Below are 230,686 nucleotides of genomic sequence, written 5' to 3'. Positions count from 1 at the left end.
CGCTGCGTAAAACCGGCTATCGTGGTGGCCGATATTGAACGTGAAAAACCGATTACGGTGGAGTGGTCTACTTATGCTCAATCATTGACTGCGAAGCAAATGAAAGGAATGTTGACTGGGCCTGTAACGATTTTATGCTGGACGTTTCCTCGTGAAGATGTTTCTCGTCAAACCATCACTCAGCAGTTGGCTTTTGCTTTGCGTGATGAAGTGGCAGACCTGCAGCAAGCGGGCATTAACATCATCCAAATTGATGAACCTGCGATTCGTGAAGGGTTGCCATTGAAGAAGCGTGACCATCAAGCATATCTGGCGTGGGCGGTTGAGGCATTTAAAATTGCGGCGGCGAGTGCGAAACCCGAAACGCAGATCCACACTCACATGTGTTACAGCGAATTTAATGAAATCATTGACTCAGTAGCGGCACTGGATGCCGATGTGATTACGATTGAAACTTCTCGCTCGAATATGGAACTGCTCAAAGCGTTTGAAGAGTTTAACTACCCGAATGAAATTGGCCCAGGTGTGTACGATATTCACTCGCCAAACATTCCCTCTCAAGAGTGGATTGAAGGTTTGTTGCGTAAAGCGGCGGAAAAAATTCCAGCAGAGAGATTATGGGTTAACCCTGATTGCGGCTTAAAAACGCGCAATTGGAATGAAGTGGAGGCAGCACTGACCAACTTAGTGTCAGCAGCTAAAACGCTGCGCAAAGAGCTTAAACCCCAGCAAAGTTAAGCCACATTAATCTTGACAGAGGCCTCAAATGAAGCCTCTGTTTTTTACGAATAAAGTGGTGGTCATCACTAATAAGGGGAGGACTATTGTGCCGAACAAGTTGCTTTACTAATGAATTGGTCCACAACAAGTTGGCCCCGCGTATTGCGCATTTTAATTCGATAAGTTAAGCCGAGGTCGAGGTTAGCGCGTGTGGTTGAATCCGAGCAGTAGGTATTGATGCTGGTTTTCAACACTTGATCAATCGGCTTTGCTCCTTTTTGACCCTCATTGTAAATCATCATAATTTCCACCGTACTGCCTTTAGCACTGGCACGCATCACGGACAAAGGCCCAAATTCTAAGGGTAACTCAGCGCTAATCACATTCGCGCGATTACTGGCTACGGCTTCCAAATATTTTTGCTGATCACCATTCGAGCTACAACCCACCAGTACCAGCGTTGTAAACAGAGCACAGAGAATGACTTTCATCTTAAAACACTTTCTTGAAGGGTTTAACGATAACATGTTGATACACACCGGCAGCAACATAAGGATCGGCATCCGCCCATGCTTGAGCTTGTCTTAACGAATCAAACTCAGCGATGACTGTTGACCCCGTAAACCCAGCTTCTGCTGGATTCTCCGAATCAATTGCTGGCATTGGCCCTGCGGTTAATAGACGACCTTCATCTTGCAAGGTTTGTAAGCGCTCTAAATGTTGTGGCCGGACACTCATGCGTTTTTCCAACGAGTTTTCTACGTCTTGAGAGAAAATAACGTACCACATATTGATATCCTTATTGTTTGATAATGAAGTCGAGGCCTTACTGTACTGAAACTGGCGCGTATTGAAAGCAACCAAACTGAATTTCTGTGATCAGTTGCTAGGCTTAATCGGTCGAGGGCGGCCATCGGTATCAATGGCGACATAATTGAAGGTTGCTTCACATACTTGGAAACGATCTCCCACGCTGTCGTATTTGATGGGTTTTACCCATACTTCAAGATTGACGGACATTGAAGTGCGGCCAATTTTGGTGCATTCACCATAACAACACACCACATCGCCTACCTTGACGGGTTTTTTAAACGTAATGCTAGAAACAGACACAGTGACAACGCGGCCAAATGAGATCTCTTTGGCTAAAATTGCGCCAGCCAAGTCGAGTTGAGACATGATCCAACCGCCAAAAATGTCACCGTTGGCGTTAGTATCTGCTGGCATGGCTAAGGTGCGTAGCAATAATTGGCCTCTTGGGGCGCTATTTTCCTGATTCATTTTTCGACATCCACAACAACAAAACAGCGACCAAAGTGGTCGCTGAAAAATAGGGACGGATTATACCAAAGACAGCCTGTTTTGCACTTAAAGAGTCCTCTGAATGAATCCTAGCGAGAAGGTTAGTGCAATCAGTGCTCGTGCGAGGAGGGTTTGCTCTCGGAAACTTGCTTCTCTTTTGGCAGGTGTTTGTAGATAAAAACACCCGTTAATAAGGTATAAACAAAAGTTGCGGCTAATAAGCCAAATACTTTGAAGTTGACCCAAACATCCAATGGCAGTTGATATGCAATGTAGATGTTTAGTACAGCGCAAACGCTGAAAAAGAAAACCCACGCCCAGTTGATTTTTGCCCATACGTGTTCAGGTAAGGTTAGCTCTTTGCCAAGCATTCCTTTAATGGCTGATTTGCCCATGATGTGGCTGATGGTCAAGCCCAAGGCAAACACAACGTAAACAATGGTGACTTTCCATTTAATGAAATTGTCATCGTGAAAGAAAATCGTCATACCACCGAAGATAGTCACCATCAAAAACGTGATGATCTGCATTTTTTCAACTTTCTTATACAGTGCGTAGGTCAGGGCAATCTGTACCGCACTGGCCACGATAAGTGCCCCTGTGGCGACATAGATGTCGTACATCTTGAAAAGGGCAAAAAAGATGATAAGTGGTATAAAATCAATAAGTTGCTTCATTCGTATTTATGCTTCCGATTTAAACGTTGCGCACAGTCTAACCAAAACCGTGTCAGAGCTAAATAGAAAGAGACAATTCGAAACAAATTAACTAGAAATGGATTAGCGTTCCCAGCCGCTGGTTTCAAGTTGTGGTATTGCTCGTTTCATATCTTCTAAATAGCCTTCGCTTTTTAAATTGGCGACGGCTATCTGCAATTCTTCATCTGTCATTGAAAAACAGGAATCTTTGCCAGTAATTAAGCCTAGATATTGGTGGTATTCAAATTCACTGAAATGGCCAATCCGATCGATAACCAATTCTCGGATCCCGTGGTGAATCAAACCATAATAAGTATCACGATGAATATCCATTACTCATACTCCAAGTCGATTCGTGCTAACGCCAAAAGTTTGCCGCTGCTATGTGGCACGAAAGAGGTGTCGTTTATTATAGCAATCGCAATGCCAACTTTATCGTCAGTCATAGGGCGCTTTAATGATTAACTTTAGTATGAGAACTGTTTTTTTTGCAAATTGCGATGCAAAAAGAAAGCCGCATAGGATGCGGCTTGTATTGGATCAATGATGCTCTGTGATGAGTTAGGCTTTTTGCTGCTTCAATGAGGCCTCAGTGGCTTCTTCTTCAATCAAAGCATCAACAATAACGGCACACGCGGCATCCCCTGTGATGTTGAGCGCGGTACGGATCATGTCGAAGATACGGTCTAGGGCGAACAGTAGTGGCAAACCTTCAATTGGAATCCCAGCCGCTAGCAAAACGGCCACTACAAGGAAAGAAGGACCAGGAACACCTGCTTGACCGACGGCGCCCAGTGTCGCTGTTACGATGATGGCAATGTAAGTGCCCATCGAGAGATCAATATTGAATAGCTGGGCGAAGAAAATCGCAACTAAACCGTAATAGATGGCGTTGCCAGACATGTTGATGGTGGCACCTAACGGCAGAACAAAGGCGGCAGTTGAGTTGCGTACGCCAAGGTCGTGTTCTACGGTATCCATAGTGACAGGGAGTGTCGCCATTGATGACGCGGTTGAAAGGGCTACGGCTTGAGGCTTTTTCATCGCAAGGATAAATTTCTTAGCTGACGTCTTGGTTAAGACCTGAATCATCAGCGGGTAAGCAATAAAGCCGAAAATTAAAATGGCCGCGACATAAACGACAAACAGCTTAAATACCACCATCAGTGCACCAAAACCAAACGTGCCGACGGCTTCAGCCATCAAACCGAATACACCGATAGGCGCGATGATCATCACTTTGTTGATCATCCACACCATGGCATCAACAATGGTGTTTACGCCATTGATGATCGGGTCACGTTTTTCTTTGCTCTGTTTAGAAATGGCAATGCCAAAGAACAAGCAAAAAACAAGGATTTGTAGAATGTTGGCATTATTTAGTGACTGGAAAACGTTGGTTGGGATCATACCCGTAATGGTTGCCCAAAAAGTAGGTAGTTCACCTTTTGCTGCATATTCGGCAGAAAACATACCTTCAACGCCCGAAATATCGACGCCGATACCCGGTTGGAAGACTTCGCCCATTACCAGTGCCAGCGTCACGGCGAGTGCGGAAGTGACTGCAAAAAAGCTGAGTGTGACAAAACCGACTTTACCCGCCGCGTGGCTATTACCAAGGCCCGCAGCACCTGAAATAAGCGCAACGGCCACCAGTGGGATCACCAGCATCTTAATTAGGTTGATAAAAATGACACCCAGTGGCGAAAAGACGGCCGCATCGTGTCCCATCATGGCACCAACGGCAGTACCAATGATCATTGCAATGACGACTTGCACGCCAATGTTGCTTAACAAACTCTTTTTGTTTAACACTTCCATAACCTCTGTGCTAATTAATTGTAAATTCCTAGTGTTACCCACTACATAAATATCAATCGGTGGATAAATGTTTCGACTAGCTTTTTACACGGATATTTTACATTTAGCAATATGGTAACAAGGTAAATTGACAAGATTATTGATAGTTCATTGACATGAAACGTGGTTTTTTCAAAAAGAAAACGTTTGCTATTTGTTTTGTCAATTCAATGAGTGGTTGATTTGTGTTTTGTGAATGAATTTGGCGAGGCGTAAATGTTAAAAAAAAGATCGATTTCTTGGTTTGATTCAGAAATCGATCGGGTTGGTTTTTGCTGTAAAGCAATTTATTTCAACGTCGCTGCTTTCATGCTGGAAACGAAATGGCTGAGAGTCGTTAACATTTCATCTGGCTGATTAAGTCGTTGTTCAATAATTTTCACCACTGCGGATCCTGATATTGCGCCAGCGGCACCGGCGGTGATGGCCTGTTTGACTTGCTCAGGTTCTGATATCCCAAACCCAAGCAATGCGGGTGGGGCATCAAATTGGTTCAGTCTTTCCAACAAGGCATGTACTGGCATATTGGCTTTTGTTTCTGCTCCTGTCACACCGGATCGAGACAGTAGATAAGTATAGCCACGGCCAAGTTTGGCGACCGCGGCTAGGGTCTCATCACTGGCGGTGGGTGGTGCGATGAAAATGGGTTGAATCCCGTATTTGTCTGCCGCCGCGACAAATTCACGGCTTTCATTAGTCGGAACATCGGCGATCAATACTGAATCTACACCCGCATTTTTACAGCGTTGGTAGAAGTTTTCGATGCCGCGTGAATAAACTAGGTTGGCATACATGAGTAGTCCGATAGGCAGGTCGGGATATTGCGCGCGAATTTTGGTGATCAACTCAAAGCAGATATCTGGAGTCGTCCCTGCATCCAGTGCACGAATATTCGCCCCTTGGATGGTTGGGCCATCAGCGAGCGGATCAGAGAAAGGGATACCGAGTTCTAATGCGTCTGCTCCTGCTTCCACTAGCGTTTGCATGATGCGCAGTGATTGCTCTGGATCTGGGTCCCCGATGGTCACAAATGGAACAAACGCACCTTGATTGTTGTCAGCTAAACGCTGAAATAGGGTTTGATAGCGATCCATTACAGCGCTCCTTTCTCTTCTAATAGTTTATGGACGGTGAAAATATCTTTATCGCCGCGACCGGATAGATTCACGACCAATAACTGCTCTTTTTCTGGCTCGGCATACGCCATCTTCACGGCGTAAGCAACCGCATGTGATGATTCCAGCGCGGGAATAATACCTTCGTTACGTGCGAGCGATTGGAAAGCATCGAGTGCTTCGTCATCGGTAATGCTTTCGTACTCAGCGCGGCCTGTCGCATAAAGATGAGCGTGCTGAGGGCCAACAGAAGGGAAATCAAGCCCAGCGGACACCGAGTAAGACTCTTCTACTTGCCCGTTTTCATCTTGCATCAAAGGTGATTTCATACCGAAGAAAATACCTGTCTTGCCGTGCTTTAATGGCGCGCCATGCTGGTGGGTATGAATGCCTTTTCCTGCTGGCTCAATGCCAATCAAACGGACATTCTTTTCTTCAATAAAGTCAGCAAACATGCCAATCGCGTTCGAACCGCCGCCGACACAAGCAAGCACCGCATCCGGTAAACGACCTTCGCGAGCCAAAATTTGCAGTTTCGTTTCTTCGCCAATCATGCGTTGAAATTCACGGACTATGGTTGGAAATGGGTGAGGACCCGCTGCTGTACCTAATAAATAGTGGGTGGTTTCATAGGTGGCAGACCAGTCACGTAGCGCTTCATTGCACGCATCTTTAAGTGTTGCTGATCCTGAATGAACGGGGATCACTTCTGCGCCCATTAGCTTCATACGAAACACGTTGGGGCTTTGGCGTTCAACATCTTTTGCACCCATATAAACGCGACATTTTAGTCCCAGTAGTGCGCAGGCCAACGCCGTTGCAACACCATGTTGCCCTGCGCCTGTTTCGGCAATAATTTCATGTTTACCCATACGCTTAGCAAGCAGTGCCTGACCAAGTACTTGGTTGGTTTTGTGTGCGCCACCGTGCAATAAGTCTTCACGTTTTAAGTACAATTTGGTTTTTGTGCCTTTCGTGAGGTTTCGCGTCAAAGTTAGTGCCGTTGGCCGACCTGCATACTCTTGTAGCAACGTCATGAATTCAGCACGAAATTCAGGATCTTCCTGCGCATCAATAAAAGCTTGTTCCAATTGGTCAAGCGCTGGTACTAAAATTTGTGGAACGTATTGACCACCGTATTCGCCAAAATAGGCATCGAGTTTTGCCATGATTCGTATCCTTAGTCTCTGTGTTACTGCTGAGTGATTCAGCGGTAATGAATCTGTTGTTTCCCTTGCTACTTGACCTTGCGGCTGGGTGAGTTACTCGCTTTTCAAGCCAATGGGAATCGATTTAGTGTTAGTACTGCCGAATAGCGTCGAACGCTAGGGTTAGCTTGTGTAAGTCTTTTTTCCCCGGCTCGCTCTCAACACCTGAATTGAGATCGAGCCCTAAACAACCGATGTTTGCTGCTTGCTGAGCATTTTCAGGGGATAAGCCACCCGCCAACATGACATCGTTTATCTTGGTTAGTAATTGCCAGTCAAAACGTTGGCCAGTGCCGCCAGATTGCGTTCCTACTTTGGCATCGAATAAGTGACGGTCAATGTGGCGCTCAAGCTTGGTCGGTAGGCAGTCGCTCACGCCATAAGCTTTCCAGATCTCAATCTGGCTAGGTAAGTGAGCTCTCAATTGGTCAACATAGGCTTGATCTTCTTCGCCATGCAGTTGCACCGCGAAGAGTTTTAACGTCGTAGCAATCTGCGTAATGGCTTCAATGGTGTGATTTTGAAACACGCCCACGTAGCGCAGCGGCGCGCCGCTCATCGTCAAACGTGCATTATCCAAGTCGACATAACGTTTGGATTGCGGTACAAAAATTAAGCCACCAAACACGGCTCCAGCTTGATAGGCTTTGGCCGCATCGTCAGCATGAGTTAAGCCGCACACTTTGTTTTCGCCGAGCGTCACTTTGCGTACCGCTAGCTCTAAATTTTCTTCGGCCATTAACGAGCTGCCGATTAAAAATCCGTTGGCGTATTGCGAAAGTTCACGTACTTGTTGGTGAGTATAAATGCCAGACTCCGAGATGATCATGGTTCCTTCTGGGAGTAAAGGTGCCAGCTGTTTAGTGCGATTTAGATCGGTTGAGAGATCGCGCAAGTTGCGGTTATTAATGCCAATAACTTTCGCTTGCAGGGCGACTGCCCGGTGCAGCTCTTCCTCATTGCTCACTTCGGTTAAAATACCCATACCCAGTTGGTGAGCCACATTGGCTAGCGTTTGATAGTGTTGATCATCAAGGACGGACAGCATCAATAAAATGGCATCTGCACTGTAGTGACGAGCCAAATAAACCTGATAAACATCGACCATAAAGTCTTTGCAAATCACAGGTTGGCTTACTTGCGCGCGAACACGTGGCAGAAATTCGAGGTTGCCTTGGAAATATTTTTCATCAGTCAAAACTGAAATGGCGTCTGCATATTGATGGTAAACCGAGGCGATATAATCCAAATCAAAATCTTGGCGAATGAGCCCTTTGGAAGGTGACGCTTTTTTACACTCCAAAATAAAAGCGGTTTTACCCGTGTTTAACGCATCATAAAACGAGCGATCCGATACGGTTAATAAGTGTTCGAAGCTGCCCAATGGTTGCTGCGTTTTACGCTGCTCGACCCATTCATATTTGTCATTGACGATTTTGGCCAATACTTCAGCCATTTGAGTATGCTGGGTTGAAATGTGGTCAGAAAGTTGCTCAGGCATGGGGCTTAACCTCTTTGTGCCAGTTGTTGGACAAGCTGATAGGCTTTGCCCGAGTTCATTACACTAATGGCCTGTTGTGTATTGGCTTTGAGATCTTCTTGGCCAAAAAGACGCAGCAGCAGCGCCACATTAACAGCGACGGCAGCCAATTGCGCTGGCGTGCCTTTCCCTGTCAGCAGGTTGGTGATAATGGCGCGATTCTCCGCAGGCTCACCACCTTGAATGGCTTCGAGTGGGTAGCTTTCAACACCAAAATCTTTAGGTGTTAAGGTGTATTCGATGATGTGTCCATCACGAATTTCAGCCACTAAGGTTTCACCATGAATCGCCACTTCATCTAAACCACTGCCATGAACGACCGCTGCACGTTTCAATCCCATTTGTAACATGGTTTGGGCAATAGGCAGAACCAGTTCTTTACTGTAAACACCCATCAGTTCAATGTTGGGGCGAGCGGGGTTAATCAGCGGTCCTAATATATTGAAGATAGTGCGCGTTTTCATGGTTTGGCGCACGGGCATCGCATGACGCACGCCACCGTGATATTGCGGCGCAAATAGGAAAGCGACGCCCAAATCATCGATGGCTTGGCGAGTATTTGCAGCGCTCATTGCAAGGTTAATACCAAATGAATCCAGTAGATCAGAAGAGCCTGATTTGCTCGATACTCCACGATTACCATGTTTGGCAATTTTTACGCCACAGGCAGCAGCAACAAATGCTGCGGTGGTTGAAATATTAAAAGTATTTGAGCCATCACCACCAGTGCCGACTATGTCTGCAAAATCATAGTCTGGCCTTGGAAACGGGGCCGCGTTAGCCAATAATGCTTTGGCTGCGCCAGCAATTTCATCGGGTGTTTCACCTTTGATTTTCAGTGCCGTCAATACCGCTGCCATCAAAATAGAGTCGAGTTCACCACGGACGATGACATCAAACAGTTGCTGGCTTTCTGCTTGCGAGAGCGACTGCTGCGCGTAAAGTTTATTAATGATGTTTTCCATAAAATATCCCTATAAATCCGTTAGTGGGTGCTTTTTTCTAAAGCCCAATCGATCGCATTGGCAAGCAATGCTGCGCCATGAGTAGTCATGATGGACTCTGGATGAAATTGAAAGCCGCACACTTTATCTTGCTCTTGCACCACGGACATCACGAGCCCATCAACCTCTGCCGTGATGGTTAAACTATCCGGAACTTCAGTAGCCACTAGGGAATGATAACGAGCAATGGCTAGTGGTGACGGTAGCTGTTGGTAAATACGATGATGTTGGTGTTCCATCATCGAGATTTTGCCATGGATAATTTCGCCAGCACCCGCGACGGTGCCGCCGTAAGCTTCAACAATCGCTTGGTGACCTAAACAGATGCCAATGATCGGCACTTTGCCCTTAAGGCGTTGGATTAATTGTGGCATGCATCCCGCGTCTGCGGGCGCGCCCGGTCCGGGGGAGAGTAGTAGCAGCGGTTCATCCAATTGAAAGACCGCTTGTTCAATGCTCTGTGCGGCGATGTTGTTGCGATAAATCGTCACCGTATGGCCGAGTGAGCGGAATTGATCAACAAGGTTGTAGGTAAAGGAATCAAAGTTATCGATAAAAATAATGTTGGCCATGTCTGCTACTCCTGATGCGCGGCTTGAATTGCAGAGATCACGGCTTGTGCTTTACCACGTGTCTCATCGGCTTCCGATTGAGGGTCTGAATCATAAACGACCCCAGCGCCCGCTTGAACTTGCGCAATACCCTGTTCGACATAAGCCGAGCGGATCACGATGCAAGTATCTAAATCGCCTTCCCCGGTAAGGTAGCCTACCGCGCCACCGTAACTGCCACGGCGGGCTTTTTCCACGTTACGGATAAGCTGCATGGCCCGAATTTTCGGCGCACCAGTGAGTGTGCCCATATTCATGCAGGCTTGGTAAGCGTGCAGTGCATCGAGATCGCTTCGGAGTTGACCCACCACGCGAGAAACCAAATGCATAACGTGACTGTAGCGATCCACTTTCAATAAATCAGCGACGTGGCGCGTTCCTGCTTGTGCAATACGTGCGACATCGTTGCGCGCAAGGTCGACCAACATCATGTGTTCAGCGTTCTCTTTTTTGTCGCAACGTAGCTCAAGTTCAATGCGGCTATCTAAATCAAAATCAATTGAACCATCAGCGCGTTTACCACGGCGGCGAGTCCCTGCGATAGGGTAAATCTCAATCTGGTTGGTTTCGGTGGCGTATTTCAATGCGCTTTCAGGAGAAGCGCCAAACAGAGTAAAGCGTTCGTCTTGCATATAAAACATGTAAGGGCTTGGATTGCTCTCTTTCAGTTTTTTATAAGCAGCAAGTGGTGAAGGGCAAGGCAGGGTAAATCGGCGAGAAGGGACCACCTGAAAAACATCGCCTTTCACGACAAATTCTTTTAACGCTTGAACGGTCTTGCAAAACTCTTGGTCAGAAATATTCGTTGTCACGCTTACGTTAGCTACGGTTTTGGCTTGCGGTAGTAATTTGGGTGCAGCACATTGCTGCGCGATCTCTTGTAAACGAGTAATTAATGTTTCACGCATTGTTGGCGTGGGGTTAAAAACACTGGCTTGCAACTGACAATGCTCAGTTTTATGGTCAATCACCAATAAGGTTTCTGCGATATAAAAAACGTAGTCTGGACACTGATTAGTCGTATCGGCATTTCCTAGCGGTTCGAAGTTGGCCACCAAATCGTAGGCAAATAAACCGCCTAGAAAGAGGGCATGTTTATCGTGATGACGAAGATCGAAACTGTGCTGCACGAGACGTAGTGCATCAAAAGAAGAGGCTTCGCGTAGGCGAGAATCTTCGTCTAGCGTGTCGTATGGTGCTTGAAATTGAAGTGTTAAGGTATTTTGTTGTAACTGATGTTCAATATCCGTTTTAATATTACGCTGTAGATGTTCGATGAGCTGTTGACCATTGTCTGTCAATGCGTGAAAAGTGACAACGTGACCAAAGCAAGTGATGCGCACGGCAGCATCAACCAATAATAGACTTTTGAGATCCTGTTTTGAGTCGATCTCGGCGGATTCTAATAGCAAACAATCTGTTTTTGACTCACATAGCGTATGAAATAGACGTGTTGGATCTTGGGTATAAGGCACGGACATATTGATTACGTCAATTTGGCCTAAGTTTTTAATTTCAATGGTCTTATTCACAAGACCTCCTTGATGAATTTTAATGTTCCTGTCGTCCATACTCGCATAATCCTCTTAGAGACCCAATCTTCACTTTGGGGGTTTCGCTGTTTTATTGCGCAATGTAATGTGAGCTATTCGACAAAATAAAAAGCCCGCTCATTGAGGCGGGCTTTGTGAATTCGTGTTCTATTTTAAAAGTACACGGTTGCCCACCAAGAACTTGTCCAAGTGTGCCACCAATTGAGCTCAGATGAAGCTGCGCTTAAATTGTGATTATGGTTTTGGTTAAATTCTTGTAACATGGTCAACCTCAAATACGTGCCTTGCATTTGTGTACTAGTTAACTAGTGCGAGAGTGAAAAGTCAAGCCTAAAAGATGGCCAAAATAAAATTATGAGAATTGATCTACATAGCCACACCACTTCTTCAGATGGCAGGTTATCGCCGCAAGCGTTAATCGATAGGGCGCTAAGCTTTGATATTGAGGTATTGGCGATCACTGATCACGATACGACTGATGCATTAACTATTGCTCATGACTATATTAATCAGCAACAATTACCCATCACCTTGATCGATGGCATCGAGATTTCCACGGTTTGGCAAAATAAAGATATTCATATTGTTGGGCTCAACATCGACTCAAACGCTCAAGCTTTGCAGCAGTTAATTGAGCAGCAAAAGGCACATCGTGTGCAGCGCGCACAATTGATTGCACAACGATTGCAAAAAGTGACACGTGAAGGGGTGTTAGAAGAGGTGCAAGCCATCGCCGGAGAGGCACCGATTACTCGTGCGCATTTCGCAAAATGGCTGGTTGAACAGGGTTTTGCGAAGAACATGCAGCAGGTGTTCAAAAAGTTTCTCACCCGCGATAATCCCGGGTATGTACCACCAAGTTGGTGCTCGATGACCGATGCCGTTGAAGCAATACACGCCGCTGGTGGCCAAGCGGTATTAGCGCATCCTGGACGATATGACTTGACGACCAAGTGGCTCAAGCGCTTAATAACGGCGTTTGTAGAAGCGGGTGGTGACGCTATGGAAGTGGCACAGCCACAACAAGCGCCACAAGAAAGACGTAATTTGGCCGATTATGCCATACAATACAATCTATTAGCTTCTCAAGGCAGTGACTTTCATTACCCCTCACCTTGGATGGAACTGGGGCGAAATCTTTGGTTGCCTTCTGGCGTCGATCCTGTCTGGAAAGATTGGGGTTTAAGCCCCGTAGATAGACTCAATAATGAGGAATTACAATGAGCCAGTTTTTTTACGTTCATCCAGAAAACCCGCAGACTCGCTTGATTACTCAAGCGGTTGCCATTATCCGCAATGGCGGAGTTGTTGTGTACCCAACGGATTCTGGTTATGCACTAGGCTGCCAGCTAGAAAACAAACAAGCATTAGAGCGTATTTGCCAAATTCGCCGCATTGATGATAAGCATAATTTTACCTTGCTGTGCCGTGATTTGTCAGAGCTCTCTTTTTATGCGCGTGTAGATAATACCGCTTTTCGCTTGCTAAAGAATAACACACCTGGCCCTTATACGTTTATTTTCAAAGGGACCAAAGAAGTGCCACGTCGGTTGATGAATGCGAAGCGTAAGACGATAGGTATCCGTGTGCCTAATAACCGTATTGCACTTGATTTACTTGAAGCGTTAGGTGAACCGCTAATGTCCACTTCACTTATTTTGCCCGGCAACACCCATACAGAATCGGATCCAGAAGAGATTCGGGATCGCCTTGAGCACGCCGTGGATGTCATTTTAAACGGGGGTTATTTAGGTGAACAGCCGACGACAGTGATTGATTTCAGTGAAGATGAGATGGTGGTTGCTCGCGTGGGAGCGGGCGATCCAACACCTTTTGAATAGCTTTTGAGTAGGCCATCAAAACGAGTGCTTTTTGGCGTAGAATTTGAGATACTATGCGGCCGCGATTTTGGGGTCGCATTTTTTCATTCGACGTCTGTGAAGACGACACATAGGTAGATAAATGAGCGAAAAGTTACAAAAAGTTTTAGCACGAGCTGGTCATGGTTCTCGTCGTGAGTTAGAAGCTTTGATTAGAGCAGGACGTGTCAGTGTTAATGGCAAGGTAGCTATGTTGGGCGAGCGTCTAGAAGATGATAACGCAGTTGTGCGTATTGATGGACATGCTGTTTCCGTTAAAGCGCCAGAAGAGGTTATTTGTCGAGTGCTTGCTTACTACAAACCGGAAGGTGAGCTTTGTACACGTCATGATCCAGAAGGTCGTCGGACGGTATTTGATCGTCTACCTAAAATTCGTGGTTCGCGTTGGATTTCAGTTGGCCGCTTAGATGCCAACACCTCAGGCTTACTTCTCTTTACTACCGATGGTGAATTGGCTAATCGCCTTATGCACCCAAGCCGTCAAGTAGAACGCGAATATTTAGTGCGTGTTTTTGGCGAAGTGAACGAACAGAAAGTGCGTAACCTCGTTAAAGGGGTTGAGCTAGAAGATGGTTTGGCACGCTTTGAAGATATCGTTTACGCTGGTGGTGAAGGTATGAACCATACTTTCTACGTCGCGATTAACGAAGGCCGTAATCGTGAAGTTCGTCGTCTTTGGGAATCTCAAGATACCACAGTGAGCCGTTTGAAACGCGTTCGTTATGGCGAGATCTATTTGGACAAAAAACTGCCACGCGGCGGTTGGATGGAACTGGATCTTAAAGATGTAAACTATTTACGTGAATTGGTTGAACTGCGTCCTGAAAAAGAGACGATGCTAGATTTGAGCAAAGACAACACTTCACGTACTCGTGAGCGTGCGCGTAGCCAAAAAATTCGTCGTGCCGTTAAGCGCCATGAAGAGCGCGTAACGACGACAGGCAAGCCTAAAAGTCGTACGACCAATGGTACAACGACGAATGGTAAAAAAACTAACGGTACGACAACCAATGGTACAACGACTGGCCGTCGCAAGCCTGCTTCAAGTACCCGTAACAGTGGTGCCGATGGTAGCCGCGGCATTGGTCGGCCTCAAACTGGTAAAGCGAAAGCGCCACGTCGATAAGCGAAACTTTCTCGTTGCCTGTTAGTTGATATTAAAATCCCGAGCTAAGCTCGGGATTTTTTCGTTTAAGACATTGATAATAAAGTAAAAAGCCGCCTTCTTAGAAGGCGGCTTTGGTTTACAGCCCCCTGAAAGGGGGCATCCTCGCGCTGTTAGTTCATCTTCAACTCTAACTGCGCCTCATATTCTTGATCTTTCTTGTCTTGGTGTCTGACGTACCGTCTGATGATTTCTTCATTTACGCCAACCGTATCGACAAAGTAACCTCTTGCCCAAAAATGATTCCCCCAGAGCTTCTTTCTTATATGGGGGAATTTGTTAAACAACCGAATTGCCGAACGTCCTTTCAACACTCCCATCAACGTTGAGATAGAAACTTTTGGTGGAACTATCACAACCAGATGAACATGATCCGGCTGAACATTTAGTTCCAATACCTCACAATCTTTCATATTGCATAAAATATAGATTGAGCGATAAAGCTCCTTACCTACATTCCCTTTCAGGATCTTGAATCTGTATTTCGGCGTCCAAACTATGTGGTATTTACAACGCCAATGGACATGTGATGAACTTCTGTAGTCGCCCATGTTTTTTGTTTCCTCTTACTTGTGGTGAATAAGAGGTTTACTTCTAACATGGGCACTTCTGCGGGCAATAGCCCCAAGGTTCAATCACCACCGCCCAAGGCGGTGGTTTAGGGGTGACAATAAAAATTAAAACAATAGAGTTGGTATTGAGCACTTGTGCATGGATTGACATCCCTATGTTCATATTTTCTGGTATTAAGTGAGTAGAGTGAAGAAGCAGGCTACATGTGGCATGTATGGTATGGTTGACTAAATTTTAGTGATGCTACAATGTTACGATCACAGGCGGGTAGATTTGGAGTTAGTTAAACATGGATAGAGCAGGCATCTCAGCCGTTAAAGTGGCACTTATCTACGCAACATTTGCCGTGCTCTGGATATTATTCTCGGATATGACAGTCGAATTATTGCTAGATAACGCCCAGTTGCGCGCTCTCGCTCAAACCTATAAGGGGTTGATGTTTGTCATTATTACCGCCTTACTTTTGCTCATGTTGGTGCTTAGAGGGAATCGCTTACTAGAAAAAGCCAATGATATGGACAGCCTCACTGGGCTGCACAGCCTTAGTATGTTTGTGCGTACTCTCAATATAACGATCAAAAAATTAAAGTCTAATGAGCGATTTATTCTTTGTTACCTTGATGTCGACGATTTTAAAAGTATCAACGAAACTCTGGGGTTTGAGCGTGCAGATGCATTTTTGCAGGATTTAGCTCACGATATTAACGAAATGACTTTGCCCAGCTCATTAGTATCGCGCTTACATGCCGATCAGTTTGCCAGTTTTGTAAAGTTGAGTGACGCTGTAGATATGGATTCTCATGTTCGGAGCGTCCAACGTCTGTATACCCATCGGGCCAAGCAACACAATATTGAAACAACTTGCTGCATAGGTGTTGCCATTTACCCAGCCGATGGTATCAGCGCCAGAGAGCTGATGGTTTCCGCGACTGAGGCTCTTTCTTAATGTTGCAAAGAAACAAAAGAACGCTATTCAGCAGCATGAGAATTTGAACTCATACATACGCATTGAAATTACGGAAACAGCAACGCTTACCGATATGAAAAAGAGTGTTGAAATTATTTCTAATCTGCAATCTAACGGGATTACTTTTTCCATCGATGATTTTGGCACTGGTTATACGTCACTTGCCATGCTCAAAGATCTTACTGTGGATGAAATCAAAATTGACCGCAGTTTCGTCTCTGAAGTAGAAAATGATGATCGTTCAAGAACGATAGTGAATGCCATTATTGCTATGGCGCAAAGTTTTGACATCGACATTGTGGCAGAAGGCGTAGAGAAGGCCAACCAATTGAAAATTTTGCAGGCAATGGGCTGTCAACAAGTGCAGGGCTACTACCTAGGGCACCCAATGCCAGCGGAAGATCTCATTAACCATTTGTCCTTGAATATTAATTAAAAATCTCACCTATAAAATGAGTAGTACGCTCAGTATTTATTAAGCTGATGAGGTACATATTTAGCGAGTTTGGTTGACTGCCGCTTCTTTGCAAGGCAGCTTCTTCACCCTCATGCACTGACTCTCAAAGCAAGAGGGCGAAGATTTTTCATACCAAGCTTCAGTTACCTAATTCAGCATAGTGTTCCTAAAAAAGATAAGTCTCATAACGAGCAAATGACAAACTATGGCTACAAGGTTTGTTGTAGTTGGAAATAGCGGCCTTGTTTGGCCAATAACGCTTGGTGGCTACCGTATTCCACGATTTCACCTTGTTCAATCAGGCAAATAGCATCCATTGTTTCTAACTCGACCAAGCGGTGAGTAATAAAGAGGACCGTTTTATGCGCAAAATGCTGTTGAAATAGAGCCAGAATTTGCTGCTCTGTTTGTTTATCCAAGCCTTCCGTGGGTTCATCGAGTAATAAAATTGAACCGTTGTGGAGCAGTGCGCGCGCGATACCGATGCGGCGTTTCTCTCCACCAGAGAGCTGACGGCCGCCGTCACCCAGCCATGCGTCCAAACCTAGATCGTCCAATAGAGTATGTAAACCGACTTGCGTTAAGGCGTGAGCCAACTGTTGATCGTTTGCGCTTGGATTGGCCATCGCGAGGTTGTCTCGTAGCGTGCCATTGAGTACATCTACACGTTGGCTAACCACACTGATGGTTTGGCGAAGTTCGCTCTCATTCCATGCTGTTAAGTGGGTACCTGCAATGGAGACGCTACCTTGCTGTGGATCCCAATAGCGTGACAGCAATTGCATTAAGGTTGATTTGCCAGAGCCTGTTTGTCCCACTATCGCAACGCGATGCCCTGCGGGAATATGGAGGTTGACATCGCGTAGCACATCTTGTCTGCTGTCAGGATAGTGAAAGGTTACGTCTGAAAATTCAATATCGAATTGACCTGAGTGCTGAGTTGAAGCGGTAGGAAATTGGACTTCAGGCTCAGCCAAAATAATATCGTTGAGGCGGCGAGCAGAAGTGAGTGTTTGCCCTAAATGTTGAAATGCACCAGCAATCGGCATCAGCAGCTCAAAACTTGCCATAGTTGCAAAAGCCACCAGTGCAATCATCGGGTCGGGTTGATTACCTGCCACACCATCGGCGGCAAGCCAGATCACTAACACAAGCGTCCAGCCATTAGCGAGCATGAGCAGTGCTTGTGCAAGGCCAGAAAAATGAGCGTTAGCCAATTGATTGACCAGCAATTTTTGCTGCGCGCTAAGAATCGCTTCACGGTAACGGTTTTCTGCACCAAACAGGGTCAGTTCACTGTAGCCTTGCAACCAGTCAAGCGTTGCAATACGCAAATCCGCCTTGTGCTGGGTGAGCTCGGCACCATTACGCTGACCCAGTTTATAAAAGAGGACTGGCCACACGAGCAGTAGCGTTAGAAGAATTGCACCAAGGGTTAAGCCAATGGCAGGGTCGAACCAACATAAGAATGCCGTTAACGCACTAATGCCTAGTACACCCACGGTTACTGGGCTGATTAAGCGTAAATAGACGTGATCCATAGCATCGATATCTGCCACTAGACGGTTGAGTAAATCAGCGTCTCTGAGGTTTGACACACGACCTGGGATCAGTGGCGCGAGTTTTTGGAAGAAGAAAATACGCAGATCCGTCAGCAGCTTGAATGTAGCATTATGGCTGACAACACGCTCACCCCAACGTCCTGTAGTGCGTCCCATGGCAAACCCACGTACAAACGCGCCCGGTAGCATGTAGTTGAATGTTTCACGAGCAATGGTTAAGCCAGCAACGGCCGCTGCGGATAAAAACCAGCCGGATAAGGTCAGTAGACCAATCGAGGCAAACAGGGTTAAAAAGGCCAGCAGCATGCCGAGAGATAAACCAAACCAGTGCTTTTTATACAATTTAAGGTAAGGGATGAGATCACGCATCAAGGTTCCCCTTATTGGCTTCATCAAGCGCTTGATTAGCTTGTAACATATCTGAAAACAGACCCTTTTGCTGGCTGAGTGTGTTGTAATCGCCTGTTTGAACTATCGCCCCATTTTGCATCACCAAAATCTGTTGCACCGATTTTAATGGTGCTAATTGGTGCGTCACGATTAAAGCGGTGTGGTGTTGAATTTGGCGGTTCAAACCTTGCATCACTAACTGTTCGCTGCGGGCATCTAAGCTGGCGGTTGGTTCATCAAGTAGCCAAAAATTGCCGTTTTGTAGCAGCGCGCGAGCAAGTGCAATTCGCTGAGCTTGTCCGACAGATAATCCACCAGATCGATCGGTGATGGCGTAATCCAAACCATGTTTGTCGACAAATTCAGCCGCATAGGCATTGTCTAAAGCCGAATGAAGCGCTTCGTCACTCATGTCATACTTGCCAAGGCTGATATTCTCAACGATGGTTCCGTGCACCAATAGTGGGTTTTGCCCAACCCAACTGATCTGCTTACGCCAGCTGGTATGCTCAAGATCGCTCAGTTCAATACCATTAATTTTCAAACTGCCTTGGTAAGGCATGAAGCCTAAAATGGCGTTTACTAAGCTGGTTTTACCTGCACCGCTTGGCCCGACAAGCGCAGTGGTTGAATGGTTATCTAACGTAAATGAAATTGGACCGACCAAGCGTTTTCCTTCTGGGCTAAACACTTCGAGATCTTGCGCTACAATGTCAATCTGCTGTGCACCGTCGAGCGAGATAGATCCTGATTTCACTTTGCTGATGTCTGTTTCCAAAAACTCGACAATGCTTTCAGCCGCGCCGACAGCTTGTTGTTTGGCGTGATAAAAGGTGCCCAAATCACGTAATGGTTGATAAAACTCAGGCGCAAGGATCAAGATAAATAGGCCGGAAAATAGAGTTACGGCTGTACCGTAGTAGCCGAAATTCAACTCGCCAATAAAGCTAAAACCAAAGTAAACGGCGGTGATGGCGATCGATATCGAGGTGAAAAATTCTAACACTGCTGATGATAGAAAGGCGATTTTCAATACATCCATTGTGCGAGTGCGAAAGACTTCAGAAGCGCCTTTAAGCTGATCGGCTTCGGCTTGTGTGCGGTTGAATAGGCGTATTGTAGTCATCGACTGCAGGCGATCATAAAAGTGACCAGATAACCGCTGCAGAGCTTTGAAATTTTTACGATTAGCATCGGCTGCTTTCATACCGACTAAGGCCATAAACAGCGGCACTAAGGGTGCGGTGATTAAGAAAATCAAACCCGCCGCCCAGTTGACGGGAAAGACCACAATCAAAATCATAAACGGGATCAACACAGATAATGACATCTGCGGTAAATAGCGCGCAAAAAAGTCCTGCATGTTTTCGACTTGTTCAAGCAGTAATGTTGCCCATGCACCGGCAGGCTTACCTTTAATATAAGCAGGGCCCAACTCGCGAACTTTATCCAGTATTAACTGACGGATATAAATGCGGATCTGCTCTCCGCAGCGAAAACCCGCAATTTCACGCCCCCATGCGCACGCGGCACGTGCGGCAATCGTCACCACCAAACCAAGAAAATAGGGAATGAGCTCTGCTTTATCAACTTGTTCAATAATCAGTTGATGCAGAATGGAGGCGAGGAGTGCGGCCTGAGCCAGCAAAAACACACTTGATAATACGCCAAGGCCAACAGCAATCATTAACCAGCGTTTTGCCAGTTTACTTTGCTGTTTGAGCCAATTATTCAAGCTACGTTGCTTTTTCTTATCCATTTCGAAGGCTTAATGAGAATTATTATGTAAACGGAAGGGCGGTAGTATACAAAATAAAGCCCGATGGATATACCACCGGGCTGTAGGGTTTTGTTATAAAACTGGAAAATAACCTTTTGTTTACTTGTCGTTCATGCCTACTTATCGTTCAAGCTATCTAGGTAACGTTCCGCATCTAAGGCGGCCATACAACCTGTTCCTGCCGAAGTGATCGCTTGGCGATAGTTGTGATCCATCACATCACCAGCAGCAAACACACCTTCAATGCTAGTTTGAGTTGCATTACCATCAAGGCCAGATCTAACCACGATATAGCCCTCTTTCATCTCTAGCTTACCAGCAAACATGTCGGTATTCGGTTTGTGACCAATCGCGATAAAGACGCCCATCACGTCCAGATCTTCTGTCGTTTCTGATTGGGTGTGTTTCATACGAACACCCGTCACGCCAGTCTCATCACCTAAGACTTCCTCTAAGGTACGGTCAGTGTGCAGCACTATATTGCCGCTTGCGACTTTATCCATCAGACGGTTAATCAGAATTTTTTCTGCGCGGAACGAATCACGGCGGTGGATGAGGTGAACTTGTGCCGCAATATTAGATAGATAAAGCGCTTCTTCCACCGCGGTATTGCCGCCACCTACAACGGCCACTTTTTGGTTACGATAGAAAAAACCATCGCAAGTAGCACAAGCGGAAACTCCTCGTCCTTTAAAGGCTTCTTCTGAATCTAAACCTAGGTAACGTGCGGATGCACCTGTTGAAATGATCAGAGCATCGCAGCTATATTCTGCACTATCGCCTTTAAGGCGGAATGGCCGCTGTGAAAAATCAACTTCATTAATATGATCAAACACAATCTCGGTTTCGAAGCGCTCGGCATGCTCTTTCATTCGCTCCATTAAAGCAGGGCCCGTGAGGCCTTCTGCGTCTCCTGGCCAGTTTTCTACTTCTGTAGTGGTCGTTAACTGACCACCTTGCTGCATACCGGTAACGAGAACTGGATTAAGGTTAGCGCGAGCTGCGTAAACGGCTGCCGTATAACCAGCCGGGCCTGAACCAAGAATAAGAAGTTTGCAATGTTTCACGTTGCTCATGGGGACTCCAGTATCGAAAATGCTCGAAAATTTAACACGATTGTAGGGAATATCTCGAGTCAATTAAAGCGATTACATGGGCTAGCTTAGAAATAATCGTTATATAGCCAAACTGAGCAATGATGGGACTTGGCTAATAAGTCAGCCAACGTGTTTTTAAGCAATTTCGGCCGCTGGCTTTAGCCGCATAAAGTAGTTGGTCGACTTCTTCACACAATGCTTGGAGGTCTAAATCAGTATTCGTTGCGGTCAACACGCCAAAACTCGAAGTGACGGATACCGATTCTCGTGATTCGGTTACAAAATGGTGATCTTCAATTTTTCGGCGCAAGGTTTCGGCAATTTCGCTAGCGACGCTTAAGTCAGTGTCGGGTAGTAAGATGAGAAACTCTTCCCCACCGTAGCGAGCGACAACATCGGAAGAGCGTACCGATGACTTAAAGATAGCCGCAGTTTCCACTAATACTTGATCGCCGAAGGCGTGACCATAAGTGTCATTAATGACTTTAAAATAATCAATATCGGTCAAAATAAGGCTAATCGGTTTTGCATCTTCATTATGTTGGATCTGTTCGTCTAATTGCGCTGAATCGAATGGCTCGGCGTTTTTTTTAGGTGAAGATTGACCTTTGAACCAAGTCTGTTGCCACATCAAAATCCGTTGTGCGAGTTTAATAAGCGTTTCGCTACTATTTTGGTAAGATTTAGATTGATGTTTTGCAAATCGTTCTTCCATGTAGCGTCGATTATACAAGCCAGTCAAGGTGTCCGTTTTGGCAAGCATGCCCATTTTGATGCGAGAGCGGTTGGCCCAGATAAATATGACCAATAATCCGATTAATGCAAGAGCAAGGAAAAAGACGATTTCACCTAATAGATGAAACGTTTTCTGATGGTTTTCAATTTCTAGCTTTTGAAGTACGTTGTTCCAGTTTAGATCCTGATTTTCATATTGTAGACGCTCAAGATCAAACAACATTTGTTGTCTCTGTAAGTTCTCTATCTGTTCAACATTGCGAAGTATGAGCGATCGTAAATGATAAAAATCATAAGTTTCATAGGCTTGTTTGTAGTTATTTTGCCCAGCATAAGCCTGTGCTGCCACTTTTAACAACTCTATCTGTTGAATAAGTAGATTTGATCTTTGCTTGATATGCACAATGAGTGGTTCTACAAATTCAATCACTTCACCGTAGCGTTTTTGTTCCAATAGATCTTGTGTTTGTAATAGCTGAAAAGTGGCAAGGTAGCCTGGTTGGCTTTCTCTGTACTGCAGTTCCTCTGCTTTTTTCAAGAAAAAGCGCATTTGATCTCGGTTGTTGGTATCTCGATAAAGCCGTGCAAGTTCGATGTTAATACGAAAGCGATGTCGCCCGTCACCCAGTATTTGTGCTAGCTTGAGTGCGGTTTTATAGGTTTCGATCGCCGCCGTGATTTGATTACGTGACTCTTGCAACTTAGAGATGTCGAGTAAGCTAACCAATTGGCTATAAGACATTTTACGCTGCTTGAAGTAACTGTAGGAATTTTCAAGTAACAGTTGTGAACGATCAAAATCTTGTAGCTGAACCAGTATTTGACCTAGACCGTGAGATATTCTCTCCATTAACTCTTTGTTATCAATGGATTTTGCTGTATCAATTGAGGTCATTATTGCGGCGTACGATTTTTTAAACTCGCCTTGCTCTTGGTAATAGAGGCTTTTAGCTAGTAATACTTCTGATTCGATTTGTGCATTGTGATCGTTTCCTGCTTCAACTAACAGTGCGTCAAGTTTCGGCAACACGTCGACTTTTTGGTGCCGTAAAGCTTGAATCTCTCTTAGTTTGAGAGTGAGCGTTTCAACGTTGGTGTGTTCTGTTCGCTTTAATCCTAATTGTGCCGCTTCTAAGCTCCTATCATATTCCTCTAGTAGCCCATATACAGTGGCTTTGGCCAAATAGTAACGAACAACGAGAGCGGAAGGCTGTGACAATATGATGTAGTCTTCTTCTAGTTCACTAATTTGTGCTTTTGCCTTGATCGGTAGTGAATAGGTGATCTGCTCAATGCCCTCCAATGCTTGGAGAAATTTATCTTTAGGATCTATAGCCGCATAGGCATTGATTACACTGAAACCTAATGCGATGAAAGTCCACAGTGTGACTTTAATACTAGAGTTCACGAGTTGAGGATCTCCTTATCAGTTGAGCGATGTTTCAACTAAGTCTTAATAGTCAAATATATCAATTAGTTTGATGATCTAGTATTAACTTTAGTCTAATTTTTGGCATGGCTTACTACTTAAATGGTGCTAATTTAGAGTTAATGAGATGCTATATGGCTCATGGATTAATACATGCTAAATTTAGTCGAATCGAGTTGATAAATTAGTTACTGATATGTCCTTTAAACCCGCCCATGGTCTACATACCATTCCTACATCATCCTAATGTTGGTAATTCATTGTTTTTAAAAGCCTATTAACCTTGAAGTAGTGAGCTTGTCTAAAAATCGCTATGTGTCATGCTCGCTATTGGATGTTAATTCTTATTTTTGTGATTATTTAAGTATTAAATTTTATATTGCTAGTCACATACAGATATAACATTCATTTTTACTTGAATGTGCAATATTAGTGCGTATCCTTAATGTAAATTAATTGTTAATTTAATGTGTTCAATAATTTAATTAAGGAGCTGGTGATGTTAGCTGTACATGAAAACACTTTACAGATTACACAATTAAGTCAAAAAGCGATTCAACAACTTGCTCCCTCCTTTGCGCAATTACCACATACGGAGCATGCTGATGGTCAGTATCGTTTACGGCGCTACTCTGTGGTTCAATTTAACAAAGGGAAAGTCGAGGCGTTGGACAAGCATGACTTTATGCAAACCGATCAAATCAATCATTTTCAAGGCAACATTAAGCGTCATTTCGATCCTATTTTACCCTCTACGTTACAAAGTGAGGGGATGAGAGAAGTGTGCGAGGTGTTTGTGAGTACGAATGGTCTGCCTAATGGGCAAGAGATTGAAATCCATCAGATCCGAATTGCTGCTGTGTTTGATGAGACGCAAGTCGCGCCAGAAGGTGTCCATCAAGACGGTTTTGATCATATTGCGTTGGTGGGGGTGAATCGCCACAACATCGTTGGCGGTGAAATTATGCTTTATCAAGACTGCAATGAAGCCCCTTTCTTTCGGAAAGTGTTAGAAAATGGTGAGATTGCGATGCTCGCGGACAGTAAGTTATGGCATAACGCTTGTCCTATTCGCTCGATTGAGCATGGGCAAGAAGGTCATATGGATGTTTTTGTGTTAACCGCTAAGGATGGCCGAAATGCTCTTCACTCCTGAAAAAGCGCGTACCCAGTTTAGTGCTTTGTCGCAAAAATATCATGGTAAGTCAGTGAGTTTCTTAGATGGTCCAGGTGGCTCGCAAGTACCTAAGTCGGTAATAGAAAAAATGAGTGAATATCTGGGCCATTTTAACTCTAATTTGGGCGGACACTATTTTTCAAGCCAAATCACCACTGATTTAATGCAGCAGGCTCGTGAGTCGGTGCAAGCGCTTCTGAACGCTGAGTCATCAAGAAATATTGTATTTGGCGCGAATATGACCTCGTTGACTTTTCAGCTAAGTCGAGCCATTAGCCGAGATTGGCAAGCGGGCGATGAAGTGATTGTTACTGCGCTTGACCATTACTCCAATGTCTCCAGTTGGCAGCAAGCGGCGCAGGATAAGCACGTTACAGTGCACCAGGTAAAGGTGAACCAACAAGATTGTACTTTGGATGTTGAGCACTTACTGTCATTACTCAATCCTAAAACAAAGCTGGTAGCGGTCACTTATGCTTCGAATACCACAGGATCTATTGTCGATGTTAAACGCATTGTGGATGCGGCGCATCAAGTCGGCGCGATGGTGTATGTGGATGCCGTTCACTATGCTCCGCACCATTTGATTGATGTACAAGAATTAGGCTGTGATTTTTTAACCTGTTCGGCATATAAATTTTTTGGTCCACACGTTGGTATCGCTTATATCGCTTCGCAGTGGTTACATGCACTTAAACCCTACAAAGTTGAACCTGCAACCAATATTGGTCCGGGACGTTTTGAAACGGGTACGCAGAGTTTTGAAGGTTTGGCAGGCGTGATTGCTGCAGTGGAATATTTGGCGCAATGGGGAGACGCGAGTGGCTCGTTAAGAGAGCGTTTGATCGATAGTTTCATTCAATACAACCAGCATGAACGCCAATTAAGTGAGTATTTTCTGTATAAACTTAAAGGATTGAGTTCGGCTAAGCTCTATGGCCTGACCAAGGCTAACAGTGAGCTACGTACACCGACCTTTGCCATTCGCTTAGCTAATCACCACCCAGAATTTGTGGCCAAAACATTGGGCGAGCATAATATTTGTGTGTGGAATGGGCATTTCTATGCGCTTGGTTTAGTGCGTCAGTTAGATCTTGAAAACAGCGGTGGAGTTGTCCGTATCGGTTTTATGCACTACAACACGCGCAGTGAAATTGACGCTTTGTTTGATGTCTTATCCACATTAGCGTAACCAAAGTGGCCCGGAAATCTGTCGAAGGAAAGGTTTCTGGGGCGCAGTGCCTCTTTTAGCTTTCATCTTCGGTTGGCTCTAAGGGTAACTCTTCGATCACAATTGGCTCTTTGGGACCTAAAAATTTAGGTTGAGTATTCGTGATATAGAGATCTAAAAATGCTTTCGTACGAGCAAAGACCTCACGCAGCCTCACTTTAAAACCAGAACGAGTTGTTGGCCCTGCAACCGCTAAACACTGAGCATTAATGTTATGGTAGTTGGCAATAAAGAGTGCTCGCTCACAATGAAATTGTTGAGAAATGATCAAAAAATTGTCGGTTTCGAAGATGCGTTTTGCGCGAACAATGGAGTCCAAAGTACGAAACCCTGCATAATCTAAGTAAATATGTTCGCTCGGGATCCCAGCGCGCAGCAGATCGCGTTTCATCGTCCACGGTTCATTGTACGAACGGTGAGCATTATCACCACTGAGTAAAAACCCTTTTACTTTGCCTTGCTCATACAAAGCGATCGCGGCTTCAATTCGGTGGGTATAGTAGTCATTGAGCGTTTTACCCAAGTACTTACTGGTTCCAAGTACAACAGCGACTTGGAATTGACCGACTTGATTTTGCTCGGTGACGATTTGTTTTTCGGCTTGCCAACTGACCCAGCGATCAATGCCAAGCACAAAAAGGCTTGAAATGAACAACAGTACAGACACGTAGCGAAGCAGCGTGTGAACCCGCTTTTTCCAAACAGGGCGAGAGTGATTTGAAGATGAAAATTTTAACACTAAATTTGACGGTTCCTTTGTGCCCAGATCCCGATAGCAATAAAGCAGAGCATAATAATGCTAAACATCATGCCTGATTCTAACTGCGAAAGTGTCCGAGCAAGGTAAGGGCTCGCTTTGATGATCACCAAACCGTAGCCGAAAGCGTTAATCAATATAAACGTAAATGTGCGAACGACAAAGTGTTGGTTGCGCATTAGCTTGCGCATCGCGGCGTTAATCTCTCCACCGAGCATCACGAGCAAACAAGCGATAAATGCAGTTGATATCTCCGTTAAATACGGTGATAAGTAATGCCCTGCGGGCGCTAAAAAGTTCATCATATTGACTCACAGAAAAGCCCCTAAACATCAGCCGAAGCTTAGGGGACAGCAGAGTAGTAGCTTAGAAAGCAGTGCGTTTGTAGCGGCGGTATACTGGCTGCCAAAAATGCTGCTCAATGGCGGTTTCTAACACATCATCTGGGATCTCCAGTGCAACGCCTTGCTCAATTGCTTTTTTCGCTACCGCAAACGCAATTTTCTTGGAAACGGAGTGAATGGCTTCCAGTGGTGGAAGTAACGCACCATGCCCATTAAGCGCCAGAGGTGAACAGTTGGCGAGTGCGCGGCTTGATTCCATCAGCATCTCATCAGTAACTCGACGCGCATTGACCGCCAGTACGCCTAAGCCGATACCAGGGAAAATATAGCTATTGTTGCATTGTGCAATTGGGTAGGTTTTACCGTTATGCAACACGGGATCGAACGGGCTGCCTGTGGCGACGAGTGCTTCACCGTTGGTCCAACGGATAATGTCATTGGGGGTCGCTTCAACACGGCTGGTTGGGTTCGATAGTGGGAAAATAATCGGGCGTGGGCAGTGTTTGTGCATCTCAGTGATAATCTCTTCACTGAATAATCCCGGAGCCCCAGAAACACCGACCAACACCGTTGGTTTGCCATTTTTCATTACTTCCAATAATGAGAAACCATTACCTTCTGTGTTCCAATCATGTGTGTCTTTGTTTTTTTGCACGAGGCGCTGTTGGAAATCAAGTAGGTTAGGCATTCCTTCTTGCAGCAGGCCCCAGCGGTCAACCATATAGACTTGAGAACGAGCTTGAGCATCTGAAATACCTTCTGACACCATTTGCGCGATGATTGCTTCGGCAATACCACAGCCTGCAGAGCCCGCACCAAGAAAAGCGATACGTTGCTCGGAGAGTTGACTGCCCGCGGCTTTGCATGCGGCCAATAGCGAACCTACAGTCACCGCCGCAGTGCCTTGAATGTCATCGTTAAAACAACAAATACGGTTTTTATAACGCTCTAATAGTGGCATTGCGTTCTTTTGTGCAAAATCTTCAAATTGGATCAGTGCATCAGGCCAGCGACGTTGCACCGCTTGGATGAACTCTTCTACAAATGCATCATATTCGGCCCCGGTAATCCGAGGGTGACGCCAGCCCATGTACATCGGGTCAGCCAAGCGCTGTGGGTTATTGGTTCCAACATCGAGCACGACCGGTAAAGTATAAGCAGGGCTAATACCACCACATGCGGTATAAAGTGCCAGTTTGCCGATAGGAATACCCATTCCGCCAATTCCTTGGTCACCCAAGCCGAGAATGCGTTCACCATCGGTCACTACGATAACTTTTACGTTATGGTTCGCTGCATTATTGAGTAAATCATCGATGCGATCTCGATTCGGAAAGGAAATGAACAGACCGCGGCCGCGACGATAAATATTTGAAAAGTTTTCACACGCGGCACCCACCGTTGGTGTGTAGATGATGGGCATCATCTCAGTGATGTGGTTTTGTACTAAACGATAGAATAAGGTTTCGTTAGTATCTTGAATATTACGCAGATAGATATGCTTATCCATATCACTTTCAAAGCTGCAGTATTGTTGGTATGCGCGAACAACTTGTTCTTGTATCGTTTCCGTCGTTTCAGGAAGCAGGCCTTCTAAGTTGAAGGAACTGCGCTCTTCAGCACAAAATGCACTGCCTTTATTGAGCAAAGGCGTGCTGAGTAGAGCGGGGCCCGCATAGGGAATATAAAGAGGGCGTTTATCATTATTCATTGTCGGCCTATTTTAGGGTAGAAGGGAACTCAAAAATGATAACGGTTTACTCATGAGATTGTAAATAGACGAGCGGCGACACATGGCACAGAATACTGAAGAATGCAGATAAAAACGGTAGAATTCTTCGTGTTAATTGCTGAGGGCATCAATGTACACATTTTTGTCTATTGGTCTCCTTAAGCAGAGATTTCAAAAGTAGTGTTGAGCGATGATCACTTTAAGTGATAAAGCGACTTTTTGTTCACGGTTTGAAATATTAATCAATCAGACACATATGTCAGTAAGTCTGTTTATGCCTTGTTACAAACCTGGTTTTGATATAGCCAATCCATTTGATTTTAAGGAATAAAAGACTGTTTTTTTATATCCTATTGCTATATGAACAATCATGGATGATATTGAGTACAGTGTGCTGCCAATTTGTCGGGGGACAAAATGAATACACAAGAAAGGACACGGGTGGTGTTTGATTACACTACATTTCTTGGCGCGTCATGTAATAAGAAATGGACATTCCTCGAAGCCATGACGTCATTTGCACCGATTTTTGGTACGGTATGGAAAGACAGCATTAAAGAATTATCAAGCCCAGAGGATCGCCTATGGGAAATGGCGTTGAAGTCGTTATCAACACGCCGTAGTGATGAAGCGAATTTAATTTCACTGGTGAGATTGGCGAAATTAGAGGGGATTGAAGAGCTAAAATTAGTAATGCCGTATGCATTGGATTCTGAACAGATCCAATTGATTCAAAATAAAAGCCAATCTTTGATAAAAAATACAAAACCAGACGAATTTATTATCACCCTGTAAGGGGATAAACAGATAACGGGGCATATTTAATGTCCCGTTATTGTTTTGAGTACTAGTCAATCAAGCCATATTGAGAACGCAGGATCGTAATGATCTCTTGCTTTGGGTTTTGGCTTAATACGATCGGTTGGCCAACAATTTTCTCTGCAATCGCAAGATAGGTGTTGGAAATATCCATTAATGCAGCCAAAGGCAGCGCATTATCACGTGCAAGCGCTTCTCGCTCAGCCATCCGTTCTTTGTTGAGTAAAATATCTGGGTCAGGGAAGTAGTTGAGCAAGAATTGACGAAAACCTTCTTTCGAATTTTCCACAATACGTCCTTGCTGATAGGAAGCGCTGTCCCAGATGCGAGAAGAGTCCGGCGTACCTACTTCATCCATATAAATGAGTTTCTCAACGCCGTTGGCATCGGTGACATAACCAAACTCAAACTTGGTATCGACGAAAATTTGCTCTACTTGGCAGAGTGCATGGCTAATGACGCTGAAGCCTTCTTTTAATAGCTTTTCGTACAAGGCAATATCTTCGACACGACTGAAGTTAAAAGCGGCAAAATTCTCTTCAATATTATGACGTGAGATATTGACATCATCGGTTTCTGGAACACCGGGAATGCCTTTTAAGATGCCTTTGGTTGATGGTGTAATGAGCAGTTCTGGCAGTTTTTTATCTTTCTGCAAGCTTTCTGGTAATTGAATACCACAAAAATCTCGTTCACCTTTTTCGTAAGCACGCCACATTGAACCGGTAATATACTGGCGACAAATCGCTTCAATTTTGATTGGCTTGGCTTTTTGCACAATCCATACAAAAGGATGGGGAATATCTAAAATATGGCTATCGGCTAACCCGTTCTCTTGAAATAGCTTAAACCAGTGGTTTGAAATCGCGTTCAATGCCGCGCCCTTACCCGGTACACCTTTGATGCCACCTTCGGCATGCCAGATACAATCAAAAGCAGAAATACGGTCACTGATTACCATAATGGCTAAAGGTGCATCAGGAGCAACGTTGTAACCTTTTTCTTTGATCAAACGCTGGCTATCTTCTGGAGTTAGCCAATAAACAGAGCGAACTTTGCCGCTATGAACAGGTTGGTGAGTGCGAATTGGGAGGTCGTCATTGACGGCAAGGATTTGATCAGCAAGGCTCATTTAGACATTCCTATCTTTTTCAAACGTCATACAGAGAAGATATCGCTTAGCTCAACGCTAGTAAGGATATCGATAAACTGTGCGCATCATACCAGAACTATTTTCTGCTGCCAGATAAAAAGCAAACGATTGCCTTTCGTTTGGAAAATTAAGCAGTGGTGAGTTGAATTCAGGAGAAAAGATGCAGTTCTGAGCCGATAAAGCGGCAAACATTGAGATAAAAGCGAAGTAAATAGAGGGGCGATGGCTCGCCAAAAGCCACACATGTGACTTTGGGCGAGTAGCACTGAGGATTATTAGGTTTAGCTGAGTAAAATTAAAATAGTTCCTGTCAGTGTCATCAGTATATTGGCGATAGCATAGGTGCCGGCATAACCCAATGCGGGAATGGTCGATTTTGCGTAGTCGTTAACGATATCCATCGCTGGTGCGCAAGTTCGTGCCCCGATAATCGCACCAAATAGAAGCGCGCGGTTCATTTTCAAAATGTACGCACCGACCAAATAGGCAAAGACGACTGGCACCACGCTGACTAAAAATGCAAGGCCGATCACTTGTACGCCCACTTCTGAGAGGTGCTGGAACATTTTCCCGCCAGCACTTAAGCCAATGCCTACCATAAAGAACATCAAACCTAGGTCTTTCACCATATTTAATGCCCCTTGCGGTACATAGCCGAAAGTGGGGTGGTTGGCTCGTAAAAAACCAAGCATAATGCCAGAAAGCAGTAGCCCAACCGCGTTGCCTAAACCGAAGGAGACTTGTCCAAAGGTCATGGTGATCAAACCAAATAAAATGCCGAGAATAAAGAAGCTACAAAAAGCGAGTAAATCGGCCATTTGACTATGGATAGAGATGAAACCGATTTTATCGGCCAAGCCTTGAACACGGCTTTTTTCACCACTGACTTGCAATACATCGCCTTTGGCAAGCACAATGTCTAAGTCCATTGGCATTTCAATTTGTGCGCGTATCACTCGGTTCAGGAAACAACCATATTCGGATAAATTCAGATCCGATAGGCGTTTACCGGCAATACTGTCACTTTTTACGACGATTTCCTCTTCAGAGATGCGCAAATCAAGTAAGTTGCGATCAAACACCTCTTTGCCATTTCGAAAGCTAGGGTCTAGCCTTGCATGGCTGTCAGGGAAGCCGACCAGTGCAATTTCATCCCCTTCTTGCAAGATGGCGTCACCGTCAGGATGGGCAAGAATGCCATTACGTCGAATGCGTTCAATATAACAACCCGTTTGACGATAAATACCAAGCTCACGTAAATTGCGCCCATCAATCCAGTTGATCAACTCTTGACCAACACGATAGGCACGGATGATGGGTAAATAGACTTTGCGTTGACCGCTACCACCCAAACCACGCTCTTGAGCAATCTGTTGAGCAGAATCAGAGAGGTTTTGTTTTTGCAGCTTAGGCAGTAACTTGGCAAACATGATCATGCTGATAAGGCCAATTAGATAAGCCATCGCATAACCCACCGAAACATTATCTAAAATAAGGGATAAATCCATATTTCTTGGAATGGTGGCTAGCCCGGAGTTTAACGCATCTTGTGCGCCTACTAATACGGGGGTGGAGGTTAATGCGCCTGCCATCATACCAGCAGCTAAGCCAAAATCGAGGCCGAGATAATAACTGCCAAAATAGGTGATCCAAGTGGCGGTAATGAGCACCACTAAACTTAAGATGAGATAATGTTTTCCGTCACGGAAAAATATGCCAAAAAAGTTAGGGCCAGCTTCAATGCCGACACAATAGATGAACAGCATGAAACCTATGGTTAAGGCTTCAGCATTGAAGGAAAAACCAAGGTGCCCCATGATGAGTGATGTAATTAACACCCCAATAGAGTTGCCCAGTTGTAAGCTACCAAAACGAATTTTGCCAAAACCAAGGCCAATCGCTAAGACAACAAAAATAAGAAGAATAGGGTTCTGATCAAGCAAAAGTACGACGTCGATATTCACGGCTCAACTCGTTATGTGTGCCAAGTGGGGTAGGTAAAGTGTGGGAATTGTATCTGAATATTGCAAAAAGATAAGTGAAATTTGTGACAATTGACATTTCATTGACCTAATTTGAGAGAAAGAGCCATTTATCTATAAATAGCAAAAACCCGCTAAAAATCAGCGGGTTTTTATGTTTCTTGGTTTTATTCGTCGAATAAGCCTAAATGTTCTTTCGCATAAGCTTCGAAATCAGTGCAACCACCGATGTGTTCTTGATCAATAAAGATTTGTGGCACAGTTTCAACCGGTTTACCCACTGTCTTTTCTAAATCAGCTTTGCTGATGCCTTCCGCGTGAATATCGACATAACGATAGTTAAAATCATCGCGTTTTAATTTCAATGTTTCAGCGTGTTCTTTTGCGCGAACACAGTAGGGGCAACCAGGGCGGCCAAAAATAACAACGAACATAGCTTTCTCCTTCATTCTTGTTGCATGCAACTATGCCCGATTCAAGGTCGGAAATAAAGTGGCATTCACCAGTTACTTCAATAGGTAAAAGCTATTGCTTATTCCTTAATCAAAGCAAGCTTACCTCTCGATGGTGTTGGGAATAGATCAATAATGGCTTGGCTGTGACATGCCGCATAAACTTGTGTTTTTTATATGGTTATTTGCTCCACATTGCACTGCATCAAAAAATTTTTTTAACGATAGGTGCACTCTAAACAGAGCTAATCTAGATGAGAGAAAAGGGAGTTATTCATGTTCCAATTTATGACGGCGACGCGGATCATTTTTGGAGAAGGAGCGTTATTGAATTCACTTTCTGTTCTCAACCAATATGGCTATAGCGTACTGCTGGTTTCGGGAAAAGAACAACAACGAGCTTCCCCTATTGTTCAATACCTGAAAATGCAGAATATGCGCTATCAGCATGTAGCTATTGTTGGTGAACCTAATATTACCATGGTGGAGGAAACGGCCATTTTAGGCCGACGTTTTCAACCGGATATGGTCGTTGCTATTGGTGGCGGTAGTGTGATTGATATGGGCAAGGCACTCGCGGCAATCATTCCTAACCAAGGTAACGTTTATGATTATGTGGAAGTGGTTGGCCGAAATGTGCCGTTAAAGACAAAACCGTTGCCATTTATTGCTATTCCAACCACCGCCAGTACGGGATCCGAAGTCACGCGTAATGCTGTGTTGAAATCGGGACAAGACAAAGTAAAAGTAAGCTTGCGCAGCCCAGATATGCTGGCAGATGTTGCGATTGTTGACCCCACGTTGACCTATGGTACCGACAGTTACACCTCTGGCAGAGGCGCAATGGATGCTTTTACGCATTTAATGGAAGCCTATGTGTGTGGTGAACCCAATCCACTCACCGATATGGTGTGTGAAGAGGGGTTGCGCAAACTCAGTCGTTCTATATTGCCAGCGTGTCGAAAAGATGATCATAAAGCGCGAGCGGATCTCTCTTTTGCAGCAATGCTTGGAGGAATGGCAATTACCAATGCAAAGCTTGGCGCTGCACATGGCTTGGCATCAGCATTGGGAGGAAAACTTGATGCTCCACACAGCGTGATCACGGCGCGTTTGGCCCCTCATGTTATGCGAGAAAACATTCGAGCAGCGCAAAAAGCAGGGCGAAATGATGTACTTACACGTTATAAAAAAATCGCTCAAATCGTGACTGGCAGAACAAATGTTCACGTTGAAGATGGCGTGCTGTGGGTGAAAATGATGTTAGATAAGTTGCAACTGCCTAAACTCAACCAGTTTGGTGTGTGCAATACGTCGTTTGAGCGCGTGGCGTTAGATGCTTTAAAGTCGGTCGCGATTAAAGGTAACCCTTTGCCTTTAACACAAGAAAGGTTAATCCATATATTAAATCAAGTTTGCGAGTGCCAAGGTGAGTGTGAGGAGTGGCAACCGAATTCATCCAATCAGGTAGAAGTTAGGCATGATCCAGTCGCGCCTGAAGGCAGCAAGCAAAGTTGATAAAAAAAACGGAGCAATTGAGCTCTAATGCCGATCAGTTAAGACTTTAATCGGCAGATCAGTTGAATGATCCTACCTTTATGTAAAAATCCGATAGACCTTGTTTATCGGATTTTTTTATGCACGTCTCTCAAGCCCTCGATATCATTAACAGTTATAAACCCAATCAAGTTGAAACACTCGCAGACCTCTTGCCCATTGAGCTCATCAATAGTGCTTATGAGCTTACTGATACCGTTACTCTAAGAAAACGAAAGCTCACTTTAGAGTCGATGGCATGGTTACTGGTTGGCATGGCTATCTATAATGATAAATCCATGGCTGACATTGTAAACATGCTCGATATTGTTGACCGCACAGGTAAGCCATTTGTTGCTCCAAGTGCATTAACACAGCGAAGAAAAAACCTTGGTGAGTCAGCCGCTAAAGCGCTCTTTGAGTGTACGCAAAGTCATTGGTTCAAACAGGCTAACTTACCAAACTGGAACGGACTTACGTTACTGGGTGTTGATTGGGTTTTATGGCGAACAGAAGACTCGAAAAACAATGCTGAAGCGTTTGCTAAGCCCACTAATCGGGATGGTAAAGAAACACAGTATCCACAGGTGCGCATGGTCTGTCAGATGGAGCTGAGCAGCCATTTAATCACAGGCAGTGCTTTTGACTCTTATACCGTCAATGAAATGAAGCTGGCAGAGCAGCTTATCGAAACGACCCCCGATAACAGCTTAACGCTCTTCGACAAAGGCTTTTACTCCCTAGGTTTACTTCAAGCATGGAGCTCGCAAGGCATCAATCGCCATTGGCTTATCCCGATGAAAAAAGGGCTGATTTATGAAGTCGTTCAGTCTTTTGGCCGACAAGATAAACTGATAAAACTGAAGAGTAATCCGCAAGCGCGTAAGAAATGGCCAGAGCTAGAAGAAGAGGTTGTGGTACGTTTAATCACGAGAGTCAAAGAGGGGAAGCAATACGATGTTCTCACCTCAATGGTTGACCCTATGCTTTATCCCAAATCAGATATAGTCGGTTTATATGAATACCGTTGGGAAATTGAACTGGGGTACCGAGAGCAAAAACAATACATGCTTGGTAACCGCCTTACACTGCGAAGCCGACTCCCAGAGCTCGTGAGACAAGAGCTCTGGGGAATACTACTGACATACAACTTAGTCAGATATCAAATGGTGCAGATGTGTAATACGTTGAATGGAGACTACTTGCCATACCAACTTAGCTTCAATGGAGCCTTAGCCCACATCATGCGCCTAATAGTGGGGCTTCCCTACTCGTCACCGGGAGCCATACCGAGGCAACTCCAAAACTTCTATGCAATGAGTGGGAGTTTAATACTTGAGCCAAGACGAGAAAGAGCCTTCCCTAGAGTCGTGAAGAAAAAGCCAAGCCGATACCCTAGAAAATACAATGCCGCTCACCTTAAGTGAACGGCATTAGAGCACTGGGCTCCCTGTTAAGAATAGAAATACGGTGATTAAAGATCGTTGAACTCTGGGCAATACTCAATTAAACCAGCTCGTCCGTTCAATTCGCCGTCGACTAATGCAACGATCTGAAACGCGCCAGCTGGAACATCCCAACGACAACGAAAATCAGATTTCGCCGCCTCTTTAAAGCCAAAGCGTTGATAATAATCCGGGTCACCCAAAACCACACAAGCTGGATAATCGAACTCAGCCAAACAGATTAACCCCTCTTTTACCAACGAGGCGGCGACACCTTGATTTCGCCACTCTTTTTTCACGGCCAACGGTGCAAGCCCTTGCCAATTTAAGTCTTCACCATTGAGTAAGACTGGGCTAAACATCACATGACCAACGACTTCGCCGTCATCATCACAGGCCACTAAAGAGAGAGTCAAATGGCTGTTTTCCCTTAATGTCATAACCAAATTAGCTTCAGCATCTGTCTCAAAGGCTAATTTTAATAAGCGGTCAATCGCTAAGATATCCGCTGGCGCTTCAGTTCGAATAAGCATTCATTACCTCATTTTGTGTCACTGGCGATTGTACGCCCTTATGCACAAAATCTGCTAGCTGATTTATTAACATCTGGAACGGTTTTGGTAAAAGCTCTAGGTCAACACTGTCCATCAGATTCTTCACCTCTAACCCCAGTTCGGTATCCCCTTCAATGGAGAGTCGACGTTGAAAGAACAGCGTATCAGGATCTTCTTTTCGACCAGCAATCAACACCATATCATTTAGGTTACCGCTAAAGCTGACATCTTCCACTTCCGTCTTATCAGACACAACAAGTTGTTCCGCTTGATAGCTGATATACCAATTCAAATTCAAATCGCGAATTGAAACCTTTAACCATTTCCCATCAAGAAATTCAAAGTCACCTTCTTGCAAAGCCTCATGAAATATAGTTTTCAACCCTTCTAGCAAGGCTTTTTTTTGTACAACTTGCGGTAAGAAGTGGACTGGGGATCGCAAAATTGAAGCGGCGTTTTGAACTAGTTGAGTACGAATCTTGTGAATCACGAGCGTTATCCGTTACTTTGTAATGCCATAGTACCTAATCATAATGGATGTGGGGGTGCAAATTCCTGTGATGCATCAAAAAACGTACATTGTTTGAGAACCTTTTCTAGCTTAGTAATCAAAGTTATAGTTAATGTGTTACTTACGTTGTAACATCCTCATGAATATAAGTGCTCTGGAGAGTGGTAGTAGCTTGATGCCTTCGCAACATTTACAACATTGGTTTGCAAAAATCACGTCGAACAGTCCGTTCTTTTTTGCCATCTTGAACGACCAACATAACTATGTGATGGTCAATGAACGTTATTGTGATATTGCAGGGCTGAGCACAACCGAATTGGTTGGAATGAATGACTCACAAATTCTGGGTGAGCACTTCTACCGCCATCTCAAACCCTATTATGAACGAGCATTTCAAGGAGAAACGCTTGAGACCGAACTGACTCTTCACGAGATCGATTTAGAAACGAGTTTGCATTTCTCTTTATCACCTATCATGGGTGATAAAAAAGTCGAAAATATTGTGTTTCACGCGATCGACACCTCCGAAAAACAGATCCTCATTCGCTCATTAGAAGAGTCGGAAAATAAGTTTTCAACCTTGACTAGCTTGCTTCCTGATGGATTGTTGCTGGTCGATGACGACTGCATTATCTCTGCTAACCCCGCATCGGCTCGTTTACTCGGTTTTGAAAATACCTCAGAGCTTCTTGGTGAAGAGTTATCGCGCTTGTTTGTCGATGAAAAAAGTAAAACCGTATTCAGTTCTCCACTCAGTTTATTACTCGCAGGGGCACCATTGGTCTGCCTCACTGGACCAAAGTGTGGCTTTGAACGTAAAGTTCAACTGCACGCTGGAGCCACCGTCGTGCTGGGCAACAGCTCACAACTGATTTTGATTCAAGATGCAGAAGATGCACCTAAGCAGTTGTCTTCGACTATGCATGCCGATATCCACATTGACTCGCTGACTAACTTGTATAACCGTTTTGGTTTCACTAAACGTTTAGAACAGTTCATTCAAAATGAAACACCCCTTGTGATGCTCTATTTAGACATTGATAACTTCAAAAACATCAATGACTCTTTAGGCCATCATATTGGCGATAAAGTCATTAAAGAGGTCTCAGCACGGCTAAAACGTTTACTACCGCAACAAGCGATTGTGGGCCACCTTGGCGGCGATGAATTTGGACTAATACTGCCTGATCCTGAAAATAGTCACGCCGCTGAAATGTTGGCTGAACGCATCATTTCTTTGATTAACCAACCGTTTGATCTGCACCATTTCAGTAAACGCTTAGCCTGCTCCATAGGTAGTGTCGCCTACCCTGGTGACGGTAGCGATGCTCGCGTATTGTTGCAAAACGCCGATACGGCGATGTATGAAGCCAAAGATCGTGGTAGAAACCGTCTGATTAAGTTCAACGATCAAATGAACAAGGAAGCGCGCATGCGCTTATGGCTTGAAATTGAACTGCAAAAAGCGCTGCAACAAAATGGCCTTGAAGTGTGGTATCAACCGAAAGTAAATGCTCGCGACTTCAGCATCAATGGTGCGGAAGCTTTGGTGCGCTGGAAACACCCTGTGGAAGGGTATATCAACCCGGGCGCTTTTATCCCTGTCGCGGAAAAAGCTGGGCTGATTGAACATTTAGGCCGAGTGGTGATGCGTGATGTCTTCTCGACCGTAAAACGCTGGAAGCTGCAAGGTATTTTACCAGGTCGCGTGGCGATCAATTTATCGCCCGAACAGTTTTGTAACCCGAAGTTGATTGATTATATGGAAAAACTGCTTCGCACCACGGAGCTTGATCCAAACTGCATCACATTTGAACTGACCGAAAGTGCCGTCATGAGCGACAGCGAACACACCTTGCAAATGTTGAATGCGATCAAAAAACTGGGCTTTTCGCTGTCCATTGACGACTTTGGTACGGGGTATTCCTCGCTCTCTTACCTCGCTCGCTTCCCGATTGATGAACTTAAAATTGACCGCGCTTTTATAACGGATATCGATACGCTTCCTAAACAAATCACCGTCATTGAAAACATCATCAATTTAGGAAAATCACTCAACTTAACGGTCGTTGCCGAAGGTGTGGAAACTCAACAACAAGCCACACTGCTCTCTAATCTCAACTGTAACTCAATTCAAGGCTTCCATTTTTATCGGCCACAACCGAGGCAGGAAGTAGAAGAGTTATTCGTTCAAAATCGTCGTCATCGTTCTACTCCCAAATAAGTAAATCTCGTTTATTCGCCCCAAACCTGCCTTACATCAAATTTGCTATTCATAATGCTTCATAAAATACTACTACTTTCCCTTAGATATCGTACGGATCAATGGAACTTTTATGTCCTGCAGGTAACCTGCCTGCTCTAAAAACAGCGATCGATTGTGGTGCAGATGCGGTTTATATCGGCTTCAAAGATGATACTAATGCTCGCCACTTTGCTGGCCTTAATTTCGCAGGTAAGAAGTTAGATAAAGCGGTGCAATATGTTCATGATCACCATAAAAAAATTCATGTCGCGTTAAATACCTTCGCCCACCCTAATGGCTTCGAGCGTTGGACTCACGCCGTCGATAATGCCGCCAGTTTAGGCGTGGATGCGTTGATCATCGCCGATATCGCGATATTGGATTATGCCGCTAATCGATATCCAGATCTCGAACTGCATCTTTCTGTGCAAGCCTCCGCCACCAACGTCGCCGCTATCGAGTTTTATAAGCAGAATTTCAATATTAAGCGGGTGGTGTTACCGCGAGTGCTATCAATCCATCAAGTCAAACAGCTCTCACGTAATATGATGAGTGACGTCGAACTTGAAGTATTTGCCTTTGGCAGCTTATGCATTATGTCTGAAGGGCGCTGTTATCTCTCTTCCTATATGACGGGAGAATCACCCAATACTGTCGGAGCCTGTTCGCCCGCGAAATATGTCCGCTGGCAAGAAACGGACTCGGGTTTGGAATCTCGCTTAAACGAAATTTTGATTGATAAATACGCAGCCGGAGAAAATGCAGGCTACCCAACCTTGTGCAAAGGTCGTTTTGAAGCGCAGATCGATGGGCAACCTAAACGCTACCACGCACTGGAAGAACCAACCAGTTTAAATACGTTATCACTATTACCAGAACTGTTTGCAGCCAACGTTGCTTCCGTCAAAATTGAAGGCCGCCAACGTAGCCCTGCATATGTGGAGCAAGTGACGAAAACATGGCGCGCAGCGATTGATCGCTACCAAGCAAATCCACAAGCCTACCAAGTAGAAACGGCTTGGAACACCGCCTTAGCCAACGTATCTGAAGGCACGCAAACCACACTCGGCGCGTACCATCGCCAATGGCAATAAGAGAATGGAGAAGAGAATGAAATATGCGCTAGGCCCTTTACTCTATTTTTGGCCCAAACAAGAGGTGGAAAATTTTTATCAGCAGGCAATACAGAGCTCTGCTGATGTGATCTATTTGGGTGAATCGGTCTGCTCCAAGCGACGTGAGATAAAACCACAACACTGGTTTGAGATCGCCAAAGCGCTTTCACAAGCGGGTAAACAGGTTGTGCTCTCAACCATGGCGCTACTGGAAGCGCCGAGCGAAATCAATGTGATGAAAAAGTATATTGAGAATGGCGATTTTGCGATTGAAGCCAATGACGTTTCGGCGATTCAACTCGCTAGTGAAAAACGCCTTCCTTTTGTGGTTGGGCCCGCCGTGAATGCTTACAACGCGCGCACACTGCAACTGTTCCTAAAGCAAGGGATGATCCGTTGGTGCATGCCTGTTGAACTCTCCCGTGATTGGCTAATCAATGTATTGCAACAATGTGACGAGCTTGGTATCAAAAACCAGTTTGAAGTAGAAGTTTTTAGCCACGGATACCTGCCACTGGCTTACTCCGCACGCTGCTTTACCGCACGGGCCGAAAACCGTGCGAAGGATGAATGTGAGACTTGCTGTATCAAGTATCCAACCGGAATTCAGGTTCACAGCCAAGAAGGCCAAGCGGTATTTAACCTCAACGGTATCCAAACCCAGTCGGGCTATTGCTATAACCTTGCTAATGATTTGCCAAGTATGGCGGGGTTGGTCGATGTCGTTCGTTTAAGCCCACTAGGTCTTGAGACATTCGAACATCTGTCGCAGTTCAAGGCCAATGAAAAAGGAGAACATCCCTCCCCTTTAACCAATCACCAATGTAACGGCTATTGGCACCAATTACCGGGCCTAGCGATTCAACAAAGCTGAGCGTAGCCTCCCCCTAGAGAAAAGGGGGAGGCTCTTGTTAAGCGAACACGGTTTGCTTGGCGTTATCACAAGGTAGTGCACGCAAATCTCGCCACAACATCAAACCCACCACCAAACTTAACGCAATATTGGAAATGGGGAAGGCAATCCACACACCAGTCACGCCATATAACTTAGGTAACAAATACAAGAACGGTAGTTGGATCGCCATATTACCAATGGTGACAAACATCGCCTTACTGCCGCGATTAGTCGCTTGATAAAAGGCGGCGGCGACAACTAAAAATCCATCCAAAAACAGCGCGAACATATGCAGTTTTAAGCCCAGTACAGCGCTTGCCATCAATTGCGGGTCAGTTGAATTGAAGACCGCAACAACCTGAGTGGAAAACAAGTTCAGCAGCACCACAAAACCCAGCCCGCCAAGCACGGCAATGCTCATTGCAATTTTGAGCAGTTTTCTAATATGAAGATAGTTTTTGGCACCATAATTGAAGCTAACTAACGGCTGCATACCATTCGCGATGCCCTCTGCCGTTAAGTAATAAACCGTGACGATATAGCCTAATATCGCGTATGCCCCAACAAGTACTGCGCTGCCATAGTGAGCAAATAGACTGTTGTGCACCGCCACCATCATCGAACCGTAGGCATACATAAAAAAGCTTGAAGTACCAATCGCAACAATCTTAGGTAACAACGACCATTGCACCCTCATCACCGAGAGTGACAGCTGCAACTTGGCACGTTTCGAAAAGAAATAGCCTATACCTAATACAGTCACACTTAATTGTGCGAGTGCCGTTGCTATGGCGGCACCAGTAAGTTCCCAATGTAAAACGGCAATAAACAGATAATCAAAGAGAATATTGATTATCGCACCACTCACCATCAGCAATGTGGCTACATTAGGGCTGTCGTCGTTTCGTAACAAGAAAGGCATCGCAATAGAGCCAAGCGTAAAGACACAAGCGATCACTAATACCTGCAAATATTGCAAGCCAAGTTCGTAGACTCGTCCTTCAACGCCTTGCCACGCAATGAAATCGTCCGCAAGAAACCATAGAATTGTCGCCACCACGGGAGCTAGCATCACAAGCAACAATAGGCCAGTAGCAAGCACTTGCTTGGCTGCCGCCATGTTCCCTTCACCTTGCTTGATCGAAGCCAGAGCACCAGTTCCAACGCCCACCAACATGCCAAGCCCTAAAATAAAGCCAATAATAGGCCACGCAACGTTAATGCCCGCCAATCCCTCAGCACCAACATAATGACCAATAAAAATACCATCCACCACTTGATACAAGCCATTGACTAACATAGCTGCCACGGTCGGAATGGTATAGCGCCAAAATTGGCGGTAAATTGAATTTTTCATAACAGACACCATAGTTAGCAAAGCTAACTATATAAGTAAATTAAAGTAATACTTTGGATAACAACATATTAAAACACAGTGCTTCTTCTTCCGAGAGATGCTTAGTCACTTGCTCTGCGACAACAGCGTACACTTTCGCTTCATCCGCTAAATGCTCACGCGCAGTATCGGTGAGAGAAACTCGGTAAGAACGCGCATCATCTTGGCATTGTGCCGTCTGAACTAACCCTTTATTTTTAAGCCTTTTAACCATATTTGATACCGATGGTTTACTCACTTCCATCTCATTAGCTAAATCAGTTAAGCGCAGTGGCAAAGAAAAGCTTTGAATCACTTTAAGGTAATCATATTCATTAAAGCTCAATTGTGAAATGGGATCAGCTTTGCTATACCGACGCCAGATTTTGGCACTAAAACGCTCTAATTTTTCTAAGTTAGCTTCTAGTTTCACTGTTTTTCAAATCAAAATGGTTATCAAGGCTAACTATTTTATGGATCTTTAGATCGTTAAGCAACAAAAAAACCGCTGAAAAAGTCAGCGGCTTTAAGGGAAAGGATATAGCAAGGTATTTATTGCTGAGACTCTGGCTGTTCTGCTTTCGCCTTAGCTAAATAGTCGGCTCTTACTTGCTGGAAAATTTTCCCCAATTCAAGATAAGCGTATCGATGCTCAACATATTCGTAGACGTTAAATGACAACGCAAGCTTGTACAAGGCGATCGCGTGCGCGTAATTTCCCTCTTGTTGGTAACGCTTAGCGAGATAAAAATAGACTTCAGTTAAACGCTGTGCTTGTATCGCATTACCGCTGCCTTCTTCTAAGATCATCTTAAAAGCTTGCTCTTCCGATATCTCTTTAAGCGTTAACGCAACCAAGAGCCATCCCCATTGATCATCTCGAACTTTATAGCGATTGAAGAGATCCACACGTGCCTGCAAAGGCTCGCTTTCACTTTGAATAATATATAGCCACAATGCACGAAAGGGATCACTAGGGTCATGTTGATAATGTGCGCGAATCTCTTCCAGCGCAAGTTCTGTACGGTCGCCGTAATAAAGTGCGATGGCTCTGTTACGCTCAGCGTAAAAATTGTCAGGTTCAAGTTCTAATGTCGAATCAAATGCCTCATAAGCGGCATCAAACTCTGCAACTTGCGTGTAATACACGCCTAATAAATTAAAGATATCAGGCTGCGCCGGGTTAAGCGCGAGTGACTGCTCAAAATCTAAACGTGCTAAAGTGCGTAGCCCAACACTGTCGTAGTTGTTACCACGCTCATAAAACATTTTGGCCCGCACATCATCAGGCAGATCAGTACGTTGTAGCAGTTGCGTCAAACGCGCTATCTGAACTTGTTGCTGTAATGAAGACTGCAATGGCACTGCCATCGGAGGGTATACCCATTGACTTTGATTGTCATTTTGAGTTGACGCGCAGCCCGACATTATCAGTATCAAAGCACTCAATGCGGCCGTTGGAAACCATTTCACAAATAAAACTCCTGTGTACCCCAAAGCCCAAGATAAGTGGGTGTATCGCATTAATCTAGGCATGAAAAAGGGAGCGAATAACGCTCCCTTTATATCATGCTTTATGTTGAAAAGGCGACTAAAGCGCCGTGCTTCTCAAGCTTAAAGTGGCCTTATTCAGCCGTTGGTGCTGCAACAACTTCTTCAGCTGGTTTCTCTACCGCTTCTTTCATGCTTAGACGAACACGGCCTTGGCGGTCGATTTCAAGTACTTTAACTTGAACTTCTTGGCCTTCTTTCAAGTAATCAGACACTTTTTCGATACGTTGATCCGCGATTTGAGAAATGTGTACCAGACCATCTTTACCAGGAAGGATGTTAACGAACGCGCCAAAATCAGCCAGACGAGCGACCTTACCAGTATAGATAGCGCCGACTTCAACTTCAGCCGTGATCTCTTCAATGCGACGAATCGCTTCTTTAGCTTGAGCGCTATCGGTTGCCGCAATCTTGATTGTACCGTCATCTTCGATTTCGATGGTTGTGCCCGTCTCTTCAGTTAGAGCACGGATCACAGCACCACCTTTACCGATCACGTCTTTGATTTTCTCAGAGCTGATCTTCATGGTGTAAATGCGCGGTGCAAATTCAGAAATCTCAGCACGAGCACCAGAGATCGCTTGATCCATCACAGAAAGGATATGCTTACGTGCACCTTGTGCTTGGTTTAGCGCAATTTGCATGATCTCTTTGGTGATACCTTCGATCTTAATGTCCATTTGCAGTGCAGTGATACCTTGGTTAGTACCCGCTACTTTAAAGTCCATGTCACCTAGGTGATCTTCATCACCGAGAATGTCAGAAAGAACAACGAAATCATCGCCTTCTTTAACAAGACCCATTGCAATACCTGCAACTGAAGACTTGATTGGTACACCTGCATCCATCAGAGCAAGAGAAGTACCACATACCGAAGCCATTGAAGATGAACCGTTAGATTCTGTGATTTCTGATACGACACGAACTGTGTATGGGAACTCTTCCACTGAAGGCATAACGGCAGCGATACCACGCTTAGCCAGTTTACCGTGGCCGATTTCACGACGCTTAGGAGAGCCTACAAAACCAGTTTCGCCCACACAGTATGGAGGGAAGTTGTAGTGTAGTAGGAAGTTATCTTTACGCTCACCTGTTAGCTCATCGATGATTTGAGCATCACGCTGAGTACCAAGAGTAGCGGTTACGATTGCCTGAGTTTCACCACGAGTAAACAGTGCAGAACCGTGAGTACGAGGAAGAATACCAGTGCGTACGTCTAGCGCACGAACCATGTCTTTTTCACGACCGTCAATACGTGGGTTGCCAGCAATAATGCTACGACGTACAACCGTCTTCTCTAGATCGTGGAAGATAGTGTGGATTTCTTTCGCATTTGCTTCAGGATCTTCACCAAGAATTACTTTGTTTACTTCAGCAGCAATTTCATGAATACGGTCGTAACGAGCCATTTTTTCAGTGATTTTGTAAGCTTCAACAAGCTTAGCTTCTGCTAGTTCAGCGATCTTGCTATTAAGTACTGTGTTCTCTTGAGGAGCAACCCAATCCCAAGCTGGAGTGGCAACTTCAGCAGCAAATTCATTGATCGCTTTAATCACAGCTTGTTGTTGGTCGTGGCCGTAAACAACCGCTGCTAGCATTTCTTCTTCAGTTAGGTTATCCGCTTCTGACTCAACCATCAGTACCGCGTTGTCTGTACCTGCAACCACAAGATCAAGACGAGATACAGCAAGCTCGGTCATGCTTGGGTTAAGCACTAATTGACCATCAATGTGACCCACGCGCGCCGCGCCAATAGGACCATTGAATGGAATACCAGAGATAGCAAGTGCTGCTGAAGTACCAATCATAGTCACGATATCAGGTTGAACGTCTGGGTTTACAGACATCACTGTCGCGATGACTTGAACTTCATTTTTAAATGCATTAGGGAAAAGAGGACGAATTGGGCGGTCAATCAGACGCGCAGTCAAAGTTTCGCCTTCTGATGGACGACCTTCACGCTTGAAGAAGCCACCTGGAATTTTACCCGCTGCGTAAGTACGCTCTTGGTAGTTAACAGTAAGAGGGAAGAAGTCTTGACCTTCTACTGCTTCTTTTTTACCAACAACAGAAACGAATACCGCGGTATCGTTCATAGTGACCATAACAGCCGATGTAGCTTGGCGTGCGATAACGCCGGTTTCTAGAGTGACGGTATGATTACCGTATTGGAATGATTTCACTACTGGTTTATCAAACATTGTTTATCCTTGCTCTAGAGTTGCCTCTAGATTGAATGAAATAACACTCAAGACATTACGAATCGCGACTAGTAAAAATAGGCTCTATATCACGGGAAACAAAGCGTTGGGCTTGCCGCTCCCACTGGTATCTGAACGCTACTTTTAATAGCCGCGACCTGCTGGCCGACTTCGGTGACTGTAATGCTATGAGTATGAAGCGTTAAAGTACATACAACACACTTTAACGGCGGGTAGTATAGCGACTTAGGAGAGATTGTGCCAAATTTAGATAACAAAAAAGGGGCTAAAAGCCCCTTTTCTGAACAAACTGATCTTAGCGACGTAGCTCAAGACGTTTGATTAGGTCTTGGTAACGACCTAAATCTTTACCTTTTAGGTAGTCTAGAAGCTTACGACGGCTTGAAACCATGCGTAGTAGACCACGACGGCTGTGGTGATCGCCTTTGTGAGTTTTGAAGTGACCTTGTAGGTGGTTGATAGAAGCAGTTAGTAGTGCTACTTGTACTTCTGGTGAACCAGTGTCGCCTTCGCCACGTGCGTATTCAGCAACGATTGCCGCTTTAGTTTCTGCATTCAGAGACATAATGCTCTCCTAATAAGAGTAAGTTTAAAGGTGTAGCAGCCAATCTCTGATTCAGCCGCTACGCGAAGCCGGGATTATAGGGAAATCCCCAACGTTAAGCAATAGCTATTTAAAGCGACTCTTCGTCTCTAAAAACGACCAATCGCTTAGGCGCAACACGACCATCTTGGTCAATTTCACCCACACCGATAAAGAGTTTCTCTTCACCCATGGTCATGCGCACTGTGCCATCAAGTGGCACACCCAACACTTGCACTGGTTGGCCATGTTGTACCATGTCTGCCAACTCAGGAATAAGGTTAACTTCCGGCAAATCTTGCACCGCACTGTCCATTGGCATCAATAACGAGTCCAACACATTTTTCGGTGCGACATCATCACGCAGCGCCTGTTGCAGCAATGCATCAAGTTGCTCTAAAGTCACCATCTTCTCATATGGGTACTTCGCGACCGCAGTACGACGCAGCATGGTCACATGTGCGCCACAACCAAGCATTTCACCTAAGTCATCCACGATAGTGCGGATATACGTGCCTTTCGAACAGTGCACATCCATTTCAACTTCATCACCTTCGAAACGAATCAATTCAATATCATAGACAGTGATTTTTCGAGATTCGCGCGGAATATCAATGCCTTCACGAGCGTATTCATATAGAGGACGGCCTTGATATTTCAGTGCAGAAAACATTGACGGAATTTGGTCGGTTTCACCACGAAAACGCTCGATGCACTCTCGCAGGGTATTTAATTGCACATTGACAGGGCGTGTTTCCACTACCTCTCCGTCTGAATCAGAGGTATTGGTTCGCTCACCCAGTTTTGCAATGACTCGATAACGCTTATCTGAATCAAGTAAAAACTGAGAGAATTTTGTCGCTTCACCAAGGCAAATAGGCAACATTCCTGTTGCCAAAGGATCGAGCGCGCCAGTGTGTCCGGCTTTTTCTGCAAAATAAATACGTTTTACTTTTTGTAAGGCATCATTCGAGGAGATACCCGTTGGCTTATCCAGTAAAATTACCCCGTTGATTGGGCGACCTTTACGACGACGAGCCATCTATTCATTCCCTTCTTCTGCAGACGCTTCATCTTCACGCCCTGCATCTTTCTGTCTGCGCTTATCATTGCTGACCACTTCAGTCACCAAGTTGGACATGCGCATACCTTCAACCAAAGTATTGTCATAAGTGAAGCGAATTTCTGGTGTCAAACGTAAGCGAATACGTTTGCCAAGCATCATGCGGATATGAACTTCATGCTCTTTTAACGCAGCTAAGCAGCTTTCTGGGGTCTGCTCACCAACGCATAGAAACGTCACAAACACTTTTGCATAAGCAAGGTCACGTGACACTTCGACTTCTGAAATAGTCACCATACCTAAGCGTGAGTCACGGACTTCACGTTGTATGATCATGGCGAGTTCTTTTTGCAGCTGTTGGGATACGCGCTGCGTGCGGCTAAATTCTTTTGACATATCTTTTCTCACATATAGAAAGAATGGGGGGATGGTTCAACCCAGCCCCCCATGGTGTATTCAACAACCGATTACTGTCTATTTCAATACAGCAACGTCAGTCAATTAATCCAGTGTACGTTTAATTTCCACTGTTTCGAAGACTTCGATTTGGTCACCAACGCGAACATCATTGTAGTTCTTAACGCCGATACCACATTCGTAGCCATTCTTCACTTCTTGCACGTCATCTTTAAAGCGACGTAGCGATTCAAGCTCACCTTCGTAGATAACCACGTTATCACGTAGAACACGGATAGGGCTATTACGTTTGATAACGCCTTCAGTCACCATACAACCAGCAACTGCACCTAGTTTAGGTGATTTAAATACTTCACGAACCTGAGCAAGACCAATGATCTCTTGCTTAAACTCTGGTGCTAGCATGCCGCTCATGGCCGCTTTTACTTCATCAATCAATTGATAAATGATTGAGTAGTAACGTAGGTCTAAGTTTTCAGATTCGATAGTACGACGAGCTGATGCATCAGCACGAACGTTAAAGCCAAGTACGATAGCGTTAGAAGCTGCTGCAAGTACTGCGTCAGTTTCTGTGATACCACCCACACCAGAACCCACGATGTTCACTTTCACTTCATCAGTTGAAAGGTTACGCAGTGAATCAGCAATGGCTTCAACCGAACCTTGAACGTCTGCTTTTAGTACCACGTTCAGTTCAGCCACTTCGCCCGCTGTCATGTTAGAGAACATGTTTTCAAGCTTAGATTTCTGCTGACGTGCAAGCTTCACATCACGGAATTTACCTTGACGATAATTTGCCACTTCACGTGCTTTACGCTCATCACGTACCACTGTTGCTTCATCACCGGCAGCTGGAACACCAGACAAACCTAGAATTTCAACAGGAATTGATGGGCCCGCTTCCGTAACTTCGTTACCAGTTTCGTCGCGCATCGCACGAACACGGCCATATTCTTGACCACACAGTACGATGTCGCCTTTGCGTAGTGTTCCTGATTGAACAAGAACGGTTGCTACAGGGCCACGGCCTTTATCAAGACGAGATTCAACCACCACACCAGACGCCATACCATCTTTAACAGCATGAAGCTCAAGAACTTCAGCTTGAAGTAGGATAGCTTCTAGTAGACCTTCAATATTGGTTCCCTGTTTCGCAGAGATGTGAACAAACATGTTCTCACCGCCCCACTCTTCAGGAATGATGTTGTGTTGAGCAAGCTCATTTTTCACGCCATCTGGGTTCGCGCCATCTTTATCGATTTTGTTTACTGCAACGATAAGTGGCACATTCGCTGCTTTCGCATGTTGAATCGCTTCAACCGTTTGTGGCATTACGCCATCATCTGCTGCAACAACCAATACAACGATATCTGTCGCTTGAGCACCACGAGCACGCATTGAAGTAAACGCAGCGTGTCCAGGAGTATCAAGGAAGGTGATCATACCGTTTGGTGTTTCAACGTGGTAAGCACCAATGTGCTGAGTAATACCACCGGCCTCGCCTGATGCAACGTGTGTGCGACGGATGTAATCAAGTGTTGATGTCTTACCGTGATCAACGTGACCCATGATGGTCACAACTGGCGCACGAGGTACTGCTTCAAACTTGTTATCACGGTCAGAAAGGATCGCTTCTTCCAGTTCATTCTCTTTGCGGATGAGAACTTTATGACCCATTTCTTCAGCGACTAATTGCGCGGTTTCTTGGTCGATCACTTGGTTGATGGTTGCCATTGCGCCCATCTTCATCATCACTTTGATAACTTCAGTTGCTTTCACTGACATTTTGTTTGCCAGTTCAGAAAGAACAATCGTTTCACCGATCACAACATCTTGCTTAGCGACAACCGCTGTTTTATCAAAACCATGTTGCATCGATGCAGGTTTAGCCATACGACCTTTACGAGCTTTGCCTCGGCGCGTACCGCGCTCTTGCTTATCATCCTGAGATGAGATTTTGCTCTTATTAGCTTTCGTAGATTTACGGCTAGCACCTTCTTCACGGCGATCTGCTTCATCTTCGGCTTCACGTGCATACGTTGAAGTCGTAACATGGTAATCTGTATTTTCTTCCATACTACCCTTTTTCTCTTCTTCAGCAGACCAACGCTCTTTATTCTTCTCAGCCAATTCACGTGCTATTTCTAGCTGGCGCTGACTTTCCTCTTCAGCTTTACGTAATGCTTCGGCTTCTTGACGACGTTTAAGCTCTTCGGCTTCTTTTCGCGCTGCTTCTTGCTTCATTTTATTTTCAGCAGAAAGTTCTGGTTTCACTGCAGAACGTTTTGCTTTCTCATCCGCGTTAGCTGTTGCATTCGTTTGTGCTTCAACCTTCGCTTTCTCTTGTGCCTCACGCTTCGCTTTTTCTTCGGCTTCACGCTTTGCTTTTTCTTCGGCTTCGCGCTCTGCTTTTGCTTGTGCTTCACGCGCTGCTAATTCTTGTGCTTCACGTTGCGCGGCTTCTTCCGCTTCACGTGCTGCTTCATCGTCTACTGCACTGCGCTTAACGTAGGTACGTTTTTTACGCACTTCAACTTGAACATTCTTACTTTTGCCGCCGCCGGCATTGACGCTCAATGTGCTGCGTGTTTTTCGCTGCAACGTCAAACGAGTCGGCTCTGAGTCACCAGTGGTATCACCGTGCTCTTTTCTAAGATGTGACAGTAGCTTATGCTTTTCATCATCAGAAACGTTATCAGAACTCGTTTTGTTCATGCCTGCATCAGCAAGTTGTTCTAACAAGCGGTCAACTGGCGTACCAATTTCTTCACTCAGTGCTTTAACTGTAAGTTGTGTCATGCCGCTCTCTCCCCTTGCTGAGAATTATTCTTCTTCGCTAAACCAACAAATATTGCGCGCTGCCATGATCAATTGACCTGCACGCTCTTCTGTTAAACCTTCAATATTTTCGAGGTCATCAATACCTTGGTCAGCAAGATCTTCTAATGTGACTATGCCTTTCGCTGCGAGTTTAAAGGCCATTTCACGCTCTAAACCTTCTAGTGCGAGCAGATCTTCTGCTGGCTCTAGCCCTTCAAAAGACTCTTCTTGTGCTAGCGCAATCGTGGTCAACGCATTCTTCGCGCGAGTACGCAATGCTTCGATGATATCTTCATCTAGGCCGTCAACTTCAAGTAGCTCAGCAACTGGCACATAAGCCACTTCTTCAAGCGTTGAGAAGCCTTCTTCAACCAATAACTCAGCGAAGTCTTGCTCGATATCGAGGTACTTCATAAAGTTTTCAATAGAAGCCATCGATTCTTCTTGATGTTTTTTCTGTAGATCAGCAACCGTCATAACATTCAATTCCCAACCAGTCAGTTGAGAAGCGAGACGTACGTTTTGACCATTACGACCGATTGCTTGCGCTAGGTTATCCGCTTCAACAGCAATATCAATTGAATGCGTATCTTCATCCATGATGATCGATGCAACATCTGCTGGTGCCATTGCATTGATAACAAATTGAGCTGGGTTATCATCCCAAAGAACGATATCAATGCGCTCACCGCCGAGCTCACTCGATACGGCTTGAACACGTGCTCCACGCATACCGACACACGCGCCCACAGGGTCAATGCGTTTGTCATTGGTTTTGACTGCAATTTTCGCACGCGAACCCGGATCACGAGCCGCGGCTTTCAATTCAATCAGCTCTTCACCGATTTCTGGCACTTCTACACGGAATAGCTCAGCGAGCATTTCTGGTTTTGAACGAGTAATGAAGAGTTGGAATCCGCGCGCTTCAGGGCGTACAGCATATAGCAGACCACGAACTCGGTCACCTGGACGAAAGTTTTCACGCGGTAGCTGGTCATCACGTAAAATAACCGCTTCAGCGTTATTACCTAAATCCAGAATAACCGAATCACGGTTTACTTTCTTAACAACGCCAGTAACCAACTCACCTTCGTTATCAATAAACTGTTCGACGATTTGCGCACGTTCAGCTTCACGCACTTTTTGTACGATCACTTGTTTTGCTGTTTGTGTTGTAATACGGTCAAAGGTCACTGATTCAATTTGATCTTCAATATATTGACCAAGTTCAGCTGTTTCGTCGTCGTATTTAGCTGCATCGTATGAAATTTCTTTTGTTGGATGTTCAACATTTTCAACGATTAACCAACGGCGAAAAGTTTCAAACTCACCCGTTTTACGGTCGATAGCAACACGTACATCGACTTCAATTTCATGTTTCTTCTTTGTTGATGTGGCAAGCGCAGTTTCAAGCGCCTCAAAAATACGCTCACGAGGTACGGCCTTCTCGTTCGAAACCGCCTCAACTACCGCTAAAATTTCTTTACTCATTTAATCTAGCCTCTTAAGCTCTTTTCTCTAGGAGAACTAAAATTTAGGGATCAGGTTAGCTTTAGAAATATTGCTTAGCGCAAATAGTTCTTCTTTCCCATCAACGCTAATTGCAACGGTTTCGCCATCAATAGAATGGATAATTCCTTTCCATTTGCGGCGGTTGCCGACACCCATTTTCAAAACGATGCTGACTTCGTGACCAATAAACTGTTCATAATGCGCTGCTTTAAAAAGTGGTCTCTCTAAACCTGGTGAAGAAACTTCTAGGTTGTAAGCCACAGAAATTGGATCTTCAACATCGAGCACAGCACTCACTTGATGGCTCACTTCTGCGCAATCATCAACGTTAATACCGTTTTCATGATCAATATAGATGCGTAATGTTGAGTGCTCTCCGGCACGAATAAATTCTAATCCAACTAACTCATAACCTGATGCCGCTACTGGAGCGTCAAGCATTTCAGTAAGTTGTCTTTCTAAACCAGTCATTTAAACCACTCCAGAAACAAAAAAAGGGCACAGAGCCCAATTTAAATTCCAAGCAACTATCTGAAAATCTCATACTTGAGAAACTCAGATAACAAAAAACCCCGATTAGTCGGGGTTTTTTGTTGCTGGACCCTGATGATTGAGAATCTAAATTCTCAATTGCAGTGAGGTTGACACTGCACAAACTTGCATCCAAAACCCAAAAAGAATTGGTTGCGGGGGCCGGATTTGAACCGACGACCTTCGGGTTATGAGCCCGACGAGCTACCAAGCTGCTCCACCCCGCGTCCGACTTGCGAGCATTATACGCTCTATCAAGTGATTTACAAGTTTGTAAATAATGGTGCCGAGAGAGGGACTCGAACCCTCACACCTAAGGCGCTAGCACCTCATGCTAGTGTGTCTACCAATTTCACCATCTCGGCAATTATTTGTACTTATCTAAGATAAGTTATTGCGGGATTTCGTCACCAGATTTTACTGGAACGTCACTCGCTGTATCCGTAGTTTGCTCAATCACTTGACCTTTAGTTGGGTCAATCCATTGTGATTCAGTTTTATGCGTAGACAAATTGCCCAATGCCAAACTAAGAATGAAGAATACGGTTGCAAAAATTGCAGTCATTCGGGTTAGGAAATTTCCTGAGCCACTAGCACCAAACACAGTGTTTGACGCGCCAGCACCGAAAGAGGCTCCCATATCTGCGCCTTTACCTTGTTGAATTAACACTAGGCCAATGATACCAAGCGCTGCCAACAGGTAAATCACAAGTAGAACTGTAAACATTACTTCCACCTATGTTCCAAATAGTTGAGCCAGCGCCGTTCTTATCAACTGACTTGAACAAGGCTAGCGACCTCCTCAACGAAGGCGGACGCAATACTAACGAATGCATCCCATGCTGACAAGGAGTATTTTATAAAAAAATGGAGTTTATGCTTCAAGCGGTTAAAAAAAGGGCAACAACACCCTATGTGTATAGCTAACCATAAGATTTCAAGCCGAATTACGGTCATGAAATCCTAGGTTAACTCATATTATTTTTCTGGTTAGCAATTATCTTTAACCGCTTGAGCTATCTTTAATGCTGAATTTTTTACTAGCTCAGCATCTTCCCCTTCCACCATCACGCGCAATAAAGGTTCAGTACCTGATTTACGCAAGAGCACTCGACCTTGGCTACCAAGTTCCGCTTCTACGGCAGCTACAGCTGCTTTTACCGCTTCGGCTTCTAATGGGTTGGAATCACCACTAAAACGTACGTTTTCTAAAACCTGCGGGTAAAGCGTCATGCCTTTAGCCAGTTCATTGAGCGACATTTCACTGCCCACAACGGAAGCAAGAACTTGCAACGCCGCAACAATCGCATCACCCGTAGTCACTTTGTCTAGCAGTATGATGTGCCCTGAATTTTCTGCGCCAATTTTCCAACCTTTTGCCAGCAATTTTTCCATCACATAACGGTCACCAACCGCCGCTCGCACAAAAGGGATACCTAACTGCTTTAAGCCGTTTTCCATACCAAGGTTTGTCATTAGCGTTCCAACAACACCACCTTTTAATTCTCCACGTCTCAGGGCATCACGGGCGATGATATAGGCAATTTGATCTCCATCCACTTTATTGCCAAGCTCATCAACCATAATTAAGCGATCGCCGTCACCATCAAATGCCAGCCCTAAATCTGCTTTTTCTGCCACAACGCGCTGTTGCAACGCACGGACATCCGTTGCTCCAACTTCGTCATTAATATTCAGACCATCTGGCTCAACCCCCATTGCTATCACTTCAGCGCCAAGTTCCTTAAAGACATTAGGCGCGATGTGATAGGTGGCACCATGAGCACAGTCAACGACGATTTTCAGCTTTGATAAATTCCATTGCGATGGAAAGGTACTTTTACAAAACTCGATATACCGCCCTGCAGCGTCGACCATACGTGAAGCCTTACCAAGTTCGGCAGACTCGACACACTCAATCGGTTTATCCAATTCAGCTTCGATCTCCAATTCAATTTCATCAGGTAATTTAGTCCCTTCGGATGAGAAGAATTTGATGCCGTTATCGTAATAAGGGTTATGCGACGCTGAGATAACGATCCCCGCTTCTGCACGAAAGGTTTGAGTCAGGTAAGCAACAGCTGGCGTCGGCATAGGTCCGGTAAAAATCGCCTTTAATCCTGCAGCGGCTAAGCCCGCTTCTAGAGCCGACTCAAGCATATAACCTGAAATACGCGTATCTTTACCAATAATGACTTTTTTCGTGCCTTGTTTTGCCAATACACGTCCAGCCGCCCAGCCAAGTTTTAATACGAAATCGGGAGTGATAGGATACTGTCCAACTTTACCGCGGACACCATCTGTACCAAAGTAACGTCTTTTGTCAGACATGATTTTTCCTTAATGATTATTGTTAACTATTTTGAATAATGGTTTGTACTATTTTCATTGCTTCAATGGTTTCGTTCACATCATGGACACGAATAATCTGTGCACCTTTCATTGCAGCTACAGCCGCGCAGGTAACGCTCGCCACCATACATTCAGCTGGTTTTTTATTGAGTATTTTAAAAATCATTGACTTACGAGACATCCCAGCCAATATCGGCAAACCTAGTTGATGAAATGCGTCTAGATGTGCAAGCAGATAATAATTATGCTCAATGGTTTTGCCAAATCCAAAACCGGGGTCGAGGATAATATTTGCACGCGCGATCCCTGCGCGCTCGCACGCTGCGACTCGATCTTCTAGAAAGAGCTTAACATCCGCTAACACATCTTGATAATGTGGGCTGGTTTGCATCGTTCGTGGCTGGCCTTGCATATGCATGATACAGACAGGCACTTGTGCTTTAGCCGCAACCTCTAATGCCCCCGGCTCTTGCAGTGCACGAACATCATTAATCAAGTCAGCACCAGCCTCAACCGCCTGACGCATCACTTCAGCTTTACTGGTGTCAATTGAAATCCAGACGTCATACTTTGCACGAATAGCTTTAATAATAGGAATAACACGAGATAATTCGTCATCGAGAGTCACTTCTGGAGCCCCCGGCCGAGTTGACTCCCCTCCAATATCAATAATGCTGACACCTGCGGCAATCATTTTATCGGCATGCTCTAGTGCCAAATCTAGCGCGTTAAATTTTCCACCATCGGAAAATGAATCCGGTGTCATGTTCAAGATACCCATGACATGAGGACGATCGAGGATAAGTGTCTTTGTTGGGGTTTGAATCTTCATTTTGCTCTAAAACACAAAAACCCCGAGAAAGCTCGGGGTTTAATTTGAATATTAACGATTACTCAGCATCTTTCTTTTCTGAGGACTCAGTGGCTACTTCGTCTTCTGCTGCTGGCTCTACTTTTGGCTCTTGAGCTTTTTCCGCTTCCGCTTTTTCTGCTTGAGCTTTGGCTTGATCAGCCCAACCTGCAGGTTCGCGAATCTCGGTTTTACGCTCCATTAAGTCATCAATTTGGCCTGCATCAATCGTTTCGTATTTCATCAAAGCATCTTTCATTGCATGCATGATATCCATATTTTCTTCAAGGATTTTACGCGCACGATCATAGTTGCGGTCAATAATTTTACGAACTTCGTCATCAATCAACTTAGCAGTATCTTCAGACACATGCTTAGTTTGAGTCACGCTGCGCCCTAAGAAGACTTCACCTTCATCTTCTGCATACAACAATGGGCCAAGTTTTTCCGAAAAGCCCCATTGAGTAACCATTTTACGAGCAATGGCTGTCGCACGTTCGATATCGTTTGATGCACCAGTTGAAACGTTTTCTGGGCCGTAAATTAACTCTTCCGCTAAACGACCGCCATACAAGCTTGAAATCATAGACTCAAGATGCAGCTTCGACATGCTAACTCTGTCTTGTTCAGGCAAGTACATCGTTACACCTAAAGCTCGACCACGTGGAATAATCGATACTTTATAAACAGGGTCATGTTCAGGTACCAAACGACCAACAATGGCGTGTCCTGCTTCATGATAAGCTGTTGATGCTTTAGTTTCTTCAGACATCACCATCGAACGACGTTCAGCACCCATCATGATTTTGTCTTTTGCTAACTCAAACTCAACCATTGAAACATTGCGTTTGTTACCGCGAGCAGAGAATAACGCCGCTTCGTTCACTAAGTTCGCCAAATCGGCACCAGAGAAACCCGGTGTTCCGCGAGCAATCAATGAAGGTTCAACATCACCAGCTAAAGGTACTTTGCGCATATGAACTTTCAAGATCTGTTCACGACCGCGAACATCAGGTAAACCGACCACCACTTGACGGTCAAAACGCCCCGGACGCAGCAATGCTGGGTCTAAAACGTCTGGACGGTTAGTTGCCGCAATGACGATAACGCCTTCATTGCCTTCAAAACCATCCATTTCAACCAACATTTGGTTTAAAGTCTGCTCACGCTCATCGTGACCACCGCCGACACCAGCACCACGTTGGCGACCTACCGCATCAATCTCATCAATAAAGATGATACAAGGTGAAGCCTTTTTCGCTTGCTCGAACATGTCACGAACACGAGATGCACCGACACCAACAAACATTTCAACGAAATCAGAACCAGATATAGTGAAGAACGGTACTTTCGCCTCACCAGCAATTGCTTTGGCCAGTAATGTTTTACCTGTACCAGGAGGACCAACCATCAAAACACCCGTTGGAATTTTACCACCCAGTTTTTGGAAGCGACTCGGATCACGCAAGTAATCCACAAGCTCTTTCACATCTTCTTTCGCTTCGTCACAACCAGCCACATCACCGAACGTGGTTTTGATTTGCTCTTCACTCATCATACGAGCTTTGCTCTTACCAAATGACATGGCACCTTTGCCACCGCCACCTTGCATTTGACGCATGAAGAATATCCAAACACCGATCAGTAGGATCATTGGGAACCAAGAGATAAAAATGGTCCCGAGCAAACTTTGCTCTTCTGGTGGTGTACCTTGTACTTTAACGTTTTGATTAATCAAATCATCAAGCAGTTTTTGATCGTACACGGGCATGTAAGTTACATAGCGAGTACCACCGCCTCTACGAGTAAAGGAAATTTCACTATTGTTAAATTGAGCTTCTTGAATCTGGCCTTGGCCAACTTCCTGTACGAACGTGGTGTAATCCACTGCTTTGCCGTTACTATCATCAGGGCCAAAGCTCTGGAATACCGACATTAAAACGACAGCTATAACTAGCCACAGAATTAAATTTTTTGCCATATCACTCAAGGTGTAAGCCTCGCGATAACTAATTGTAATTAAAGGTAGGGTACTACAGTTTGTAACCTGTAGCCATATGTTAACTTATGCCTTGTACAGCAAAAACGTTAACCTTTGTAACCAGTGGCTACAACAAAGACTTCTCTTGAGCGAGCTCGCGAAGAGTCTGGTTTTCTTATTTTCACGACTTTAAACAGGTTTCGAACTTCTTTGACATAATCATCAAAGCCTTCTCCCTGAAAAACCTTGACCACAAAACTACCATTTGGAGTAAGAACTTGTCGACACATATCTAGAGCTAGTTCAACCAAATACATTGCCCTTGGCTGATCAACCGAATTATTTCCGGCGATGTTAGGTGCCATGTCTGACATCACTACATCAACCATATCAGGCTGTATACGATCTAATAGTGCTTCCAGTACGACCTCTTCACGAAAATCGCCTTGTAAGAAAGCAACGCCAACAATAGGATCCATCGGCAAAATATCACACGCGATCACTCGGCCTTTATCACCGACGATACCCGCTGAATATTGAGACCACCCGCCGGGAGCCGCCCCTAAATCCACAACAGTCATTCCTGGCCTAAGCAGTTTATCTTTATTTTGAATCTCTTCTATTTTGAAAATAGCACGCGAACGATAACCTCTCTTTTTGGCTTCATTCACGTATTTATCATCAAAATGTTCTTTCAACCAGCGACTAGAGCTGGCCGAATGCTTCTGTTTACTCATTCGATTCCTAACTGAAATGTTTCCATCCAAGAAAGTATGGTAGAAAATATAGTCTTCAGGGATAGATGGCGTTAAAATAGCTTTTTTCAACCCTTATATTAAATAAAATTGGCCGCATAATGAACCTAAGCACCAAACAAAAGCAGCACCTTAAAGGCCTAGCACACAGTTTGAAACCTGTTGTACTGATGGGCGCGAATGGACTCACTGAGGCTGTTCTAGCGGAAATCGAGATTGCCCTCAACCACCACGAACTGATCAAAGTGAAAGTAGCATCCGAAGATCGCGAAACTAAGCAGTTGATTATCGATGCTATCGTGCGTGAGACTGGCGCAGAAAAAGTACAAACCATTGGTAAGATTCTCGTACTATTTCGTCAAACCGAGCAACGTAAAATCGAGATCCCTCGTAAGTAATCAGTCGCGTTATCGACGCTCTGACTCTGATGGATACAGACAAAAAAAGGTCGCACACTGCGACCTTTTTGATTGTTGTTGAAATGAATTAGAGGTATTCAACTTTATCGATTTCGAAATCTTTATCACCACCAGGAGTGGCGATAATCACCTCATCACCTTCCATTTTACCGATCAAACCGCGGGCAATCGGTGAGCTGACAGAAATGCGCCCAGATTTAATCTCAGCTTCATCTTCACCCACAATCTGGTAGCGTTTCACTTCATCAGTATCACTGTCAATCAATGTCACTGTTGAACCAAAAATCACTTTGCCTGTATTTTCCATTTTAGTGATATCGATCACCTGAGCAACAGATAGCTTATATTCAATATCACGAATTTGAGCCTCACAAATACCTTGCTCTTCTCGAGCAGCGTGATATTCCGCATTTTCTTTTAGGTCGCCAAGTTCACGTGCGGTTGCAATAGCTTGGGTAATTTGTGGACGTAATTTTAGCAGCCTATCTAACTCTTCGCGCAGCAATTGTTCACCACGAACTGTCATTGGAACTTTTTCCATTTTATACCTCTAATGCCAAAATTCGTATTTGGGCAAAACAAAACTACCCAACACAACAAAGGTTAGGTAGTACATGGATTAACATAGTTGCTAATCAGTGTAATCAAACTTCGTGACTAAATCATCTTAAATCACACGTGACCCCTGTCAGGTTTCTGTGAATGAGTTTGGGGGAAAGTGATAAAAAACAGACACAAAGCTCATTTTCACGAATGTTTTTGCACAAAAAACCGACCCACTTCACTAAAAAAAAATAAAAAACAAACTATTCAGACCAGTTGATAAAAACCAATAAACCAAATAAAAAACAAAGACTTGATATTTATTTACACAAAATAAAACGGTGTTCATAAACCTGTTTTATATCATTTTACTAACTAATTTCGGAACTTAAGAGTAAAAAGTAGAACACGAAATGCTAGTAACGTTTGGTTGTACGTTAGTGAAGGTTTACAAAACCCAACCTATGCAACTCAATGTTCAAAAGCACTCGAAGGACGATATAGACGTCGCAAATAAAAATATTTATGGACAGTAAATTAGGACTAATAAGATGAACAAAACTCTGATTGCTTTAGCAGTATCAGCTGCTGCAGTAGTAACTGGTGTAAATGCTGGTGAGCTATACAACCAAGACGGTACATCTCTAGAAATGGGCGGCCGCGCAGAAGCACGCCTTTCTCTTAAAGATGGCAAAGCGGAAGATAAAACTCGCGTACGTCTAAACTTCCTAGGTAAAGTAGCGATCAACGATAGCCTATACGGTGTTGGTTTCTACGAAGGTGAATTTACTACTGCTGACGACGGTAAAGCTGACCAAAAAGGTGATTTAGAAAACCGTTATACTTATGCTGGTATCGGCGGTAACTTCGGTGAAGTAACTTACGGTAAAAATGACGGCGCGCTAGGTGTTATCACTGACTTTACTGATATCATGTCTTACCACGGCAACTCAGCAGCGTATAAAATCGCTGTAGCAGACCGCGTAGACAACATGGTTGCTTATAAAGGTCAATTTGCTGATCTAGGCGTTAAAGCAAGCTACCGTTTTGCTGACCGTCAAGAAAGCACGTCTGCAATCACAGACAACAATGCAGATGGCTACTCTCTATCAGCTATCTACGCAATCGGCGACACTGGCGTTAAGCTAGGTGCGGGTTACGCAGATCAAGATACAGCAGCGAATGCGTCTTCTGATCAATACATGCTAGCAGCGTCTTACGCTATCTCTGATTTCTACTTCGCTGGTACTTTTGTTGATGGTCAAGACAAAGCAGCAAATAGCAAAACAGATAAAACTGGTTATGAGCTAGCAGCAAAATACACTATGGGTCAAGCTGTATTCACTTCTACTTACAACTACCTAGAATCTAAAAATTCTGGCAATAAAGCAGATGAAGCTGATAACTTTGCAGTTGATGCAACTTACTTCTTCAAACCTAACTTCCGTTCGTACATCTCTTACAACTTCAACCTACTTGATTCAGACAAAGTAGGTAAAGCTAAATCTGAAGACGAACTAGCACTAGGTCTACGTTACGACTTCTAATTCTTGGCTTAATGTCATAGATTTAAAACGCCTGCTTGCTAGCAGGCGTTTTTTTATCTCGCTATACTGTATGCACACTCCGCCCTGAAATGCCGTGTTATGCTCTTATTAAACCGCAGTGCTTTTTTATTCATACTCTCATTCTTCCTTCCTTTATCGACTTTGGCGTATACGCCTTTGCAAACACTGCCACAAGGTACTCGGGTGGGTTTATTCGTTCACTCTTTAGCCACTGAACAGGTTTTTCAAGATACTGATAACATACAAGCGCTTTTCCCTCCTGCCAGCACTTTAAAAATGCTCACCGCGCTTGCCGCCACGCTAGAGCTTGGCGAACAATTTCGCTTCACGACTCAACTAACTCAACATGGCGATGACATTGTTATTCACTTCTCTGGCGACCCTACGTTAACCAGCCAAGATATGAAGCAGCTACTCAGCGAGCTAAAAAAACAGGGCATCTCACAAATAAAAGGCAACCTTTGGTTAGATAATTCAGCCTTTTCAGGTTACGACCGCGCGGTTGGATCACCTTGGGATATTCTGGGGGTATGCTATAGCGCCCCATCAAGTGCAATCACTCTGGATGGTAATTGTGTGCAAGCCTCTATTTATACGCAACCGAACGGGAAAACTCGGGTTTATGTGCCTGAGCACTATCCCATTCACGTGACCAGCTACGCAAGAAGTGTCACTAAGACTGAACAAGAGAGCGCTCGCTGTGATTTAGAACTGCGTACTTCAGAGCAGAACCATTACCAGCTCGACGGCTGTTTGGCCGAGCGAACACAACCTCTGCCACTAAAGTTTGCCGTGCAAGACCCAAACTTATACGCCACACGTATGATTTATAAGCAACTCAAACAAGTGGGCATTGAATTACTAGGCGAGGTTAAGCTGGGTGTAAAGCAAGATGAACTGAGCATAGAAAAGGGTTCATTGATAGCAACACATCAATCTATGCCACTGTACCCGTTGTTAGAAATGATGCTTAAAGAGTCTGACAATTTGATTGCTGACAGTTTAACCAAAACACTTGGCCAGCATTTTTTTATTCAACCCGGCAGTTTTAGTAATGGCACCGAGGCGATCAAGCAGATCCTTTTTTCTCGAACAGGCATCAACTTGGCACAAGCTCAGTTGGCTGATGGTTCGGGTTTATCACGTAACAACCGCCTGTCAGTACAAAATATGGTGGATGTGCTGAATTACATTTGGATTAATAATCAAACCCTTAAGCTTATTGACATCATGCCTAAAGCCGGTGAATCCGGTACCTTACAGTACCGACGTAGTATGCGTGGCCAAGCTATACAAGGGCAGCTAATTGCCAAAAGTGGTTCGCTTTATGGAACGCATAACATGGCGGGCTTCGGTTTAGATAAACAAGGAAAACCGAGTACATTATTTGTTCAATTCATCACTGATTATTATCCGCAAGATCAAGGCGATAACACTAGTGTTACCGCCCCGATTGCTCAATTTGAGACGCTCTTCTTTGAAGATGTCGTTAAGTTCAGTCAGCTCAGTCCTAATGAATAATTCACCACGTTAAAGTAGATCCACATACCCGAAATATCGACGATAGAAGCCAGTACAGGGCTAACTAATACCGCAGGATCTAATTTAAAAACGCGCGCAGCAATGGGTAATAAGCCACCAATCGTCGTAGAAATAGTGACTTGGATAAAGAGCGCAACCGCAATTGCAAACGCAATGTTTTCTAGTGGAAAGCCTCCGGTTGAGTTGGCATCACTAAACAACATAATGCGAGCCACCATCACCGCAGAGATAGCCAACGCAAGGCAAACCGCAACACGGCACTCCTTCCACAATACACGCAACCATTGGCGTTTGCGTAACTCACCAACCGCTAACGCGCGCACGACTAACGTCGCAGCTTGCGAGCCAGTATTCCCACCTGCAGCGGCAATAACAGGCATATACACAGCTAAGAGCACAAGCTGACTCAATGTATCTTCATACTGGGTAATAATCAGCCCGGATACGATACCAAGTAGTGCCAATACAATAATCCAGCCAATACGCTGCTTCACATGTTCAATCACGCTAGTGGTTAAATAGCTTTGCGCCGTTTCAACTTCTGAGTAAATAAACCCCAATTGGTTAGCGTAATGGCGAGCGCGAATGTCATAGCCCCCTTTATCTAATTCACTGAGTAGTTGCTGAACATAACCAATAGTACAGTGACGTAAAATCGCCACTGCCTCTTCGATAGGCATCACTGCCAATAAATGTACCTGTTTTTGCTGTTCGTACTGCAAAAATGCATTACGAGCCGCACCAATCTCTTCTAAAGAAAAGTTAGGTGAATTTTCAATATAAATGTTGCTCATTACCGTCATGGCGAATCTCCCGATTGGCAAAGGTAACGACCATCGAAATGATACCCAAATGCAATATATTCATGAGCAATGACGTCATTGTTCATCAATGTAATTCACAGATAAGTTTTCATTTCAAACTAGAGAGCAGGAGAAAAATCGAGAGGAGTAAATCAGAAAAGATAAGCCCTACCACTGAAGGTAGGAGCGAAGATCGCCAATACCGAAAGCGGTTATTTTTCTCCCTTCATACTAGGGGGATGGTCGGTATTGTTCATAAAAATCTCCGAAAGTACTGCTCAATTAGCAGTGCGCAAATTGTACCAAAGCCTTTGGCGAAATACACTCTGATCTTTGCATCCAATGCGTTCCAATTTCACACATACCCAACCACACCATTCAGATTGAAGATTTTAATATGCCAAGATCAGGCCCAGCAAAAAAGCGCCCTTAGGCGCTTTGATGAATAGACGGTTCACTTTACTGTGATTTTTACTTTACAGTAACTCGTGCGAACTTACGCTTGCCGACTTGGTAAACATAAGTCCCCGCGGCTGGTACATTTTTGCTGTCGTCGATTTTTTCGCCATCTTGTTTGGCACCGCCTTGCTTGATCATTCGCATCGCATCAGACGTTGAAGCCACTAAACCCGCCTCTTTGAGCAGGTTAGTGATAGCAATACCCGCTGCAAATTCAAATTCTGGCATCTCTTCTGGCATCGCACCTTTTTGGAAGCGGTTGATGAACTCTTGCTCAGCCGCATCCGCCTCTTCTTTAGAGTGAAAACGTGCAATGATCTCTTTCGCCAACAAGATTTTAAGATCGCGTGGATTCGTGCCATTTTCAACATCAGCTTTGAACTGTGCGACTTCTTCCAATGGACGGAAAGAAAGAAGCTCGTAGTAGCTCCACATTAATGTGTCAGAGATCGACATGATTTTGCCAAACATTTCACTTGGCGATTCACTGACACCAATGTAGTTGTGCGCTGATTTGGACATTTTTTTCTCGCCATCCAAACCAACAAGCAGTGGCATCATCAAGACAACTTGTGGTTTTTGACCATGTGCTTTTTGCAGTTCACGGCCCATCAATAGGTTGAATTTTTGGTCAGTACCGCCAAGCTCAACATCTGTCTCCATTGCGACTGAATCATAACCCTGTAGGAGTGGATACATGAATTCATGAATGGCAATAGGCTGACCATTAGCGTAGCGCTTTTTGAAATCATCGCGCTCTAGCATGCGTGCCACTGTTTGGTTCGATGCAAGACGGATCATGCCTTCCGCGCCCAATAGAGACAACCATTCAGAGTTAAACTGAATTTTCGTTTTAGCCGGATCGAGGATCTTGAACACTTGTGTCTTATAGGTTTCAGCATTACGCAAAACATCGTCACGAGTGAGCGGTGGACGCGTGGTATTTTTACCGCTTGGGTCACCAACCATACCCGTGAAATCACCAATCAAAAAGGTGACTTCATGGCCCAAATCTTGAAATGCACGTAATTTATTGAGGATCACCGTATGTCCAAGATGGATATCTGGAGCCGTTGGATCAGCACCTAATTTAATGCGCAGTGGACGGTTTTCTTTCAGTTTCGCGATCAATTCATCTTCTGGGATTAGCTCTTCAACGCCGCGTTTAATTTCAGCTAAAGCCGCTTCAATACTCGCCATTCTTGTTCACTCCTACAGATTTGGCAAAATTTAATAGTTGAACATCTTACTTGAATAGCGATGCTTTTTGAAACCAGTTAGACTAACGAACCGGCTAATTTCTTTATAATTTACTAAACGAACCTAAATATGCTTTCAATTTTCGCTCGTCTCCCTTGGGTGCATCGAATCCTCATCGCCTTTTTAAGCGCACTCATGGTTTTCGCGCTGCTATTTCTACCAAACCCTGAAGATCTCGCTCAGGATCCGAATCGTCTAGAAATTGGTCGCCATTATCCATTAACCATTAACGCCGAAGCACTCTCTCCGGGAATATCTATCTCGCCTTCCACCATGCTGCGTTGGGAAACTTATCAAGTTAAATCGGGGGAAAGTGCCGCCGTATTATTTCAGCGAATTGGGCTTTCGGCTCGCTTACTCTATCAACTCACGGCAACAAATCGTGATATTGACAGCCAGCTTTCACGACTTAAGCCAGGAGATGAGCTGCAATTTGGCTTTGATGAAAATAATGAACTTGTTCAACTCAATCGCATTATTAGCGCCTTTGAAACCTTTCGTATCACTAAATCGGGCGATGGCTTTACTTCTAAGTTTGATAAAAAAGAGCTGATGTTCCAGTACAACTATGCCGAAGCGATCATTACCTCAAATTTTTGGAATGCGGGGATAAGCGCGGGTTTAACGGCAAACCAAATCATGGAGTTAGCGGGTATATTTGGTTGGGATGTGGATTTTGCGTTAGATATTCGTGAAGGTGACCAATTTAAGCTGCTATTCCAAGAAAAGGTGGTGGAAGGTGAGGTAATTGGCCGCGGAAATATCATCGCCGCCGCCTTTACCAACCAAGGTACGACGTTCACAGCAATATTGGACGATGCAACAGGCAATTACTATGACGAAAATGGCCGGGCCATGAAAAAGGCCTTTTTACGCTCACCGATCGATTTTCGTCGCGTGACATCGAATTTCAATCCTGTGCGTCGCCACCCCGTCACAGGAAAAGTCACTGCACACAGAGGAACCGATTATGCCGCGCCAGTTGGTACCCCAATTTGGGCCGCCGGCGATGGTGTGGTTGAGAAATCAAGTTACAACCAATTTAATGGTAATTATGTGTTTATTCGTCACAGCAACACCTACATTACCAAATACCTACACTTACAACGACGTATGGTCAAAACTGGTCAACGAGTCAAGCAAGGACAAACGATTGGTACTTTAGGAGGGACAGGAAGAGTCACCGGCCCTCATCTTCACTATGAATTTTTGGTCAACGGTGTACACAAAAACCCTAGAACGGTCTCTTTACCGCAATCTAAATCCTTAACGGGCCAAGCAAAAACCACCTTTATCGCCAATGCTCAAATTAGGCTTGGGAAGCTAGAACGCTATAGCCAATTACTCTATGCCAATAAAGAATAAGAAAAGGCCCACCAATCATGTGGGCCTCATTGTGTAATGATTGAGCCGATTACTCTTCGAGAGTCCGTGTTGGTTCCTTACGCCCCAACATCAACAAGCAAGGCGTCAGTACTAACGTTAAGACAGTAGCAAAAGCAAGGCCTCCCGCAACGGCCGTGGCGAGTTGTGACCACCATTGCGTACTGGGAGCGCCAAACTCAATTTTCTGGTTAATCAAATCGATGTTCATCTCCAGCACCATTGGCAATAACCCTAAAATAGTCGTCACTGTGGTCAATAAAACGGGCCTTAAACGCTGAACACCAGTGCGTAAAATGGCCTCTTGTTTTGACAAGCCTCTGCGTATCAGTTGGTTATAAGTATCTATCAATACGATATTGTTATTCACCACGATGCCGGCCAAGGCGATGACCCCAATACCTGACATAATAATGCCGAAAGGTTTTTGGAAAATCAGCAGGCCCGCAAATACTCCGACCGTTGAAAACAGTACTGCACTTAAAATGAGGAATGCTTGGTAAAAACTATTAAATTGCGTAACCAGAATTAACCCCATAACCACCAGCGCAATCAAAAAGGCATTTTTTAGAAATTCTGAGGAATGTTCCTGCTCTTCATTTTGCCCTCGTAATTTAAACTCCACCCCATTAGGTAAATTCAGTTCCGACAATGCTTGAGTAACTTTGGGCAATTCAAGGGCCAGATTATACCCTTCCTTTAGATCCGCCATAATATCGATAACCCGTCGACCATCAATCCGTTTGATCGTATCTTGTTTGTGATCCGGTTTTATCTGCGCAAAATTGGTTATCGGCACCAGACCTGCGGGTGTGTTGACCCGTAACTGATCAAATCGACCAATATCACGCTTATCCTCTGGATAACGCACCAAAATATCGACCTCTTCGTTTGCATCATCAGGCAAGTAGTCACCAATTTTTAGCCCATTAGTCACAAATTGCACTGTGTTACCCACCAATGTCGCATCGGCTGAAAATCGAGAAGCATCATCACGTCGAATATCAATTCGCCAGTCAATTCCTTCTTTATTTGAGGTGTCACTGATATTAGTCAACGCGGGATTGTTATCAGCCCACTTTCTGACCATTTTAGCGGCCTCATTAAGATTTTCAGGAGTACGCGCCGACATTTCAATCACCAGATCATGCTCAACCGGTGGCCCTGCATCTGGAAATTTATACTCGATTTCCACCCCTGAAAACTGATCTGTGGTGCTTTTAAGCTCTTCAATAATCGCTTTGACGGTGCGGCGATATTGCCAATCAACAGGGGTAATTTGAATCTGGCCAATTTCATCCTCTCCCCCCGTTCGAGTATAGACGCTCTCAAATTCCTCATGACCAAGCATCACCTGCTCAATTTCTCGCATTAAGGTGTCTTTTTCTTGGATGGAAAGATCGCCATAAGAACGAACTTTAACGGTGAAATAAGGCGGATCCACCTCTGGGAAGAATTCGGCACCGAGCCCTGCTTTGGCATAAGCAAAACCAATCACAATCGCGAGCACTATCGCACTGAACAGTATTTTAAGTGGGTGACGAATCGCAATGGCCAACGTGTGATAATAGAGCTTGGTGATGCCCGTCGCTTGGGCAAAATCACCTTCATGTAAAGCAATCATCCGTGCTTGACTGGCAGCCGAAGCATGTTGCGGTCGGCCAATTAAGCCTCCCAGCACAGGAACAAAAAGCAGTGCCATAATCAATGAAGCAGCCAGTGTAGCGATAAGCGTGAGAGGCAAGTATTTCATGAACTCACCCGTGATATCTGGCCAAAAAAGCAGAGGGGCAAAAGCGGCTAAAGTAGTAGCAGTTGATGCGGTAATCGGCCATGCCATCCGTTTTGCGGCATCTCGATACGCTTCTTTACGCGGCACACCTTCTTGCATGCGCCGATCAGCAAACTCAGTTACCACTATGGCTCCATCAACCAGCATGCCAACCGCCATAATTAATGCAAATAACACGACAATATTGACGGTTAGTCCAAACACCGACAAGACTAATAATCCGGTCAAAAATGAGCCTGGTATTGAGATACCAACCAGCAGCGCCGTCCTCATTCCCAAAATAGCGATAATCACGATCACGACTAAAATAATGGCCGACAGAATATTGTTTTGTAGATCGTTGAGCATGATTTCAACGTCTTTCGACTCATCCCACGTGTATTTCACCAACAAATTACTTGGCCAATCTTCCCGTTTTTGCGCCTCTCCCATTACCGTTTTTACCAGCTCAACGGTTTCGATGATATTTTCACCAGCACGCTTTTTAACGTCCAACACCACCGCCGATTTGCCATCTAAACGAGCAAAGTTTTCGGGGTCCCGAAATGCTCGTCTGACGGTCGCGATATCGCCAAAGGTGATTACTTGCTTACCATCAACCTTCACCGGAAGCTCTAACACATCTTTCAAGGATTCAAAAACTGAAGGAACCTTTACGGAAAAACGTCCGTAGCCCGTATCGACGAAACCCGCCGCAACGACTTTATTATTCAGTGCGATTAAGTTATAGATATCGCCTTGATCGAGTCCGTAACTTTCCATCAATAGGGGATCGACAATGATCTCAACAATATCTTCGCGATCGCCAGCGATATCAACTTCTAATACTTGTCGGTAGCTTTCTAATTTGTCTCTCAACTGCCTTGCAATTTGTACGATAGCTCGCTCTGGTAAAGTGCCATAAAGCACCACTGATAATACCGGTTGCTCTGATGCCAATGTTACTTCGTTCACGGTCGGCTCATCGCTGTCTGCTGGTAGCTTCGGCTCGGCCAAATTGACCGCATCTCTCACATCCGCCATCGCTTTATCAAGGTTAACGCCAACGTTAAATTCCAAAACTACAGAAGCATGCCCTTCGGAAGCATTCGACGTCATCTCTTTTACGCCTTCAATAGAGCGCATTTCTTGCTCTAGGGGCCGCACGATAAGGCGCTCAGCATCACTCGGTGATATGCCTTGATGACTTACGGAGACATAAATAATAGGAATAGTAATGTCAGGGCTCGATTCTTTAGGGATCGAAAAATAGGTCGCCACGCCAGCGATCAAGATAAAAATCAGCAGCGATAACATAGTGCGCGAGCGAGAGAGCGCCGCATCAATAATAGAAAACATGGCTCCCCCTACTGCGCTGAGTGGTTAGGTTTCTTGACCGCAATCACTTGATCACCATCTCGAACAAAACCTTGCCCAACGGTGATAATATCCACCGTATCCCCTAGCCCAGTTAGCCACACACCATCTTGCTCCGCTTTTACCAATTGAATGGGGATGAAGCGAACACGATCTTGCTGCAGTGTTTTAACACCTAAATTTCCTTGATCATCAAGCGCAAGCATGGCTGGCGTGATTTTCACCGCCAGTTGTGTTTCCAAACTCATCTCCACTTCAGCGCTCACACCCGCGGGGATCGTTTGATTGGGATTGTCTAATTCCACTTCGATAGCAAACGTGTTGGTGGTAGGTGATGAGACGCGAGAAATATAACGAACCTTACCATCGACAGTAGAACCATCGATAAAACGTACACGAGCAATTTGGTCTTGTTTGATTTTTTGGATGTGTCGTTCGCTGACATTCGCTTCTATCACTAATTTACTGAGATCAATAAAGGTGACCATCGGGTCACCCACTCCGACAAAATCGCCTTTTTCTATCAATATGTCTTCAACAATGCCATCGAAGGGAGCCACAACTGACGTATTACGCAAAGCCAATTGAGCACGACTTTGCACAGCGCTGGCTTCCGCCAAAGCGGCTTGCGCCGAAGCAAAGGCCACTTCGCCTTGTAAGCCTCGATTTTTTAACGACTCAGCGGCACTGAATTCTTTTTGTTTGAGTTTGAACAAGGCTTGCGCACTCTCTAATTGAGCTGCTAGATCAGCTTGATCGATTAAGACGATCTGTTGTCCTTTATTGACAGGCTGTCCTTTTGCTATCGATATCTGAGTAATTTTCCCTGCGATTTCAGCACCAATTTTAGCTTGACGATTAGGTGCGGTCCGACCGTAAAGATCGATATGCTTATCGGTCGATTCAGCCTCAAAAGATTGGTAAATAACTTTCGCAAGAGGAATGGTGTCATTGGCAGTTTGCCGGGGCTCTTCCGCTTTCAATGCCCCAAAACCTAACCAAAAACAGAGAAGTAGAATAAAAATCGTCGAGAGTAGCCAAGGTCGTTGCGAAAAAAAGCGGCCAATAGATGAACGGCTGATTTTGGTATCAGGCATAAATAATCCTTTATTATGTTCTTGCCTTCTTAAGGTTAAGGCAAAGCCCTACATAACATCCAAATACGTAGGGCTATTAAGCTTAATTAGCTACAGTAGATTAATTGTGCATCGAACCTTTTTTAGTTAAACACTAAATGATGCACCACAACCGCATGTTGTTGTTGCATTAGGATTGTTGACAAAAAAACGAGAGCCTTCTAGGCCTTCTGTGTAATCGACAATGCCACCTATCAAATATTGTAAGCTCATCGGGTCAACCACTAATGTCACGCCACTATTAACTATTGTGGTATCGCCATCGTTTACATTTTCATCAAAGGTAAACCCATATTGAAAACCGCTACAACCACCACCAGTAATATAAACGCGCAGTTTTAGCGCTGGATTCTCTTCTTCAGCAATCAACATTTTTACGCGTTGTGCTGCAGTATCAGAAAATGACAATGGTACATTTACTTCACTCACGATGGCCTCTCTCACTCGTGTTAATACCTGTCAGACTTATTATGCTTAACTTATGCCTGTAAAGGTGATTCTTTTTTAATAATGCAATGATTATCTAATACCTGACCTATTCGTTCAAGTATTCACCGTCACTTAAGCTAAAACTCCAACTATCGAGGCATTATGCACTGAAAAAACACTCACTGTCGCGTGAGTTGTACACTATACGGCGCTTATTTGGCTGTGAATGGGCTCAGAAAATGAGTGAAAAAAAGTGTCTTTGGTGAGTTTGGGTATACAATGCGACACCAACTGGTCCGAACAAGCAGAAGAGGATAAATCCATGACCAAATCAGCAGAGCTTTATCAAAAGGCACAACGTGCAATCCCCGGTGGAGTTAACTCTCCTGTACGTGCTTTTAACGGAGTTGGTGGCTCGCCGATTTTTATCGACCGCGCAGACGGCCCGTTGATTTTTGATGCTGATGGCAAAGCTTATATTGATTATGTCGGCTCTTGGGGGCCAATGATACTAGGCCACAATCACGCGGTCATTCGTGAAGCCGTGATAGGCGCAGCGCAGCGCGGTCTCAGTTTTGGTGCGCCGACCGAGATGGAAATCGATATGGCAGAATTAGTTTCTGAGCTGGTTCCATCGATGGAACAGTTGCGTATGGTCAGTTCCGGTACCGAAGCGACGATGAGCGCCATTCGTTTAGCTCGTGGATTCACTGGACGCGATAAAATTTTAAAATTTGAAGGCTGCTATCACGGTCATGCGGACAGTTTGCTAGTAAAAGCAGGCTCTGGCGCCTTAACATTAGGCCAACCAAGCTCTCCTGGTGTGCCTGCTGATTTTGCTAAACATACACTGACCGCCACTTTTAATGATTTAGAATCTGTACGTGAATTGTTCGCGGCCAATAAAGGCCAAATAGCCTGCATTATCGTCGAACCTGTCGCGGGCAACATGAACTGCATTCCACCAGTAGAAGGGTTCCATGAAGGCTTACGTGAGATTTGTGACCAAGAAGGCGCTCTGTTGATCTTTGATGAAGTAATGACAGGTTTTCGTGTTGCACTAGGTGGTGCACAGGCTTACTACAACATCAAACCAGACTTAACAACGCTAGGGAAAGTGATTGGCGGTGGTATGCCTGTTGGCGCTTTTGGTGGACGCCGTGATGTGATGCAACACATCGCTCCAACGGGCCCGGTGTACCAAGCTGGTACGCTATCAGGTAACCCTGTGGCTATGGCTGCGGGTTATGCCTGCTTGACGCTTCTAAAAGAAGAAGGCAATGAAAAACGTCTCGCGGCCAAAACAAAGCAATTGGCTGATGGATTCAAAGAACTCGCAGACAAACACGGTATTCCTTTGCTGGTCAACCAAGTTGGTGGCATGTTCGGCTTCTTTTTTACCGATCAAGAACGCGTCACCTGTTATGAAGAAGTCGCAAAATGTGATGTTGAACGTTTCAAGCGCTTCTTCCATTTGATGCTCGATCATGGTGTCTATTTAGCGCCTTCAGCTTTTGAAGCAAGTTTTACCTCTTTGGCGCATGGTTCCAAAGAAATTGAAGCGACATTAGAAGCGGCCGATCGCTGCTTTGCGATGATGGCAGCTCAAGCGGAATAAGCACCATTAGGCAGACTCATCATAATTATAAAGGGCTGTAGATCAGCCCTTTATTCATTTCAGACTCAATAAGCAAGCTATCATTGCCAGTAATAAATCACTAAAACGACCAACGCCATCATGCTGATGGCAAACCACGGTAGCTTCAACTTTTTTTTATGCTGGTTTTGACACCCTTTTTCATTATCACAACATCCCATCTCATCAGTTCCTCATTGATAACACGCTGATTTGCAGTCATTATAACCCTATTACTTTACAAGGTTGGATTAACAACGTGTCAGAAAAAGTGAAAATCACCTCTAGCCACTGGGTGCTCATTGCGGCACTTGTCGCTGCGGCTATTGCTTGTTATCTGTTGATTGCACCTTATATCAACTCGATTGTGATGGCTTTCATCATCTCGTTATTGATGTTTCCCATTCATGAGTGGCTCGAACGAAAAATCCCCAAATACAAAAATACCGCCTCGTTTCTCTCGTGTATTATTTTGACGTTTATTATTGTGATTCCACTGCTGTTTGTCTTTGCTGCTATTGTGCAGCAAGGGTCGGTATTTTCTCAGAACATGTACCAATGGGTCACTCATGGTGGCATTCAAACCGCCTTTGCTCATCCTTGGATTGTCAAAGGACTCGCCATTGCGAATCAATATTTGCCCTTTGATGAAATTCAGCCACAACAAATCGCACAAAAAGTGGGGCAATTTGCCAGTTCATTTGGCACCAACTTGGTCAGTATTAGCGCAAAAGTGCTGGGTGATGCGACCAGTTTTTTGATGGATTTCTTCTTAATGCTGTTCGTGTTGTTTTTCCTACTCCGTGATCACGATAAGCTCATCAGCGCTCTTAGGCACATCTTGCCGTTGTCGCGTAGTCAAGAAGACAGGTTGCTCTGCGAAATTGAGCAAGTCTCCAAATCGGCTGTCATGGGGTCATTTTTAACCGCAATAGCGCAAGGCTTTGCGGGTGGGTTTGGTATGTGGCTCGCCGGTTTCCCTGGATTATTTTGGGGCACCATGATGGGGTTTGCTTCGTTTATTCCGGTTGTCGGTACTGCTCTGATATGGATTCCAGCCACTATTTATCTCTTTCTAACCGGAGATAGCACATGGGGCATATTCTTGGCCCTCTGGAGCGTTATCGTTGTTGGCTCAATTGATAATTTATTGCGGCCCTTTTTAATGCAAGGGAGCGCGGGCATGAACACCTTAATGATCTTCTTTTCTCTGCTCGGTGGTATTCAGCTGTTTGGCCTGATTGGGTTAATTTACGGCCCACTCATTTTTGCCATCACTATGGTGCTGTTTAATATTTATGAGGAAGAGTTTAAAGGTTTTCTCAATCAACAAGATAATAGCTAACTTTTGACTTACTGACGATCAAGCTAGAAGCAAGGGGCAGACTGTGCGAGAATCTGCCCCTCTTTTTTAGCGCAGAGCCCACTATGTCCAGTTACACCGCACCAAGTCAAATTGCCCAGCGTCAGCTTGCTTATTTCGAAGGAAAACATCTTTTAGTGGCTGGAGAAGCGGAGGATTTATTTCCTGTAGAGTTAGCTAATCATTGTCGCTCTGTTTCGGTGTTCACCACTCATTATGGTTACTACCGCCAACTCGAATCCTATTCACAAATTACATGTCATTTTGGCGCTCAATTTGAGCAAAAAACCGATGCTGACATGATTCTGCTTTACTGGCCCAAAGCGAAGCAGGAAGCTGAATATCTACTTGCGATGCTGTTGGCCAAACTGGGCAAAGAGACTGAGATTGTGGTCGTGGGTGAAAACCGCTCGGGCATAAAAAGCATTGAAAAAATGTTTGCAGCTTATGGGGTGGTTAAAAAGTATGATTCAGCTCGACGCTGTTCGTTCTATTGGGGGCAATGCACTCAGCAGCCACCAAGCTTCCAAATTGCAGACTGGTTCAAAACTTATCAGGTGCAGTATCAGCAACACGCACTGATTGTAAAAAGTTTACCTGGCGTATTTAGTCATGGCGAATTTGACCTCGGCAGCCAACTGTTACTCGATACACTGCCTAAACTAAGAGGTAAAGTTCTCGACTTTGGTTGTGGTGCTGGTGTACTGGGTACAGTAATGGCCACATTAAACCCAGATATCGAGATTGAACTGTGCGATATCAGCGCGCTTGCGATTGAATCAACCAAAGCAACCTTGATAGCAAATAACATATCAGGGAATGTATTTGCCTCTGATGTCTACTCAGATACCGCTAAAGATTATCAATTTATCGTCTCAAACCCCCCTTTCCACTCCGGATTAGAGACCAGCTATAGTGCGACAGAAGCCTTACTGGCTAACGCACCAAGCCATCAAACTGTGAAAGGCGAACTTTTTATTGTGGCCAACAGTTTTCTTAAATATACCCCGCTAATTGAACAGGCTTATGGTCATTGCGAGGTGTTAAATAAGACTAACAAATTCATCATTTACCACGCAAAAAAAACATTACAAAAGTCGCAACAATAAGTGTAGTCCACTCTCAATTGGTCACTAAACTGGATGATTTTTACGAATTTTGCGTTAGTGACCACGCTTTCCACAGGACTTACTTGTCAAAGTAAAAAAACTCGTTAATTTCGTCACTTTAGGTTTTCTTTGTTTTTTTTATTCACTTTAACGACTACCTCATACCGTTAAAGCCTCACGGAAAGTAATGCCTTTTTCTATGTTTAGGTTCTCTCGTAAGCAAAAATTTAAGCGCCTGCAAAATACTCTTATGCTGGCTTTTCTCGTTTTGAGCATCACGCCTTTAACTGTGACTGCCATTTTTTTTCTGCAATCACACACTAAAGATCTTCAAGAACAAAGCACGTCTCACTTATTGTCAGTCAGAGACACTAAGCAACAGCAAGTTCTCGATTACCTCACGGCCAAAGAATCAGAAGTGATGGGGTTTGTCCGTTCAGAGTTAGCTTATGCTAGTGGAGGGCGCTTTTACGGCTTAGTCAATGCGTTCCAAAGACTTGGTCTGGATATTGTTCAAGCTCGTGAGCATGCCCAGCAGCGTTATATTCCTGGTTCTGGTGATCAGATAAAAACGTCAATATTACCACAATCGAGCAGCTATGTAGGCAGTGAACGGTATCGCCTACTGCACAAACGCTATCATTGGGCGTATTTAGAACTGCTTAAACGTTCTGATTTTGACGATATTTTACTGGTGGATCTCGATGGTGATGTCGTTTATTCCGTTTATAAGCACGACAACTATGGGACGAATTTACTGACCGGAAAATACAAAGATAGCAATCTGGGTAAAACATTCCGTCAGTTAGAGCAGCAAGTTGGCGAACAACGAAAAATCAATGAAGAATATACACCAGTCATTATTTCTGATTTTTCACAACAAGAAGGGCAATCAGTTGCTTGGCTTGGCGCGCCCATTATTCAACAGGGCTACCTGCACAGCTACGCCATGTTCCGCCTACCAAACAATGGCATCACAAAGCTCGTTGCTGACACCAATGCGGCATCGCAAATAAGGACTTTACTCGTCGGGCAAGATCATCATTCTCGAATACTCTCTTACACGCAGCAAGAAATCGAGACTAGTCAAAAAGTGATCAATCTTGCACTTTCTGGGTTGAGTGCCGTTGGTACTTACACCAATACATTGAATGAGAAAACCATTGCCGCCTATGCACCTGTTGCAAATAAAAATATCAACTGGGCCTTGGTCGTAGAGATACCAGAAAAAGAGGCTTATGCGCGAGTTCATCAGCTTGAGAAGTTATTTATTTTCGCCATGCTAACCGCGATTATTTTAGTCGTCATCGCTTCACATTATCTCTCTAATTTTATTACCTCTCCCCTACTGAAGCTCACTTGGGCGGCAGAAAAAGTCTCAGCTGGGGATTTAGATGAAAATGTTATCAATACCGATCGTAAAGATGAGATTGGTCGACTCGCAGTGAGTTTTGAGCGTATGCAGCGTTCAATCCGAGAAAAAATGCAGCTGATTAAAGCGCAAAATAAAGAGCTCGAAAGCAACATTCAATTAATCCGCAAACAGAACGATGAGTTGCATCTCGCTAACAAACTAAAAGATGAATTCCTAGCCACAACGTCACATGAATTAAGAACACCGCTGCACGGTATGGTCGGTATTGCAGAAGCACTGATCTCTGGGTCAAGTGGAACTATCACCGCCGATCATCGTTATCAATTGGGCATAATCATCAGCAGTGGACAACGGCTGACAAACTTGGTCGATGACTTACTCGATTATCATAAGATGCGCTATGGCAGCTTGGATATCAAACAGTGTGCTGTTGATCTATCCGGTGCAACACGCTTAGTGTTAGAGCTGTCTAACCATCTACTCAACAAAAAGCCCATTCGCGTAATAAACCAAATCCCTGATGAATGCATTTGGGTCTCTGCCGATCCACAACGATTAGAGCAAGTGCTTTATAACCTTGTAGGAAACGCCATTAAATATACGACTGAAGGGAAAATTGTCATTTCAGCCAATGTGGTTGATGACAAGATTCGTGTCCAAGTTGTCGATACGGGGCAAGGCATTCCTGCTGAACAACTTGAACACATCTTCGAACCACTGATTCAAGCAGGGCAAGATGCCAGTCGTTATCGACAAGGCGCAGGCTTGGGTCTTTCGATCAGCCGTCAATTGATCGAATTAATGCAAGGAACGCTTTATGTCAGTAGCCAACCTATGGTCGGTACGACATTCAGCTTTACCTTGCCATTAGCATCAAAAGCGGAAATTGAATCGACAAGCTATATGGAAGCTGGCCACTTCCAATCTCCGACCATTTCAGACATTGAACTGCCTGAAATGCATTCACTACCTGAAAATAAAGAAGGCCCAGTACTACTGATAGCAGATGATGAACCCGTCAATCTGCGTGTCCTAGACAGTTTCCTACGTTTAGAAGGCTATCAAGTCCGCACCGCTAAAGATGGCAATGAAGTCATTAGCGCGGTCGAAAAAGAAAAACCGGAACTTCTACTGCTCGACATTATGATGCCAGGATTAAGCGGCTACCAAGTCTGTGAAAAGTTAAGAGAAACATACGATCATGCCGAGCTACCTATCATTATGTTGACGGCATTAAATCAAACTGACGATAGAGTTCGTGGTTTTGCAGCGGGAGCGAACGATTACTTATCGAAACCTTTTAATAAGCAAGAGCTCGCTGCACGTATTACGGCGCATTTAACGGCCAGCAAAGCTGAACAAAGACGTATTGAGAACAACCAACTGCAACAAGAGCTGAAGCATAGAGCAATGGTAGAGGCCAGTTTATTGGAAACCCAAGGCCGTCTACTAGAGCAGCTTGAATCTGCTCCTGAGGCCATTATTTGCATTCGAGACGATCATAAAATCCGCTTTGCGAACGAAGCGGCTGCTCGGTTATTTAAGCGCAGCCAAGAACAACTAAAGCGCTCAAATGCGGAAGAACTCATCGCTCCTAAATACTTAGTCGTCGAGCAAGAGCATTACTGCGGTAATATCGATATCTATGTCGAAGATACACGTCAACATATGTCTGCTGATGTGTTACGACTACCGGATGGCTCTGGGTTGCAGGCTATGTACATCTTTAACGTGGGTGGAAACATCAATGCAGCGCGCATCAATAACCTTGAAACCGCTATTGAAGCGCTATCCAGTTACGCATTTGAAGGCGATAAAGAAAAACTGCAGCAGCTCAAAGAACTCGGTGGCGAGTTCACTCGTATCGCCGACAAAGTATCGGGAGAGAGTCAATCTAAGCAAGATTTAATGCGCGAAGTACTGGTTGAAGCAATGACCAGTGCTTTAGATTACTGGGAACGGGTCAGTAACCAAAGCAAGTTTACCTTTGCAGAGCAGAGTGGGCTATGGCGAGTGTATCTCGATAGAAGCACATTACAGACTCGGACACTAGACAAGTACTTACGTATCGAGACACTGCCTAAAACACCTCGCTGGCGTACCGTTCTTAATTCGTTAGATTACATTCTTGATCATTGTCAGGAGCACGGCCCTGAACGCTCTCACATCGAAGCGCAGCGCGATAAATTGCAAAAGCTACTGACCTCATCACTCTAAGTACATCAACACCATTAAGCCTGCACTCTGCAGGCTTTTTTATCACTATATTTCCATGACCATCAACGGAACAACCACCCCATTGATGCATCCAGAGTTATGACTAGTTAAATTTAATCAATGTTAACCTCAAGCATCCATTACTCTGGTACGCCTTATTCACTGCATATTACAAACCTTACTTCTCAATAGAAAAAAAGAGGCAAAATGATGATGAAAATTGGAAGTAAAAACTGATTTCTAGGCAATTTCACCAGCAGATTTTCAATTGAAGATGAATAAAGATCCAGATTGCGAACCGAATCACAACAATTCGGCAGAATTAATTTAAGTAAAAAAATTAACGATAAAACTATAAGTGAGCAAGATCTCATGATACAAAAAAAACAAAAAAACATTAAAAATAAAGGGATAAAAAGATAGCGAGCGCTTACAAGTATAAGTTAATCGAATTGAGTATGAGAGGCAGATCACTGACCTAAATGAGAGTAAAAATCAAACCAAAGATGGTAAATTGACGTTTATAACGATCACTTTCTACAAATTGACGTTTTTAACGGGAATTCAAATTGATAATTTTCTCTCCAAGGTGTCTTCTTACTCCTGCCAAAGGTCTACAGGCCACTCATGTTGACCAACTCCTCCGGTTTGTTAACACGCAATGAGGTAGGCCTTGGAGAGTGTTTATCAATTGATGACATTCATATCCATTAGTGAAATGAAAGCAAATAGTAAGGAACAGCTATGCTTGCCAATATTAAAAAAACAGCGCTAGCCGCTGCAGTAATCGCCGCCGCAGCGAGCCTTTCAGCTCCAGCAGCCGCACGCAGTGAGCTAACGATCGTACCTGATTTCTACCCTACAATGGTACGTAACTTTAACCCGTATCTAGCAACAAACCTACGTACGACCACTGATTTCATCTATGAACCACTGGTCATCTTCAACGAAATGCATGGTAATACACCCGTTATGCGTTTGGCTGAAGGCTTTAAAATGTCTGATGACCTAATGAGTGTTACTTTTGATATCCGTAAAGGTGTTAAATGGTCAGATGGTCAAGCATTTACAGCGGATGATGTCGTGTTCTCTTATGGCTTATTGAAAAATAAACCTGAACTCGACCAACGCGGTATCAACAAGTGGGTAACGAGCGTAGAAAAACTGAACGACTACCAAATCCGTTTCCGTTTAAGTGAAGCTAACTCAAACGTACCTTATGAAATCTCGTTAGTTCCTATCGTTGCTGAGCATGTATGGAAAGATGTGAAAGATCCAGCGACTTTCACCAACGAGAACCCTGTAGGTACTGGTCCGTTTACTGAAATCGACACCTTCACTCCACAGCTATACATCCAATGCCGTAACCCGAATTACTGGGATGCTACAAACCTTGAGGTTGACTGTTTGCGTGTACCTCAAATTGCAAACAATGACCAATTGCTAGGTAAAATTGTTAACTCTGAACTCGATTGGACCTCTTCATTCGTTCCAGATATTGACCGTACTTATGCCGCTGCAAGCCCTAGCCACCACTACTGGTATCCGCCATCAGGCACACAAGCATTTATGGTTAACTTCAAAAACCCAGATGCAGTAAAAAATGAAGCGCTAAGCAACGTTGATTTCCGTCGCGCATTCTCTATGGCTCTTGACCGTCAAACTATTATCGATATCGCTTTCTATGGCGGCGGTACCGTTAATGACTTCGCTTCAGGCTTAGGTTATGCATTCCAAGCTTGGTCTGATGAAAACATCCACAATAAGTACAAAGGCTACAACACGTACAACGTTGAAGGCGCGAAAAAACTGCTTGCTAAAGCGGGCTTCAAAGACGTGAACAAAGACGGTTTTGTTGATACTCCATCAGGTAAATCTTTTGAGCTACTTGTTCAATCACCAAATGGCTGGACTGACTTCAACAACACAGTACAACTTGCTGTTGAACAGCTTGCCGAAGTAGGCATCAAAGCACGTGCTCGTACTCCAGAGTTTGCGGTTTATAACCAAGCAATGCTTGAAGGTACTTATGACGTCGCTTACACCAACTACTTCCACGGTGCGGACCCACATCTATACTGGAACAGTGCATACAACTCTGCACTACAGAAAGGTGAAGGTATGCCTCGTTTTGCTATGCACTTCTACAAAAACGATAAGCTAGATACTTTGCTAGACAGCTTCTACAAAACAGCGGATAAAAATGAGCAGCTAGAAATCGCTCACGGAATTCAGAAAATCATTGCTGAAAACCAAGTGACCATCCCTGTAATGTCAGGTGCTTACATGTACCAATACAACACAGCACGCTTTAGCGGCTGGTGGAACGAAGAAAATCCTAAGGGTCGTCCAAACATTTGGGCTGGTATCCCTGAGCGTCTATTACACGTACTGGACCTAAAACCAGTTAAGTAAGTAGAAGTTCATTCCTTGCGGCGTACTTCGTGCGCCGCTAAATAAAATCCCCTAAATACCTAGCAAATGTATAACGCTCGTCGTTAGGGGATTTTTCGCTCTAAATTTCGCTAGGAGCGACCTGAAACCAGGTACAGGATAAAACTGGGTGAGTAAGGTGTGAGTTATGGGTTATTTTTTAAGACGTTTGTCATTTTATTTTATCGCGTTGCTGGTTGCAGCAACATTGAACTTCATCATTCCGCGAGCCATGCCTGGAGACCCAGTGACCATGATGTTCGCAAACGCAACAACGCAAGTAACGCCAGAACGAATCGAAGCAATGAAACAGCTTCTCGGTTTCGTTGATGGTCCGTTACCCGTACAGTATTTGACCTATTTAAAAAGCATTCTAAGTTGGGAATTAGGCACGTCGATTAAGTTCTATCCGTTAAGTGTCAATGAATTACTGGGTAGTGCATTTGGTTGGTCGTTATTTCTAGCGGGTACTGCGGTTGTGATCTCGTTCTCAATCGGTTCTCTACTGGGCATTTTTGCCGCATGGAAACGAGGCAGTCGTTACGATACGTTTATTACCCCAGGGATGTTGGTTATACAAGCCGTTCCGCAAGTGGTTATTGCGATGATCGCTATGTTTACTTTTGCTATCGGCTTGCAATGGTTCCCTACGGGTTATGCCTACACTGCTGGTACGATGCCAGATTGGACAAGTTGGACATTCATTAAAGATGTGGCTTACCACGCTTTCTTGCCTCTTGTCTGTGCGTCTCTAGTACAAATCGGTGGGTTTCTCGTCAACATGCGTAACAACATGATTAACCTGCTCGCTGAAGACTACATCACGATGGCGAAAGGGAAAGGGCTTAGCGAAAACCGTGTGGTTTTCCAGTACGCCGCTCGTAATGCTTTATTGCCAAGTGTCACCGCTCTATCAATGTCTTTGGGTATGGCTATCGGTGGTCAGCTCATCATTGAAATTATCTTTAACTATCCTGGCCTTGGTACCGTTTTATTTAATGCGATCAACGCTCGTGATTACCAAGTTCTGCAAGGGCAGCTACTGATTATGACGCTCTTTATGCTGTTCTTTAACCTGTTGGCGGACATGCTTTATGTCGTACTAGACCCTCGCCTACGAAAGGGAGGTAAATAATCATGAAAGATCTCATTAAACTCATTCGCGGCAATACCGTTGCCATGGTCGGTGTCATTATTTTGGGCCTATTTTTATTCATCGCCCTTGCTGCGCCACTGATCACCAAACATGCGCCAGATAAACGTACCGGAAATCCACACGAGTACCCATCGTTTGTCGTCAAAGCCGCTAAAGCAGATCCGAATGGCTGGATTGCTGAAAACTTGGCGACTGACCGCCGCACCTTACTACTCTCAAAAGGTGAAGACCATGTGCTAGGCACCTCTCGTATGGGACGCGATGTTTGGTCACAAGTGGTGTATGGCGCACGAGTCTCACTCGCCGTGGGTTTTGGCGCAGGAATGACCGTCTGTTTTCTTGCGACTGTGATTGGTGTTTCTGCCGGTTACTTTGGCGGTAAGGTCGATGACATTCTAACCGCCGCTATGAATATCATGCTGGTGATACCGCAATATCCTCTTTTATTCGTGGTCGCGGCATTTATTGGAGAGGCCGGCCCATTAACCATTGCACTCATCATTGGCTGCACCTCCTGGGCTTGGGGCGCTAGGGTCGTACGCTCACAAACGCTCGCACTGCGTGAGAAAGAATTTGTCAGAGCGGCGGAAGTCTTGGGTGAATCATCATGGCGCATCATTTTCGTTGAGATTCTACCTAACCTCATCTCCATCGTTGGCGCTAGCTTCATCGGCTCAGTGATGTACGCCATCATGATGGAAGCCACTATCTCCTTCCTTGGTCTTGGCGATCCAAACACCATCAGTTGGGGCATCATGTTGTACAACGTTCAAACGTCCTCTTCTATGCTGATTGGCGCTTGGTGGGAACTGCTTGCTCCTTGTATTGCTTTGACTCTACTCGTTACTGGTTTGGCTTTACTGAACTTTGCGGTCGATGAAATTGCCAACCCACAACTGCGTTCACACAAAGGAATGAAGCGTTGGAAAAAACTCGCAGAGCAAGATAAGAAAGAGCGTCAGCCTGACCTGCCACCACAAAATGCACTTTGGAGCGGAGATAAATAATCATGACAAACCCACTTATTTCAATCCGTAACCTATGCGTTGACTACATCACCGACGCCGGTGATGTTCGAGCATGCAGCAACGTCAGTTTTGACATTGCACCTGGCGAAGTATTTGGCCTTGCTGGTGAATCTGGCTGTGGTAAATCGACTATCGCGTTTTCACTGATGCGTCTGCATAAGCCGCCCGCGTTTATTACTGGTGGAGAAGTGATTTTTAATGGTGAAAATATCATTAAATACAGCGATGAACGCATGCAATCCTTTCGCTGGAGCCAAATGTCGATGGTGTTTCAAAGTGCGATGAACGCTTTGAACCCAGTATTGACGATGGAAGAGCAATTTTGTGACGTAATCATGCGCCATACCAACATGACTCGTGAACAAGCTAAACGCCGCGCTGAAGGTTTGTTAGAAATTGTCGATATTCACCCAAGTCGCTTAAACGATTACCCACACCAATTCTCTGGGGGTATGCGTCAGCGCTTGGTGATTGCAATTGCTCTCGCGCTCAATCCTAAAATGATCATTATGGATGAGCCCACTACGGCACTTGATGTAGTTGTCCAACGTGAAATATTGCAAAAAATCTATGCGCTGAAAGAAGAGTTTGGCTTCTCTATCTTGTTCATCACACATGATTTGTCGTTGATGGTCGAGTTCTCCGATCGGATTGGCATCATGTATTCCGGTGAATTAATTGAAGTGGCTCCTTCTAAACAGATTCTGGAAAGCCCTTTCCATCCTTACACCAAAGGGCTGGGTAGTTCTTTCCCTCCACTGACAGGCCCTAAAACGAAGTTAACTGGAATACCAGGTAACCCGTTGAACTTATTGGATATACCTCAAGGTTGTCGTTTCCAAGCTCGTTGCGATCGCGTACATGAAGCTTGCACCAAAATTCCAACGAGTTTGCGCCAAATAGAGCTTGGACGCTTCTCCAGTTGCCACCTTTACGGTGACCCAATTGCTCAAGTGAAACTGTAGAGCACAAGCTGTATTACAAAAATTTCTGGAGACAATTATGAGCAAAAATTTCGGTGAATTACTGGTTGAGGGGAAAAATCTAGTTAAAGATTTTCCAATCAACAGTAACACCCTAAAACAACCTATGATGCGAGCGATCAACGACGTATCGTTCAAAATGTTCAAAAGCCGCGGCTTGGCTGTCGTGGGTGAATCAGGCTCTGGCAAATCAACAACCGCTAAAATGATTGCCAAAATGTACGCCCCAACATCCGGTGTAATTGAATACAAAGGACGCGATATTTTAGACATCACTTCACGCAGTGACCTGATGCACTATCGCGAAGGCGTCCAGATGGTATGGCAAGATCCGTTTGGCTCACTCAACCCAACTCATACCATTTTTCATCATATTGCTCGTCCACTGCTTATCCATAAAAAAGTGACGTCAGGTAATAAGAGAGAGTTAGAAGAACGCGTTCACGATTTACTGGAACAAGTCGGCCTTATTCCACCAAAAGAAACAGCCGCGAAATATCCGCACCAGTTGTCTGGTGGACAGCGTCAACGTGTCAACTTAGCGCGTAATATCGCGGTTGGTGCCGAAGTGGTACTGGCTGATGAACCAACCTCCATGTTGGATGTGTCGATTCGTGCGGGTGTTCTCAACCTGATGGAAGAGATGAAGTTTGAAAAGCAGATGTCGCTGCTTTATATCACGCACGACATCGCCACCGCACGCTACATCGCCGAAGACTTAGCCGTCATGTACGTCGGACATATGGTGGAATGGGGCGATACTGAAGAGATTATTCACGATCCTCAGCACCCATATACTCAACTATTGGTTTCCGCAGTGCCCGATCCTAGTAAATCGATACACGAGAAGCTCAAAGGGAACAAAGGCGAAATTCCACTTTGGACCCCGGTATCAACAGGCTGTCCTTTTGCTGGTCGATGCATGCAGGCGAGTGACAAATGTCGTGAACAACTTCCAGCGGTGACTCAGTTGTCTGATAACCACTTTGTTCGTTGTTACTTATTTGAATAATCACTAACGCACACCTTAATGTATTGAAGCCGCTGACATAACCTCATCGGTTTCAATACCTTAGGTAAAAATATAAAACAAAGTCAGCACACGCCCCCGACGGGTTGAGTGCTGACGAGAAATCAAAGATCTGGCTTGGAGATGTTTAATGCTGCTACTGATTAACCATATTGGTTATGAGCCACAAGGGCCAAAACAGGCGATACTAATGAGTAACACGCTCCGTGTTTCTTCCGATATCGCCCTGCTTGTTTGTGCAAACAGCCATCAAACGGTGTCGACTTTCGTTGTTGAACCACAAGCTAAAGTCGCACATTGGCATTTAGGTAGCTTTTACACGATCGACTTTTCTCAATACACCACTTCAGGGCAGTATTACCTGCGTTTTGAAAATACCCACTCCCCTATTTTTGAAATTGGTGAAGGGATACTGATGAAAAAAACGTTTTCTGATGTATTGCACTACTTCAAATCACAACGTTGTGGTGGCATTTTCGATCAGCAAGATAAGCTCGTACCACTGCTTGGTACATCAACCACTGCCGATGTACACGGTGGCTGGTACGACGCTTCCGGTGACGTCAGTAAGTATCTGAGTCACCTTTCTTACGCCAACTATTTAAACCCTCAACAAACCCCAATGGTGGTTTGGAATATGCTAAAGGGATTGGCACAACTAGAACATCACTCGAGTTTTGCTGCATTTTCTCGCACTCGCCTTAAGGAAGAGGCGTTATTTGGTGCTGATTTTCTGATCCGCATGCAAAACTCCGAGGGGTTCTTTTATACAACGGTCTTTGACAAATGGAGCAAGGACATTAAGCAGCGAGAGATCTGCGCCTATGCCACTCAATCAGGCCACAAGTCTGACGATTATCAAGCCGGATTTCGTCAAGGGGGAGGCATTGCGATTGCCGCTCTTGCGGTGGCAGCACGTTTAGATGTTCACGGTGATTTCACCTCAGAACACTATTTAACAGCGGCGGAGCATGGTTACTGGCATTTAAAAGAAAATAACACGCGCTATCTCGACGATGGCCAAGAAAACATCATTGATGCCTATTGCGCTCTGCTTGCATCGGTTGAACTCTACCGCTCAACTCATCAAGCAAATTATCTGGTTGAGTGTCGTCTTTGGGCACAAAGGTTATGCGCTTATCAACACAGCGACGCTAACATCGCTCATTATTGGGCAGCCAATAGTGATGCCACTCGTCCTTATTATCACGCCGCCGAAGCTGGACTACCAGTGATTGCACTGTGCGAATATCTCGAGATTGAAACAGAAGAACACCGCAAACAATCGGTCGTTCAAGTGATTGAGAATGCTTGCCGCTTTGAGCTCACTATCACTCATCAAGTCAGTAACCCATTTGGCTACCCACGCCAATATGTAAAACCTGTGAATGGCGACAAACGCTGCGCATTTTTTGTCGCTCACGACAATGAATCCGGCTACTGGTGGCAAGGCGAAAATGCGCGTTTAGGATCGCTCGCGTGTATGGCTTATCGCGCCCAAGCCTTCGTCAACGCAGATCTGCATGCCCCTTTAACCACCTTTGCACAAAATGCATTGAACTGGATTATCGGATTAAATCCATACGATATGTGCATGCTCGATGGGCACGGTCGCAACAATCCAGACTACCTACCCCATTTGGGCTTTTTTAACGCCAAAGGGGGAGTGTGTAATGGCATTACAGGCGGTTTTGAAGATGAAGAAGATATCGCTTTTAACCCAGCGAAACAGAAGGATGACATGCTGCAAAACTGGCGTTGGGCTGAGCAATGGATTCCTCATGGTGCTTGGTATCTGCTGGCCATCACAACCCAGTTTTGCCACTTCTCAACACCAGACTTAGAGAGGCAATCATGACCTTTTATTATGTCGGTATTGATGGAGGCGGCACATCATGTCGCGCACGCATCCGCAACGAGCAAGGCGCGCTGTTAGGTGAAGCGAAAAGCGGTAGCGCCAATATTTTATTGGGTGTGGAACTTGCCATGCAGACGATCATTGATGCAATTACTCAAGCGGCGCACCAAAGCGGGCTGACGAAAGAGAATTTTGCTCAGATGCACGTGGGTCTTGCTCTGGCTGGCGCAGAACAAAAATCCGCATGGCATGCGTTTATGTCTCAGACACATCCTTTTGCTTCACTAACGCTCAACACAGATGCTTACGGTGCGTGTATTGGTGCTCATAATGGCGACGATGGCGCAATTATGATCGCGGGAACGGGCTCTTGTGGCCTATTTTTACACGCCGGGCAGCAGCATGTGCTGGGTGGACGAGAGTTTCCCATATCCGATCAAGGCAGTGGTGCCATCATGGGTTTACGCCTAATCCAGCGCGTGCTGCTCATTGCAGATGGCATCGGCGAGCCTTCATTATTAAGCGCTCATGTGATGCAACATTTTAACCACGATGTTGATCAGATTGTCGAATGGTCAAAAAACGCACTCCCACGAGACTATGGCCAGTTCTCTCCCGTTATTTTTTCTCTAGCGCAACAAGGTGATGCGCTGGCGATAGAGCTTCTCAAACAAACCGCGGCAGACATCGAAATATTTCTTGTCGCTCTTCATAACAAAGGAGCCAAGCGGATCTGCCTCATGGGTAGCATTGCAGAGCGTATCTTGTATTGGCTTTCTCCACCGGTACAGCAGTGGATTGTTCAACCTCAATTCGACGCTATCGAAGGCGCGATTATGTTTGCCGGCAAAGCCGAGCATAATTTGTATTAAGGAATCACTATGAGCTATCGAATTGACTTTGCGGTACTCTCAGAACAGAAGCAATTTTGCCGTTTTGGTTTAACGTTCCATAACTTAAGCGATCAAGACCTAAAAGACTGGTCGTTACATTTTGTGATTGATCGCTTCATTCAGCCAGACAGCATCACCCATGGCAACGTAGTGCAAATAGGCAGTTTCTGCTCATTAACGCCAGATATGACCGTGCTTGCTGCAAACTCGCATTTTTACTGTGAATTTAGCATCAAAACCGCCCCTTTCCATTTTTACACTGATGGCGTAAAGCACGCTTTTGTTCAATGCAATGGTGAGCAACCGCTCGAACGTCATGATGTGATCGTAACTCCGATTGCTCTCGCCTCGCCTTATCGTGAGCGCAGTGAAATACCCGCAACAGAAGCCGCGAGCCTCAGTCTCATTCCATTACCAAACAAGATTGAATCCGGCACAGGGCATTGCACCTTAACGACTTCGAGCCAGATTACCTTGCAATCCACGTGCGCTGAGCAAGCTGCGACTTGGTTACAACAGGAACTCAACCGTATATTTGATTTTCAGCCCAAACCCATTGGCAGCGCTGATATTATCTACCGCACTAACCCGACCTTTGACGAGGGCGCGTATCAACTCAACGTCGATCGTACCGGCATTCGCTTAGAGGCGAGTGGCCATCAAGGCTTTATGTATGCTAGCGCGACCCTGTTGCAGTTGATTCAAGTTCAAGATCAATCGTGGTTAGTCCCCTGCGTCAAAATCAGTGATGCGCCACGCTTTAAGTACCGAGGCATGATGCTCGATTGTGCGCGCCATTTTCATGGAATCGAGACAGTTAAGCGGCTTATTAACCAATTAGCGCATTACAAATTCAATACGTTCCATTGGCATTTGACCGATGACGAAGGATGGCGTATCGAAATTAAAGCACTGCCACAACTCACCGACATCGGTGCATGGCGAGGAGTTGATGAAGTGCTCGAACCTCAATACAGCTTGTTAACGCAGCGCCACGGTGGTTTCTATACACAACAAGAGATCAAAGAGGTTATCGCATACGCTCAAGAGCGTGGTATCACAGTGATCCCTGAAATTGATGTTCCCGGACATTGCCGCGCCGCGATCAAATCTCTGCCTCATCTGCTGGCCGATAAAGAGGATCAATCACACTATCGCAGCATTCAATATTATAACGATAACGTCCTCTCCCCCGCCCTTGAAGGTACGTATGAGTTCTTAGATATCGTCTTGCAAGAAGTCTCTGAGCTATTTCCATCCCCCTTTATCCATATTGGTGCCGACGAAGTGCCCGATGGGGTCTGGATTAACAGCCCTAAATGTCAACAACTGATGGCTGATAATGGCTATACCGAGGCCAAAGAATTACAAGGACACTTACTACGTTATGCCGAACAAAAACTGCGTACGCTTGGCAAACGCATGGTCGGCTGGGAAGAAGCGCATCATGGCAATAAGGTCAGTAAAGATACTGTTATCTACTCTTGGCTTTCTGAAGCGGCGGCATTGAACTGCGCGAAACAGGGGTTTGATGTGATTTTACAACCCGGTCAGTACACGTATCTGGATATTGCTCAAGATTATGCACCAGAAGAACCGGGCGTTGACTGGGCTGGTGTCACCCCATTAGAAAAAGCCTATCGCTATGAACCCTTAGCCGAAGTGCCCGAAAACGATCCACTCCGTAAGCGAATTCTCGGTATTCAGTGCGCTTTATGGTGTGAATTAATCAATAACCCACAGCGTATGGAATACATGATTTACCCACGCTTAACTGCACTCGCCGAAGCAGGATGGACCCATAAAGTGCATCGTGATTGGCAAGATTATCTGTCACGGCTCAAAGGACATCTGCCTATGTTGGACAAGCAAGGCATCCGTTACCGAGCACCATGGAAATAAACACAACACTTGGAGTCGGCATTACCTCTCCTTGGTTTTCACTAGCATAATTTTTGGCTGCAAAAGACGCAGTTTGTTTAAAAGGAAATGACAATGAAATACGGCTATTTCGATAACGACAATCGTGAATATGTCATCACACGCCCTGACGTTCCAGCGCCTTGGACCAACTACTTAGGGACAGAAAAATTCTGCACCGTGATCTCTCATAACGCGGGCGGTTACTCTTTTTACAATTCACCAGAATATAACCGTGTTACCAAATTTCGCCCGAACGCTTCTTTTGATCGCCCGGGGCACTATGTTTACTTACGTGACGATGCAACTGGCGACTATTGGTCTATTTCTTGGCAACCCGTAGCAAAAAGCTTAGAAGAAGCGAAGTATGAAGTCCGCCACGGCCTCTCTTACTCCAAATTCAAATGTGAATACAGCGGCATTACTGCCACTAAAACTCTCTTTGTACCGAAAGGCGAAGATGCTGAAATTTGGGATGTCGTCATTAAAAACGATTCCACAGAGACTCGCACTATCAGCGCTTTTTCGTTTGTTGAATTCTCTTTTAGTCACATTCAATCCGATAACCAAAACCATCAGATGTCGCTTTACTCTGCAGGTACCGCTTATCACGCGGGTGTGATTGAGTACGATCTTTACTACAACACCAATGATTTCGAAGGCTTTTACTACTTAGCCTCGACGTTTGATCCAGACTCTTATGATGGACAACGCGATACCTTCCTTGGCTTGTATCGTGACGAAGCCAATCCCATTGCAGTAGAACGTGGTCACTGCTCGAACAGCGCGCAAACCTGCTACAACCATTGCGGTTCGCTGCACAAACAATTTGTGATCCAACCGGGTGAAGAAGTTCGCTTTGCTTATATTTTGGGAATTGGTAAAGGCAATGGCGCGCGTTTGCGTGCTAAGTACCAAGACTTGGCTAATGTCGATGCCGCTTTTGCTGGGGTCAAAGCGCATTGGGATGAACGTTGTGCGAAATTCCAAGTAAAATCACCGAATGAAGGCCTTGATACCATGATCAACACTTGGACGCTTTATCAAGCGGAAACGTGTGTGGTGTGGTCTCGCTTTGCCTCTTTCATTGAAGTGGGCGGTCGTACTGGCCTTGGTTACCGTGATACGGCGCAAGATGCCATTTCAGTACCGCACGCAAACCCGAAGATGACCCGTAAACGCTTGGTTGATCTGCTTCGTGGTCAAGTCAAAGCGGGCTATGGCCTACACCTATTTGATCCTGACTGGTTTGATCCAGAAAAAGCGGATGTCAAACCATCAAAATCGCCAACCGTTGTACCAACACCAAGTGATGAAGATAAGATCCACGGCATTGAAGATACGTGTTCTGACGATCATCTCTGGCTCGTTCCAACCATCTGTAAATACGTGATGGAAACAGGTGAAACATCCTTCTTTGATGAAGTGATCCCTTACGCCGATGGTGGCAATGCAACGGTTTACGAGCACATGAAGGCGGCGCTTAACTTCTCGGCAGAATACGTAGGGCAAACAGGTATCTGCAAAGGCTTACGCGCTGACTGGAACGACTGCTTGAACTTAGGTGGTGGCGAATCATCTATGGTTTCTTTCCTCCACTTTTGGGCGCTGCAAGAGTTTATCGACCTTGCAAAATACCGTGACAATGCAGAGGACGTTGCGAAATATACCGAAATGGCGGCGAACGTACGTGAAGCTTGTGAAACTCACCTTTGGGATGAAGAAGGTGGCTGGTATATCCGTGGCCTGACGAAAAATGGCGACAAGATAGGAACTGCTCAGCAAACCGAAGGTCGAGTTCACCTTGAATCAAACACACTCGCCGTCTTATCGGGCGCAGTGTCGCAAGAGCGTGGTGAAAAAGCGATGGACGCCGTTGATGAGAATCTATTCTCCGAATACGGCTTACATCTGAACGCACCTTCCTTCTCTACCCCTAATGATGATATCGGTTTCGTTACTCGTGTTTATCAAGGTGTTAAAGAAAATGGCGCTATTTTCTCACATCCAAACCCTTGGGCATGGGTTGCAGAAACGAAGCTTGGCCGTGGTGATCGAGCCATGAAGTTCTACGACGCATTAAACCCTTATAACCAAAACGACATTATTGAAAAGCGCGTTGCCGAACCTTACTCATACGTGCAGTTCATTATGGGACGAGATCACCAAGATCACGGCCGTGCAAACCATCCATGGTTAACAGGTACGTCTGGTTGGGCCTACTTTGCCGTCACCAACTTCATTTTGGGTGTTCGTGTAGGTTTTGATGGCCTCGTCGTAGACCCATGCATTCCTACCAATTGGCCTGGTTTTGAAGTCACTCGCCAATGGCGCGGCGCGACTTACAACATCACAGTGCAAAACCCGAACTCCGTCAGTAAAGGGGTGAAAACAATCACAGTGAATGGCGAAGCAGTAGAAGGCGTGATTCCTGTCATGGCACAAGGCACTGTCAACGATGTAGTGGTTATTCTCGGTTAACGCGATTTGAGCCTCAGCACGAAGGAGCTGAGGCTCAACATTCGTCCCACAAGGATTTTATTATGATCAAATTTGGTACAGGTGGCTGGCGCGCCTTTATTGGTGAAGAGTTTACCAAAGACAACGTCTGTCTAGTGGCTCAATCACTTGCCAACATCATTAACCATGAAAATGTGGCTAACAACGGGTTCGTTATCGGCTACGACCGCCGCTTTCTTTCTGACAAAGCCGCACGTTGGTTTGCGCAAGTCTTAGCAGCGAATGGCGTGGTGGTAAGTTTTATCGATAAGTTTGTTCCTACCCCTATTGTGATGTTCAAGGCCAAAGAGATGAATTGCGCCTATTCGGCGTGTATTACGGCATCCCACAACCCTGCGGACTACAATGGCATCAAAGTGTTCATTGAAGGTGGGCGAGACGCTGATGAGGTGATCACGCAAAAGATTGAACAACAAATCACGTCACTGACGCTTGCCGATGTAAAACACGTCGAATTTGAACAAGCGCTGCAAGATAAATCGATCGTCATCATCAATCCAATGAATGAGTTTGTCGATTCAATCATCAACTTTATCGACATTGAAGCGATCAAAAAAGCCAACCTACGTGTGTTGATTGACCCTATGTTTGGCGTCGCGAAAAATGCATTGCAGACGGTTCTGATCAATGGCCGCTGCGATGTGGATGTGATCAATGATGGCAAAAACCCCGATTTTGGCGGTTTAATGCCTTCCCCTAATGCAGCGACTCTTTATCGTCTCAAACATTTAGTAGCCGCAGAAGGTTACGATATTGGGATAGGTACCGACGGCGATGCAGACCGACTTGGTATTATTGATGAGAAAGGCAACTTCATCCATCCTAATGAAGTACTGATCCTGCTTTACTACTACCTGCTTGAATATAAGGGCTGGAAAGGATCCGTGGTGCGTAACATCGCCACCACCCACTTACTGGATAAAATTGCCGCTGACCACGATGAGAAAAGTTTTGAAGTCCCCGTTGGCTTTAAGCACATCAGCTCACAAATGGAAGCGGATGATTCACTAATTGGTGGTGAAAGCTCCGGCGGTTTAACCATTCGTGGACACATCAAAGGTAAAGATGGGGTTTTTGCATCGAGTTTGTTGGTTGAAATGATCAGCGTGACAGGTAAAAAACTCTCCGAATTACTGGGGGAAATTTACGCGAAATACGGTTACGCCTACACCGCAGAAGGTGACTGCAAATTTAAAGCCGCACAAAAAGAGTCGTTGTATAACAAAATTTACGTTGAGAAACAGTTGCCTCAATTTGATTATGAGATTGAGAAAGTCAGTTACGAAGACGGAGCCAAAGTCTACTTTAAAAACGGCGGCTGGGTTATTGCTCGTTTCTCTGGCACTGAACCATTGCTACGCATTTTTGCCGAAATGGCGGATAAAGACACTGCAGAACGTGTTCTTCAACAGGTGAAAGATTTTCTATCGTTATAGCTTTTACCCACTTAGACTCAAATTTGAGTCGCTATACCCGCACAGTATGAAGAGGTTGTAGGTATATCGATGAAGAACACTTGCCCGGCGTCATGCCGGGCTTTTTTTAAAAAGCCAACACACCTTGCGTATCAATGCTGACTGCAACATTTTGCCCAACGCTCAACGGCTGTGAAGAACTCGCCAGCAACTTACTGCCATACGCATCAATCACATAACGGCAGTGATCGCCCATAAATTGCTGCTCTAACACGCGGACTTTGCTCTCTTGTTGCGCACTAATTTGAATGTGTTGTGGCCGCAGTAGTAATTCGCATTTGGCTTCAAGCTCAATGGGTTGCTGAGCTTTGGCGTCAACCACACCTAAATCGGTCTCAAATTGCCATTCTGAAATTCGTTTGGCGCTTAAATAACTTCCACCACCCAAGAAATCGGCCACAAATTTACTCGACGGTTGGTAGTACAGCTCTGATGCGGTGCCATATTGCTCAATGACACCGTGGTTCATTACCGCCATTTTATCAGCAAAAGCAAAAGCTTCTTCGCGGCTATGGGTCACAAAAATAGCCGTCACACCCTGCTTTTTAAAAATGTTGCGAATTTCACCGATCAACTCATGGCGAACTTGGGTATCGATGTTGGAAAACGGCTCATCAAGCAGTAGCAGATCCGGTTTATACGCCAAGGAGCGAGCAATCGCCACTCGCTGCTGCTGCCCACCTGATAGTTGATGAGGATAACGATCCCCCAGCTCCGCTAAATGCACTAATGCCAACATCTCTTCGACTTTTGCTTTGCGCTCGGTTTGAGAGAGTTGACGCAATCCAAACGCGATATTTTCCGCAACAGTTAAGTGAGGAAATAGCGCATAATCTTGGAAAATCATCCCTATGTTTCGCGCTTCCGGTGGCAACCAATGTTGACCATCGTCAATCGTCACACAATTAAGGCTCATCACCCCAGAGCTAAGCGGCAGCAAACCCGCAATAGCTTTCAATAAGGTCGTTTTCCCACAACCACTTGCTCCTAATAAACAGACGATTTCTCCCTGTTTGACTTCCAGCGACAGTGATTGTAAAACCGTTTGGTTTTCATATTTGCAAGTCAAATCATGGATAGACAGCGCACAACTCATCAGTGATTTTGCTCCAGTGAACGGTTAACGACGATAAGTGGAATTAAACCAACCGCGACCAAGAGTATCGCAGGCAAAGCAGCCACTTCTAATTGTTCATCCGATGCGTAGTTATAAACATAGGTCGCCAAGGTTTCGAAATTGAACGGACGCAATAACAAAGCGGCATTCAGCTCTTTCATTGACTCAATAAACACCAACAACCCAGCGATAAGCGTACCACGGCGGATCAATGGCAGATGAACTCGCCACAGCATAGCGTTCGATCGATAACCCATAGTTCGAGCCGCCATATCCAAAGAAGGTGAGACTTTATTGAGGCTACTTTCTATGCTACCAATCGCCACGGCCGAAAAACGCACCACTAAAGCAAAAATAATAGCAAACATCGAACCAGAAAAGATAAGACCCGGTCGCCCCCATTGCATCGCTTTAGCAACATCATTGACCCAATGATCCATAAACAGCACCGGAACCATCACACCAATCGCTAGCACGGTTCCAGGAACCGCATAACCCATAGAAGACAAGCGCATAAAGGCTAAAGTCACCCCGTTGGCATTCAACCGATGGCAAAAATTCACTACCAAAGCAATCAACACCGCCACCAGCGCTGTCGCCAACGAAACCGTTAAGCTATTTATCGCAAAGTCTTGAAACTCCGAAGTCCAACTTTTCGCAAAATAGTGATAAGCGAATGAGGCCAACTGCAATAAAGGCAGAAGAAATGCGAGCGCAACTAGCCCCCAACACCAACACAAAGCGGCCCATTTTTTCCACCCTTGCAACTGATAGCGAAAATCTTCATGGCTGTTAAATTGGCTTTGAAATAATTTCTGTTTACGACGGCTATAGCGCTCTGCGCTCAGCAGTAATAATACAATCACCAACATGATGGCGGATATTTTCGCTGCCGCATTCAAATTAGAATAACCGAGCCAAGTGTCATACACCGCAGTCGTTAGGGTATTAACGGCAAAGTAACTCACCGTACCAAAATCACCCACCGTTTCCATCGCCACTAAGGAGAGGCCAACCGCCATCGCGGGCCGTGCAAGCGGTAGTGAAATCAGACGAAAACTCTGCCACGGAGAGCATTTTAATAGACGAGCGGATTGCAATAAGGAGACGTTTTGTTCCATGAATGCAGCACGGCACAGTAGGTAAACATATGGATAAAGCACCAGCGCAAGCACAATGCTTGCCCCGCCCAAACTGCGAATGTCGGGAAACCAGTAATCACCTGCGCCCCAGCCAGTAAGATCTCTAAGTAACACTTGCACTGGGCCTGCGTAGTCAAACCAACCGGTAAAGATGTAACCGATAATATAGCCGGGCATCGCAAGTGGTAACACCAAAGCCCATTGTAAAATGCGTTCGGTAGGCAGCTTACACATCGCCATTAACCAAGCAGTGGGAATGCCAAATAGCAAAGAAAGCCCCATCACACTGAACGTTAATACGACGGTATTAAAGGTATAGGTGGGCATCACTGTTGACATGAGATGAGAAAAAACCTCATCACTTTGTCCCGCAGCGGTAATAAAGATGGCTAAGATCGGCAAAACCAGTAGCACAGTGACACTGGCACTACTGGTTTTCCATAATGTATTTTTTTCTTTCATTGCCTAATTACAATAAGGCTTACTGACACATAAATGCGTTTGCAAATACATCTCATGCCCCTTCAATAGAATAGGGGCACTGTTATACCCCTAGAACCGATTAAAGGTCAAATTTCACTTCATCAAGCAGCTTAATTGCCGCGGCATGATTGTCGGCAATTTTTTCGAGCGGCAGTGGGTCAGCTTTAAAATCACCCCATGAAGCGACTAGTGCAGAACGCTCAACACCTGCTTTTACTGGGTATTCAAAGTTGACGTCAGCGTACATGTGCTGTGCTTTATCGCTGGTCAAAAACTCCATCAGCTTAACTGCGTTTTCTTTGTTAGGCGCGTACTTCGCCATCGCCATACCACTCACGTTAACGTGCGTGCCTTGCGCATTCTGGCCGGGGAAGTTGATGTAGACGGCTTCAGCCCATGATTTTTGCTTCTCATCAGCTAACATTTTCCCTAAATAATAGCTATTACCCAATGAGACATCACACAAACCTTCTTTAATCGCTTTAACTTGGTCACGATCATTACCTTGAGGCTTACGTGCTAAATTTGCTTTGACACCTTCAAGCCAAACTTTAGTGCTCGCTTCGCCTTGCTCTGCAATCATGGACGCAACCAGCGCCACGTTGTAAGGATGCTTACCACTACGAGTACAGATTTTGCCTTTAAATTCAGGTTTCGCGAGGTCAGCGTAGTTGAAGTCATCACCCAGCTTGCCTACGCGATCGCGTGATGAGTAGACGCTACGGGTGCGTATTGTTAGTGCAAACCACTCATCTGCGCTATCGCGATATTGGGCAGGAATGTTAGTTTCAATGGTTTTGTTATCCACCGCTTGGACTAAACCTTTTTCAGATAACTCAAAAAGACGGCTAAATTCTGAGGTTAAAATCACGTCAGCAGGGCTGTACTCACCCTCTTGTACCAATTTCTCAGCAATCCCTTCTTTCGCAAACTTCACATTCACTTTAATGCCCGTTTGTTGAGTGAACTCTTTAAACATCGGCTCAATCAAAAATGGTTGGCGGTATGAGTAAACGTTGACCTCCTCTGCCGCCATCGCGCTCGGAGCCATCACACTACATGCCATCGCAGACAGAGTAAGCAGTTTCTTCATTTCTAGTTCCCTTTAAAATTGGTAATGATAATGTTTATCAGTTTCGTTATTATATTGATGATAGATTGAAAAACAATTCAATCAATAAAAAAACCTGCCTTAATCGGCAGGTTTTTAGGTAGGTTATCTGTAAGGAAATATTACTTTATTGTCACGAATTCTGGGTAGGCCCCCACCCCACAGTCGTGCATATCCATCCCTTCTAATTCTTCTTCTTCCGAAACTCGAATGCCTATCGTTGCCTTCAGAATGCCCCAAACCACAAGGCTTGCACCAAATACCCAAGCGAAAATTACTGCGGCTCCAAGTAGTTGAGCGCCAAAAGTCGCATCAGTATTGCTGATTGGCACAACCATTAAACCGAACAAACCACATACGCCATGTACCGAAATTGCGCCCACAGGATCGTCAATTTTCACTTTATCAAGGGCAATAATGCTAAACACCACTAACACACCCGCTACAGCACCAATCGCTACCGCATACAATGGTGATGGAGAGAGAGGATCAGCGGTAATGGCCACTAACCCGGCCAACGCACCGTTAAGCACCATGGTTAGATCCGCTTTACCCCAAGTGGTTTTACACACTAATAGAGCCGCGATAGAACCCGCTGCTGCAGCGGCATTGGTGTTGAGGAAAATCTGACCAACCGCTGTCGCGTTTTCAAAATCAGACAGCATTAGTTGTGAACCACCGTTAAAACCAAACCAGCCAAACCACAAGATAAATGTACCCAAAGTCGCAAGTGGCATGTTGGAGCCCGGAATAGGGTAAATTTCACCATTTTTACCGTATTTACCTTTACGTGCTCCCAACAAGATGACCCCAGCTAGCGCCGCCGATGCACCCGCTAAGTGAACAATACCAGAGCCGGCAAAATCACTGAAACCGGCAGCAGAAAGAAAGCCACCGCCCCAAGTCCAATAGCCTTCCATTGGGTAAATGAATGCGGTCAAAATGACGGAAAAAATAAGGAACGACCACAATTTCATTCGCTCAGCGACAGCGCCAGAAACCACCGACATCGCGGTTGCCACAAACACCACTTGGAAGAAAAAGTCTGATTCAAGGGAGTGATCCGCCCCTTCTGCTTGGCTACCTATCAAGGAGCCGAATGAAGGCAGCCAGCCTGCTTCTGCGTTATCAACATACATAATGTTGTAACCAACCACTAAATACGTGGTACAGGCAATCGCGTACAAACAAAAGTTTTTGGTTAAAATTTCAGTGGTGTTTTTAGAACGGACTAAGCCCGCCTCTAGCATGGCAAAGCCAGCTGCCATCCACATCACCAACGCACCCGAAATCAAGAAAAAAAACGTATCGAGTGCGTAACGTAGCTCTGTTACCGTTGCTGCTAATTCCATAATGGTTATCTCCAATCCTTTGAATCTTTACAGTGCTTCACTGTCCATTTCGCCAGTACGAATACGCACAGCTTGGCTGAGGTCATACACAAAAATTTTTCCGTCACCAATTTTTCCGGTGTGCGCCGCTTTGATGATCGCCTCTATCACGCGATCGACATTTTCAGCTTGTGTCGCTATTTCTAATTTCACTTTAGGCAGAAAATCGACTTGATATTCCGCGCCTCGGTAGAGCTCGGTGTGCCCTTTTTGGCGACCAAAGCCTTTCACTTCGGAAACCGTCATCCCTTCGATGCCGACATCGGCCAAAGCTTCACGCACATCGTCTAACTTAAATGGTTTAATTATCGCGTTGATCAGTTTCATTGCATCCTCTCACAAGCAGTAGTCCGTTTACGATCAATACAATCCAAGCCGCGTGCCAACTTTTTAACTTAATGATTTTAAAAGATTTACAACCATTTCTTATGCCAAAAAGAAAAGGGTTGCACAAATGAGGTGCAACCCTTTCCCACAAATAAAGCGAAGTGTTTAATCTTCACCAGTTTTGTGCAGCGCTAAGTGAAGTCCGCAGGTGAGTAACGTACAAATTCGCACCACTGCTTGATCATCAAAGCAAAATCATCAATGCCGCAGCTTGCGGTGCTTTCACAATCGTAAAAATCAAACTCACTGTCACTATCAAGCGCTTCACCATGCGTCAAAACATTGGCCTGAACCGTGACCTCATCGGCAAGAATCATCACGCTGATCTCCTGCCCCTCAAGCGTCTGCTCTTGATTAAATGCACGTTTCGATGCTGCCATTAGCGCAATAACTTGATCTATTTTGGGAAGATCGTTGCTGATCTCCTCTTGTAGCCAACGGCCAATAATTTCGTGCCCCATCGAAAAAGAGCAGTAATAGCTCCCATCTAGGGTGTTTTTTTTAAATTCGTAGTCCATCGGGTTCTCGATATTGGTGCTTGGGGATACGGATAACTTTGCTATTATCGGTGATTATGGCTAACGAAACCACTTGATATTATGCAGATCACAGAAACCACCGCACGCCAGATTGTAGAAAGAGCGATGAAGATCATCACTTATTCAGTCAACGTAATGGATGAAAAGGGACGCATTATTGGCTCAGGTGATCCCACTCGTTTGCACCAGAAACACGAAGGGGCGATTTTAGCCATCAATGAAAATCGAGTGGTTGAAATTGATCATGCCACCGCCAGTTACCTAAAAGGCGTTAAACCCGGCATCAATTTCCCCATCATTTATCAACAACGAGTGATCGGCGTAGTTGGAATTTCCGGTAACCCAACGGAGGTTCACCGTTATGGCGAGCTGGTCAAAATGACGGCGGAGCTTATCGTTGAACAAGCCGCACTGATGGCACAAGTACAGTGGAATAAGCGCCACCGTGAAGAGCTGCTATTACAACTAATTCAAGGTGCCACTCTCAACGAAACACAGCTCAATTCAATCGCCGAGCGATTAGGGCTCGACCTTTCCCAGCCGCGTATCGCTGCCGTGGTCAAATTGATCCCAGATAACGACACCGCCTTATCGCTAGAACACTTACAGCAGTTAGTGCATCTGCTGGAATACCCTGAACGGGACAACTTAGTGGGGATCATTTCAGTTTCTCACAACGAAGTGGTGGTTTTAAAACCCATCTCACTCACCGAAAAAGGTTGGTCACAAGAGGCCGAAACTAAACGAGTAAATCAACTATTGAAGCGAGTGAAAAAAGAGGGAAAATTCACCATCAAAATTGCACTAGGTGATTATTTTCCAACGCTCTCTGGGCTGGCTCAATCTTATCAAACCGCCAAGTTGACGATGCAAGCCTCCCATCATAAACAGGGAGACGTCTTCTTTTATCAAGATGATAAGTTACCTGTACTGCTCAATAGCGTACAGCATGAGCCATGGAGCCGCGAGCAGTTACGCCAACCTTATACCCTGCTGGAACGGTATGATACTAAGGGAATATTAATTAAAACCCTCCGCCATTATTTTGAGCAAAACTGCGATGTTCATCAAACTTGCCAAGCACTGCATATTCACCGTAATACCTTGCGCTATAGGCTTGAAAAAATGGAGCAAGTAACCGCTTTAAAATTCAATCAGTTAAATGACATTACTCACCTTTATTTGGCTTTATCTTGCTTCAAATAAAAACATAAAATTGTGCATTTGCACAATTAATCAGTCGTGTCAAAGCCAGTAATCTGTGCAATAGACTGAAGACTCTTTTATTTTTGCTCCCTATATTGCAGCCAATCACTGATAAATAATATGGATATAGAAGATGATTGAAGTTTCAACTCTCGGAGCTCTGGCCGCATTAGTCGTAGCTATCACGCTCATTCTAAAAAAAGTACCACCCGCCTATGGCATGATCATCGGCGCGTTGGTCGGTGGCGTGATCGGCGGTGTATCGCTGACCGACACCGTTGCTCTGATGATTGGTGGCGCACAAGGCATTGTGACCGCGGTGCTACGCATTCTTGCAGCAGGTATTTTGGCTGGTGTATTGATTGAATCAGGCGCTGCCACTTCCATTGCAGAAACCATAGTGAAAAAGGTTGGAGAAACTCGCGCTTTATTTGCCTTGGCCTTAGCAACCTTAATTTTGACTGCGGTCGGCGTGTTTGTCGACGTGGCAGTAATCACCGTATCTCCTATCGCGCTGGCGATCGCTCGTCGTGCCGATCTCTCCAAGGCGGCCATTCTGCTAGCGATGATTGGCGGCGGTAAAGCGGGTAACGTAATGTCACCTAACCCTAATGCGATTGCCGCAGCCGACGCGTTTAACGTGCCACTTACTTCTGTAATGGCGGCGGGTATTATTCCTGGGATCTGCGGGCTTATTGTGGCTTACTTGATTGCCAAACGTTTAGTCAATAAAGGAAGTAAAGTCTCTGCCAGTGAAGTCGTTGCGGTGGATCATTCTAGGCTACCCCGCTTTAGCTCAGCGATCATCGCACCATTAGTGGCGATTGTGTTACTCGCACTACGCCCTATCGCTGGCATCAATGTGGATCCTTTAATTGCACTCCCATTAGGCGGATTAGTCGGTGCGGTCGTGATGGGACGATTTGCAGACACTAACCACTTCGCGGTTTCAGGTTTAACACGCATGGCTCCAGTTGCGGTTATGCTGCTTGGTACTGGTACTTTAGCCGGCATCATCGCCAATTCAGGTCTTAAAGGCGGTTTAATCGAAGTACTGACCGCTTCTGGGTTGCCTTCTTACCTGCTTGCACCGATCTCAGGTGCAATGATGTCACTGGCAACCGCTTCAACCACCGCAGGTACAGCCGTTGCCTCCAGCGTCTTTAGCTCCACTATACTCGAACTAGGCGTACCCGCACTGGCAGGGGCTGCCATGATCCATTCAGGTGCGACCGTACTTGATCATATGCCACACGGTAGTTTCTTCCACGCCACGGGCGGAGCGGTACATATGGACATTCGTGAGCGTCTCACCTTAATTCCTTATGAATCGGCAGTAGGTTTAGTGATTGCCTTCATTTCTGTGATGATTTTTGGCGTATTTGGTCTGTTTGTTTAACGCAGTTAAGGTGTTAAAAAATGAAAATTGTTATTGCTCCAGATTCTTATAAAGAGAGCCTAACGGCAATGGAAGTCGCCACCGCGATAGAGAATGGATTCAAACAAGTGTTGCCCGATGCGCACTACATTAAGTTACCGATGGCCGATGGCGGCGAAGGGACGGTCCAATCACTGGTTGATGCTACTAATGGATCGATTGTTACCACAACCGTAACGGCGCCGCTAGGTGAACAAGTCGAGGCTTTTTATGGCTTAATGGGTGATGGTAAAACAGCGATCATTGAGATGGCGGCCGCATCGGGCTTACACCTGGTGCCGCCAGAGCAACGCAACCCAATGAACACCACCAGCTACGGTACTGGTGAGCTGATTAAAACCGTGCTCGATCAAGGTGTTGAACACATCATCATCGGCATTGGTGGCAGTGCAACCAACGATGGTGGCCTCGGCATGGCGCAAGCCCTCGGCATTCAACTGCTTGATTCAGATGGCAATCCATTAGGCTTTGGTGGCGGTGAATTGTCAAAACTGGCCTCGATAGATCTCACACTACTGGACCCACGTTTAGCCCGCATCAAACTGGAGGTCGCTTGCGATGTCGATAATCCACTGTGCGGCGTACAAGGCGCTTCGCACGTCTTTGGCCCACAAAAAGGATCAACACCCGAGATGGTCGCGCAACTTGATGCCAACCTTGCGCATTATGCAAACATCATCAAAACGCAATTAGGTCGTGATGTTAAAGAGATGCCGGGTGCTGGCGCGGCAGGCGGTTTAGGTGCGGCGCTGGTTGGTCTACTAGGAGCGAGCCTTCGTCCGGGCATTGAAATTGTGATGGATGCCGTGAACCTTAGCGATGTGGTAAAGGATGCCGATTTAGTCATCACTGGGGAAGGACGCATTGATAGCCAAACCATTCACGGTAAAACGCCAATCGGTGTTGCGCGCACTGCCAAACTTTTTTCCGTGCCAGTGATCGGCATTGCAGGCTGCTTGTCAGCAGACTGCGCCGTTGTTCACCCACATGGCATTGATGCGGTATTCAGTGTCGTTCCACGCTCGGTCGACTTGCCTACAGCCCTTGCCGAAGCGGCGCAAAATGTAGAAATGACCGCGCGTAATGTCGCGTGTGTTTTTAGCTTGTCTTACAGGCAATAACTATTTCACTGAATACCATATGACGTTCACACTCATTTTAACTCCATTGACAGAACAACGTTATGAATTATGGGTCAAGCCATTGTTGGCGGAGCATTGCAGCCACCAATCGAACTTAATCTAATGTTATTTCAGCATTGAGTGAGAAGCTAGAATGGTAAAAAGCCACCGAATCGGTGGCTTTTTTATTAGGAGGTTAGCTTGGATAGCTCTTACACCGCTTGCTGGACAATCACACTGTCCGCTTTTTTAGTGTATTGCGCCATACGATGGAAGTTGAGGTAGCGATAGGTATCAGCTGCAGTTGCGTTGATCTGCTTCGCGTACTCTAGGTACTCTTCCAGTGTTGGAATGCGGCCTAAAATGGCACCCACGGCCGACAGCTCTGCCGAAGCAAGGTAAACATTCGCGCCAGTCCCTAAACGGTTCGGGAAGTTACGAGTCGAAGTCGACATGACGGTCGCTTTATCGGCAACACGCGCTTGGTTACCCATGCATAACGAACATCCTGGAGTTTCAATGCGTACCCCAGCGCGACCAAAGATGCCGTAATAGCCCTCTTCGGTAAGCTGATCTTTGTCCATCTTAGTCGGTGGCGCAACCCACAAACGCGTATCTAACTGACCATTGAACTTCTCAAGCAATTTACCTGCCGCACGGAAGTGACCAATGTTGGTCATACAAGAACCGATGAAGACTTCATCAATAGGCGTACCTTGTACATCAGAAAGTAAGCGCGCATCGTCTGGGTCATTTGGCGCACATAAAATCGGCTCTTTAATCTCAGCAAGATCAATCTCAATCACATGTGCGTATTCTGCATCACTATCCGCTTGCATCAACTCAGGATTGGCTAGCCACGCTTCCATCGCCGTAATACGACGCTCGATAGTACGGCGGTCACCATAACCTTCGGCGATCATCCACTTCAACATAGTGATGTTAGAGTTGAGGTACTCTTCAATTGAGGCTTGTGACAATTTAACCGTACAACCCGCCGCACTGCGTTCTGCCGAGGCATCAGAAAGTTCAAACGCTTGCTCAACCGTTAAGTGCTCAACCCCTTCGATTTCTAGCACACGGCCGGAGAATTCGTTAATTTTCCCCGCTTTCGCCACCGTGAGCAGGCCTTGCTTAATCCCGTAATAAGGAATCGCGTGCACTAGATCGCGCAGCGTGATGCCCGGCTGCATTTCACCTTTGAAACGCACCAAGACAGATTCTGGCATATCCAGTGGCATCACACCCGTTGCGGCCGCAAAAGCAACCAAGCCAGAACCGGCTGGGAATGAAATGCCAAGCGGGAAGCGTGTATGCGAGTCACCACCAGTACCGACGGTATCAGGTAACAACATACGGTTTAGCCATGAGTGAATAACGCCATCACCCGGACGCAGTGAAACACCGCCACGGTTCATGATGAAATCAGGCAAGGTATGATGGGTATTCACATCAACAGGCTTTGGATAAGCCGAGGTATGACAGAAAGATTGCATGACTAAGTCAGCAGAGAAACCGAGACACGCCAAATCTTTCAATTCATCACGTGTCATCGGGCCAGTGGTATCTTGCGATCCAACCGTGGTCATTTTAGGTTCGCAGTAAGTCCCCGGACGAACACCCGTCACGCCGCATGCTTTACCGACCATTTTCTGAGCCAGTGTATAACCTTTGCCTGTATCAGCCACTGCAACTGGGCGACGAAATACTGTTGACGCTTCTAAGCCTAGTGCTTCGCGTGCTTTATCCGTTAAACCACGACCAACGATCAGTGGAATACGGCCGCCAGCGCGCACTTCATCAATCAATACGTCGGTTTTAAGCTTGAACGTGGCAAGCACTTCGCCAGTGTCGTGGTTACACACTTTGCCTTCAAATGGGTAAACATCAATCACATCACCCATGTTGAGTTTGGTAACGTCAACTTCAATCGGCAACGCGCCGGCATCTTCCATGGTGTTGAAGAAGATAGGTGCAATTTTACCGCCGAGCACGTAGCCACCCGCGCGTTTATTAGGCACAAATGGGATGTCGTCACCCATAAACCACAAAACAGAGTTAGTCGCGGATTTACGAGACGAGCCTGTACCGACCACATCACCCACATAGACTAGCTGATGGCCTTTCTCTTTTAGAGCTTCGATTTGAGTGATAGGGCCAATGCTGCCTGCTTTATCGGGTTGAATGCCTTCACGTTCATTTTTCAACATAGCCAGTGCATGCACTGGAATATCTGGGCGTGACCATGCATCTGGCGCTGGTGACAAATCATCAGTATTGGTTTCGCCAGTAACTTTAAATACGGTTAGCGTGATCTTCTCTTGAAGAGCCGGTTTTGAAAGGAACCATTCCGCGTCTGCCCATGATTGCAGCACTTTTTGTGCATGTGCATTACCCGCTTTTGCTTTCTCTTCAACGTCATAGAACGCATCAAACATCAGTAGAGTACGCGATAGTGCATCAGCCGCAATCGGTGCCAGCTCTGCATCATCAAGCAATGAGACTAGCGGCTCGATGTTATAACCGCCTTGCATAGTTCCGAGTAGTTGCGCAGCTTTTGCGCGGCTCACTAACGGTGAAGAGACCTCACCTTTAGTTATGGCGGTTAAAAAGCCCGCTTTAACATAAGCGGCCTCATCCACACCGGGAGGAATTCGATTTTCAAGGAGATCAAGCATGAACGCTTCTTCACCTTGAGGGGGATTTTTCAACAGTTCAACAAGTCCTGCGACTTGTTCAGCATTTAGGGGTCTAGGAACAACTCCTTCGGCAGCACGCTCTGCGACGTGTTTACGGTAGGCTTCAAGCACGACTTTTTCCTCTCATTGCGGTTTACCCCATTATTATTGACATGATGGGCAAACATCCTTGGAAACTTGGCTCTCCATTGCCAGATATTTTTATGTAATCAGCGGCAGAGAGGCCAAACTGTGGGACGAAGAATAGCAAATTTAACTTTAAATTAAAATCTTATCATTTTGACCAACATAGCAACTTAAGACTAAAGTTCTATGATTTTTGAGTCACTTACCGCCCACTTTTCAGCTCAATTCTCGCTAAAAGGTAGTGCCAATACTCAAGTATATCGAATCAAAATTATCTTCGGTTCGACCATAAGCAAACATAATCGGTCCAATCGGCGAATCAACCCCGGCAAACACCGATCCCGCACCGTATAATGGGGCGGTATCAAAGCTTAGATCAGGATCAGACCATACACCGCCGTATTCTATTGATGCACCGACATAAAATGGGGAACTGAACAGGCCAAAGTCATTATCAAACCAGCGATAACGATACACTAAACTGGTGAACGCTTTGTTCTGGCCAATTAAGCTGTTACGAGGGATACCCGATAAATTTAAGAAACCACCAATCGATTTAGGGTTTATCGGTTCACTGGAATTTTTACTTTGTACCACACCGTAATCAAGATTACCGACCAAAGTATGGCGACCAAAGCTGTAAGCGGCGATCAGTTCACCGGAAAATTCATACACGGTATCGTTTGATTCAAGATCGGAAGAGACACCAGAAACTTTATCGTGCGATGCAAGATACTCAAGATCAAGATAAACACCGCGGGTAGGCAAGCTGAAGTCATCTAAGGTATCAATGCGGTAGTTAGCAAACACACCAGCACGGGTGTAATCCATATTTCCCATGGATGGCCAATTTGACACTTCAGCCTCCCCATCGGTATAGCGGATCCCTACCTTAAACTCTCGCCATAATTTATCTTGATAACCAAGCGACAATTCTCCAATCCATTCTAAATAGCTGATCGGCAAATAATCTTTACTGGCTTCTAGACTGGTGTCATCAAACCCTTGCATTGGCTTATTACGTTTATCATTGCTAAACGAAATCAAAGCTGAGGTAAACGCTTTTTGTCCTGAAAACAGAGGAGAAAAAAGCTCCGCTTCGATGATCTTATCGGTGCCCATTTCTAAATTGAAACGTAATTCAGAACCAAACGAATTTAAGTTAGTGAAATTGGAAGAGATACCCAGCGCATACTGACTATCCGTATGAAAATCATCTTCTAAGAAAAAGCGAAAATTGAGGTAATTTGGCCCCCAAGATTTCTCTTTTACATCAATGACCAGTTGGTTCTTTCCTTCAAATTCTCGGTATTCATAGGTCACTAACTCAAAGCGATCCAATGCATAGAGATTTTCGACCGTCGCTTCAATCTGCTCGGTTGATAGCGGTTGTCCTGTCTTTAAATGTAAACGGTTTTTTAACAATTGATCGCTGTAATGACTGCGGTTGTTGAGTACGATTTCATCAACCTGCACATCATCGCCATAAATTAAAGCCCTGCGGCGAGCTTGTTTTGCTTCCACATAGCGTTGATAACTAGCACTCGATAATGACAACGAAGTCAATACCGATTGGTTCGCCATTGCAATCTCATACCCTTTTTCATAAGCGGTAGGCATTTTATCAAATTCAGTGGTTTCCATACTGCCGACATCAGGGCGTAAAAAGACATCTTGCTCATTCAATAAACGTGCTTGTTTTTGAGTGCTTCTTTGTACGAGATAGTTGGAAAGCTGATCGGCTACCGTCAAAAAGGTGGTGAAAGCTTCTTGGTTTTTGTAATCGGTACTGATATCTATCGCGATAACAATATCAGCCCCTAAGGCACGTGCAACATCAACAGGCATGTTATTGGTCACACCGCCATCGACTAACCAACGACCATTAACTTCGTAAGGTGGCAGTGCTCCGGGTACTGACATACTCGCCATCATCGCATCCACTAAATAGCCACGATCCAACACTACTTCCTCAAGAGCAATGATATCAGTGGCTACCGCGCGATAAGGGATAGGCAGTTGGTCAAAGGAGTGAAATTCAGAGAGATTGCCCGACGTTTCTCGCAAAATACGCAACATATTCTGCCCTTGCACCACACCGCGTGGTGCGCGGATCTCCCCCCAACGCAGTCCAAGGTCGGTGGTCAGTTGATAGCGGTCTTCGTACTCTTTATCCCGAACACGACGTTGGCTACGGTTGACCCGGTCACGATAACCTTCATTCCAATCTACGCTGTAAATTAAACTTTCAATTTCATCGGCGCTCATACCACTGGCATAGAGGCCGCCCACATAAGCGCCCATGCTGGTACCAGTAATGAAATCAACGGGGATGCGCATCTCTTCCAGCGCTTTGAGAACGCCAATGTGCGCTGCACCTTTTGCACCTCCTCCCGCAAGAACGACGGCAACTTTGGGACGCGCAGCACTGTCCAGCATAGGTTTTTCAGCTTGTGGCTCATCAGCCACCGCGAAAGTCGCAGGAAACATGAATACCAAGAACAATAAGTTACTTAAAAACTGTTTCACGACTCTTCCTTAAATCCCTTTTAAATCAATTTAATATAAACTCCCCCAGCTACCACTGAAAGAGATTTTTTAACCATTGTCCTGGTTGTTTATCACAGCTCTGTTTCAATGCGCCGCTTTTATCCCACATGGGCAGTTTAAATTCGTTGTGACAATCTTGGACTAATTCCCCCTCGGAACTGGTTTTAAAGCCAATCGTGGTAATGCCTTGCGGCCAAGGAAGAAGTAATTTTTCTGGGATCCGATGTTGTAAATATTCCGCGTACACCCGTAATGCACCACTCGAACCCGTAAGTTTGATCGGCTGATTATCATCGCGGCCAAGCCAAACTGTGGTGACTTCACGGCCATCCACCCCGACAAACCAACTGTCGCGGCTATCGTTAGTGGTACCAGTTTTCCCCGCCAATGCCGCCCAAGCGAACTGGTTATTGAGATAGCGCCCGGTCCCTTCAAGTACTCCTCGCTTCATCGCATAAGTTGTAAGCCACGCCGCTTGCTGCTCAACGGCTTGGGATACTTTGGGAATTGATTGATAGAGCACATTGCCCTCTAAATCCAGTACCGAGCGCAGCGCCGATAAGGGCGCTTTTTTACCCGAGTTGGTTAAGGTTTGGTACATCTGCGCCACTTGATAAGGCGTCAGAGAAAACGCGCCAAGAAACATCGACGGTACAGGACGGATCTCCTCTTTGTTGACACCGAGCCGCACCAAAGTGTCAGAAACTTGTTCAATCCCAAGCTGCATGCCCAATTGTACCGTAGGCACATTAAGTGATTTGGCTAACGCGAGATACAGCGGCACTTCACCACGGAACTGACGATCAAAGTTGCGCGGTGACCACACTTCGCCTTTGTTCCCTTTGAGTGTGATAGGTTTATCGATAAGCGTGCTGGCTAAGTTGTATTTATCTGGCTGTGCGAGTGCGGTGAGATAGACCGCTGGTTTGACTAACGAGCCGATAGGACGGCTTGCATTTAAAGCGCGGTTAAAGCCGTCATAACCGGTCTGTTTACCGCCAACCATGGCACGGATCTCACCACTGGTTCGATCAACAGCGATTGCTGCGGCTTCTAAGTTTTTCCCCGCCGTTTTGGAAAGCACTGGAATTTGTCGATCAATCGCCAGCTCCAATTTGGCTTGCGAAACAGGATCGAGCGAGGTAAAAACGCGCAAGCCAGTATCCGCTTTGAAGATCTCGCCCACTTTCTCTTTCAGTTCAATTTTTAACTGCTGAAAATACGCGGGCTGCCGGCTGGCAATGTGAGGATGCTTTTGCACATCTAACGGTCGACTGGCCGCTTGTTCAAACTGTTTAGCCGTCAAAATATCTTGCTGCATCATCAGCTTTAAAACCAAGTCGCGACGCTCTTTAGCACGTTCAGGGTAACGCGCAGGGTTATAATAAGAAGGCCCTTTAACCATACCCACTAACAACGCTAATTGATCAATGCGCAATTCTTGCAATGGTTGACCGAAATAAAGCCGTGAGGCGAGGCCGAAACCGTGAATCGCCTCACCGCCACTTTGCCCTAAATAGACCTCATTTAGATAGGCTTCTAAAATGCGATCTTTACTGTAGCGATAGTCGATAATGAGCGCCATATAAGCTTCACGCACTTTACGCCATAAGGTTCGATCGCTAGATAAGAAAATGTTTTTTGCCAGCTGTTGAGTTAACGTGCTGCCGCCTTGCACAGTGCGCCCAGCCTTGATGTTGGCCACTAAAGCACGGGCAATCGCAAATGGAGAGATGCCATCATGTTGATAAAAATAGCGATCCTCGGTCGCAAGCAACGCATCCACCATCACTTCAGGAAACTGATCTCGACGTAAAAATAGCCGCTGCTCATCGTTACCTTTTTCAAGCATGCCGAGCATTTTGGGCTCAATACGCAAGTAACCTAAATCCCCTTTTTGCTCAAGAGATTGGATACGGACTAAACCGCTGTCATTAAAATGGAGCATCACATGGCGGTCAGGCTCAGGGCCATCGGCAAACTCAAAAGGGCGGCGGATGATCTCAATTTTGCTTGATGATGAAGAGTACTCGCCAGCATAGCGTGGTTGGTTCACTTTGCGATAGTTGAGTACATCAAGCTCATTGCGCAGCTCTTGCAGCGGGATGTCATCACCGGGAGCTAAATTCAAAATGCGCGCATACACGACGGTCGGTAAATCAAAAAGCTGACCTTCGAAGCGTTGTTTGACCACGCTATTTAGGTAAATACCAACAAACAACAGCACCGCGGCCAGTGCAAGGCTCAGTTTCCAGCCAATACCCCACACAATTTTCCACCACGCTTTGCGTGGCGGTGAAGGCTTCTTAGCCGGGCGACGTGAAGGTTTTTTTACGCTATTTTTTTGAGTGCCCGTAGGCTTTTTCTGGGTTGTCATTGTGCTAATTGCCGCTTAGTTTTCGTCGTCGCTATGTGGTTGGCAGGATCATCAGGCCAAACGTGTTTTGGGTAACGCCCTTTCATCTCTTTTTGTACTTCTTTATAAGCACCCTGCCAGAAACCGGCGAGATCTTGAGTTACCTGCAAAGGCCGCTGAGCAGGTGAGAGCAGTTCCATCACCACTTTTTTGCGCCCTTGAGCGATGGTAGGGGAATCTTGCTCGCCAAACATCTCCTGCATACGGACCGACAGCATCGGCTCCGCGCCCAGTTGATAACGAATGGCGGCTCGATTACCTGTGGGTAGCGGGTGGTGAGTTGGAAGCCAGCGATCAATCTCTTGGTTTAATGGCCAACCTAAATAGGCATTGAGCGCATCAAAAAGCGGTACTTTCGCTAACGCTTTGACCGATTTTACTCCGACTAAATAGGGGGCTAACCAAATTTCAAGATCATCAAGCAGCGCTTGTTCCTCGACAGCAGGCCACGCCGCTTCCGGTAGCCATTGCGCAGCGCAACGTATGCGCGTTAATAAAGCGCTCGCCGCTTCGCTCCACTGTAATACCGATAGCCCCTTGCGACGAACATAATTGAGCAAAGCTTGCGTCATTTTTTCATGAGCAGGCTCTGGCAGCGCTTCACGCTCAATGACCAATTTACCGCACAGGGTTAGCCTTTCCGCGCACAGTTTCCCCGCTTTCTCATCCCAATCGACTCGCTCTTGCGTACTAAATAGCTCTGGGAAATGGGCTTGCAGTGCATCCATATCCAACTCTGTCGCAACAAAGATTTGGCTCGCTTGTGAGCCGCTGCGCATTAAATCCACCACCACTAAATAGTGCGCGCCGGCGAGGCGTTCATCGTCACGCATTTGCGCGCCGTGACCATTCGCCAATAAAAACTGCCCCCGTTGCGACTCGCTGCGGCGCTGAGCAATGCGATCGGGAAAAGCCAAACTCAGCACTAACGCCAGCAATGATTCATCCACTTTTTTTAGCTGAAGTTGGCCACCGAGGGCGCGCGCAAGCGTCGTGGCACGCTGATGTAGGTTTTGTGTTTTAGGGTGAGTCGCTTGCTGCCAACGCATTAAGCTATGTTGTAAATCCAGCACATTACGCTCAGGCTCTTCCAATAACGCGGTCACAGCGAGCGCTGTATTTAGCATTGAATCACTCGTTTCATGGGCTTTGAGCAGCATACTCACCAGCCTTGGTTCCACACCGAGTGACTGCGCTTTTTTACCCAATGCGCTGAGCTGCTGTTTGCTGTCCATCAAACCAAGCGTATGCAATAGACTCCAAGCTTGCTGCATCGCTGCTGGTGGTGGTGTATCCAGCCAAGGCAAATCGTTGACCGACACCACACCCCACTGCGCAAGCTCCATCGCCAAAGGCGCTAAGTCACTGTGCAATATTTCCGCGCTCGGCACTTGGGGTTGCTGCTTATATTGTGCTTCGCTGTAAAGGCGCAAACAGATGCCAGATTCTAGGCGTCCGGCGCGCCCCGTGCGTTGCTGCGCCGATGACTGGGCAATTTTCACTTGCTCTAAACGAGTGATGCCCGTTTTAAGATCAAACTTCGCTATCCGCTCTAGCCCTGCATCCACCACTAAGCGTATCCCCTCAATGGTCAGCGATGTTTCGGCAATATTAGTCGCTAGCACAATTTTCCGTTTGCCTGCTACTGCAGGCGCAATCGCTTTTTGCTGCGCTTGTAGACTCAACTGCCCGTATAAAGGACAAATATCAAACTCATCGGCTAAGTGTGCGAGCTGCTGTTCAAGCTGTTTAATGGCTGAAACGCCAGGTAAAAAAGCCAGCAGAGAGCCACTTTCAGCTCGCATCAAGCCTTCAATCTGTTTGCTCATCGTCGGCACAAGATAATCATTGGCTCGCAGCGGTGCATAGCGCACTTCAACCGGATAAGCGCGACCTTCAGATTGCACATAAAGTGCTTGGGGTAATAATGACTGCAATGCCAGTTGATCTAAGGTTGCCGACATTACGACGATTTTAAGATCTTCTCGCAGCGCTGATTGCACTTCCAAACTCAATGCGAGAGCCGTATCCGCGTGAATACTCCGCTCGTGATACTCATCGAAGATCAAGAGATCGATTCCGCTTAGCTCAGGATCGGTTTGGATCATACGTGTCATGATCCCTTCTGTCACAATTTCAAGCTGTGTCGCTGCGCTGACTTTACTCTCACCACGCATACGATAGCCGACGGTTTGCCCAACACTCTCACCTAATTGCTGTGCTAAATAGCAAGCAATACTGCGCGCCGCCAAACGACGCGGTTCAAGCATGATGATCTTACCCGTGAATAATTGCGCTTTTAATAGCTGTAACGGGAAATGGGTCGACTTACCCGCGCCAGGAGCGGCTTTGACAATCATCTGTGGGTGAGCTTGTACTCCCGCCAGCAGCTCGGGCATCACAGCTTGAATGGGCAATTGTGACAATGTGCAATCCTTATGGTTAAATGGCGGCAACATTGTACATAAAAACAGTAGATAAATGCAGTTCAATCCTCCACTTCGATCCGCGACCTTACTCAAACGCTACAAGCGTTTTTTGGCCGACATTGAGTTTGCCGATGGTCAACAAGTGACTATTCACTGCGCCAATACTGGCGCGATGACGGGCTGCGCCGAGGCGGGTAATCGTGTCTGGTTCTCCACCTCGGACAACCCTAAACGTAAATACCCACACAGTTGGGAGCTTACTGAAACCCAGCAAGGCCACTGCATTTGCGTCAACACGGCTCGGGCGAATACGCTGGCAGTAGAAGCGATTCAAAACGGCATCATCAAAGAGCTGCAAGGGTATGAGCAATTACAAACTGAAGTGCGCTACGGCCAAGAAAATAGCCGAATTGATATCTTGCTCAAATCACCCTCTAAACCGACGTGCTATATAGAAGTGAAAAGCGTCACCTTATTGGATGAGCGTTACTCTCCACACGACGATGTCGCCTGCAATTCAGGGCAAGGTTATTTCCCCGATGCCGTCACAACGCGTGGACAAAAACATTTGCGTGAATTAACGGAAATGGCAAAAAGTGGAAGCAGAGCAGTACTTTTGTTTGCTGTTTTGCATTCAGGGATTGAAAAAGTCTCGCCTGCACTCCATATAGATGCAAACTATTCACTATTATTGAAACAAGCGCAAAAAGAAGGGGTGGAAGTACTGTGCTACAAGGCTGTACTTTCAAGGAATGAAATCAAGCTCGTTAACACTGTAGAATTCGCCCATTAGTGACAAAAAATTGATGGCGCCTTCACATTGACAATAAGTTTACGATTGAGTGTTTGCCTCCTATAGATCTTTTTGCTATAGATACCCGCCTAAAATTAGCTGCTCGCGCAGTTGACTAGGTGTTAGTAGGAGATGCTGCATGCCGGAATTAAAGAAAAAAGCGATAGGCATCCTAGCCATTGCAGGTGTTGAGCCGTATCAGGAAAAGCCAGGTGAAGAGTATATGTCACCTGAGCAAATAGCTCACTTTACAAAAATTTTAAGTGCTTGGCGCAACCAACTTCGTGAAGAAGTTGAGCGTACCGTTCACCATATGCAAGATGAAGCCGCAAACTTTCCCGATCCCGTTGATCGCGCTTCTCAAGAAGAAGAATTCAGCTTGGAATTGCGTAACCGTGACCGTGAACGTCGCTTGATCAAGAAAATTGAAAAAACATTAAGCAAAATTGAAGAAGATGATTTTGGTTTTTGTGAATCTTGTGGCGTGGAAATCGGCGTTCGTCGCTTAGAAGCTCGACCAACGGCGGACCTTTGCATTGACTGCAAAACGCTAGCCGAACTTAAAGAAAAGCAGATGCAAGGTTAATCTTACCTTTTGTTTGTGTTAAAAAAGGGAGCTAAAGCTCCCTTTTTGTTTTCACTCGATACCCAAATAACTTGTAACTTGGATGAATCGCAATGCACTATATTGGCCGATTTGCCCCATCACCTTCAGGCCCACTTCATTTTGGTTCTTTGATCGCTGCACTTGGCAGCTACTTTCAAGCAAAATCACAGCAAGGTAAGTGGTTGGTTCGCATCGAAGATTTAGATCCGCCAAGGGAAATGCCAGGAGCCTCCACCCTGATACTTCAAGCCATTGAAGCCTATGGGTTGCATTGGGATGGCGAGGTGGTTTATCAAAGCCAGCGCCACACTTTATACCAAGATCAAATTGAGGCTTGGCTTGAATCAGGGCAAGCCTATTATTGTGATTGCACGCGTAAACAAATTAAACAGATGGGTGGCTTTTATCCCGGTACATGCCGCTATAAAAAACCAACATTAACCGAAGATTGCGCGGTTAGGTTGCGTGTTGATACACCGGTAGAGTCATTTTTCGACCAAAAACATGGCGAAATTCACATTCCTAAAGCATTAGCACAGGAAGACTTCATCATTAAGCGACGTGACGGTTTATTTGCTTATAATCTTGCCGTAGTGCTCGATGATATCAATCAAGGAGTGACGGAAGTGGTGCGGGGAGCCGATTTAATTGAACCAACAGGACGACAAATCAGCTTGTATCATTGCTTACATAAAACTCCGGTAAGCTACCTTCACCTGCCGCTCGCGATGGATGGTAATGGCAATAAATTATCCAAACAGAATCATGCCACAGCCATTGATATTCAAAATCCTAAACCTACCTTGCTTAAGGCAATGCGCTTTTTAGGGTTTGAGATAAAACAAGAGATTAGCGACGCTTCCATCGATGAAATTATCTTTTGGGGCAGTCAGAATTGGCACGTTGAACAACTCCCTCGGGAGACCGAGATCACACCGTGATTCTCAAAAGGCTATCCTTACGCTATGATTAGCCGCAAAATCGTCCCGAACGGGCACTTTAAATAACAAAAGCAAGGTTGGCAAAAACCAATTATTGCCAGATGCACATGAATAAAAACGACTATACACCACGCGAAAATCGCGTTTACCAAGACTTAGCTCTAAATATTATCACTCGTGATGAACACAATATTTCGCGCAAGCAAATCAGCGATAATGCGCTCAAGGTGCTATACCGACTTCATGGCGCAGGTTTTGACGCCTATTTAGTCGGTGGTGGAGTACGCGACCTACTATTAGGTGAGACACCAAAAGATTTTGATATCGCCACTAATGCAACACCAGAGCAAATACGCCAACAGTTTCGCAATTGCCGCTTGATCGGCCGTCGCTTTCGCTTAGCGCACATCATGTTTGGCCGCGACGTAGTGGAAGTGGCGACTTTCCGTGGACACCATCAAGAGCCGAGCCAAAACGTCTCAGCACAATCTGAAGCGGGTATGCTGCTGCGTGATAACGTCTACGGCACCATTGATGAAGATGCTGAACGCCGTGACTTCACGATTAACGCCATGTATTACAACATCGGTGATTACAGCATTCATGATTATGCTGGCGGCATGGACGACTTAGAAGATAAGCTCATCCGCTTAATTGGCGATCCTGAAACGCGCTACCGTGAAGACCCAGTGCGCATGTTGCGTGCCATTCGTTTTGCGGCCAAGCTCGATTTCGATATCGAAGAAGAGACTGCCGACCCAATCGAACATCTTGCTCCTTTACTGCAAGATATTCCTGCGGCACGTTTGTACGAAGAATCGCTAAAGATGCTGCAAACCGGCCACGGTTTAGAAACCTACCACTTAATGCGTGAGTACAACCTGTTCCAGCAGTTGTTCCCTGTGATAGCTCAAGAGTTCACTCCAAACTACGACTCGCACACAGAACAGATGTTGGATCTGGTCTTAGATTCAACCGACCTGCGTATTGAAGAAGGTAAACGCATCAACCCAGCCTTCATGTTTGCTGCCATGTTCTGGTACCCGACGGTGAAACTGGCTGATGCGTTAATGCAGCAGCGTAATTTCGCCTATTACGACGCCGTCATGGAAGCGAGTAACCTCATCCTTGACCAAGTGGTGAAAACCCTTGCGATACCTCGTCGTCATACCGCGACAATTCGCGAAATTTGGCAATTGCAGTTGCGCTTACCACGTCGCAATGGGAAACGCGCCTTCCGCCTTATGGAGCTCAACAAATTCCGAGCGGGTTTTGATTTTCTACAAATGCGTGGCGAGATCGAAGGCGGAGAGACGAAAAAGCTGGCTGACTGGTGGACAACGTTTGAAAGCGCCGGGCGGGATATGCGCCAAGCGATGGCAAATGATTTGGAAAGTGGCGCAAGTAACAAGCCGAATGTACGCCGCCGCAGAAGCCCACGTAATAAAAAGAGCCGCCCAGAATCATGATTCTCGTTTATATTGCTGTTGGCAGTAATTTAGGCGACCCAATCGCGCAAGCTAAGCAGGCCATTGAAGCCTTGAAATGTTTGCCACACTCTCGATTTTTAAGCGCCTCATCCTTGTACAGTAGTACACCGATGGGGCCACAAAACCAGCCCGATTACATCAATGCGGTGGTTGCGATAGAAACCGATTTAACGCCACTTGAACTGCTCGATTGTACCCAAAGCATCGAGTTAGAACAGGGGCGTGTTCGCAAAGAAGAACGTTGGGGGCCAAGAACACTCGATCTGGATATTCTTCTTTACGGCAATGAGGTGATCGATTCAGAGCGATTGACCATTCCTCACTACGGAATGAAAGTACGTGAATTCGTGCTCTATCCGCTCGCCGAAATTGCACCAAGTTTACAACTCCCTGATGGGACTGAGCTTAATCAACTGTTACCGCTCGTCGAACGTAACGGGCTCGGTATTTGGCACTCGCCAGCGCCTCGTAAGGACATTTAATGAAAAAAATCACCATAAACGATCTGATCCAATGGAAACAACAAGGTCGTAAATTTGCAACCGTCACCGCGTATGACGCAAGCTTTGCTCAGCTTTTTGAAAGCCAAGAGATGCCTGTATTATTAGTGGGCGATTCTCTAGGCATGGTGCTACAAGGTCACACAGATACCCTACCCGTCACCGTCGAAGAGATTGCCTACCACACACGCAGCGTGCGTGCTGGTAGCCCTAACTGTTTATTGATGGCTGATATGCCTTTTATGAGCTATGCCACACCACAACAAGCCTGTGAAAGCGCAGCTAAATTGATGCAAGCGGGTGCAAATATGGTCAAAATCGAAGGTGGTGATTGGCTGGTCGAGACGGTGAAAATGCTGACTGAACGCGCGGTTCCGGTTTGCGCACACCTTGGTTTAACACCACAATCGGTCAATATTTTTGGTGGCTATAAAGTACAAGGCCGCGACCAAGAAAAAGCAGACCGAATGGTCAAAGACGCGTTGGCGCTCCAAGAAGCGGGCGCACAAATTGTGTTATTAGAGTGTGTACCGGCCAGCCTAGCAGCGCGAATTACCGAAGTGCTTGATGTGCCAGTGATTGGCATTGGCGCAGGTAACGTGACCGATGGACAAATTCTAGTAATGCACGATATGTTCGGAATTTCGGCGAATTACATGCCAAAATTCTCGAAAAACTTTCTTGCTGAAACAGGGGATATGCGTAAAGCCGTCGCAAAATACATCGCAGATGTAGAAAGTGCCGCTTTCCCTGATGACGCTCATACCATCGCCTAAAGGAGATATTCATGCAAACTTTTGCTGACATTTCAGCTCTTCGCGAGCAGATCAAACAGTATAAGCGTGAAGGCCGCCGAGTCGCTTTTGTACCGACCATGGGCAATTTACATGAAGGCCACTTAACCCTAGTGCGTAAAGCACGTGAAGAGGGCAATGTGGTCGTGGTCAGTATTTTTGTTAACCCGATGCAATTTGACCGCGCGGATGACTTAAATAACTACCCGAGAACACTGGATGAAGACTTAAGTAAACTCAACGCGGAAGCGGTTGATTTGGTCTTTACCCCAACCCCAGAAATAATGTACCCGCAAGGATTAGAAAAACAGACCTTTGTTGAAGTACCGGGGCTTTCTCATATGCTCGAAGGCGCATCAAGACCAGGGCATTTCCGTGGCGTTGCAACCATAGTCGCTAAGCTGTTCAACATAGTGCAGCCGAATGTTGCCTGTTTTGGTGAAAAAGATTTTCAACAGTTAGCGGTGATCCGTCAAATGGTCAGCGATCTTTGTATGGATATCGAGATTGTCGGCGTCCCTACCGTCCGTGAAATGGATGGCTTGGCGATGAGTTCACGTAACGGGCTGCTGACGTTAGATGAACGCCAACGTGCGCCTGTCCTTGCTCGCACCATGCGTTGGATAAGCAGTGCACTGCGTGGTGGCCGCGACGATTACGCCTCGATCATTGAAGATGCCAGTGACCAACTGCGCGCCGCAGGGCTACAACCTGATGAGCTGTTTATTCGCGATGCCAAAACGCTGCAACTGATCTCGAATGAGACCACACAAGCGGTGATCTTAGTGTCTGCATTTCTGGGTAAAGTACGCTTAATCGACAACCAAGTGTTAGAATTTAGCGCAGAAACGAAAGCGGACCCTGAAGAAGAGTAATTGCTATTTCAAGTGATGAAGTGATGAAGTGATGACTCATTCTCACTTCAAAACCATATATTTAAAAGGTCGCCCATAAGGAGCGACCTTTTTTGTATCGTTATTTAACTGAGGTTAACGCGATTATCGGAGAACAATATAGTTTGATTGGAAATGTGCCTTTTTCAAGCTACCTATAGCGATTAGAGAGTTAAAATTTGATCATTTTTGAGGTTAGTTACTACCGCTAAGATTTATGAAATGACAATAAACATTGAGTACAATTATGTTAAATCAACATATCAAATCTAGTTTTTTGCTAATTTAGTTCCAAAATAAAACAAAACACAATGTGCATAACAGCTATATCTATTATGAATGTAGATAACTACTTATTTAGTATTGAACAAAAATCACTATGAAAATACCTTTCTTAACATTGTTATTGCTTATTTCTTCTAGCGCCTACGCGGTAAACCATCAAATTGGCGTTGGGATTGGTTACGGTGGTACCGAAGGGCCAAATGATTGGGATGATTCAGGCTTCGCGGGAAAAATTGACTATTCTTACCAGTTTCACCCTAATTTCTCTACAGAGATTGGTTATGCAGGAGTCGATGGTATGACCAACAATATTATTTCCACCACTTTTGGCCAAACCAAACAGCAAGTAAATTATTCAACAGGCTACCTTGGCCTCAAAGCCAGCCTTTCTCCTATTCCGTTTTTTAATCTTTATGCGCTAGGTGGTGCAAACTACTCAAACGTTGAGAAAACCTTCACCCCTACGGGTCAGGCAGAGAGAACCGAATCGCACAAGGGTTTCAACCCATATTATGGACTTGGGGCCGAAGTAGTTGCCTTCAACACGGTCGGCTTTAATGTCGAATACCGTAAATTTTTCTTAGCCAACGATTTCGAGTCCGATGCTGTCTTCGTAGGACTAAACGTTAAGTTCTAACATACGTCAGCAAATCTCTTTACCGAGAGCTTACTTTTTTGTCCGTGAATATATTATGGTGTTTATTATTCCCATTATGTTAAACGGGCGAGTTAACTGTCAAAAACAGCCTTCAGAGCGATTTTCAGGGCAAAATTCGGCTATCTATAGACACGTACTTATGGGCGAGAAAATGGGGCCACACGGTTTTAGCAAACCACATCTATCATCATAAATAGCTTACTCCCAACGCTCACAAAACTAATTCCCTCCCCTTCAAGGGGAGGGTTAGGGTGGGGTGAACCCCCTCCTAGCCTCCCCCTAAAAGGGGGAGGCACTATTAAGTCCTTAACCCGATACCACGCGAAACCAGATAATGCGCAACTCCATACAGGGCCACTACAAAAATACCAAGCACACTGAACGAAGTAACAATTCCCACATCTGACACGCCAAGAAAACCGTAGCGGAAGGCATTAACCATGTAGACGATTGGGTTGATTTTCGATACCGCTTGCCAAAAGTCAGGCAATAGGCTGATCGAATAAAATACCCCACCCAAGTAGGTTAATGGCGTCAATACAAAGGTAGGAATAATCGAAATGTCATCAAAGGTTTTAGCAAAAATGGCGTTAATCATGCCGCCTAAAGCGAACACAACAGAGGTGAGAAAAACCGTCGCCGCAATGATCCCCCAATGATCCACCTTGAGATCAACAAAGAATAGCGACACAAAGGTCACTATTATGCCCACCAACAAGCCACGCACTACCCCGCCCATCACAAATCCGGCGATAATGACGTAATTAGGTACAGGCGCAACTAACAACTCTTCGATGTTTTTCTGAAACTTCGCACTAAAGAAAGAAGAGGCGACGTTCGAGTATGAGTTAGTGATCACCGACATCATGATTAAGCCCGGGACAATATATTCCATATAGCTAAAGCCGTTCATCTGGCCAATACGCGAACCAATTAGGTTGCCAAAAATAATGAAGTAGAGCGTCATGGTGATGGCTGGCGGTACTAAGGTTTGCACCCAAATACGCGTAAAACGGTTGATTTCTTTAGTCAGCAAACTGCAAAAAGCCGTCCAATATAAACGATACATCATGATTATCCTCGGCTTTGCTGTTGAACAATGCTGACAAACAGCTCTTCAAGGCGGTTCGCTTTGTTACGCATCGAAAGCACCGTAATTCCCTGTTCTGTTAACTGTGAAAAGACTGAATTTAGCCCTTTCGTTTTCTCTAACTCAATTTGTAACGAACCGTTGAGCATGGTTTGCGAGATCACACCACTGAGTTGTGGCGCTGGCGGAGAATTCTCTGCGATATCTAAAATAAAGGTTTCGAGCTGTAATTTGGCCAGCAAATCCTTCATCGAGGTATTTTCAATAAGCTCACCTCGGTTAATAATGCCGATATTGCGGCACAGCATCTCCGCTTCTTCTAAATAGTGCGTGGTTAAGATAATGGTGATCCCTTGCGCGTTAATTTCGGTTAAGAACTCCCACATCGAACGGCGCAGTTCAATATCCACACCGGCGGTGGGTTCATCTAAAATCAGCAACTTAGGCTCATGCATTAAGGCTCGAGCAATCATCAAACGGCGTTTCATACCACCAGAAAGATTACGCGCTCGCTCTTTACGTTTTTCCCACAAATCGAGTTTTGAGAGGTACTTCTCTGCCCTCTCTTTCGCTAACGCTTTCGTCACACCGTAATACCCAGCTTGCTGCAACACAATTTGCTCAACCGTTTCAAACTGGTTGAAGTTAAACTCCTGCGGCACTAAACCAATATGTTGCTTGGCCAGTTCAAGATCTTTATCAATATCAAAACCAAACACTTTAACGGTGCCGGAGGTTTTATTGACCAGCGAAGAGATAATGCCAATGGTGGTTGATTTCCCGGCCCCATTGGGCCCAAGCAGTGCGTAAAAATCGCCTTTTTCAACCTGTAAACTCACCCCTTTTAGGGCCTCAAACCCACCAGCGTAAGTTTTTCGTAATTGTTCTATTTCTAATGCGTACATTCCACGGATCACTCTTTGTGATATTAACCTATCCAATGTGCTGCTAAGGCTCGCGTTTTTCAACCCAATATTAGAAATTGATAAAATAAAAAAACGCAGATCCAGCGATCTGCGTAATTCATTCTTGCACAACCTTAACGCTTAACGATTTTGGGCTACCTGCTTAACCGCAGCATTGAGCGCTTCATAACGAAACGAAAAAGTCTGCTCGGTTGGCACCAGATCCAAAATATGAAACTTTTCCAGTTGCTGTTTAGTGTGCACATTTGGGCAAAGTAAGTAGACCGCGCAGTGAGCATCTAAGGCATCATTAATCGCGTTTTCTAAAGCAAGTCCAACCGTCACATCAATCATAGGTACATCAGTAAGATCTAAAATCATCGCTTCATAGTCACTGATGTGATTGTGCTGGCGAGCGATCGCTTTAGATACACTAAAAATCATCGGCCCTGAGAGATAAAAAAACAGCACCTTACCATTGGCTTGATCCAATAAAGCTCGTTCGCTGTCAGTCAATGGCACATCGTTTTCATCAGCATCACTAATGGCTTTCACTTGGCGAGCTTGCTCGCGGCTCAAGCGTTCTATGATCAAAATATTTGATATAAAAACGCCCAAGCCAACCGCAACAATCAAATCGACAAAGACAGTTAACAGCATCACGCCATACATGATGGCCATCCCCTGCACACTCACTTTATGCGCGCGTTGGATAAAGCTCCAATCAAGAATATTGAAACCAACATACACCGCAATCCCTGCCAATACCGCCATTGGAATCGGTTCGGTTAAGCCTCCCGCCACCAACACCACTAAGGCTAATACTAAGGCACGAACTACACCAGACAGAGGAGAACGCGCGCCGACCTGAATATTGGTCACCGTACCCATGGTTGCACCGGCACCCGGCAACGCACCCAATAAACCCGCGATCATATTAGCCAGCCCTTGCCCTCGCAGTTCTTTATCGGAATCATGCTCTTTACGCGTTAGAGAATCGCCAATTACCGCGGTGAGCAACGTATCAATGCAGCCGAGCGTACCGAGTACTAAAGCGTCAATCACCATGGTGGTGAACATCTCGGCATTAAAGGTTGGAATAACAAAAGAGGGTAAGCCAGCAGGGATCACACCAATACGGCGGATCTCTTCGCTATCAAATAACAGTACCGAAACAAGTGTCACGCCGACTAAAGCGACCAATTGAACGGGCACTTGTTTGCGATATTGAGCCGGGAGAAAAAATAAAATGCCTAAGGTTAACAAACCAAGAAAGAGCTCACTGAACTTCATCTGGCTAATGATCTCGGGCAACGCGGTTAACGTTCCCATCACTCCCCCAGCGGGAGCCGCCTGACCAAGCAGCGGTGACAACTGCAGGATAATCAAAATCACCCCAATTCCTGACATAAAGCCAGAGATCACGCTATAGGGCATTAAGGTGATGTATTTCCCAAGTTTTAAAGTGCCAAGTACAATCTGAAAAGCGCCTGCCATCATGACAACCGTGAAGCTAACTGCAAGCCCCGTTTCAGGATAACGTGCCACCATGCTGGTTAAAATGGCCGTCATAATGACCGTCATTGGCCCTGTGGGTTCAGAAATTAATGTAGATGAACCACCAAACAAGGCAGCAAACAGCCCCACCAATATTGCTCCCCAAAGCCCTGCTTCTGCACCCGCACCAGACGCCACACCAAAAGCCAAGGCAAGTGGCAGTGAAATAATCGCGGTCGTGACGCCACCAAAGACGTCTCCTTTTAGGTCGATATCGGCAAAACGGCCTCTAAACACAATGCTTTTCCTCATACTCAAAATAGGTTGTCTCACTCTAACAAATCATCATTCTAATAATTAACCATTATTTTACATGTGATTGATTCTCTGTTGACTATACAAATAGCGATGGAAGCAGTTTAATTTTTTTACTAGGAAAACTCGTCAGATGAGTGAGTGTTTTGTCATTTTATAAGAGAACAGAATTGTAACATTGTGTATAGTCAGGCCTATTCTTGCGCATTACCATTGATGCGATTGAACTATTTTTAAGGGAAGTGAGATGCCAGAACTGAAACAGCTTTTTGAAAATAACTCACGTTGGTCTGAATCGATTAAGGCTGAACGTCCTGAGTACTTTGCAAAACTCGCTCGCGGGCAAGACCCAGATTTTCTATGGATTGGTTGTTCTGATAGCCGAGTTCCGGCCGAGCGTTTGACTGGGCTTTATTCTGGTGAGCTGTTTGTACACCGCAACGTTGCAAACCAAGTGATTCACACTGACCTTAACTGCCTTTCTGTGGTGCAGTACGCGGTTGACGTACTGAAGGTCAAGCACATCATCATCTGTGGGCACTATGACTGCGGTGGCGTCAACGCAGCGATTGATAACCCACCGCTGGGCTTGATCAACAACTGGTTACTGCACGTGCGTGACTTATACCTTAAGCACCGTACCTACTTAGATGCAATGCCAGAACAAGATAAAGCCGACAAATTGTGCGAAATCAACGTTGCCGAGCAAGTGTATAATTTAGGTAACTCAACCGTACTGCAAAACGCATGGGAGCGCGGCCAAGATGTCGAGCTGCATGGCGTGGTCTACGGTATTGAAGACGGACGTTTGGAATACTTAGGCGTTCGCTGCGATTCACGTGAGCGAGTCAACGACACCTATCAAAAAGCGATGGAAAAAATTCTTAATGCGCAACATAACTTGCTGTGTCGATAACAGCGTGTTAATTGCCGTTAAAACTGATAGTTAAAAATACAGAATGCCCACTATTTAGTGGGCATTCTATTATCGCTGGCAAAATTACGCTTGCGGCACAACTTTACCAATGTAAGGTAGGTGACGATATTTTTGCGCGTAGTCGATACCTACGCCCACGACAAATTCATCTGGGATTTCAAAACCGATCCACTTGACCTCTACAGGTACTTCACGGCGTGAAGGCTTATCCAGTAAAGTACAAATATGAATGGATTTAGGTTCACGTAAAGACAAAATTTCTTTTACTTTATTTAGTGTATTACCCGTATCAATAATGTCTTCTACCAGCAACACATCTTTACCTTTAATGTCATCATCCAGATCTTTCAGAATGCGCACATCACGTGAGCTTTGCATCGTGTTGCCATAGCTTGACGCGGTCATAAAATCGACTTGATGAACTAAGTCGATCGCGCGAGCTAAGTCTGCCATGAAGACAAATGAGCCGCGCAACAAGCCCACCAGCACCAGATCTTCACTACCTTGGTAATGCTCTGTGATTTGTTTGCCTAATTCACGAATTCGTTCCTGAACCACTTGCTCAGAAATCATCACTTCAACTGTATGTTTCATACTGTTCTCTTTTCGGGTGATGCGACACGCTACGATCATCGCAGTTTAATGATGGCGTCGCGTAACTAGCTTGGCGCGTATAGTACCACTGCCACACAGGATAGTTAAATAATTAGCAAAACTCTGGATATGATGAAATAAAGCTCCTACGCTGCCGCAGACACGCTCACCACAAATACGCCACATCAATAAAAGATACAATAAAACACGTTGAATCTGATGGGATTTAACACGATCGCACAAAAAACAAACTCGAAACGTTGACCTCAACCATATGCAGCAGTACACTCATAAAGCTTTAAAGCAACTAACAAAATAATCATTAGAGCGAAAAGCTCAATTCAACAGTCATTGGCAAGGATTAACAACTCATGGAAACATCGATAGAAAAACGCCCCAGAACTCGCTTATCACCACAAAAACGCAAACTTCAACTGATGGAAATCGCCCTTGAAGTGTTTGCAACACGGGGAATAGGCCGAGGTGGCCACGCAGATATTGCTGAAATCGCCCAAGTTTCAGTCGCTACTGTCTTTAATTACTTTCCAACCCGAGAAGATTTAGTCGACGACGTACTCACTCATGTTGTACGTCAGTTTTCAAACTTCCTCGCAGATAATATTGATCTTGATTTGCATGCGAAAGATAACTTAACCAACATCACCACTAAGATGATTTCTCTTGTGATTGAAGATTGTCACTGGTTAAAAGTATGGTTTGAATGGAGCGCTTCAACGCGCGAAGAAGTGTGGCCACTTTTTGTCTCCACCAACCGTACTAATCAACTTTTGGTACAAAATATGTTTATCAAAGCCATTGAACGTGGCGAAGTGTGCGATCAACATGAGCCAGAACATCTTGCTACGCTCTTTCTTGGTATCTTCTACTCACTATTTGTACAAGCAAATCGCATACAAGACGAAGCCAGCATGGGTGTACTCGTGAAAAGCTACCTCAGCATGCTCTGCATCTATAAAAAAGATCACTAGGCTTAACTTCCTAGTCTCTGAATTATGAGCATAAAAAAACCGCTGAATTCAGCGGTTTTTACTATTTAACTAACCAGCAATTTAACGAACCGGCAATTTAACGCATCAGCGTTGAAGTTACTTTTTCTTCTTCGCTTTTGCGTTTGGCAGATCAGTAATCGTGCCTTCAAATACTTCTGCAGCAAGGCCTACCGATTCATGTAACGTTGGGTGAGCATGAATCGTCAAAGCGATATCTTCTGCATCACAGCCCATCTCGATAGCCAAACCGATTTCACCAAGCAGTTCGCCGCCGTTAGTACCAACAATAGCGCCACCAATCACGCGGTGAGTCTCTTTATCAAAGATAAGCTTAGTCATACCGTCAGCACAATCAGAAGCGATAGCACGGCCAGAAGCTGCCCATGGGAATGTCGCGACTTCGTAGTTAATGCCTTCTGCTTTGGCTTCTTTTTCAGTTTTACCAACCCAAGCCACTTCTGGCTCAGTGTATGCAATTGAAGGGATAACTTTAGGATCGAAGTAGTGCTTCTTACCAGATATTACTTCTGCCGCTACGTGGCCTTCATGCACACCTTTGTGCGCCAACATTGGTTGACCAACGATATCACCGATCGCGAAGATATGAGGAACGTTAGTACGCATTTGCTTATCAACATTGATAAAGCCGCGCTCATCCACTTCAATACCTGCTTTTTCAGCATCCATCAGCTTACCGTTTGGTACGCGGCCGATAGCAACAAGAACGGCATCATAACGCTCAGCTTGCGCTGGTGCTTTTTTGCCTTCCATTGAAACGTAGATACCATCTTCTTTTGCTTCAACAGCGGTTACTTTGGTTTCAAGCATCAGGTTAAATTTGTCTTTGATACGTTTGGTGTAGACTTTAACCATGTCTTTATCCGCCGCTGGGATAAGTTGGTCAAACATCTCAACCACATCAATCTTAGAACCTAGCGAGTGGTAAACCGTCGCCATTTCTAGACCGATGATACCACCACCCATGATCAACAGTTTTCCAGGAACTTCTTTCAGTTCAAGTGCATCCGTTGAATCCCAAATGCGTGGGTCTTCATGAGGAATGAATGGCAGTTTAATTGGACGAGAGCCAGCTGCAACGATGGCGTTATCAAAGTTAACCACGGTTTTGCCGTCTTCACCTTCAACTTCAATGGCGTTAGGGCCAGTAAATTTGCCGAAACCGTTCACAACAGTCACTTTGCGCATCTTCGCCATGCCGCCAAGACCGCCCGTTAACTGGTTGATAACTTTTTCTTTCCAAAGGCGGATTTTATCGATGTCCGTTTGTGGTTCACCAAACACAATACCGTGCTGGGCCAATGCTTTCGCTTCTTCGATAACTTTTGCAACGTGCAGCAACGCTTTTGATGGGATACAACCCACGTTCAAACACACACCGCCAAGGGTGCTGTAGCGTTCAACAAGTACTGTTTCAAGACCTAAGTCTGCACAGCGGAATGCAGCGGAGTAACCAGCAGGACCGGCACCAAGTACGACGACTTGGGCTTTGATTTCTTTGCTCATTTTGACCTCTTGTAGTCATTATCCCTAACAGGCTGAGTGGATGTTCTCGTTGTTTTTAGTGTTTAATCCAATGAATTAAACCCATGACTGAGCCAATTACTTAAAACAAATGAATTAAAACAAATTATTTTCAGACCGCAACAGTTTACAGAGATGTTAATGGTGTGAAAAGTAAATCCATTTAGCCTGTGAGCTAGACGACAATTCGATTAAGAAAAAACCCTTCATAATCCAATTGTTCAATTATTCGTGTTAACAAGGGCGGCTTTAACGGCCGCCCTCTCTTTCACTAAACTTGGCTTACAGAACCAGACGACGAATGTCTGATAGCGCGCCATTTAGGAATGTGATGAAACGCGCACCTTCCGCACCATCAATCACACGGTGGTCGTATGACAGTGATAGTGGCAGTTGTAGGCGTGGTTCGAACTCTTTACCGTTCCACACTGGCTTAAACTCAGACTTAGATACCCCAAGGATACCGACTTCTGGCGCGTTAACGATAGGCGTAAACGCTGTACCGCCGATGCCACCTAAGCTAGAGATAGTGAAACAGCCACCTTGCATGTCTGCAGCGGTCAGTTTACCTGCACGGGCTTTCTTCGATACTTCAGCCAGCTCTCTTGATAGCTCATAAATGCCTTTTTTGTTCACATCTTTGAAGACAGGAACAACAAGACCATTTGGCGTATCAACAGCAATGCCCACGTTCACGTACTTCTTCAGAATCAAGCTTTCGCCATCTTCAGAAAGTGAAGAGTTAAACGATGGGAATGCTTCTAGTGCTTTCGCTACCGCTTTCATAATGAACACCAGTGGGGTGATCTTCATGCCAGTGTCGTTCTTCGCTTCAATCGCATTTTGCTCTTTACGGAAGTTCTCAAGCTCGGTGATATCCGCATTATCCCATTGGGTAACGTGTGGGATCATCACCCAGTTACGATGCAAGTTAGCACCAGAGATCTTCTTAATACGTGAAAGCGGTTTTACTTCTGTGTCACCAAACTTGCTGAAGTCCACTTTTGGCCAAGGTAGCAAGCCAAGCGCGGCGCCATCACCTTTACCAGAAGCCACTGCGGCAGAACCCGATTCAAGACGCTTAAGCGCTTCTTTCACGTAGTTTTGCACGTCTTCTTTTAGGATGCGGCTCTTACGGCCAGAACCTTTGACTTTCGCTAGGTTAACACCAAATTCACGCGCAATACGGCGCACAACTGGTGATGCGTGAGAGTACTCATTGTTCTCTTCAAACTCGGCAGGTGCTGCCACAGCTGATTTTACCGCTTCCGCTTTTGGCGCTGATGCGGCTGGAGCCGCTGCTTGCGCAGGGGCCGCTAAGGCAACGGGCGCTGCACCGGCAACTTCAAACACCATGATAAGAGAGCCTGTTGACACCTTATCACCAGCCGCCACTTTAATTTCTTTCACAACACCAGCAAACGGCGCAGGAACTTCCATTGATGCTTTATCGCCTTCAACGGTGATAAGAGACTGCTCTTCACTCACGGTATCGCCAACCGCCACCATGATTTCCGTCACTTCGACTTCATCACCACCGATATCCGGTACGTGGATCTCTTTTGCTGCCGAAGCGGCTGGTGCTGCAGCTACAGGTGCTGCCACTTGAGCAGAGGCTGCCGCCGGAGCAGAACCCGCCACTTCAAAGATCATCACCAGTGAGCCTGTCGATACTTTATCGCCCGCAGCCACTTTGATCTCTTTCAGTACACCAGCAAATGGAGCAGGTACTTCCATTGAGGCTTTGTCACCTTCAACCGTCAGTAGAGATTGCTCTTCTGCGATTGAATCGCCGACTGCGACCATGATTTCAGTGACTTCCACTTCATCACCGCCGATATCTGGCACGTGAACTTCTTTAAGCTCAGCGACAACCGCGGCAGCAGGAGCCGCAACCGGTGCAGCTTCCACTGCTGGAGCTGCGACCGCAGCGCCTTCTGCTTCAAAAATCATAATAAGTGAACCGGTCGATACTTTATCGCCAGCGACTACTTTGATTTCTTTTACAATACCCGCTTGAGAAGCTGGTACTTCCATAGAAGCCTTATCACCTTCTACAGTAATAAGAGATTGCTCTTCTTCGACCTTGTCGCCAACGCTGACAAGAATCTCAGTAACTTCAACCTCATCCGCACCAATATCCGGTACATTAATTTCGATTGCCATTATTCTTTCCTACCTTAATTAAGCGTATAGCGGGTTTGTTTTTTCAGTATCGATGTTGAATTTCTTAATCGCTTCAACCACAACTGATTTCTCAACATTACCACGTTTCGCTAGTTCGCTTAGCGCGGCAACCACCACGTAACCTGCGTTCACTTCGAAGTGACGACGTAGGTTTTCACGGCTATCAGAACGACCAAAACCATCAGTACCTAGTACTTTGTATGATTCAGCCGGGATAAACGCACGCGCTTGCTCAGCGTAGTTCTTCATGTAGTCAGTTGCTGCGATGGCAGGCTCGCTACCCATTACCGTTTGAATGTAAGGTACTTGCGGCTGCGCTTCAGGGTGAAGCATGTTGTAACGCTCACATGCTTGGCCATCACGAGTCACTTCATTGAATGATGTTACTGAGTAAACATCTGAAGCCACGCCGTACTCATCACTTAAGATTTGAGCCGCTTTGCGTACTTCGTTCATGATCGTACCTGAGCTCATTAACTGAACTTTACCTTTAGAGCCAGTCGTTCCTTGTGGAGCGTAGCTTTCTAATTTGTAGATACCTTTACGAATACCTTCTTCAGCGCCTTGTGGCATTTCAGGCATTGCGTAGTTCTCGTTCATCAGCGTTAGGTAGTAGAACACGTTCTCTTGATCGCCATACATGCGGCGAATACCGTCTTGCATGATGACTGCAACTTCGTAAGCAAATGTTGGATCGTAAGAAAGACAGTTAGGAACCGTTGCCGCCAATATGTGCGAGTGACCATCTTCGTGCTGTAGACCTTCACCGTTCAGCGTCGTACGACCAGCGGTAGCGCCCAATAGGAAACCACGTGCTTGTTGGTCACCTGCCATCCATGCCATGTCGCCAACGCGTTGGAAACCAAACATAGAGTAGTAGATGTAGAACGGAATCATTGGCAGATCGTTTGTCGAGTATGAAGTTGCAGCAGCAACCCATGAAGACATAGCACCCAGCTCGTTGATCCCTTCTTGCAGTACCTGACCTGAAGTCGCTTCTTTATAGTAAGAAACGATGTCGCGGTCTTGAGGAGTGTAGTTCTGACCGTGTGGGTTATAGATACCGATTTGACGGAACAGACCTTCCATACCGAAAGTACGTGCTTCATCTGCAATGATTGGCACAATATTTTTACCAATGCTCTTATCTTTGAGCAAAATGTTCAACGCACGGACAAACGCCATTGTGGTTGAGATTTCACGTTTTTGCTCTTCAAGCAGAGGCTTGAACTCTTCAACCGCTGGAATCACAAGTTCTTGAGTAAACTTAGGCAAGCGTTGAGGTGTGTAACCTTTTAGCGCTTTACGGCGAGCGTGTAAGTATTCGTGCTCTTTCGAGCCTTCTGCCAATGTTAGGTATGGCAACTCTTTCACAGCTTCATCTGTTAGAAGATCTTGTAGACCAAGACGATCACGCAGTTGCAGCACGTGAGTCATGTCCATTTTCTTCACTTGGTGAGCGATGTTCTTACCTTCTGCCGCTTCACCCATGCCGTAACCTTTAACGGTCTTCGCCAGAATCACGGTTGGCTTGCCTTTCGTGTCTTGAGCATTAGTAAAGGCTGCGTACAGTTTAGAAGACTCGTGACCACCACGCTTGAGCGCGAAAATTTGATCGTCAGTCATATCAGCAACAAGCGCCGCTGTTTCTGGGTATTTACCAAAGAAGTGTTTACGCACGTAAGCACCATCTTTCGCTTTAAATGTTTGGTAGTCACCATCGATGGTTTCGTTCATCAACTGAAGCAGCTTACCTGTGGTGTCTTTCGCCAGTAGAGAATCCCAGTTGTTACCCCAAATCACTTTAACAACGTTCCAACCTGCACCTTTAAATAGGCCTTCAAGTTCTTGGATGATCTTACCGTTACCCATTACTGGGCCGTCTAGACGTTGCAAGTTACAGTTGATAAGGAAACATAGGTTATCAAGCTTCTCACGAGCGGCGAATGAAATCGCACCGCGTGATTCTGGCTCATCCATCTCGCCATCACCTAGGAACGCGTATACACGCTGTTCAGAAGTGTCTTTCATACCACGGCCATCAAGATATTTGAGGAAACGCGCTTGATAGATTGCAGAAATTGGACCCAGACCCATAGATACGGTCGGGAATTGCCAGAATTCAGGCATCAATTTCGGGTGTGGGTAGGAAGGAATACCTTTGCCATCCACTTCTTGGCGGAAGTTGTCAAGTTGCTCAGCCGTTAGGCGGCCTTCAACGAACGCACGTGCGTAGATCCCTGGAGAGATGTGACCTTGATAATAAACCAAGTCACCGCCATCTTTTTCATTCGGCGCACGGAAGAAGTGGTTAAAACATGTTTCGTAGAACGAAGCAGAAGACTGGAATGACGCCATGTGGCCGCCAAGATCGAGGTCTTTTTTCGATGCACGTAGAACGATCATAATCGCGTTCCAACGGATGATTGAGCGAATGCGACGCTCAAGCGTTGTGTCACCTGGGTATGCTGGTTCTTGCGCAGCTGGAATGGTGTTGATGTAGTTCGTGGTAATACCGGTTGGCATATCAACACCGTCTAGACGTGCTTTATCTAGAATTTGCTCAAGTAAGAACTGAGCGCGTTCTACACCTTCTTCACGTACAACTGACTCAAGGGCTGCTAGCCATTCCTGAGTTTCCAGTGCATCTACGTCATGCTTCATGTCAGACATGGCGATCTATCCTTCTATTGGTTGGATCTATAAAACAAGCAATTCGCCGTAGGTTACGACTCATTACCCTGCTGAATTCGGCGCAACGAACGCTCACGACGAGACTCTTCTTTGGTCAAATCCAGCAATGTTTCTTCGATATAAGCTAAGTGAGAATGGGACATTTCGCGCGCCTTTTCCGGCTGACCAGAAACGATCGCATCCACGATATTAGCTCGGTGTCTACTTACTTTCTCCACCACTTCATGGCGGCGGTGTAATAGTTTTAAATTCTGTAGAACATTTTGCTCAAGCAAAGGAGCGAGGCTGCGAACAATATGCAAAAGCACCACGTTGTGGGCCGCTTCAGTGAGAGCGACTAAAAACGCAACCACCGCAGACGCTTCTGCTTCGACCTCTTTTTTCGCTTGTTGTTCACCAATTCTCGCCAAACAGGCTTGAATGCGAGCAAAATCTTCCTCAGTACCACGCAATGCTGCGAAATAAGCTGAAATACCTTCCATCGCGTGGCGCGATTCCAATAGATCGAGCTGGGTTTCAGAGTGGCTAGACAATAAATTTAGCAGAGGATCAGAAAAACTCTGCCAAATGTTCTCACTGACAAACGTACCTCCACCTTGACGGCGGGTTAATAAACGCTTGGCTTCGAGGCGTTGAATGGCTTCACGAATGGATGGACGAGACACCTCGAACTGTTTTGCCAGTTCTCGTTCTGGAGGCAATTGTTGCCCCGGAGAGAGTGTTCCTTCCACTATCAGCCTTTCTAACTCCTGTTCAATTACATCAGAGAGTTTTGGCTGACGAATCCTTTGATAAGCCATAATTTATTATTCTTCTACTCTTTGCAGTCAATTGGTAATACCAATTTCAAGTTGGTGCAGAAATTAACATAATTAAAACGTAGCTGTCCAGCCAAAAGTTGACCTAAATCATAGAACAGCCCACGCCTAAACACTTTGATAACAATAGTCGATTAAAACAGCAATATTATTGGTCAGACCAATTACAAAATGAATACAGATGGGGAAATGATGGGCTAGAAATGGGGAAAAATTCGTTGTCATCTACCCTTTCTAGAGAAAACATTCTTTGGCTCCCCCCCCCTTCTAGGGGAAAGCTGGGAGGGGGGGAATTCGAAAAATACAAAATCAATCAAAAGATATACCCCACCCTAACCCTCCCCTTAAAGGGGAGGGAAGATCACTTAACCGCAATCTTTCAAGAGGAAACATTCTTTGGCTCCTCCCCCTTCTAGGGGGAGGCTGGGAGGGGGTGTAATTCGGAAAACACAATATCAATCAAAAGATATACCCCACCCTAGCCCTCCCCTTTAAGGGGAGGGAATGTAAGAGCAAACATTCGTTGAGATCTCCCCTTTCTAAGGGAGGGAAGGTTATGTCACGCATCGAAAGAAGAGAAATATCAAGCCGTTACTTCGCTTCGAGGTGATCAATCATCAATTGCAGTGACTGATTGCCGCGAAACTCATTAATATCAAGCTTATATGCAAGACGCACCGTTTTCACCGACGCATCTGGCCAGCGTCTTAAATCGACATTAAAAGCAATGCCATCGATCATAATGTTGGTTGGGTGGCCTTTGAATAACGGCTCAAGCATCAGTTTCAAATGCTTTTCTCCCACCAGCTTTTGGTGCAATAGTTTGAACTCACCGTCAAAGAGAGGTTCAGGAAACGCCTGCCCCCACGGGCCACCGGAACGCAAGGTTTCAGCGGTGTGCATCGAGAACTCTTCAGGTGTTAACTCTCCGTCGGATAAAATCACGCCCTTTAGCGCGGTCTCATCTAACTCACGGCGTACGGCTTGATCAAACAGCTCAGCAAAACGTTCAAACTCTTTTTCGGCAATAGTTAAACCTGCCGCCATCGCGTGACCACCAAATTTGACGATTAAACCGGGGTTTTGTGTATCAATGCGATCCAGCACATCGCGCATGTGTAACCCAGAAACAGAGCGGCATGACCCTTTGATACTGCCATCGCCACCATCGGCAAACGCAATCACAGGGCGATGGTATTTATCTTTAATACGTGAGGCTAAAATACCAATTACACCTTGGTGCCAATCGCGTTGAAACAGCACTAAACCGTGCGGCAATTCGTTATTTTCACTCAGTTGTAAGCGCTCACAAAAAGCCAGCGCTTCTTGCTTCATCCCCTCTTCAATCTCTTTACGAGTTTGGTTAAGGCTATCCAGCTCACTGGCCATTCGACGCGCAGCGTGAATGTCATTGCACATTAGCAGCTCAACGCCAAATGACATATCATCCAAGCGCCCTGCCGCATTGATGCGTGGCCCTAACGCAAAGCCAAAATCCGAGGCAACTAAACGCCTCGCGTCACGTTTAGCAACCTCAATCAAAGCTTGAATACCCGGCCTTGCATGCCCGGCTCGAATGCGTTGCAAACCTTGATGCACTAAAATGCGATTGTTTTCATCGAGCGGCACAACATCAGCGACAGTACCCAGTGCGACTAAGTCAATCAGCTCCATCAACTTGGGTTCACTCATACCTTGTCGAGTAAACCAGCCGTTTTTTCGCATATGCACGCACAACGCCATCATCAAATAGAAAGCCACCCCTACGCCGGCTAATGCCTTCGAGGGAAACGGGCAGTTAGCCAAATTGGGATTCACCATCGCATCAACCTCTGGCAACTCGTGTCCCGGTAAATGGTGATCGGTCACCAAGACAGTCAATCCTTGCTGCTTGGCATAACGCACCCCGTCGATAGAGGAGACGCCGTTATCGACCGTCATGATCATCTGCGCGCCAAGCTCAATCGCTTGATCGACCACTTCAGGGCTTAAGCCATAACCATCTTCAAAACGGTTAGGCACGAGATAGTCCACATTGTTCGATCCCAACATTCGCAACGCCAAAACAGATAAGGCGCAACTGGTTGCGCCATCAGCATCAAAATCCCCGACGACTATGATGCGCTGCTGCTGCTCGATGGCGTGAAAAAGTAGTTGTACCGCTTGTTCTATACCACCTAATTGTTGGTAGGAATGCAGTGCTTTCGCGGCCTTGTCGAGTTGTTCAAGGTTCGTGATACCACGGTTGATATAGATACGTTTAAGCAGTGTAGGAATCGTGTCAGGGAGTTGCGAAAGATCGGGGGCTGGTCTTTGTTTTATTTCAATCATAAATCAGCGGGCTCAAGAACACTCAAGCCCGACTCCTAAAGTTATTGAATCTGCTGAAGGCGTTGCAACAATTGCTCTGGTGGTAAATAACCGCCAACCATTTCGCCATTCGGTAGGAAAATCGCAGGCGTGCCGTTGATGCCTAACTCACGTCCGAGCTGATAGTGCTTGGTAATCAATTGCTTAGCCTGTTGAATGTTCTGCCCTGCTTCTGGCAACTTATGATTGGTTTTTGCCTCATTCATCGCTGCCATTTTATCATCTGCATTCCAGATAGCGGCCATCTGATCAGCTACCTGCCCCGTAACGCCTTGACGCGGGTAAGCCATGTAGCGCACGGTGATCCCTAGGTCGTTATACCCTTTCATTTGACTATGCAAGCGAGTGCAATAACCACAGGTAATATCAGTAAAAACAGTCACCACGTATTTTTCGTTGGCGGCTTTGTATTCGATCATACTCGATTCAAACTGCGCGATCTTCGCCGCATTAACCGGCGCTTGGCGTTTGGCTAACACATCGACATAACCACCATTCTTATCTAATTCATACAAGGTTCCGGCGATAAAATGGCTCGCGTCAGGCGCAGAAAACAGCACGCCACCGGAAGTTTGCACTTCAATCACTCCCGGAATATCAGAGGCTTGAACACTCAGCACTTCCAATCCGAGTTTAGAAAAACGTTGTTCAAAAACCGTTTTATCAAGCGCAGCCGCTTGCACCGCCGTTGACGTCACTTGCTCTGTGGTTTCGGCGTTACACGCCACAGCAAAAAGTGGCAATGTAAGAAGAGTCAGTTGGCGTAATACGCTCATTAAATTCACCTTTTCAAGCCCTTGGGTGGTGCTCGCTATGTAATTGTTTAAGTCGCTCAGTCGCAACATGAGTATAAATTTGTGTGGTCGATAAGTCACTATGACCGAGCAGCATTTGCACTACACGCAAATCAGCACCGTAATTGAGTAGATGCGTGGCAAAAGCATGCCTTAATACGTGTGGAGAGAGTTTTTCCACATCGATTTGTGCGATCACTGCGTAGTGTTTAATTCGGTGCCAAAAGGTTTGACGAGTCATCTGCCTTGCTCGTCGGCTAGGGAAAACCACATCCGACGTTTGTTCGCCCAGCAGAGTAGACCGCCCTTGTTCAAGAAAAGTTTCAATCCAATCAACGGCATTTTCGCCCATCGGTACAAGACGCTCTTTGCCACCTTTACCAATCACTCTTACTACGCCTTGACGTAAACTGATATTTTCCATGGTCAGTGAAACCAATTCGGTCACCCGTAACCCTGTTGCATACAAGAGTTCCAACATCGCTCTGTCACGTAATTCTAGAGGATTATTAGTATCGGGAGCATTCAATAAATCTTCCACTTGCTGCTCGGATAAATCTTTAGGCAGACGCTGCGGCAATTTAGGGCTAATTAAGAGCGCGCTCGGATCATCGCCGCGGAGCTTCTCACGGTGAAGATATTGAAATAAACGACGAATCGCCGACAACATACGTGCCCGCGAGGTTTGCTTATAGTCTTGATCAGCGAGCCACGCTTGGTACTGCTGCAAACCAGTGACACTAATAAAGTCAAGGCGATAATTATTGTGCTGCATCCATTGCAACAATTTCGTCAGATCATTGCGATACGATGAGAGCGTGTTTTCAGCTAAACCACGCTCCATCCACATCGCATCTAAAAACTGTTCCACAACCCCTTGATCAGGAGAAATATATTCAGACACATCAAACCTCTGTGGTGAAAATCGAGTTGCTCAGGTTATGTGAGCCACTGGTTTAATACCATAAAAAAACATCATCGGCAGGATAATCGCTGCAAAGCGCGTCATTTTATGGTTAGAATTCACTATTCTTGATTTAAAACGAACACAAAATTATGAAGATCGGTCTTTTTTACGGCTCAACAACTTGTTATACCGAAATGGCAGCAGAGAAGATCCGTGCGCTCATCGGTGAGGATTTGGTGGAGATTCACAATGTGAAAGAAACGCCACTCTCTTTGATGAGCAACTATGATCTTTTAATACTGGGCATCTCAACTTGGGACTTTGGCGAAATCCAAGAAGATTGGAGCGCAATATGGGATCAAATCGGTGGCGTGTCGCTAAACGGCAAGTACGTCGCATTATTCGGCTTAGGCGATCAAGAAGGTTATGGCGAATGGTACCTCGATGCGATGGGGATGCTGCATGATGAGCTAAAACAAATTGGCGCTCAATTGATTGGCTACTGGCCCAACCAAGGCTACCATTTTGAAGCGTCAAAAGCCCTAACGAAAGATAGCCGTCACTTTGTTGGTCTCGCACTCGATGAAGATTCGCAATACGAGCAAAGCGACGAACGCATTCAATGCTGGGTTGAGCAAATTTTAGTGGAATATCACGATTCGATTTAATTCGTTGTTCGCTATTTGTTGTTAGTCATTTGCTGCCAACAAGGCTCGATAGCAACGCCAATCAAACACCAAACCGGGGTCAGTTTTGCGTAGTGGTGCAATGTATTGATGCCCGGTAATGCGTTGATTGGTGATGAGCGGATAACGCCGCTGCAATGCACACGTCAAAGTCGCTAAGGCTTGATATTGCGCAGGTGTATAAGCCGTCTCATCGCTCCCTTCCAATTCAATCCCTATCGAATAATCATTGCATTTTGCACGGCCAGCGAAGCTTGACTGGCCCGCATGCCAAGCTCTGGCATTAAATGGCACAAATTGCACTACTTCTCCCTCTCGCCGAATGAGGCAGTGAGCCGAGACGCGCATCTGGTGGATGGTTTGAAAAAAAGGGTGTTGATTCGGGTCAAGCGTGCCAGTGAAAAACTGCTCAATATATGGGCCGCCGAACTGGCCCGGAGGCAAGCTGATATTATGTACCACCAGCAATGAAATATCTTGCGCATCACTTCGCTGATCATAAAACGGCGATGGCACTCGACGTGCGCTTTGATACCAACCCTTTTTATCGATCATCAGTTGACCCCTTACACTCAAACAAAAATGAACCTTAGCCAGAGGAAATGCGAGATTAGTGGCTGAATTTGAGTAAAACTCAGCGTATCATTCTCACTCTGTTCAACACCATATTAGATTTGCGATGAAAAATACACATAACAGCCAACAACGCCTCGATTATCTGAAACAGCAACTCCCATTGGAAATTACTCGCGCCGTTAGCGATGCACTCAGAGAAGATCTCGGTGGCAGCTTGGATGCGACTGCTGATATCACCGCAAACCTTATTCCAGCGGATGCGCGTAATACCGCGACTCTCATCACCCGTGAACATGGCGTATTTTGTGGCCAAGCATGGGCAGAGGAAGTCTTCAAACAACTTGGTGGTGAAGTGAAAATTGACTGGCATGTCCAAGATGGTGATCAAGTTAAGCCAAACCAAATTTTGTGCACTCTTGAAGGTCCAGCTCGCGCGCTGCTGACTGGTGAACGCAATGCGATGAACTTCATTCAAACCTTGTCAGGTTGCGCCAGCATTACTGCTCAGTATGCCAAACAGCTAGAAGGCACCGAATGCCGACTACTTGATACACGCAAAACTATCCCTGGCCTGCGCAGCGCACTGAAATATGCTGTCGCGTGTGGCGGCGGCTTTAACCATCGTATTGGCGTGTTTGATGCTTATTTAATTAAAGAAAATCATATCATTGCTTGTGGCGGTATTACCCAAGCCATCAGCACCGCTAAACAGCTCAACCCCGGTAAACCTGTCGAAGTCGAAACCGAAAGCTTGCAAGAGTTAGAAGAGGCGATTCAAGCGGGCGCTGACATCATTATGCTGGATAATTTTAGTATTGAGATGATGCGCGAAGCGGTAGCAATTAACGCAGGCCGCGCAGCTTTAGAAAATTCTGGTAACGTCACATTAGAAACCATTGGCGATTACGCGCGAACCGGTGTCGATTACATCTCAGTCGGCGCGCTGACTAAGCACATTAAAGCACTCGATCTCTCAATGCGCTTTCAGTAATTAATTATATCAATTATTGGAATAAAGATCAAAAATTTCAAATAGTTAAGGAAGCCAGACGAGCTTCCTTTTTTATTGCTTGCGTATCAAAAGCAAGACGGCATTTTTAAGTCAGTCGTATTTTAGTGATTGATATATGCAACTAAACAGGTAAAAAATCCAAATCACTCGCGCACTGCTCTTTATCTCATTCACACCAACCCACAAGCTTCTTATGCTCTGCCCATCCTTATGCGTTCAAACGGAGCAAATCAAATAATGAACACAAATAAGACAACGAAACAAAGTGGTTTTACCTTAATTGAATTGATGATTGTTGTAGCAGTAATCGGTGTATTAGCTGCGATTGCAGTGCCTCAATACCAAAATTACGTAAAAAAATCATCTGTAGCGGTCGGTTTGGCAAATATCACGGCATTAAAAACAAATGTTGAAGATTTTATTGCAACTGAAGGCAGCTTCCCTACCACTACTGCTGGGACAGCAACAGGATTTACTAGATTAGGAACCGTTGAAGATATGGGCGATGGGAAAGTATTGGTCACTCCAACGTCTGCCGGCTCATTAACTGGCACAATTAAATATACCTTTGAGGCTGGTGTGGCAAATACTCACAAAGTCAGATTAATTCGAGACGCAAATGGCCTGTGGACATGTGACACGACAGCCCTAAGTGAATTTTCTCCAAAAGGTTGTACCTCAGGTGCGACAATTCCATAAATGCTAACCAACCTACCTGCGATTCTGCGTCAGGCTCAGATATTGAGCCCGACGCAAGAACACGCAGTTATTGAACATATCAAAGCGTCTGGTGCGAGTGTGCCAGAAGCTTTGCTCGCTTTGGATTTTTTCCATCCTCATGATCTGACTGAGCAGTTAAGTACCCTTTTCGGCCTACCGGACACCGACTTAACCCGCTACGACTACCCACAGCTCTGCCAACAGCTTGGTTTGCGTGATCTCATCACCCGTTACCAAGCACTGCCGATTGCCAATAATGGCCAAACCCTGACCATCGCGGTTTCCGACCCGACCCATTTACAAGTGGAAGATGATTTTCGCTTCGCGACAGGCTTACAAGTTGAACTGGTTTTAGCCGACTACAAAGCGCTGCAAGCAGCCATCCGGCGCTTGTATGGCCGAACAATTCAAGGATCCTCTCCTTCAGGGAAAGAGATCAGCCAAGATGAACTGGCGAACTTAGTTAAGCTGTCTGATGATGAGATTCAATCGATTGAAGACCTCAGCCAAGATGACGCCCCAGTCAGTCGCTTTATTAACCAAATTCTGCTTGATGCGGTGCGTAAAGGCGCATCCGATATCCATTTCGAACCGTACGAAGCGCTTTACCGAGTACGATTGCGCTGTGATGGTATTTTGCTGGAAACGCAGCGTCCCTCAAGCAACTTAAGTCGCCGGCTTGCCGCGCGGCTTAAAATTTTATCCAAACTCGATATTGCCGAGCGGCGCTTACCACAAGATGGACGAATTAAACTGCGGTTGAATCAAGACACCGCCATCGATATGCGCGTTTCCAGCCTCCCCACTTTATGGGGCGAAAAAATCGTGCTACGTCTACTCGATAGCAGCGCTGCTAACTTAGATATCGACAAATTGGGTTATAACGACCAGCAAAAACAGCTCTACTTAGCTGCGCTAAAAAAACCACAAGGGATGATTTTAATGACGGGCCCGACGGGCAGCGGAAAAACCGTCTCGCTCTATACGGGGCTACGCATTTTAAATACTGCTGAAGTGAACATTTCCACCGCTGAAGATCCGGTTGAAATTAACTTATCCGGCATCAACCAAGTTCAAGTGCAGCCAAAAATTGGCTTTGGCTTTGCGCAAGCATTACGCTCCTTCTTACGGCAAGATCCCGACATTGTGATGGTTGGCGAAATCCGCGATTTAGAAACTGCCGAAATCGCCGTGAAAGCGGCACAAACCGGGCATTTAGTTCTTTCTACCTTGCATACTAACTCCGCCGCCGAAACGGTAATTCGCTTGAGTAATATGGGAATTGAAGCGTTTAACTTAGCCTCTTCACTCAGTTTAATTATTGCCCAGCGTTTGGCTCGTCGCCTTTGTCGGCACTGCAAAATTGCCGTCGTGCCCTCAATGCAGTTGCAGCAACATTTTCAGCTGCTAGCGACAGAAACCATTTATGAAGCGAACCCGCATGGTTGCAACGAATGCACAGGGGGCTATTCAGGTCGAGTCGGCATTTATGAAGTGATGGCGTTTAACCCACAGCTGGCCGAAGCGATTATGAAAAAAGCAAGCATTCATCAAATAGAACAGATCGCGAAAGCCAACGGAATGCAGACACTACAAGAATCAGGCATTGAAAAGCTCAAAAACGGCGTAACCAGCTTCAAAGAGCTGCAACGCGTGCTCTATTTCTAACGCTTTGATCCCTCTTAGCTAGCCATTGAGTGACTCTATTGTATGAACACAAAAATCAAATCAGAACTCAAAAATTATCGTTGGAAAGGCATCAATAGTTCGGGCAAAAAAGTATCTGGCCAAACTCTCGCTTTAACCGAACCGGAAGTGCGTGACAAACTTAAAGAGCAGCACATTCAAATCAAAAAAATCAAAAAAGGGGGCGTCTCTTTTATCACCCGCTTGACTCATCGCGTGAAGGCCAGAGACATCACCATTCTGACACGCCAATTAGCGACCATGCTGACCACGGGCGTGCCCATCGTGCAAGCCTTAAAACTGGTTGGAGATAACCACCGCAAAGCCGAAATGAAATCCATTTTGTCGCAAGTCACCAAAGGGGTTGAAGCCGGAACGCCAATTTCCAAAGCGATGCGTACCGCCAGCACCCATTTCGATACCTTGTATGTTGATCTCATTCACACAGGTGAACAGTCAGGTAACTTGGCTGAAGTGTTTGAGCGGCTAGCGACTTATCGAGAAAAAAGTGAACAACTGCGCGCTAAAGTCATTAAAGCGCTCATCTACCCAACCATGGTGGTGTTGGTCGCGTTAGGTGTTTCTTACTTAATGCTTACTATGGTGATCCCTGAGTTTGAAAGCATGTTCAAAGGATTCGGAGCCGAATTACCTTGGTTTACACAGCAAGTATTGAAACTCTCTCATTGGGTGCAAAGTTACAGTTTGTGGGTACTCATCATCATAATCCTCACCACAATTGCCGTGAAAGCAGTACGCCAAAAATCTTTTTTAATACGCTTAAAAACCAGCCGATTAGGATTAAAGTTTCCCATTCTTGGCGGGGTGATAGGCAAAGCCTCTATTGCTAAATTCAGTCGCACACTCGCCACCAGTTTTAGTGCAGGCATTCCGATTTTAGCCAGCTTAAAAACCACCGCCAAAACCGCTGGCAATGTCCATTTTGAGACGGCGATTAATGAGGTCTATCGTGATACAACAGCCGGTATGCCAATGTATATTGCGATGCGTAATACCGAAGCCTTTCCTGAAATGGTGCTGCAAATGGTTATGATTGGTGAAGAATCAGGCCGATTGGATGACATGCTCAATAAAGTCGCCACCATTTACGAATTTGAAGTTGATAATACCGTCGATAACTTAGGCAAAATTCTCGAACCATTGATCATTGTCTTTTTGGGTACGGTGGTCGGCGGTTTGGTGGTGGCAATGTACTTGCCCATCTTTAACTTAATGAGTGTATTAGGATAGTATTAGCACTGCTAATCTTTTAATTATCGAGTCTGTGCATGGAAGTTTTTATTTATTACCCTTGGCTCTTTCCACTTTTTGCAGCGTTGTTTGGCTTAATCGTGGGGAGTTTTCTCAATGTGGTCATTTATCGTCTACCCAAAATCATGGAGCGAGAATGGCGACAAGAGTGCGCTGACTGCTTTCCCGAATATCACATTGCGCCACCGGAAGGGCAACTCACGCTCAGTGTCCCTCGTTCTAGCTGCCCACACTGTGATACGCCAATCCGTATTATTGATAATATTCCGCTACTCAGTTGGCTCTTTTTAAAAGGGAAATGTTCCCGTTGCCAAGGCCCGATCAGTGCACGCTATCCTTTGATTGAACTGCTCACCGCCAGTATGAGCTTTGTCGTGGCTAGCCACTTCGGTTTTAGTTATTTTTCACTAGCGCTATTGTTTTTCACTTTTGTGCTCATCGCGGCGACGTTTATCGATTTCGATACCATGCTGTTACCCGACAAGCTGACACTGCCACTACTGTGGGCGGGCCTCAGCTTATCATTGATGCACATTAGCCCAGTCAGTTTGCAAGATGCGGTGATCGGCGCCATTGCTGGCTATCTGAGCTTATGGTCGGTCTATTGGCTGTTTAAACTCGTCACAGGCAAAGAAGGAATGGGTTATGGCGATTTCAAACTTCTGGCTGCTCTCGGCGCTTGGTTGGGCTGGCAATATCTGCCCATCATCATCCTCATGTCATCTGTGGTTGGCATTGTCTTTGGCCTAATTCAATTGCGCTTGCAAAAAAAAGGGATCGACAAAGCCTTTCCTTTTGGCCCCTATCTCGCCATTGCTGGCTGGCTAACCTTGTTGTGGGGTAACGATATTATGAGTTGGTATTTAGGTTCAATTATGGGGTTATCGTCATGGGGTTAGTGGTGGGTTTAACAGGCGGGATTGCCAGCGGAAAAAGCACCGTTGCTCATTTATTTCAGCAGCATTTCTCGATTGATGTCGTGGATGCTGACATCATCGCTCGAGAAGTCGTCGAACCCGGTAGTGAAGGATTAACGGCGATTTGCGCGCACTTTGGCCTCACCATATTAAAGCCCGATGGACAATTAGATCGCACCGCGTTAAGAGAAAAGATCTTTGCTGATGAGCAAGAAAAGGCTTGGCTTAATCAGCTTCTTCACCCAATGATCCGTGCAAAAATGATTGCTGATTTAGCAAAAACCACCTCGCCTTATGCTTTATTGGTTGTGCCATTATTGATAGAAAATAACCTACAAACCTTAGTCGATCGCATCTTAGTGGTTGATGTTGATCTAAAAACCCAAATCGCTCGCACTATGGCAAGAGACAAGGTATCAGAGCAACAAGTCCGTTCGATCTTAGCCGCTCAAGCGAGCCGTGAGCAAAGATTGCAATACGCTGACGATGTGATTAAAAATAGCGCAGAAAACCAAAAACTTTTGCCTCAAATCACAGAATTACACAAAAAGTATCTAGCCATATGCAGCCTAAGTCTGTAAGAATAACCCAGACCGGACCTAAGGCTAGCTAGATGACCACGCATAAGTTTGAACACCCACTGAACGAAAAAACTCGTATCTATTTAAGAGTCGAAGCGCTGCTTAACCAGTTGATGCATTCCGCTCAGTTTCGTGACGGTATTCAACACCAACTCTTCTTTCGTTCATTGTTTGATTTACTCGAAATCTTCGAACAGATCCAACTCAAAAGCGAGTTGGCTAAAGATATTGAAAAACAGCGTTTGAACTACCGTAGCTGGCTCAATGTGGATGGTGTTGATCAAGAAATGTTGCTATCGCTCCTTGAAGAGATCGACGAGGTCCATCGTAATTTAATGAGCGCTGAACGCTTTGGTCAATCACTCAAAGAAGATCGTTTCTTAAGCACGATTCGCCAACGTTTTAATTTACCGGGCGGGTCGTGCTGTTTTGACCTGCCAGCCCTGCACTACTGGCTACACATTCCGATAGAAAAGAAGACCCAAGATGCGCACCAATGGATGGAAACGCTGCGACCGTTATCAGATGCGTTGCAACTTTGGTTGAAGTTAACCCGCGAAACGGGCCATTTTAAAGCACGCCTAGCACGATTAGGTTTTTATCAAAGCGATGCAGAAGACGCCAATATCTTGCGCTTGTCGATCCCACTTGAGTATGGGGTATACCCCATGATCTCTGGACATAAAAATCGCTTCGCGATTAAGTTTATCGAATTCCAATCAGGCCAAGCAACAGGGCGCGATATCGAGTTTGATCTCGCCGTCTGCTGTTAATCAATTCCGCTTCAATTCCCGACTGACTCTTACTTTCCATTGCGTTAGGTAATACACTTACGCCTATCCATCGTTACTTGAAGTCCGTTATGTCAAAGAAAATTACCATTGTAAAATGCCCGCAGTGCAAAGCCGATGTCGAATGGGGAGAACAGAGCCCTTATCGTCCTTTTTGTTCCAAACAGTGTCAGATGATCGATTTTGGCGAGTGGGCCGATGAGGAAAAAAGTATTCCCGGTGCACCGGATATGTCAGACAGTGATGGTTGGTCAGAAGATCAATATTAGCGCACATATAAAAACAGGGGTCGATTACTCGACCCCTGTTTATTACTATGAGAACGCTAGTTTATAGCATTACTTCTTAGCAAGTTTCTCTTTGATACGAGCTGACTTACCAGAACGCTCACGTAGGTAGTACAGTTTGGCACGACGTACTGCACCACGGCGTTTAACTTCAATGCTATCAACCACTGGAGAGTGAGTTTGGAACGTACGCTCAACACCTTCACCGTTAGAGATCTTACGAACAGTGAATGCAGAGTGTAGGCCACGGTTACGGATTGCGATTACAACGCCTTCAAAAGCCTGTAGACGCTCACGATCACCTTCTTTTACCTTAACTTGAACAACAACAGTGTCACCTGGTGCGAATTTAGGTAGGCCTTGTTTCATTTGCTCTTCTTCAAGAGCCTTGATGATGTTACTCATTTTAAAAATTCCTAGAATAAACTGATACTAAATTAAATAGGTTACTGATGTATTTGAGTTTCTTTAATGAACTCAACCAGTAATAGTTCCTGTTCGTCAGTCAGAGCTAGGTTTTCCAGGAGCTCTGGCCTTCTATGCCAAGTTCGGCCCAACGACTGTTTCAGTCGCCAGCGACGAATATCCTCGTGATTACCGGATTTCAGTACCGCAGGTACTTCTTTTCCATCTAACACTTCAGGACGCGTATAGTGCGGGCAATCTAGCAAGCCATTTGCAAAAGAATCCTCTTCTGCTGATGCGAAATCTCCTAATACTCCCGGAACAAACCGAGAGACAGAATCAATCAACGTCATGGCTGGCAGTTCGCCGCCTGTCATCACAAAATCACCAATCGACCATTCTTCGTCAACTTCTGATTGGATGATACGCTCATCTACCCCTTCATAGCGTCCGCAAATAAGAACTAGGTTCTCATTCGTCGCCAGCTCTTCGACTCCTTTTTGGTCGAGTTTTCGACCTTGAGGAGAAAGGTAAATGACTTTCGTCTTTCCCGGTGCGGCTTGTTTTGCTGCATGAATGGCATCGCGCAAAGGCTGAACCATCATGAGCATTCCAGGACCACCACCGTAAGGTCTGTCATCGACGGTGCGATGTTTGTCATGAGTGAAATCTCGAGGATTCCAAGCTTCAATAGACAGCAAACCTTTTTTAACCGCTTGACCTGTTACTCCAAAATCAGTAACAGAACGGAACATTTCAGGAAATAGGCTTATAACGCCAACCCACATGTGTTCTCTCGCTCTGAAATTTTAGAGTTAGAATGCCGGATCCCAGTCAACTTCGATCCGTCGAGCTTCGCGATCAACATTCTTGATCACTTGCTCTTCAAGGTACGGTACCAACCGTTCCTTTTGGCCAAAAGCATCTTTCAAATTCGCTTTCACAACCAGAACATCGTTGGAGCCAGTTTCTAATAGGTCAGTGACCTCACCAAGGTTATACCCCTTGGTGGTAATAACTTGCATACCGAACAATTCACGCCAGTAGAATTCATCTGCTGACAATTCTGGTAATGATGCGGGATCAATAGCAATTTCAAAGTTGGTGAGTAGATGTGCGTCTTCTCGAACATCTAAACCTTCAAGTTTTACCACCATACTCTTACCATGGCGCTTCCAACTCTCTACTTTGTACTCGATCCACTGGCCTTTTTGGTTAATAAACCAAGGGCTGTAATCAAAAATACTTTCAGCTTCGTCTGTGTAGGAAAAAACTTTGAGCCAGCCACGAATGCCATAGGTAGCACCAAACTTGCCCATAACAATCTTTTCGTTTTCTTTGCTCATTGTTTCTTTACCTTTCATCGACATAAGCTAATGTTCTTCTATAAAAGTAAGAATTAAGCCGCTTTTTGAGCGTCTTTTACTAGCTTAGCTACGCGATCAGATAGAGATGCGCCTTGACCAACCCAATGGTTAACGCGATCTAGATCAACACGTAGGCCTTCTTCTTGGCCAGTAGCCGTAGGATTAAAGAAACCTACTTTCTCGATGAAACGGCCAGTTACTGCGTTACGGCTATCCGCAACTACGATTTGATAAAATGGACGCTTTTTAGCGCCGTGACGTGCCAAACGAATGGTTACCATGTCGTCCTCTTTGCTTTCTCAATAATAAAATTAACCCCAAAAACCATTTACGAAAAACAGTCTGGGGTCTCGTGCCAAAATAAAGCCTCGGAATTTTACTCTTATTCCGAGGCTTTGCAAGGGGTTTAGCTATTTTTTCACCAGCAGAAGCATTATGCTTTTGCAGTGATGAGCATCACGCTTTAGTAAATTTTAAGCATCGCAATGAGTTAGGTTAACGACCAAAGAAACCGCCGCCGCCCATGCCACCCATTCCGCCCATCATGCCTTGCATATTACGCATCATGCCTTTCATGCCACCTTTCTGCATTTTTTTCATCATTTTCTGCATTTGGGTGAACTGTTTCAGTAAGCGGTTAACATCTTGTACTTGGGTGCCAGAACCCGTCGCGATACGTTTTTTACGTGAACCTTTTATCATGTCTGGGTGCTGACGCTCGTGCATGGTCATCGAACAGATGATCGCTTCCATCTGCTTGAACATCTTATCATCGACCTTATCTTTCACGTTCGCTGGTAGGTTTGCCATGCCAGGCAATTTATCGAGCATGCCCATCATGCCGCCCATATTCTGCATTTGCCCGAGCTGTTCGCGGAAATCTTCTAAATCAAATCCTTTCTTTTCCTTGAATTTTTTAGCTAGGCGTTCTGCTTGCTCGTGATCAACATTACGTTGTAGATCTTCAATTAATGAGAGAACATCGCCCATTCCCAATATGCGTGATGCAATACGATCAGGATGGAAAGGCTCGAGCGCGTCAGTTTTTTCACCGACCCCTAAGAATTTAATCGGTTTACCGGTGATATGACGAACGGAAAGTGCGGCACCACCTCGAGCATCACCATCAACTTTGGTTAAGATAACCCCCGTTAACGGCAGCGCATCACCAAAGGCTTTTGCGGTGTTCGCGGCATCTTGCCCCGTCATGGCATCCACAACGAACAATGTTTCAATCGGATTAATCGCCGCATGCAGATCTTGGATCTCTGCCATCATCAGTTCATCAATAGCAAGACGGCCTGCTGTGTCGACAATCAGCACATCGAAGAATTTCTTCTTCGCATGGTCAATGGCCGCATTGGCGATATCAATCGGTTTTTGGTCGGCTGAAGAAGGAAAAAATTCAACGTCCAGATCGTTAGCTAGCGTTTCAAGCTGTTTTATCGCCGCTGGGCGATAAACGTCAGCCGAAACCACCAGTACTTTCTTTTTATCGCGTTCTTTAAGCAGCTTAGCAAGCTTACCAACACTGGTGGTTTTACCCGCGCCTTGTAAACCCGCCATTAAAATCACTGCTGGCGGCTGGGCGGCAAGGTTCAGCGCTTCGTTGGATTCGCCCATTACCGCTTCAAGCTGCGCTTGAACAATCTTGATGAACTCTTGTCCCGGTGTCAGCGATTTAGACACCTCAACACCTACTGCGCCCTCTTTAACGCGCGCGACAAAATCACGCACTACAGGCAGTGCCACGTCCGCTTCAAGCAGCGCCATGCGCACTTCGCGTAGGGTTTCTTTAATATTGTCTTCGGTGAGACGGCCTTTGCCGCTGATATTTTTCAGCGTCTTGGATAGTCGATCCGTTAAATTTTCAAACATCGTTGTCTCTTCGCTAGTTCGGCGATTAATTGGGGTCAGTATACCTTAGCCAATCTAATAGTCATACCCATTGACGCTTCGCGATAAGCGACTTAAACCCGTAAACGTAACATTGGGTCCCCAAAATAGGGGGCAAAAAGAGTTATCTCTGCGATTTATCGAATAAAAGCCTTCACCCTGTTAATTATTTGCACCATGACCTCAACTAAGGTGGGTATATGTCAAATCAATCGGTATCCAACGTAGCTCATTATCGTGATGCAAGGTATAATTCGCCAATTCAGCCACCATTTTGTAAGAAGTATGGAAAACTTAATCGCAATAGTCGCCACTATTTTGTATTTTTTATCCATAGCGACCATTATTCCAGGCTTAGTTAATCAAACTGGGATTCGTGCGCAGACAGTATTGTTCAGTTCAGCACTGGCGCTGGCTTTTCATGCGTGGTTACTGAGTGATTTAATCTTCAACGCTAATGGGCAAAACCTCAGCATGCTCAATGTGGCATCATTGATAAGCTTTATCATCTCACTGGTGATGAGCATTGCGATGTTAAAAACGCGCTTGTGGTTTCTGTTGCCGGTGGTGTATAGCTTCGCCGCGATCAACGTCAGCGCCGCCTCATTTCTTCCCAGCATGTTCATGACTCACTTAGAAAACAATCCACCACTGTTGTTGCATATTTCTCTAGCACTATTTTCGTATTCAACCCTTTCGATTGGAGCACTCTACGCTTTGCAATTGGCTTGGCTGGACTACAAGCTAAAGAAAAAGAAGATGCTAACCATCAACCCCAATTTGCCACCACTACTGATGGTAGAAAGGCAACTGTTTAAAATCATCTTGATAGGTAACGTATTACTTACTGGTACCTTGATTACTGGTTTTGATTTTGTCGGTGATATGTTTGCTCAAGGCAAAGCGCATAAAGGCATTTTGTCTTTCATTGCTTGGGTTGTCTATTCTGTATTGTTGTGGGGACATTACCGAAAAGGTTGGCGCGGTAGAAAAGTGACTTGGTTTGCTGTCGCTGGTGCAACCTTACTCACACTGGCCTACTTTGGTAGCCGTTTTGTAAAAGAAATCATTTTGAGCTAACTCAACACGTTTGATAGCGTATTGACACATTCATTTAATTAGATCATTACTTAATCACACTATTTATAAGGAAACACCACGTTTTGGACGACATTTCAACGGGTATATTGTTTGCACTACTCGCGGGTCTCATCGTAATTTCGGCTTATTTTTCAGGTTCAGAAACCGGCATGATGTCTTTGAACCGCTACCGCTTAAAACACTTGGCCAATACCGGCCACAAAGGTGCAAAGCGTGTTGAAAAACTGCTTGATCGTCCAGATCGCCTCATTGGTTTGATCCTCATTGGCAACAACCTAGTCAATATTTTAGCTTCTGCAATTGCCACTATTATTGGTATGCGCCTTTATGGGGATCTAGGAGTGGCCATTGCCACTGGTGCGCTAACGTTGGTCGTTCTGGTTTTTGCTGAAGTGACGCCAAAAACATTAGCAGCGCTTTACCCTGAACGCGTCTCTTACGCCAGCAGCATCTTACTGACCTTCTTAATGAAGATATTGTCACCATTGGTGATGTTCATTAACTTCATCACCAATGGTTTCATCCGCTTACTAGGCCTTAAGGCCAAGCATGGGGCGGAGGATCATCTAAGCTCTGAAGAGTTGAGAACCGTCGTCAACGAAGCGGGTGGCCTTATTCCTCGTCGCCACCAAGATATGCTGCTTTCCATTCTCGATCTCGAACATGTCACGGTGAACGACATCATGATCCCACGTAACGAAATTACTGGTATCAATATTAACGATGATTGGAAATCTATCGTGCGTCAGTTAACTCACTCGCCACACGGACGCGTGGTGCTTTACCGAGACAAAATTGATGAAGCGGTGGGCATATTACGCCTTCGTGATGCTTCTCGTTTGATGTTGGAAAAAAAAGAGTTCAATAAAGAGATGATTTTACGTGCCGCTGATGAAGTCTACTTCATCCCGGAAGGCACACCGCTCAACGTACAATTACTTAAATTCCAACGCAACAAAGAGCGGATTGGCCTGATCGTTGATGAATACGGTGATATCAATGGCTTGATCACTGTTGAAGATATTCTCGAAGAGATTGTGGGGGAATTCACCACCTCAATGGCACCAAGCTTAGCCGATGAAATTACACCACAAAGTGATGGCAGCTTCTTGATTGATGGCAGCGCAAATATCCGTGACATTAACAAAGGGCTGAAGTGGAAACTGCCAACGACGGGCCCAAGAACCTTAAACGGTTTACTTTTGGAGCACCTTGAAGATATTCCAAGTAGCCATTTAAGTGTCAAAGTTTCTGGCCATGCGATGGAGATTGTAGATGTAGAAGAAAACCGCATTAAGCAGGTTAAAGTCTTTCCACGCAAAACCAAAAAACATTAATCGCCAGTCACTGCATAAAAGAAAGAAAAAAAGCTTGGTCACTGCCAAGCTTTTTGTTTTTAAAGGGCCAGATCTGGCGATCTTTAATCCACTTTCAGCTCTTTGAGCATCGACTCAGGTAAAGCAAGCTCATCATTTTTATTCACCGCAATACCTGCTGTGATAATCGCTTGAGCAATCTCTTTAGCTTCTGTTAACGAGTGCATTGAGGCTGTACCACATTGGTATTCGTTTAGTTCAGGGATCTGATCTTGGCTCTCTACTTTTAGCACATCATGCATCGCCGCTAACCACGCTTGCGCCACTTGCGCTTCTGTTGGCGCGCCAATCAAACTCATGTAAAAACCTGTGCGACAGCCCATAGGTGAGATGTCGATGATTTCTACATCATGACCATTTAAGTGCGCGCGCATAAAGCCAGCGTATAAATGCTCTAAAGTGTGGATCCCTTTTTCTGAAAGAATATCTTTGTTTGGGGCAGTAAAACGGAGATCAAATACGGTGATTGTATCCCCTTTAGGCGTCTGCATATTTTTTGCCACACGTACCGCAGGCGCATGCATACGAGTGTGATCTACAGTAAAACTGTCGAGTAATGGCATTGCTTTCTCCTTATTTGGCAAAGAGCGATGCTCTGCCTATCAATGTTAGATTATGATCGAGAGATCATTTTAGGTACGAAAAATAGCTTTCAAGAAATTCTTCAAAACTTTGAGTATCGTGTTGTTCTATCTGTTGCTGAGCGGCTCGAGAACGCAGCACTTCCTCTTCCATCACAGACTCAGAATAAGTTTGATAGTGATGTGCCAGGTTGGCTTGTCGGTATTCGGCTCCTAATGCACAACCCACCTTACCGAGCCCTCCAAACTGTTTAGTCTGTTCAAGTAGTTGGGCGGAAAAGGTTAATTCTGGATTATCAATCCACGAGCTTAGTTTCTCGCATACGGCTTGGTATGCGTTGCCACCACAAGCGCTATCCATTACTTGCGCTATTTTGCGTAAGTCATCGAATACATTATGCGCCCACGCTTGCAGCGTCAGTTTCTCACCGCGACAGCCAATTTGTAACTCTAAACCTGGTTTACGACCTTCTAAAATCACTTTGTTCCAGTTATCTCGCCAACATGCCAGCTCACAATTGTCCATCGGATCTGAATCTGAAAGAGCGGTCCAAGTGAGGAACAGATCGAGAAAACGCACTTGATCTTCAGTAATACCAATCGGGCTAAACGGGTTTACGTCTAACGAACGCACTTCGATGTATTCGACTCCGCCTCTCTCTAACGCTTGTGACGGCTTTTCATCATTTTTGGCCACACGCTTAGGACGGATCGGTGCATAGAGTTCGTTTTCTATCTGCAAAACATTGCTGTTGAGCTGACGATGTTCACCATCGACATACACGCCTAGTTCTGCAAACTCTTTTGATGGAGTGCGGATCGCCTGATTCAACCCTTCTAGATATTGATCCAAGCTATTAAAACCAATTTGCAAGCCACTTTGCGCGCTATTGGTATAACCTAAATCACTGAGGCGCAACGAGGTAGCATGAGGCAAATAAAGCGTTTTACCAATATTTTCAAATGGCAGATGGCTTTCACGTCCGCGCACAAACGATGAACATAACGCAGGTGATGCGCCAAAGAAATAGGGAATAAGCCAGCCAAAACGGTAGTAATTACGAATCACACCAAAATAGGCTTCCGATTTTGTCTCAGTACGCTGGGATTCAGTTTGCTCGCCATGCAAGGCATCCCAAAATGATTCTGGAAATGAAAAATTGAAATGTACGCCAGAAATGATCTGCATTAAGCTGCCGTAACGACGCTTTAAGCCTTCTCGATAAAGGGTTTTCATTTTACCCGTATTCGATGAACCATATTGCGCCAGTTCGATATCATCTTCGCTGCCAACATAACAAGGCATAGAAAGCGGCCACATCTTTTCGTCACCCAATTTGGTTTGAGCAAAATGGTGAATATCCGCCAGTTGTGAGAGTAAAGTCGGCACGTCATGAGAGACTGGTGTAATAAATTCAAGCAATGACTCCGCAAAATCAGTGGTGATCCAACGGTTGGTTAATGCGCTGCCGAGTGCTTCTGGATGAGGAGTCAGAGCTAACGAGCCTTCTGGGGTATAGCGTAACGTTTCACGCTCAACGCCTCGGCCAAACTGCTTAAACACTTCTGATTTTTTAGTGACTTGTTCAAGTCGTGCGGCAAAATTAGTCAAAATAATGATTCGCTTATAGGTGAATGATCCGAATGAAAGCGGCTCTAACTCAGCAAGAGAGTAGAATGGAGGCAAACAATCTGCCCCCTATAAATGTGTACTCTAGCGGATGATTTCAAGCTCTTCTACGGGAATATCTAATTTTTCAAGTTGTGGCTTCAACGTTTTCGCATCACCCACCACGATAATTTGATACTCTTGTGGTGCAAACCATTTAGCGGCGAGTTTATTGAGCGTTGATTTTTTTACGTTTTCCACCAGTTCATTTCGTTGCTGTAGGTAATCTTCATCCAAACTATAGGTCAAAATATTACTAAGCAACTGCGCTTTTTGTGATGGTGTTTCATACGTCAGTGCATCTTGTTGGCCAACAGCAAGGCGCATAAATTTTAGCTCTTGGTCGGTTAAGCCACTTTGACTGAATGTTGCCATCTCTTTTTCTATTTCAACGATTGAAGCTACGGTGGCATCAGCACGCACTTGAGCATTGAAAACGATAGCGCCCACTTCTCGATTGCTCGCGAAATAACTCCCAGCGCCATAGGTGTAGCCTTTATCTTCACGCAAATTCTGATTAATGCGGCTGTTAAAGTTGCCCGCTAAATTGAAGTTAGCCAGTTGGCTGAGAAAAAGCTCGCCAGTGGCATCGAAAGGCAACCCTTTTCGCACAAAACGGACGATGCTCTGCGGCGCATCAGGCTTATCAACCAGATATATCTTCCGCTCTGTCAGTGAGTTCACCACTTGGGGACGTAACAAAGGAGAAGCTTCACCGCGCCACTGCCCTAAAAAGGTTAACTGTTTAGCGACCTCTTTTTTGGAAATGTCGCCAACGACAACGATTTGCGTACCATGTGGCGTGTAATGTTTCGCATAAAAGCGTTTTACATCTTCTAATGTTAAATCGTTTAGTGATTGCTCAGTGCCTTCACTTGAACGCGCAAAAATAGAGTTGCCAAACAGTACTTGACGAGTAGCTTGTGAAGCAAGCCATCCCGGTGTTTGATGCTGATAAACCAACCCTTCCAGCATCTGCTGCTTCAGCCGTGTAAAATCACTCTCTTTGAAAGCAGGATGAAATAAAACTTCTTCAACCACATCCAATGTTGCTGCAACATTCTTCTTCAAACTAGAGACCATAATACTGGTCGAATACTCATTGGCAGTAACACTGATAGTCGAACCTAACGTGTCGAGTTGAGCTTGAATGGCTTCCACTGAGCGTCGAGTTGAACCTTCTTCAAGTAGCGCCGCGGTTAAATTAGCTAACCCTTCTTTGCCACGCGCGGCATGTCGCTCTCCTGCTGGTAAATTGATATTAATTAGCACGGTCGGCGTTTCGCTGGTTTGTGTGGCTAATAACTCAATACCGTTATCAAAATAGAGTTCATACAGTGTCGGCATTTGTGCTTTCACACCTTTTGCCACAGAAGGCATGATTGAGCGATCAAATTGATCTTCAACCTGGCGATAAGCCAATTGATCTTCGGTTATCGTTTGATGCTCGGGCAGCACTCTTTTAGGGGGTACGAAATTAGCTTTTTGAACGGCAAGATCGGCTTTATGTTTAGGCACAACACTTAAGGTAACCTTATGTTGATGAGCAATGAAGCGCTGATAAGCCTGTTGAATTGACTCTGGGGTGACCGCATGAATCTGAGCTAATTGCTGCTCTAGGCGATCAGGCTGCCCATAAAACGTTTCGTTGGACGCAAGCTGCGTCACTTTTCCAGATACGCTTTGCAGCGCAAAGACCGCATTCGCTTCCGCCATACCGGTAATTTGATCAAGTCGACTCTGATCTACCCCTTGCTGTTCAAACTGACTGAGTGTTTGCATTAACTCTCGATACAAGGGAGCAAGTTGAGCCTTTTCACCCGAAGGGGCCATGGCATAAACATAGAAGGTACAAGCCAATTCGGCGCAATCTTGGAATGCACCCGCATTGACGGCTTTTTGAGTTTTGACTAACGCTTGGTAGAGATAACTATTGGTACCGCTGCCTAACACTTTGGCAAGCGCATCTAACGAGGCTTGGCTTTGAGCACCGCGATATTCTGTCGGCCAGCCCACCACAACCATGGGTTGCTGAATGCGATCTTCCAAGGTAATGAAACGATCTTGCGCCAACTGGGCCGGCTGTTTAGGTGCGTTATCAACGGCTGGGCCTGCCGGTATGGTGCCAAAATATTGATTAACCCATTCAAGTGTTTGCTGAACATCAATATCGCCACCAATGGTCAGCACCGCATTATTCGGCCCATACCAACGTAAGAAAAACGCTTTAAGATCGTTGACGTCCACTCGGTCAAGATCTTCGACATAACCAATGGTTTGCCATGAATAAGGGTGTCCTTCGGCATACATCGCCTCCGCCATTTTTTCCCACATCAAGCCATAGGGGCGGTTGTCGTAGTTTTGTGCGCGTTCGTTTTTTACTGTGTCACGTTGGATCTCAAATTTACGTTGAGAAACCGCGTTGAGCAAAAATCCCATCCGATCAGATTCGAGCCACAACACTTTTTCTAGCTGATTTGAAGGCACGGTTTGGTAATAATTAGTACGGTCACGGTTAGTACTCCCATTCATGGTTCCTCCCGCTTCGGTGATCAAACGAAAATGTTCTTGATCGCCAACGTGCTCCGTTCCTTGAAACATCATGTGTTCAAAGAAATGAGCAAACCCTGATTTTCCAACCTCTTCACGTGCCGAACCGACATGATAAGTGACATCGACATGCACTAAAGGATCTGAGTGATCCGGTGAGAGCACGACAGTAAGACCATTATCGAGCTGATATTTTGCATAAGGGATCATCACTTTTTCTGTTTGAGCATCCACTTGCTCAATCAGCGTAACCCCTTTCGGTAATGATGAAAAAAAAACGATAGGTGCGACCGTTGATGAACAGCCATAAATGGCAATAAGAGAAAGGGCACCTAGCCAAATTTTTCTCATAACAGCTCCTTAGAAAAAACCATAGAATACAGCGGCAAGCATGATGTAACGCAGTGCTTTGCCGATCAAAATAATGACAAAAGTAGGTAAAAATTTCATGCGTAGCCAACCTGCGGCCAAACAAAGCACATCACCCACCACAGGTAGCCAACTAAATAAGAGAGCCCAATAACCATATTTATTGAGCCAAGCTAACGCTTTATGACCGTGCTTTTCGCTTTCAGTTCGATTAGGCAACCAGATACCGAGCCAATAGTTGGTCAGACCGCCGAGGGTATTGCCAGCGCTTGCAACGGCGATAACCCAAAATACGGGAAATTGATTCAGGCTTAATGTGGCGAACAAACTCGCTTCTGAGCTTCCCGGTAATAAGGTAGCACTGAGAAAACCACTAAAAAAAAGCACCCACAGCGCAGAGCCAGCAAACCAATACGAGAGCGGTTCCAAATAGGTGCTAAAAATGTCTAACATTTCATATCAAGAAGAACTTTGCCTCGAGTATGGCCTGTTTCAATCTGTTGATGAGCCGCAGCCACTTCCGCCATCGGATAAACAGCTTGAATTTCTGTTTTCAATAAGCCAACGCTGACCATATAAAGCATGGTATCAAGCTGTTCAGGATTAGGATCAACTAACATGCCTGTGGCTTCAAAACCAAGTAATTTTGCTTTTTCACAAATAAGCTCAGCACTTAGAGTCGGAACAGTAACGACACGCGCATGATCTTTCAAGCATTTCAAAGCGTCGAGAGCCGCATCACCCCCGACTAAATCAATCAGCACATCCACTTCTTCTAAACGCTGTGAAGCAGGAGCAAAATTGTAATTAATCGCATGAGCACCAAGAGTCGCTAAATAATCCAAATTTTGTTCGCTGCACGTGGTATACACTTCGGCTTTTGCTGCTAAAGCAATTTGTACCGCTAAGTGCCCGACACCACCAGCGCCTGCGAGGATCAATACGCGATCCCCCTCTTTCACTTGCGCTTTATTTAGGGCTTGCGCCGCCGTTTGCCCTGCCAGTGGCAGCACCGCTGCGGCTTCTAAGGTCACAGCATCAGGAACAAGGCTGAGTTCGCTTTCTGCCACACACAGGTATTGGCTGTAACCGCCACCACGCAACGGAAACCCAACAAAGCCCGCCACATTATCTCCAATTTGAAAACGGCGATTATCTTCCCCCACCTCAACAACTTGTCCAGAAATATCGTAACCTGGCACCCATGGCAGCTTATCTTTGTTTTGCGCTGCAGCCCACCCCAGACCCGCCCGAGTTTTTACATCAATAGGGTTTACACCAGCAAAAGCCACTTTCACTAACACTTCGCCAGCTTTAGGTTGAGGAACGTCACTGGTTTGAATAACGAGCACCTCTGGTCCACCAAACTCAGTAATTGCGATCTGTTTATTATCCATGTCAAACTTCCCTATTGATAAAAAGAAAGGGATGCCTCAGCATCCCTTTGAATATATACCATTTTATTGCTTCTAGTTAATCTTTAGCTCGCAAAATAACCATCGGCTCGTCTAGGCTTAGCCAACAAGAGCAAGCAAAACGCCTGCTGCAACAGCAGAGCCCAGTACACCTGCTACATTTGGCCCCATGGCGTGCATCAATAAGAAGTTCTGTGGATTAGCTTCAAGCCCCACTTTGTTCACTACTCGCGCCGCCATCGGTACCGCAGACACACCAGCAGCGCCAATAAGAGGGTTAATATCCTCTTTCGAGAATTTATTAAGCACTTTCGCCATCAATACACCACCAGCCGTACCAATACTGAAAGCAATAGCACCGAGCGCCAAAATACCTAATGTTTCCAAGTTCAAAAACTTATCAGCCTGCAGTTTAGAACCAACGCCTAAGCCTAAGAAGATAGTAACGATGTTGATCAGTTCATTTTGCGCTGTCTTGGATAGACGCTCAACCACACCCGATTCACGCATTAAATTACCTAGACAGAACATACCCACTAATGGCGTTGCTGACGGTAAAAATAGAATCGTCATCAATAACACCGCCAAAGGAAACAGTATTTTTTCTGTCTTCCCAACGTGGCGTAGCTGAGCCATTTTGATTTTTCGCTCTTCAGGTGTTGTAAGTGCCTTCATAATCGGTGGCTGAATGATAGGAACTAATGCCATATAGCTATAAGCCGCCACAGCGATTGCACCTAATAAATCCGGCGATAATTTACTGGCAAGGAAAATAGCGGTTGGGCCATCGGCTCCACCAATGATGGCGATGGACGCAGCATCGGCCATGGTAAATTCCATACCCGGTACATAGTTGAGTAATATCGCACCAAACAGGGTGGCGAAAATACCAAACTGAGCGGCCGCACCTAGCCATAACGTTTTAGGGTTTGCAATCAATGCCCCGAAATCGGTCATCGCGCCCACGCCCATAAAAATCAGCAGTGGAAAAACGCCCGTCTCAATACCAACATGATAAACGTAATAAAGCAGACCGCCGGGTTCGGTAAAACCCGCATTCGGAATATTCGCTAAAATCGCACCAAAGCCGATCGGCAATAACAGCAGTGGCTCAAAGCCTTTGCGAATAGCCAAAAACAGCAGTAAACAACCGACCAAAATCATGCAGATTTGGCCTAGCTGAAAATTAGCGATCCCTGTTTCAGACCATAAGGTCAATAATCCGTCCATGGTTCTCCCTTACGCTAAGCTCAGCAATGGTGCACCAACAGTCACAGCATCACCCTCTTTGACATGAAGATCTTGAACAATACCGCCACGTGCCGCACGGATCTCGGTTTCCATCTTCATCGCTTCCAGAATCACTAACACATCCCCTTCTAACACCTCAGAACCAGCTTGAACATTCACTTTAAAAATGTTGCCAGCGAGTGGTGAAGGAACGGCTTCTGCATTGTTACTTGCCGGCACGGCCGATGACTGTGCAGCTTGAGACTGGCTGGCAGAAATCGAGCTAAGCTGGCCTTGTGGCCCCACTTCAACCGTGTAAATTTGCCCATCCACTTTAACACTGTAGGTTTCAATACCACCTTTTGTCACAACGGTGGCAGGTGTAGGTTTGGCTGACTCCAAGGTTGGCGCAGGCTCAAATGCATCCGGATTGTGACGATTTTTCAAGAACTTCAAACCGACTTGTGGGAACAATGCATAAGTCAGAACATCATCCACCGTATCTGTAGCTAATGAAATTCCCTCTGCTTTTGCCTTTTCAAGCAATTCAGTGGTCAACACGGCCATTTCTGCATCCAACAAATCGGCTGGACGGCAAGTGATCGGCGTAAGATTACCCAACACCTTGGCTTGCAACTCAGTATTCACTGGCGCAGGCGTGGCACCGTATTCACCTTTTAATACCCCTGCAGTTTCTTTCGTGATGCTCTTATAGCGCTCACCAGTAAGGACGTTGATCACCGCTTGTGTTCCCACGATTTGAGATGTTGGAGTCACAAGGGGAATGAAACCTAAATCTTTTCGCACACGAGGGATCTCTTCAAGAACCTCATCAAGGCGATCGGCCGCTCCTTGTTCTTTTAGTTGACCTTCCATATTAGTCAACATACCACCAGGAACCTGCGCAATAAGAATACGAGAATCGACACCTTTTAACTGTCCTTCCCATTTTGCGTATTTCTTACGCACTTCACGAAAATAAGTGGCAATCGGTTCAAGCTGTGTCAGGCTCAGGCCCGTATCACGCTCGGTTCCTTCAAGCATAGCGACCACTGTTTCGGTTGGTGTGTGCCCGTAAGTTTGGCTCATTGACGAGATAGCGGTATCCAAAATATCGATACCAGCCTCTACCGCTTTAACGGCTGTTGCCGCTGAAAGACCAGTCGTTGCATGACTGTGCAGCGCTAAAGGTACGGCACAAGAGGATTTAATACGGGTGATTAGATCTTCAGCTTCATACGGCTTGAGCAACCCAGACATATCTTTAATACACAAAGAGTGGCAGCCGAGATCTTCCAACCGCTTGGCAAGATCAACCCAAGTATCTGAATTATGAACAGGGCTAGTGGTGTAAGAGAGTGTACCCTGCGCGTGTGCGCCAACATCAATTGTCGCTTTGACCGCTTTTTCAAAATTGCGAACATCATTCATCGCATCAAAAATACGGAAAACATCCATACCATTCGCGTGAGCTCGTTCGACAAACTTTTCAACAACATCGTCGGCATAGTGGCGATAGCCTAGTAAATTCTGGCCGCGTAGCAACATTTGCATTGGGGTATTGGGCATCGCTTGCTTAAGCGAACGTAAACGCTCCCATGGATCTTCACCGAGAAAACGGATGCAAGCATCAAACGTTGCTCCTCCCCAAGTTTCCAGTGACCAATAACCGATCTTATCGAGCTCTGCTGCAATAGGCAGCATGTCTTCGATACGCATGCGCGTGGCAAATAGTGACTGATGGGCATCACGAAGGACCACATCCGTAATAGCTAGTGGTTTAGACATGCTCATAAACTCCTTTTCATCCTTTCTATGCTATTTAGCTAATGCGCGGTGCTGATGCACTGCTGCAGAAATTGCCGCCACAATTTGCGGGCTCACAGCTGAAGGGGTTGGTTGAACTTTTCGATGTTGAATCGGTGCTGCGATCGGTTGTGGTACTTCTTCCGGTACCAAGGTTGACATTAACCGAACGAGATAAACGAGAATAGTTAGAAAAATAAAGACTACAGCCATCCCCGTAATCATAAGGGTGGCTGCGTCAACTAATAGGCTTCCAATAGTAGTCATGTTGCTTCCTTTCTGTGTCATCCTGACAACAATTGCTACGCATTTTTACAAATGCGATCTTGGCAAGTGGACTAGGATTATCTCGATTGGTTAATAATTGTCAATTTTGTTTAAGGGACTCTTGTAGATAACACACAAAATCGGCGAACAATTACTCACACAAATCACAAAACTCTGAATTTTCTCTATTAAGAAGGGCATTTAACTAGCCAATACGGCTACGTTAATCAAAAAATGATGCAGATACTGAGAGGGAGTTAAAACATTGCAGATTAACAAGATAAAACAAATAGTTGCCATTTTCAATTTAACAAAATAGCAACAAAAAACCAACATAAAAAAGCCCCGCACAATGCGAGGCTTCTTAATAAATGGCGCGCTCAGGAGGATTCGAACCTCCGACCGCCTGGTTCGTAGCCAGGTACTCTATCCAGCTGAGCTATGAGCGCGCAAAGTTTTGATATTAATCAGCGATAATCGCTAACAGTATCAGGTGCAATGACCCTATGAATAAGTGGCGCGCCCTGGAGGATTCGAACCTCCGACCGCCTGGTTCGTAGCCAGGTACTCTATCCAGCTGAGCTAAGGACGCGCAGAGTTAATGACAGTATCACTAACTTTAAATAAGTGGCGCGCTCAGGAGGATTCGAACCTCCGACCGCCTGGTTCGTAGCCAGGTACTCTATCCAGCTGAGCTATGAGCGCGCAAAGTTTTGATATTAATCAGCGATGATCGTTAACAATATCAGGGTCAATGACCCTTTGAATAAGTGGCGCGTCCTGGAGGATTCGAACCTCCGACCGCCTGGTTCGTAGCCAGGTACTCTATCCAGCTGAGCTAAGGACGCGCAGAGTTAATGACAGTATCACTAACTTTAAATAAGTGGCGCGCTCAGGAGGATTCGAACCTCCGACCGCCTGGTTCGTAGCCAGGTACTCTATCCAGCTGAGCTATGAGCGCGCAAGATGTGAATTACATCACAAAAATTTTATTTCTGAACAAAAAAATTGACTCATGGTCAATAAATGGCGGTGAGGGAGGGATTCGAACCCTCGATACGGCTATAAACCGTATACTCCCTTAGCAGGGGAGCGCCTTCGGCCTCTCGGCCACCTCACCGCATTTTCACATTCAATCTTACGAAAGAATATGGCGCGTCCTGGAGGATTCGAACCTCCGACCGCCTGGTTCGTAGCCAGGTACTCTATCCAGCTGAGCTAAGGACGCACATTGTTCTTTATTTGGATGCTAAACCAAATAAGCAAGAATGGCGGTGAGGGAGGGATTCGAACCCTCGATACGGCTATAAACCGTATACTCCCTTAGCAGGGGAGCGCCTTCGGCCTCTCGGCCACCTCACCGTCTTGCGGAGGCACATATTACTTTTTACCAAAAATATGTCAAACACTTTCTTGGTAAAAGCGACAAAAATCAAATCAACCGTTGGCTATTTAATCAAAGCGCTGTGAAATTAAACTTTTCTGTCATATCAGTGACTTCAAAGCATAAAAAAGGCCAGCAAAATTCGCTAGCCTTCCTTGTGATAATTAGTAGTTGCTAGGTGCAACACTACCATTACCTTTTTCAGCTTGAATGCGCATGTAGATTTCTTCACGGTGGACAGAAACCTCTTTCGGTGCATTCACACCGATACGCACTTGGTTACCTTTTACACCAAGAACTGTTACTGTCACTTCATCACCGATCATTAGTGTTTCGCCAACGCGGCGAGTCAAAATTAGCATTCTTTGCTCCTTGAGTAATCTCTGTATTATATTGCAACTGCGCTATTATCCACTAAAAGTTATATTTTCGTAAACTATCTATTAGTGCGCTCTCACCCTAAAGAGACATGTTTTAGGTGAAAAGCTAATAGCTCATCTGACGTTATATAGGCCTCATGTAAAATATTGGCTGCCTTATCAACATGTTGTGGCTGCATAACTAGCATTAACGATTGTTTATCAACCGAAAGGGAACTCACTTCGATCCCTTGTTCTGCAAGTAATTCACATGAGCGTTCAACTAATTCCTGAGCTAGTAAACCTACCGTGGTCAATAAACTAACGGGTTCACTATTACGGATTTTGTCATTGAAAACCAGAGCTAATTTAGCACAAGCGTCTCGTTTTATAATGACACCTGTCCATTCTGCCTCTTCGATCACACTCCACACTTCCACACCGAGCATTTGGCACTGCTTGGCTAAACTCGGGAAATGATCATGTTGCACAGTAATAAGCGCCATATCGCGTTGAATCGCAATGCCACATACTGCTTTATGACACTGCTCACCTTTGATTAGACTGCCTGCGTTTACATCAAAAGTAGACAATACGCGTAAAGGAACTTCATTTTCCCACGCATATTGCACACAAGGTAAATGCAGAACTTTAGCGCCTTTACGTGCCATTTCTTCCATTGACGGGAAATCAACGATCTCTAATTTTTGAGCCGTTGCAACCACACGTGGATCACATGTGTAAACGCCATCCACATCAGTGAATATTTGACACTCATCGGCTTTAAGAGCTCCCGCTAGCGTCACAGCGCTAGTGTCAGAACCTCCACGTCCTAAAGTGGTGATATCCCCATTCTCATTCACACCCTGAAAACCCGCTACCACCACAATATGATCTTGTGCCAGCAACTCGGTAATCGTTCGAGTATCAATCATTTTAATCGTCGCGTCATTGTGTTGATTATCGGTCACAATGTTCGCTTGAGCTCCGGTTAGTGAGCGAGCTGAATAGCCTAATTTATTGAGTGTCATCGCTAATAGCGCCATAGACACTTGCTCACCAGCAGAGAGCAAAACATCAAGTTCTCTTGCAGTTGGTACACTATCGATTTGTTGTGCTAAGCCCAACAGTCGATTGGTTTCTCCTGACATTGCAGAAACAACTACAACCACTTGATTACCATCATTCTTCGCCTTAATGATGTGTTCAGCGACGGTATGGATTCGTTCTATTGAACCCACCGAGGTTCCGCCAAACTTTTGCACGATAAGGGGCTTTTTCACCTATCTTCACCTTCCCAAGACCAAAGTCTCATTAGGACCAAATCGAAAGCAGAGCACTATGTTGAGTATCGATTCAGTAGTTACAAAAACAAAACCAAGCAGATAACTGGCTCGTATCCTATTGCGCCAATTAGACCACTTGGTTTGGTAAATAAAATTACGCCCAATCAAAAAACAGTGATTGAGCGTGACTTATTACAACGGTTTATAGATGCTCAGCAATCCAAGCATCTACGGAAGCTAAAGCGCCAGGCAAGGCATTAACATCCGTACCTCCCGCTTGAGCCATATCCGGACGGCCGCCACCTTTACCACCCACTTGCAAGGCAACCATATTGACCAGCTCCCCTGCTTTAACTTTAGCGGTAAGATCTTTGGTCACACCCGCAATCAAACCCACTTTATCATCAGCCACATTACCCAGCATGATAATGCCACTGCCTAACTGATTTTTTAGCTCATCAACCATACCACGCAGCGCTTTGTTATCAGCGCCATTAAGTTGAGCAACTAGCACTTTCACACCCGCAATTTCTTTTACATTGCTGATCAGATTGGCACTTTCTTTCGCTGCAAGTTTATCTTTTAACTGCTGTAACTCTTTTTCCAAAGATTTCGCTTTAGCCGCCATTTCAGCCACTTTGAGTTCATATTGAGCCTGCTGTTGATCCAATAGATCCAGCGCGCCTTCACCCGTCACCGCTTCAATACGACGAATGCCAGCGGCAATACCGCCTTCAGAAACTATTTTGAATAGGCCGATGTCACCGGTGTTACTTGCGTGAATACCACCACACAGTTCGGTTGAGAAATCACCCATCGACAATACACGAACTTCATCGTCGTATTTTTCACCAAACAGTGCCATAGCACCTTTGGCTTTTGCCGCTTCGATGTCCATAATATTGGTTTCAATCGTGTGGTTACGGCGAATTTGCGCGTTCACTAGACGTTCCACTTCTTTTAGCTCTACGGGCGTCATTGCTTCTAAATGAGAGAAGTCAAAACGCAAGCTTTCCGCTTTTACCAATGAGCCTTTTTGCGCCACGTGCGAACCTAATACTTGGCGAAGTGCAGCATGCAACAAATGTGTGGCGGAGTGGTTCAGTGAAATTGCAGCGCGGCGCTTAGCATCAACAATGGCTTTCGCTTCATCGCCTTTGGCGAGTACGCCCTCGATGAGTTCACCGTGATGAGCAATGGCGTTGCCGAGTTTTTGTGTATCTTCAACTTTAAACAAGCCCGTGGCCGTTTGAATAACACCCGCATCACCACATTGACCACCGGATTCAGCGTAGAAAGGTGTTTCGCCCAAGATCAAAATCGCTTTATCACCCGCAGATAGAGTGTCAACTTCATTGCCGTCAACAAACATAGCGGCAATGAGGCTCTCGCCTTGTGTCGCGCTGTAGCCACAGAAAGCGGTATTGGTATCAACTTTAATGATTGCATTGTAGTCAGTGCCAAATTGGCCCGCTTCACGCGCTCGTTGACGCTGCTCTTCCATCGCTTTTTCGAAACCTTGTTCGTCAATGGTCAGCTCACGTTCACGTGCAACATCATTAGTTAAATCAGCCGGAAAACCGTAGGTATCGTAAAGTTTAAAGACAGTTTCACCATCCAGTACGCTACCCTCTAAATTATCGAGTGCATCATTGAGGATCGCCATACCGCGTTCAAGAGTGCGACCGAAGTTCTCTTCTTCAATGCGCAGCACTTTTTCTACAAGCGCTTGCTGCTTTTTCAGTTCTTCACCAGCCGTTCCCATCACTTGTGCTAATGGGCCAACCAGTTTGTGGAAAAAGGCACCTTGTGCGCCCAATTTATTACCATGACGCACCGCTCGACGAATAATCCGACGCAGTACATAGCCACGGCCTTCATTCGATGGCATCACACCATCCACAATCAAGAAAGCACAAGAACGGATGTGATCAGCAACAACGCGTAGCGATTGATTGGAAAGATCGTCATAACCCGTTACATCAGCGGCGGCTTTAATCAAGGCTTGAAACACATCAATTTCATAGTTTGAGTGAACACCCTGCATGATCGCAGAAATACGTTCAATACCCATACCAGTATCAACGGAAGGCTTTGGAAGTGGCTCCATCGTGCCATCGGCATGACGGTTAAACTGCATGAAGACGTTGTTCCAAATTTCAATGAAACGATCGCCATCTTCCTCTGCCGAACCTGGAGGACCACCCCAGATATGATCGCCATGATCATAGAAAATTTCAGTACAAGGACCACACGGCCCCGTATCACCCATTTGCCAGAAGTTGTCTGACTCATAAGCTTTACCACCCGGTTTATCGCCAATGCGAATAATGCGCTCAGCCGGAATGCCTACTTTTTTATTCCAGATATCAAATGCTTCATCATCAGTTTCATACACGGTAACCAGTAGACGATCAGCGGGCAACTTGAGTGTTACAGTAAGAAACTCCCACGCGTATGCAATAGCGTCTTCTTTGAAATAATCACCAAAGCTGAAGTTACCCAACATTTCAAAAAAGGTATGGTGACGAGCGGTAAAACCAACGTTTTCCAGATCGTTATGCTTACCACCAGCTCGCACACAACGTTGCGCCGTTGTTGCACGTGTATAAGCACGCTTTTCTAAACCAAGAAAACAATCTTTAAATTGGTTCATTCCTGCATTTGTGAACAACAGGGTTGGGTCATTAGCGGGGACTAATGATGAACTATCAACAATTTGGTGTCCTTTACTTTCAAAGAACGAGAGGAACGCGCGGCGAACCTCATCAGTGCTCATAAACATGCAGCTCTTCCTGAAATACTCAAGTTAGAATTTTGCGTTATTGTAAAGCATGGACAAGAGTTCGACTAGTTTTCTTATAGAAAAGGCATGGCAGGAAATAAATTGCAGATCAGACGAAGAGTTAAGCTTCCGATGATGATAAAGCGTAGCTAATTTGCTCGAAGCTAAAACCTCGATACTGCAAAAAACGCACTTGTTTGGCATGTTCTTTTGAACCTTTTTCCGCAGGTTCTCTGAATTTTTTTTCAGCCACCGCTTTTACCAATTCAAACCAATCTTGAGGCTCTTGATATAAAGCGGTTTCAATATCATCGCTACTGACTCTTTTTTGGCTCAGCTCTTGTCGAATGCGCCGCTCACCATGACCTTTAGTGACATGTTGTCTTATTTGACTTGCGGCATAGCGCAGTTCATCCAAATAATGGTTCTCAAGGCAGTAACTCATTGTTTGAACGATAATTTCCGCATCATACCCTTTACTCATGAGCTTTTGCTGTAGCTCATGCTCGCTGTGATCTCGCCGGCTCAGTAATTGCAATGCGCACTCTTTGCACGATAACGTCGATTTGAATTTAGAGGAATACATACTGTCCCTATTAGTCATGGATAAAACAAAGCCCTGCATTGCAGGGCTTTGTTGAAATATAAACGTGGAGAAGATTACAACTCTTCTTCTTGAGGCATTTCGCTCAAAATAGGTTCTTCAACAATTAACTCGGCTGGATTGAGCAGCATTTCACGTAACTTAGTATCAAGAGCCATGGCGGCGGCTGGATTCTCTCTCAAGAATTTACAGGCGTTTGCTTTACCTTGACCAATTTTATCACCGTTATAGCTATACCAAGCGCCCGCTTTCTCAACCAATTTATGTTTCACGCCGAGATCAACCAATTCACCTTCACGGTTAAAACCTTGTCCGTAAAGAATTTGAGTATCCGCTTGTTTAAAGGGAGCCGCGATTTTGTTCTTAACCACTTTAATACGCGTTTCGTTACCCACGACTTCGTCACCCTCTTTAATAGAGCCTGTACGACGAATATCTAAACGAACTGAAGCGTAGAATTTAAGGGCATTACCACCTGTTGTGGTTTCAGGGTTACCAAACATCACACCAATTTTCATACGGATCTGGTTGATGAAGATACACATGCAGTTGGACTGTTTTAGGTTACCCGTTAACTTACGCATCGCTTGAGAAAGCATACGTGCTTGCAAGCCCATGTGGCTATCGCCCATTTCACCTTCAATTTCAGCTTTTGGTGTCAGTGCAGCCACAGAGTCAATGACGATAACATCAATGGCACCCGAACGGGCCAAGGCATCACAAATTTCAAGCGCTTGTTCGCCCGTATCAGGTTGTGAAACCAACAGCTCATCGATGTTTACACCCAGTTTTTTAGCATAAATTGGGTCAAGGGCATGTTCTGCATCGATAAAAGCACAGGTTTTACCCACTCGTTGTGCTGCTGCGATCAATTCCAGCGTTAACGTTGTTTTTCCTGATGATTCAGGGCCGTAGACTTCAACGATACGTCCCATTGGTAAACCGCCAGCACCCAATGCAATATCCAAAGAAAGTGAACCGGTAGAAATGGTTTCAACATCCATTGTACGGTTGTCACCAAGGCGCATGATCGAACCTTTACCAAATTGCTTTTCAATTTGACCCAGTGCTGCGGCTAACGCCTTCTGCTTATTTTCGTCCATTACTTTCTCCAAACTGTCGCTGTGGGTAGCGGCTCGTTAAATTTTTTATCGACTCTTTAGTCGCCAATTGGGGTTAATTATACTGTTGATTCATACAGTGTCTATAGCTGTGTCGAAAAAATTTCGACTAGGTTCAATTTGGTTGCGATAAAAAGTGACTCACCACTTGTAATGCATGAGTAATCGCCTGCTTGCGCACCTGTGCGCGATCGCCTTTAAAACAAAGCGTCTCAGCACGTTCCCAGCCTTGCTTAGAAGCCCATGCAAAGCATACGGTTCCCACTGGTTTTTCTGCGCTACCACCGTCAGGACCAGCAATACCACTGATCGCTACACCAATAGTGGCTTGGGAATGCAAAAGTGCTCCTTGTACCATTTCACGCACCACGGGTTCTGAAACCGCGCCAAAATCCACCAGTGTCTGTGCTTTGACACCGAGCATCTCTTGTTTAGCGAGATTACTGTAGGTCACAAATGACCGCTCAAACCAAGCCGAACTTCCTGCAACCTCGGTAAGTGCAAATGCCACACCACCGCCAGTGCATGATTCAGCACTGGTGAGGATCTCTTTTTGTGCTAACAATTGCTGACCTAATTGCTCACTTAATGCAAAAATCGCTTTCATTACGCCCTCTCCAAAGCCACGTTATTTTCGCTTGAACCTTTATAGCAGATTGAATCTCCAGAAAACAGAATGGGCACGCAAGCGTACCCATTCTGAATCGTTCGTCCGTTGTATTTAGATCTCAAACATTAAACTATCTGCGTCTAAGAATGGCCAACGAATGGTGTGCGGAGTGCTGCTCTCCCCACCAAAAAAGTAGCCCACTTGTGGTGTAGCAAAGGTTTTGTCGCCTCGTGTGAGTGGTTGTTCACTCAATGCTCTATGGGTTAATTTTGCTTCCCATAATTGCTCACTCTCCCAGCCTACTGGCGCGAGTTCCACTCGCACTTCCGCGCCAACAGGATTGACAGAGACCACTTCAAAAGGCAATGAAGCTTGGCTATTTTGTTTGTTCGATAGGCTCAACTCATGGCTGCGCACATACAACTTTCCTGATTGATTAATCGCGTGATCTTTCGGCGGTAAGATAAACGATTGACCGTTGACCCACTGCTCGTTATTCCAGTTGGCTTGGAATACATTCACATTGCCAAAAAAGTCAAAGACGAAGCGACTGTTCGGTTGAGCATAAAGCTGCACTGGCGAGTCGATCTGTTCGATGCGGCCATTGCTCATCACGACCACGCGATCAGAGAGTTCAAGTGCTTCATCTTGATCGTGGGTGACAAATACGCTCGTAAAACCGAGCTCTTCGTGCAAGCTGCGCAACCAGCGGCGCAATTCTTTACGCACTTTGGCATCCAGTGCGCCAAAAGGCTCATCCAGCAGTAGCACTTCCGGCTTTGTTGCAAGAGCGCGAGCCAAGGCGATGCGCTGCTTTTGCCCACCGGAAAGTTGTTCAGGATAGCGCTCAGCTAAATGGCCAAGTTGTACAATATCCAACAGCTGTTTGACTCTTTTGGTGATTTCCGCCGCCGCTGGTCTATGACGGCGATCCATCACTTGCAAACCAAACGCGACATTGTCGGCCACCGTCATATGACGAAAAAGTGCGTAGTTTTGGAACACAAAGCCAACTCGGCGTTCGCGGACGTGGACATGAGTCACATCGCGATCTCTAAAATGAATGGTTCCGCTATCGGCTCCTTCAAGGCCGGCAATAATGCGCAACAAAGTGGTTTTGCCTGAGCCGGAAGGACCAAGTAAGCCAATCATCTCGCCATCATCAATCTGTAACGAGAGCGGAGAGAGCGCTTGAAATTGACCAAATTGTTTGGAAATGTTGCCTAAACGTATACTCATACCGTCTCTTGCTCTCTGTTCGTTTTTGTCTGATTGTTGTGTTGACGCCATTCAACATAAGCTTTAAAAACTAAGGTTAATAATGCAATGAAAGCCAATAGTGAGGCGCTAGCAAACGCCGCTTCCGATTGATAATCTTCATACAGTAGCTGCACATGTAGCGGTAAGGTATTGGTTTCACCACGAATATTGCCAGACACAACCGCTACTGCGCCAAATTCACCAATGGCACGCGCATTGGTTAGGATGACACCGTAAATCAGTGCCCATTTAATATTCGGTAAGGTGACGCGACGAAACAGTTGCCACCAAGATGCACCCAAAATAACCGCCGCTTCTTCATCTGATCGGCCTTGCTGCTGCATCAGCGGGATCAGCTCACGCGCAACAAACGGGCAAGTCACAAAAACCGTGACCAATAAAATTCCCGGCCAAGCAAACATCACTTGCAGATCGCGCTCAAACAACCACTCGCCCAACCAACCGCTGCTGCCGTAAAGCAGTAAATACAGAAGGCCTGCAACAACCGGTGATACGGCAAACGGAATATCAATTAAAGTGGTTAATATTTTTCTACCCGGAAATTCAAAACGAGTCACTGCCCAAGCTAATAACACGCCGAACACTAAGTTAATTGGCACCGTGAGTAGCGCAACTAGCAGTGTTAAACCAATGGCATGACGCGTATCGGGTTCAATTAAATGACTAATATAAGTCGATAAACCACTAGCAAAGGCTTGTTTGAAAATGCTCACTAGCGGGATAATCAGCAACAATGCAACCCAAAACAGCGCAAAGCCAATCAAACTCCACTTCACCCAAGGTGCTTCACCGACTCGTAACGGTTGATGTGCTTTCATTATCGGTTCCTTAACGTCCATGAATTCGACGCAGGTATGCGCCCTGCCATAGATTGATCAGTAGTAGCAGCGATAACGATGCCATCAATACTACCGAGGCAATGGCACTCGCCGCTGGAAAATCAAATTCTTGTAAGCGTACAAAAATCATTAATGAGGTAATTTCACTGACGTAAGGCATATTGCCCGCAATGAAAATCACTGCACCAAACTCGCCCAAGCTACGCGTAAATGAGAGTGCAATACCAACCAATAGTGCTGGACGAATCGAAGGCATGATCACTTTCCAAAATACGGCGCTGTCTGATGCGCCTAACGTCATTCCCGCTTCTTCCTCTTCTTTGGAGATCTCTTCCAAGACGGGTTGTACCGTGCGCACCACAAACGGAATACTGGTAAACGCCATCGCGACAACAATCCCCAAGGGGGTATAAGCCACTTTAATTCCAAGCTCGCCAAGTACGCTGCCCACCCAGCCATTGGATGAGTAAAGCGTCGCCAACGTGATGCCTGCAACGGCGGTAGGCAAAGCAAACGGTAAATCGACTAAAGCATCAAGAATACGTTTGCCATAAAAATCATAACGAACCAGCACCCAAGCGAGCAATAATCCTAGCAAGCCATTAAACAATGAGGCGATGAGTGCCGCGCCCACCGTTACTTTGTAACTGGCCAGTACACGAGGGTCCGCCACCACCTGCCAATACTCGGTGAGCGACATTTGGCTCGTCTGCATAATCAAACCACTGGCGGGCAATAGCAGCACTAAGCTGACAAAAAACAGCGAAGTACCGAGGCTAATACCAAATCCGGGTAGCACCCTTTTATGGCGTGGGCGAGATAAAGAAGCGGTGAAGGAATGGCTCATAAACCCTCGAAACAAAACGGATGCGTAAGAAAACCACCCACACTCAGCGCAGGTGGCGATGACGAATTAACGACGTTGAAGTTGGTCAAGCTTCGCGCCATTGGCAAAATGAAGTTTCATGGCATTTTCCCACCCGCCAGCAATGCTCTCAACTGTTAGCAATTCAACTTCAGGGAAGCGATCAGCAAATTCTGCGTTCACTTTTTCATCATGAACGCGGTAATTAAACCCAGCCAGCAAACGTTGCGCTTCTTCACTGTACAGATAAGCGAGATATTCGTTGGCTACCTCAAGCGTGCCTTTACGCTTGGCATTTTTTTCCACCACGGCCACAGGAAACTCGGCCAAGATAGAAGTCTTAGGCACCACTACTTGATATTCATCCACGCCATACTGCTGACGAATATTGTTCACTTCAGATTCAAACGTAATCAGCACATCGCCAATGCCACGTTCAACAAACGAAGTAGTCGCACCACGGCCGCCAGTATCAAATACCGCTACATTAGCTAAAAATTGTTTGAGGAATTGATCCTGCTCGGCTTGGTTCTCTTTGCCAAAAGTCTTTTGTGCATAACCGACCGCGGCCAAATAGGTATAACGTGCATTACCTGAGGTTTTAGGATTGGGGAATACAGAAGCCACATCAGCTTTAGCGAGATCGCCCCAATCTTGAATATTTTTTGGATTTCCCTTGCGCACTAAAAATGCGGTCGTGGAGTAGTAAGGTGAGCTTGCATTGGGCAATTTTTCTTGCCAATTAGCATCGATAAGCTTGCCACGATCGTGCAGCACCTGAACATCTGTTACCTGATTGAATGTCACTACATCGGCGGCTAACCCCTGCAAAATTGAGCGAGCTTGCGCAGATGACCCACCGTGCGACTGTTTGATCTCCACTGTTTGGCCTGTCTTTTGTTGCCAGTGTTTTTCAAACACTGGGTTATAAGAAGCAAACAGCTCGCGAGCGATGTCGTACGATGAGTTGAGAATGGTTTGATCCGCGGCCGAAACATTCAACGATCCTACGGCTAATAAGCTGGCTAAGGCTGACTTGATGAACTTCATATATTGCTACTCCCTAATCACTACGGCCAAAATGGCGTCCTTGGCAATTAGAGTATGAGGAAAATGAATTATAACAAAGAGGATAACTAGAACTTTTTGGAATAAACTCTAGCAATAAATTGTATGCCAATTACCAGCACGACTTTATAGTAGTGTTCGGTAAGGTGGATACGTCATCTTACTCTTCCGACTAAAAAAATTAAGGACAACATGATGGCGGACTTTCCAACGATTGAAGCATATGTCGGGCAAACGCCTTTAGTTCGCTTGCAGCGACTGGCGGCTCACACCTCAAGCACCGTATTGGTCAAGCTAGAAGGCAATAACCCAGCAGGTTCAGTCAAAGATCGCCCAGCACTCAATATGATAGTGCAAGCAGAGCGTCGCCAAGAGCTCCAACCGGGCGATACCATCATTGAAGCGACCAGCGGCAACACGGGTATTGCGCTGGCAATGGCGGCCGCCATCAAAGGCTACAAAATGATTTTAATCATGCCGGATAATGCCACCCAAGAGCGTAAAGACGCGATGAAAGCGTATGGTTGTGAGCTCATTTTAGTCAGCAAAGAGCAAGGCATGGAAGGAGCGCGCGATTTAGCATTAAAAATGCAAAGTGAAGGCAAAGGAAAAGTGCTCGATCAATTCAATAACCCCGACAACCCGCAAGCTCATTTTGATTCAACTGGCCCAGAAATTTGGCAACAAAGCCACGGGGAAATCACCCATTTTGTCTCAAGTATGGGCACAACGGGCACCATCATGGGCACTTCTCGCTATCTAAAAACGCAAAATCCAGAGATAAGCATTGTCGGTTTACAACCAGCAGAAGGCAGTGCAATTCCGGGCATTCGCCGCTGGCCTCAAGCTTATTTACCCGGTATTTTTGAATCATCACGTGTTGATGTGGTACTCGATATCGAAGAGCAAGATGCCATCAATACGGCTCGTGCTTTGGCAACCCAAGAAGGCATTTGCGCTGGCGTCAGCTCTGGAGGCGCCGTTTTCGCTGCGTTACAAATCGCGCAACAAAATCCAGGAGCGGTGGTCGTCGCCATCATTTGCGATCGAGGCGATCGTTATCTCTCATCCGGTCTTTTTTCTTAGATCTAATCTCCACCCCAACGGGCTAATCAATGCTGAACGCGCTCATCACTTTTTAGCCCTTGGCTTTGCTTCCACATCAGCATCCCTTGATTGCTCAGCAATAGCGAAGTTTGTTATCCTCTCCAACTATTTAAATGCATGCTCTGACGATTCTTTCTAACTCATGTCAGAGCTAAGGCCGCTGCCATTCCTGTAGGGTGGTCATTTTCACAGTCAGCCATTGATAATCGAGTGACGAATAACATGAGCAAATCCAGCGCATCTTCCGCCGAGTCTTCACCACAGCACACCCCGATGATGCGGCAATATCTGCAATTGAAAGCCGAAAACCCCGATATTCTGCTCTTTTATCGGATGGGCGATTTCTACGAGCTGTTTTACGATGACGCTAAACGCGCATCGCAATTGCTGGAAATATCACTCACCAAACGCGGTGCTTCTGCGGGTGAGCCTATTCCAATGGCGGGCGTTCCCTATCACGCCGTGGAAGGTTACTTAGCGAAATTGGTACAACAGGGCGAATCCGTCGCGATTTGTGAACAAATTGGCGATCCTGCCACCAGCAAAGGCCCCGTTGAGCGTAAAGTGGTACGGATTGTCACGCCCGGTACGGTCACGGATGAAGCCTTGCTCTCTGAGCGAGTCGATAACTTAATTGCTGCCATCTACCACCACGATGGTCGCTTTGGCTACGCAACCTTAGACATCACTTCAGGGCGCTTCCAACTGAGTGAGCCAGAAACCGAAGAGGCGATGGCCGCCGAACTGCAACGCACCGCACCGCGCGAACTGCTCTTCCCTGAAGATTTCACACCAGTCACTTTAATGGGCAATCGCAAAGGAAACCGTCGCCGCCCTATTTGGGAATTTGAGTTAGAGACAGCAAAACAGCAGTTGAACCAACAATTTGGTACGCGTGATTTGGTCGGTTTTGGCGTAGAACAGGCTAAACTGGGCTTATGCGCCGCTGGCTGCTTGATTCAATACGTGAAAGATACGCAGCGCACTGCACTGCCTCATATTCGTTCACTGACGTTTGATCGCCAAGATCACTCGGTGATCTTAGATGCCGCCACGCGCCGTAATTTAGAGATCACGCAGAACTTGTCCGGTGGCTTTGATAACACCTTAGCGGAAGTGCTCGATCATTGCGCCACCCCAATGGGCAGCCGCATGCTCAAACGCTGGTTACACCAACCGATGCGCTGTATTGATACGTTGAATCAACGCCTTGATGCGATCGGCGAGTTGAAACAGCTTGCTCTGTTTAGTGAATTACAACCTGTGCTGAAACAGATTGGCGATATTGAACGTATTCTTGCTCGTTTGGCATTGCGTTCCGCTCGCCCAAGAGACTTAGCACGCCTGCGACATGCGATGCAGCAATTGCCGCAGCTCAGTGAAATACTGCAACCCTTGTCGCAACCCCACTTAGTTCAGTTAACTCATCATGTACAGCCATTGGATGAGCTGTGCACACTGCTTGAGCGAGCGATCAAAGACAACCCACCAGTTGTGATTCGTGATGGTGGCGTGATTGCCGATGGCTACAGCGCCGAACTGGATGAATGGCGTGATCTAGCCAACGGCGCAACCGAATACTTGAATAAATTAGAAGCTGAAGAGCGCGAACGTCATGGCATTGATACGCTAAAAGTCGGCTACAACGCGATTCACGGTTTCTACATTCAAGTCAGCCGTGGCCAAAGTCACCTTGTTCCTCCCCACTATGTGCGCCGCCAAACGCTGAAAAATGCCGAGCGTTATATTATTGCCGAGCTAAAAGCGCATGAAGATAAAGTGCTCAACTCGAAATCAAAAGCACTAGCAGTGGAAAAGCAGCTTTGGGAAGAGTTATTTGACTTATTGTTGCCTCATTTAGAGCAGATGCAAAACCTTGCATCTTCGCTATCGCAGCTCGATGTGTTGCAAAACCTTGCCGAGCGCGCTGAAAGCTTAGATTACTGTCGCCCGACCTTGAGTAAAGAGCCCGCGATCCATATTCAAGCGGGCCGTCACCCTGTCGTTGAGCAAGTGATGAATGACCCCTTCATTGCCAACCCAATTGAGCTCAATCCGCAACGAAAAATGTTGATCATTACCGGGCCTAACATGGGCGGTAAATCGACCTACATGCGCCAAACTGCATTGATTACTTTATTAGCGCATATCGGTTGTTATGTACCAGCGGAAGCAGCATGCATCGGTTCGATTGACCGCATCTTCACCCGCATTGGTGCATCGGACGATCTCGCCTCTGGTCGCTCTACTTTCATGGTTGAAATGACCGAAACTGCCAACATTTTGCATAATGCGACACAAAATAGCTTGGTATTGATGGATGAAATTGGCCGCGGCACCAGTACCTATGATGGGTTATCACTGGCTTGGGCAAGTGCACAATGGCTCGCAAGCCAAATTGGCGCGCTAACGCTATTTGCCACTCATTATTTTGAACTGACCGAGCTGCCAAACCAGCTACCTCACTTAGCCAACGTGCATTTAGATGCCGTGGAACATGGCGATAGCATTGCCTTTATGCATGCGGTTCAAGAAGGGGCGGCAAGTAAATCTTACGGCCTAGCAGTGGCAGGTCTTGCTGGCGTGCCTAAAACAGTGATCAAAAACGCGCGCGCTAAACTGTCGCAGCTCGAGTTATTGAGCCAACAGCAGCCCAATGGCAGCAAAAGCTCAACCGTAGATATTGCTAATCAACTCAGTTTGATCCCAGACCCAAGCGAAGTCGAACAGGCATTAGCAGCTATTGATCCTGACGATCTAACGCCTCGCCAAGCATTAGAAGCGCTTTATCGCTTGAAGAAGCTAATGTAACAATCTGATATTACAAATAAAAAAGGCATCGATTTTAAGTCGGTGCCTTTTGTGCTTTTATGCAATAGTTTTATAAATCAACGGTTTTATAAATCAATGGTTTTATGAATCAAGGTCTTGTTGAACCAACCTTTAGTCGTATTCAACATTAAACAGCGCTTCCATGTTCAAGCCTTGTTTAACTAAGATCTCTCTCAAACGACGTAGACCTTCCACTTGAATTTGACGAACTCGTTCACGGGTTAAGTTAATTTCGCGCCCGACTTCTTCTAAGGTGGACGGTTCATAACCTAATAGTCCAAAACGGCGTGCAAGTACCTCTTTTTGTTTTGGGTTCAGTTCATCTAACCAATTCAGTAGTGATTCACGGATATCATCATCTTGCGTAGAAATTTCAGGATCAGAGTTGTTCGTATCTGGGATGATATCGAGTAGTGCTTTGTCACCATCGCCGCCAATCGGTGTATCAACAGAACTGATACGCTCGTTCAGACGTAGCATTTTACTGACATCTTCTACTGGCTTATCCAGTTGGAACGCAATTTCTTCTGCGGTAGGTTCGTGATCTAACTTCTGCGACAGCTCGCGAGCCGTGCGAAGGTAGATATTCAACTCTTTAACGACATGAATTGGCAAACGGATAGTGCGCGTTTGGTTCATTAATGCACGTTCAATGGTTTGACGGATCCACCAAGTAGCATAGGTTGAGAATCTAAAGCCACGTTCTGGATCAAATTTTTCTACCGCGCGGATCAAGCCTAAATTACCCTCTTCAATTAGATCGAGTAAAGCTAAGCCACGATTACCATAACGGCGAGAAATTTTAACGACCAAACGTAAGTTACTTTCGATCATGCGTTTACGAGCAGCTTCATCGCCTCTCAGTGAACGACGAGCATAAAGTACTTCTTCTTGGGCTGTTAATAATGGAGAAAAACCAATCTCGCTAAGATACATCTGTGTTGCATCTAAGCTTTTTGTTGACGCATCAAATCCTTCTTTGGCATCTTCGATTTGAACATCGTCATCGCTTTGGCTTTTAGTGGTGGTGAGTTCTTCATCAACCTCAATCGAATCCATGATCTCTTGGTCTTCAAACTCTTCGACTTTCGTTACTGCATTGCTGATACTCATAGCGCCTCCCCCTGGCGAGCTAGCAAGACATTACTACTTTCTAATGTCGCTACATGACTCTTTCAAGTATGTTTACGGTAAGTAGCGTTTTGGATTCACCGACTTACCTTGATAACGAATTTCAAAGTGTAAACGAACACTGCTGGTTCCTGAGCTACCCATGGTTGCTATTTTTTGGCCAGCTTTAACACTTTGTCCTTCTTTTACCAGTAACCGATCGTTATGAGCATAAGCACTGAGGTAGTTATCGTTATGTTTAACAATCACAAGATTGCCGTAACCTCTTAATGCATTTCCCGAATAGACAACGGTTCCTGCAGCAGTTGATAAAATGGATTGACCACGCTGTCCTGCGATATCGATCCCTTTATTTCCTTGATCGCCTGCTGAAAAGTTTTTAATTATTCTCCCTTGTGTCGGCCATAACCATTTTGAAACTTTATCATCTTTTGGTTTAGCAAAGGTTACATTAGCATTAACATTTTGCTTACCTTTTGAATCAACATACTCTTTTGATTTCGATTGTTCAACTACCTTAGGAGGATCTTTTTTTGCGACTTTGGTCGAAGAACTTGCGGCATTAGATCCACTATTTTTATTAGAGTTTTTACTCACTCCGTCTACAACCATTGGGGGGGAAACTAAGCCAGCCATTGTGCTCGAAGGGGTTGCAGCCACAATGACTTCTGTTACACCATTACCACCATAAGCAGGAGGCGTGTAATTGGGGATCCATAATTTGAGTTTTTGACCGGGATGAATGGTGTAAGGTTTTTTTAAATTATTGAAACGGATCAAGTCGTTTACATTTTTATCTGTGACATAAGATATAAAATAGAGCGTATCGCCTTTTTGCACTTCGTAAAAACTGCCGCGATAACTACCACGAGGAATGGCATTATAGTCTTTATTGAGCCCAGAAACGGGTGCAGGAGTATGAGCAGCACATCCGATAAGGACGCTACTCATTAGCACCATTATTACTCTGTTTCTTAGGTTACTCATCATCACTAAGCTAAATCACCGGCAACTAAAGGAACAAAACGCACCATCTCAATGGTGTTAGAAATAAAATCATCGCCTTGGCGAACTATTTTCAATAACTGTTGCTCACTACTGCCGACAGGAATCACTAAACGGCCACCTTCCGTAAGCTGATCAAGCAGCGCATTTGGGACAAATTCGGCTGCCGCCGTAACAATGATCGCATCAAAAGGAGCTTTAGCATCCCAGCCCAACCAGCCATCACCATGCTTAGTGGAGACGTTATAAATATCAAGTTGCTTTAAACGACGCTTCGCGTCCCACTGTAATGACTTGATCCGTTCAATCGAATACACGTGCTCAACCAACTGGGCAAGCACAGCGGTTTGATAACCCGATCCTGTGCCAATTTCTAAGACCTTACTCTGCGGCTCAAGTTCTAAAAGCTGCGTCATTTTTGCCACAATGTAAGGTTGTGAAATCGTTTGTCCTTGGCCTATCGGCAAGGCATTGTTGTCATAGGCTTGATGCATCATCGCCTGAGAAACAAAGCTTTCTCTTGGCAAACAATGAATGGCATCCAAAACGGTTTGATCTTGGATACCATTCGCGATCAGAAATTCAATTAATCTGTCGGCATGTGGATTGGCCATTACCCTTTTTCCTTCAACCAGTTATCCATACTTGGCAGTGACTCATGAGCCGTGAGATCAACCTGCAACGGCGTCAAGGAGACATAGCCATGCTCAATCGCATAGAAATCAGTCCCTTGCCCTGCATCTTGCTCTTTACCCGGAGGACCTAACCAATAAATATCATGCCCACGAGGATCTTTCTGCTTAATCATACTTTCTGCGTGATGGCGAGCACCTAAACGCGTCACTTGAATACCCACTAACTCCTCAAATGGACGATCTGGTACGTTCACATTCAATAATCGATTGGTTGGGATCGGGGCATTGAGATGCTGTTCGACCAACTGGCGCGCTATCTGCGCTGCCGTAGTAAAATTAGCCGTCCCGACCAATGAAAACGCGATCGCTTGCACCCCAAGAAAGTGCCCTTCCATCGCCGCCGCAACCGTGCCCGAATAGAGCACGTCATCGCCCAAATTCGCACCATGATTGATGCCTGTCAGCACCAAATCAGGCAGATCATCTTTGAGCAGTTCATTGAGTGCAAAATGCACACAATCGGTTGGTGTGCCTTGCACTGAATAGGTATTGGGTGCAATGAGATCCACACGAAGCGGCTGCTCTAATGTCAGCGAATTGGAGGCTCCTGACCGATTACGATCCGGCGCGACAATCACGATCTCGGCGAGATCAGCCAGCGCGCGTGCTAGGGTATTTAAACCTTGCGCGTATACACCATCATCATTGCTTAATAAAATCTTCATCGAGTTTTTTCCTTAGAACTCGCGTTCAACCGCTATCTCTTCAACCAATTCGCGAATGACTGAGGTAGCAAAACTTCCTGCATCTAAATCAAAACGTAACGTCACATTGTCTTGTTCAACTGTCCAAGAAAGATTCTGAGGCTTAAGCATCAGCGCCCGGCGCTCATGACGCATACGATTGCTGCGGATCAGTGCCATCAAGTCAGGTTCAGCATCAAGGTGAACTTGTTCTAAATCTAAAGCCTCACCTTGCGTCGGTAGTGCGTTATCGCCCGCCAAAGCAGCACTTATTTGCACTTCATTCAATGCCAGTTTGTTATTGAGATCGGTAAGATTCGCCAAGGTAACTAAGGTCGTTTTCTCTCCCTCAAGTGCGATATCTCCTTCGATAAATTGGTGTAACTTATCTTGCTCGATACGGGCAGAGACAATTTGGTTGAAAATCCACGAACGGGCCGCCGAAAGATACAAACTGCGCTGATTTTGGTTACGTGAACGCACGTTCTCTTTTCCCCAGCGACGCGCTTCACTGAGGTTATTGCCGTGATTGCCAAAACGTTGGCTACCAAAATAATTAGGCACACCGTGCGTGGCGATGTGCTCTAATCGCGTCACTACTTCGGCGGTGTCGGTGACTTCAGAAAGCGTGATTTCAAAATGATTGCCGACTAAATCTCCGGGGCGCAACTTTTTATTGTGACGCGTAGTTTCCAGAATTTCGATGCTCGGATATTGAGCCAAAAACTCGGTGAAATCTGGCGTCTCACCTTTTGGTAAATGTACACTGAGCCACTGCTGCGTAACCGCATGACGATCTTTCAGACCAGCCCAACTCACATCTTTTGATTTCACACCACATGCTTTAGCCAATTCATTGACCACAAAACTGGTATTTTCACCAGTTTTACGAATATGAACCATTAAGTGTTCACCACTTCCTGCCAGTTCGAATCCTAAGTCTTCAATCACTTTAAAGTGCTCTGGCTTGGCTTTTATTTTGGCTTTAGCGGCTGGTTTACCACAAAGGTAAGCCAATGAAGATAATATATCTGACATGTTTTCATCCGTCGCTGACGCGAGTTGGCGGTAATAATAAAAACAGCGACGCATGAGCCGCTATTGCGCGTTACTGAGCGTGCCATTCGTTGGCGGTAGTCCATCAATAACGTGTTTTCACATAGAAGGAGAGGCAAGTGAATTGCCATTACCTCTTCAATTTGGGTCGTTTTATTAAGGCGATATTATGCTTTGATCAACCGTGCATTTAATCTGTAGTACATTTGATCAATAAGACAACCGCTTCGCAAGCAATACCTTCTTTGCGCCCAGTGAAACCAAGGCGCTCGGTTGTGGTTGCTTTGACGTTAATATTATCTAGCGTCGTTTCAAGATCTTGCGCAATGGCAGCGCACATCGCTTCAATATACGGCGCCATCTTCGGCGCTTGCGCGATAATGGTGACGTCGGCATTTCCTAAACGGTAGCCTTGCGCTTTCACACGGCGATAGACATCTTTCAATAATTCACGGCTATCTGCCCCTTTCCATTTATCATCAGTATCGGGGAAATGGCGGCCAATATCACCTGCGGCAATCGCGCCAAGCAGCGCATCACTTAAAGCATGCAAGGCGACATCACCATCGGAATGAGCAATTAAGCCTTGTTCATAAGGAACGGCAATTCCCCCAATGATGACTGGGCCTTCACCGCCAAATTTATGAACATCAAAACCGTGGCCAATTCTAATCATGGTTATTTCCTATTGCGGCTAGTGAAGAAGTACGACCTAAATAAAACTCAGCTAAAGCGAGATCTTCGGGTTGCGTAATTTTGAGATTATCCGCCCGCCCAGCGACCAACGCTGGATGTAATCCTTGCCACTCCATTGCGGATGCTTCATCGGTGATGATGACTTGCTGATCTAATGCGTCCGACAAAGCCTCAAAAAGCGGCTTGGCTCTAAACATCTGGGGGGTGAGTGCATGCCATAATGCGACGCGATCAACGGTATGATCAATGTTGTTTTCGCCATCAGCACGCTTCATTGTGTCTCGAACGGGTGCAGCTAAAATCGCACCTACTGGATGCTCTTTAGCTGTCGTAATCAATCGGTCAATATCTGAAAAAGTAAGACAAGGCCGCGCTGCATCATGCACGAGAACCCATTCACCTAGGGAATTAGCTAAAACATATTGCAGCGCCGAGAGCACTGAGTCGGCTCGCTCTTGACCACCGCTGACACGAATAACATTGGGGTTAGTGGCTAATGGCAGAGCAAAATAGTAAGGATCATCGTCACTGACGGCGACAACAACGCGATCAATATTAGGGTGCGCGAGCAGCGTCGCTATTGTGTGTTCGAGAACGGTTTTGTTGTGTATGGTTAAATACTGTTTCGGACGATCTGCTTGCATTCGGCTGCCGACACCAGCAGCCGGTACAATCGCGGTAAGAGAAAGCGTACTGTGCGGCATTTATTGACTATCCTCACCGACCAATCGATAGAAAGTTTCACCTGCTTTTATCATTCCTAATTCATGACGCGCTCGCTCTTCAATCGCGTCCAATCCTTGTCGTAAATCATCAATTTCGACGAACATTTCCGAATTTCGTAGCGTTAGGTTTTCGTTTACTTGTTGCTGCACGTCAATTTCATCGACAATGGTTCGATAATCAGCAATGCCATTTTTACCGAGCCACAAATCGTACTGTAATAAACCGAATAATAACGCCAATGTCACCGCAAAAAGTCGCATCACATCTATAACCATTCAAAACGTTCACTATGAAAGAGAACGTAAACGATAAACAAAGCGTGCTGTTTAAAAAAAGTGACGCTCTAACACAGCACGAAAATGATGGCTATTTATACCACAAGCCTTTATTTAACTCATCATTAGGAACGCAAATAAGCCGCCACCCAGAATTAAACGGTAAATGACAAACGGAGTCATACCCATTTTAGAAATCAGTTTTAAGAAGAAATGGATACAAATATAAGCACTGATAAAGGAGGTCAGGATACCCGTCATTAAGAAACCAAAATGCACAGGTTCGCCACTGGTCACCAGCTTTAACCCTAAATAGCCACCCGCCAAAACAATGATAGGAATCGACATCAAGAAAGAAAAACGCGCGGCCGCTTCACGAGTAAAACCAAGATACAACGCCGCAGTGATGGTCGCTCCTGAGCGAGAGGTACCGGGGATCACCGCAACCGCTTGTGCCAAACCAATCATCAGCGATTTTTTCCAATCGGCTTGGTATTCATCATCCGCTAATGGAGCGTTTTTATCGACATACCACAGTAATAGACCAAAAATAATAGTGGTGGTTGCTATCACCCAAGCACTGCGTAGGTAGAGTTCAACAATATCTTTCATAAAAAAGCCGAAAATACAGGCAGGAATGGTTGCTAGTACGATCATCCATGCCAGTTTCGATTCTTTACTGCGCTCGCCTTTAAAAATCGAGGCAAAAAAAGCGCGCAGTAAAGTCACGACTTCTTTCCTAAAATAGATAACCACGGCAGCTAATGTGCCGACATGCACCGCCACATCAAAGGCAAGACCTTGATCTTCCCAGCCTAAAATGGCTGAAGGCAAAATTAAATGGGCGGAGCTGGAGATAGGTAAAAATTCGGTTAAGCCTTGAATCAAAGCCAAAAAAAACGCTTCTAAATAACTCATTACTGACTCTTATTAATTAATGTCGAACCAAAGTTTGACAGGGGTGAGCGATTCTAAGTTGATCGCCTGTTGCCATATTTGACGCACACTACGACCATCATTGGGAACGATCCGTTCCGGTGACAAATCGTAAAGTGGTTGTATGACAAATGGATATTTAAAGATATCACTGCGTGGCAGTTCAGGATCTTGCGCTGAAATTTCTTCACCAAACAAGATGATATCGAGATCTAAGGTGCGATCTTGAAATTTTTTCGCCTGCGGGTCGCGCCCCCATCGAGATTCAATCGCTCGAAGTTGCGCCACGAAATCACTCAACGAAAGCCTTGTTTCCAGCGCAATGACTAAATTATAAAAAGCCGCACTATTGAAACCAACCGATGCACATTCGTAAATGGTCGAGATCTGTAGATGATTTCCGATGGTCGACAATTCCTCGATGGCTGCTTCGATATGTTTGCGTCTTTCAATATTAGAACCGACGCCAACATAGACCGTCGTCATGCATGGCCTCGTTCAATGATAACGCCAACACTGGATGCCTGTGCTACCGCGCCGGGCTTTGCTAAGCGAATTTTAACCCAAGGAACGGAAAAACGCTGCATCAGAAGCTCTGCTACTTCTTCTGCAACACGCTCTACCAATAAAAAGCGACCATTTTCGATGTGCGCGATGACCGCTTGACTCACTTGTGCGTAGTCTAATGCATCGCTCACATCATCACTTTTACCTGCGGGTTGATTGTCGTGCGCCATTTCGATGTCGAGCACCAACTTCTGCTTAATCTCTTGTTCCCAATCATACACGCCAATGGTCGTAATTACCGTCAGCTGCTCAATAAAGACTTTGTCCATTTTTGCGTCTCTTCCTCTAGAGGTCGGATACCCTAATTACGTAAAAAATCGTACTATTTTGCCTAATCGCGATATCATATACCCAAACTGAGTCGAGATGCGAAATCCAAAACATTTTTTTGCTTTTCATCATGGTTAACAATGGCTTGTGAACTTGCTTTAGGGCATTTCCACTGCAGAGGTACTTATGACACCACTCGCACTGATAATGATCATTTCTGCCTATTTACTGGGTTCGATCTCAAGTGCGGTGTTGATCTGCCGTTTATTACGCCTGCCCGATCCTCGCAATATGGGCTCAAATAACCCCGGTGCAACTAACGTATTACGCATTGGTGGAAAAAAAGCCGCCATCGCGGTACTGCTGTGTGACATGCTCAAAGGTACTATTCCAGTATGGGGCAGCTACTATTTGGGGATTGACCCCATTCTATTGGGCCTAGTCGCCATCGCCGCTTGCCTTGGCCATATGTATCCTATTTTCTTTCATTTTAAAGGCGGAAAAGGTGTTGCAACAGCACTGGGAGCAATCGCACCGATCGGTTTAGATCTCACCGCACTTATCATATTGACTTGGGTCAGCGTTGCATTTTTATTTCGCTATTCATCCTTAGCGGCTTTGGTTACCGTGCTGCTCGCTCCGTTCTACACTTGGTTGATCAAACCGCAATATACCTTACCGGTAGCAATGCTGTGCTGCCTTATCGTGTTTCGTCATCACCAAAATATTAAACGGTTATTGGCTGGCACAGAGCCGAAAGTGGGTGAGAAAAAAACGCTTGGTTCTTGAGCTAGCTTGGATGATGGATAAACCCGCTTGCAAATAACGTCAATGACGAATAAGTAAAAGGCCTCTTACGAAGCCTTTTTTGATTAAGCATGACCCGCTAATAAGGGAAGACTAGCTAAGCGCTTTTTTCAAGAAACGGGTCAACATGGCGGTAACGTATTCAGGTTGCTCTAAGTTACTGATATGTCCAGCATTAGCAATAACCTCTAACTCACTGCCGTGAATGGCATCATTCATTAAGTAAGCCTCAAGAGGCGGACGAGGCATATCTTCAGCGCCAGCTGCAATCAACACTGGCAACCTCAATTGCTCCACCTCTTCAATCATGTCACGACGACCGAAGATCATTTTCCCCAACCGAGCCACTTCCACCGCTTGTTGACCAGTAAGCGCCGATAAATGTTGCTTGAATCCAGCCACTAATGCCGGAGATTTCTGCTCGCCATCTTTTGCAAAAAACATCGGTACAACTGCATCAACAATCGGTGATGGCACTTGCTGCATCGCCGCAATCGCATCGAGCATGGCAAAATATTTTGCATGGCTGACTTCAGGCTCTAGACCAACAAAGGTATCCATCATCACTAATGATTTCACGCGCGCAGGCGCAAGAACGGCTAACTCAGCCCCCCACATTCCACCTACAGAAAGACCAATGATAGAAAACTGCTCAATCGATAAGTGGTCCATCAAAGCCAAAATATGCTGAGCATAATCTTTCAGTGTGTTCATGGATGACGGTGCAAAATCTGACTGACCATGCGCCCATAAATCAGGCACGATACAGCGGTAGTGTTGACTCAACGCTTCCACCTGAGGTGCCCACATTGCGCTGTCCCACAGATAACTGTGACCGAAAACAAGCACTTCACCTTGCCCTTGATCCAAATAACGCATCTGGCAATCATCAATAACAAATGTCTTCATTGTGAATCCAATATTAGTAAAGTAGGTTGGCATTGTAGCATTGATATGAGCGATAACAGCTCAGAGCAGAATGTAAGCAATGGCTAATTAAAATCAATACAGAACGCCACAGAAACGGAAGTACCAAAGAACAAAACGGCCTCTAAAAAGAGACCGTTGCGACACCCGCTAAATAATGGGTTTAAGTTGATCAATCGGCCAGCGAGGTGTTGCCTGCACCGCTAAATCGACTGTTTCACCATTTTTTAAACGCTGCATACCCGCATAAGCAATCATTGCACCGTTGTCGGTACAAAACTCAGTACGCGGGTAATACACTTCACCACCAATTTTTTTCGCCAGTGCGCCAAGCTCTGCGCGTAACTGTTTATTGGCACTCACGCCACCGGCAATAACAATGCGTTTCATGCCAGTTTGCTCAAGGGCGCGTTTGCACTTAATCACTAAAGTGCCACACACCGCCTCTTGAAAGGCATACGCAATATCCGCTCGGGTCTGATCATCATTCTCATTAGCTGCAATCGTATTGGCTGTAAATGTTTTTAAACCAGAGAAACTCATGTCTAACCCTGGTCGATCCGTCATCGGACGCGGAAACTTAAAACGCCCTGGCGTTCCTTTTTCAGCCAAACGAGCCAACAATGGCCCCCCAGGATAATCAAGCCCCATCAGCTTCGCGGTTTTATCAAACGCCTCACCGGCCGCGTCATCAATAGACTCTCCGAGGATCTTATATTCACCAATCCCTTTCACCTCTACCATCATGGAATGACCACCGGAAACCAGTACGGCCACAAACGGAAACGGAGGCGGATTATCTTCAAGCATCGGAGCTAAAAGGTGCCCTTCCATATGGTGAACAGGCACCGCAGGCACATTCCACGCATAAGCCAAACTACGGCCAATCGTCGCGCCAACAAGCAGCGCACCCACTAAACCAGGACCTGCGGTGTAAGCCACGCCATCAATATCCGCAGGCGTCAAATTCGCTTCAGCCATCGCTGCTTTTATCAGTGGAATGGTCTTTTTAACATGGTCTCTAGAAGCAAGCTCCGGCACCACACCGCCGTAATCGGCGTGCAGTTTTACTTGGCTGTACAATTGATGAGAAAGTAAGCCTTTCTCTTCGTCATAAATGGCGATGCCAGTCTCGTCACACGAGGTTTCAATACCAATAATGCGCATAATTTTCTCAGCACGCTTTCATCAACAATTGGAAATGGCCGCCATGTTACCCCGCCTTGGCTCCGTAAACAAATTTTGTACAGACTATAATCGACAAAGTGCTTTACAAAGCTATTGCGATCGGATTAAAATTCCGCACCATTTTTGATCAAGCTGATAACCGAGCAAACAGACAAGAAATCTTGTGGTTTAAGCCTCAAAATATCAGCGTTAACGAATAACCCCTGAGGTGAAAGGCATATGCCAATAGTTAAAGTACGTGAAAACGAACCGTTCGATGTTGCATTACGTCGTTTCAAGCGCTCTTGCGAAAAAGCAGGTATCCTTTCTGAAGTGCGTCGTCGTGAGCACTATGAAAAACCAACTACCGTTCGCAAACGCGCTAAAGCAGCAGCTCAAAAGCGTCACGCTAAGAAGCTAGCTCGCGAAAACGCACGTCGCGTTCGCCTGTACTAATAACCTTTTTCCATTAAGGAACGAGAGTTATGGCTCTAATTGATATCCTCAAAGAAGAGCAAAAATTAGCGATGAAAGCCAAGGATAAAGTACGCCTTGGCACTATTCGTTTAGCCTTATCCGCGATCAAACAACGAGAAGTCGACGAGCAGATCACTCTGAACGACGACGATATTCTTGCTGTGATGGTAAAAATGGTTAAACAGCGTCGCGACTCTGTCGCTCAATATGAAGCTGCCAATCGTCAAGATCTCGCAGATGCAGAGCAAGCAGAAATCACTATCCTTGAGGCATTTATGCCTCAGCCGTTGAGCGATGATGAAGTGAGCGCATTAATTGATGATGCGATCACCCAGTCCGCTGCTGCTGGCATGCAAGACATGGGGAAAGTGATGGCTGTCTTGAAACCGCAAATTCAAGGGCGTGCAGATATGGGTAAAGTCAGCGGATTAGTTCGAACTAAACTCGCTTAAATGCCCGCATCAAATTGCATCAAGCCGTGCTATCCTCTGGAGCGCACGGCTTGTTTGTATCTAATCATTCGTTTTAATCTTTTCTTTTAGGTTTTATGGCAGGACACATCCCTCGCAGTTTTATTGATGATCTCCTTGCTCGACTTGATATTGTCGACATCATAGACGCACGTGTGAAACTTAAGAAAAAAGGTAAGAACTACGGTGCTTGCTGCCCATTCCATAATGAAAAAACGCCCTCATTTAGTGTAAGCCAAGAAAAACAGTTCTATCACTGCTTTGGTTGTGGCGTGCATGGCAACGCCATCGACTTCATGATGGAATATGAACGCCTTGAATTCGTCGAGGCCATCGAAGAATTGGCTTCTTTTGTGGGGCTAGAAGTTCCCCGAGAGCAACGCTCTAGTGGCCATTTCTCATCAGCCCCTAAAGCCAATAGTGAAGAAAAACGCACCCTTTATGACTTAATGGGCAGCATTGCGCAGTTTTACCGCAACCAACTCAAAGTTCCGGGTAATCGTCATGCCATCGAGTACCTAAAAGATCGCGGTCTTTCTGGCGAAATCGTGCAGAAATTTGGTATTGGCTATATTGCTGACGAATGGGATTTAGTGCGCAAAAACTTCGGCCAACAACAAGAAAGCCAAGAGATGCTCGTCACTGGCGGCATGTTGATCGAAAATGACAAAGGCAACCGCTACGATCGTTTTCGTGGACGTATTATGTTTCCCATTCGCGACCGCCGCGGACGAGTGATCGGCTTTGGTGGACGCGTTACTGGTGATGGAAGGCCAAAATACCTGAACTCACCAGAAACTCCCATTTTCCATAAAGGTAAAGAGCTGTATGGCCTATACGATGTCATGCAAGCCTATCGTGAACCACCGCAAATATTAGTTGTTGAAGGTTATATGGATGTGGTGGCTCTGGCGCAATATGGAGTGGACTACTCGGTTGCTTCGCTAGGAACCTCAACTACTGGCGATCACCTGCAACTGCTTTTTCGCCAAACCAATACGGTGGTCTGTTGCTATGATGGTGACAGAGCAGGACGAGAAGCGGCGTGGCGCGCACTGGAAAATGCGTTGAGTTATCTCAAAAGTGGCAATATTCTTAAATTTCTGTTTTTACCTGATGGTGAAGACCCAGATAGCTACATCAGAACCCATGGAAAAGCGGCCTTTGAACAGTTAGTGCAAGATGCTGAACCCTTATCCAAATACCTATTTACCAACCTACTGTCACAAGTTGATGTCGGTAATAACGAAGGGAAAGCAGCGCTTGAGGCGCTGGCATTACCACTGATTAATAAAGTGCCAGACACATCTCTACAAGCGCAATTGCTCAAAATATTAGGGCAAAAAACTGGGATTTATAAAAAGCCATCACTGCCAGAATCAGACAAACACCGCTCACAGCCACACAAAGAGCTCAAACGCACACCGATGCGTGAAGTGATCGCTTTGCTTATTCAAAATCCAAGCTATGCTGAAATGGTGCCTGATATTTCCAGCGTTCAATCCTTGCCCATACCCGGTTTAAGTTTATTAATTGAGGTACTTGAGAATTGTCAAGCGTACCCCAATATTACTACAGGCCAATTGCTTGAACACTGGCGCGGTAATAAAAACGAGACCCTTCTGTCTCGCCTCGCAAGTTGGGAAATTCCACTTGTTGAAGACAACCAAGAAGAACTATTTTTAGATTCATTGGACAAAATATTGGCTCAATGCATCGAAAAGCAAATTGAAAACCTGCAGGCAAAAGAAAGAAGCGTCGGTTTATCAGCCGAAGAGAGACGGGAGCTTCAAGACTTAATGAAAGACTTGAAAGCGTAACCCAGTTTAAATAGTCAGCAATGAATAAATTTGTTAGTATATGTGGTTTGCATTTCGCATACTAATTCCTTCACCAGATATGAAGTTGGATACCGTCTATGGATCAAAATCCGCAGTCACAGCTAAAACTACTTGTCATTAAAGGCAAAGAGCAAGGCTATCTGACCTACGCCGAAGTAAATGACCACCTACCAGCAGAAATCGTAGATTCCGAGCAGGTAGAAGATATCATTCAGATGATCAATGACATGGGCATTAAGGTGGTAGAAACTGCCCCTGATGCCGATGATCTTGCTCTAAATGATGACAACGCAATCACCGATGAGGATGCTGCCGAAGCTGCAGCCGCTGCATTATCCAGTGTAGAAAGCGAAATTGGTCGTACTACCGACCCTGTGCGCATGTATATGCGCGAAATGGGTACCGTAGAACTGCTGACTCGCGAAGGTGAAATTGATATCGCTAAGCGTATTGAAGATGGTATTAACCAAGTTCAACGCGCAGTGGCTGAATATCCAGGCACCATTCCATACATCTTAGAGCAATTTGACAAAGTTCTTGCTGAAGAACTTCGTTTAACAGACCTGATCTCAGGTTTTGTTGATCCTGACTCAGATGCAACGAACGCCCCAACAGCGACCCATATCGGTTCAGAGCTTGCTAGCGCTGACCTTGCTGATGAAGACGACCTCGATGATGACGACGATGACGACAGCGAAGATACTGACTCTGAAGAAGATGCAGGAATCGACCCTGAGCTTGCGCTAGAAAAATTCACCGAACTACGCAACAAGTATCAAAATCTTCAACTCGCGAAAAATGAGCATGGCTATGACAGCAATAAAGCCGCCCAAGCCACCGAGTTGATGTTGGATATTTTCCGTGAATTCCGACTCACGCCAAAGCAATTTGACTACCTAGTCAACAAGCTTCGCACCTCTATGGATCGTGTTCGTACTCAAGAACGTCTGATCATGAGAGCTGCGGTCGAATACGGTAAAATGCCTAAAAAATCATTCATTGCCTTATTCACTGGCAATGAATCAAGCGATGCATGGTTAGATGAAGTACTCGCTTCAGAAAAACCTTATGCAGAAAAAATCAGACAGCAAGAAGAAGACATTCGTCGTTCAATTCATAAATTGAAAATGATCGAAGAAGAAACGTCTTTGAATGTGCAAAACATTAAAGACATCAGCCGTCGCATGTCTATCGGTGAAGCGAAAGCTCGTCGAGCGAAAAAAGAGATGGTTGAAGCAAACTTGCGTCTGGTTATTTCTATCGCGAAGAAATACACCAACCGTGGCCTGCAGTTCTTGGATCTTATCCAAGAAGGTAATATCGGCCTGATGAAAGCGGTAGATAAGTTTGAATACCGCCGTGGTTATAAGTTCTCAACTTACGCCACTTGGTGGATTCGCCAAGCTATCACACGTTCAATTGCAGACCAAGCACGTACTATTCGTATTCCAGTGCACATGATCGAAACGATCAACAAACTGAATCGAATCTCACGTCAGATGCTGCAAGAGATGGGCCGTGAGCCTCTGCCAGAAGAATTGGCAGAACGCATGCAAATGCCAGAAGATAAAATTCGTAAAGTACTGAAAATTGCTAAAGAGCCAATCTCTATGGAGACACCTATCGGTGACGACGAAGATTCGCATCTTGGTGACTTTATCGAGGATACAACCCTTGAACTACCACTTGATTCTGCTACGGCCACCAGCCTAAGAGCAGCGACTCGTGACGTTCTTGCTGGCCTAACCCCTCGTGAAGCGAAAGTACTGCGTATGCGTTTCGGTATTGATATGAATACAGACCACACGCTAGAAGAAGTTGGTAAGCAGTTTGACGTAACGCGTGAGCGCATCCGCCAAATTGAAGCGAAAGCACTGCGTAAACTGCGTCACCCAAGCCGCTCTGAAACATTGCGCAGCTTCCTAGACGAGTAATCGCAACCTATCCAATCTAAAAGGTGAGCACAAGCTCACCTTTTTTGTATCTCATGGTTTAAGTGGATAAAAACTAAGCGCATTTACCCTATTTTGCGGGTAGACACTCATAACTCCATCCCCTATAATCACACACCTAATTTGGCCCCTTAGCTCAGTGGTTAGAGCAGTCGACTCATAATCGATTGGTCCCCAGTTCAAGTCTGGGAGGGGCCACCAAACTCTAGAAGGTTAGTAAGCGTAGTGTTTACTGACCTTTTTTTGTACCTGACGATTTTGGGTCAGGTAATGGGTCAGGTAAGCCCCGATCACGCACTCTTCTCTGAATACAAAAAGGCGCAGCTGGATAATATCAGCTACGCCTTTTATTACGCTCACTGTTATTAAATTAAGCCATCGGTAAATAGGCCTGTGCTTGCACAACAAGCCAAAGTTGATCCATTACCGACTGCAACACTACTTGCTCGCGAGTGTTTCAAAAGCGGCTTCAGCATCAACGATTCCACCCGAGATCGATAGCGCACTGAATGGAACAAGCGTTTCAGGTGGTGATGGTTTTTTCACTAACAGCTCAGGATAACGACGGGCGCTATCAAGTAATAGAGCTTTGAGTTCTACTGCGGAGAGCTCTGGATAGCGTGACCACACCATAGCGGCAACGCCTGATACTACAGGTGCAGCCATACTCGTACCACTATAAGTGGCGTAGTTATTGCCTGGCGTAGAAGAGAGAATGCGATAACCGGGTGCAAAGATATCAACCGATTTTTGGCCATAATTACTAAAACTGGCGACAAAATCTTCATTCGCGTATTTCGCTGATGCACCTACGTCTATCCAAGTTGAAATAGGTGACGATTCGTAAGTATCGGCAAAACGATTAGGGAAGCTTGGTTTACTATCATTATCACTTTGGCTATTGCCTGCAGAATGGATGATTAACACACCTTTGCTGGCCGCATAACGAAACGCGTGGTCAACTACAAATTTACGTGGTGAATAGCTTTTACCAAAACTCATGTTGATGATTTTTGCGCCATTATCCACCGCATAACGCACAGCGTTGGCAATGTCTTTATCGCGCTCATCACCATTGGGCACCATACGCAACGACATGATTTTCACATCTTCAGATAAGCCGTCAATACCGATACCATTGCGACGCTCTGCCGCAATAATTCCCGCCACATGCGTACCGTGTGATGCATCAGGCCCTTTTACATCATTATTTCCATACCCCTTTTCCCAAGGATTGCTGATGTCATCTAAAACGATATCAGCACGAGGATCAAACTCAAGGTTGTAGTAGTAATCCAACGCATCTTGATATCGGCTTCGTCTTGACTCGAGGTAGTCAAACGAATACCAATCGTCGAATAGTGCCAACAAAGCTTGAGCAGCGGAGACGACTTCAGAGTTCGGATGTGACAGCAAAATGAGCAAACCTCCGGCCGTAAAATCTTTATGCTGAGTCAGGGCTAAGATTTGCGATTTATATTGATTCGCTTGCGCAATAGCTTCAGTGACCTGCGCGAGCAGGATTTGGTTACTCTGAACCTCGGCTAGATATTCCGTTTCTATTGCTTGGTAGTAAGCACGTTTTTGCTCAGGTATCCAATCATTGCCTTCTAATAAATCCAGGTATTTTTTGTACTCACGCGTCAGCTCTAATGTATCGTAATCCACATTGATACCAAGCGAGTTACCTAAGAAATTCCAACCATACACATCATCAATATAGCCATTACCATCATCATCAATGCCATTGTTTGGAATTTCTCCCGCATTAACCCATAACTTGTTCTTTAGATCTTCGTGTTCAATGTCCACGCCCGAATCTAACACCGCCACGATAACAGGCTGAGGTTTAAGAGGGGGCATCAAGGATTCATACACATAATCCGATCCAACCCCTTGGATAGAGGAATAGTTAGCCGAGAGATTAAACCAATCCCCACGCTGTTCAGAACTCCCAATCATACGCATGAAAAACAAACGAGGCTGGGTAGCTTGTGGAGTATAGTCTTCAACAATATTACCTTTTATATCTTTAATAAAAGGCGAATTAATTGGGGTGGGTTCCACACTGACGTTTGCCGAAACCGATGCTGAAACGAGTATTGCTGCAGCAAGAGCAGAATATTTGTATCCTTTATTCATTTTATTACATCCTATTTAATGCGCTTAGAAAGCGACCAAAAAGATAAAACGCAATACAATGAAAATCATTCACAACAACAATAAAACTATACATCCATCTCACTATTGTGAATGCTTTGTACTGAAAATTTGATCTAAGCACCATTGATACAATGGTGAATAGAAACTCACAAGATATTGATAAGTCTATACTTTAACGGAATAAGGACGATCATTAACAAGTAAAGTTCGATAGACGGCATCTCAACTTTCAGGCTTGAATCCTAGCGATGGAGTAGAGATAAACACCGTCTAGATTTTACTGGCTTTGACTAAATCGAATAATCGAAAACGATGATCTCTTCGAGCAAAGGACGAAAGACATCCTTTAGCGCGTTATGCTCTGGATGAGGTAGGTAATTTTGGCGCCCTTGCTCATCGCTAAATGTCATTAAAACGCTGTGAGTATAACCTTGGTTTTTACCTTCAGGGCTGTCGTTCACGCCCCACTCAACAGCAGCGACCCCCTCAATTTTCTCTGGCATGGCTTCAAACAGCGACTTGAGCTGTTGGATGTCGGCAGGCTGAGCTTGTGGTTTAAATTTGATTAATAAGATATGGCGGATCATTGTTCGCTCCGTTTCTGTCCGTAGAATTTCTTTTCATAAAGAGGAATAACGCTGGCTCACTGGTGCTAAAGGTGCTGCGCTTAACACAATAAAGCGGCACTCAAGGTTTGAAGCGCCGCTTTATTGATTAAATGGGCTACAACCTTAACCAATATTGACCGATGAACCACCAATAATTACGCCACCGCAGTCAACGGCATCGCCGACTCGCGCGGCGGGCTTGCCATCAATCATAACGCTACCCGAGCCGCCTTTAATTGCACGTGGGTGACTTGGGTTTTTCGGCTTGTCATGAGGCTCTAGCGGGTCGCCCTGCCTTGCCACTGCTTTGCCATCAATTTTTACCGTCGGTGACCCAGCGGTGATCGGCGTAGGAGGAAAACCATCATGATCGGATCCGATATCTCCTACTAATGCACCATTTGCCATTGATTTGCTCCTTATCAGATTCGTTGATTAAGCTTGTTGCGATGTTGTTTTACCCTAAGGGTTTAGTAGTTCATGTCGTATTATATCGGCTAAAGTATTCACCTTAGCAACTAATCCACCCAATCATCACGGCTAGTGAAACCATCGATATATACCATTGGCGTTATATTATTCATGAATAACTTAACTTTTTCATTTATCTTTGCTCTTTCTTCTTCATTCAAAGTATGAACATCAAAAGCATACTCTCCTGATAAACCTTTATAGAGAGCATTATAGAAATACTCATTCTCACTCCCTTCATTAGAACGATGGTATTTATACTCCACGATACTTGTAGAGCCAAGCTTCAAACTTGCATCCAATAATCTATTGCTCTCATCCTTTTCAGTTTCCTTCAAGAAAAAAGCTAAGTCATTTATGGCAGGAATATAGTTATTATTGGCCGCAACCGTTAACAAATCGATGGCTAATTGGTACTGCTCTGGTGTTTTAGCTTCAGACTTACCTTTACTCGGCGAATAAATTAAAATGGTATTAACATAGTCCATCAACGGTTGGTAGTAATGTGCTTGTGAAAATCGAACCACCTCTTGAATATACTGAGCTCTAGTCTCTTTCGATTGTTCTAACTCTTGCTGTTTTAGTAAAAAATATTGAGCACGCAAATCGCCTTGTGCGGCAAGAGGTTTAAAAAGCTCGATCGCTCTATTGAAATGTTCTTGCGTACAGTTTTTTTCACCAAAATATCTAGCACAACCACTACTGATTAAACCTGGGGAGAGCATGATGTAGGCATAAGGATTATCATCCTCCATTGCTGTTTGATAAAGAGACAATGCTTTGGGTCTATTATTAATACTGGCACGATATATAAGTTTTGCATACCAGACCATTGCATCGATATCGTTTTCCTCAATCATAGCTTGTAATTTATTCGAGGCTGAATCATGTCTTCCATGTTGAATATTAACCAATATGTCATACATCTTATCTCCCGGCTTTACGGTGCTCGAAATATAAGGGTCAGCTGGTTTTTTATTAATATTCTCGGTAATAAATGGTTGAAATAGGGCGATATCATCTTGTGGATTAGGCTTGCAGGCAACCAGCCCAACCATAACGCTCAGCAGCAAGACAAGACGGACAAGTCGATTAAGATAAAGCATCATAAATACTCCAATTGATAATAATTTCGTTCTTTTTCACTATCTCACAGAGAAACTCTGTTTCTAGCCATACTTGCACTTTTTGACCGACAACGGGCTTGAACACCAGATCATTCGGGTAGGCATAATACTGGGTTGGCTTTTTAATCCCTACTAGTAGACCACCTTGATACGACTCATCATAACGAGTTAACACCATATTTTTGCAAAGCGTTTTACTCGCTTTATTAAAATTGTCAGAAAGTATCTTCTTTATGTTTAAATCATAAGCTTTCACAAACCTAGCCAAATTAAGCCACTGCGCTTGATAAGTTTGCCATTCGACCTTGTGGTCTTTTTTGCCTGCGGGAAGCTTGCCCATCGCAATTAAAGTTTCTTTCCACTGCCTCTGGTTCGCTTCCTCACCAACGCTCTTATCTGCCGCTAGCCATTGCATAATTTGTACAATTGCTTGTACTTGACTTTCGTTATCCTTATCTGCCGTTGCGATCACAACGCCATTACTATCTCGTCTTGAGCTTGTTTGCTTTTGAATCAAACTAGTGAATAAATTACTTAATGTTTCAGGAGGTAAAGCCATAACCCAACGCTGTGTAACGGCTTGTTTTTCAGAGTCCAAAATACTGTTGGCTAGTAGTGGAGCATATTCTTTACTCAGTACCTGTTGCTTATAATCAGCCAATACAGTCACCGGCATAAGTAGCACCTGCGCCAAATTCAAACCTAAACCGACCGCAATCGTCATTAAGCTATTGAGTTCGTTAAAACTATCGTTGACTCCATTGGCATCCGCTTCTCCAAAAATCGCTAGGCGGCGGAAATGGCTCTGTTTTAACACGCCAAGTAAGCAGCCAATAAACTCATCGACTGCGTTGGCATCCAGATTAATCGCCACTTTACCAGTGCAGCCGGGTCCCACTACCAACCCCGCTGAAGCCACTAAGATGATAACCCCACCTTGAATCAGCAAACGAAACTCGGCGTGATAGCCTGCACCAAATGAACCAGACAGCTTGCCATCAATCGAACCTAATTTTTTCGGTGCCTTTGGTCCGTTACTCTGCGTAACACACTCAGCCTCTGGAGGGGCCCAGTAAACCGTAGCACCTAAAGTGCCCCCTGCTTCTACTCCGGCAAACGCATCAACAGAAACAGCGGCTTCCCCTGCATAGCCAGCAGCTCCCGCACTTGCTAGGCTCGATCCGGGCAGAGCATAACCATTATAGATATTGGGATCAAACAGCCCTACCGTGCTACCTTTAATGCCAAAACCTTCACTCACATCACTCGGGCCGATTGCCAACTTAGCACTCAATTGGCATGAAGCGGCCGCCAGACCATAAACTGAACCGGCAATACAAACCCGCAGATCACCGGCTTCATATTTGTTTTCCTTATTGTTTTTATCGATATAAATTAAGTTAACCCCATGCCCTTTCACTTTTTCGACCTGCTCTTCCTTCATCATTTTATTTTCTGGTACAAGCGGGAGCCAAAATGAAAAACTGAGCTGACCTTGCAAGGCGGTGAATTGAGCCGAGATTGCCCCTGAGCCGCCGATATCACGCCGTTTTTTGATTAAATTTTGGTAGTTGCTTAGAGGGGTATTAAGTTCTTTCTCTGCCTTGGTTGATAAACGCAGCAACTGCGCTCCTGCGTCGACAGAATAGGCAGACGTTTCACCATTCGGACCAATACCGCCTTGGTAATGATAGCTATCTTGCCAAAAAGCGGTATCAAACTCAGCACTGGCTTTCAATGGCATTAAATCTATTGTACTTTCAGGCTTGGTGAGCGCGTTGAGTGCGTCCTGCACAGACCCTGCTTCTACAATGTTTTTTCCATTCGATTGTGGCGCATTGAAGGTAATTTTTTCAGTAATGACTCGAACGTGCCCCGCCGCTAAGGCAGACAGTCGATCTTCATTAGTTTCTGGTATTAACCAGTGTGGGCCTCGGATGTAAAATACTTGACCATCTGAGAGCAAACAGCACTCCACCGCTTGAATATCGTTGGTTCCGGCTTTATTGATAAAACCTGACTTATGCTTTTCCTTGGGTTTAAATGTAGTTTCATCCCATAACAAGGTAAGAGCCGGCGGCATCTGGCTCGCGTTGCCCAAAGTAAATTCTAATCTATCAGCACCTTGCGCTGCCTTTTTTTGAGCCAGAGATTTTAGGTGATTTAACCGAGCTAAAGCGACTTTTTTAACCCAAAGTAATTGCCTAAAAAGTTCATCAATAGGTGTTGAACTGCTAGTACCAAGGAGTTGTGACAGTGCTTTTTTGTGCTTAATAACCGTGGCGTCAACGACCGCGATCAGTGCTTTTGCCGTGAAGTAAGACCACGCCGCACGTTCTGTAATAATGGTATTGAGATTGGCGTCTAATCGATCACCTGCGGTTTCCTTATATAACGCCTCGATCAATTGACTGTCATTGATGATGTCTAAGGCATCCCCCGATTCTCGCCATTTCTTCACTTTTTTTAATGCTTCGGGACCACAAGCTACGCCTGACTCACCTTCTAATTGGTCTAAGGTTAGACATTGCTCTTTAACGACTAAGCCATAATGGTTGATGTTTTTTAAGTTTATCGCACACACAAACAGCTTTTGTTTATCAAGAAATGCTTGCTGCTCTTTACTATCGAGCGTAGACATGCGAGAGCCTTGCTCTAGAGCTTGCTGCAACTGTGTTGGCCACTGCTTTAAATAAGCACGAGACTGTTGATAACTGCTGCGAAGCAATTCTTGATCTGATTTATCACGGTTTAGGTGCACTTGCTGTATCCAAGATGCCAAGTTCTTTTGGTGGCTACTGGTAAAATATTCGAGTTTTTTATCATAAATAAACTTGCTGCCATCATCTGCAACATGATTTTTTGCCGCTTTTTCAGCGGCTTTTTCTAGGCTTTCGACCTCTTTTTCAATTTTTTTAATCACCAGTGTCCGTAACTGTTGATTAATATTTTTTTCGAACAAAGGACCTTCTGGTGATGGCCGATATAAAGAGCCGAATTTTCCGTAGTATAAATGGGTGTTTTTTGCTTGCTCTCGATTAGATAACTTCTCACGAGTTTCTTCCAGCGACACGCCAATCAGCCTAGCCACTGTGATCAGATAATCATTCGGATTGGTTCCATCAACTCTGAATGCTTCATTTTTAATCACCAGCTTGGCAAGCAGCAGTGCCTGATATTTTTCAGCATCGTCTGACGTCATAAACTGTTCGTGAACTTTGGCGGCAAACTTTGAGATCAACCCCAACTTATTGAGGTTCTTCATCGTAGCTTCTGAATCATTCTCAACAATGGCTTGCGCCATGTGCGCCCTCTCTTCCTCAACTTTTTCTTTTGCTTGCTTAGTCAGCGCATACCAAGCTTTTTTACCCGTTTTAGGATGAGCAGGAACATACAAAATATCCTTGTATTCCTTGGGCGATTGACACGTATCATTTCCACCGTTCACAACCGTTGGCGGCTCAACCAATTCAATACGCGAACCGTCAAATTCAATTGGCTTGGTTAGATCTGACGGCAGTTTTAAAACGTTACCTTCATAAATCAGATTGGGATCTTTAATTTGCTCGCTGTTAAGTTTGATTAACTCATCGATAGAAATATTGAAACGCTGAGCAAGTAAGCTTAAGCAATCATTTTTTAAAATCGTATAGGCATTATTGGACATGTTTATACCCACTGCTTAAAGATAGGAGAGGTCAGAGTAGCAGGTTGGCTTTGCTCTGGCTGAATAGGTGAATGATGAAGCGTTTGCCGTTGACGTGCATGATTAACCCAATGAATTGCTTGAGCTGAACCTAAAAGGGTTGCAATATCGATGTCATTAAGTTGCGATGCAGCCTGATTCCAAAAGACATTGGTATAAAAACGCAAAAAGCAGGCTTTATTGTCGATCTTAACTTGGAGTAATGACTGTAAATGCTCACTAAATGCAGAGCCATCTTGACTCGCATCAAGCTCAAAAATAACCGAGCTTGAATCGAAGTAAGGCAGCGTTAACCATTTATCTAATGCTGTCTTATCGCTACCCAAATTAACAACTAATGGGCTTTGGTCATTCAAGTAATCAAAATCTGAACCAGCAAATAATACAATCGCCTGCTGAACGGCCATATTCCGAGTAAGAACATCAATCGCATCAGGAATACGAATGGTATCAACCACTAACCAATAATTAACAACCTTGAGTTGATTCATGAGGCACCTCGTTCGCACGGACAATCTTCTCTAGGACATGACCCATCACTTTGTTTTTGACACATTTTTGCCATGGGCACATTCGCAATAGACAATGTGGACATGGTTGCTACTGATAGTTGTAATGGCAATGGGTTTGGTGCTGGCGGTGCAGCAATCATTTGATTCGGCAACGCCGCGACAACACCGCCATAACCCGAGCCGCTGCCTGCGCTGCCGCCGGAGTTAAGGTTGATCGCAGGCCCGACTAGGTGCACGCCGCCGCCATCCACTTTGATAAAACTGCCCGCAGCTTTAATGGTGATCTCATTACCCGCATCTAACACCAACTTATTGCCTGCTTTAAGGTGCACTTCATTACCTGAATCAAAAACCGTTTTTTCACCGATTTTTTGGTGCAGTGAACCACCCACTTCAAGGCTATGATCTAACGCTATTTTCTGACGGCTTTCGCCCTCGACCGTTAGGTGTTGGTTATTTTTAATGTGGCTGAACTGGTCGTTATCCACTGTCAGGTGTTTATCGTGTTTGATGTGTGTGGTGGCATCATTAAGCACTAGTGCTTCATAGTCTTTTTGCGCGTGTAGGTAGATTTTCTCTTGCCCTGCTTGGTCTTCAAAACTCAGCTCATTAAAGCCTTCACCTTGATGCGTTTCACTGCGCAGTACGGTTTTAGTTTTGTTATCTGGCAGTGTGTAGGGCGCTTTATTGGTGGCGTGATAAGCGCGGCCCGTGACTATGGGTTGATCCGGATCGCCATTTAAAAAATCGACTATCACTTCATGGCCAATTCTTGGGATAGCCATCATGCCATATTGGCTGCCTGCCCAACCTTGCGACACCCTCACCCAACATGAACTGTGTTCATCGCCGTTAGAATATCTGTCCCATGGGAAATGCAGTTTAACGCGGCCATACTCATCGCAGAAGATCTCTTCGCCATCGGGGCCAACCACATGGGCGATGCATGGGCCATCCACTTGCGGCTTGGTGTGCGGTGTTGCACGCCACGTTACATCGGCCGGGATCAAGGTAAATTGATTACTGTAGGTTGTTGCACCGCTACCGCCAGATTCTTCTAATGCTTGCGGCTGCCGGCCTTGATGGTTTACTTGCACCACAACCCAATCTCGGTTCACGCTGTCGTCTAAATGTTCGGCCAAATCAAACAGGGTTCCGGCTTGCAAACGCGCTTCATTGCTTTGGCCTTGTGCGGTACTCGCCTGCCTTCTTAGATACTCTAAACGAATTTGGTTAAACGCTTTACCGCTCTCATCGTCTTTAAATCGGCCCGGGAAATCAAAATGTTCATAGTGGGTCTGCTGGTAATCCATCGCGGTGCCGAGTGCACTTTGCTTAAAACCGTAAGTCGGTTTTTTAAAGCTGTAATCCGCCAATTGGCTTTCCGCCACTTGCGATTGCGTATGGCTGATTAAGTTGGAAATGTAAGGTGTATCAGCGATACCACCAGACAGCACATTGTAAGGGATCGGTGTATCGAGCTTCGTTAAGCTTTGGCTGTCGTCACTGAAAAAGAGGGTGTGTTTACCTTCTTCATGCAGGAGGTGATAGACCAAGCCCTCTTCGGCGGCTAAGCGGTGTAAAAAGTGGATATCGGTTTCACGGTACTGTACGCAGAATTCGCGCTGAACAGATTCTCGTTTGAGCGAGAAGGCATAGTCGTCAATGCCCATCTCTTGCAGCACAATGGAAAGAATTTCAGGTACGGTTTTAAGCTGGAAGATGCGGCTATTTTGGCGCAGCGACAAGCGCTCTAATGCAGGCACCAAAGTGAGTGAGTAGAAGGTGTGATGATGACCAATATCGCCTTTACTGAACTGGCGCACGATGCCATGCACGCGCTGCACCACGCTACCATTCCGGAAAACCGTTAGCTGAGCTGTTTTGTCGACGACGTCGGCTGCACTCAAAATAGATTGACGGCTTGCGAGCTCAATGAGGTAACGAAACCCATAACAAGGCTCGCCATTAGCCAGCACACTCTCCGATAAGGATTCTTGTCCGTGGTATTCTCGCACCACAAATGCATCGTCGGCGAGCCCGTCAACCTTTAACGTAAAATTCAGCGTGGCCATCTTCCATCCTCTTTACACTAGAAACAGCAAAGCCTTAAGCAAGTCACACTCATTGAATGCACTTTGCTTAAGGCTAAAAAAGGTGGCTGGCCGGATTGGCTTTGCTTACGCAACATCAACCAGCCACCCAAATCAAAGCTTACGCTTCTACTGGTTTGCGCCAGTCATCTGAACCTGAAGTACCCGCGTTCACGTGATCCCACAGGATTTTACGGTAAGACATAGAAACCGTAACGTTTTGCGTGAAGTCGCCGTTCGCAGGATCTTGGCAGTGTGGCATTTCGCAATGAATGTCCACGATAGACGCGCTTTCAAGTTTAGTGGTGAAGAAGTTCTCTTGTTTGCCTTCAATAGACGTGCGGTACCACTTTAGCTCAACCGATTTCATCTTCTCGCCAGACGCCAACGCGTTATAAAGAAGAGGAACCGCTTTATTTAGCGCAACGGTGAATTTGAATGGTTTGTGAACACGTTGACCAGAAGGCTGACCTGATTGTGGGTCAGTCGGTACTGTCACAACGTGGTCAAACATTTGAACCAACATTTGATCTTCATGACCTTCAACGAAAGCATCGCCGATAGAGTCAGTAGAAAGAGCGCCTGCAGTGATGAGACCCTGAGTTTCGCCTTCGATAGAGATATAACATGGAGTTGGCATGACTTAATCCTTATTCAGTAAGAAAAAGCGATGGAAATTGCATCGCATTATGTAATGTTTCTTAAAGCAAAGGGGATGCCAAAACAAAAATAGTTAAATTTCAATCAATTAGATTATAAGCTTTCATTTTCGAGCAAGAACTTGCTCGTCCGGGTAGAAACTTGCTCGTATCAAGCAAGTTTTCGCTGCGATTTCGCAATACGTCACTCTGTATTGCTTTTCCTAATCTAGCCACAATCTGCGGTAGATAACCTTAGCCACCTCAACTAGAATGCGGATTGAACACATTTTTACTTTGGTTGTATGCTCAAACTATCCAACACTATTGAACTGGCAGACTGGGAAATCGAACTTACTGCGATTCGTGCAGCCGGAAATGGCGGGCAAAACGTCAATAAAGTCTCCAGTGCGATCCACTTACGTTTTGACATCAGACGCTCAACGTTACCGGACATCTACAAACAAAAATTACTAGAAAGACCAGATTCCAGAATGACCAAAGAGGGCGTTATTGTCCTCAAAGCGCAATCTCACCGCACCCAAGAGCTGAATAAAGAAGATGCACTCAAACGTCTCAAAGAGATTATTCTTTCTGCGATGGTGATAGAAAAACCGCGCCGGGCAACCAAACCGACAAAAAGCTCTCAACGTCGGCGAGTTGACGAGAAAAAACGGATAGCGGCCAATAAGTCATTGCGCGGTAAAGTCTCTTTTTAAATGGCTGGATTGGCAGCAAGGCAAAATAAAGAAGAAAAGAAATAAGCAACCTCGCGCTAAAAACAGCAACGGGAGCATGAAGCTCCCGTCTATTCCAGATCAGCAAAACAAAGGTTCAATTGACATTTTTATATTTTTTACAGCCATTACAAGCTAACACCAAAAATGTCGCATCAACACAAATTTGCTTCATTTTGTGAGCAATAAATTATTTAGTTTTACTAAAAAATCATTGTTGCATCCAAGATTCTAATTTATCTCCAGTTTGAGACGGATTTCATTAAACTGTAAAAAAAGAGCAATCAATTACTCACTTAATCGCAGCCAGATTGTCATCTTCCCTCTCTAGCATAAGCACAAAGCATAAAATGCGAGGTTGCTATGCTCACGATAAGCCCTTTTAAATTACCGAGAAAAACGCCGTTTGGACTAGGCGAACACTTTACTGAGTGGGCGACAGGCCTAACTCGTTTAGATAAGTTTTATGCACAACGCCCACCCCATTGCGATACCGCAACATTTTTGCGTTTTACGTTAGAGGTATTGGGTATTGACTACCAAGTGGTGAAAGGATCATTAGCTCAAGTTCCCACTCAAGGCGCGACAGTCGTTGTTGCAAATCACCCACTTGGTTGTGTGGAAGGCGTTATTCTGGCTGAGATGCTGCTTTCAATTCGCTCAGACGTGCAGATATTAGCCAATCACTATTTAAAAACCGTACCAGAGTTAGATTCGCTGTTCATTGGTGTGGATGTTTTTGAAGACAAAGCCGCGCAAAAAGCGAATATGCAAGCCTTGAGAGCTGCCAATAAACACCTTGCTCAAGAAGGGCTGCTATTGATGTTTCCTGCGGGCGAAGTGTCACAATTGGTTGATAGTAAAACGCAGAAACTGGAAGACAAACAGTGGAGCCGTTCAGTCAGCCGACTGATACAAAAGCATCAAGCGACGGCGTTACCTGTGTTCATCAACGGGCAAAATTCGAAACGCTTTTACATGGCCGGAAAAATCCACCCGCTACTAAGAACGTTAATGTTGGGCCGTGAACTGCTCAATAAAAAGCATCAGCGTATCGAAATTGCTATCGGAGATGCGATCAATCATAAAGAAATCCAACATCTGTGTGATGAGACGCTGGTCAGCTATTTAAGGCTCAACACCTACCTTTTAAGTCACATCACCCCAACCAAGCGCAATAAAACCAATGATGAGCCGTTACAACCCATTGCACAGCGGCTCCCCCTAAGCGCTTTGTTACACGATATTGAGCAGCTTTCTTTTTCTGATCATCTATTAAGGCATAACGAATTCGATGTGTATTGTACCAGCGCAGAAAACATCCCCTCGTTACTGCACGAAATAGGACGAGTGCGAGAGCACAATTTCAGGCTGGTAGGTGAAGGCACTGGCACCGAGCTCGATATCGATCAATACGATCGCAACTACCTGCATCTATTCATTTGGGATCGCGAAGCGCAGAAATTAGTCGGAGCTTACCGTTTAGTCTTAGTCGACCGTATTGTGCCTATAAGCGGTATTGCAGGTTTGTACTCACGAACGCTGTTTCAGTATGACCACCGCTTTCTCAATACCATAGGTAATGCAATTGAAATGGGGCGTTCAGTCGTCGACATCGAGTATCAAAAAAGTATGGCTCCGCTATTGCTGCTTTGGAAGGGAATCGCAACCTATGTGCACCGAAACCCGCACTATACGCACCTATTTGGACCCGTAAGTATCAGCAATGATTACAGTGAAAGTGCGCGCCGTTTATTAGCCGACACAATGACGCAGCACTACTACAATAACCAACACGCCCATTTGGTAGAGGCAAGTAACCCACTCCCCAAGCAACAAGCCCCTTGGAATGCCAGTTTGCTGAGTGCATTGGCTGATTTACAGCTGCTTTCAAAAGTGATTGCCCGGTTGGATGAAGGGAAAAGCGTACCAGTGCTACTGCGTCAATACCTCGGTTTAAATGGCAAGTTAGTCAGCTTTAACGTAGACCCTGATTTTAATGATTCGTTAGATGGCTTGATTGTGGTCGATTTACGCAACGTTCCGGTGCGCAGCTTAAGCCGCTACATGGGCACCAAGGAAGCATACGAATACCTCACCCATCACGCGCTTTAACTCTGTTATTCGGGTTGTTTATACCTCCTCTTTTTAAGGGGAGGTATCCCTATAACACACTCCCCCAACCTAGCACTCCTTTTGAAGAAAACAAAGCTGAGTTTCGCATGTTGGATAGCACTATCAGGGGCGCTTTCAAATTAAAAATGGCTTACTCCCAACGCTCACAAAACTGATTCCCTCCCCTTTAAGGGGAGGGACAGAACGTTTATCAACTTCCGCTCTAGAGCATAACTGAGCCTATAAACTATACATCCAGTGGAATAGTGGTATTGGTCATTTTAGCGACCAGTCCACCAATTCGTTTGCGCATCTCACGTCTATCCACAATCATATCTAGAGCACCATGTTCTAAGAGGAATTCACTTTGCTGAAAGTCCTCTGGTAGTTTCTCTCGAACGGTTTGTTCAATAACTCGGCGTCCTGCAAATCCGATCCTTGCTTTCGGCTCACCAATGTTAATATCACCCAACATGGCGATACTTGCAGATACCCCCCCATAAGTTTGATCGGTCAGCACAGATATGTAGGGTAACTTAGCCATTGATAACTGATTCAAGGCAGCACTGGTTTTAGCCATCTGCATCAATGCGATGAGTGATTCTTGCATTCGAGCGCCCCCACAAGCAGAAAAGCATACCAATCCACAATTTGCATCAATAGCCGTATTAATAGCCTTAACGAAGCGTGCGCCTACCACTGCCCCCATTGAACCAGCCATAAAAGAGAATTCGAATGCACAGGCCACAATAGGTAAGCCCATTAGTTTTCCTTTCATTGCAATTAACGCATCTTTTTCTCCTGTACTTTTCTGGGCGAGAACAAGACGTTCCTTGTAGCGTTTTAGATCCTTAAAATTCAGCAAATCTTTCGGCTCATATTCACTGGCAATCTCAATTCGCTCTGCTTTATCCAAAAAGCTATCTAATCGGCGGCGAGCTGACATCCTCATATGGTGATCGCATTTTGGGCACACATCTAAATTTCCCTCGAGGGCTATACGGTACAAGATCTGGTCACAGGACGGACATTTAATCCATACTCCCTCGGGAATCGGCGCTTTATGTGTACTGATGATCTTCTTCTTATCTATTAACCTTTCTAACCAACTCATGGGATGCCTCACTAGGTAACTTAGTGAGGAACATTGTATAAGCCAACTTCTGGTAATAAAGTGGTTTAAATGGGTTTGATAATCCAACTTAATGGGATTAAATGAGATGCTTGATAAGATTGATCAGCAGTGGCTAAAAAGTTTTCACTGCGTTTATGAGAACAAAAGCTTTAAACGAGCCGCGGAATTTCTATCTTTACCGACATCAAATGTCAGTCGCCATATCGCTTTACTCGAAGAACGGCTAGATATAAGACTATTTGACAGAACCACACGCCGAATCGCTCCGACAGACGCAGGAGAACATCTTTACTTACGCACACAGCCGTTGCTAGACAAACTTAATGATGCTCTTGAGGAAGTGACACTGCACTCCCATGAAGTCATGGGTCAACTGAGAGTTTTGATGCCTGATGCACCAACTTTAGCCCAAGCAGTGGTTTCATTTTGTACTCAACATCCCTCAATTTCATTATGTTGCGATACGAGTCTTAGCCCTAAAGAGGATCTGTTTGATCGGTTTGACATCATTTTAAGTTTTCATAGAGGAAGGCTCGAAGACACTAATTGGGTCGCGAAGAAGGTTAAATGTTGGCCAAGTGCGGTGGTGGCATCTCCCAAACTCCTTCAGACTACGCGAAGACCTTTCCAGATTACCGATTTGAAACATGTTCCTTGTATAAGTAGTTTTACCGCGTTAAACGGGACACCGTGGGTCTTCAAAAACGCTAAAGGTGAGCTGACAACCCAAAAGGTAAAGTCTTCATTTAAAGTCAATAGTGGACATTTAGCTAAATTAGGCGCGTTAGCTGGTTTGGGGTTCGCGATATTGCCAACCGAATCTTGTCGTAATGAGATAGAGGTAGGTTCTCTGGAAATAATAAAAATGGAGTACGCGCCTGAAGATTTGGTTTTATATGTCTTTTACGCTTCCAGAAAACACTTGGCAAAAAAGGTCTCAATGTTTATTGAACACTTACAGTGCCACGCAAATTTAGATACAAGTATATAGGCAGAAGAACAATTTCCGTGAACAGCTTCGTCTAAACCACTTATTTAGAGTAGAGGATTTGCTAAGCGAATTGCTATGCAAAGTTAGGCTACTTAGCATACGCAGGGTGATTCACTACACTGGTAGAAAGGGCGCATCGGTTCTGAATGGTCAGTTATTAGGAAGAATCGGGCAATGTTCTGCGAAGGAAGAGCATCATTTTGTTACGCAAACTCGTAATGGGACAAAAACTGTTTTAGCAAACTGCATCCATTATAATAAATGGCTTACTCCCAACGCTCACAAAACTGATTTCCTCCCCTTCAAGGGGAGGGTTAGGGTGGGGTGAACACCCCCTCCTAGCCTCCCCCTAAAAGAGGAGGGTTAGGGTGGGGTGAACACCCCCTCCTAGCCTCCCCCTAAAAGAGGGAGGAACAAAAGCGTTATGAGCTTCTACTTTGAAGCATTAAGTGGCAGAAGCGGGTTTGTGCTGAATCGCTTGTTTACATCACTTGAGCTAAGTGTTTGAGCAAAGAAAAACGATGATACTTTATTTTACTCACACAACAATATGTGCTCTAACCACCTTGTATCACTCAACCGTTACGGCTTTGGCAAGGTTACGAGGTTGGTCGACATCCGTACCTTTGATTAAAGCAACATAATAAGAAAGAAGCTGCATTGGAATGGTGTAGTAGATCGGCGCGGTAATTTCACTCACGTGTGGCATGGTGATGATTTTCATTGTTTCATCAGCCGCAAAGCCAGCGTCTTGATCGGCAAACACATACAGCAAACCGCCACGAGCACGTACTTCTTCAATGTTAGATTTTAGCTTCTCTAACAGCTCGTTATTTGGCGCAACCACGACAACGGGCATATCAGCATCAATCAGTGCTAATGGGCCGTGCTTTAATTCGCCTGCCGCGTATGCTTCAGCATGAATGTAAGAGATTTCCTTCAGCTTTAATGACGCTTCAAGCGCGATAGGATAAAACTCACCACGGCCCAAGAATAGAGTGTGGTGTTTATCTGCGAAATCTTCAGCCAGTGCTTCAATCTGCTTTTCATAGGCAAGGGCTGCATTAATTTGTGCAGGCAGTGCATGCAGAGCTTCAACAATTTCCGCCTCTTTTTCTTTATTAATGCACTGCTTTTGTTTACCAAGAGCGGTCACTAACATTAGCAAGGTTGCAAGCTGAGTAGTGAAGGCTTTGGTTGACGCCACACCAATCTCTGTTCCAGCGCGAGTCATGAATGCAAAGTCAGATTCACGAACCAGCGAAGAACCCGCTACGTTACAAATAGTCATCGCGGCCATGTAACCTTTTTCTTTCGCCAAGCGCAAAGCGGCTAAGGTATCTGCCGTTTCACCGGATTGAGAAAGCGTGATCAACAAGCTATTTGGACGAGTCACAAATTTGCGATAGCGAAATTCAGAGGCAATTTCCACATCGCAACTCACGCCTGCCAATGCTTCAAACCAATAACGCGCTGTCATGCCTGCGTTGTACGACGTTCCGCAAGCGACGATTTGTACATGTTCCACTTGGCTAAGAATTTCGGCAGCGTTCACGCCAATGCTTTCTGTCACTACGCTGTCTTTGGTGATGCGGCCTTCCATGGTGTTAATCAATGCCGTTGGCTGTTCAAAGATCTCTTTTTGCATGAAATGACGATATTTACCTTTATCGCCAGCGTCGTGCTCTGCGTTAGATTCGCTAATTTCACGCGTCACCTGTTCGCCGTTTGCAGCAAAAACCGTCACATCGCGGCGCGTAACTTCCGCAACATCACCCTCTTCAAGATACATAAAGCGGCGTGTAACATTCAGCAAAGCTAATTGGTCTGAAGCTAAGAAATTCTCACCGACACCAAAACCGATCACGATCGGGCTACCAGAGCGAGCAACCACAACACGGCTTGGATCTTTGCGATCAAGTACCACAGTACCGTAAGCACCCTCGAGTTGTTTAACCGTTTTTTGCACCGCTTCAAGCAGTGAACTGGCCGTGCGCAGTTCCCACTCAACAAGGTGAGCAATCACTTCGGTATCGGTTTGCGATTCAAAAAGGTAGCCGCGTTCACGCAGAACGTCACGTAGCGTTTCATGGTTTTCGATAATGCCGTTATGCACAACCGCAATATCGCCCGACATGTGTGGGTGAGCATTAATTTCGGAAGGTTCACCGTGTGTCGCCCAGCGTGTGTGCGCGATGCCAGTGCCTCCGGCAACATGTTGTTTTTCGACTGCATCGGCTAGCTCTTGCACTTTGCCTAAACGACGAACGCGCGTTAATTGACTCGCACTATCCACCACAGCAACACCGGCTGAATCATAGCCGCGGTATTCCAAGCGGCGTAGTCCTTCCACTAAAATTTCAGCCACATCTCGTTGTGCTACTGCACCGACGATTCCACACATAAGGTTTTTACTCCATTTTAGATTTATGCTTCATCCCTAAAGCCGCAAGCGAAGGCCTTTATTTAGGAATGGTTGAATAGGGGTTAATTAGGCTCGGATCACTCGCACTTGGTGCGATTCAATCAATGCGGCATCTTGAACGGTTAGATCGTTATCGGTCACTAACACGTCGATATGCTCCCAAGCGAGCTCAAGGTTGGGAATTTTTCGGCCAACTTTGTCTGATTCGATCATCACGATCACTTCTCGTGAGACTTCGGCCATCACTTTGCTCAGGCCAATCAGTTCATTGAAGGTGGTGGTGCCACGTTCAAGATCAATACCGTCAGCGCCAATAAACAGTTGGTCAAAATCGTAAGAACGCAGTACCGATTCAGCCACTTTGCCCTGAAAGGACTCGGAATGGGTATCCCAAGTACCGCCCGTCATTAATAGTGTCGGTTCACTTTCTAGTTCATTAAGGGCATTCGCTACGTGCAATGAGTTGGTCATCACAACCAAACCGCGTTTATCATTCAGTTGCTGAATTAATGCTGCCGTAGTACTACCACAGTCAATAACGATGCGATTGTGGTCTCGAATTAACTTAGCCGCCGCCTTAGCCAGCTTTATCTTTCGATTCGAAACTTTAGGATTAAACTCATCATTGACCACCTCTTTAGGCAGTGCAATCGCACCACCGTAACGGCGTAAGAGTTGACCGTTTTTCTCTAAAGAGGCCAAATCCTTTCTAATCGTCACCTCTGAGGTTTCAAACTGAGCAGAGAGTGCATCAACACTGACCTCACCCTGTTCATTCACAAGGTTAGCGATGGTATGTCTTCTCAGTTGTGTATTTCGTTTCGACATTTATATTTTTCTTCAAGATTACGAATCGAAAGCAATATTAATCGAATCGAAACTTTATTGTCTATTTATTTCGATCTAAAAAATTAATAATTCACGCTAAAACCTTGTCCTAAGACAATTCTTAGGCAGTGATATTGAACTCATTAGGTGGTAGAATTCGCGCCGAAAAGAAAAAAAATTACAGAATTGACTGTTATTCTTTTGCAACTTAACCGATTTAAACTCAATAAGTGGCAAAATAACGCTATAAAATCGACAATGCTTGGTCATAAAATGACTAAACTGTTGAAAGACTTTCAGCTCTAATGTCACAAAATCACATCAATATTGTTGGGTAATAGATAAGAAAAATTGCCGCTTGTGATGACGCTAGAACACTCAACCAACTTCAAATTGTAATCATATTTACCGGAGAGAACCTTCCATGAAAAAGACCAAAATCGTATGTACGATTGGCCCTAAAACTGAATCTGTAGAGAAGCTTACTGAGCTAGTGAATGCTGGCATGAACGTTATGCGTTTGAACTTCTCTCACGGTGACTTCGTAGAACACGGCACTCGTATTGCGAACTTCCGTAAAGTAATGGAAAACACTGGTAAACAGCTTGCGATCCTTTTAGACACTAAAGGTCCTGAAATCCGCACCATCAAACTAGAAAATGGTGATGACGTTGATCTCGTGGCTGGCCAGGATTTCACTTTCACTACTGATGCAACCGTTGTAGGTAACAAAGATAAAGTTGCCGTGACTTACTTAGGTTTTGCTAAAGACCTTACTGTAGGTAACAAAATTTTGGTTGATGACGGCCTGATTGAAATGGAAGTGATTGCAACCACAGAAACTGAAGTGAAATGTAAAGTGCTGAACAACGGCGCGCTAGGTGAAAACAAAGGTGTTAACCTTCCTAACGTTTCAGTGAACCTTCCAGCTCTTTCTGAAAAAGATAAAGCAGACCTTAAATTTGGTTGCGAGCAAGGCGTTGATTTTGTTGCAGCTTCTTTCATTCGTAAAGCTGACGACGTACGTGAAATCCGCGAACTGCTAACAGCAAACGGCGGCGCAGATATCCAAATCATCTCTAAAATTGAAAACCAAGAAGGCGTTGATAACTTCGACGAAATTCTTGAGCTTTCTGACGGTATCATGGTTGCTCGTGGCGACCTAGGTGTTGAGATCCCTGCTGAAGAAGTTATCTTTGCACAGAAGATGATGATCGAAAAATGTAACCGCGCACGTAAAGTGGTTATCACAGCAACTCAAATGCTTGATTCAATGATCAAGAACCCACGTCCAACTCGCGCAGAAGCTGGCGACGTAGCCAACGCGGTAATGGATGGTACAGATGCAGTGATGCTTTCTGGCGAAACAGCAAAAGGTAAATACCCTGTTGAAGCGGTCACTATCATGGCGCAAATCTGTGCTCGTACAGACCGCGTTCTACAAGCTGAGTTGGGTTCTCGTTTAGACAGCCCACGCCTACGCATTACTGAAGCCGTATGTAAAGGTGCGGTAGATACTGCTGAGAAATTGGCGGCTCCACTTATCGTGGTCGCAACTGAAGCGGGTAAATCAGCTCGTTCAGTGCGTAAGTACTTCCCAACTGCGAACATCATTGCCGTAACCACTAACAAGAAAACGGCCGCTCAACTTGTTCTGACTAAAGGTGTAACACCGGTTGTTGTTGATACTATCGACAGCACTGATGCGTTCTACATCAATGGTAAAGAGATTGCACTGGCTTCTGGTCTAGGCAAGAAGGGTGACATCGTAGTGATGGTTTCTGGTGCACTTGTTGCCTCAGGTACAACCAACACAGCTTCTGTTCACGTTCTATAATAGAAACGTAAGCTAGAAACAGAAAAATCGGGGCTTGCCCCGATTTTTCTGTTTCCGCTATTTACGCTTTATTTGCCAAACCCATCACTCTTTGTGGTATGCCTTAAGCAAGATCATCACTGCTTTTACACAGTGAAATTCGATTTCGTCCTAAGGTTTTCGCCTCATATAAAGCAATGTCAGCACATTTATACGAGCGTTTACCATCTGCGGTTAAGTCAGTAAAACCAGCGCTGATGGTCACGGTAAGACTTTGCTCTACCTCTACTGCGACTCGTAAGCGGTTCAAGACAATCTCCGCCTCTTCGACAGAAGTGTGCGGCATAATAATCGCAAACTCTTCACCGCCAATACGTGCCAGAAAATCCGTGGCACGCAATGTTTGGCTCAAAATCTCACCAACTTTAATAATGACGCGATCACCTTCATCATGTCCTTGTTCATCATTCACTCGTTTAAAGTAATCAATATCAATTAAGACGAGGCAAACATGATGGCTTTCGGGATAACGTTGAATGATGTGCGTATGATGCTGCAATTCTGCTTCAAATTTACGCCGATTCCATAGCTGAGTTAACGCATCTTTTTCACTCAATTCTCGCAATCGGTTTTCTAAGACTTTGTACTGAGTAATATCGACTAAAGAGGTGATGTAATAACTGACTTTAGTCGCCTCTTTAATCGCTTGAATTCTCATGATGGCGGTTAGAGTCTCACCTTGTGTATTGACCATTTCTACTTCACCTTCCCAGAAATGTTGCTGCGATACCTCTTCAAGCACCTCGAGCATAAACTCCATACCATTTGGACTGAGCAGTAACTTTAATGCGTTACTGCCTTTTATCTCGTCAATAGTCAAACCTGTAATCTTTTCAAATTCGCCATTAACCATCATCACTTTGTGCTTTCTGTCTGAGATCATCACTGCAGACATACCATTCAAGGCCGCTCTTGCCAGTTTGCTTTCAATACTTCGATGATGGTAATGCAACGCCATGGAAACCATGGGAAGCGCAAAAATGAGTATAACGAAGAAGACAAAAAAAGCTTCTTTGATTAAATCGTTGACGTCACGCTTCGCTCGATGCTCTAGTTGCTCATCGGTGAGTTGAATCATCAAAAAAACAGGTTTCAGTGAAGCAAATTTAAGGGTTTTATAAACCGTAACCTTGCCATTTTCGAATACATAGCCAGAAGGAGTTGTCTGCATCTGCTGCCAAGTTTTCGGTAGCAGAAGTGCAAGATTCACGTATTGATTGGACGGTAATAAGTCTCCAAATAATTTGGTTTTATCGTTGGAAGACCAATAGAAACCTGAATCGCCGATAAGCTCAGGAGTTAATTGTGGATCACGGACATGATTTAAACGCGAGGATTGTGACCAAATATCAACATTGAGGACTAAATAGCCTTTTCGTTCCCCTAATACGGTAACTGGCGTGATCACACATAGCATCGGCTGTATAGCCGCAGCACTTCGAGCACTAGCCAATGCAATGCCCCATACACCCACTTCTCCCTCTGACAGGTTTTCTGCAAAGGCAATATAGCCATGATGTGACAGGTCTTGAAGATTTTTTGCACTAGAGGCTAAAGGGTTGTCCGCAGAATGATCAATACGGAGTCGCTCATGCCCAGATAAATCCAAAAGTGTAATCGAACTATACCATGTCTGCTTTTCAGCAACAGAAGACCATATATTTTCAAGATGCTGCCGGTTTATCTCTGAAGGAGAAAAAATAAATTCATACAAACTTTGGCTTCGACTAAGCAAATCAATAATGGAACCGACCTGAGCTTTCAACCCCCGATACTGTCGCTCACTTTCATTGAGTTGATCAAACGCCTCCGCTACCGTGTTTTGCGTTGCGTTGTCTTTCACTTCTTGGTAGCGCTGATAGTAATACCCAGTCACTATTGCGCTGAATAAGAAACAAATGATGAGAAGGATGCTGATTATTTTTGTGTATCTCATGACTTGTCTAAATATTAACCCTAAATAGTGATGAGCGGATTATAGCATCTTAAAAAATAGACAAAACAAAAAGCTACCGATTAATAATACAATCAATTTATGGAAGTAAAAGCTCGTTTTTATCCACTTTAAATTAACTAATTAATCAGTAGTTTAGGTAAGGGCTTAGTTGTTTAATTGATAGACTACGTCCACCCTATCGCGAATAATAAGCGTCGAGTCTTGGTAACTATTAGATTCAGATTTTGCATCCATTGCCATGGCACGCATCATAATCGGCTGCACGCTGGGCGAGTTGTAGTCTATCTGCCACACATCACCTAATTTCAACTTAAATCCTTCCGCCAATGATAGCGCTTTGATATTCGCATCTTGAATCGCCGCTAGCCGAGCTTGTTGCTGGTATTGCTCTTGATTCCGAACTTTAAGTTGAATATTGTCGACTTGGTTAATGCCCTCACCGAGCGCTACATCAAGGTATTGATTAAGCTGGCTTAAATCTTCAACCTCAACCGTGACACTTCTTGTTGCTTGATAACCCACTAACTCAGGCTTGCCGGACTTAGGGTAGTGATATTGAGGGGCAAGGTAGAGATTTGAACTCGATATTTGTTGGGAAGTCACACCGGATTCTTTCAAACGCGCCACAAATGCTTCTACCACTTTGTCGACCGCTCTTTTTGCCTGCTCCGCCGTCAGCGTCGATTCAACCACTTTAACTGAAAACTCAGCCATATCAGGTGCCGCAACGACTTCACCATAACCTGTCGTTGAAAGATGAGGAAAATTCATTTCCTGCGCCATAGAACCAAAACTGAGCAATCCAGATAATAGCGTTACACTTGTCATTAATTTCATGGGAGTTACCTTACTCAAATGGGTGAATACATCATAGGCGATACTCTATATAAGCACAGTTAATAGCTTATGAAATGACACAACTTTGACGTTGAACTTTTGTCATTGCGGCAACACTTGGCGAGCATATTGAACGATGGCCTGAGAAATTTCCTGTAATATTCCCGTTTCTAACTGCCAATGATGCCAATAAATACGGTTGGTTAAAATGAACCCTGGTGTAATGTCGGTAAGCGTGCCTATTTCGAGCTCTTGTGCTATCTGTAAGCGGGGGATCAAACAATACGCCGCACCGGATAGGGCTAATTTAACAAAAGCTTCTGAACTACCCACGGTATGGTTTATGACGGCATCTCTTGGCACATTGAAGTGATCATGCAAATATTTTTTATGCAGATCATCATACTGATCATACGATACCGCTGGTGCTTTTTTTAAAGTATGAAAGTTCACACCTTGAGAGAAATAACGCTGATAAAACTCTGGGCTGGCAACACACACATAGTCCATTCTGCCTAAGTAGTCAGCATGACAACCAGGAATGGCTTGCGATTCTAAGCTTATTGCGCCAGCTACTTCGCCATTTTTAATTTTTTCGATCGTACGTGACTCACCGAAAACCGTCAGGTTCAACTCAACTTGCCGCGTTTTCATCGTATTCGATAACGCAGGAAGTAACCAAGTAGCCAAACTGTCCGCATTAGTGGCAATAGCTATTGAAACAGGCCGCGTATTCTCCTCATTCATCAATTCAGGCACCAGTTCATTTTCAAGCAAACACACCCTACGATACAACCCTAGCAATTTTTTTCCCACCAGCGTTGGCCTTGGTGGCTGCTCTCGAATCAGGACCGGTTGGGCGATAAATCTCTCTAGTTGCTTGATTCTTTGAGAAATAGCCGATTGTGAAATATAGAGATTTTCAGCGGCTCGTTCAAAGCTTCCTTGTTGCAGTACCGCATCTAATGCCTCAATCCATTTGTAATCTAGCCCTCTCATCCTAGGCTCCTTTTTATGGTTATTAGTATTACTAATATAATATTAAAATCATTAATTATACTTATTTTTATACTCTCGCTATTGTGCGCTCACTGTATTGAACTATTACGATGAGGTGAGCTGTGAATGTGTGGATTTTGCTACAAGGTTTTGGATTAGGTGCAACGATGATTATTCCTATTGGTGCACAAAATGCCTATGTGCTAAACCAAGGAATTAAGCGCAATCACCACTTAACGACGGCGACCATCTGTAGTCTACTGGATGTGATTTTTATTTCTCTGGGTATATTTGGTGGCGGTGCCCTACTCTCAAGTAACGAAATCTTACTGACCTCGGTTACCTTAGGCGGTGTTGCTTTTCTCTCATTTTATGGATTTATTTCTTTAAGGAGTGCCTTCACTTCAACAAGCACTAATGAATCGGATGGCGAAGTGATCGCACGTGGTAAACGAACGGTTATTTTGGGCGCGTTAGCCGTTACTGTGCTTAACCCACATTTATACTTAGATACGGTTGTGATTTTGGGATCGATTGGTGGTCAGTTTGAAGGCCATGATCGCATCGCGTTTGCGCTAGGAACCATGATGGCCTCTTTTGTATGGTTTTATTCTTTATCAATTGGTGCTGCGAAACTGGGGCCGACGCTCTCAAAGCCTAACGTGAAGAAAGGAATAGACATGGCCGTGGCTGCAATGATGTTTAGCATCGCCTTTATCCTTGCAAAAGGGCTGGCAATTCAATATCTGGTGTAAGTGTATAACCAACAAAAAGAAAGGGCATGAACTGAATAATCATTTCATGCCCTTTTCACTTGATTGAAAATGAATTAATTCAGTTTATTCAAATGAACATCCATTTGTGGGAATGGGATCTCAATACCTTCTTTATCCAACTCTTCTTTGATGGCTTGCAACAAATCAAAATAAACAGCCCAATAATCGGCCGTTTTCACCCAAGGGCGAACCACAAAATTGACTGAAGACTCAGCCAAAGCAACGACACCAATCGTTGGCGCTGGATCTTGCAACAAACGAGGCTCTGCCGCGACTACTTTAGCCAGCACTTCTTTGGTCTTTTGCAGATTGGACTTATAAGAAACACCAATCACCAAATCAATACGACGAGTGTCATGGCGTGAATAGTTAACAATTGGGCCACTGATGATTGAACCATTAGGCACAATCACCATTTTATTGTCAGGCGTGCGCAGTACTGTTGAAAAAATTTGAATCGATTCAACCGATCCAGCAGTACCACTCACTTCGACGTAATCACCGGATTTGAATGGACGGAATGCCACAATCAAAACGCCCGCAGCGAAGTTTGATAGCGAGCCTTGTAGCGCTAAACCAACCGCCAATCCAGCCGCACCGATAATGGCCACAACAGAAGCGGTTTGCACACCAATGCGACCTAAAGCGGCAATTAATACCACCACAAATAGCGTATAACGGACTAGACCATGAACAAACTCAACAACTGCTTTGTCCATGTCTTTCTTTTTCAGAGCCTTGGCAACACTTCCAGCGACAGCTTTAACAACAATGTTACCGATAAATAGGATCAGAATAGCGGAAATAATATTGACGCCGTATTGTATCAAAAGATCTGAATTATTGGTCAGCCAAGTATTGGCTTGCGCTAAACCATCGACTAATGGAGCTTCGATGCCCATTGATTCACCTGACATATTGCATTTCCTCTTTATAAAATCATTTTGAATGTTGTTGTTACCACTGAACATCAAAGACAAAAAACGACTGACACCAGAGTGTCAGTTTTTTGGCACAATATCTCACTTTGGTTATGTTGCAAAGTCAGTTTTATGTAAACACTGACAAAACAAATAGTTACTTGGAAGCATTGATATGAGCTTGTTAGAGGTTAAGCAATATTTTAACAATCCGCCAGTCATTTTGTCTGAATCTCGGCCATAAAAAAACCCGCTCATTGAGCGGGTTCATCACTTAGTCCAGATAAATGAACTTATAGTACGTCGATCGCATTAAGGTCAGCGAAGGCTTTCTCTAAACGAGCAACCATCGATGCTTGACCAGCACGTAGCCATACGCGTGGATCGTAGTATTTCTTGTTTGGCGCAGATTCACCCGTAGGGTTACCAATTTGACCTTGTAGGTAATCATGGTTTTCAGCTTCGTACTGACGAATACCGTCCCAAGTTGCCCACTGAGTATCAGTATCGATGTTCATTTTGATAACACCATAGCTGATTGACTCTTTGATCTCGGCTTCAGAAGAACCAGAACCACCGTGGAATACGAAGTTTAGAGAGTTCGCTGGAAGGCCAAATTTCTCAGAAACATACGCTTGTGAATCACGTAGGATAGTTGGAGTCAGTACCACGTTACCCGCTTGGTAAACACCGTGTACGTTACCGAAAGAAGCTGCGATAGTGAAACGGTGGCTCACTGCGCTCAATTTCTCGTAAGCGTAAGCTACGTCTTCAGGAGAAGTGTACAGCTCAGATGAATCCATGTCTGAGTTGTCAACGCCATCTTCTTCGCCACCAGTACAACCTAGTTCGATCTCGATAGTCATACCCATTTTAGCCATACGCTCTAGGTATTTCGCACAAGTTTCAACGTTCTCTTCTAGAGACTCTTCAGAAAGGTCTAGCATATGAGAAGAGAATAGAGGCTTACCAGTTTGAGCGAAGAACTCTTCGCCTGCGTCTAGTAGACCGTCGATCCAAGGAAGTAGTTTCTTCGCAGCGTGGTCAGTGTGAAGAATAACCGGCACACCGTAAGTTTCTGCTACAGCGTGAACGTATTTCGCGCCAGCAACTGCACCTAGGATTTGTGCACCTTGACCAGCAAGTTTAACGCCTTTACCAGCAAAGAAAGCCGCGCCACCGTTAGAGAACTGAACAACCACTGGCGCTTTAACTTTAGATGCAGCTTCAAGTACCGCATTGATTGAGTCAGTGTTTACTACGTTTACTGCTGGAAGTGCAAAGTTATTTTGTTTTGCAACTTCAAATACTTTCTGTACGTCATCGCCAGAAATTACGCCTGGTTTTACGAAATCGAAGATCTTAGACATTGATTTGATCCTATTTTTTCTATCGTTTTAAAAATAAAACAGTTAAGTTTAAATTCTTGCAAACGTTTGCTCACAACTGGCGTCATTCTATCAGAATAAAAACACACGTGCAGCAAACAAGAAAGCGGGAATCACTCCCGCTTTCATTAGTCATTAAGCTTTCGCGCGTGCTTCTAGCATTTCAACCGCTGGTAGTACTTTACCTTCAACAAACTCAAGGAATGCACCGCCGCCAGTAGAGATGTAAGAGACATCCGCTTTGATACCGAACTTGTCGATTGCCGCTAGTGTGTCACCACCACCAGCCACTGAGAAACCTGCAGATTTCGCAATCGCTTCAGAGATACCTTTTGTACCTGCTTCGAAGTTTTTGAATTCAAATACGCCAACAGGACCGTTCCATAGAATGGTTTTTGCGTTAGCAATGATTTCAGCCAGTTGTGCGGTTGAGTCTGGACCTAGGTCGAAAATCATATCGTCATCTTGAACATCCGCCACGTTTTTGATTTCCGCTTCTGCGTTTTCATCAAAGGCTTTTGCACAAGCAACATCTGTTGCTACTGGAATAGAACACTCTTTCATCAACTTTTTAGCCGTTTCAAGCAAGTCTGCTTCATATAGAGACTTACCTACGTTGTGGCCTGCTGCTGCGATGAAAGTGTTAGCAATACCACCGCCAACAACCAGTTGGTCAGCAATTTTAGATAGCGATTCTAGAACCGTTAGTTTAGTAGACACTTTTGAGCCACCAACGATAGCCACTAATGGACGCTCTGGGTTATCCATGGCTTTGCCTAGTGCTTCAAGTTCTGCTGCCAATAGTGGACCAGCACAAGCGATAGGTGCTTGCATACCAATGCCGTGAGTTGAGGCTTGTGCACGGTGAGCCGTACCAAATGCATCCATCACAAATACGTCACAAAGAGCGGCGTACTTTTTAGATAGTTCTTCTTCGTTCTTTTTCTCGCCTTTGTTAAAGCGAACGTTTTCTAGAACAACAAGCTCACCTGCGTTTAGCTCTAGGCCATCTAGGTAATCTTTTGCCAGTTTTACTTCGCAATCTAGCGCGTCGTTCAGGTAATTAACCACTGGTAGTAGAGAGAACTCTTCCGCGTATTCGCCTTCAGTTGGACGACCTAGGTGAGAAGTAACCATCACTTTAGCGCCCGCCGCTAGGCAGTGCTGAATTGTTGGTAGCGATGCAAGAATACGTGCATCAGAAGTTACTTTGCCATCTTTCACTGGTACGTTTAGGTCAGCACGGATAAATACGCGTTTACCTGCTAGGTCCAGGTCGGTCATCTTGATTACAGACATGGTTTGTCCTCTCAAATATTAATAAATAAAGTTTTTGGAAACCCGGCAACCTTGCCGAGCCTATAAATTCTTCAAACTGGTTATCGATATGGAGATTTGAGTTATTTATTTCAAGCCTGAAAATAAATAAATCTCCATCATCCTGCTACTACTCGGATGCTTGCATTGCGAGTGCCGTATCCAGCATGCGATTCGCAAAGCCCCATTCGTTATCACACCAAACGAGCATTTTAACAAGCTGCCCGTTGCTCACTCTTGTTTGTGAACCATCAACAATCGCACTATGGGGATCGTGGTTAAAATCGATGGAAACAAGCGGAGCTTCAGTATAGTCAACAATGCCACGTAATGTACACTGAGATGCGTTAACAATGGTTTGATTTACGTCATTAACTTTCACATTCGTATTAATTGTGACACTCAAATCCATCGCTGTGACATTAACTGTCGGTACGCGCACTGATATCGCTTCAAATTTGTTAGAAAATTTCGGAAAGATCCTTTCAATTCCTTTATGCAACTTGGTGTCTACTGGAATGATGGATTGGCTTGCAGAACGTGTTCGACGCAAATCGGTGTGGTAGGCATCAATCACTTGTTGATCATTCATTGACGAGTGAATGGTGGTAATGGTTCCTGAATCGATACCAAACGCTTCATCAAGCACTTTAATAATCGGTACAATGCAGTTGGTGGTACAGGATCCGTTCGACACAATGCGATGTTCTGCGGTTAGCGTCTCATGGTTGACCCCATAAATGATTGTATTATCCAGATCATGTGAGCCGGGATGTGAAAAGAGTACCTTCTTTGCGCCTGCCTCAATGTGCTCCAAACCATCGGCTTTTGAGCCGTACACACCCGTGCAGTCGAGCACAATATCAACGCCTAAATCGCGCCATGGCAGAAGTTTGATTTCACTAAGGTGCAAAATTCGAATCGAGTCATACTCATCCAGCCCATGATGAACATAGATATGCTCTTGATCATTGGTGATCCTTTTACCAAATCGACCATGAGTAGTGTCGTATTGCAGTAGGTGCGCCATCGCATCAGGTAGCGCCAGCTCATTCACCGCTACCACTTTTATCTGCTGACTTTTTCCACTTTCATATATCGCACGCAGCACGTTGCGCCCGATACGCCCAAAACCATTGATCGCGACTTTAAGCATCATTCCATCGTCTTAACTTTTTTCGTGGTACAGATAGTAACCGATAGCGACCAAGAGCAACACCCCAAGCCATCAGTTGTCGCAAAAGATTCTGTTTCTAAACGGACTCAAGGTACAAGCAATGGAGGCTACGACAAGAAAGATGACCATAAAAAATGGCTCACCAAACGGGAGCCATTTCATTTGCGGTATTGATGGTTTAAAAGTTAACGTCAATACCTAACCAATAACGACGTCCATCTTCTACATAGCCATATTCTTGGTATGAAATTTCTTCATCGAGTAGATTGTAAATCGCACCTTTCAAGCTTACTTGAGAAGAAAGCGCGTAAGTTATGCCAGTATCGATGAACTGATAAGCTGGCTCAATCAAGCTGCTACGAGAAGGACCAGTGACTGGGTTGCTCTCTTTTCCACGATAAGTCAGCTTCAACCAACTGCTCAAGTTGTCAGTCGCTTGCCAATCAATATCAGCGCTGAAGCGATGTTCAGGTTGTTGCTCAAGTGGCATACCTTGATATTTTCCGGTTTTTTGCTCTGAGTCAGTAAAGGTATAGCTCGCGTTGAAATAAACCGTTTCAGTGATAGGTAAACCGAGCGTACTTTCGACCCCACGCGTGTACGCTTCATCAACGTTCACTCGATAAGTGGGATCAGAACCCCACTCGTTCGGGCCTGCAGTACAGACGTTGCTTGGGCACACAACACGGGTAATTTTGTCTTTGAAATCATTATGGAAGAAAGTCAAACTCGCGTTAAGACCCTCTCCATTTTGGTACATCAACCCCAACTCTTTGTTAATCGAGGTTTCAGGTTTTAAGTCTGGATTACCGTAAATATTACCACCTTGACTCACCTGCGCCCAATTTGGCGTGACTTCTCTGAGCTGCGGTGAACGGAAACCCGTTGCCACGCCACCTTTCAGAATCCACGCTGGATTGATGGTCCACACGCCATACGCTCTTGGGCTAAAATGAGAACCATAATTTTCATCGTGGTCAACACGGCCACCTAAGGTTAGGTTAAACGACTCGGTCATGCGCCACTCGTCTTCAACAAACGCCGCCCATTGAGTGCTTTCAATCTGAGTTAAATCAGAGGCTTTATTTGAGGTGAAATCTTCTAACTTTGAATGTGAAGCCTCAATGCCTACGGTTGCTGTATTGTTAGTCAATGGCACCACTAAGCTTGATTTAGCCACCGTATTGATGATCTCCATCTCACGGCTTTTATTGTTACTTACTTCACGTTGGACATAAGTATCCGACACACCATAGTCGCCCCAATCCCCTTGGTGAGAAAGGGAAATATAGGTTCTACGGTATTCGTTTAAGCTGTCTTCGCACCCACCTTTACAACCTGTCGTTGGCACGGATAACCCTACATTGCCTCGGCGATCTTGTGCGGAAGTACCCACTTCAAAAGTCAGATCATGCTGCTCATTAAGTTGGTAGTTCAACTTTGAAGTTAAACTTTTTAAGCTTTTGTCTTGGTAGCCACGTTCAATCTTATCTTCATCGCGCTCGGTGCTCTGTCCATAAACTTGCAGAGAAAGATTGTCGGCCAGTGGCCCTGTCAGGAAAAAGTTGACGCTGTTCTGATCGCCAGAATCGCGATTTTCTTGGAAAACCGTATCCAACTGAACACTGCCTGACCACTCTTGATTATCTTTTCGTGTGATGATATTGATCACACCACCAATGGCATCTGAGCCATATAAAGTCGACATTGGGCCACGAATTACTTCAATTCGTTCAATGGCTTGCAGTGGTGGCATCCATCCCTGCTCAATACCTGGGCCATCACTATTTGGTCGAGTTTGACGTGAAGATTGACGCTTACCATCGACTAACATCAAGGTGTAGTTTGAACTCATACCGCGCAAGCTGATGTCTGTTTTATCACCACCGCCAGTCACCAACACGCCCGGCACACTGCGCAGTGCATCGGTTACATCACGATAATAACGTGATTGCAACTCTTCTCGTGTAATCACACTGATACTCGCTGGAGCCTGCGCTTGTGTTTGTTCAAAACCAGCCGCCGTCACCACTAATTTCTCATAAGATTGAATTTCTTCAGCGAACACGTGTGATGAGGTGAATAACCCGAGCGCCGCAGTAATTGCAACATTCAGCGGATTGAGTCTGGACATGTACCCCCCCTTTAAATGATAATGATTATTAATTTCAGGAGTGGATTATTCATAATTTTGATGATTGAGATAGATAGACAGATGGAATGGTCGATACCGAATATGGAACACAGTGATGATTAGATTAAAAGGCCATTTTACTTATGCATGATTTCAGTGCGATCAAAGCTTTCCATGCTCTCTGTCAATACAAAAGCCTGACTGCGGCGGCGAAAGCGCTGGAACAGCCTAAGTCCACCCTCAGTCGACGTTTGGCGTCTTTGGAAAACGATCTCGGACAAGCCTTAATTGCTCGGCAAGGCAACCGTCTAACTTTGACTAAAGCTGGGCAAGTTTTTGCAGTTTATACAGAACAACTGCTTGAATTAGCAGAAAAAAGCCATGAAGCACTGCAAGAGTTTAATAACCAAATCAGCGGTGAAATGACCTTGGTGGTTCATCCGAACTTAATTCGTGGCTGGTTGAGCAATGTATTGGATGAATTCATGCAAACCCACACCGAAATCAACATTCGACTCTACAGCCAATATGTGGCAGAAGAGTCGCATCTTGAGCCTGATTTACTGATTTGGATTGGCCCGTTTGCTCAACAAGGCTGGAGACGTGAATTGCTCGGCCATTGGCAATATTCACCTTATGCGTCGCCACACTATCTTGCCAATAACGACATGCCAGAGCATCCACAGGATCTAGTCAAACATCCTTGGATTGATTTTATCGCTTTTCGCCAAGAAGCCTTGGCTCTCATCCATCCTATTCACGGCAGCTATCTTTTACCTGCGCTCACAAGCCGCTTGCAGAGTGATAATTTAGCTATGCAAGCGGATGCGATAGCCAAAGGAAGAGGCATCGGCTTACTGCCGACATGGTTTGCCAAAGGCTTTGAACAAGCGCACCCAAACAGTGTGCAAGCATGTTTGCCAGAATGGTTGTCGCCACCCACTGAAATTAGTTGTCATTATCCAGCAGGCAGACATCCGCTCAAACTGCGTCTGTTTATCGACGCGCTACGTCAAGCCTGTCCTGAGGAATGGAAAGCACCATAAACATCAAGATCAAAAAAGCCCAGCGAATGACTCGCTGGGCTTTTGCATTAAAAATAAGAAGACTTAAGCAAGCAGTTCTTGTGCTTGTTTCACCACGTTTTCAGTTGTAAAGCCGAACATGTTGAACAATTGCTCCGCCGGTGCTGACTCACCAAAGGTAGTCATACCGATGATCTTGCCGCCAAAACCCACGTACTTGTACCAGAAATCCGCGATACCTGCTTCAATTGCAATACGCTTAGTCACGGCTGCTGGTAGTA

194 protein-coding genes, 11 tRNA genes and 1 other annotated feature (1 of these 206 cut by a window edge) are annotated in these 230,686 nt (G+C 45.3%); of the genes, 70 read left to right on the top strand and 135 right to left on the bottom strand.

Annotation, left to right across the window (positions count from 1 at the left end):
* Positions 1-738, top strand: the final stretch of a protein-coding gene (gene metE, locus AACV20_RS07805) for a 5-methyltetrahydropteroyltriglutamate--homocysteine S-methyltransferase (protein ID WP_170907081.1). 1,557 nt of this gene lie to the left of the window's left edge; 738 of the gene's 2,295 nt are visible here — the last part of the coding sequence; the start codon falls outside the window, past its left edge; it ends in the stop codon at positions 736-738.
* Between the two features lie 83 nt (positions 739-821).
* Here the strand turns inward: metE and AACV20_RS07800 are convergent, their stop codons facing one another.
* From AACV20_RS07800 to AACV20_RS07740, 13 genes are all read right to left on the bottom strand, one after another.
* Positions 822-1,211, bottom strand: coding sequence for a GspS/AspS pilotin family protein (locus tag AACV20_RS07800; protein WP_017047758.1), 390 nt, complete (start codon positions 1,209-1,211; stop codon positions 822-824).
* A gap of 1 nt (position 1,212) precedes the next feature.
* Positions 1,213-1,509: a YciI family protein gene (locus AACV20_RS07795; RefSeq protein ID WP_013857153.1), complete on the bottom strand. Its 297-nt coding sequence runs from the start codon at positions 1,507-1,509 to the stop codon at positions 1,213-1,215.
* Positions 1,510-1,599: 90 nt separating this feature from the next.
* Positions 1,600-2,001, bottom strand: a complete 402-nt coding sequence (gene yciA / locus AACV20_RS07790; protein WP_013857152.1) for an acyl-CoA thioester hydrolase YciA — start codon at positions 1,999-2,001, stop codon at positions 1,600-1,602.
* Between the two features lie 131 nt (positions 2,002-2,132).
* Entirely contained in the window at positions 2,133-2,699 is a 567-nt protein-coding gene (locus tag AACV20_RS07785; protein ID WP_017042013.1) for a septation protein A, read from the bottom strand.
* A gap of 102 nt (positions 2,700-2,801) precedes the next feature.
* Positions 2,802-3,053 (bottom strand): hypothetical protein, encoded by a 252-nt coding sequence (locus tag AACV20_RS07780; protein ID WP_017044617.1) that lies wholly within the window; start codon positions 3,051-3,053, stop codon positions 2,802-2,804.
* 228 nt (positions 3,054-3,281) lie between these two features.
* Positions 3,282-4,541: a dicarboxylate/amino acid:cation symporter gene (locus AACV20_RS07775; protein WP_170907080.1), complete on the bottom strand. Its 1,260-nt coding sequence runs from the start codon at positions 4,539-4,541 to the stop codon at positions 3,282-3,284.
* Between the two features lie 326 nt (positions 4,542-4,867).
* Positions 4,868-5,674 (bottom strand): tryptophan synthase subunit alpha, encoded by an 807-nt coding sequence (trpA, locus tag AACV20_RS07770; RefSeq protein ID WP_017047754.1) that lies wholly within the window; start codon positions 5,672-5,674, stop codon positions 4,868-4,870.
* On the bottom strand, positions 5,674-6,864 hold the full coding sequence (gene trpB / locus AACV20_RS07765) for a tryptophan synthase subunit beta (RefSeq protein WP_170907079.1): 1,191 nt from the start codon (positions 6,862-6,864) through the stop codon (positions 5,674-5,676). Before trpB ends, trpA begins: the two co-directional genes overlap by 1 nt.
* Before the next feature lie 130 nt (positions 6,865-6,994).
* Complete coding sequence (gene trpCF / locus AACV20_RS07760; RefSeq protein ID WP_170907078.1) at positions 6,995-8,404, bottom strand: bifunctional indole-3-glycerol-phosphate synthase TrpC/phosphoribosylanthranilate isomerase TrpF; 1,410 nt, start codon at positions 8,402-8,404, stop codon at positions 6,995-6,997.
* A gap of 5 nt (positions 8,405-8,409) precedes the next feature.
* Complete coding sequence (gene trpD / locus AACV20_RS07755; protein ID WP_017044622.1) at positions 8,410-9,408, bottom strand: anthranilate phosphoribosyltransferase; 999 nt, start codon at positions 9,406-9,408, stop codon at positions 8,410-8,412.
* Positions 9,409-9,428: 20 nt separating this feature from the next.
* The gene (locus tag AACV20_RS07750) at positions 9,429-10,019 is read right to left on the bottom strand and encodes an aminodeoxychorismate/anthranilate synthase component II (protein ID WP_017042020.1); all 591 of its coding nucleotides are present in this window, start codon (positions 10,017-10,019) and stop codon (positions 9,429-9,431) included.
* A 5-nt stretch (positions 10,020-10,024) separates the two neighbouring features.
* Entirely contained in the window at positions 10,025-11,590 is a 1,566-nt protein-coding gene (locus AACV20_RS07745) for an anthranilate synthase component 1 (protein WP_170907077.1), read from the bottom strand.
* Positions 11,591-11,714: 124 nt separating this feature from the next.
* Positions 11,715-11,817: a sequence feature (Trp leader region), on the bottom strand.
* Positions 11,764-11,901 (bottom strand): hypothetical protein, encoded by a 138-nt coding sequence (locus tag AACV20_RS07740; RefSeq protein WP_010318233.1) that lies wholly within the window; start codon positions 11,899-11,901, stop codon positions 11,764-11,766. (Overlaps the previous feature by 54 nt.)
* A 64-nt stretch (positions 11,902-11,965) precedes the next feature.
* Here AACV20_RS07740 and rnm point away from each other — a divergent pair, with 64 nt between their 5' ends.
* The 3 genes from rnm to rluB all read left to right on the top strand — a co-directional run bounded on the left by rnm (position 11,966) and on the right by rluB (position 14,617).
* Entirely contained in the window at positions 11,966-12,835 is an 870-nt protein-coding gene (gene rnm, locus AACV20_RS07735; protein WP_017042022.1) for an RNase RNM, read from the top strand.
* Positions 12,832-13,452, top strand: coding sequence for an L-threonylcarbamoyladenylate synthase (locus tag AACV20_RS07730; protein ID WP_170907076.1), 621 nt, complete (start codon positions 12,832-12,834; stop codon positions 13,450-13,452). The genes rnm and AACV20_RS07730 overlap by 4 nt, the downstream gene beginning before the upstream one ends.
* A 121-nt stretch (positions 13,453-13,573) precedes the next feature.
* Positions 13,574-14,617: a 23S rRNA pseudouridine(2605) synthase RluB gene (gene rluB / locus AACV20_RS07725; RefSeq protein WP_170907075.1), complete on the top strand. Its 1,044-nt coding sequence runs from the start codon at positions 13,574-13,576 to the stop codon at positions 14,615-14,617.
* 152 nt (positions 14,618-14,769) lie between these two features.
* Here the strand turns inward: rluB and tnpA are convergent, their stop codons facing one another.
* The gene (gene tnpA, locus AACV20_RS07720) at positions 14,770-15,207 is read right to left on the bottom strand and encodes an IS200/IS605 family transposase (RefSeq protein WP_026028341.1); all 438 of its coding nucleotides are present in this window, start codon (positions 15,205-15,207) and stop codon (positions 14,770-14,772) included.
* 311 nt (positions 15,208-15,518) lie between these two features.
* On the opposite strand from tnpA, the gene AACV20_RS07715 reads away from it, so the two are divergent.
* Entirely contained in the window at positions 15,519-16,175 is a 657-nt protein-coding gene (locus AACV20_RS07715) for a GGDEF domain-containing protein (RefSeq protein WP_236732704.1), read from the top strand.
* Between the two features lie 43 nt (positions 16,176-16,218).
* The gene (locus AACV20_RS07710; protein WP_231564206.1) at positions 16,219-16,632 is read left to right on the top strand and encodes an EAL domain-containing protein; all 414 of its coding nucleotides are present in this window, start codon (positions 16,219-16,221) and stop codon (positions 16,630-16,632) included.
* A gap of 230 nt (positions 16,633-16,862) precedes the next feature.
* Here AACV20_RS07710 and cydC read toward each other — a convergent pair whose 3' ends face one another.
* The 4 genes from cydC to AACV20_RS07690 form a co-directional block, all read right to left on the bottom strand.
* Complete coding sequence (gene cydC / locus AACV20_RS07705; RefSeq protein WP_170907074.1) at positions 16,863-18,584, bottom strand: heme ABC transporter ATP-binding protein/permease CydC; 1,722 nt, start codon at positions 18,582-18,584, stop codon at positions 16,863-16,865.
* Positions 18,577-20,364: a heme ABC transporter permease/ATP-binding protein CydD gene (gene cydD / locus AACV20_RS07700; protein ID WP_170907073.1), complete on the bottom strand. Its 1,788-nt coding sequence runs from the start codon at positions 20,362-20,364 to the stop codon at positions 18,577-18,579. Before cydD ends, cydC begins: the two co-directional genes overlap by 8 nt.
* Positions 20,365-20,501: 137 nt before the next feature.
* Complete coding sequence (gene trxB, locus AACV20_RS07695) at positions 20,502-21,461, bottom strand: thioredoxin-disulfide reductase (RefSeq protein ID WP_026027123.1); 960 nt, start codon at positions 21,459-21,461, stop codon at positions 20,502-20,504.
* A gap of 133 nt (positions 21,462-21,594) precedes the next feature.
* Positions 21,595-23,625, bottom strand: coding sequence for a GGDEF domain-containing protein (locus AACV20_RS07690; RefSeq protein ID WP_170907072.1), 2,031 nt, complete (start codon positions 23,623-23,625; stop codon positions 21,595-21,597).
* Positions 23,626-24,145: 520 nt separating this feature from the next.
* Here AACV20_RS07690 and AACV20_RS07685 point away from each other — a divergent pair.
* Positions 24,146-24,802 carry a 2OG-Fe dioxygenase family protein gene (locus tag AACV20_RS07685; protein WP_170894760.1) on the top strand — a complete coding sequence of 219 codons (657 nt, stop codon included), beginning with the start codon at positions 24,146-24,148 and terminating at the stop codon, positions 24,800-24,802.
* Entirely contained in the window at positions 24,777-26,015 is a 1,239-nt protein-coding gene (locus tag AACV20_RS07680) for a cysteine desulfurase-like protein (protein ID WP_170907071.1), read from the top strand. The genes AACV20_RS07685 and AACV20_RS07680 overlap by 26 nt, the downstream gene beginning before the upstream one ends.
* 55 nt (positions 26,016-26,070) lie before the next feature.
* Here AACV20_RS07680 and AACV20_RS07675 read toward each other — a convergent pair whose 3' ends face one another.
* The 3 genes from AACV20_RS07675 to AACV20_RS07665 form a co-directional block, all read right to left on the bottom strand.
* Positions 26,071-26,820 (bottom strand): SanA/YdcF family protein, encoded by a 750-nt coding sequence (locus AACV20_RS07675; RefSeq protein ID WP_026028037.1) that lies wholly within the window; start codon positions 26,818-26,820, stop codon positions 26,071-26,073.
* Positions 26,793-27,116, bottom strand: a complete 324-nt coding sequence (locus AACV20_RS07670) for a DUF3392 domain-containing protein (protein WP_088721142.1) — start codon at positions 27,114-27,116, stop codon at positions 26,793-26,795. Before AACV20_RS07670 ends, AACV20_RS07675 begins: the two co-directional genes overlap by 28 nt.
* A gap of 61 nt (positions 27,117-27,177) precedes the next feature.
* A complete protein-coding gene (locus tag AACV20_RS07665; RefSeq protein ID WP_013857124.1) occupies positions 27,178-28,866 on the bottom strand; it encodes an NAD-dependent malic enzyme in 1,689 nt (562 codons plus the stop codon).
* 438 nt (positions 28,867-29,304) lie between these two features.
* On the opposite strand from AACV20_RS07665, the gene AACV20_RS07660 reads away from it, so the two are divergent.
* Entirely contained in the window at positions 29,305-29,682 is a 378-nt protein-coding gene (locus AACV20_RS07660; protein ID WP_026028825.1) for a hypothetical protein, read from the top strand.
* A gap of 52 nt (positions 29,683-29,734) precedes the next feature.
* Here the strand turns inward: AACV20_RS07660 and AACV20_RS07655 are convergent, their stop codons facing one another.
* The 3 genes from AACV20_RS07655 to AACV20_RS07645 form a co-directional block, all read right to left on the bottom strand.
* Positions 29,735-30,838 (bottom strand): phosphoribosylaminoimidazolesuccinocarboxamide synthase, encoded by a 1,104-nt coding sequence (locus AACV20_RS07655; protein WP_170907070.1) that lies wholly within the window; start codon positions 30,836-30,838, stop codon positions 29,735-29,737.
* Between the two features lie 302 nt (positions 30,839-31,140).
* On the bottom strand, positions 31,141-32,823 hold the full coding sequence (locus AACV20_RS07650) for an aspartate:alanine antiporter (protein ID WP_013857120.1): 1,683 nt from the start codon (positions 32,821-32,823) through the stop codon (positions 31,141-31,143).
* Positions 32,824-33,008: 185 nt separating this feature from the next.
* On the bottom strand, positions 33,009-33,275 hold the full coding sequence (locus AACV20_RS07645; RefSeq protein ID WP_010320195.1) for a GrxA family glutaredoxin: 267 nt from the start codon (positions 33,273-33,275) through the stop codon (positions 33,009-33,011).
* A 294-nt stretch (positions 33,276-33,569) separates the two neighbouring features.
* Between AACV20_RS07645 and AACV20_RS07640 the strand changes: the two genes are divergently transcribed.
* Together AACV20_RS07640 and AACV20_RS07635 are read left to right on the top strand one after the other, a co-directional pair.
* The gene (locus AACV20_RS07640; RefSeq protein ID WP_017044634.1) at positions 33,570-34,811 is read left to right on the top strand and encodes an iron-containing alcohol dehydrogenase; all 1,242 of its coding nucleotides are present in this window, start codon (positions 33,570-33,572) and stop codon (positions 34,809-34,811) included.
* 119 nt (positions 34,812-34,930) lie between these two features.
* Positions 34,931-36,256: an IS4 family transposase gene (locus tag AACV20_RS07635; RefSeq protein WP_170907069.1), complete on the top strand. Its 1,326-nt coding sequence runs from the start codon at positions 34,931-34,933 to the stop codon at positions 36,254-36,256.
* A gap of 47 nt (positions 36,257-36,303) precedes the next feature.
* Here AACV20_RS07635 and AACV20_RS07630 read toward each other — a convergent pair whose 3' ends face one another.
* Both AACV20_RS07630 and ubiT read right to left on the bottom strand, forming a co-directional pair.
* Positions 36,304-36,807, bottom strand: a complete 504-nt coding sequence (locus AACV20_RS07630; protein WP_170907068.1) for a GNAT family N-acetyltransferase — start codon at positions 36,805-36,807, stop codon at positions 36,304-36,306.
* Positions 36,791-37,318, bottom strand: coding sequence for a ubiquinone anaerobic biosynthesis accessory factor UbiT (ubiT, locus tag AACV20_RS07625; RefSeq protein WP_010318913.1), 528 nt, complete (start codon positions 37,316-37,318; stop codon positions 36,791-36,793). The genes AACV20_RS07630 and ubiT overlap by 17 nt, the downstream gene beginning before the upstream one ends.
* A gap of 196 nt (positions 37,319-37,514) precedes the next feature.
* On the opposite strand from ubiT, the gene AACV20_RS07620 reads away from it, so the two are divergent.
* The 3 genes from AACV20_RS07620 to AACV20_RS07610 all read left to right on the top strand — a co-directional run bounded on the left by AACV20_RS07620 (position 37,515) and on the right by AACV20_RS07610 (position 41,573).
* Positions 37,515-39,563 carry a bifunctional diguanylate cyclase/phosphodiesterase gene (locus AACV20_RS07620; RefSeq protein WP_170907158.1) on the top strand — a complete coding sequence of 683 codons (2,049 nt, stop codon included), beginning with the start codon at positions 37,515-37,517 and terminating at the stop codon, positions 39,561-39,563.
* Positions 39,564-39,664: 101 nt separating this feature from the next.
* Entirely contained in the window at positions 39,665-40,678 is a 1,014-nt protein-coding gene (gene ubiU, locus AACV20_RS07615) for a ubiquinone anaerobic biosynthesis protein UbiU (protein ID WP_170907067.1), read from the top strand.
* Between the two features lie 16 nt (positions 40,679-40,694).
* Complete coding sequence (locus AACV20_RS07610; RefSeq protein WP_010318916.1) at positions 40,695-41,573, top strand: U32 family peptidase; 879 nt, start codon at positions 40,695-40,697, stop codon at positions 41,571-41,573.
* Between the two features lie 37 nt (positions 41,574-41,610).
* On the opposite strand, the gene AACV20_RS07605 is transcribed toward AACV20_RS07610, so the two are convergent.
* From AACV20_RS07605 to rlmE, 17 genes are all read right to left on the bottom strand, one after another.
* Complete coding sequence (locus AACV20_RS07605; protein ID WP_170907066.1) at positions 41,611-42,951, bottom strand: MATE family efflux transporter; 1,341 nt, start codon at positions 42,949-42,951, stop codon at positions 41,611-41,613.
* A gap of 40 nt (positions 42,952-42,991) precedes the next feature.
* Entirely contained in the window at positions 42,992-43,402 is a 411-nt protein-coding gene (locus AACV20_RS07600; protein WP_170907065.1) for a MarR family winged helix-turn-helix transcriptional regulator, read from the bottom strand.
* A gap of 119 nt (positions 43,403-43,521) precedes the next feature.
* On the bottom strand, positions 43,522-44,442 hold the full coding sequence (gene nlpI / locus AACV20_RS07595; RefSeq protein WP_026029106.1) for a lipoprotein NlpI: 921 nt from the start codon (positions 44,440-44,442) through the stop codon (positions 43,522-43,524).
* Positions 44,443-44,594: 152 nt separating this feature from the next.
* A complete protein-coding gene (gene pnp, locus AACV20_RS07590; protein WP_170907064.1) occupies positions 44,595-46,721 on the bottom strand; it encodes a polyribonucleotide nucleotidyltransferase in 2,127 nt (708 codons plus the stop codon).
* Between the two features lie 316 nt (positions 46,722-47,037).
* The gene (gene rpsO / locus AACV20_RS07585; RefSeq protein WP_010318921.1) at positions 47,038-47,307 is read right to left on the bottom strand and encodes a 30S ribosomal protein S15; all 270 of its coding nucleotides are present in this window, start codon (positions 47,305-47,307) and stop codon (positions 47,038-47,040) included.
* A gap of 109 nt (positions 47,308-47,416) precedes the next feature.
* The gene (truB, locus tag AACV20_RS07580) at positions 47,417-48,367 is read right to left on the bottom strand and encodes a tRNA pseudouridine(55) synthase TruB (protein ID WP_013857615.1); all 951 of its coding nucleotides are present in this window, start codon (positions 48,365-48,367) and stop codon (positions 47,417-47,419) included.
* A complete protein-coding gene (gene rbfA / locus AACV20_RS07575) occupies positions 48,368-48,784 on the bottom strand; it encodes a 30S ribosome-binding factor RbfA (protein WP_026028089.1) in 417 nt (138 codons plus the stop codon).
* Positions 48,785-48,889: 105 nt separating this feature from the next.
* Positions 48,890-51,604, bottom strand: coding sequence for a translation initiation factor IF-2 (gene infB / locus AACV20_RS07570; RefSeq protein ID WP_105977485.1), 2,715 nt, complete (start codon positions 51,602-51,604; stop codon positions 48,890-48,892).
* Between the two features lie 24 nt (positions 51,605-51,628).
* On the bottom strand, positions 51,629-53,116 hold the full coding sequence (gene nusA / locus AACV20_RS07565; protein ID WP_013857618.1) for a transcription termination factor NusA: 1,488 nt from the start codon (positions 53,114-53,116) through the stop codon (positions 51,629-51,631).
* A 36-nt stretch (positions 53,117-53,152) separates the two neighbouring features.
* Positions 53,153-53,608, bottom strand: a complete 456-nt coding sequence (gene rimP / locus AACV20_RS07560) for a ribosome maturation factor RimP (protein ID WP_013857619.1) — start codon at positions 53,606-53,608, stop codon at positions 53,153-53,155.
* Positions 53,609-53,818: 210 nt separating this feature from the next.
* Positions 53,819-53,895: transfer RNA gene (locus AACV20_RS07555), tRNA-Met, on the bottom strand.
* 54 nt (positions 53,896-53,949) lie between these two features.
* Positions 53,950-54,033, bottom strand: a tRNA-Leu gene (locus tag AACV20_RS07550).
* A gap of 26 nt (positions 54,034-54,059) precedes the next feature.
* Positions 54,060-54,395 carry a preprotein translocase subunit SecG gene (gene secG, locus AACV20_RS07545; RefSeq protein WP_010318534.1) on the bottom strand — a complete coding sequence of 112 codons (336 nt, stop codon included), beginning with the start codon at positions 54,393-54,395 and terminating at the stop codon, positions 54,060-54,062.
* Between the two features lie 263 nt (positions 54,396-54,658).
* Positions 54,659-55,999, bottom strand: coding sequence for a phosphoglucosamine mutase (gene glmM, locus AACV20_RS07540; protein WP_017045391.1), 1,341 nt, complete (start codon positions 55,997-55,999; stop codon positions 54,659-54,661).
* Between the two features lie 22 nt (positions 56,000-56,021).
* Positions 56,022-56,852 (bottom strand): dihydropteroate synthase, encoded by an 831-nt coding sequence (gene folP, locus AACV20_RS07535; RefSeq protein ID WP_170907063.1) that lies wholly within the window; start codon positions 56,850-56,852, stop codon positions 56,022-56,024.
* Positions 56,853-56,910: 58 nt separating this feature from the next.
* Positions 56,911-58,860 (bottom strand): ATP-dependent zinc metalloprotease FtsH, encoded by a 1,950-nt coding sequence (ftsH, locus tag AACV20_RS07530; RefSeq protein WP_170907062.1) that lies wholly within the window; start codon positions 58,858-58,860, stop codon positions 56,911-56,913.
* Between the two features lie 98 nt (positions 58,861-58,958).
* Positions 58,959-59,588, bottom strand: a complete 630-nt coding sequence (gene rlmE / locus AACV20_RS07525) for a 23S rRNA (uridine(2552)-2'-O)-methyltransferase RlmE (protein WP_170907061.1) — start codon at positions 59,586-59,588, stop codon at positions 58,959-58,961.
* A 119-nt stretch (positions 59,589-59,707) separates the two neighbouring features.
* Between rlmE and yhbY the strand changes: the two genes are divergently transcribed.
* On the top strand, positions 59,708-60,004 hold the full coding sequence (yhbY, locus tag AACV20_RS07520; protein ID WP_010318529.1) for a ribosome assembly RNA-binding protein YhbY: 297 nt from the start codon (positions 59,708-59,710) through the stop codon (positions 60,002-60,004).
* Between the two features lie 88 nt (positions 60,005-60,092).
* Here the strand turns inward: yhbY and greA are convergent, their stop codons facing one another.
* Complete coding sequence (gene greA, locus AACV20_RS07515; RefSeq protein WP_013857625.1) at positions 60,093-60,566, bottom strand: transcription elongation factor GreA; 474 nt, start codon at positions 60,564-60,566, stop codon at positions 60,093-60,095.
* A gap of 553 nt (positions 60,567-61,119) precedes the next feature.
* On the opposite strand from greA, the gene ompU reads away from it, so the two are divergent.
* Positions 61,120-62,115: a porin OmpU gene (gene ompU / locus AACV20_RS07510; RefSeq protein WP_017049782.1), complete on the top strand. Its 996-nt coding sequence runs from the start codon at positions 61,120-61,122 to the stop codon at positions 62,113-62,115.
* 99 nt (positions 62,116-62,214) lie between these two features.
* Entirely contained in the window at positions 62,215-63,657 is a 1,443-nt protein-coding gene (gene dacB, locus AACV20_RS07505; protein WP_170894990.1) for a serine-type D-Ala-D-Ala carboxypeptidase, read from the top strand.
* Here the strand turns inward: dacB and AACV20_RS07500 are convergent.
* Both AACV20_RS07500 and tyrS read right to left on the bottom strand, forming a co-directional pair.
* Entirely contained in the window at positions 63,636-64,481 is an 846-nt protein-coding gene (locus tag AACV20_RS07500) for a magnesium transporter (RefSeq protein WP_064624449.1), read from the bottom strand. The genes dacB and AACV20_RS07500 overlap by 22 nt on opposite strands.
* A 471-nt stretch (positions 64,482-64,952) precedes the next feature.
* Positions 64,953-66,140 carry a tyrosine--tRNA ligase gene (tyrS, locus tag AACV20_RS07495; protein ID WP_013857629.1) on the bottom strand — a complete coding sequence of 396 codons (1,188 nt, stop codon included), beginning with the start codon at positions 66,138-66,140 and terminating at the stop codon, positions 64,953-64,955.
* 129 nt (positions 66,141-66,269) lie between these two features.
* Between tyrS and AACV20_RS07490 the strand changes: the two genes are divergently transcribed.
* Positions 66,270-67,565, top strand: a complete 1,296-nt coding sequence (locus AACV20_RS07490) for a peptidoglycan DD-metalloendopeptidase family protein (RefSeq protein WP_170907060.1) — start codon at positions 66,270-66,272, stop codon at positions 67,563-67,565.
* A gap of 49 nt (positions 67,566-67,614) precedes the next feature.
* Here the strand turns inward: AACV20_RS07490 and AACV20_RS07485 are convergent, their stop codons facing one another.
* The 3 genes from AACV20_RS07485 to erpA form a co-directional block, all read right to left on the bottom strand.
* Entirely contained in the window at positions 67,615-70,713 is a 3,099-nt protein-coding gene (locus tag AACV20_RS07485) for an efflux RND transporter permease subunit (protein ID WP_170907059.1), read from the bottom strand.
* Positions 70,714-70,721: 8 nt separating this feature from the next.
* The gene (locus AACV20_RS07480; RefSeq protein ID WP_170907058.1) at positions 70,722-71,828 is read right to left on the bottom strand and encodes an efflux RND transporter periplasmic adaptor subunit; all 1,107 of its coding nucleotides are present in this window, start codon (positions 71,826-71,828) and stop codon (positions 70,722-70,724) included.
* Positions 71,829-71,954: 126 nt separating this feature from the next.
* Positions 71,955-72,296 (bottom strand): iron-sulfur cluster insertion protein ErpA, encoded by a 342-nt coding sequence (erpA, locus tag AACV20_RS07475; protein WP_026027518.1) that lies wholly within the window; start codon positions 72,294-72,296, stop codon positions 71,955-71,957.
* Positions 72,297-72,618: 322 nt separating this feature from the next.
* Between erpA and hemL the strand changes: the two genes are divergently transcribed.
* The 14 genes from hemL to AACV20_RS07405 all read left to right on the top strand — a co-directional run bounded on the left by hemL (position 72,619) and on the right by AACV20_RS07405 (position 95,253).
* Positions 72,619-73,914: a glutamate-1-semialdehyde 2,1-aminomutase gene (hemL, locus tag AACV20_RS07470; RefSeq protein ID WP_170907057.1), complete on the top strand. Its 1,296-nt coding sequence runs from the start codon at positions 72,619-72,621 to the stop codon at positions 73,912-73,914.
* A gap of 277 nt (positions 73,915-74,191) precedes the next feature.
* Complete coding sequence (locus AACV20_RS07465) at positions 74,192-75,277, top strand: AI-2E family transporter (RefSeq protein ID WP_017045856.1); 1,086 nt, start codon at positions 74,192-74,194, stop codon at positions 75,275-75,277.
* Positions 75,278-75,360: 83 nt separating this feature from the next.
* Positions 75,361-76,404 carry a 16S rRNA (guanine(1207)-N(2))-methyltransferase RsmC gene (gene rsmC, locus AACV20_RS07460; RefSeq protein ID WP_017048383.1) on the top strand — a complete coding sequence of 348 codons (1,044 nt, stop codon included), beginning with the start codon at positions 75,361-75,363 and terminating at the stop codon, positions 76,402-76,404.
* A 199-nt stretch (positions 76,405-76,603) separates the two neighbouring features.
* The gene (locus AACV20_RS07455; protein ID WP_170907157.1) at positions 76,604-79,996 is read left to right on the top strand and encodes a response regulator; all 3,393 of its coding nucleotides are present in this window, start codon (positions 76,604-76,606) and stop codon (positions 79,994-79,996) included.
* A 744-nt stretch (positions 79,997-80,740) separates the two neighbouring features.
* Positions 80,741-82,411: an ABC transporter substrate-binding protein gene (locus AACV20_RS07450; RefSeq protein WP_170907056.1), complete on the top strand. Its 1,671-nt coding sequence runs from the start codon at positions 80,741-80,743 to the stop codon at positions 82,409-82,411.
* A gap of 166 nt (positions 82,412-82,577) precedes the next feature.
* Positions 82,578-83,564, top strand: coding sequence for an ABC transporter permease (locus AACV20_RS07445; RefSeq protein WP_013857640.1), 987 nt, complete (start codon positions 82,578-82,580; stop codon positions 83,562-83,564).
* Positions 83,565-83,566: 2 nt separating this feature from the next.
* A complete protein-coding gene (locus AACV20_RS07440) occupies positions 83,567-84,592 on the top strand; it encodes an ABC transporter permease (protein ID WP_013857641.1) in 1,026 nt (341 codons plus the stop codon).
* A gap of 2 nt (positions 84,593-84,594) precedes the next feature.
* Complete coding sequence (locus AACV20_RS07435) at positions 84,595-85,578, top strand: ABC transporter ATP-binding protein (RefSeq protein WP_013857642.1); 984 nt, start codon at positions 84,595-84,597, stop codon at positions 85,576-85,578.
* Positions 85,579-85,615: 37 nt separating this feature from the next.
* On the top strand, positions 85,616-86,608 hold the full coding sequence (locus tag AACV20_RS07430; protein WP_013857643.1) for an ABC transporter ATP-binding protein: 993 nt from the start codon (positions 85,616-85,618) through the stop codon (positions 86,606-86,608).
* A gap of 148 nt (positions 86,609-86,756) precedes the next feature.
* Positions 86,757-88,484 carry a glycoside hydrolase family 9 protein gene (locus tag AACV20_RS07425; RefSeq protein WP_017049769.1) on the top strand — a complete coding sequence of 576 codons (1,728 nt, stop codon included), beginning with the start codon at positions 86,757-86,759 and terminating at the stop codon, positions 88,482-88,484.
* Complete coding sequence (locus AACV20_RS07420) at positions 88,481-89,356, top strand: N-acetylglucosamine kinase (protein WP_170907055.1); 876 nt, start codon at positions 88,481-88,483, stop codon at positions 89,354-89,356. The genes AACV20_RS07425 and AACV20_RS07420 overlap by 4 nt, the downstream gene beginning before the upstream one ends.
* 9 nt (positions 89,357-89,365) lie before the next feature.
* Entirely contained in the window at positions 89,366-91,279 is a 1,914-nt protein-coding gene (locus tag AACV20_RS07415) for a beta-N-acetylhexosaminidase (RefSeq protein ID WP_019283250.1), read from the top strand.
* A gap of 93 nt (positions 91,280-91,372) precedes the next feature.
* The gene (locus AACV20_RS07410; protein ID WP_170907054.1) at positions 91,373-93,778 is read left to right on the top strand and encodes a GH36-type glycosyl hydrolase domain-containing protein; all 2,406 of its coding nucleotides are present in this window, start codon (positions 91,373-91,375) and stop codon (positions 93,776-93,778) included.
* 62 nt (positions 93,779-93,840) lie between these two features.
* The gene (locus AACV20_RS07405; RefSeq protein WP_170907053.1) at positions 93,841-95,253 is read left to right on the top strand and encodes a phosphoglucomutase/phosphomannomutase family protein; all 1,413 of its coding nucleotides are present in this window, start codon (positions 93,841-93,843) and stop codon (positions 95,251-95,253) included.
* A gap of 106 nt (positions 95,254-95,359) precedes the next feature.
* Here the strand turns inward: AACV20_RS07405 and AACV20_RS07400 are convergent, their stop codons facing one another.
* From AACV20_RS07400 to AACV20_RS07375, 6 genes are all read right to left on the bottom strand, one after another.
* Positions 95,360-96,388 carry an ABC transporter ATP-binding protein gene (locus AACV20_RS07400; protein ID WP_017048375.1) on the bottom strand — a complete coding sequence of 343 codons (1,029 nt, stop codon included), beginning with the start codon at positions 96,386-96,388 and terminating at the stop codon, positions 95,360-95,362.
* Positions 96,388-98,013, bottom strand: coding sequence for an ABC transporter permease (locus AACV20_RS07395; protein WP_170907052.1), 1,626 nt, complete (start codon positions 98,011-98,013; stop codon positions 96,388-96,390). The genes AACV20_RS07400 and AACV20_RS07395 overlap by 1 nt, the downstream gene beginning before the upstream one ends.
* 100 nt (positions 98,014-98,113) lie before the next feature.
* The gene (locus tag AACV20_RS07390; RefSeq protein ID WP_013857651.1) at positions 98,114-99,127 is read right to left on the bottom strand and encodes a Fe(3+) ABC transporter substrate-binding protein; all 1,014 of its coding nucleotides are present in this window, start codon (positions 99,125-99,127) and stop codon (positions 98,114-98,116) included.
* A 140-nt stretch (positions 99,128-99,267) separates the two neighbouring features.
* The gene (locus tag AACV20_RS07385; RefSeq protein WP_026028234.1) at positions 99,268-100,497 is read right to left on the bottom strand and encodes an ammonium transporter; all 1,230 of its coding nucleotides are present in this window, start codon (positions 100,495-100,497) and stop codon (positions 99,268-99,270) included.
* 27 nt (positions 100,498-100,524) lie between these two features.
* Positions 100,525-100,863 carry a P-II family nitrogen regulator gene (locus AACV20_RS07380; RefSeq protein WP_010317537.1) on the bottom strand — a complete coding sequence of 113 codons (339 nt, stop codon included), beginning with the start codon at positions 100,861-100,863 and terminating at the stop codon, positions 100,525-100,527.
* Positions 100,864-101,054: 191 nt separating this feature from the next.
* On the bottom strand, positions 101,055-101,441 hold the full coding sequence (locus tag AACV20_RS07375) for a YacL family protein (protein ID WP_010317535.1): 387 nt from the start codon (positions 101,439-101,441) through the stop codon (positions 101,055-101,057).
* An 81-nt stretch (positions 101,442-101,522) separates the two neighbouring features.
* Here AACV20_RS07375 and AACV20_RS07370 point away from each other — a divergent pair, with 81 nt between their 5' ends.
* The 3 genes from AACV20_RS07370 (at position 101,523) to AACV20_RS07360 (ending at position 105,227) form a co-directional block, all read left to right on the top strand.
* The gene (locus AACV20_RS07370; RefSeq protein ID WP_170907051.1) at positions 101,523-102,668 is read left to right on the top strand and encodes a sugar diacid recognition domain-containing protein; all 1,146 of its coding nucleotides are present in this window, start codon (positions 101,523-101,525) and stop codon (positions 102,666-102,668) included.
* A gap of 133 nt (positions 102,669-102,801) precedes the next feature.
* A complete protein-coding gene (locus tag AACV20_RS07365; protein ID WP_013857655.1) occupies positions 102,802-104,067 on the top strand; it encodes a GntP family permease in 1,266 nt (421 codons plus the stop codon).
* Positions 104,068-104,087: 20 nt separating this feature from the next.
* On the top strand, positions 104,088-105,227 hold the full coding sequence (locus tag AACV20_RS07360; RefSeq protein ID WP_170907050.1) for a glycerate kinase: 1,140 nt from the start codon (positions 104,088-104,090) through the stop codon (positions 105,225-105,227).
* A gap of 212 nt (positions 105,228-105,439) precedes the next feature.
* Here AACV20_RS07360 and acnB read toward each other — a convergent pair whose 3' ends face one another.
* The 4 genes from acnB to hrpB all read right to left on the bottom strand — a co-directional run bounded on the left by acnB (position 105,440) and on the right by hrpB (position 115,444).
* On the bottom strand, positions 105,440-108,037 hold the full coding sequence (gene acnB, locus AACV20_RS07355; RefSeq protein WP_017045872.1) for a bifunctional aconitate hydratase 2/2-methylisocitrate dehydratase: 2,598 nt from the start codon (positions 108,035-108,037) through the stop codon (positions 105,440-105,442).
* A gap of 246 nt (positions 108,038-108,283) precedes the next feature.
* Positions 108,284-110,542: a patatin-like phospholipase family protein gene (locus AACV20_RS07350; RefSeq protein ID WP_170907156.1), complete on the bottom strand. Its 2,259-nt coding sequence runs from the start codon at positions 110,540-110,542 to the stop codon at positions 108,284-108,286.
* 88 nt (positions 110,543-110,630) lie between these two features.
* A complete protein-coding gene (gene mrcB / locus AACV20_RS07345; RefSeq protein ID WP_170907049.1) occupies positions 110,631-112,979 on the bottom strand; it encodes a penicillin-binding protein 1B in 2,349 nt (782 codons plus the stop codon).
* Positions 112,976-115,444: an ATP-dependent helicase HrpB gene (hrpB, locus tag AACV20_RS07340; protein ID WP_170907048.1), complete on the bottom strand. Its 2,469-nt coding sequence runs from the start codon at positions 115,442-115,444 to the stop codon at positions 112,976-112,978. Before hrpB ends, mrcB begins: the two co-directional genes overlap by 4 nt.
* Positions 115,445-115,499: 55 nt before the next feature.
* Here hrpB and sfsA point away from each other — a divergent pair, with 55 nt between their 5' ends.
* The 8 genes from sfsA (at position 115,500) to AACV20_RS07300 (ending at position 122,387) form a co-directional block, all read left to right on the top strand.
* The gene (sfsA, locus tag AACV20_RS07335; protein WP_170907047.1) at positions 115,500-116,240 is read left to right on the top strand and encodes a DNA/RNA nuclease SfsA; all 741 of its coding nucleotides are present in this window, start codon (positions 115,500-115,502) and stop codon (positions 116,238-116,240) included.
* Between the two features lie 139 nt (positions 116,241-116,379).
* Positions 116,380-116,826: an RNA polymerase-binding protein DksA gene (dksA, locus tag AACV20_RS07330; RefSeq protein ID WP_013857662.1), complete on the top strand. Its 447-nt coding sequence runs from the start codon at positions 116,380-116,382 to the stop codon at positions 116,824-116,826.
* A 92-nt stretch (positions 116,827-116,918) separates the two neighbouring features.
* The gene (gene gluQRS / locus AACV20_RS07325) at positions 116,919-117,788 is read left to right on the top strand and encodes a tRNA glutamyl-Q(34) synthetase GluQRS (protein WP_170907046.1); all 870 of its coding nucleotides are present in this window, start codon (positions 116,919-116,921) and stop codon (positions 117,786-117,788) included.
* Positions 117,789-117,895: 107 nt separating this feature from the next.
* Positions 117,896-119,257: a polynucleotide adenylyltransferase PcnB gene (gene pcnB, locus AACV20_RS07320; RefSeq protein ID WP_170901161.1), complete on the top strand. Its 1,362-nt coding sequence runs from the start codon at positions 117,896-117,898 to the stop codon at positions 119,255-119,257.
* Positions 119,254-119,760 (top strand): 2-amino-4-hydroxy-6-hydroxymethyldihydropteridine diphosphokinase, encoded by a 507-nt coding sequence (folK, locus tag AACV20_RS07315; RefSeq protein WP_017045879.1) that lies wholly within the window; start codon positions 119,254-119,256, stop codon positions 119,758-119,760. The genes pcnB and folK (AACV20_RS07315) overlap by 4 nt, the downstream gene beginning before the upstream one ends.
* Positions 119,760-120,554 (top strand): 3-methyl-2-oxobutanoate hydroxymethyltransferase, encoded by a 795-nt coding sequence (gene panB / locus AACV20_RS07310; RefSeq protein ID WP_010319550.1) that lies wholly within the window; start codon positions 119,760-119,762, stop codon positions 120,552-120,554. Before folK (AACV20_RS07315) ends, panB begins: the two co-directional genes overlap by 1 nt.
* An 11-nt stretch (positions 120,555-120,565) precedes the next feature.
* Positions 120,566-121,447, top strand: a complete 882-nt coding sequence (gene panC, locus AACV20_RS07305) for a pantoate--beta-alanine ligase (protein WP_010319549.1) — start codon at positions 120,566-120,568, stop codon at positions 121,445-121,447.
* A 397-nt stretch (positions 121,448-121,844) separates the two neighbouring features.
* Positions 121,845-122,387, top strand: a complete 543-nt coding sequence (locus AACV20_RS07300) for an outer membrane beta-barrel protein (RefSeq protein ID WP_017045880.1) — start codon at positions 121,845-121,847, stop codon at positions 122,385-122,387.
* A gap of 319 nt (positions 122,388-122,706) precedes the next feature.
* Here the strand turns inward: AACV20_RS07300 and AACV20_RS07295 are convergent, their stop codons facing one another.
* The 3 genes from AACV20_RS07295 to AACV20_RS07285 form a co-directional block, all read right to left on the bottom strand.
* Positions 122,707-123,477, bottom strand: coding sequence for an ABC transporter permease (locus AACV20_RS07295; protein WP_047690222.1), 771 nt, complete (start codon positions 123,475-123,477; stop codon positions 122,707-122,709).
* A gap of 5 nt (positions 123,478-123,482) precedes the next feature.
* Complete coding sequence (locus tag AACV20_RS07290; RefSeq protein WP_026027559.1) at positions 123,483-124,403, bottom strand: ABC transporter ATP-binding protein; 921 nt, start codon at positions 124,401-124,403, stop codon at positions 123,483-123,485.
* 141 nt (positions 124,404-124,544) lie between these two features.
* The gene (locus tag AACV20_RS07285) at positions 124,545-126,212 is read right to left on the bottom strand and encodes a SulP family inorganic anion transporter (RefSeq protein WP_038220398.1); all 1,668 of its coding nucleotides are present in this window, start codon (positions 126,210-126,212) and stop codon (positions 124,545-124,547) included.
* 250 nt (positions 126,213-126,462) lie between these two features.
* On the opposite strand from AACV20_RS07285, the gene can reads away from it, so the two are divergent.
* On the top strand, positions 126,463-127,131 hold the full coding sequence (gene can, locus AACV20_RS07280; RefSeq protein ID WP_013857670.1) for a carbonate dehydratase: 669 nt from the start codon (positions 126,463-126,465) through the stop codon (positions 127,129-127,131).
* Between the two features lie 84 nt (positions 127,132-127,215).
* Here the strand turns inward: can and hpt are convergent, their stop codons facing one another.
* Complete coding sequence (gene hpt / locus AACV20_RS07275; protein WP_010319544.1) at positions 127,216-127,746, bottom strand: hypoxanthine phosphoribosyltransferase; 531 nt, start codon at positions 127,744-127,746, stop codon at positions 127,216-127,218.
* A gap of 371 nt (positions 127,747-128,117) precedes the next feature.
* On the opposite strand from hpt, the gene AACV20_RS07270 reads away from it, so the two are divergent.
* Positions 128,118-128,735 carry a LuxR/HapR/OpaR family quorum-sensing transcriptional regulator gene (locus tag AACV20_RS07270; RefSeq protein ID WP_017043694.1) on the top strand — a complete coding sequence of 206 codons (618 nt, stop codon included), beginning with the start codon at positions 128,118-128,120 and terminating at the stop codon, positions 128,733-128,735.
* A gap of 117 nt (positions 128,736-128,852) precedes the next feature.
* On the opposite strand, the gene lpdA is transcribed toward AACV20_RS07270, so the two are convergent.
* From lpdA to xerD, 7 genes are all read right to left on the bottom strand, one after another.
* Positions 128,853-130,280 carry a dihydrolipoyl dehydrogenase gene (lpdA, locus tag AACV20_RS07265; RefSeq protein WP_013857673.1) on the bottom strand — a complete coding sequence of 476 codons (1,428 nt, stop codon included), beginning with the start codon at positions 130,278-130,280 and terminating at the stop codon, positions 128,853-128,855.
* 300 nt (positions 130,281-130,580) lie between these two features.
* Entirely contained in the window at positions 130,581-132,464 is a 1,884-nt protein-coding gene (gene aceF, locus AACV20_RS07260) for a pyruvate dehydrogenase complex dihydrolipoyllysine-residue acetyltransferase (protein ID WP_170907045.1), read from the bottom strand.
* An 18-nt stretch (positions 132,465-132,482) separates the two neighbouring features.
* Positions 132,483-135,158 (bottom strand): pyruvate dehydrogenase (acetyl-transferring), homodimeric type, encoded by a 2,676-nt coding sequence (aceE, locus tag AACV20_RS07255; RefSeq protein WP_170907044.1) that lies wholly within the window; start codon positions 135,156-135,158, stop codon positions 132,483-132,485.
* 53 nt (positions 135,159-135,211) lie between these two features.
* Complete coding sequence (gene pdhR / locus AACV20_RS07250; RefSeq protein WP_013857676.1) at positions 135,212-135,979, bottom strand: pyruvate dehydrogenase complex transcriptional repressor PdhR; 768 nt, start codon at positions 135,977-135,979, stop codon at positions 135,212-135,214.
* A gap of 609 nt (positions 135,980-136,588) precedes the next feature.
* A complete protein-coding gene (recJ, locus tag AACV20_RS07245) occupies positions 136,589-138,328 on the bottom strand; it encodes a single-stranded-DNA-specific exonuclease RecJ (protein ID WP_170907043.1) in 1,740 nt (579 codons plus the stop codon).
* Between the two features lie 41 nt (positions 138,329-138,369).
* Positions 138,370-139,143: a thioredoxin fold domain-containing protein gene (locus AACV20_RS07240; RefSeq protein ID WP_013857678.1), complete on the bottom strand. Its 774-nt coding sequence runs from the start codon at positions 139,141-139,143 to the stop codon at positions 138,370-138,372.
* Between the two features lie 13 nt (positions 139,144-139,156).
* Positions 139,157-140,065, bottom strand: coding sequence for a site-specific tyrosine recombinase XerD (gene xerD / locus AACV20_RS07235; RefSeq protein WP_013857679.1), 909 nt, complete (start codon positions 140,063-140,065; stop codon positions 139,157-139,159).
* 152 nt (positions 140,066-140,217) lie between these two features.
* Between xerD and fldB the strand changes: the two genes are divergently transcribed.
* Complete coding sequence (gene fldB / locus AACV20_RS07230) at positions 140,218-140,736, top strand: flavodoxin FldB (RefSeq protein WP_170907042.1); 519 nt, start codon at positions 140,218-140,220, stop codon at positions 140,734-140,736.
* 21 nt (positions 140,737-140,757) lie between these two features.
* Here fldB and ampD read toward each other — a convergent pair whose 3' ends face one another.
* A complete protein-coding gene (ampD, locus tag AACV20_RS07225) occupies positions 140,758-141,309 on the bottom strand; it encodes a 1,6-anhydro-N-acetylmuramyl-L-alanine amidase AmpD (RefSeq protein ID WP_234826552.1) in 552 nt (183 codons plus the stop codon).
* Between the two features lie 124 nt (positions 141,310-141,433).
* Between ampD and nadC the strand changes: the two genes are divergently transcribed.
* From nadC to yacG, 8 genes are all read left to right on the top strand, one after another.
* Positions 141,434-142,321: a carboxylating nicotinate-nucleotide diphosphorylase gene (gene nadC / locus AACV20_RS07220; protein ID WP_017043701.1), complete on the top strand. Its 888-nt coding sequence runs from the start codon at positions 141,434-141,436 to the stop codon at positions 142,319-142,321.
* A 258-nt stretch (positions 142,322-142,579) separates the two neighbouring features.
* Positions 142,580-143,041, top strand: a complete 462-nt coding sequence (locus AACV20_RS07215; RefSeq protein ID WP_115339512.1) for a pilin — start codon at positions 142,580-142,582, stop codon at positions 143,039-143,041.
* Positions 143,042-144,730: a type IV-A pilus assembly ATPase PilB gene (gene pilB / locus AACV20_RS07210; RefSeq protein WP_170907041.1), complete on the top strand. Its 1,689-nt coding sequence runs from the start codon at positions 143,042-143,044 to the stop codon at positions 144,728-144,730.
* Positions 144,731-144,772: 42 nt separating this feature from the next.
* Positions 144,773-145,999, top strand: a complete 1,227-nt coding sequence (locus tag AACV20_RS07205) for a type II secretion system F family protein (RefSeq protein WP_170907040.1) — start codon at positions 144,773-144,775, stop codon at positions 145,997-145,999.
* Between the two features lie 38 nt (positions 146,000-146,037).
* Positions 146,038-146,919 (top strand): prepilin peptidase, encoded by an 882-nt coding sequence (locus AACV20_RS07200; RefSeq protein ID WP_013857687.1) that lies wholly within the window; start codon positions 146,038-146,040, stop codon positions 146,917-146,919.
* Complete coding sequence (gene coaE, locus AACV20_RS07195; protein WP_013857688.1) at positions 146,910-147,518, top strand: dephospho-CoA kinase; 609 nt, start codon at positions 146,910-146,912, stop codon at positions 147,516-147,518. Before AACV20_RS07200 ends, coaE begins: the two co-directional genes overlap by 10 nt.
* A 32-nt stretch (positions 147,519-147,550) precedes the next feature.
* A complete protein-coding gene (gene zapD / locus AACV20_RS07190) occupies positions 147,551-148,291 on the top strand; it encodes a cell division protein ZapD (RefSeq protein WP_013857689.1) in 741 nt (246 codons plus the stop codon).
* Positions 148,292-148,380: 89 nt separating this feature from the next.
* On the top strand, positions 148,381-148,578 hold the full coding sequence (gene yacG / locus AACV20_RS07185) for a DNA gyrase inhibitor YacG (protein WP_010319526.1): 198 nt from the start codon (positions 148,381-148,383) through the stop codon (positions 148,576-148,578).
* 69 nt (positions 148,579-148,647) lie between these two features.
* Here the strand turns inward: yacG and rplS are convergent, their stop codons facing one another.
* The 5 genes from rplS to ffh form a co-directional block, all read right to left on the bottom strand.
* Positions 148,648-149,001: a 50S ribosomal protein L19 gene (gene rplS, locus AACV20_RS07180; RefSeq protein WP_010319525.1), complete on the bottom strand. Its 354-nt coding sequence runs from the start codon at positions 148,999-149,001 to the stop codon at positions 148,648-148,650.
* A 41-nt stretch (positions 149,002-149,042) separates the two neighbouring features.
* On the bottom strand, positions 149,043-149,789 hold the full coding sequence (trmD, locus tag AACV20_RS07175) for a tRNA (guanosine(37)-N1)-methyltransferase TrmD (RefSeq protein ID WP_010319524.1): 747 nt from the start codon (positions 149,787-149,789) through the stop codon (positions 149,043-149,045).
* Between the two features lie 27 nt (positions 149,790-149,816).
* A complete protein-coding gene (gene rimM / locus AACV20_RS07170) occupies positions 149,817-150,371 on the bottom strand; it encodes a ribosome maturation factor RimM (RefSeq protein WP_013857691.1) in 555 nt (184 codons plus the stop codon).
* A gap of 29 nt (positions 150,372-150,400) precedes the next feature.
* On the bottom strand, positions 150,401-150,649 hold the full coding sequence (gene rpsP, locus AACV20_RS07165; protein WP_010319522.1) for a 30S ribosomal protein S16: 249 nt from the start codon (positions 150,647-150,649) through the stop codon (positions 150,401-150,403).
* A gap of 214 nt (positions 150,650-150,863) precedes the next feature.
* On the bottom strand, positions 150,864-152,246 hold the full coding sequence (gene ffh, locus AACV20_RS07160) for a signal recognition particle protein (protein ID WP_019281904.1): 1,383 nt from the start codon (positions 152,244-152,246) through the stop codon (positions 150,864-150,866).
* A 303-nt stretch (positions 152,247-152,549) separates the two neighbouring features.
* On the opposite strand from ffh, the gene AACV20_RS07155 reads away from it, so the two are divergent.
* Positions 152,550-153,344, top strand: a complete 795-nt coding sequence (locus tag AACV20_RS07155) for a cytochrome C assembly family protein (RefSeq protein ID WP_026027563.1) — start codon at positions 152,550-152,552, stop codon at positions 153,342-153,344.
* Positions 153,345-153,427: 83 nt separating this feature from the next.
* Entirely contained in the window at positions 153,428-154,702 is a 1,275-nt protein-coding gene (locus AACV20_RS07150; RefSeq protein WP_017046996.1) for an HlyC/CorC family transporter, read from the top strand.
* A gap of 83 nt (positions 154,703-154,785) precedes the next feature.
* Here the strand turns inward: AACV20_RS07150 and luxS are convergent, their stop codons facing one another.
* From luxS to cysP, 26 genes are all read right to left on the bottom strand, one after another.
* Positions 154,786-155,304: an S-ribosylhomocysteine lyase gene (luxS, locus tag AACV20_RS07145; protein ID WP_010319518.1), complete on the bottom strand. Its 519-nt coding sequence runs from the start codon at positions 155,302-155,304 to the stop codon at positions 154,786-154,788.
* Between the two features lie 64 nt (positions 155,305-155,368).
* Positions 155,369-156,934, bottom strand: coding sequence for a glutamate--cysteine ligase (gene gshA / locus AACV20_RS07140; protein ID WP_026027564.1), 1,566 nt, complete (start codon positions 156,932-156,934; stop codon positions 155,369-155,371).
* Positions 156,935-157,036: 102 nt separating this feature from the next.
* Entirely contained in the window at positions 157,037-159,892 is a 2,856-nt protein-coding gene (locus tag AACV20_RS07135; protein WP_170907039.1) for a M16 family metallopeptidase, read from the bottom strand.
* Positions 159,893-159,901: 9 nt separating this feature from the next.
* A complete protein-coding gene (locus tag AACV20_RS07130; RefSeq protein ID WP_013857698.1) occupies positions 159,902-160,363 on the bottom strand; it encodes a YqaA family protein in 462 nt (153 codons plus the stop codon).
* Positions 160,357-161,307, bottom strand: coding sequence for an NADP-dependent oxidoreductase (locus AACV20_RS07125; RefSeq protein WP_017045772.1), 951 nt, complete (start codon positions 161,305-161,307; stop codon positions 160,357-160,359). The genes AACV20_RS07130 and AACV20_RS07125 overlap by 7 nt, the downstream gene beginning before the upstream one ends.
* 117 nt (positions 161,308-161,424) lie before the next feature.
* Entirely contained in the window at positions 161,425-162,555 is a 1,131-nt protein-coding gene (locus AACV20_RS07120; protein WP_013857700.1) for a sodium ion-translocating decarboxylase subunit beta, read from the bottom strand.
* A 9-nt stretch (positions 162,556-162,564) separates the two neighbouring features.
* Positions 162,565-164,349: a sodium-extruding oxaloacetate decarboxylase subunit alpha gene (oadA, locus tag AACV20_RS07115; protein ID WP_170907038.1), complete on the bottom strand. Its 1,785-nt coding sequence runs from the start codon at positions 164,347-164,349 to the stop codon at positions 162,565-162,567.
* Between the two features lie 24 nt (positions 164,350-164,373).
* Positions 164,374-164,628, bottom strand: a complete 255-nt coding sequence (locus AACV20_RS07110; protein ID WP_038148642.1) for an oxaloacetate decarboxylase subunit gamma — start codon at positions 164,626-164,628, stop codon at positions 164,374-164,376.
* Between the two features lie 372 nt (positions 164,629-165,000).
* Positions 165,001-165,077 (bottom strand) — tRNA-Arg (locus AACV20_RS07105).
* Positions 165,078-165,143: 66 nt separating this feature from the next.
* A tRNA-Arg gene (locus AACV20_RS07100) sits at positions 165,144-165,220 on the bottom strand.
* 36 nt (positions 165,221-165,256) lie between these two features.
* Positions 165,257-165,333: transfer RNA gene (locus tag AACV20_RS07095), tRNA-Arg, on the bottom strand.
* A 66-nt stretch (positions 165,334-165,399) separates the two neighbouring features.
* Positions 165,400-165,476 (bottom strand) — tRNA-Arg (locus AACV20_RS07090).
* A gap of 36 nt (positions 165,477-165,512) precedes the next feature.
* Positions 165,513-165,589: transfer RNA gene (locus tag AACV20_RS07085), tRNA-Arg, on the bottom strand.
* A 66-nt stretch (positions 165,590-165,655) separates the two neighbouring features.
* Positions 165,656-165,748 (bottom strand) — tRNA-Ser (locus AACV20_RS07080).
* Between the two features lie 31 nt (positions 165,749-165,779).
* A tRNA-Arg gene (locus tag AACV20_RS07075) sits at positions 165,780-165,856 on the bottom strand.
* Between the two features lie 41 nt (positions 165,857-165,897).
* A tRNA-Ser gene (locus AACV20_RS07070) sits at positions 165,898-165,990 on the bottom strand.
* A gap of 186 nt (positions 165,991-166,176) precedes the next feature.
* A complete protein-coding gene (csrA, locus tag AACV20_RS07065) occupies positions 166,177-166,374 on the bottom strand; it encodes a carbon storage regulator CsrA (RefSeq protein ID WP_010320440.1) in 198 nt (65 codons plus the stop codon).
* A gap of 92 nt (positions 166,375-166,466) precedes the next feature.
* Positions 166,467-167,654, bottom strand: coding sequence for an aspartate kinase (locus AACV20_RS07060; RefSeq protein ID WP_013857703.1), 1,188 nt, complete (start codon positions 167,652-167,654; stop codon positions 166,467-166,469).
* A 205-nt stretch (positions 167,655-167,859) separates the two neighbouring features.
* Positions 167,860-170,442 (bottom strand): alanine--tRNA ligase, encoded by a 2,583-nt coding sequence (gene alaS / locus AACV20_RS07055; RefSeq protein WP_170907037.1) that lies wholly within the window; start codon positions 170,440-170,442, stop codon positions 167,860-167,862.
* 121 nt (positions 170,443-170,563) lie between these two features.
* A complete protein-coding gene (recX, locus tag AACV20_RS07050; RefSeq protein WP_170907036.1) occupies positions 170,564-171,067 on the bottom strand; it encodes a recombination regulator RecX in 504 nt (167 codons plus the stop codon).
* 35 nt (positions 171,068-171,102) lie between these two features.
* A complete protein-coding gene (gene recA, locus AACV20_RS07045) occupies positions 171,103-172,149 on the bottom strand; it encodes a recombinase RecA (RefSeq protein ID WP_010320444.1) in 1,047 nt (348 codons plus the stop codon).
* Positions 172,150-172,282: 133 nt separating this feature from the next.
* A complete protein-coding gene (pncC, locus tag AACV20_RS07040) occupies positions 172,283-172,774 on the bottom strand; it encodes a nicotinamide-nucleotide amidase (RefSeq protein WP_013857707.1) in 492 nt (163 codons plus the stop codon).
* Positions 172,775-172,888: 114 nt separating this feature from the next.
* Positions 172,889-174,016 carry a sulfate/molybdate ABC transporter ATP-binding protein gene (locus AACV20_RS07035; RefSeq protein ID WP_170907035.1) on the bottom strand — a complete coding sequence of 376 codons (1,128 nt, stop codon included), beginning with the start codon at positions 174,014-174,016 and terminating at the stop codon, positions 172,889-172,891.
* Entirely contained in the window at positions 174,013-174,876 is an 864-nt protein-coding gene (gene cysW / locus AACV20_RS07030; RefSeq protein ID WP_017046720.1) for a sulfate ABC transporter permease subunit CysW, read from the bottom strand. The genes AACV20_RS07035 and cysW overlap by 4 nt, the downstream gene beginning before the upstream one ends.
* A 10-nt stretch (positions 174,877-174,886) precedes the next feature.
* Positions 174,887-175,744 (bottom strand): sulfate/thiosulfate ABC transporter permease CysT, encoded by an 858-nt coding sequence (gene cysT / locus AACV20_RS07025; protein ID WP_017046719.1) that lies wholly within the window; start codon positions 175,742-175,744, stop codon positions 174,887-174,889.
* 66 nt (positions 175,745-175,810) lie between these two features.
* Complete coding sequence (cysP, locus tag AACV20_RS07020) at positions 175,811-176,812, bottom strand: thiosulfate ABC transporter substrate-binding protein CysP (RefSeq protein ID WP_010320449.1); 1,002 nt, start codon at positions 176,810-176,812, stop codon at positions 175,811-175,813.
* 213 nt (positions 176,813-177,025) lie between these two features.
* On the opposite strand from cysP, the gene cysM reads away from it, so the two are divergent.
* Positions 177,026-177,916, top strand: coding sequence for a cysteine synthase CysM (cysM, locus tag AACV20_RS07015; RefSeq protein WP_026027976.1), 891 nt, complete (start codon positions 177,026-177,028; stop codon positions 177,914-177,916).
* Positions 177,917-178,159: 243 nt separating this feature from the next.
* On the top strand, positions 178,160-180,748 hold the full coding sequence (gene mutS / locus AACV20_RS07010; RefSeq protein WP_170907034.1) for a DNA mismatch repair protein MutS: 2,589 nt from the start codon (positions 178,160-178,162) through the stop codon (positions 180,746-180,748).
* A 132-nt stretch (positions 180,749-180,880) separates the two neighbouring features.
* On the opposite strand, the gene rpoS is transcribed toward mutS, so the two are convergent.
* From rpoS to folB, 11 genes are all read right to left on the bottom strand, one after another.
* Positions 180,881-181,882: an RNA polymerase sigma factor RpoS gene (gene rpoS / locus AACV20_RS07005; protein WP_017046716.1), complete on the bottom strand. Its 1,002-nt coding sequence runs from the start codon at positions 181,880-181,882 to the stop codon at positions 180,881-180,883.
* Between the two features lie 72 nt (positions 181,883-181,954).
* The gene (gene nlpD, locus AACV20_RS07000) at positions 181,955-182,887 is read right to left on the bottom strand and encodes a murein hydrolase activator NlpD (protein WP_170907155.1); all 933 of its coding nucleotides are present in this window, start codon (positions 182,885-182,887) and stop codon (positions 181,955-181,957) included.
* 5 nt (positions 182,888-182,892) lie between these two features.
* On the bottom strand, positions 182,893-183,519 hold the full coding sequence (locus tag AACV20_RS06995; RefSeq protein ID WP_088728605.1) for a protein-L-isoaspartate(D-aspartate) O-methyltransferase: 627 nt from the start codon (positions 183,517-183,519) through the stop codon (positions 182,893-182,895).
* On the bottom strand, positions 183,519-184,265 hold the full coding sequence (gene surE, locus AACV20_RS06990; protein ID WP_170907033.1) for a 5'/3'-nucleotidase SurE: 747 nt from the start codon (positions 184,263-184,265) through the stop codon (positions 183,519-183,521). The genes AACV20_RS06995 and surE overlap by 1 nt, the downstream gene beginning before the upstream one ends.
* A gap of 12 nt (positions 184,266-184,277) precedes the next feature.
* The gene (truD, locus tag AACV20_RS06985) at positions 184,278-185,375 is read right to left on the bottom strand and encodes a tRNA pseudouridine(13) synthase TruD (protein ID WP_017048938.1); all 1,098 of its coding nucleotides are present in this window, start codon (positions 185,373-185,375) and stop codon (positions 184,278-184,280) included.
* 154 nt (positions 185,376-185,529) lie between these two features.
* Positions 185,530-186,015 carry a 2-C-methyl-D-erythritol 2,4-cyclodiphosphate synthase gene (ispF, locus tag AACV20_RS06980; RefSeq protein WP_013857718.1) on the bottom strand — a complete coding sequence of 162 codons (486 nt, stop codon included), beginning with the start codon at positions 186,013-186,015 and terminating at the stop codon, positions 185,530-185,532.
* A complete protein-coding gene (gene ispD / locus AACV20_RS06975) occupies positions 186,008-186,739 on the bottom strand; it encodes a 2-C-methyl-D-erythritol 4-phosphate cytidylyltransferase (protein WP_170901052.1) in 732 nt (243 codons plus the stop codon). Before ispD ends, ispF begins: the two co-directional genes overlap by 8 nt.
* The gene (gene ftsB, locus AACV20_RS06970; RefSeq protein WP_026028366.1) at positions 186,740-187,021 is read right to left on the bottom strand and encodes a cell division protein FtsB; all 282 of its coding nucleotides are present in this window, start codon (positions 187,019-187,021) and stop codon (positions 186,740-186,742) included.
* Positions 187,022-187,150: 129 nt separating this feature from the next.
* Positions 187,151-187,954, bottom strand: coding sequence for an undecaprenyl-diphosphate phosphatase (locus tag AACV20_RS06965; RefSeq protein WP_017046711.1), 804 nt, complete (start codon positions 187,952-187,954; stop codon positions 187,151-187,153).
* 12 nt (positions 187,955-187,966) lie between these two features.
* Complete coding sequence (gene folK / locus AACV20_RS06960; protein WP_170907032.1) at positions 187,967-188,458, bottom strand: 2-amino-4-hydroxy-6-hydroxymethyldihydropteridine diphosphokinase; 492 nt, start codon at positions 188,456-188,458, stop codon at positions 187,967-187,969.
* Positions 188,455-188,808, bottom strand: coding sequence for a bifunctional dihydroneopterin aldolase/7,8-dihydroneopterin epimerase (gene folB / locus AACV20_RS06955; RefSeq protein ID WP_017047526.1), 354 nt, complete (start codon positions 188,806-188,808; stop codon positions 188,455-188,457). The genes folK (AACV20_RS06960) and folB overlap by 4 nt, the downstream gene beginning before the upstream one ends.
* 187 nt (positions 188,809-188,995) lie before the next feature.
* Between folB and plsY the strand changes: the two genes are divergently transcribed.
* A complete protein-coding gene (gene plsY / locus AACV20_RS06950) occupies positions 188,996-189,598 on the top strand; it encodes a glycerol-3-phosphate 1-O-acyltransferase PlsY (protein WP_017047525.1) in 603 nt (200 codons plus the stop codon).
* 111 nt (positions 189,599-189,709) lie between these two features.
* Here the strand turns inward: plsY and AACV20_RS06945 are convergent, their stop codons facing one another.
* Both AACV20_RS06945 and tsaD read right to left on the bottom strand, forming a co-directional pair.
* On the bottom strand, positions 189,710-190,558 hold the full coding sequence (locus tag AACV20_RS06945) for an alpha/beta fold hydrolase (RefSeq protein ID WP_013857724.1): 849 nt from the start codon (positions 190,556-190,558) through the stop codon (positions 189,710-189,712).
* Between the two features lie 135 nt (positions 190,559-190,693).
* Positions 190,694-191,710, bottom strand: a complete 1,017-nt coding sequence (gene tsaD / locus AACV20_RS06940; RefSeq protein ID WP_017046706.1) for a tRNA (adenosine(37)-N6)-threonylcarbamoyltransferase complex transferase subunit TsaD — start codon at positions 191,708-191,710, stop codon at positions 190,694-190,696.
* Between the two features lie 240 nt (positions 191,711-191,950).
* Here tsaD and rpsU point away from each other — a divergent pair, with 240 nt between their 5' ends.
* The 5 genes from rpsU to AACV20_RS06915 all read left to right on the top strand — a co-directional run bounded on the left by rpsU (position 191,951) and on the right by AACV20_RS06915 (position 196,651).
* Positions 191,951-192,166, top strand: coding sequence for a 30S ribosomal protein S21 (gene rpsU, locus AACV20_RS06935; protein WP_004396009.1), 216 nt, complete (start codon positions 191,951-191,953; stop codon positions 192,164-192,166).
* A 29-nt stretch (positions 192,167-192,195) separates the two neighbouring features.
* Positions 192,196-192,639: a GatB/YqeY domain-containing protein gene (locus tag AACV20_RS06930; RefSeq protein ID WP_010318215.1), complete on the top strand. Its 444-nt coding sequence runs from the start codon at positions 192,196-192,198 to the stop codon at positions 192,637-192,639.
* Between the two features lie 95 nt (positions 192,640-192,734).
* Complete coding sequence (dnaG, locus tag AACV20_RS06925) at positions 192,735-194,477, top strand: DNA primase (protein ID WP_170907031.1); 1,743 nt, start codon at positions 192,735-192,737, stop codon at positions 194,475-194,477.
* A 98-nt stretch (positions 194,478-194,575) separates the two neighbouring features.
* Positions 194,576-196,432 carry an RNA polymerase sigma factor RpoD gene (gene rpoD / locus AACV20_RS06920; protein ID WP_013857727.1) on the top strand — a complete coding sequence of 619 codons (1,857 nt, stop codon included), beginning with the start codon at positions 194,576-194,578 and terminating at the stop codon, positions 196,430-196,432.
* Between the two features lie 143 nt (positions 196,433-196,575).
* A tRNA-Ile gene (locus tag AACV20_RS06915) sits at positions 196,576-196,651 on the top strand.
* A 237-nt stretch (positions 196,652-196,888) separates the two neighbouring features.
* Here the strand turns inward: AACV20_RS06915 and AACV20_RS06910 are convergent.
* From AACV20_RS06910 to AACV20_RS06875, 8 genes are all read right to left on the bottom strand, one after another.
* A complete protein-coding gene (locus tag AACV20_RS06910) occupies positions 196,889-198,592 on the bottom strand; it encodes a S8 family serine peptidase (RefSeq protein ID WP_170907030.1) in 1,704 nt (567 codons plus the stop codon).
* A gap of 311 nt (positions 198,593-198,903) precedes the next feature.
* Positions 198,904-199,200, bottom strand: coding sequence for a Dabb family protein (locus AACV20_RS06905; protein ID WP_094123655.1), 297 nt, complete (start codon positions 199,198-199,200; stop codon positions 198,904-198,906).
* 144 nt (positions 199,201-199,344) lie between these two features.
* Positions 199,345-199,629 carry a type VI secretion system PAAR protein gene (locus tag AACV20_RS06900; RefSeq protein WP_010318209.1) on the bottom strand — a complete coding sequence of 95 codons (285 nt, stop codon included), beginning with the start codon at positions 199,627-199,629 and terminating at the stop codon, positions 199,345-199,347.
* Between the two features lie 110 nt (positions 199,630-199,739).
* On the bottom strand, positions 199,740-200,801 hold the full coding sequence (locus tag AACV20_RS06895) for a sel1 repeat family protein (protein ID WP_170907029.1): 1,062 nt from the start codon (positions 200,799-200,801) through the stop codon (positions 199,740-199,742).
* Positions 200,785-204,486 (bottom strand): LysM peptidoglycan-binding domain-containing protein, encoded by a 3,702-nt coding sequence (locus tag AACV20_RS06890; protein ID WP_170907028.1) that lies wholly within the window; start codon positions 204,484-204,486, stop codon positions 200,785-200,787. The genes AACV20_RS06895 and AACV20_RS06890 overlap by 17 nt, the downstream gene beginning before the upstream one ends.
* Before the next feature lie 2 nt (positions 204,487-204,488).
* Positions 204,489-205,016: a DUF4123 domain-containing protein gene (locus tag AACV20_RS06885; protein ID WP_094123304.1), complete on the bottom strand. Its 528-nt coding sequence runs from the start codon at positions 205,014-205,016 to the stop codon at positions 204,489-204,491.
* A complete protein-coding gene (locus AACV20_RS06880) occupies positions 205,013-207,112 on the bottom strand; it encodes a type VI secretion system Vgr family protein (protein ID WP_170907027.1) in 2,100 nt (699 codons plus the stop codon). Before AACV20_RS06880 ends, AACV20_RS06885 begins: the two co-directional genes overlap by 4 nt.
* A 139-nt stretch (positions 207,113-207,251) precedes the next feature.
* Complete coding sequence (locus AACV20_RS06875) at positions 207,252-207,770, bottom strand: Hcp family type VI secretion system effector (protein ID WP_013857791.1); 519 nt, start codon at positions 207,768-207,770, stop codon at positions 207,252-207,254.
* A 303-nt stretch (positions 207,771-208,073) separates the two neighbouring features.
* Between AACV20_RS06875 and arfB the strand changes: the two genes are divergently transcribed.
* Together arfB and AACV20_RS06865 are read left to right on the top strand one after the other, a co-directional pair.
* Positions 208,074-208,487: an alternative ribosome rescue aminoacyl-tRNA hydrolase ArfB gene (gene arfB, locus AACV20_RS06870; RefSeq protein ID WP_017043428.1), complete on the top strand. Its 414-nt coding sequence runs from the start codon at positions 208,074-208,076 to the stop codon at positions 208,485-208,487.
* Between the two features lie 381 nt (positions 208,488-208,868).
* The gene (locus AACV20_RS06865) at positions 208,869-210,620 is read left to right on the top strand and encodes a lysophospholipid acyltransferase family protein (RefSeq protein ID WP_170907026.1); all 1,752 of its coding nucleotides are present in this window, start codon (positions 208,869-208,871) and stop codon (positions 210,618-210,620) included.
* A 247-nt stretch (positions 210,621-210,867) separates the two neighbouring features.
* Here the strand turns inward: AACV20_RS06865 and accD are convergent, their stop codons facing one another.
* On the bottom strand, positions 210,868-211,734 hold the full coding sequence (accD, locus tag AACV20_RS06860; protein WP_017045524.1) for an acetyl-CoA carboxylase, carboxyltransferase subunit beta: 867 nt from the start codon (positions 211,732-211,734) through the stop codon (positions 210,868-210,870).
* A 106-nt stretch (positions 211,735-211,840) separates the two neighbouring features.
* Between accD and AACV20_RS06855 the strand changes: the two genes are divergently transcribed.
* Positions 211,841-212,746, top strand: coding sequence for a LysR family transcriptional regulator (locus tag AACV20_RS06855; protein ID WP_371319556.1), 906 nt, complete (start codon positions 211,841-211,843; stop codon positions 212,744-212,746).
* Between the two features lie 571 nt (positions 212,747-213,317).
* Here the strand turns inward: AACV20_RS06855 and glmS are convergent.
* Entirely contained in the window at positions 213,318-215,150 is a 1,833-nt protein-coding gene (gene glmS, locus AACV20_RS06850; RefSeq protein WP_017045440.1) for a glutamine--fructose-6-phosphate transaminase (isomerizing), read from the bottom strand.
* Positions 215,151-215,237: 87 nt separating this feature from the next.
* On the bottom strand, positions 215,238-215,999 hold the full coding sequence (locus AACV20_RS06845; RefSeq protein WP_013857797.1) for a DeoR/GlpR family DNA-binding transcription regulator: 762 nt from the start codon (positions 215,997-215,999) through the stop codon (positions 215,238-215,240).
* 424 nt (positions 216,000-216,423) lie between these two features.
* Here AACV20_RS06845 and pykF point away from each other — a divergent pair, with 424 nt between their 5' ends.
* On the top strand, positions 216,424-217,836 hold the full coding sequence (gene pykF / locus AACV20_RS06840) for a pyruvate kinase PykF (protein ID WP_026027602.1): 1,413 nt from the start codon (positions 216,424-216,426) through the stop codon (positions 217,834-217,836).
* 103 nt (positions 217,837-217,939) lie between these two features.
* Here pykF and AACV20_RS06835 read toward each other — a convergent pair whose 3' ends face one another.
* The 3 genes from AACV20_RS06835 to AACV20_RS06825 form a co-directional block, all read right to left on the bottom strand.
* Positions 217,940-219,811: a sensor domain-containing diguanylate cyclase gene (locus AACV20_RS06835; protein WP_017049515.1), complete on the bottom strand. Its 1,872-nt coding sequence runs from the start codon at positions 219,809-219,811 to the stop codon at positions 217,940-217,942.
* 165 nt (positions 219,812-219,976) lie between these two features.
* Positions 219,977-220,669: an oxidative stress defense protein gene (locus AACV20_RS06830; RefSeq protein WP_047688193.1), complete on the bottom strand. Its 693-nt coding sequence runs from the start codon at positions 220,667-220,669 to the stop codon at positions 219,977-219,979.
* 102 nt (positions 220,670-220,771) lie between these two features.
* Complete coding sequence (locus tag AACV20_RS06825) at positions 220,772-221,668, bottom strand: LysR family transcriptional regulator ArgP (protein ID WP_017045436.1); 897 nt, start codon at positions 221,666-221,668, stop codon at positions 220,772-220,774.
* A 122-nt stretch (positions 221,669-221,790) separates the two neighbouring features.
* Here AACV20_RS06825 and AACV20_RS06820 point away from each other — a divergent pair, with 122 nt between their 5' ends.
* Positions 221,791-222,423 carry a LysE/ArgO family amino acid transporter gene (locus AACV20_RS06820; protein WP_017047512.1) on the top strand — a complete coding sequence of 211 codons (633 nt, stop codon included), beginning with the start codon at positions 221,791-221,793 and terminating at the stop codon, positions 222,421-222,423.
* 74 nt (positions 222,424-222,497) lie between these two features.
* On the opposite strand, the gene mscS is transcribed toward AACV20_RS06820, so the two are convergent.
* The 5 genes from mscS to AACV20_RS06795 all read right to left on the bottom strand — a co-directional run bounded on the left by mscS (position 222,498) and on the right by AACV20_RS06795 (position 229,380).
* Positions 222,498-223,424 (bottom strand): small-conductance mechanosensitive channel MscS, encoded by a 927-nt coding sequence (gene mscS / locus AACV20_RS06815; RefSeq protein WP_170907025.1) that lies wholly within the window; start codon positions 223,422-223,424, stop codon positions 222,498-222,500.
* Between the two features lie 233 nt (positions 223,425-223,657).
* Positions 223,658-224,734 carry a class II fructose-bisphosphate aldolase gene (gene fbaA, locus AACV20_RS06810; RefSeq protein ID WP_013857804.1) on the bottom strand — a complete coding sequence of 359 codons (1,077 nt, stop codon included), beginning with the start codon at positions 224,732-224,734 and terminating at the stop codon, positions 223,658-223,660.
* 153 nt (positions 224,735-224,887) lie between these two features.
* Positions 224,888-226,051 (bottom strand): phosphoglycerate kinase, encoded by a 1,164-nt coding sequence (locus tag AACV20_RS06805; protein WP_026027969.1) that lies wholly within the window; start codon positions 226,049-226,051, stop codon positions 224,888-224,890.
* Positions 226,052-226,199: 148 nt separating this feature from the next.
* Complete coding sequence (epd, locus tag AACV20_RS06800; protein WP_170907154.1) at positions 226,200-227,225, bottom strand: erythrose-4-phosphate dehydrogenase; 1,026 nt, start codon at positions 227,223-227,225, stop codon at positions 226,200-226,202.
* 199 nt (positions 227,226-227,424) lie between these two features.
* Positions 227,425-229,380, bottom strand: a complete 1,956-nt coding sequence (locus AACV20_RS06795) for a ligand-gated channel protein (RefSeq protein WP_170907024.1) — start codon at positions 229,378-229,380, stop codon at positions 227,425-227,427.
* A 143-nt stretch (positions 229,381-229,523) separates the two neighbouring features.
* Here AACV20_RS06795 and AACV20_RS06790 point away from each other — a divergent pair, with 143 nt between their 5' ends.
* Positions 229,524-230,426, top strand: coding sequence for a LysR family transcriptional regulator (locus tag AACV20_RS06790; RefSeq protein WP_019282284.1), 903 nt, complete (start codon positions 229,524-229,526; stop codon positions 230,424-230,426).
* Between the two features lie 63 nt (positions 230,427-230,489).
* On the opposite strand, the gene AACV20_RS06785 is transcribed toward AACV20_RS06790, so the two are convergent.
* On the bottom strand, positions 230,490-230,686 hold a 197-nt coding region (locus AACV20_RS06785), incomplete at its 5' end, for a transketolase-like TK C-terminal-containing protein (RefSeq protein ID WP_442712882.1).

Origin of the sequence: Vibrio sp. B4-6, assembly GCF_963888245.1 — a bacterium.
Lineage (GTDB): Bacteria > Pseudomonadota > Gammaproteobacteria > Enterobacterales > Vibrionaceae > Vibrio > Vibrio anguillarum.
Note: the sequence above shows the minus strand (reverse complement) of the source record. Positions and strands in the feature narration are given on the sequence as shown.

Excerpts from the sequence above, each read along its gene's own strand:
- AACV20_RS07800 (WP_017047758.1), bottom strand. The coding sequence starts at position 1,211 with ATGAAAGTCATTCTCTGTGCTCTGTTTACAACGCTGGTACTGGTGGGT.
- AACV20_RS07795 (WP_013857153.1), bottom strand. The coding sequence starts at position 1,509 with ATGTGGTACGTTATTTTCTCTCAAGACGTAGAAAACTCGTTGGAAAAA.
- yciA (WP_013857152.1), bottom strand. The coding sequence starts at position 2,001 with ATGAATCAGGAAAATAGCGCCCCAAGAGGCCAATTATTGCTACGCACC.
- AACV20_RS07785 (WP_017042013.1), bottom strand. The coding sequence starts at position 2,699 with ATGAAGCAACTTATTGATTTTATACCACTTATCATCTTTTTTGCCCTT.
- AACV20_RS07780 (WP_017044617.1), bottom strand. The coding sequence starts at position 3,053 with ATGGATATTCATCGTGATACTTATTATGGTTTGATTCACCACGGGATC.
- AACV20_RS07775 (WP_170907080.1), bottom strand. The coding sequence starts at position 4,541 with ATGGAAGTGTTAAACAAAAAGAGTTTGTTAAGCAACATTGGCGTGCAA.
- trpA (WP_017047754.1), bottom strand. The coding sequence starts at position 5,674 with ATGGATCGCTATCAAACCCTATTTCAGCGTTTAGCTGACAACAATCAA.
- trpB (WP_170907079.1), bottom strand. The coding sequence starts at position 6,864 with ATGGCAAAACTCGATGCCTATTTTGGCGAATACGGTGGTCAATACGTT.
- trpCF (WP_170907078.1), bottom strand. The coding sequence starts at position 8,404 with ATGCCTGAGCAACTTTCTGACCACATTTCAACCCAGCATACTCAAATG.
- trpD (WP_017044622.1), bottom strand. The coding sequence starts at position 9,408 with ATGGAAAACATCATTAATAAACTTTACGCGCAGCAGTCGCTCTCGCAA.
- AACV20_RS07750 (WP_017042020.1), bottom strand. The coding sequence starts at position 10,019 with ATGGCCAACATTATTTTTATCGATAACTTTGATTCCTTTACCTACAAC.
- AACV20_RS07740 (WP_010318233.1), bottom strand. The coding sequence starts at position 11,901 with ATGCAAGGCACGTATTTGAGGTTGACCATGTTACAAGAATTTAACCAA.
- rnm (WP_017042022.1), top strand. The coding sequence starts at position 11,966 with ATGAGAATTGATCTACATAGCCACACCACTTCTTCAGATGGCAGGTTA.
- AACV20_RS07730 (WP_170907076.1), top strand. The coding sequence starts at position 12,832 with ATGAGCCAGTTTTTTTACGTTCATCCAGAAAACCCGCAGACTCGCTTG.
- rluB (WP_170907075.1), top strand. The coding sequence starts at position 13,574 with ATGAGCGAAAAGTTACAAAAAGTTTTAGCACGAGCTGGTCATGGTTCT.
- tnpA (WP_026028341.1), bottom strand. The coding sequence starts at position 15,207 with ATGGGCGACTACAGAAGTTCATCACATGTCCATTGGCGTTGTAAATAC.
- AACV20_RS07715 (WP_236732704.1), top strand. The coding sequence starts at position 15,519 with ATGGATAGAGCAGGCATCTCAGCCGTTAAAGTGGCACTTATCTACGCA.
- cydC (WP_170907074.1), bottom strand. The coding sequence starts at position 18,584 with ATGCGTGATCTCATCCCTTACCTTAAATTGTATAAAAAGCACTGGTTT.
- cydD (WP_170907073.1), bottom strand. The coding sequence starts at position 20,364 with ATGGATAAGAAAAAGCAACGTAGCTTGAATAATTGGCTCAAACAGCAA.
- trxB (WP_026027123.1), bottom strand. The coding sequence starts at position 21,461 with ATGAGCAACGTGAAACATTGCAAACTTCTTATTCTTGGTTCAGGCCCG.
- AACV20_RS07685 (WP_170894760.1), top strand. The coding sequence starts at position 24,146 with ATGTTAGCTGTACATGAAAACACTTTACAGATTACACAATTAAGTCAA.
- AACV20_RS07680 (WP_170907071.1), top strand. The coding sequence starts at position 24,777 with ATGGCCGAAATGCTCTTCACTCCTGAAAAAGCGCGTACCCAGTTTAGT.
- AACV20_RS07670 (WP_088721142.1), bottom strand. The coding sequence starts at position 27,116 with ATGATGAACTTTTTAGCGCCCGCAGGGCATTACTTATCACCGTATTTA.
- AACV20_RS07665 (WP_013857124.1), bottom strand. The coding sequence starts at position 28,866 with ATGAATAATGATAAACGCCCTCTTTATATTCCCTATGCGGGCCCCGCT.
- AACV20_RS07660 (WP_026028825.1), top strand. The coding sequence starts at position 29,305 with ATGAATACACAAGAAAGGACACGGGTGGTGTTTGATTACACTACATTT.
- AACV20_RS07655 (WP_170907070.1), bottom strand. The coding sequence starts at position 30,838 with ATGAGCCTTGCTGATCAAATCCTTGCCGTCAATGACGACCTCCCAATT.
- AACV20_RS07645 (WP_010320195.1), bottom strand. The coding sequence starts at position 33,275 with ATGTTCGTTGTTATTTTTGGCCGCCCTGGTTGCCCCTACTGTGTTCGC.
- AACV20_RS07640 (WP_017044634.1), top strand. The coding sequence starts at position 33,570 with ATGTTCCAATTTATGACGGCGACGCGGATCATTTTTGGAGAAGGAGCG.
- AACV20_RS07635 (WP_170907069.1), top strand. The coding sequence starts at position 34,931 with ATGCACGTCTCTCAAGCCCTCGATATCATTAACAGTTATAAACCCAAT.
- AACV20_RS07630 (WP_170907068.1), bottom strand. The coding sequence starts at position 36,807 with ATGCTTATTCGAACTGAAGCGCCAGCGGATATCTTAGCGATTGACCGC.
- AACV20_RS07620 (WP_170907158.1), top strand. The coding sequence starts at position 37,515 with ATGCCTTCGCAACATTTACAACATTGGTTTGCAAAAATCACGTCGAAC.
- ubiU (WP_170907067.1), top strand. The coding sequence starts at position 39,665 with ATGGAACTTTTATGTCCTGCAGGTAACCTGCCTGCTCTAAAAACAGCG.
- AACV20_RS07610 (WP_010318916.1), top strand. The coding sequence starts at position 40,695 with ATGAAATATGCGCTAGGCCCTTTACTCTATTTTTGGCCCAAACAAGAG.
- AACV20_RS07605 (WP_170907066.1), bottom strand. The coding sequence starts at position 42,951 with ATGAAAAATTCAATTTACCGCCAATTTTGGCGCTATACCATTCCGACC.
- pnp (WP_170907064.1), bottom strand. The coding sequence starts at position 46,721 with ATGTTTGATAAACCAGTAGTGAAATCATTCCAATACGGTAATCATACC.
- rpsO (WP_010318921.1), bottom strand. The coding sequence starts at position 47,307 with ATGTCTCTGAATGCAGAAACTAAAGCGGCAATCGTTGCTGAATACGCA.
- truB (WP_013857615.1), bottom strand. The coding sequence starts at position 48,367 with ATGGCTCGTCGTCGTAAAGGTCGCCCAATCAACGGGGTAATTTTACTG.
- rbfA (WP_026028089.1), bottom strand. The coding sequence starts at position 48,784 with ATGTCAAAAGAATTTAGCCGCACGCAGCGCGTATCCCAACAGCTGCAA.
- infB (WP_105977485.1), bottom strand. The coding sequence starts at position 51,604 with ATGACACAACTTACAGTTAAAGCACTGAGTGAAGAAATTGGTACGCCA.
- nusA (WP_013857618.1), bottom strand. The coding sequence starts at position 53,116 with ATGAGTAAAGAAATTTTAGCGGTAGTTGAGGCGGTTTCGAACGAGAAG.
- rimP (WP_013857619.1), bottom strand. The coding sequence starts at position 53,608 with ATGACTGGTTTAGAAAGACAACTTACTGAAATGCTTGACGCTCCAGTA.
- secG (WP_010318534.1), bottom strand. The coding sequence starts at position 54,395 with ATGTTTACAGTTCTACTTGTGATTTACCTGTTGGCAGCGCTTGGTATC.
- glmM (WP_017045391.1), bottom strand. The coding sequence starts at position 55,999 with ATGTCTGACAAAAGACGTTACTTTGGTACAGATGGTGTCCGCGGTAAA.
- folP (WP_170907063.1), bottom strand. The coding sequence starts at position 56,852 with ATGAAGATTCAAACCCCAACAAAGACACTTATCCTCGATCGTCCTCAT.
- rlmE (WP_170907061.1), bottom strand. The coding sequence starts at position 59,588 with ATGAGTAAACAGAAGCATTCGGCCAGCTCTAGTCGCTGGTTGAAAGAA.
- yhbY (WP_010318529.1), top strand. The coding sequence starts at position 59,708 with ATGAACCTAAGCACCAAACAAAAGCAGCACCTTAAAGGCCTAGCACAC.
- greA (WP_013857625.1), bottom strand. The coding sequence starts at position 60,566 with ATGGAAAAAGTTCCAATGACAGTTCGTGGTGAACAATTGCTGCGCGAA.
- ompU (WP_017049782.1), top strand. The coding sequence starts at position 61,120 with ATGAACAAAACTCTGATTGCTTTAGCAGTATCAGCTGCTGCAGTAGTA.
- dacB (WP_170894990.1), top strand. The coding sequence starts at position 62,215 with ATGCTCTTATTAAACCGCAGTGCTTTTTTATTCATACTCTCATTCTTC.
- AACV20_RS07500 (WP_064624449.1), bottom strand. The coding sequence starts at position 64,481 with ATGACGGTAATGAGCAACATTTATATTGAAAATTCACCTAACTTTTCT.
- tyrS (WP_013857629.1), bottom strand. The coding sequence starts at position 66,140 with ATGGCGAGTATTGAAGCGGCTTTAGCTGAAATTAAACGCGGCGTTGAA.
- AACV20_RS07490 (WP_170907060.1), top strand. The coding sequence starts at position 66,270 with ATGCTTTCAATTTTCGCTCGTCTCCCTTGGGTGCATCGAATCCTCATC.
- AACV20_RS07485 (WP_170907059.1), bottom strand. The coding sequence starts at position 70,713 with ATGTTTTCTATTATTGATGCGGCGCTCTCTCGCTCGCGCACTATGTTA.
- AACV20_RS07480 (WP_170907058.1), bottom strand. The coding sequence starts at position 71,828 with ATGCCTGATACCAAAATCAGCCGTTCATCTATTGGCCGCTTTTTTTCG.
- hemL (WP_170907057.1), top strand. The coding sequence starts at position 72,619 with ATGACCAAATCAGCAGAGCTTTATCAAAAGGCACAACGTGCAATCCCC.
- rsmC (WP_017048383.1), top strand. The coding sequence starts at position 75,361 with ATGTCCAGTTACACCGCACCAAGTCAAATTGCCCAGCGTCAGCTTGCT.
- AACV20_RS07455 (WP_170907157.1), top strand. The coding sequence starts at position 76,604 with ATGTTTAGGTTCTCTCGTAAGCAAAAATTTAAGCGCCTGCAAAATACT.
- AACV20_RS07450 (WP_170907056.1), top strand. The coding sequence starts at position 80,741 with ATGCTTGCCAATATTAAAAAAACAGCGCTAGCCGCTGCAGTAATCGCC.
- AACV20_RS07445 (WP_013857640.1), top strand. The coding sequence starts at position 82,578 with ATGGGTTATTTTTTAAGACGTTTGTCATTTTATTTTATCGCGTTGCTG.
- AACV20_RS07440 (WP_013857641.1), top strand. The coding sequence starts at position 83,567 with ATGAAAGATCTCATTAAACTCATTCGCGGCAATACCGTTGCCATGGTC.
- AACV20_RS07435 (WP_013857642.1), top strand. The coding sequence starts at position 84,595 with ATGACAAACCCACTTATTTCAATCCGTAACCTATGCGTTGACTACATC.
- AACV20_RS07430 (WP_013857643.1), top strand. The coding sequence starts at position 85,616 with ATGAGCAAAAATTTCGGTGAATTACTGGTTGAGGGGAAAAATCTAGTT.
- AACV20_RS07425 (WP_017049769.1), top strand. The coding sequence starts at position 86,757 with ATGCTGCTACTGATTAACCATATTGGTTATGAGCCACAAGGGCCAAAA.
- AACV20_RS07420 (WP_170907055.1), top strand. The coding sequence starts at position 88,481 with ATGACCTTTTATTATGTCGGTATTGATGGAGGCGGCACATCATGTCGC.
- AACV20_RS07415 (WP_019283250.1), top strand. The coding sequence starts at position 89,366 with ATGAGCTATCGAATTGACTTTGCGGTACTCTCAGAACAGAAGCAATTT.
- AACV20_RS07410 (WP_170907054.1), top strand. The coding sequence starts at position 91,373 with ATGAAATACGGCTATTTCGATAACGACAATCGTGAATATGTCATCACA.
- AACV20_RS07405 (WP_170907053.1), top strand. The coding sequence starts at position 93,841 with ATGATCAAATTTGGTACAGGTGGCTGGCGCGCCTTTATTGGTGAAGAG.
- AACV20_RS07400 (WP_017048375.1), bottom strand. The coding sequence starts at position 96,388 with ATGAGTTGTGCGCTGTCTATCCATGATTTGACTTGCAAATATGAAAAC.
- AACV20_RS07395 (WP_170907052.1), bottom strand. The coding sequence starts at position 98,013 with ATGAAAGAAAAAAATACATTATGGAAAACCAGTAGTGCCAGTGTCACT.
- AACV20_RS07390 (WP_013857651.1), bottom strand. The coding sequence starts at position 99,127 with ATGAAGAAACTGCTTACTCTGTCTGCGATGGCATGTAGTGTGATGGCT.
- AACV20_RS07385 (WP_026028234.1), bottom strand. The coding sequence starts at position 100,497 with ATGGAATTAGCAGCAACGGTAACAGAGCTACGTTACGCACTCGATACG.
- AACV20_RS07380 (WP_010317537.1), bottom strand. The coding sequence starts at position 100,863 with ATGAAACTGATCAACGCGATAATTAAACCATTTAAGTTAGACGATGTG.
- AACV20_RS07375 (WP_010317535.1), bottom strand. The coding sequence starts at position 101,441 with ATGGACTACGAATTTAAAAAAAACACCCTAGATGGGAGCTATTACTGC.
- AACV20_RS07370 (WP_170907051.1), top strand. The coding sequence starts at position 101,523 with ATGCAGATCACAGAAACCACCGCACGCCAGATTGTAGAAAGAGCGATG.
- AACV20_RS07365 (WP_013857655.1), top strand. The coding sequence starts at position 102,802 with ATGATTGAAGTTTCAACTCTCGGAGCTCTGGCCGCATTAGTCGTAGCT.
- AACV20_RS07360 (WP_170907050.1), top strand. The coding sequence starts at position 104,088 with ATGAAAATTGTTATTGCTCCAGATTCTTATAAAGAGAGCCTAACGGCA.
- AACV20_RS07350 (WP_170907156.1), bottom strand. The coding sequence starts at position 110,542 with ATGTTTCCTGCGACTTTCGCGGTGGCTGATGAGCCACAAGCTGAAAAA.
- mrcB (WP_170907049.1), bottom strand. The coding sequence starts at position 112,979 with ATGACAACCCAGAAAAAGCCTACGGGCACTCAAAAAAATAGCGTAAAA.
- sfsA (WP_170907047.1), top strand. The coding sequence starts at position 115,500 with ATGCAGTTCAATCCTCCACTTCGATCCGCGACCTTACTCAAACGCTAC.
- dksA (WP_013857662.1), top strand. The coding sequence starts at position 116,380 with ATGCCGGAATTAAAGAAAAAAGCGATAGGCATCCTAGCCATTGCAGGT.
- gluQRS (WP_170907046.1), top strand. The coding sequence starts at position 116,919 with ATGCACTATATTGGCCGATTTGCCCCATCACCTTCAGGCCCACTTCAT.
- pcnB (WP_170901161.1), top strand. The coding sequence starts at position 117,896 with ATGAATAAAAACGACTATACACCACGCGAAAATCGCGTTTACCAAGAC.
- folK (WP_017045879.1), top strand. The coding sequence starts at position 119,254 with ATGATTCTCGTTTATATTGCTGTTGGCAGTAATTTAGGCGACCCAATC.
- panB (WP_010319550.1), top strand. The coding sequence starts at position 119,760 with ATGAAAAAAATCACCATAAACGATCTGATCCAATGGAAACAACAAGGT.
- panC (WP_010319549.1), top strand. The coding sequence starts at position 120,566 with ATGCAAACTTTTGCTGACATTTCAGCTCTTCGCGAGCAGATCAAACAG.
- AACV20_RS07300 (WP_017045880.1), top strand. The coding sequence starts at position 121,845 with ATGAAAATACCTTTCTTAACATTGTTATTGCTTATTTCTTCTAGCGCC.
- AACV20_RS07295 (WP_047690222.1), bottom strand. The coding sequence starts at position 123,477 with ATGTATCGTTTATATTGGACGGCTTTTTGCAGTTTGCTGACTAAAGAA.
- AACV20_RS07290 (WP_026027559.1), bottom strand. The coding sequence starts at position 124,403 with ATGTACGCATTAGAAATAGAACAATTACGAAAAACTTACGCTGGTGGG.
- AACV20_RS07285 (WP_038220398.1), bottom strand. The coding sequence starts at position 126,212 with ATGAGGAAAAGCATTGTGTTTAGAGGCCGTTTTGCCGATATCGACCTA.
- can (WP_013857670.1), top strand. The coding sequence starts at position 126,463 with ATGCCAGAACTGAAACAGCTTTTTGAAAATAACTCACGTTGGTCTGAA.
- hpt (WP_010319544.1), bottom strand. The coding sequence starts at position 127,746 with ATGAAACATACAGTTGAAGTGATGATTTCTGAGCAAGTGGTTCAGGAA.
- AACV20_RS07270 (WP_017043694.1), top strand. The coding sequence starts at position 128,118 with ATGGAAACATCGATAGAAAAACGCCCCAGAACTCGCTTATCACCACAA.
- lpdA (WP_013857673.1), bottom strand. The coding sequence starts at position 130,280 with ATGAGCAAAGAAATCAAAGCCCAAGTCGTCGTACTTGGTGCCGGTCCT.
- aceF (WP_170907045.1), bottom strand. The coding sequence starts at position 132,464 with ATGGCAATCGAAATTAATGTACCGGATATTGGTGCGGATGAGGTTGAA.
- aceE (WP_170907044.1), bottom strand. The coding sequence starts at position 135,158 with ATGTCTGACATGAAGCATGACGTAGATGCACTGGAAACTCAGGAATGG.
- pdhR (WP_013857676.1), bottom strand. The coding sequence starts at position 135,979 with ATGGCTTATCAAAGGATTCGTCAGCCAAAACTCTCTGATGTAATTGAA.
- recJ (WP_170907043.1), bottom strand. The coding sequence starts at position 138,328 with ATGATTGAAATAAAACAAAGACCAGCCCCCGATCTTTCGCAACTCCCT.
- AACV20_RS07240 (WP_013857678.1), bottom strand. The coding sequence starts at position 139,143 with ATGAGCGTATTACGCCAACTGACTCTTCTTACATTGCCACTTTTTGCT.
- fldB (WP_170907042.1), top strand. The coding sequence starts at position 140,218 with ATGAAGATCGGTCTTTTTTACGGCTCAACAACTTGTTATACCGAAATG.
- ampD (WP_234826552.1), bottom strand. The coding sequence starts at position 141,309 with ATGATCGATAAAAAGGGTTGGTATCAAAGCGCACGTCGAGTGCCATCG.
- nadC (WP_017043701.1), top strand. The coding sequence starts at position 141,434 with ATGAAAAATACACATAACAGCCAACAACGCCTCGATTATCTGAAACAG.
- AACV20_RS07215 (WP_115339512.1), top strand. The coding sequence starts at position 142,580 with ATGAACACAAATAAGACAACGAAACAAAGTGGTTTTACCTTAATTGAA.
- pilB (WP_170907041.1), top strand. The coding sequence starts at position 143,042 with ATGCTAACCAACCTACCTGCGATTCTGCGTCAGGCTCAGATATTGAGC.
- AACV20_RS07205 (WP_170907040.1), top strand. The coding sequence starts at position 144,773 with ATGAACACAAAAATCAAATCAGAACTCAAAAATTATCGTTGGAAAGGC.
- AACV20_RS07200 (WP_013857687.1), top strand. The coding sequence starts at position 146,038 with ATGGAAGTTTTTATTTATTACCCTTGGCTCTTTCCACTTTTTGCAGCG.
- coaE (WP_013857688.1), top strand. The coding sequence starts at position 146,910 with ATGGGGTTAGTGGTGGGTTTAACAGGCGGGATTGCCAGCGGAAAAAGC.
- zapD (WP_013857689.1), top strand. The coding sequence starts at position 147,551 with ATGACCACGCATAAGTTTGAACACCCACTGAACGAAAAAACTCGTATC.
- yacG (WP_010319526.1), top strand. The coding sequence starts at position 148,381 with ATGTCAAAGAAAATTACCATTGTAAAATGCCCGCAGTGCAAAGCCGAT.
- rplS (WP_010319525.1), bottom strand. The coding sequence starts at position 149,001 with ATGAGTAACATCATCAAGGCTCTTGAAGAAGAGCAAATGAAACAAGGC.
- trmD (WP_010319524.1), bottom strand. The coding sequence starts at position 149,789 with ATGTGGGTTGGCGTTATAAGCCTATTTCCTGAAATGTTCCGTTCTGTT.
- rimM (WP_013857691.1), bottom strand. The coding sequence starts at position 150,371 with ATGTCGATGAAAGGTAAAGAAACAATGAGCAAAGAAAACGAAAAGATT.
- rpsP (WP_010319522.1), bottom strand. The coding sequence starts at position 150,649 with ATGGTAACCATTCGTTTGGCACGTCACGGCGCTAAAAAGCGTCCATTT.
- ffh (WP_019281904.1), bottom strand. The coding sequence starts at position 152,246 with ATGTTTGAAAATTTAACGGATCGACTATCCAAGACGCTGAAAAATATC.
- AACV20_RS07155 (WP_026027563.1), top strand. The coding sequence starts at position 152,550 with ATGGAAAACTTAATCGCAATAGTCGCCACTATTTTGTATTTTTTATCC.
- luxS (WP_010319518.1), bottom strand. The coding sequence starts at position 155,304 with ATGCCATTACTCGACAGTTTTACTGTAGATCACACTCGTATGCATGCG.
- AACV20_RS07135 (WP_170907039.1), bottom strand. The coding sequence starts at position 159,892 with ATGAGAAAAATTTGGCTAGGTGCCCTTTCTCTTATTGCCATTTATGGC.
- AACV20_RS07130 (WP_013857698.1), bottom strand. The coding sequence starts at position 160,363 with ATGTTAGACATTTTTAGCACCTATTTGGAACCGCTCTCGTATTGGTTT.
- AACV20_RS07125 (WP_017045772.1), bottom strand. The coding sequence starts at position 161,307 with ATGGATAATAAACAGATCGCAATTACTGAGTTTGGTGGACCAGAGGTG.
- AACV20_RS07120 (WP_013857700.1), bottom strand. The coding sequence starts at position 162,555 with ATGGACGGATTATTGACCTTATGGTCTGAAACAGGGATCGCTAATTTT.
- oadA (WP_170907038.1), bottom strand. The coding sequence starts at position 164,349 with ATGAGCATGTCTAAACCACTAGCTATTACGGATGTGGTCCTTCGTGAT.
- AACV20_RS07110 (WP_038148642.1), bottom strand. The coding sequence starts at position 164,628 with ATGACTACTATTGGAAGCCTATTAGTTGACGCAGCCACCCTTATGATT.
- csrA (WP_010320440.1), bottom strand. The coding sequence starts at position 166,374 with ATGCTAATTTTGACTCGCCGCGTTGGCGAAACACTAATGATCGGTGAT.
- alaS (WP_170907037.1), bottom strand. The coding sequence starts at position 170,442 with ATGTTTATGAGCACTGATGAGGTTCGCCGCGCGTTCCTCTCGTTCTTT.
- recX (WP_170907036.1), bottom strand. The coding sequence starts at position 171,067 with ATGCAGGGCTTTGTTTTATCCATGACTAATAGGGACAGTATGTATTCC.
- recA (WP_010320444.1), bottom strand. The coding sequence starts at position 172,149 with ATGGACGAAAATAAGCAGAAGGCGTTAGCCGCAGCACTGGGTCAAATT.
- pncC (WP_013857707.1), bottom strand. The coding sequence starts at position 172,774 with ATGAAAGCGATTTTTGCATTAAGTGAGCAATTAGGTCAGCAATTGTTA.
- AACV20_RS07035 (WP_170907035.1), bottom strand. The coding sequence starts at position 174,016 with ATGAGTATACGTTTAGGCAACATTTCCAAACAATTTGGTCAATTTCAA.
- cysW (WP_017046720.1), bottom strand. The coding sequence starts at position 174,876 with ATGAAAGCACATCAACCGTTACGAGTCGGTGAAGCACCTTGGGTGAAG.
- cysT (WP_017046719.1), bottom strand. The coding sequence starts at position 175,744 with ATGAGCCATTCCTTCACCGCTTCTTTATCTCGCCCACGCCATAAAAGG.
- cysP (WP_010320449.1), bottom strand. The coding sequence starts at position 176,812 with ATGAAGTTCATCAAGTCAGCCTTAGCCAGCTTATTAGCCGTAGGATCG.
- cysM (WP_026027976.1), top strand. The coding sequence starts at position 177,026 with ATGGCGGACTTTCCAACGATTGAAGCATATGTCGGGCAAACGCCTTTA.
- mutS (WP_170907034.1), top strand. The coding sequence starts at position 178,160 with ATGAGCAAATCCAGCGCATCTTCCGCCGAGTCTTCACCACAGCACACC.
- rpoS (WP_017046716.1), bottom strand. The coding sequence starts at position 181,882 with ATGAGTATCAGCAATGCAGTAACGAAAGTCGAAGAGTTTGAAGACCAA.
- nlpD (WP_170907155.1), bottom strand. The coding sequence starts at position 182,887 with ATGAGTAACCTAAGAAACAGAGTAATAATGGTGCTAATGAGTAGCGTC.
- AACV20_RS06995 (WP_088728605.1), bottom strand. The coding sequence starts at position 183,519 with ATGGCCAATCCACATGCCGACAGATTAATTGAATTTCTGATCGCGAAT.
- surE (WP_170907033.1), bottom strand. The coding sequence starts at position 184,265 with ATGAAGATTTTATTAAGCAATGATGATGGTGTATACGCGCAAGGTTTA.
- truD (WP_017048938.1), bottom strand. The coding sequence starts at position 185,375 with ATGCGTCGCTGTTTTTATTATTACCGCCAACTCGCGTCAGCGACGGAT.
- ispF (WP_013857718.1), bottom strand. The coding sequence starts at position 186,015 with ATGATTAGAATTGGCCACGGTTTTGATGTTCATAAATTTGGCGGTGAA.
- ispD (WP_170901052.1), bottom strand. The coding sequence starts at position 186,739 with ATGCCGCACAGTACGCTTTCTCTTACCGCGATTGTACCGGCTGCTGGT.
- ftsB (WP_026028366.1), bottom strand. The coding sequence starts at position 187,021 with ATGCGACTTTTTGCGGTGACATTGGCGTTATTATTCGGTTTATTACAG.
- AACV20_RS06965 (WP_017046711.1), bottom strand. The coding sequence starts at position 187,954 with ATGAGTTATTTAGAAGCGTTTTTTTTGGCTTTGATTCAAGGCTTAACC.
- folK (WP_170907032.1), bottom strand. The coding sequence starts at position 188,458 with ATGACGACGGTCTATGTTGGCGTCGGTTCTAATATTGAAAGACGCAAA.
- folB (WP_017047526.1), bottom strand. The coding sequence starts at position 188,808 with ATGGACAAAGTCTTTATTGAGCAGCTGACGGTAATTACGACCATTGGC.
- plsY (WP_017047525.1), top strand. The coding sequence starts at position 188,996 with ATGACACCACTCGCACTGATAATGATCATTTCTGCCTATTTACTGGGT.
- AACV20_RS06945 (WP_013857724.1), bottom strand. The coding sequence starts at position 190,558 with ATGCCAACCTACTTTACTAATATTGGATTCACAATGAAGACATTTGTT.
- tsaD (WP_017046706.1), bottom strand. The coding sequence starts at position 191,710 with ATGCGCATTATTGGTATTGAAACCTCGTGTGACGAGACTGGCATCGCC.
- rpsU (WP_004396009.1), top strand. The coding sequence starts at position 191,951 with ATGCCAATAGTTAAAGTACGTGAAAACGAACCGTTCGATGTTGCATTA.
- AACV20_RS06930 (WP_010318215.1), top strand. The coding sequence starts at position 192,196 with ATGGCTCTAATTGATATCCTCAAAGAAGAGCAAAAATTAGCGATGAAA.
- dnaG (WP_170907031.1), top strand. The coding sequence starts at position 192,735 with ATGGCAGGACACATCCCTCGCAGTTTTATTGATGATCTCCTTGCTCGA.
- rpoD (WP_013857727.1), top strand. The coding sequence starts at position 194,576 with ATGGATCAAAATCCGCAGTCACAGCTAAAACTACTTGTCATTAAAGGC.
- AACV20_RS06910 (WP_170907030.1), bottom strand. The coding sequence starts at position 198,592 with ATGAATAAAGGATACAAATATTCTGCTCTTGCTGCAGCAATACTCGTT.
- AACV20_RS06905 (WP_094123655.1), bottom strand. The coding sequence starts at position 199,200 with ATGATCCGCCATATCTTATTAATCAAATTTAAACCACAAGCTCAGCCT.
- AACV20_RS06900 (WP_010318209.1), bottom strand. The coding sequence starts at position 199,629 with ATGGCAAATGGTGCATTAGTAGGAGATATCGGATCCGATCATGATGGT.
- AACV20_RS06895 (WP_170907029.1), bottom strand. The coding sequence starts at position 200,801 with ATGATGCTTTATCTTAATCGACTTGTCCGTCTTGTCTTGCTGCTGAGC.
- AACV20_RS06890 (WP_170907028.1), bottom strand. The coding sequence starts at position 204,486 with ATGTCCAATAATGCCTATACGATTTTAAAAAATGATTGCTTAAGCTTA.
- AACV20_RS06885 (WP_094123304.1), bottom strand. The coding sequence starts at position 205,016 with ATGAATCAACTCAAGGTTGTTAATTATTGGTTAGTGGTTGATACCATT.
- AACV20_RS06880 (WP_170907027.1), bottom strand. The coding sequence starts at position 207,112 with ATGGCCACGCTGAATTTTACGTTAAAGGTTGACGGGCTCGCCGACGAT.
- AACV20_RS06875 (WP_013857791.1), bottom strand. The coding sequence starts at position 207,770 with ATGCCAACTCCATGTTATATCTCTATCGAAGGCGAAACTCAGGGTCTC.
- arfB (WP_017043428.1), top strand. The coding sequence starts at position 208,074 with ATGCTCAAACTATCCAACACTATTGAACTGGCAGACTGGGAAATCGAA.
- AACV20_RS06865 (WP_170907026.1), top strand. The coding sequence starts at position 208,869 with ATGCTCACGATAAGCCCTTTTAAATTACCGAGAAAAACGCCGTTTGGA.
- accD (WP_017045524.1), bottom strand. The coding sequence starts at position 211,734 with ATGAGTTGGTTAGAAAGGTTAATAGATAAGAAGAAGATCATCAGTACA.
- AACV20_RS06855 (WP_371319556.1), top strand. The coding sequence starts at position 211,841 with ATGCTTGATAAGATTGATCAGCAGTGGCTAAAAAGTTTTCACTGCGTT.
- glmS (WP_017045440.1), bottom strand. The coding sequence starts at position 215,150 with ATGTGTGGAATCGTCGGTGCAGTAGCACAACGAGATGTGGCTGAAATT.
- AACV20_RS06845 (WP_013857797.1), bottom strand. The coding sequence starts at position 215,999 with ATGTCGAAACGAAATACACAACTGAGAAGACATACCATCGCTAACCTT.
- pykF (WP_026027602.1), top strand. The coding sequence starts at position 216,424 with ATGAAAAAGACCAAAATCGTATGTACGATTGGCCCTAAAACTGAATCT.
- AACV20_RS06835 (WP_017049515.1), bottom strand. The coding sequence starts at position 219,811 with ATGAGATACACAAAAATAATCAGCATCCTTCTCATCATTTGTTTCTTA.
- AACV20_RS06830 (WP_047688193.1), bottom strand. The coding sequence starts at position 220,669 with ATGAAATTAATGACAAGTGTAACGCTATTATCTGGATTGCTCAGTTTT.
- AACV20_RS06825 (WP_017045436.1), bottom strand. The coding sequence starts at position 221,668 with ATGAGAGGGCTAGATTACAAATGGATTGAGGCATTAGATGCGGTACTG.
- fbaA (WP_013857804.1), bottom strand. The coding sequence starts at position 224,734 with ATGTCTAAGATCTTCGATTTCGTAAAACCAGGCGTAATTTCTGGCGAT.
- AACV20_RS06805 (WP_026027969.1), bottom strand. The coding sequence starts at position 226,051 with ATGTCTGTAATCAAGATGACCGACCTGGACCTAGCAGGTAAACGCGTA.
- epd (WP_170907154.1), bottom strand. The coding sequence starts at position 227,225 with ATGCTTAAAGTCGCGATCAATGGTTTTGGGCGTATCGGGCGCAACGTG.
- AACV20_RS06795 (WP_170907024.1), bottom strand. The coding sequence starts at position 229,380 with ATGTCCAGACTCAATCCGCTGAATGTTGCAATTACTGCGGCGCTCGGG.
- AACV20_RS06790 (WP_019282284.1), top strand. The coding sequence starts at position 229,524 with ATGCATGATTTCAGTGCGATCAAAGCTTTCCATGCTCTCTGTCAATAC.